Origin of the sequence: Stenotrophomonas sp. I18B00994, from assembly GCF_014145825.1 — a bacterium.
Classification (GTDB): domain Bacteria; phylum Pseudomonadota; class Gammaproteobacteria; order Xanthomonadales; family Xanthomonadaceae; genus Stenotrophomonas; species Stenotrophomonas maltophilia.
On the sequence record NZ_JACIUW010000009.1, the window covers coordinates 1 to 184,688 of the forward strand.

The 184,688-nt window shown below is 66.4% G+C and carries 176 protein-coding genes, 14 tRNA genes, 1 other RNA gene and 2 pseudogenes; 71 read left to right on the plus strand and 122 right to left on the minus strand.

The window, feature by feature from the left end; all coding sequences use genetic code 11:
- Positions 1-122 (plus strand): integrase core domain-containing protein (locus H4O10_RS11575; protein ID WP_182681053.1); only part of this gene is annotated, 122 nt, incomplete at its 5' end.
- Between the two features lie 80 nt (positions 123-202).
- On the opposite strand, the gene H4O10_RS11580 is transcribed toward H4O10_RS11575, so the two are convergent.
- Positions 203-1,345, minus strand: a complete 1,143-nt coding sequence (locus H4O10_RS11580; protein WP_005408369.1) for a PilT/PilU family type 4a pilus ATPase — start codon at positions 1,343-1,345, stop codon at positions 203-205.
- Between the two features lie 100 nt (positions 1,346-1,445).
- Positions 1,446-2,483 (minus strand): type IV pilus twitching motility protein PilT, encoded by a 1,038-nt coding sequence (locus H4O10_RS11585; protein ID WP_004147099.1) that lies wholly within the window; start codon positions 2,481-2,483, stop codon positions 1,446-1,448.
- Positions 2,484-2,570: 87 nt separating this feature from the next.
- Between H4O10_RS11585 and H4O10_RS11590 the strand changes: the two genes are divergently transcribed.
- Both H4O10_RS11590 and proC read left to right on the plus strand, forming a co-directional pair.
- On the plus strand, positions 2,571-3,248 hold the full coding sequence (locus H4O10_RS11590) for a YggS family pyridoxal phosphate-dependent enzyme (RefSeq protein ID WP_049453897.1): 678 nt from the start codon (positions 2,571-2,573) through the stop codon (positions 3,246-3,248).
- Between the two features lie 18 nt (positions 3,249-3,266).
- On the plus strand, positions 3,267-4,088 hold the full coding sequence (gene proC / locus H4O10_RS11595; RefSeq protein WP_049453896.1) for a pyrroline-5-carboxylate reductase: 822 nt from the start codon (positions 3,267-3,269) through the stop codon (positions 4,086-4,088).
- 59 nt (positions 4,089-4,147) lie between these two features.
- Here the strand turns inward: proC and H4O10_RS11600 are convergent, their stop codons facing one another.
- The gene (locus H4O10_RS11600) at positions 4,148-5,023 is read right to left on the minus strand and encodes a LysR family transcriptional regulator (protein ID WP_005412485.1); all 876 of its coding nucleotides are present in this window, start codon (positions 5,021-5,023) and stop codon (positions 4,148-4,150) included.
- A gap of 89 nt (positions 5,024-5,112) precedes the next feature.
- Here H4O10_RS11600 and H4O10_RS11605 point away from each other — a divergent pair.
- Positions 5,113-5,724 (plus strand): annotated as a pseudogene (locus H4O10_RS11605) (short chain dehydrogenase); the annotation flags it as partial.
- A 72-nt stretch (positions 5,725-5,796) separates the two neighbouring features.
- Here H4O10_RS11605 and soxR read toward each other — a convergent pair.
- A complete protein-coding gene (soxR, locus tag H4O10_RS11610; protein WP_033834828.1) occupies positions 5,797-6,231 on the minus strand; it encodes a redox-sensitive transcriptional activator SoxR in 435 nt (144 codons plus the stop codon).
- 29 nt (positions 6,232-6,260) lie between these two features.
- Here soxR and H4O10_RS11615 point away from each other — a divergent pair, with 29 nt between their 5' ends.
- On the plus strand, positions 6,261-7,682 hold the full coding sequence (locus tag H4O10_RS11615; protein WP_049453893.1) for an MFS transporter: 1,422 nt from the start codon (positions 6,261-6,263) through the stop codon (positions 7,680-7,682).
- 81 nt (positions 7,683-7,763) lie between these two features.
- Here H4O10_RS11615 and H4O10_RS11620 read toward each other — a convergent pair whose 3' ends face one another.
- Both H4O10_RS11620 and H4O10_RS11625 read right to left on the minus strand, forming a co-directional pair.
- Positions 7,764-9,785 (minus strand): alpha/beta hydrolase, encoded by a 2,022-nt coding sequence (locus H4O10_RS11620; RefSeq protein WP_005408362.1) that lies wholly within the window; start codon positions 9,783-9,785, stop codon positions 7,764-7,766.
- Positions 9,785-10,774: a DUF4105 domain-containing protein gene (locus tag H4O10_RS11625; protein WP_080353463.1), complete on the minus strand. Its 990-nt coding sequence runs from the start codon at positions 10,772-10,774 to the stop codon at positions 9,785-9,787. Before H4O10_RS11625 ends, H4O10_RS11620 begins: the two co-directional genes overlap by 1 nt.
- Positions 10,775-10,930: 156 nt before the next feature.
- Here H4O10_RS11625 and H4O10_RS11630 point away from each other — a divergent pair, with 156 nt between their 5' ends.
- Complete coding sequence (locus H4O10_RS11630) at positions 10,931-11,335, plus strand: GFA family protein (protein WP_049403287.1); 405 nt, start codon at positions 10,931-10,933, stop codon at positions 11,333-11,335.
- Between the two features lie 279 nt (positions 11,336-11,614).
- On the opposite strand, the gene H4O10_RS11635 is transcribed toward H4O10_RS11630, so the two are convergent.
- Positions 11,615-13,132: an MFS transporter gene (locus H4O10_RS11635; RefSeq protein WP_049403288.1), complete on the minus strand. Its 1,518-nt coding sequence runs from the start codon at positions 13,130-13,132 to the stop codon at positions 11,615-11,617.
- Between the two features lie 107 nt (positions 13,133-13,239).
- On the opposite strand from H4O10_RS11635, the gene H4O10_RS11640 reads away from it, so the two are divergent.
- Positions 13,240-14,175 (plus strand): LysR substrate-binding domain-containing protein, encoded by a 936-nt coding sequence (locus tag H4O10_RS11640; RefSeq protein WP_049403289.1) that lies wholly within the window; start codon positions 13,240-13,242, stop codon positions 14,173-14,175.
- A 39-nt stretch (positions 14,176-14,214) separates the two neighbouring features.
- Here H4O10_RS11640 and H4O10_RS11645 read toward each other — a convergent pair whose 3' ends face one another.
- Positions 14,215-15,078 (minus strand): DMT family transporter, encoded by an 864-nt coding sequence (locus H4O10_RS11645; RefSeq protein WP_049433238.1) that lies wholly within the window; start codon positions 15,076-15,078, stop codon positions 14,215-14,217.
- A 133-nt stretch (positions 15,079-15,211) separates the two neighbouring features.
- Between H4O10_RS11645 and H4O10_RS11650 the strand changes: the two genes are divergently transcribed.
- Positions 15,212-16,591, plus strand: coding sequence for a PLP-dependent aminotransferase family protein (locus H4O10_RS11650; RefSeq protein WP_033834822.1), 1,380 nt, complete (start codon positions 15,212-15,214; stop codon positions 16,589-16,591).
- On the opposite strand, the gene H4O10_RS11655 is transcribed toward H4O10_RS11650, so the two are convergent.
- On the minus strand, positions 16,530-17,474 hold the full coding sequence (locus tag H4O10_RS11655) for a LysR substrate-binding domain-containing protein (RefSeq protein ID WP_049433236.1): 945 nt from the start codon (positions 17,472-17,474) through the stop codon (positions 16,530-16,532). The genes H4O10_RS11650 and H4O10_RS11655 overlap by 62 nt on opposite strands.
- Before the next feature lie 115 nt (positions 17,475-17,589).
- Between H4O10_RS11655 and H4O10_RS11660 the strand changes: the two genes are divergently transcribed.
- Positions 17,590-18,288: a glutathione S-transferase family protein gene (locus H4O10_RS11660; RefSeq protein ID WP_033834820.1), complete on the plus strand. Its 699-nt coding sequence runs from the start codon at positions 17,590-17,592 to the stop codon at positions 18,286-18,288.
- Between the two features lie 87 nt (positions 18,289-18,375).
- Positions 18,376-19,050: a class I SAM-dependent methyltransferase gene (locus H4O10_RS11665; RefSeq protein ID WP_049453891.1), complete on the plus strand. Its 675-nt coding sequence runs from the start codon at positions 18,376-18,378 to the stop codon at positions 19,048-19,050.
- A gap of 3 nt (positions 19,051-19,053) precedes the next feature.
- Here the strand turns inward: H4O10_RS11665 and smqnr are convergent, their stop codons facing one another.
- A complete protein-coding gene (smqnr, locus tag H4O10_RS11670; protein WP_049403295.1) occupies positions 19,054-19,701 on the minus strand; it encodes a SmQnr family pentapeptide repeat protein in 648 nt (215 codons plus the stop codon).
- Between the two features lie 157 nt (positions 19,702-19,858).
- Between smqnr and H4O10_RS11675 the strand changes: the two genes are divergently transcribed.
- Both H4O10_RS11675 and H4O10_RS11680 read left to right on the plus strand, forming a co-directional pair.
- A complete protein-coding gene (locus H4O10_RS11675; RefSeq protein WP_033834817.1) occupies positions 19,859-20,635 on the plus strand; it encodes a DeoR/GlpR family DNA-binding transcription regulator in 777 nt (258 codons plus the stop codon).
- A gap of 11 nt (positions 20,636-20,646) precedes the next feature.
- Positions 20,647-21,780, plus strand: a complete 1,134-nt coding sequence (locus H4O10_RS11680; protein WP_033834816.1) for an MFS transporter — start codon at positions 20,647-20,649, stop codon at positions 21,778-21,780.
- A gap of 9 nt (positions 21,781-21,789) precedes the next feature.
- Here the strand turns inward: H4O10_RS11680 and H4O10_RS11685 are convergent, their stop codons facing one another.
- From H4O10_RS11685 to H4O10_RS11705, 5 genes are all read right to left on the minus strand, one after another.
- Entirely contained in the window at positions 21,790-23,295 is a 1,506-nt protein-coding gene (locus tag H4O10_RS11685; RefSeq protein ID WP_049453889.1) for a PepSY domain-containing protein, read from the minus strand.
- Between the two features lie 11 nt (positions 23,296-23,306).
- On the minus strand, positions 23,307-25,445 hold the full coding sequence (locus tag H4O10_RS11690; RefSeq protein WP_049453887.1) for a TonB-dependent receptor: 2,139 nt from the start codon (positions 25,443-25,445) through the stop codon (positions 23,307-23,309).
- 128 nt (positions 25,446-25,573) lie between these two features.
- Complete coding sequence (locus H4O10_RS11695; protein WP_049453884.1) at positions 25,574-25,960, minus strand: DUF2946 family protein; 387 nt, start codon at positions 25,958-25,960, stop codon at positions 25,574-25,576.
- A 211-nt stretch (positions 25,961-26,171) separates the two neighbouring features.
- Positions 26,172-26,426, minus strand: coding sequence for a hypothetical protein (locus tag H4O10_RS11700; protein ID WP_005408345.1), 255 nt, complete (start codon positions 26,424-26,426; stop codon positions 26,172-26,174).
- An 11-nt stretch (positions 26,427-26,437) separates the two neighbouring features.
- Positions 26,438-26,662, minus strand: coding sequence for a hypothetical protein (locus tag H4O10_RS11705; RefSeq protein ID WP_005408344.1), 225 nt, complete (start codon positions 26,660-26,662; stop codon positions 26,438-26,440).
- Here H4O10_RS11705 and H4O10_RS11710 point away from each other — a divergent pair.
- The 24 genes from H4O10_RS11710 (at position 26,661) to H4O10_RS11825 (ending at position 46,058) form a co-directional block, all read left to right on the plus strand.
- Positions 26,661-27,038 (plus strand): hypothetical protein, encoded by a 378-nt coding sequence (locus H4O10_RS11710; protein WP_141097848.1) that lies wholly within the window; start codon positions 26,661-26,663, stop codon positions 27,036-27,038. The genes H4O10_RS11705 and H4O10_RS11710 overlap by 2 nt on opposite strands.
- A 111-nt stretch (positions 27,039-27,149) precedes the next feature.
- Entirely contained in the window at positions 27,150-29,486 is a 2,337-nt protein-coding gene (locus H4O10_RS11715; RefSeq protein WP_033834811.1) for a VapE domain-containing protein, read from the plus strand.
- A 350-nt stretch (positions 29,487-29,836) separates the two neighbouring features.
- Positions 29,837-30,064 (plus strand): hypothetical protein, encoded by a 228-nt coding sequence (locus H4O10_RS11720; protein ID WP_033835197.1) that lies wholly within the window; start codon positions 29,837-29,839, stop codon positions 30,062-30,064.
- Between the two features lie 41 nt (positions 30,065-30,105).
- Positions 30,106-30,744 (plus strand): hypothetical protein, encoded by a 639-nt coding sequence (locus H4O10_RS11725; protein ID WP_049453880.1) that lies wholly within the window; start codon positions 30,106-30,108, stop codon positions 30,742-30,744.
- 152 nt (positions 30,745-30,896) lie between these two features.
- Complete coding sequence (locus H4O10_RS11730; protein ID WP_033835195.1) at positions 30,897-31,280, plus strand: hypothetical protein; 384 nt, start codon at positions 30,897-30,899, stop codon at positions 31,278-31,280.
- Positions 31,281-31,635: 355 nt separating this feature from the next.
- Positions 31,636-32,064, plus strand: coding sequence for a helix-turn-helix domain-containing protein (locus tag H4O10_RS11735; protein ID WP_223846372.1), 429 nt, complete (start codon positions 31,636-31,638; stop codon positions 32,062-32,064).
- Positions 32,061-32,411, plus strand: a complete 351-nt coding sequence (locus H4O10_RS11740; RefSeq protein WP_005408337.1) for a hypothetical protein — start codon at positions 32,061-32,063, stop codon at positions 32,409-32,411. The genes H4O10_RS11735 and H4O10_RS11740 overlap by 4 nt, the downstream gene beginning before the upstream one ends.
- Positions 32,408-32,893, plus strand: coding sequence for a glycoside hydrolase family 104 protein (locus H4O10_RS11745; protein ID WP_049453879.1), 486 nt, complete (start codon positions 32,408-32,410; stop codon positions 32,891-32,893). The genes H4O10_RS11740 and H4O10_RS11745 overlap by 4 nt, the downstream gene beginning before the upstream one ends.
- Positions 32,890-33,267 carry a hypothetical protein gene (locus H4O10_RS11750; RefSeq protein WP_033835193.1) on the plus strand — a complete coding sequence of 126 codons (378 nt, stop codon included), beginning with the start codon at positions 32,890-32,892 and terminating at the stop codon, positions 33,265-33,267. Before H4O10_RS11745 ends, H4O10_RS11750 begins: the two co-directional genes overlap by 4 nt.
- Positions 33,212-33,502, plus strand: a complete 291-nt coding sequence (locus H4O10_RS11755) for a hypothetical protein (RefSeq protein ID WP_049403302.1) — start codon at positions 33,212-33,214, stop codon at positions 33,500-33,502. The genes H4O10_RS11750 and H4O10_RS11755 overlap by 56 nt, the downstream gene beginning before the upstream one ends.
- A gap of 118 nt (positions 33,503-33,620) precedes the next feature.
- Complete coding sequence (locus H4O10_RS11760; RefSeq protein WP_049403303.1) at positions 33,621-34,175, plus strand: hypothetical protein; 555 nt, start codon at positions 33,621-33,623, stop codon at positions 34,173-34,175.
- The gene (locus tag H4O10_RS11765) at positions 34,172-34,762 is read left to right on the plus strand and encodes a phage baseplate assembly protein V (RefSeq protein ID WP_012479303.1); all 591 of its coding nucleotides are present in this window, start codon (positions 34,172-34,174) and stop codon (positions 34,760-34,762) included. The genes H4O10_RS11760 and H4O10_RS11765 overlap by 4 nt, the downstream gene beginning before the upstream one ends.
- Positions 34,763-34,814: 52 nt before the next feature.
- Positions 34,815-35,153: a GPW/gp25 family protein gene (locus H4O10_RS11770; RefSeq protein WP_005408332.1), complete on the plus strand. Its 339-nt coding sequence runs from the start codon at positions 34,815-34,817 to the stop codon at positions 35,151-35,153.
- Between the two features lie 2 nt (positions 35,154-35,155).
- The gene (locus H4O10_RS11775; protein WP_033835191.1) at positions 35,156-36,052 is read left to right on the plus strand and encodes a baseplate J/gp47 family protein; all 897 of its coding nucleotides are present in this window, start codon (positions 35,156-35,158) and stop codon (positions 36,050-36,052) included.
- A 223-nt stretch (positions 36,053-36,275) separates the two neighbouring features.
- The gene (locus H4O10_RS11780; RefSeq protein WP_229295559.1) at positions 36,276-36,824 is read left to right on the plus strand and encodes a phage tail protein I; all 549 of its coding nucleotides are present in this window, start codon (positions 36,276-36,278) and stop codon (positions 36,822-36,824) included.
- 7 nt (positions 36,825-36,831) lie between these two features.
- Entirely contained in the window at positions 36,832-38,937 is a 2,106-nt protein-coding gene (locus H4O10_RS11785) for a tail fiber domain-containing protein (protein WP_049453877.1), read from the plus strand.
- 1 nt (position 38,938) lies between these two features.
- Positions 38,939-39,598, plus strand: a complete 660-nt coding sequence (locus tag H4O10_RS11790; protein ID WP_049453875.1) for a hypothetical protein — start codon at positions 38,939-38,941, stop codon at positions 39,596-39,598.
- Between the two features lie 106 nt (positions 39,599-39,704).
- Positions 39,705-40,907: a phage tail sheath C-terminal domain-containing protein gene (locus H4O10_RS11795; protein WP_033835187.1), complete on the plus strand. Its 1,203-nt coding sequence runs from the start codon at positions 39,705-39,707 to the stop codon at positions 40,905-40,907.
- A 2-nt stretch (positions 40,908-40,909) separates the two neighbouring features.
- Complete coding sequence (locus H4O10_RS11800) at positions 40,910-41,413, plus strand: phage major tail tube protein (RefSeq protein ID WP_005412457.1); 504 nt, start codon at positions 40,910-40,912, stop codon at positions 41,411-41,413.
- A gap of 80 nt (positions 41,414-41,493) precedes the next feature.
- On the plus strand, positions 41,494-41,784 hold the full coding sequence (locus tag H4O10_RS11805) for a phage tail assembly protein (RefSeq protein WP_005412456.1): 291 nt from the start codon (positions 41,494-41,496) through the stop codon (positions 41,782-41,784).
- A gap of 165 nt (positions 41,785-41,949) precedes the next feature.
- The gene (locus H4O10_RS11810) at positions 41,950-44,325 is read left to right on the plus strand and encodes a phage tail tape measure protein (protein ID WP_242880690.1); all 2,376 of its coding nucleotides are present in this window, start codon (positions 41,950-41,952) and stop codon (positions 44,323-44,325) included.
- 2 nt (positions 44,326-44,327) lie between these two features.
- Complete coding sequence (locus H4O10_RS11815; protein WP_005408323.1) at positions 44,328-44,795, plus strand: phage tail protein; 468 nt, start codon at positions 44,328-44,330, stop codon at positions 44,793-44,795.
- Positions 44,779-44,994, plus strand: a complete 216-nt coding sequence (locus H4O10_RS11820; protein WP_005408322.1) for a tail protein X — start codon at positions 44,779-44,781, stop codon at positions 44,992-44,994. The genes H4O10_RS11815 and H4O10_RS11820 overlap by 17 nt, the downstream gene beginning before the upstream one ends.
- Positions 44,985-46,058: a contractile injection system protein, VgrG/Pvc8 family gene (locus H4O10_RS11825; RefSeq protein ID WP_049453871.1), complete on the plus strand. Its 1,074-nt coding sequence runs from the start codon at positions 44,985-44,987 to the stop codon at positions 46,056-46,058. Before H4O10_RS11820 ends, H4O10_RS11825 begins: the two co-directional genes overlap by 10 nt.
- Positions 46,059-46,088: 30 nt before the next feature.
- Here H4O10_RS11825 and H4O10_RS11830 read toward each other — a convergent pair whose 3' ends face one another.
- The 15 genes from H4O10_RS11830 to H4O10_RS11900 all read right to left on the minus strand — a co-directional run bounded on the left by H4O10_RS11830 (position 46,089) and on the right by H4O10_RS11900 (position 58,258).
- A complete protein-coding gene (locus H4O10_RS11830) occupies positions 46,089-46,469 on the minus strand; it encodes a tautomerase family protein (RefSeq protein ID WP_049403312.1) in 381 nt (126 codons plus the stop codon).
- Between the two features lie 232 nt (positions 46,470-46,701).
- Positions 46,702-46,776: transfer RNA gene (locus H4O10_RS11835), tRNA-Val, on the minus strand.
- A 111-nt stretch (positions 46,777-46,887) separates the two neighbouring features.
- On the minus strand, positions 46,888-47,241 hold the full coding sequence (locus H4O10_RS11840) for a PilZ domain-containing protein (protein ID WP_005412452.1): 354 nt from the start codon (positions 47,239-47,241) through the stop codon (positions 46,888-46,890).
- Positions 47,238-48,194 (minus strand): DNA polymerase III subunit delta', encoded by a 957-nt coding sequence (locus tag H4O10_RS11845; RefSeq protein WP_033835181.1) that lies wholly within the window; start codon positions 48,192-48,194, stop codon positions 47,238-47,240. The genes H4O10_RS11840 and H4O10_RS11845 overlap by 4 nt, the downstream gene beginning before the upstream one ends.
- On the minus strand, positions 48,191-48,856 hold the full coding sequence (gene tmk, locus H4O10_RS11850; protein ID WP_049403322.1) for a dTMP kinase: 666 nt from the start codon (positions 48,854-48,856) through the stop codon (positions 48,191-48,193). The genes H4O10_RS11845 and tmk overlap by 4 nt, the downstream gene beginning before the upstream one ends.
- Positions 48,853-49,914: an endolytic transglycosylase MltG gene (mltG, locus tag H4O10_RS11855; RefSeq protein ID WP_049453869.1), complete on the minus strand. Its 1,062-nt coding sequence runs from the start codon at positions 49,912-49,914 to the stop codon at positions 48,853-48,855. The genes tmk and mltG overlap by 4 nt, the downstream gene beginning before the upstream one ends.
- A gap of 197 nt (positions 49,915-50,111) precedes the next feature.
- Entirely contained in the window at positions 50,112-51,476 is a 1,365-nt protein-coding gene (locus H4O10_RS11860; RefSeq protein WP_049453868.1) for an aminodeoxychorismate synthase component I, read from the minus strand.
- Between the two features lie 215 nt (positions 51,477-51,691).
- Positions 51,692-52,954, minus strand: a complete 1,263-nt coding sequence (gene fabF / locus H4O10_RS11865; protein WP_012479290.1) for a beta-ketoacyl-ACP synthase II — start codon at positions 52,952-52,954, stop codon at positions 51,692-51,694.
- A 143-nt stretch (positions 52,955-53,097) separates the two neighbouring features.
- On the minus strand, positions 53,098-53,337 hold the full coding sequence (gene acpP / locus H4O10_RS11870) for an acyl carrier protein (RefSeq protein ID WP_005408313.1): 240 nt from the start codon (positions 53,335-53,337) through the stop codon (positions 53,098-53,100).
- A gap of 152 nt (positions 53,338-53,489) precedes the next feature.
- Positions 53,490-54,233: a 3-oxoacyl-ACP reductase FabG gene (fabG, locus tag H4O10_RS11875; protein WP_005408312.1), complete on the minus strand. Its 744-nt coding sequence runs from the start codon at positions 54,231-54,233 to the stop codon at positions 53,490-53,492.
- 82 nt (positions 54,234-54,315) lie between these two features.
- On the minus strand, positions 54,316-55,260 hold the full coding sequence (gene fabD / locus H4O10_RS11880) for an ACP S-malonyltransferase (protein ID WP_049403325.1): 945 nt from the start codon (positions 55,258-55,260) through the stop codon (positions 54,316-54,318).
- Between the two features lie 256 nt (positions 55,261-55,516).
- Positions 55,517-56,299 carry a hypothetical protein gene (locus H4O10_RS11885; RefSeq protein ID WP_005408310.1) on the minus strand — a complete coding sequence of 261 codons (783 nt, stop codon included), beginning with the start codon at positions 56,297-56,299 and terminating at the stop codon, positions 55,517-55,519.
- A 78-nt stretch (positions 56,300-56,377) separates the two neighbouring features.
- Positions 56,378-57,355, minus strand: a complete 978-nt coding sequence (locus H4O10_RS11890) for a beta-ketoacyl-ACP synthase III (RefSeq protein WP_005408309.1) — start codon at positions 57,353-57,355, stop codon at positions 56,378-56,380.
- Positions 57,356-57,446: 91 nt separating this feature from the next.
- Positions 57,447-57,641, minus strand: coding sequence for a 50S ribosomal protein L32 (gene rpmF, locus H4O10_RS11895; RefSeq protein WP_005408308.1), 195 nt, complete (start codon positions 57,639-57,641; stop codon positions 57,447-57,449).
- Between the two features lie 107 nt (positions 57,642-57,748).
- Positions 57,749-58,258, minus strand: a complete 510-nt coding sequence (locus tag H4O10_RS11900; protein ID WP_012479287.1) for a YceD family protein — start codon at positions 58,256-58,258, stop codon at positions 57,749-57,751.
- 113 nt (positions 58,259-58,371) lie between these two features.
- Here H4O10_RS11900 and H4O10_RS11905 point away from each other — a divergent pair, with 113 nt between their 5' ends.
- The gene (locus H4O10_RS11905; protein ID WP_049453866.1) at positions 58,372-58,941 is read left to right on the plus strand and encodes a Maf family nucleotide pyrophosphatase; all 570 of its coding nucleotides are present in this window, start codon (positions 58,372-58,374) and stop codon (positions 58,939-58,941) included.
- 247 nt (positions 58,942-59,188) lie between these two features.
- On the opposite strand, the gene H4O10_RS11910 is transcribed toward H4O10_RS11905, so the two are convergent.
- Positions 59,189-61,033, minus strand: a complete 1,845-nt coding sequence (locus H4O10_RS11910; RefSeq protein ID WP_049453864.1) for a glycosyltransferase family 39 protein — start codon at positions 61,031-61,033, stop codon at positions 59,189-59,191.
- 42 nt (positions 61,034-61,075) lie between these two features.
- Between H4O10_RS11910 and H4O10_RS11915 the strand changes: the two genes are divergently transcribed.
- From H4O10_RS11915 to H4O10_RS11930, 4 genes are read left to right on the plus strand one after another with little or no spacing between them, the layout of a single operon-like run.
- A complete protein-coding gene (locus H4O10_RS11915; protein ID WP_005408304.1) occupies positions 61,076-62,029 on the plus strand; it encodes an AAA family ATPase in 954 nt (317 codons plus the stop codon).
- 2 nt (positions 62,030-62,031) lie between these two features.
- Positions 62,032-62,976, plus strand: a complete 945-nt coding sequence (locus tag H4O10_RS11920) for a DUF58 domain-containing protein (RefSeq protein ID WP_033835175.1) — start codon at positions 62,032-62,034, stop codon at positions 62,974-62,976.
- A complete protein-coding gene (locus H4O10_RS11925; RefSeq protein WP_088470429.1) occupies positions 62,969-64,918 on the plus strand; it encodes a DUF3488 and transglutaminase-like domain-containing protein in 1,950 nt (649 codons plus the stop codon). Before H4O10_RS11920 ends, H4O10_RS11925 begins: the two co-directional genes overlap by 8 nt.
- Positions 64,915-65,442: a Slp family lipoprotein gene (locus H4O10_RS11930; protein ID WP_005408301.1), complete on the plus strand. Its 528-nt coding sequence runs from the start codon at positions 64,915-64,917 to the stop codon at positions 65,440-65,442. Before H4O10_RS11925 ends, H4O10_RS11930 begins: the two co-directional genes overlap by 4 nt.
- 77 nt (positions 65,443-65,519) lie before the next feature.
- Here H4O10_RS11930 and H4O10_RS11935 read toward each other — a convergent pair whose 3' ends face one another.
- The 4 genes from H4O10_RS11935 to dnaX form a co-directional block, all read right to left on the minus strand.
- Positions 65,520-65,879, minus strand: coding sequence for a histidine triad nucleotide-binding protein (locus tag H4O10_RS11935; RefSeq protein ID WP_005408300.1), 360 nt, complete (start codon positions 65,877-65,879; stop codon positions 65,520-65,522).
- A 67-nt stretch (positions 65,880-65,946) separates the two neighbouring features.
- Positions 65,947-66,546: a recombination mediator RecR gene (gene recR / locus H4O10_RS11940; protein WP_005408299.1), complete on the minus strand. Its 600-nt coding sequence runs from the start codon at positions 66,544-66,546 to the stop codon at positions 65,947-65,949.
- A 111-nt stretch (positions 66,547-66,657) separates the two neighbouring features.
- A complete protein-coding gene (locus H4O10_RS11945) occupies positions 66,658-66,978 on the minus strand; it encodes a YbaB/EbfC family nucleoid-associated protein (RefSeq protein ID WP_005408298.1) in 321 nt (106 codons plus the stop codon).
- A gap of 6 nt (positions 66,979-66,984) precedes the next feature.
- Positions 66,985-69,018, minus strand: a complete 2,034-nt coding sequence (gene dnaX / locus H4O10_RS11950) for a DNA polymerase III subunit gamma/tau (protein ID WP_033835199.1) — start codon at positions 69,016-69,018, stop codon at positions 66,985-66,987.
- Positions 69,019-69,180: 162 nt separating this feature from the next.
- On the opposite strand from dnaX, the gene H4O10_RS11955 reads away from it, so the two are divergent.
- Positions 69,181-69,273: transfer RNA gene (locus H4O10_RS11955), tRNA-Ser, on the plus strand.
- 324 nt (positions 69,274-69,597) lie between these two features.
- Here H4O10_RS11955 and H4O10_RS11960 read toward each other — a convergent pair.
- The gene (locus tag H4O10_RS11960; RefSeq protein WP_049402789.1) at positions 69,598-69,972 is read right to left on the minus strand and encodes a DUF3592 domain-containing protein; all 375 of its coding nucleotides are present in this window, start codon (positions 69,970-69,972) and stop codon (positions 69,598-69,600) included.
- Between the two features lie 370 nt (positions 69,973-70,342).
- Here H4O10_RS11960 and H4O10_RS11965 point away from each other — a divergent pair, with 370 nt between their 5' ends.
- Positions 70,343-70,786: a GNAT family N-acetyltransferase gene (locus H4O10_RS11965; RefSeq protein WP_033835198.1), complete on the plus strand. Its 444-nt coding sequence runs from the start codon at positions 70,343-70,345 to the stop codon at positions 70,784-70,786.
- A 56-nt stretch (positions 70,787-70,842) separates the two neighbouring features.
- Here the strand turns inward: H4O10_RS11965 and H4O10_RS11970 are convergent, their stop codons facing one another.
- Entirely contained in the window at positions 70,843-81,747 is a 10,905-nt protein-coding gene (locus H4O10_RS11970) for an autotransporter-associated beta strand repeat-containing protein (RefSeq protein ID WP_088470428.1), read from the minus strand.
- A gap of 360 nt (positions 81,748-82,107) precedes the next feature.
- Positions 82,108-82,425, minus strand: coding sequence for a quaternary ammonium compound efflux SMR transporter SugE (sugE, locus tag H4O10_RS11975; RefSeq protein ID WP_005408286.1), 318 nt, complete (start codon positions 82,423-82,425; stop codon positions 82,108-82,110).
- A gap of 300 nt (positions 82,426-82,725) precedes the next feature.
- Here sugE and ffs point away from each other — a divergent pair.
- Positions 82,726-82,822, plus strand: an RNA gene (gene ffs / locus H4O10_RS11980) — signal recognition particle sRNA small type.
- A gap of 90 nt (positions 82,823-82,912) precedes the next feature.
- Here the strand turns inward: ffs and H4O10_RS11985 are convergent.
- The 3 genes and pseudogenes from H4O10_RS11985 to H4O10_RS11995 form a co-directional block, all read right to left on the minus strand.
- Positions 82,913-83,301 (minus strand): annotated as a pseudogene (locus tag H4O10_RS11985) (nuclear transport factor 2 family protein).
- Entirely contained in the window at positions 83,298-84,065 is a 768-nt protein-coding gene (locus H4O10_RS11990) for an MBL fold metallo-hydrolase (protein WP_049454810.1), read from the minus strand. The pseudogene H4O10_RS11985 and the gene H4O10_RS11990 overlap by 4 nt, the downstream one beginning before the upstream one ends.
- Positions 84,065-84,814, minus strand: coding sequence for a 3-deoxy-D-manno-octulosonic acid kinase (locus H4O10_RS11995; protein WP_049432367.1), 750 nt, complete (start codon positions 84,812-84,814; stop codon positions 84,065-84,067). The genes H4O10_RS11990 and H4O10_RS11995 overlap by 1 nt, the downstream gene beginning before the upstream one ends.
- A 20-nt stretch (positions 84,815-84,834) precedes the next feature.
- On the opposite strand from H4O10_RS11995, the gene H4O10_RS12000 reads away from it, so the two are divergent.
- Entirely contained in the window at positions 84,835-85,881 is a 1,047-nt protein-coding gene (locus tag H4O10_RS12000) for a glycosyltransferase family 9 protein (protein ID WP_012479274.1), read from the plus strand.
- Positions 85,882-85,959: 78 nt separating this feature from the next.
- On the opposite strand, the gene H4O10_RS12005 is transcribed toward H4O10_RS12000, so the two are convergent.
- Positions 85,960-86,364 (minus strand): DUF6165 family protein, encoded by a 405-nt coding sequence (locus H4O10_RS12005; RefSeq protein ID WP_049402794.1) that lies wholly within the window; start codon positions 86,362-86,364, stop codon positions 85,960-85,962.
- Between the two features lie 290 nt (positions 86,365-86,654).
- Between H4O10_RS12005 and H4O10_RS12010 the strand changes: the two genes are divergently transcribed.
- Positions 86,655-89,669: an autotransporter domain-containing protein gene (locus tag H4O10_RS12010; RefSeq protein WP_049454808.1), complete on the plus strand. Its 3,015-nt coding sequence runs from the start codon at positions 86,655-86,657 to the stop codon at positions 89,667-89,669.
- Between the two features lie 635 nt (positions 89,670-90,304).
- On the opposite strand, the gene H4O10_RS12015 is transcribed toward H4O10_RS12010, so the two are convergent.
- A tRNA-Ser gene (locus H4O10_RS12015) sits at positions 90,305-90,395 on the minus strand.
- Between the two features lie 165 nt (positions 90,396-90,560).
- Here H4O10_RS12015 and H4O10_RS12020 point away from each other — a divergent pair.
- Positions 90,561-91,265: a PP2C family serine/threonine-protein phosphatase gene (locus H4O10_RS12020; protein ID WP_005408277.1), complete on the plus strand. Its 705-nt coding sequence runs from the start codon at positions 90,561-90,563 to the stop codon at positions 91,263-91,265.
- 115 nt (positions 91,266-91,380) lie between these two features.
- Here H4O10_RS12020 and dnaQ read toward each other — a convergent pair whose 3' ends face one another.
- Genes dnaQ through H4O10_RS12035 form a run of 3 tightly spaced genes read right to left on the minus strand, consistent with a single transcriptional unit; the run spans position 91,381 to position 93,233 of the window.
- Positions 91,381-92,112, minus strand: a complete 732-nt coding sequence (gene dnaQ, locus H4O10_RS12025) for a DNA polymerase III subunit epsilon (RefSeq protein ID WP_049453426.1) — start codon at positions 92,110-92,112, stop codon at positions 91,381-91,383.
- Positions 92,113-92,116: 4 nt separating this feature from the next.
- Positions 92,117-92,569, minus strand: coding sequence for a ribonuclease HI (gene rnhA, locus H4O10_RS12030; RefSeq protein ID WP_005408275.1), 453 nt, complete (start codon positions 92,567-92,569; stop codon positions 92,117-92,119).
- A 13-nt stretch (positions 92,570-92,582) separates the two neighbouring features.
- Positions 92,583-93,233, minus strand: coding sequence for a hypothetical protein (locus H4O10_RS12035; protein WP_049432361.1), 651 nt, complete (start codon positions 93,231-93,233; stop codon positions 92,583-92,585).
- Between the two features lie 11 nt (positions 93,234-93,244).
- On the opposite strand from H4O10_RS12035, the gene gloB reads away from it, so the two are divergent.
- The gene (gene gloB, locus H4O10_RS12040) at positions 93,245-94,009 is read left to right on the plus strand and encodes a hydroxyacylglutathione hydrolase (RefSeq protein WP_049432357.1); all 765 of its coding nucleotides are present in this window, start codon (positions 93,245-93,247) and stop codon (positions 94,007-94,009) included.
- The gene (locus H4O10_RS12045; protein WP_005408272.1) at positions 94,006-95,205 is read left to right on the plus strand and encodes a lytic transglycosylase domain-containing protein; all 1,200 of its coding nucleotides are present in this window, start codon (positions 94,006-94,008) and stop codon (positions 95,203-95,205) included. Before gloB ends, H4O10_RS12045 begins: the two co-directional genes overlap by 4 nt.
- A gap of 214 nt (positions 95,206-95,419) precedes the next feature.
- Here the strand turns inward: H4O10_RS12045 and H4O10_RS12050 are convergent, their stop codons facing one another.
- From H4O10_RS12050 to H4O10_RS12140, 19 genes are all read right to left on the minus strand, one after another.
- On the minus strand, positions 95,420-97,375 hold the full coding sequence (locus tag H4O10_RS12050) for a peptidyl-prolyl cis-trans isomerase (protein WP_005408271.1): 1,956 nt from the start codon (positions 97,373-97,375) through the stop codon (positions 95,420-95,422).
- A 146-nt stretch (positions 97,376-97,521) separates the two neighbouring features.
- Positions 97,522-97,598: transfer RNA gene (locus tag H4O10_RS12055), tRNA-Asp, on the minus strand.
- A 106-nt stretch (positions 97,599-97,704) separates the two neighbouring features.
- Positions 97,705-97,781: transfer RNA gene (locus H4O10_RS12060), tRNA-Asp, on the minus strand.
- Between the two features lie 86 nt (positions 97,782-97,867).
- Positions 97,868-97,944 (minus strand) — tRNA-Asp (locus tag H4O10_RS12065).
- 84 nt (positions 97,945-98,028) lie between these two features.
- Positions 98,029-98,105 (minus strand) — tRNA-Asp (locus H4O10_RS12070).
- 26 nt (positions 98,106-98,131) lie between these two features.
- Positions 98,132-98,206, minus strand: a tRNA-Val gene (locus H4O10_RS12075).
- Positions 98,207-98,217: 11 nt separating this feature from the next.
- Positions 98,218-98,490: an HU family DNA-binding protein gene (locus H4O10_RS12080; protein WP_005408270.1), complete on the minus strand. Its 273-nt coding sequence runs from the start codon at positions 98,488-98,490 to the stop codon at positions 98,218-98,220.
- Positions 98,491-98,707: 217 nt separating this feature from the next.
- On the minus strand, positions 98,708-101,155 hold the full coding sequence (gene lon / locus H4O10_RS12085; RefSeq protein WP_049452184.1) for an endopeptidase La: 2,448 nt from the start codon (positions 101,153-101,155) through the stop codon (positions 98,708-98,710).
- Positions 101,156-101,298: 143 nt separating this feature from the next.
- Positions 101,299-102,588, minus strand: coding sequence for an ATP-dependent Clp protease ATP-binding subunit ClpX (gene clpX, locus H4O10_RS12090; protein ID WP_004154600.1), 1,290 nt, complete (start codon positions 102,586-102,588; stop codon positions 101,299-101,301).
- 126 nt (positions 102,589-102,714) lie between these two features.
- Positions 102,715-103,341 carry an ATP-dependent Clp endopeptidase proteolytic subunit ClpP gene (gene clpP / locus H4O10_RS12095; protein WP_004146318.1) on the minus strand — a complete coding sequence of 209 codons (627 nt, stop codon included), beginning with the start codon at positions 103,339-103,341 and terminating at the stop codon, positions 102,715-102,717.
- A gap of 76 nt (positions 103,342-103,417) precedes the next feature.
- Positions 103,418-104,713 (minus strand): trigger factor, encoded by a 1,296-nt coding sequence (gene tig, locus H4O10_RS12100; protein WP_005408268.1) that lies wholly within the window; start codon positions 104,711-104,713, stop codon positions 103,418-103,420.
- A 190-nt stretch (positions 104,714-104,903) separates the two neighbouring features.
- Positions 104,904-104,988: transfer RNA gene (locus H4O10_RS12105), tRNA-Leu, on the minus strand.
- A 139-nt stretch (positions 104,989-105,127) separates the two neighbouring features.
- Positions 105,128-105,430 carry a hypothetical protein gene (locus H4O10_RS12110; protein ID WP_049452183.1) on the minus strand — a complete coding sequence of 101 codons (303 nt, stop codon included), beginning with the start codon at positions 105,428-105,430 and terminating at the stop codon, positions 105,128-105,130.
- A 219-nt stretch (positions 105,431-105,649) separates the two neighbouring features.
- Positions 105,650-105,725, minus strand: a tRNA-Lys gene (locus H4O10_RS12115).
- Positions 105,726-105,922: 197 nt separating this feature from the next.
- A tRNA-Lys gene (locus tag H4O10_RS12120) sits at positions 105,923-105,998 on the minus strand.
- A 79-nt stretch (positions 105,999-106,077) separates the two neighbouring features.
- Positions 106,078-106,154 (minus strand) — tRNA-His (locus tag H4O10_RS12125).
- 193 nt (positions 106,155-106,347) lie between these two features.
- Positions 106,348-107,085, minus strand: coding sequence for a BPL-N domain-containing protein (locus H4O10_RS12130; RefSeq protein WP_049454705.1), 738 nt, complete (start codon positions 107,083-107,085; stop codon positions 106,348-106,350).
- A 143-nt stretch (positions 107,086-107,228) separates the two neighbouring features.
- A tRNA-Arg gene (locus H4O10_RS12135) sits at positions 107,229-107,305 on the minus strand.
- A gap of 39 nt (positions 107,306-107,344) precedes the next feature.
- A tRNA-Pro gene (locus tag H4O10_RS12140) sits at positions 107,345-107,421 on the minus strand.
- Between the two features lie 180 nt (positions 107,422-107,601).
- Between H4O10_RS12140 and H4O10_RS12145 the strand changes: the two genes are divergently transcribed.
- Positions 107,602-108,360, plus strand: a complete 759-nt coding sequence (locus tag H4O10_RS12145; protein WP_005408265.1) for a Bax inhibitor-1/YccA family protein — start codon at positions 107,602-107,604, stop codon at positions 108,358-108,360.
- 60 nt (positions 108,361-108,420) lie between these two features.
- On the opposite strand, the gene H4O10_RS12150 is transcribed toward H4O10_RS12145, so the two are convergent.
- The 6 genes from H4O10_RS12150 to grxC all read right to left on the minus strand — a co-directional run bounded on the left by H4O10_RS12150 (position 108,421) and on the right by grxC (position 113,150).
- Positions 108,421-109,170 carry a sulfite exporter TauE/SafE family protein gene (locus tag H4O10_RS12150; RefSeq protein ID WP_049454707.1) on the minus strand — a complete coding sequence of 250 codons (750 nt, stop codon included), beginning with the start codon at positions 109,168-109,170 and terminating at the stop codon, positions 108,421-108,423.
- A gap of 25 nt (positions 109,171-109,195) precedes the next feature.
- Positions 109,196-110,104 (minus strand): LysR family transcriptional regulator, encoded by a 909-nt coding sequence (locus tag H4O10_RS12155; protein WP_049454708.1) that lies wholly within the window; start codon positions 110,102-110,104, stop codon positions 109,196-109,198.
- Between the two features lie 53 nt (positions 110,105-110,157).
- The gene (locus tag H4O10_RS12160) at positions 110,158-110,901 is read right to left on the minus strand and encodes a cysteine hydrolase (RefSeq protein ID WP_049403860.1); all 744 of its coding nucleotides are present in this window, start codon (positions 110,899-110,901) and stop codon (positions 110,158-110,160) included.
- Positions 110,902-111,144: 243 nt separating this feature from the next.
- Positions 111,145-112,149: an isocitrate dehydrogenase gene (locus H4O10_RS12165; protein WP_033835461.1), complete on the minus strand. Its 1,005-nt coding sequence runs from the start codon at positions 112,147-112,149 to the stop codon at positions 111,145-111,147.
- A gap of 321 nt (positions 112,150-112,470) precedes the next feature.
- On the minus strand, positions 112,471-112,863 hold the full coding sequence (locus tag H4O10_RS12170; protein ID WP_049454710.1) for a carboxymuconolactone decarboxylase family protein: 393 nt from the start codon (positions 112,861-112,863) through the stop codon (positions 112,471-112,473).
- The gene (gene grxC, locus H4O10_RS12175) at positions 112,860-113,150 is read right to left on the minus strand and encodes a glutaredoxin 3 (RefSeq protein WP_004154541.1); all 291 of its coding nucleotides are present in this window, start codon (positions 113,148-113,150) and stop codon (positions 112,860-112,862) included. The genes H4O10_RS12170 and grxC overlap by 4 nt, the downstream gene beginning before the upstream one ends.
- Positions 113,151-113,238: 88 nt before the next feature.
- Here grxC and H4O10_RS12180 point away from each other — a divergent pair, with 88 nt between their 5' ends.
- From H4O10_RS12180 to ppx, 5 genes are all read left to right on the plus strand, one after another.
- A complete protein-coding gene (locus H4O10_RS12180; RefSeq protein ID WP_176425420.1) occupies positions 113,239-114,945 on the plus strand; it encodes a M48 family metalloprotease in 1,707 nt (568 codons plus the stop codon).
- Between the two features lie 116 nt (positions 114,946-115,061).
- The gene (gene phoB, locus H4O10_RS12185; protein ID WP_005408258.1) at positions 115,062-115,751 is read left to right on the plus strand and encodes a phosphate regulon transcriptional regulator PhoB; all 690 of its coding nucleotides are present in this window, start codon (positions 115,062-115,064) and stop codon (positions 115,749-115,751) included.
- A gap of 106 nt (positions 115,752-115,857) precedes the next feature.
- On the plus strand, positions 115,858-117,189 hold the full coding sequence (gene phoR / locus H4O10_RS12190) for a phosphate regulon sensor histidine kinase PhoR (protein ID WP_049454714.1): 1,332 nt from the start codon (positions 115,858-115,860) through the stop codon (positions 117,187-117,189).
- Between the two features lie 4 nt (positions 117,190-117,193).
- Positions 117,194-119,281: a polyphosphate kinase 1 gene (ppk1, locus tag H4O10_RS12195; RefSeq protein WP_005408256.1), complete on the plus strand. Its 2,088-nt coding sequence runs from the start codon at positions 117,194-117,196 to the stop codon at positions 119,279-119,281.
- 271 nt (positions 119,282-119,552) lie between these two features.
- Positions 119,553-121,079 carry an exopolyphosphatase gene (gene ppx / locus H4O10_RS12200; protein WP_005408255.1) on the plus strand — a complete coding sequence of 509 codons (1,527 nt, stop codon included), beginning with the start codon at positions 119,553-119,555 and terminating at the stop codon, positions 121,077-121,079.
- 77 nt (positions 121,080-121,156) lie between these two features.
- On the opposite strand, the gene H4O10_RS12205 is transcribed toward ppx, so the two are convergent.
- Positions 121,157-121,330: a hypothetical protein gene (locus tag H4O10_RS12205; protein WP_154213985.1), complete on the minus strand. Its 174-nt coding sequence runs from the start codon at positions 121,328-121,330 to the stop codon at positions 121,157-121,159.
- A gap of 143 nt (positions 121,331-121,473) precedes the next feature.
- On the opposite strand from H4O10_RS12205, the gene H4O10_RS12210 reads away from it, so the two are divergent.
- The 4 genes from H4O10_RS12210 to lpxH all read left to right on the plus strand — a co-directional run bounded on the left by H4O10_RS12210 (position 121,474) and on the right by lpxH (position 127,047).
- Complete coding sequence (locus H4O10_RS12210) at positions 121,474-124,398, plus strand: TonB-dependent receptor (RefSeq protein ID WP_049454716.1); 2,925 nt, start codon at positions 121,474-121,476, stop codon at positions 124,396-124,398.
- A gap of 142 nt (positions 124,399-124,540) precedes the next feature.
- The gene (locus H4O10_RS12215) at positions 124,541-125,686 is read left to right on the plus strand and encodes a glycosyltransferase family 1 protein (protein WP_049454718.1); all 1,146 of its coding nucleotides are present in this window, start codon (positions 124,541-124,543) and stop codon (positions 125,684-125,686) included.
- Entirely contained in the window at positions 125,667-126,206 is a 540-nt protein-coding gene (locus H4O10_RS12220) for a phosphatase PAP2 family protein (protein WP_005408251.1), read from the plus strand. The genes H4O10_RS12215 and H4O10_RS12220 overlap by 20 nt, the downstream gene beginning before the upstream one ends.
- A 94-nt stretch (positions 126,207-126,300) precedes the next feature.
- Positions 126,301-127,047, plus strand: coding sequence for a UDP-2,3-diacylglucosamine diphosphatase (lpxH, locus tag H4O10_RS12225; RefSeq protein WP_033835457.1), 747 nt, complete (start codon positions 126,301-126,303; stop codon positions 127,045-127,047).
- Positions 127,048-127,134: 87 nt separating this feature from the next.
- Here lpxH and H4O10_RS12230 read toward each other — a convergent pair whose 3' ends face one another.
- Positions 127,135-128,388, minus strand: a complete 1,254-nt coding sequence (locus tag H4O10_RS12230) for a M12 family metallo-peptidase (RefSeq protein WP_033835456.1) — start codon at positions 128,386-128,388, stop codon at positions 127,135-127,137.
- Between the two features lie 225 nt (positions 128,389-128,613).
- Here H4O10_RS12230 and H4O10_RS12235 point away from each other — a divergent pair, with 225 nt between their 5' ends.
- Complete coding sequence (locus H4O10_RS12235; protein ID WP_049454720.1) at positions 128,614-130,071, plus strand: DUF2235 domain-containing protein; 1,458 nt, start codon at positions 128,614-128,616, stop codon at positions 130,069-130,071.
- A 68-nt stretch (positions 130,072-130,139) separates the two neighbouring features.
- Here H4O10_RS12235 and H4O10_RS12240 read toward each other — a convergent pair whose 3' ends face one another.
- The 7 genes from H4O10_RS12240 to H4O10_RS12270 form a co-directional block, all read right to left on the minus strand.
- A complete protein-coding gene (locus tag H4O10_RS12240) occupies positions 130,140-130,964 on the minus strand; it encodes a ferritin-like domain-containing protein (RefSeq protein WP_033835454.1) in 825 nt (274 codons plus the stop codon).
- Between the two features lie 9 nt (positions 130,965-130,973).
- Positions 130,974-132,440, minus strand: a complete 1,467-nt coding sequence (gene purF, locus H4O10_RS12245) for an amidophosphoribosyltransferase (RefSeq protein ID WP_005408246.1) — start codon at positions 132,438-132,440, stop codon at positions 130,974-130,976.
- Positions 132,441-132,470: 30 nt separating this feature from the next.
- A complete protein-coding gene (locus H4O10_RS12250) occupies positions 132,471-133,250 on the minus strand; it encodes a CvpA family protein (protein ID WP_012479253.1) in 780 nt (259 codons plus the stop codon).
- Between the two features lie 46 nt (positions 133,251-133,296).
- Positions 133,297-134,340: an SPOR domain-containing protein gene (locus tag H4O10_RS12255; protein ID WP_033835453.1), complete on the minus strand. Its 1,044-nt coding sequence runs from the start codon at positions 134,338-134,340 to the stop codon at positions 133,297-133,299.
- Positions 134,341-134,421: 81 nt separating this feature from the next.
- Positions 134,422-135,693 (minus strand): bifunctional tetrahydrofolate synthase/dihydrofolate synthase, encoded by a 1,272-nt coding sequence (folC, locus tag H4O10_RS12260; protein ID WP_049454722.1) that lies wholly within the window; start codon positions 135,691-135,693, stop codon positions 134,422-134,424.
- Positions 135,694-135,733: 40 nt separating this feature from the next.
- Positions 135,734-136,378, minus strand: coding sequence for a histidine phosphatase family protein (locus H4O10_RS12265; RefSeq protein WP_049454724.1), 645 nt, complete (start codon positions 136,376-136,378; stop codon positions 135,734-135,736).
- A gap of 191 nt (positions 136,379-136,569) precedes the next feature.
- Entirely contained in the window at positions 136,570-138,732 is a 2,163-nt protein-coding gene (locus tag H4O10_RS12270) for a S46 family peptidase (protein ID WP_005412359.1), read from the minus strand.
- Positions 138,733-139,131: 399 nt separating this feature from the next.
- On the opposite strand from H4O10_RS12270, the gene tdh reads away from it, so the two are divergent.
- Positions 139,132-140,154 carry an L-threonine 3-dehydrogenase gene (tdh, locus tag H4O10_RS12275; RefSeq protein ID WP_010483949.1) on the plus strand — a complete coding sequence of 341 codons (1,023 nt, stop codon included), beginning with the start codon at positions 139,132-139,134 and terminating at the stop codon, positions 140,152-140,154.
- A gap of 132 nt (positions 140,155-140,286) precedes the next feature.
- Here the strand turns inward: tdh and H4O10_RS12280 are convergent, their stop codons facing one another.
- Positions 140,287-140,982: a TorF family putative porin gene (locus H4O10_RS12280; protein ID WP_005412357.1), complete on the minus strand. Its 696-nt coding sequence runs from the start codon at positions 140,980-140,982 to the stop codon at positions 140,287-140,289.
- A gap of 198 nt (positions 140,983-141,180) precedes the next feature.
- On the opposite strand from H4O10_RS12280, the gene kbl reads away from it, so the two are divergent.
- Entirely contained in the window at positions 141,181-142,389 is a 1,209-nt protein-coding gene (gene kbl / locus H4O10_RS12285) for a glycine C-acetyltransferase (RefSeq protein WP_049403840.1), read from the plus strand.
- A gap of 84 nt (positions 142,390-142,473) precedes the next feature.
- Here the strand turns inward: kbl and H4O10_RS12290 are convergent, their stop codons facing one another.
- The 4 genes from H4O10_RS12290 to H4O10_RS12305 all read right to left on the minus strand — a co-directional run bounded on the left by H4O10_RS12290 (position 142,474) and on the right by H4O10_RS12305 (position 145,551).
- Positions 142,474-142,809 carry a hypothetical protein gene (locus H4O10_RS12290; protein ID WP_049454677.1) on the minus strand — a complete coding sequence of 112 codons (336 nt, stop codon included), beginning with the start codon at positions 142,807-142,809 and terminating at the stop codon, positions 142,474-142,476.
- An 85-nt stretch (positions 142,810-142,894) separates the two neighbouring features.
- Positions 142,895-143,704: a pseudouridine synthase gene (locus H4O10_RS12295; protein ID WP_049454676.1), complete on the minus strand. Its 810-nt coding sequence runs from the start codon at positions 143,702-143,704 to the stop codon at positions 142,895-142,897.
- A 20-nt stretch (positions 143,705-143,724) separates the two neighbouring features.
- On the minus strand, positions 143,725-144,231 hold the full coding sequence (locus tag H4O10_RS12300; RefSeq protein WP_005408235.1) for a hypothetical protein: 507 nt from the start codon (positions 144,229-144,231) through the stop codon (positions 143,725-143,727).
- 219 nt (positions 144,232-144,450) lie between these two features.
- Positions 144,451-145,551: an OmpA family protein gene (locus H4O10_RS12305; protein WP_005408234.1), complete on the minus strand. Its 1,101-nt coding sequence runs from the start codon at positions 145,549-145,551 to the stop codon at positions 144,451-144,453.
- 357 nt (positions 145,552-145,908) lie between these two features.
- Between H4O10_RS12305 and H4O10_RS12310 the strand changes: the two genes are divergently transcribed.
- The 5 genes from H4O10_RS12310 (at position 145,909) to H4O10_RS12330 (ending at position 151,489) form a co-directional block, all read left to right on the plus strand.
- Complete coding sequence (locus H4O10_RS12310; protein WP_049454674.1) at positions 145,909-146,928, plus strand: zinc-binding alcohol dehydrogenase family protein; 1,020 nt, start codon at positions 145,909-145,911, stop codon at positions 146,926-146,928.
- A gap of 208 nt (positions 146,929-147,136) precedes the next feature.
- A complete protein-coding gene (locus tag H4O10_RS12315; RefSeq protein ID WP_005408232.1) occupies positions 147,137-147,766 on the plus strand; it encodes a membrane protein in 630 nt (209 codons plus the stop codon).
- A 239-nt stretch (positions 147,767-148,005) separates the two neighbouring features.
- On the plus strand, positions 148,006-150,036 hold the full coding sequence (locus H4O10_RS12320; protein ID WP_049454673.1) for an NADPH-dependent 2,4-dienoyl-CoA reductase: 2,031 nt from the start codon (positions 148,006-148,008) through the stop codon (positions 150,034-150,036).
- Between the two features lie 298 nt (positions 150,037-150,334).
- A complete protein-coding gene (locus H4O10_RS12325) occupies positions 150,335-150,793 on the plus strand; it encodes a cell wall hydrolase (protein ID WP_004154513.1) in 459 nt (152 codons plus the stop codon).
- A gap of 84 nt (positions 150,794-150,877) precedes the next feature.
- Complete coding sequence (locus H4O10_RS12330; protein ID WP_005408230.1) at positions 150,878-151,489, plus strand: glutathione S-transferase N-terminal domain-containing protein; 612 nt, start codon at positions 150,878-150,880, stop codon at positions 151,487-151,489.
- A 67-nt stretch (positions 151,490-151,556) separates the two neighbouring features.
- Here H4O10_RS12330 and H4O10_RS12335 read toward each other — a convergent pair whose 3' ends face one another.
- From H4O10_RS12335 to H4O10_RS12360, 6 genes are all read right to left on the minus strand, one after another.
- The gene (locus H4O10_RS12335; RefSeq protein ID WP_005408229.1) at positions 151,557-152,612 is read right to left on the minus strand and encodes a suppressor of fused domain protein; all 1,056 of its coding nucleotides are present in this window, start codon (positions 152,610-152,612) and stop codon (positions 151,557-151,559) included.
- 46 nt (positions 152,613-152,658) lie between these two features.
- The gene (locus tag H4O10_RS12340; RefSeq protein WP_033835447.1) at positions 152,659-153,162 is read right to left on the minus strand and encodes a hypothetical protein; all 504 of its coding nucleotides are present in this window, start codon (positions 153,160-153,162) and stop codon (positions 152,659-152,661) included.
- Between the two features lie 216 nt (positions 153,163-153,378).
- A complete protein-coding gene (prpE, locus tag H4O10_RS12345) occupies positions 153,379-155,259 on the minus strand; it encodes a propionate--CoA ligase (protein ID WP_049454671.1) in 1,881 nt (626 codons plus the stop codon).
- 653 nt (positions 155,260-155,912) lie between these two features.
- Positions 155,913-156,527 (minus strand): RluA family pseudouridine synthase, encoded by a 615-nt coding sequence (locus H4O10_RS12350; protein ID WP_033835446.1) that lies wholly within the window; start codon positions 156,525-156,527, stop codon positions 155,913-155,915.
- Positions 156,528-156,649: 122 nt separating this feature from the next.
- Positions 156,650-157,636: a malate dehydrogenase gene (locus tag H4O10_RS12355; protein WP_004153634.1), complete on the minus strand. Its 987-nt coding sequence runs from the start codon at positions 157,634-157,636 to the stop codon at positions 156,650-156,652.
- 118 nt (positions 157,637-157,754) lie between these two features.
- Positions 157,755-158,246, minus strand: a complete 492-nt coding sequence (locus tag H4O10_RS12360) for a peptidylprolyl isomerase (protein WP_005408225.1) — start codon at positions 158,244-158,246, stop codon at positions 157,755-157,757.
- Between the two features lie 273 nt (positions 158,247-158,519).
- On the opposite strand from H4O10_RS12360, the gene typA reads away from it, so the two are divergent.
- Genes typA through H4O10_RS12375 form a run of 3 tightly spaced genes read left to right on the plus strand, consistent with a single transcriptional unit; the run spans position 158,520 to position 162,510 of the window.
- Positions 158,520-160,367, plus strand: a complete 1,848-nt coding sequence (typA, locus tag H4O10_RS12365) for a translational GTPase TypA (protein WP_005412346.1) — start codon at positions 158,520-158,522, stop codon at positions 160,365-160,367.
- Positions 160,368-160,378: 11 nt separating this feature from the next.
- The gene (locus H4O10_RS12370) at positions 160,379-160,846 is read left to right on the plus strand and encodes a DUF2127 domain-containing protein (RefSeq protein WP_049433060.1); all 468 of its coding nucleotides are present in this window, start codon (positions 160,379-160,381) and stop codon (positions 160,844-160,846) included.
- Between the two features lie 41 nt (positions 160,847-160,887).
- Entirely contained in the window at positions 160,888-162,510 is a 1,623-nt protein-coding gene (locus H4O10_RS12375; RefSeq protein WP_049452115.1) for an amidase, read from the plus strand.
- A gap of 91 nt (positions 162,511-162,601) precedes the next feature.
- Here the strand turns inward: H4O10_RS12375 and H4O10_RS12380 are convergent, their stop codons facing one another.
- Both H4O10_RS12380 and H4O10_RS12385 read right to left on the minus strand, forming a co-directional pair.
- A complete protein-coding gene (locus H4O10_RS12380; protein WP_033835444.1) occupies positions 162,602-163,786 on the minus strand; it encodes a mechanosensitive ion channel family protein in 1,185 nt (394 codons plus the stop codon).
- Between the two features lie 851 nt (positions 163,787-164,637).
- Positions 164,638-166,023: a 3-deoxy-7-phosphoheptulonate synthase class II gene (locus H4O10_RS12385; RefSeq protein ID WP_033835443.1), complete on the minus strand. Its 1,386-nt coding sequence runs from the start codon at positions 166,021-166,023 to the stop codon at positions 164,638-164,640.
- A 221-nt stretch (positions 166,024-166,244) separates the two neighbouring features.
- Here H4O10_RS12385 and H4O10_RS12390 point away from each other — a divergent pair, with 221 nt between their 5' ends.
- Positions 166,245-168,371 (plus strand): TonB-dependent receptor, encoded by a 2,127-nt coding sequence (locus tag H4O10_RS12390; RefSeq protein ID WP_049453992.1) that lies wholly within the window; start codon positions 166,245-166,247, stop codon positions 168,369-168,371.
- Between the two features lie 121 nt (positions 168,372-168,492).
- On the opposite strand, the gene H4O10_RS12395 is transcribed toward H4O10_RS12390, so the two are convergent.
- The 29 genes from H4O10_RS12395 to H4O10_RS12535 form a co-directional block, all read right to left on the minus strand.
- A complete protein-coding gene (locus H4O10_RS12395) occupies positions 168,493-168,999 on the minus strand; it encodes a disulfide bond formation protein B (RefSeq protein ID WP_005412342.1) in 507 nt (168 codons plus the stop codon).
- A 241-nt stretch (positions 169,000-169,240) separates the two neighbouring features.
- Positions 169,241-169,624, minus strand: a complete 384-nt coding sequence (gene rplQ / locus H4O10_RS12400) for a 50S ribosomal protein L17 (protein WP_005408217.1) — start codon at positions 169,622-169,624, stop codon at positions 169,241-169,243.
- A 191-nt stretch (positions 169,625-169,815) separates the two neighbouring features.
- Positions 169,816-170,814 (minus strand): DNA-directed RNA polymerase subunit alpha, encoded by a 999-nt coding sequence (rpoA, locus tag H4O10_RS12405; protein ID WP_005408216.1) that lies wholly within the window; start codon positions 170,812-170,814, stop codon positions 169,816-169,818.
- Positions 170,815-170,869: 55 nt separating this feature from the next.
- The gene (gene rpsD / locus H4O10_RS12410) at positions 170,870-171,499 is read right to left on the minus strand and encodes a 30S ribosomal protein S4 (RefSeq protein ID WP_004145446.1); all 630 of its coding nucleotides are present in this window, start codon (positions 171,497-171,499) and stop codon (positions 170,870-170,872) included.
- A gap of 15 nt (positions 171,500-171,514) precedes the next feature.
- A complete protein-coding gene (gene rpsK, locus H4O10_RS12415) occupies positions 171,515-171,904 on the minus strand; it encodes a 30S ribosomal protein S11 (protein ID WP_004145443.1) in 390 nt (129 codons plus the stop codon).
- A gap of 11 nt (positions 171,905-171,915) precedes the next feature.
- Positions 171,916-172,272: a 30S ribosomal protein S13 gene (rpsM, locus tag H4O10_RS12420; RefSeq protein WP_004154500.1), complete on the minus strand. Its 357-nt coding sequence runs from the start codon at positions 172,270-172,272 to the stop codon at positions 171,916-171,918.
- A 347-nt stretch (positions 172,273-172,619) separates the two neighbouring features.
- Positions 172,620-173,987, minus strand: a complete 1,368-nt coding sequence (gene secY / locus H4O10_RS12425; RefSeq protein ID WP_180845713.1) for a preprotein translocase subunit SecY — start codon at positions 173,985-173,987, stop codon at positions 172,620-172,622.
- 7 nt (positions 173,988-173,994) lie between these two features.
- Positions 173,995-174,438, minus strand: a complete 444-nt coding sequence (rplO, locus tag H4O10_RS12430; protein WP_004154498.1) for a 50S ribosomal protein L15 — start codon at positions 174,436-174,438, stop codon at positions 173,995-173,997.
- Between the two features lie 6 nt (positions 174,439-174,444).
- Positions 174,445-174,636: a 50S ribosomal protein L30 gene (gene rpmD / locus H4O10_RS12435; RefSeq protein ID WP_005408214.1), complete on the minus strand. Its 192-nt coding sequence runs from the start codon at positions 174,634-174,636 to the stop codon at positions 174,445-174,447.
- On the minus strand, positions 174,629-175,171 hold the full coding sequence (gene rpsE, locus H4O10_RS12440; RefSeq protein ID WP_004154496.1) for a 30S ribosomal protein S5: 543 nt from the start codon (positions 175,169-175,171) through the stop codon (positions 174,629-174,631). The genes rpmD and rpsE overlap by 8 nt, the downstream gene beginning before the upstream one ends.
- Before the next feature lie 161 nt (positions 175,172-175,332).
- Positions 175,333-175,692 (minus strand): 50S ribosomal protein L18, encoded by a 360-nt coding sequence (gene rplR / locus H4O10_RS12445; protein WP_026346969.1) that lies wholly within the window; start codon positions 175,690-175,692, stop codon positions 175,333-175,335.
- Between the two features lie 80 nt (positions 175,693-175,772).
- Positions 175,773-176,297, minus strand: coding sequence for a 50S ribosomal protein L6 (rplF, locus tag H4O10_RS12450; RefSeq protein WP_019659576.1), 525 nt, complete (start codon positions 176,295-176,297; stop codon positions 175,773-175,775).
- Between the two features lie 18 nt (positions 176,298-176,315).
- Positions 176,316-176,714 (minus strand): 30S ribosomal protein S8, encoded by a 399-nt coding sequence (rpsH, locus tag H4O10_RS12455; protein ID WP_021204581.1) that lies wholly within the window; start codon positions 176,712-176,714, stop codon positions 176,316-176,318.
- A 258-nt stretch (positions 176,715-176,972) separates the two neighbouring features.
- On the minus strand, positions 176,973-177,278 hold the full coding sequence (gene rpsN, locus H4O10_RS12460; RefSeq protein ID WP_019659577.1) for a 30S ribosomal protein S14: 306 nt from the start codon (positions 177,276-177,278) through the stop codon (positions 176,973-176,975).
- Between the two features lie 18 nt (positions 177,279-177,296).
- Positions 177,297-177,839, minus strand: a complete 543-nt coding sequence (gene rplE / locus H4O10_RS12465; RefSeq protein ID WP_005415416.1) for a 50S ribosomal protein L5 — start codon at positions 177,837-177,839, stop codon at positions 177,297-177,299.
- An 11-nt stretch (positions 177,840-177,850) separates the two neighbouring features.
- Positions 177,851-178,168, minus strand: a complete 318-nt coding sequence (rplX, locus tag H4O10_RS12470) for a 50S ribosomal protein L24 (RefSeq protein WP_004154490.1) — start codon at positions 178,166-178,168, stop codon at positions 177,851-177,853.
- A gap of 16 nt (positions 178,169-178,184) precedes the next feature.
- The gene (rplN, locus tag H4O10_RS12475) at positions 178,185-178,553 is read right to left on the minus strand and encodes a 50S ribosomal protein L14 (protein WP_010483978.1); all 369 of its coding nucleotides are present in this window, start codon (positions 178,551-178,553) and stop codon (positions 178,185-178,187) included.
- 12 nt (positions 178,554-178,565) lie between these two features.
- Positions 178,566-178,835, minus strand: coding sequence for a 30S ribosomal protein S17 (gene rpsQ / locus H4O10_RS12480; RefSeq protein WP_004154489.1), 270 nt, complete (start codon positions 178,833-178,835; stop codon positions 178,566-178,568).
- Between the two features lie 11 nt (positions 178,836-178,846).
- Positions 178,847-179,032 carry a 50S ribosomal protein L29 gene (gene rpmC, locus H4O10_RS12485; RefSeq protein WP_004154487.1) on the minus strand — a complete coding sequence of 62 codons (186 nt, stop codon included), beginning with the start codon at positions 179,030-179,032 and terminating at the stop codon, positions 178,847-178,849.
- Positions 179,032-179,445 carry a 50S ribosomal protein L16 gene (gene rplP, locus H4O10_RS12490; protein ID WP_004154486.1) on the minus strand — a complete coding sequence of 138 codons (414 nt, stop codon included), beginning with the start codon at positions 179,443-179,445 and terminating at the stop codon, positions 179,032-179,034. The genes rpmC and rplP overlap by 1 nt, the downstream gene beginning before the upstream one ends.
- 5 nt (positions 179,446-179,450) lie before the next feature.
- Entirely contained in the window at positions 179,451-180,185 is a 735-nt protein-coding gene (rpsC, locus tag H4O10_RS12495) for a 30S ribosomal protein S3 (RefSeq protein WP_005415414.1), read from the minus strand.
- An 18-nt stretch (positions 180,186-180,203) separates the two neighbouring features.
- Positions 180,204-180,539, minus strand: a complete 336-nt coding sequence (rplV, locus tag H4O10_RS12500; RefSeq protein ID WP_004145348.1) for a 50S ribosomal protein L22 — start codon at positions 180,537-180,539, stop codon at positions 180,204-180,206.
- Positions 180,540-180,551: 12 nt separating this feature from the next.
- Entirely contained in the window at positions 180,552-180,821 is a 270-nt protein-coding gene (gene rpsS, locus H4O10_RS12505) for a 30S ribosomal protein S19 (RefSeq protein ID WP_005415413.1), read from the minus strand.
- Between the two features lie 6 nt (positions 180,822-180,827).
- Positions 180,828-181,655: a 50S ribosomal protein L2 gene (gene rplB, locus H4O10_RS12510; protein WP_004145339.1), complete on the minus strand. Its 828-nt coding sequence runs from the start codon at positions 181,653-181,655 to the stop codon at positions 180,828-180,830.
- A 10-nt stretch (positions 181,656-181,665) separates the two neighbouring features.
- Positions 181,666-181,965: a 50S ribosomal protein L23 gene (gene rplW, locus H4O10_RS12515; protein WP_004145338.1), complete on the minus strand. Its 300-nt coding sequence runs from the start codon at positions 181,963-181,965 to the stop codon at positions 181,666-181,668.
- Positions 181,962-182,567, minus strand: a complete 606-nt coding sequence (gene rplD / locus H4O10_RS12520) for a 50S ribosomal protein L4 (RefSeq protein WP_019659578.1) — start codon at positions 182,565-182,567, stop codon at positions 181,962-181,964. Before rplD ends, rplW begins: the two co-directional genes overlap by 4 nt.
- A 12-nt stretch (positions 182,568-182,579) precedes the next feature.
- On the minus strand, positions 182,580-183,230 hold the full coding sequence (rplC, locus tag H4O10_RS12525) for a 50S ribosomal protein L3 (protein WP_004145336.1): 651 nt from the start codon (positions 183,228-183,230) through the stop codon (positions 182,580-182,582).
- An 11-nt stretch (positions 183,231-183,241) separates the two neighbouring features.
- On the minus strand, positions 183,242-183,553 hold the full coding sequence (gene rpsJ, locus H4O10_RS12530; protein ID WP_005408208.1) for a 30S ribosomal protein S10: 312 nt from the start codon (positions 183,551-183,553) through the stop codon (positions 183,242-183,244).
- A 332-nt stretch (positions 183,554-183,885) separates the two neighbouring features.
- On the minus strand, positions 183,886-184,688 hold an 803-nt coding region (locus H4O10_RS12535), incomplete at its 5' end, for an elongation factor Tu (protein ID WP_182681054.1).

A 184,688-nucleotide genomic window follows, 5' to 3' on the forward strand; every position in this document is an offset into this window, starting at 1 on the left:
GTGATGCCGTGCTGCCTGAATGGCTGCATTACTACAACTGGCACCGACCCCACATGGGGATCGGCAGCCAACCGCCTATTTCCAGAATCCCGCTGAACAACGTGGTGGGTTTACACAGTTAGTCGACTGCTCTTTCACCGGCCGGGAAAATCCCGCGCTGCGCGCGAGAGTCGACTGACAGTCGACTCTACAGATCTGCAGGTCACCGGATCTCGGAGATCTCCACGCCATCCAGGCCCTGTGACAGCGTGCGTGCGTCGCCGCCCTGGCTGAGCTTGATGCGCAGGCGCACTTCGTTCTGCGAATCGGCGTAACGCAGCGCGTCCTCGTAGCTGATCTCGCCGGCCTGGTACAGCTCGAACAGGCTCTGGTCGAAGGTCTTCATGCCCAGCTGGACCGAGTCCTTCATCACTTCCTTCAGCTTGTGGATCTCGCCGTCGCGGATGTAGTCCTGCACCAGCGGCGTGCCCAGCAGGATCTCCATCGCCACCTTGCGCGAGCGGCCATCGGGCGACGGCACCAGCTGCTGCGCGACCACGCCCTTGAGATTCAGCGACAGGTCCATCAGCAGCTGGTTGCGGCGGTCTTCCGGGAAGAAGTTGACGATGCGGTCCATCGCCTGGTTGGCGTTGTTGGCATGCAGGGTGCACAGCACCAGGTGGCCGGTTTCGGCGAACGCGATGGCGTGGTCCATGCCTTCGCGGGTACGCACCTCGCCAATCATGATCACGTCCGGCGCCTGGCGCAGGGTGTTCTTCAGCGCGGCTTCCCAGCTGTCGGTATCGATGCCGACTTCGCGCTGGGTGATGATGCAGCCCTCGTGCTTGTGCACGAATTCGATCGGATCTTCGATGGTGATGATGTGGCCGGTCGAGTTCTGGTTGCGGTAACCGATCATCGCCGCCAGCGAGGTCGATTTACCGGTACCGGTGGCACCGACGAACAGGATGATGCCGCGCTTGGTCATCGCCAGCGTCTTGATGATCGGCGGCAGGCTCAGTTCTTCCACCGTCGGAATGCGCGTCTCGATGCGACGCAGCACCATGCCGACCTGGTTGCGCTGGTAGAAGCAGCTGACGCGGAAGCGGCCGACACCGGACAGGCCGATGGCGAAGTTGCATTCGTGGGTCTTCTCGAATTCCTCGCGCTGCGCCGGGGTCATCACGTTGAGGACCAGGTCGCGGCTCTGCTGCGGCGTGAGCGGGGTCTGCGTGATCGGCGAGATCTTGCCGTTGACCTTCATCGCCGGCGGCATGCCCGCAGTGATGAACAGGTCCGAGGCGCGCTGGTGCGCCATCAGCTTGAGGAACGAAGTGAAATCGATGGTGGTCGCGGTGGTGTTCACGGCAGGCTCCCGGAAAGCGGTTTACCAGGTAACGGTCGGTGGAGGAAACAACACGGGAACAGCAGCGCACTGGCGCACGCTGCCCCGTTACTGCCCCGCCTTACTCGAACAGGCGCTTGTCCTTGGCGTACTCACGGGCCTGGTTTCGGGTGATCAGGCTGCGCTTGACCAGGTCCTGCAGGTGCTGGTCCAGGGTCATCATGCCGTATTGCTGGCCAGTCTGGATGGCCGAGTACATCTGCGCCACCTTGTCCTCGCGGATCAGGTTGCGGATGGCCGGGGTGCCGACCATGATTTCCCACGCTGCGGTACGACCGCCGCCAACCTTCTTCAGCAGCGCCTGCGAAATGACCGCGCGCAACGACTCGGACAGCATCGAGCGCACCATCGGCTTTTCGCCGGCCGGGAACACGTCGATGATGCGGTCGATGGTCTTGGCCGCCGAGCTGGTGTGCAGGGTGCCGAACACCAGGTGGCCGGTTTCCGCCGCGGTCAGTGCCAGGCGGATGGTTTCCAGGTCACGAAGTTCGCCCACCAGGATGATGTCCGGGTCCTCACGCAGCGCCGAGCGCAGTGCTTCATTGAAGCCATGCGTGTCGCGGTGCACTTCGCGCTGGTTGATCAGGCACTTCTGCGAGGTATGCACGAATTCGATCGGATCCTCGACGGTGAGGATGTGGCCGTATTCGTTCTTGTTGATGTAGTCGATCATCGCTGCCAGCGTGGTCGACTTGCCCGAGCCGGTCGGACCGGTCACAAGGATCAGGCCCTGCGGCTGCTGGATCACTTCGCGGAACAGCGGCGGGCAGGCCAGGTCCTCGAGGGTGAGCACCTCGGACGGAATGGTACGGAACACCGCACCGGCACCGCGGTTCTGGTTGAACGCGTTCACTCGGAAGCGCGCCAGCGATGGAATCTCGAAGGAGAAGTCCACTTCGAGGAATTCCTCGTAATCGCGGCGCTGCTTGTCGGACATGATGTCGTACACCAGCGCATGGACCTGCTTGTGGTCCAGGGCTGGGATGTTGATCCGGCGAACGTCGCCGTCGACGCGGATCATCGGCGGCAGGCCTGCGGACAGGTGCAGGTCGGACGCTTTGTTCTTAACGGAAAACGCCAGCAGTTCGGCGATATCCATGAGCGGCTACTCCCCAATAACGGCTTCGACTGGAAGGATCTTTCCCCGGGCGGCAGTATAGCCTCCTGATTCAACGGAACGCGTTACGTGGCCACTCCCCTGCCCCAGATCCTGAGCAACCTGCATGCCGCCGCCGAGGCCGCTGGCAGGCCCGACCCACGCCTGCTGGCGGTGTCCAAGACCCAGCCGGCCGAGGCCGTGGCCGCGCTGGCCGCGCAGGGCCAGCACGCCTTCGGCGAGAACTACGTGCAGGAAGCACTGGCCAAGATGCAGGCGCTGCAGCACCTGGCGCTGGAATGGCACCTGATCGGCCACCTGCAGTCGAACAAGGCCGAGGCCGTGGCCACCCACTTCGACTGGGTGCAGAGCGTGGACCGGCCCAAGCTGGTGACCGCGCTGGCACGCCATCGGCCGGTCGCGCGAGGCCCGCTGAACGTGCTGATCCAGGTCAACATCGACGACGAATCGAGCAAGCATGGTTGTGCACCGGAAGAAGTGGATGCACTGGCCGCAGCGATTGCCGCCGAACCCACCCTGCGCCTGCGCGGACTGATGGCGATTCCCGCGCCATGGCCCGAAGTCGAGCGCCGTCGGGATGCATTCGTGCGCATGCGCACACTTTTCCAGTCGCTGGCTGCCCAGCACGCGCAGATCGACACGCTGTCGATGGGCATGAGCAGCGACTACGCCGAAGCCATCGCCGAGGGCGCCACCCTGGTGCGCATCGGCACCGCCCTGTTCGGCGCGCGCCCGCGCCCGGCCTGATTTTTCAAGGAGATTTCAATGGCAGCTGATTCCATCACCTTCATCGGCGGCGGCAACATGGCGCGCAGCCTGATCGCCGGCCTGATCCGCCAGGGCGTGCCGGCCGCGCACATCCATGTCGCCGAACCGGTGGCCGAACTGCGCCAGGCGCTGGCCGCCGACTTCGGCGTGCAGGTGCATGACAACACGAGCGATGCCGCCGCGCAGGGTGGCACCTGGCTGCTGGCGGTGAAGCCGCAGGTGCTGCGCGAAGTCTGCCAGTCTCTGCAGGCGCTGGCACAGGCGAGCCGACCGCTGGTGGTGTCGATTGCCGCCGGCATCACCAGTGCGCAGCTGCAGCGTTGGCTGGGGGGCGACCTGGCAGTGGTGCGCGCGATGCCGAACACCCCTGCCCTGCTCGGCGCAGGTGTGACCGGCCTGTTCGCCACACCGTCGGTGGACACGCAGCAGCACGCGCGGGCCGAGCAGGTGCTGGCCAGTGCCGGGCGCACGGTGTGGATCGACAGCGAGGGGCTGATGGATTCAGTGACTGCCGTTTCCGGCAGCGGCCCGGCCTATGTGTTCCTGCTGGCCGAAGCGATGGAAGCGGCGGGTGTTGCCCAGGGCCTGCCGGCCGACGCCGCGCGCACGCTGGTGGTGCAGACCCTGCTGGGCGCCTCGCGCATGCTGGATGAGGCTGGTGAAAGCCCGGCGGAACTGCGCCGCCGCGTGACCTCGCCCAACGGCACCACCCAGGCCGCGATCGAGAGCTTCCAGGCCGGTGGCTTCGAGGCCCTGGTGGATACGGCACTGCGCGCTGCGCAGGTGCGTGGGCAGGAACTGTCTGCGGCGAATGATTGATCCCGATGTGTGCCGACCAACGGTCGGCACCTACCATCATCCACGCATGGCGTGGATGCTCATTGCCCCAACGTGGTCATGACGAAATCGACGAAGCACTGCAACCGCGGGCGCGGCCTGCGGTCGGGCAGGTAGATCAGGTGCATCGGCCGCGGTTCGGGCAGGTAGTCGCGCAGCAGCGGCTTCAACCGCCCTGCTGCAATCTCCCCGGCCAGCAGTGCGGTCGGCTGCAGCACCAGCCCGGCCCCGGCCACGGCGGCTTCGCGCAGTGCAACACCATCATTGCAGGTCAGGCGCGCTTCCCAGTCCACCTGTTCACCGTTGGCCAGCTGCCAGCCGTGGCCACCGCGCCAGGCCAGATGGCTCAGGCAGTCATGCCCTTCCAGATCGGCGGGCGTACGCGGCGTGCCGCGCCGGCGCAGGTAGGACGGCGCCGCGCACAGGCTCATCGCATACGGTGGCAGCGGCCGCGCCACCACCTCCTGCGACGGCAGCGGCCCGACCCGGATCGCCACGTCGAAGCCGTCCTCGATCAGATCCACACGGCGGTTGCTCAGATCCAGTTCGACGTTCAGCTGCGGCTGCGCGCGCAGCAGGCCGGCCAGTTGTGGCGCCAGCACGCAGCTGCCCCAGGTGGTGGGTGCGCTGACCCGCAGCAGCCCGCGCGGTTGCACCTGCAGTCCAGCCACGTCGGCCTCGGCCTGCTGCACCTGCTCCAGCACCTGCCGGCACCCGGCCAGGTAGGCGCTGCCGGCTTCGGTCAGGCGCTGACGGCGGGTGTTCCGTTGCAGCACCGCGGTGCCCAGGTGCGCCTCCAGCTGCTGGATGTACTTGCCGACCATCACCGCCGAGACCTGCAACTGTTCAGCGGCCCCTGCAAAGCTGCCGCACTCGGCTACCGCGACGAAAGCCTGCATGCAGCGAAGGGTATCCATTGCTAATCCAGAGTTAGGAATCCTCAAAGCATACGCCGCTTACCTAACCCCACTGTGACGGCGCAGACTGCGCTTACTCCCTCACGCAAGGAACGGCCATGAAGATCCTCCTCGTTGGTGCCAGCGGCACCCTCGGCCAGGCAGTCGCCCGCCAGCTCGGACAACAGCATCAGATTCTCGCCGCCGGCCGCAACAGTGGCGAAATGCGCGTGGACCTGACCGACGACGCCAGCGTCGCCGAACTGTTCTCGCGTACCGGCCCGGTTGATGCGGTGATTTCCACCGCCGGCAAGCTGCACTTCGGTCCGCTGCAGGACATGACGCCGGCGCAGTTCAACCTCGGCCTGCAGGACAAGCTGCTGGGCCAGGTGCGGCTGGCCCTGGCGGCGCAGCACCATCTCAACGCCGGCGGCTCGATCACCCTGACCAGCGGCATCGTCAGTGCACAGCCGATCCGCGATGGCGTCAACGCCACCTCGGTGAATGCCGCGCTGGAAGGCTTCGTGCGTGCCGCCGCGTTGGAACTGCTGCCGCGTGGCCTGCGCATCAACGTGGTCAGCCCGAACGTGCTGATCGAATCGATGGCGGCCTACGCACCCTATTTCCCGGGCTTTGAAGCGGTGAGCGCGCAGCGCGCGGCGCTGGCCTTCCAGCGTGCAGTGGAAGGCATCCAGAGCGGCGAGACGATCACGGTCTGGTAAGAAAGAAGGGACGGAGGGGATCAAGTCGTCAATGCACAAACGACATAATCCCCTCCGTCCCCTTTTCGCGGGTCATTCCCAGCGCATCGGGCCGTCGCCGCGTTCGCCAAGCACATCCCCCGGGTTGGCCAGGCGGCAGCGCTGTAGCGACAGGCAGCCGCAGCCGATGCAGCCGGTGAGCTCATCGCGCAGCAGTTGCAGCATGTGGATGCGCTCCTCCAGCTCGGTGCGCCAGCGCGCGGACAGCCTGGCCCAGTCGGCCTTGGTCGGTGCGCGCCCCTCGGGCAGGCTTTCGAAGGCACGGCCGACCGCTTCCAGCGGTATGCCCACGCGCTGCGCAACGCGGATCACGGCCAGCCGGCGCAGCACGTCGCGGCTGTAGCGGCGCTGGTTGCCCGAGGTGCGCAGGCTGCTGATCAGCCCCTTGCGCTCGTAGAAATGCAGCGCGGAAACCGCCACGCCACTGCGCTGGGCGACTTCGCCCACGCTCAGTTCCTGGGACACCATTGCTTGACCTCAACTGCTGTTGAGGTGTCATGCTGCTATCTTCGCCGCCAGTTGACAAGCGCGGTCCGCATCTGACCCGTATGACCCCGACCCTCTCGCCCGCCGCCGCCCACCTGCCGGCCGACACCTCGATCCTGTCCGCACGCTATCGCGCGACCACCCTCGGCATGGTCGCGCTGGTCGCGCTGCACGCCTTCGAGGCATTGGCCGTTGCGGCCGCGATGCCCACCGTGGCCGAGGCGCTGGATGGCCTGCGCCTGTACGCACTGGCCTTCGGCGGTACCCTGGCCACCAGCGTGATCGGCATGACCCTGGCCGGGCGCTGGGCCGATCACCATGGTCCGGCACGGCCACTCTGGTACGGCCTTGGCTGCTTCGTGCTGGGCCTGTTGCTGGCCGGCTTCGCGATGCGCATGGGCATGCTGGTGGCGGGACGCCTGCTGCAGGGCCTGGGTGCGGGTGCGATCTCGGTCTCGCTGTACGTGATGGTCGGCCGCAGCTACCCGGAGCACCTGCGGCCGAAGGTGTTCGCCGCCTTCTCGGCCGGCTGGGTGGTGCCTTCGATGGTTGGCCCGGCGTTGAGCGGCCTGATCGTGCAGCACCTGGGCTGGCGCTGGGTGTTCCTGGCGGTGCCATTGCTGGCGGTTCCGGCAGGCCTGCTGCTGCGCCCCGCGCTGGCACGCATGCAGCCCCGTCCCCCCGGCACCGCCGACGATGGACGCGGCAAGGTGGTGCGCTGGGCCAGCGGCGCCTCGCTGGCCGCGTTGCTGCTGTACTTCGGCGGTCAGCAACCGGCCCTGCCTGCCCTGCTCTGCATCGGTGTGGCGGTGCTGGCGCTGCTGTTCTGCGTACATCGACTGCTTCCGCCCGGAACACTGATCCTGCGCCGTGGCCTGCCCAGCGTGATCGCGCTGCGTGGCATCGCGGCAGCCGCCTTCTTCGCCTGCGAGGCCTACCTGCCACTGCTGCTGCAGCGCGAACGTGGCCTTTCGCCCAGCTGGGCCGGTGCCGTACTCAGTCTCGGTGCGCTGAGCTGGTTCGCCGGCTCGTGGCTGCAGGGCCACCAGCAGCGTGGCTGGCCACGCCAGCAGCTGCTGCGCGCCGGCACGATGATGATGACGGTCGGCATCGCCGCCACGCTGGCCGTGCTGTTCAACGCGGTGCCACTGCCGGTGTCGCTGCTCGGCTGGGCCGTGACCGGCTTCGGCATGGGCATGATCTACGCCAGCCTGTCGGTGTTGACGCTGTCGTTGTCGGCGCCGCGGGAGCAAGGTGCCAACACCTCGGCACTGCAGCTGAGCGAGGCCCTGTCGGTGACCACCGCGCTGGCGGTCTCCGGCGCATTGTTCGCATTGTTCGTGGAAAGCAGCCCGCACACCGGCTACCTGCTGTGCCTGACCATCACCTTCGGCCTTGCGCTGTTGGCCACGGTGATCGCGCGACGGGTGTAGCGCCGCCGGATTCCGGTAGTGCCGGCCGCTGGCCGGCAACCTCCGCGCACGCGGGAATCCCATGACGGCCAGCGGCCGGCATTACCGCGTACCGGCCCCCACATCATCGATGTCCCGATGCAGGATGCGCCGCACTTCCAGCACCGCCTGCGGGGTCTCCTGCACGCTGTGGCCGGAAATGATCACCTTCTCGGACAATGCACCCGGCAGGTGCGCACTCCAGTACGGCACCAGCCCGTCATCGGATTTGTCCACCGGCAGTTCCGGTTTGCGCTGGGCGATGATCGAGTGGTACTTCAGGCCCGCTTCGATCGGCAGCTGTGCGGCGGCCTTCACGAACGGATCGCTGGCCTTGAGGTTGTCGATGCTGTTCGGAATCTTCGGCTTGGCCGTGCCATCGACCTGCTGTTCGGCCTGCGCCAGTGCCAGGAACACATCCTCGAATTTGCCGAGGATGGTCAGCGGCAGGCGTACCAGGCGACCGATCAGGCGCCCGACCTTGTTGCCGGCAATGTCGGTGCCCTGGTGCGGCGCGGCGATGAAGATCGCACGCTCCACGTTCGGCTGCGCCTTGAAATGCAGCAGCGGCCCCAGCTTGTTCTGCACCCGCTTCAGGCGCTCGCCCTTCAGGTCGTAGTTGGCCAGCAGGTCATTCCACAGTACGTCGCCCGAGTCACTGACCAGCAGGCGCGCCAGCACGCCGCCCATGCTGTGGCCGATGTAGACCATGTCCTTCGATGCACGCGTGCTGCCGTTGGGATCGAAGTGCTTCAGCGTGTCGTTGAACGCATTGGCGATCTCGTAGCGGTTCAACGCGATCGGCGCATTGGTCGGGTAGTACACCTGCCACACCTGGAACTGCTGGCGCAGCTCGGGGTCGCCCATGATCTCGTTGGCCAGGTTCACCCAGGCTTCCGGGCTGCTGGCCAGGCCGTGCAGCATGAAGATGATGCGACGATTCGGGTCCCACGGCTGCATCAGGTAGATGTGCGGTTCGCCGATGCCCTCGCTCATGCCGAACAGGGTGCGCAGCGATTGCCGGGCGAAACCGCTCTGCGCCAGCCACAGGCCATAGGCGGCGGTGAAGTTGCCGGCAAGCGGCACCTGCTCGCCATGCAGGGTGATGCGCTCGGTGGCTTCGGGCGAATAAGCGTCCAGCTCGACCCGGCGCGTACGCATCACATCGTCCAGGTTGCTGCCCTCGAAGCGCAGCAGTGCGGTGACGTTGATCGAGGACATCTCGCTGAACTCGGGCACCGAATCGTCATGGCGATGACGGCGGCCACGGCGTGCGTCGTCCTCATCCTCCTGCGGCGCCTCGGCCTTGGGGCCCTCGGGTGCGATCACCGGTGCAACCAGCTTCGGCGGGTCCATCACCATCACCAGCTCGGCACCGAAGCCATCGCGGCGATAGGTACTGCGCAGGCCGACGAAGCTGACCGTGCCGGCCGGCACCAGCTGCGCGGGAATGCTCTTCAGGTTCAGCTGCTGGTAGTTGGAGGCCAGCGACCAGCTGCCGACCGTGAGCGGCTTCGTGTAATCCTCGCCGGCCAGCGCAGCGGCGCGTGCGCGCACGAACAGCACCACTGCCGCCTTCTCGGCCGCGTAGTTGTAGTAGTCGCGCACCTGCGTCTGGCGGTCCTCGAAGGCACGGTCGGACGGTGAGCGGCCGCTGTAGAACAGGTAGGCATAGGCATAGCGCGCCGCTTCCAGCCAGGCATCCAATGCCGCATCGCTCATCGGCGGATCGCCGGCAGCCGTCTTCTTCGGCGTCATCGCCAGCGCGGCCTTCACCCACAGTTCGGACAGCGCCGACAACCGCTGCTCGACATTGAGGTCGTCGGTCATCAGCAGCGTGCTGCGGCAGACCAGGAAGTCCTTTTCGCACTGCGACTCGTCCAGGCCTGCCGCGCTGAGCGTTTCGCGCGCGGCCGGGCTGAGCTTGCCCGTGTTGAGCACGTCGGCACGCTTGTTGACCAGCGAATCGCTGGACTTGACCTGCTTGACGGTAACCATCGCGCAACCGCTGCTACCCAGCAGCAGGAAGGCAGCGAACAACACCGGCAGCAGGCGCTGCCAGCGGCGTGGGAGGAATCGGGTCATTACTGCGGGTCCTGCTCGGTGCCGGGCACGCCCTGGCGGATTACGGTGGAGAAGTGGTCGCCGCTGCCCAGGTCCAGCGCACGCTGGGTGATGCGGCCCTTGTCATGCAGCTCGGCGTACGGCACACCTGGAGCGAGCGCGCCGACCTCCTGCGCGTACTCGGCCAGGTAACCGGACAGCAGCAGGCGGTAATCCAGCGGCAGACGCGGTGCGATGTGCCGGGCCAGGTCGAAGACGATGGTGGTGCAGTTGCTGGTCAGCGTGTTGTAGAAGCCGGGCTTGGCATCCAGTTCGCGGGCCTGCGCGATGTACGCAGCGAACAGTTCCTTCAGCTGTGCGCGGTTCATGCCATGCAGGCGGTAGAGATAGACGTCCTCGCCGCGCGCGTTGGTGCGGGTGCGGATGATGTCGGTCTCCTCCGAAGCTACCAGGGTCATCTCGAACTTGCGGAAGAAGCCACCCAGCGCCGAGAACGATTCACCGCGCTCCTTGCGGATCTCCAGCGAGAACACCACGTGGCGGCCGTCCTCGAAACCAAACGAGATCAGGGTGTGGGCGATGGCCGGGCCCATCCAGTACGACAGCACCAGATCGGCAGAGCGCAACTGGTCCAGGTCGTACTCGCGGCGCACCCAGCGGGCGTCGTAGTCGGTTTCGCTGCGCCAGGTGAAATCACGCACGTTGTCCAGCACGACATGGCGGCCATCGAAAGACACCACGTGCAGGCGCTGGGCCACGTCATCGGCCCACACGCGGTCCTGGCGCGGGGTCAGCAGCAGCCACCACAGGCCGGCCAGCGCCAGCGATGCCCCGAACGCCAGGCCCAGGCGGCACGAGGCACGGCCCCGCGCGACCCGCCACGACGCCCACAGCGCTACCAGCAGCCACAGCCCGGCGACGCCGGTGGCCAGCCAGCCCGGCCCCGGCAACTGATAGGCCAGCAGCCCGGTCACCCACAGCGCCAGCAGCGCCGTGGCACTTCCTGTCATCCATCGTCCTGCGGCTTTCACTGGCATCCTGTCGCGGTCCTGAAGCCGCATAGTTAGCCACAAGCGGGTTCACCGTGGCATCTACGGCCCGTTCAGGCACACCGGCGCACCGTCTGCGGCGGCCCCCGCGGCCAGACGGATCACACAGGAGCAATGATGGGCATCACTTCCGTGGCCGGCGTTCCGGTCCAACCCCAGCACCGCGCAACCTGCCACTGCGGCACCGTCGAGCTGCTGCTGGACCTGCCGGACGGCATCGTCGATCCCCGCCGCTGCGACTGCTCGATGTGCCGGCGCCGGGGTGCCATCGCCGCCAGCGTCCCCCGCCAGGGCCTGCAGGTGCTGCGCGGGAAGAACCACCTGCAGATGTACCAGTTCAACACCCATGTGGCCGAGCACTACTTCTGTGGCGTGTGCGGCATCTACACCCATCACCGGCGCCGCTCCAACCCCGACCAGTACGGCTACAACGTGGCCTGCCTGGAAGGCATCGACCCGTTCGCGTTGGGGGTGATCCCGGTCAGCGACGGGATCAATCACCCGTCAGACCGCAGCGACTAGTGGCGCGTGCGCCGCGGTGGCGTGGCGATCTTCTGCCAGGGCGCCATGCCGCTGCGCCCCGCCCGCGCGGGTCGTTTCAACCAGGGCCGGCGCGGCGGTGCCGGTGGCGCATCCGCGGCCGGGGGAGGAAGCGGTCGACGGCCAGGCCAGAGATGATCGAGCAGCCACATGGCAGGTCTCCGTGGGGGACGGGGACGACCAAGCCTAGGCCCGGGTGGGCATAGGCAGCGTGAGCGGGACACGACAACGGGATGACGGCGAAGGCGGGCGATGAGCCTGCTACGCAGTACGCCCGACCAACGCGTCTTTACGTTTCCGCAGCAACAGGTGCAACAACGCAGCGCATGCGGCGGTCAGCAGCGCCAGTACACGCAGCAGTGTTGCCAGCGCCTCACTACTGGCGTGCTGCAGCTGCATGCGGCTCATCGCCGGTAGCAGTGCCTGCGCCTGTTCCCGCGCCCCCGTGGCCAGATAGGCACCGGCACGCGCCAGCGATGCCGGCGACGCGCCCTGCAGCTGATGGCCGATCTGCAGCGCAAGCAAGGCAGTGACTGTGGCCAATGCGATGCCCTCACCGGCTACACGCACGGTCCCGAAGATGCCGGCGGCCATGCCCGCACGCTGTACCGGCACCACGCTGACCGACAGCCCATCCATCAGCCCCCATGGCAAGGCCGTCCCTGCACCGACCAGCATCAGCCACGGCACCCACTGCGAAGGCGACGGCTGCGATGCATGGCGCGACAACAGGTACAGGCCAGAGGCACAGACCAGCAGTCCCAGCGTGCACAGCCGCGCACTTCCAACGCGCTCCGCCCAGCGCGCAGCCAGCATCGGCAGCACCAGCATCGGCGCGGACAGGGCCAGCATCTGCAGCCCCACAAGGGTCGCGCTCTGTCCGTGCACTCCCAGCAGCTGCAGAGGCAATACCACCAGCAGCACCACGTAGCCGAAGCAGGTTGCGACCGGCAGCAGCTGGACACCGAGGAACGCCGGTTGCGAGAACAACGAGAGGTCCAGCAGGGGTGAGCGGTGCAGTCGTTCGATGCAGATGAACGCTGCGCCCAGCAGCAGCGTCGCCAACAGCGCCAGTTGCACGCGCACGGTATGCAGGCCGAACTCGCCCAGCCACAGCAGGGCCAGGGTCAACGCTGCCAGCATCAGGCTGAAGCCCAGCATGCCGCCGACATCCAGTCGCCCGCGTTCACCGTGGCTTTCGGGCAGCACACGCGCGCCCAGTACGAAGGCGGCGAATGTCAGCACGCCGCCGACGGCGAACACACTGCGCCATCCCAATGCCTGCAGCAGCAGACCCGCAAGCAGCGGCCCCAGCGCCAACCCCGCACCGAATGTGGCGCCCAGCAGGGCGAACACACGGCCACGCATCGGCCCCTGCCAAGCATGCGCGAGCGCAGCCGTGCCGGACGCCAACGCCGCTGCGGCGGCAACGCCCTGCAGCCCGCGCGCCAGATCCAGCCACAGCAGCGTGGGCGCGAGGCAGACGACGATCGTGGCGACGGTGAAGCCTGCAGTGCCCAGCAGGAACAACCGCCGCCGGCCATAGCGGTCGGCCAGGCCACCGGCAGCGAGCAGCAGGCTGCCGAAGGTGAGCATGAAGGCATTGGTCACCCAGGCCAGCACGCTCGGCGACGACGTCACGGAACGGGCCAGCGCGGGCACCGCGACGGCACCGGCCGAGAAGGACAACGGCAACGCCAGTGCGGCCAGGCAGACGGCAAGCAGGGTCCAGCGCTGCTGCGTCTGGACAGGTACAGGGAGCATCGAAACCGGGGCCATGCGGGCCTCCATCCATCAGGGGCATTGATGATGGACAGGCCGCTATCCCTGAAAAACAGGCTCGATGGACGTTGATTGCGTCCCACTGTTCCGTAATCATGCCCCGCATGGACTCCATTTCTGCCCTGCTCGCCTTCGTCCGCACCGCGGAGGCTGGCAGCATCGTCGGCGCTGCGCGTGTACTTGGCCTGTCCGCGTCGGCGGTCGGCAAGCGCATCGCCCGTCTTGAACAGGAGCTCGGCACCCGCCTGTTCCAACGGACCACCCGCCGCGTGCATCTCACCGACGAAGGCGAACTGCTGCTGCAGCGCTGCCGGCGTGCACTGGACGAGCTTTCCGAAGCACAGGCGGACCTGGCGCAGCGACAGCACGCCCCCAGCGGGCTGCTGCGCATCGGCCTGCCCACCATCGGGTACCGCTTCCTGCTGCCGGTGCTGCCCGGCTTCCAGCAACGCTATCCGCAGGTGCAGCTGGAACTGGACTTCAACGACCGCATCGTCGATGTGGTCAGCGAAGGCCTGGACGCGGTGATACGCAGTGGTGAACTGGCCGATTCCAGCCTGACCGCACGGCGACTGGGCGGCTTTCGTTTCATCCTCTGTGCGGCGCCAGCCTATCTGCAGGCGCATGGCACGCCCGGTGATGTGGGCGAGCTGCGCCTGCATACCGCGCTGCGTTTCCGTTACCCCACCACCGGAAAGCTGCATCCGTGGCAGCTGCCGGGCATCGAAGGCGATGCGGGGGCACGCCTTCCCACGGCGATGACCTGCAACAACATGGAGGCCGTGCTGGCCGCTGCGATCGGTTGCATGGGCGTGGCCTGGATGCCTGACTTCCTCGCTGCTGACGCGCTGGCCGATGGCCGCCTGCAACGGGTGCTGCCTGCACTGCCCACGCACCAGGGGCAGTTCTCGCTGCTATGGCCCGGTGGGCGCCATCCCAGTGCACGCCTGCGGGTGTTCATCGACTACGCCGTTGCGCATCTGTTCCAGCGCGCCCCGGAAAAGGGGACGGAGGGGATTAAGTCGTTTCAGGCACAGTAGGACCGATTACGACTTAATCCCCTCCGTCCCCTTTTTCGTTCAGCGACTGAAGCGGCGCGCGCCGGCCACGCAGATCACCGCGACCACGGTCACCAGCACCATGCTGAGGCTGACCGATTCGTGCAGCAGCAGCGCGGCCAGGGCCAGGCCGAAGAACGGTTGCAGCAACTGCAACTGGCCGACGGCGGCGATGCCGCCCTGCGCCAGCCCGCGGTACCAGAACAGGAAGCCGATCAGCATGCTGAACACTGCCACATAGCCCAGCGCCCACCACGCCGAGGCACCAACCGCAGTGAACGAGGCCGGGCGCATCAACGCCGTCAGCGGCAGCATCACCGGCAAGGCCAGCAGCAACGCCCAACTGATCACCTGCCAACCGCCGAGATGACGGGCCAGCCGACCACCTTCGGCATAGCCCAGCCCGCACACCACGATCGCCGCCAGCATCAGCAGATCGGCCTGCAACGATGCCTCGATGCCGTTGCGCACCGCATAGCCGACCACGCAGGCACTGCCCAGCAACGAAAACAGCCAGAACGCCGGGCGCGGCCGATCGCCACCGCGCAGCACGCCGAACACCGCAGTGCTCAACGGCAACAGGCCGAGAAACACGATGGTGTGCGCCGACGATGCGTGGCGCAGCGCGAGTGCGGTCAACAACGGAAAGCCGACTACCACCCCGAGGCTGACCACTGCCAGGCCTGGCAGGTCACTGCGCCGCGGCCACGGCTGGCGCAGCAGAAGGAGCAGGCCGAGGCCGAGCACGGCGGCAATGGTCGCGCGTGCAGCGGTGACGAATCCGGCGTCCAGCTGCAGAACCGCCAGGCGGGTGGCCGGCAGGGAGCCGGCGAAGATCACCACACCGATGAAGCCATTGATCCAACCACTCGCCGACCGTTCCACGCCTGTACTCCTGAAGGTGCCGGACGATGCCCGGCTGGACCTGCATGGAAGCATCCGGCGCGGGAAGACCCCAGCTACAATCCAGTACAGTCGCAAGTAACTGTACTGCCCACACTTCCACTACGGTTCCACCATGCCGCGCCCCCTTACCCGCATCGAATCGGTCATCCAGACCGTCCGCACCCGGATCAGTGCACGGGTCGATGGCCCCGGCTCCCGCCTGCCCTCGGTACGCGCGCAGGCGGCGGCGATGGGAGTTTCAGTCTCCACCGTGGTCGAGGCCTACGAGCGCCTGGCGGCCGAAGGCCTGATCAGTGCGCGCGCAGGCTCGGGCTTCTACGTCAGTGGCCCGGCCGCACCGCTGGCGCTGGCCGAACTGGAGCCACGGCTGGATCGCGCGGTGGATCCGCTGTGGGTATCACGGCAATCGCTGGAAACGCCCGCGGGCGACCTCAAGCCAGGGTGCGGCTGGATGCCCAGTGACTGGCTGTATCACGATGGCGTGCGCCGCGGCCTGCGCCGGCTGGCGCGTGCCGATGCCATGCAACTGGTGGACTACGCCGGCCCGCTCGGGCTGCCCGCGTTGCGCCAGCTGCTGCAAAGGCGCAGCGCCACGCTTGGCATCGATGCACCGGTGGAGCAGATCCTGCTGACCGAATCCGGTACGCACGCGGTCGATCTGCTCTGCCGTTTCCTGCTCAAGTCCGGCGACTGCGTGCTGGTCGACGACCCGAGCTACTTCAATTACCACGCGCTGCTGAAGGCGCACCAGGTGCAGGCCATCGGCGTGCCGTACACGCACAGCGGCCCGGACCTGGAGGCGTTCGCGCAGGCCCTGCAGGCACATTCGCCGCGGCTGTACATCACCAATTCCGGATTGCACAACCCGACCGGCGCGGTGCTTTCCGCGAGCACCGCACACCGCCTGCTGGGCCTGGCCGAACGCAGCGAACTGATCATCATCGAGGATGACATCTTCGCCGACTTCGAACTGCAGCCGGCACCGCGGCTGGCCGCGCTCGATGGACTGTCACGGGTGATCCACGTCGGCAGTTTCTCCAAGACGCTGTCGGCAGCGTCGCGCTGCGGCTACATCGCCGCGCGCCACGACTGGATAGAGGCATTGACCGACCTGAAGCTGGCGACCAGCTTCGGCGGTGGCCATCTGGCCGCGCAGTTGATGCACATCGCGCTGACCGACAGCGGTTACCGCCGCCACATGCAGTCGATACGTTCGCGGCTGGCCGATGCACGCCGGCACACACTGCGGAAACTGCAGACGCTGGGTATCACGCCGTGGCTGCAGCCGGAAGCCGGCCTGTTCCTGTGGTGCCAGCTGCCCGATGGCCGCGACGCCGCCGCACTGGCGCGGCAATGCCTGCGCGAAGGCATCGTGCTGGCGCCGGGCAATGCCTTCAGCCAATCGCAGCGCGCGGCCGACTATGTGCGTTTCAACGTTTCGCAGTGCCAGGACCCGAGGATCTGGCAGGTGCTGGCGCGCGCGCTGCGTTGAGCTGGTAATGCGCGACCAGCGCATCCACCACCACGCGGACGCCCGGCAACTGGCCGCGACGGTGCGGCAGCAACACGCTGGTGGTGACTTCGCCGGCATGCCACGCTGGCAGCACCTGCTGCAGGCGGCCGTCGGCGATGGCCGCAGCACACAGGCTGTGTGGCAGCACGGTGATGCCAAGACCCGCTTCTGCCGCCGCGATCAGCAGCTGCGATTCATTGCCGACCAGCGCCACCTGCGGCTCCACCTGCACGGTGTGGGCGTCGGCGCCGTGCAGCGTCCAGCGCGTTGCATGGCGCGCGGTCAGCAGGCCTGCATGCGCGCGTAGCTGTTCGGGCGTGTCCACTGCCGGCGCGGCTGCCAGATAACCAGGGGACGCCACCAGCACGATGCGTTCGCTACCGAGCATGCGCTGCACCAACCCGGAATCCGGCAGCGGACCGAAGTGGCTGCGCAGGGCGATGTCGATGCCTTCCTGCGCCAGATCGATGAAACGATCACTCACTTCAACTTCGATGCGCAGCCGTGGATAGCGGCGGGCCAGTGCAGGCAAGCACGCGGCGAGCTCGCCCTGCACCACCGGAATCGAAGCGCTGATCCGCACGGTGCCGCTGGGTTCGGCCTGGCGGTCGCGGACGATGGCCTCGGCGGCCTCAACCTCGGACAGCGCCGCGCGTGCACGCTCGAAGAACTCCTGACCGACCTCGGTCAATGCGAAGCGGCGCGAACTGCGCTGCAGCAGCCGCACCTGGAGCTGTTCTTCCAGCAGCGCCACGCGCTTGCTCAGGGTCGAGCGCGGCAGGCCCAGATGGCGCCCGCCTGCAGCGAACCCGCCCTGCTCCACCGCGGTCACGAACAGGGCCAGATCGTTGAGGTTGAGCATGGACAACGTCCACAGATGTGGACTTCAGGATGCCATTCGAACGGCTTCCGGGGCAATGTCCACGCAGGCACGCTTCCCTCACCCGCCGCATCGCGGCTTGAACCGGAAATCTGCCATGACCCCGATCCTCTTCTACGGCGTGCCCTCGGGCTGCTCGTTCGGCTCCATCGTCGCCCTGGAATGGCTGCGCCAGCCGTATCACCTGTGCCGCATCGACATGCCCGGCCAGGTGCAGGGCGAGGACTACCGCCGCCTCAATCCACTGGGCGAAACCCCGACGCTGCGAACCGCGCAGGGCGAGCTGCTCAGCGAAAGCCTGGCCATCCTCAACCACCTGGCCGCGCTGGGTATCGCGCAGGGACTGGGCTTCGCACAGGGCACCTCCGGCTTCGATCGCCTCAACCATCGGCTGGCCTATCTCAACACCAGTTTCTTCGGTGCCTACGCGCCGCTCTGGCACGCACTGGAGCATGCGCAAGGCGATGACGGCGAGGCGCTGCGTGCCTATGGCACCACCAAGGTGCGCCACGCCCACCAGGCGCTGGAGCAGATGATCGGCACGGGCCCGTGGCTGCTGGGCGAACAGCGCAGCTTTGCCGATGCCTACTTCGCCGGCATCGCGCGCTGGAGTGACTATCACCAGGTGGTCGATCGTCGCGAGTTTCCCAGGGTGCAGCAGCTGTTCGAGCGCCTGCAGGACGACGCCGGCGTGCAGTTCGCCCACGCCATCGAAGCGCAGCAGCCGGCAACCAGCAGCGGTGGCTTCCTCGGCGAGGTGCGGCTGGAAGACGTGCTTGAGGCCACAGCGGCCTGAGCCCTGTCCTGCCCGTGTGGCAGCGGCGCGCAATGCCTCTTGCGCGCCGCGCTACAGTGGTATGTCCCCCGCCGCAGGAATCCGCGCATGTCCACGTTCTCCGACCCGCAGGCGGTGGCCCGTTATGCCGAAGCGCCGCTGCGCCAGGTGCCCGGCTTCCTCGCCTTGCAGCAGATGAGCCGCCTGCTGCTGGCCGAACGCGTTCCCGCGCAGGGCCGTGTGCTGGTGCTGGGCGCCGGTGGCGGGCTGGAGCTGAAGGCTTTTGCCGAGGCGCAGCCGGGCTGGCAGCTGCTGGGCGTGGATCCGGCCGCGCCGATGCTGGCTCTGGCCGAGCAGACACTGGGTCCGCTGATGCCGCGCGTGCAACTGCTGGAAGGCTACATCGACGATGCGCCCGATCTGCGCTTCGATGGGGCCAGCTGCCTGCTGACCCTGCACTTCCTCGATGCCGGGCAGCGCCTGCACACGTTGCGCGAGCTGCACCGGCGCCTGCAGCCCGGCGCGCCGCTGGTTGTGGCCCACCACAGCGTGCCGCAGGAACCGGCCGGCAAGCTGCGCTGGTTGCAGCGCTACGCAGCGTTCGCCGAAGCCTCGGGCGTTGCCCACGCCGATGCACAGCGCGCGATCGAGGCCATTGCCGAGCGGCTGCCGCTGCTGGCCCCCGAACAGGAAGTGGCGCTGCTGCAGGAGGCCGGCTTCGACGGCGTGGAGCTGTTCTACGCAGGCTTCAGCTTCAAGGGCTGGGTGGCGTACGCCGGGTGATGCCTACGGCACCACGGTGATGCCGATGCGCTGCATCAACAGCGCCACCTGCTGCACGTCCAGCGTGGCACCACGCAGGTTGGTGCTGCGCAGGTCCAGCTCACCCAGCTCCGAGTTGGTCAGGTCGCAGTCGGTGAAGTTGGCGCTGTTCCAGTCGACGCCCTCGAACTGGCCGCCGGACAGGTCCGAGCCGGCGAAGCTGGCGCCACTCACATTCGCGCCATCCCATCGGTTTTCCCACAGCTCGCACTTTTCCAGCGTTACCCGCGAGAAATTGGCATAGCGCAGGTTCGACTTCTTGATGAACGCGCTGCAGAACCAGCTGCGCGTGGTGATCTGGTTCATGAAGCTGGCGTTGCTGAAATCCGCGCCCTGCGCACGGCACTCGCTGATCTCCAGGCCCAGCGCTTTGATGAAATTGAAATGGCACATGCTGATATCGCAGCTGCGGAAACTGGCTTCCTTCAGCGTGGCGCCATTGAAGCGGCAGCCGGCGCGGCTGTCGGCATCGTAGAAACTGCAGTTGATGAACTCGGTGCCGGTCAGGTCCGCACCGGAGAAATCGCACTCGTGGAACTGCTGGTCGACCACTTTCTGGCCGGTGTACTGGTCCGCGCCGATGCGCAGCTTGCGGTGAACGGTGGGAGACATCAGGGATTCCATGCCAAGTGCCCCGCCATGATGCCGGGCCGCGAGGCCGATCCATAGACCCCGGGGCGGACGGGTTCACCGGCAGTCCAGCCGCCCTGTGCCCTCCCGACCAATGCGTGTTGTTGCACGATTATGCACGAACGTGCAGACTTGCGGCATGAGCGCCGACCCCAGCCCCCTACCCGCCCAGCGCACCCGGCAGATCCTCGAGGAGCTGCGCCAGCAGGGCCGCGTGGTCGCCGCCGAACTGGCGCGCCGTTATGCCGTCTCCGAAGATTCGATCCGCCGCGACCTGCGCGAGCTCGCCGCCCAGGGCCTGTGCCAGCGCGTCTACGGCGGCGCCGTACTGCCGCCGCCCAAGGAACGGCCGCTGCGCGAGCGCCTGACCCGCGACCGCGGCGACAAGGCCGAGCTGGCCGCCCGCGTCTGCGCGCTGCTGCAACCCGGCCAGGTGGTACTGCTCGATGCCGGTTCGACCAATCTGGCGATCGCCCAGCAGCTGCCGGCCGCTCTCGGGCTGACGGTGATCACCAACGCCCCGCAGATCGCCACCGCCGCCAGCATGCTCGAAGGCACTTCAGTGCAGCTGATCGGCGGGCGCCTGGCCAGCGGTGGCGGTGCGGTCGGTGCCGAGGCGTTGGCCCAGGTGCAGCGCCTGCGTGCCGACGTGTACCTGCCCGGCCCCTGCGCGGTGGACGGCGACACCGGCGTGTGGGCAATGGATGCGGAAGAAGCCACGCTGAAGCGCGCGATGGTGGCCTGCAGCAGCCGCGTCATCGTCGCCGCCACCACTGAAAAGCTCGGTGCCCGCGGCAACTGGCAGATCGCCAGCCTGGACGAGATCGACGACCTGGTGCTGACCACCACCGCACCGCCCGCCTTGGCGGCTCGCTTCCACGCCGCCGGTATCGCGGTGCACCCCACGCCTCCCTGACCGTACTGCTCATGTCCCTTGCCAACCGCGCGCGTGCCGAACAGCACGCGACCCGCGCTGCGTTCTTCATTCCCGGCTTCGCCACCGCGTTGTGGGCCACCCTGGTGCCATTCGCCAAAGCGCGCACCGGGATCAATGACGCCACGCTGGGGCTGGTGCTGCTCTGCCTCGGTGCCGGCTCGCTGCTGGCGATGCCCTTGTCCGGCGTGCTGGCCGCACGCCTCGGTTGCCGCCGGGTGATGGTGGCCAGCAGCCTGCTGATCTTCCTGACCGTGCCCGGCCTGGCCCTGGCGGGTTCGGCCTGGACGCTGGGCGTGGTGCTGTTCGTGTTCGGTGCGGCCGTGGGTGCGATGGACTGCACGATGAACGTGCAGGCCGTCATCGTCGAGCGCGAAGCACGGCGGGTGATGATGTCTGGCTTCCATGCCTTCTTCAGCATCGGCGGCTTCCTCGGCGCGGCCACCATGACCGTGCTGCTGTCCGCACAGTTGCCGCCCTTGGCATCGGTGCTGATCGGTGTCGGCACCATGCTGCTGGTGATGCTGTTGTCGGCGACCTACTGGCACAGCGAACGCATGCCGCACGACACACCGATGCTGGCCCTGCCGCATGGCATTGTGCTGTTCATCGGCGTGCTGGCGTTCGTCGCCTTCCTCGGCGAAGGTGCGATGCTCGACTGGAGCGCGGTGTTCCTCAGCGATGTACGTCGCGTCGATGCCAGCCTCGCCGGCGTCGGCTATGTGACCTTCACCCTGACCATGACGGTCGCGCGCCTGTTCGGCGATGCACTGGTGGCACGCGTGGGCCGACAGCGCGCGATCGTGTTCGGTGCGCTGCTCGCCGGTGCCGGCGTGCTGGTGCTGACCCTGGTCACGCCGTGGCAGGCATCATTGGCGGGCTATGTGCTGGTCGGCCTCGGTTGCGCCAACATCGCGCCCGCGCTGTTCTCGCTGGCCGGCCACCAGACCCGCATGCCCGGCGCGCTGGCCATCACCGCCGTTTCCACGCTGGGCTTTGCCGGCATCCTTGCCGGACCGGCGTTGATCGGCTTTGCCGCCAATCATTTCGGTCTGATTGCTGCGTTCATCGGTGTGGCCACGGCCTTGTTGCTGGTGGCCGTGTCCACACGTTGGCTGCGGGTTTAGTCCAAGGCATCAGCGCCGCCTGCGCCGCAGCTTCATCCGCAACCGGCGGTAGCCGATCACCGTGGCCGTTGCACACAACGCAGCGCCAGCCAGGCTCAGCAGCAGCAACACCGCCAGCCGGGCGGTGACCTGACGCAGCATCGCCGGCAGGTCCCAGCTGTGCAGGAAGTGGAACAGCCAGCGACCCACGCGCTCGCGACGCCCCATCGTCAGCAACGGGTCGCCAGTGGCCAGATCGAGGTAGACCCGCGTCGCCTCGGCATCGCCGAAATCAGCCAGCGCCACCGGGAAGCGGCGTACCGCTGCGCCGTTCATGGCTTCCGGTGCACGCGGGTAGAAGTACGCATCCGCTGCGAGCTGGACCCAGTACCCCTGCACGGGCGCATCGGACAACGCCCGCACCTTCTGCTGCAGCCATGCGGCCGGCAGCAACCGCGCAACCTGCAGATGACCATCACTGCCGGACACAATGCGGGTCTCGCCCTGCCCGTCCAGCAACACCGCGAACAGCTCACCATCGATGCGTCGCCACTGGATCTCCACCGGCTTGAAGCGCGCGTCGTCGACGGCCGCCAGCAGCGCCGCCGGTTCACCCAGCGCGCCATCCACCGCTACCGCGCCGCCACGATAGCGTCCGCTGTCGATCGCTTCGCGCGTACTGCTGAAGACGCCCAACGGGTTCATCGACATCAGCCCGCTGAAGATCCAGCTGAACACGAAAGCCGCAGCCACCAGCCCGATCAGATGGTGCCAGCGCATCCATGGTTCGACGTATGGCGTCTTCGCACCCGAACGGTAGTGCCCACGGAAACGCCAGCGCCACACACCCACCACGATGCCGCTGATCGCCGCCACCGTGCACAGCGCGGACAGCACGATCACCACCCACGTCCACACCGGGTCCACCGACTGCATGCGCAGGAAGTACAACCAGTGCAGCCAGGCGCCCACATAGTTCCAGCGCTGCTGCACATGCGGTGCGTCCTGCACCACTTCGCCGGTGTGTGAGGACACATACACATCCCCTGGCTGCGCGCCGCCCACTTCAACCCGGTACAGCGGCCGATGCGCATCCAGCGCACGCGAATGCGTCCAGCGGTCCTCGTCCACGCGTGTCGCGCCGACGAAGGCTTGGCCGCCCGCGAACTGTGCGGCGGATGCTTCGGCTCTCTGTGCCGACACCGGCAGCAGCGCCTGGCCGGTCACGGCAGACCAGGCGCCCACGTTGCTGCCATTGCGCACCACGTACGCAGGCTCGCCACGCAGCGTCGTCAGCGCCACAACCTCCGGCTCGGCCTGCACCACGGCAGGCAGTACCGACAGCCCCTGCAGATCGCGAGCATCCCCCAGCACCGGCAACGCCGCCAGCCGCTCACCGGGTGTCAGCTTCGGGTAACCAATGAACAGCATCACCATGCCGCTGACAAACCACAGCAACATCAGCAGGCATCCGCCGATGCCCAGCCAGCGGTGCACCAGATAGGTCCAGCGCTTGGCGGTGGATCGCAACGTCATCGCCAGCCTCCTCAGAAGCGATGATCGACGGTGAATTCGACGCGCCGGTCCGCACCCAGCAGCCACTGCGTGCTGGTGTAGTACGCGGTGGCGTAGTACGCCTTGTCGAACACGTTGAACAGCCGCGCCGACAGCCGCGTGCGCGGTGCCGCCTGCCAGGTCAGTGCCAGGTCGGTGGTGCTGTAGCCGGGCAGCTCCAAGGTGTTGGCGTTGTCGGCGTAGCGCTTGCCGACGTAACGCACGCCACCCGCCGCACTCCAGTCCGGTGCGAACTGCCAGCTCAGCCACACATTGGCCAGGCGCTCGGCCACGTTCGGTGGCACATTGCCATCACGCGACACCAGCACCGCCGGCGAACCGGTGGTTTCCAAGAAGTCCTCGAACTCGGCCTTCAGCACCGTGGCGTTGGCATCGAGCGACCAGTGCGGCGCGAAGTTCCAGTTCAAGGAGGCTTCAACGCCACGCGAGGTCTGTGCGCCCACCTGCACGCGGCGATCCGGCACCAGCGGATCGCGGCTGAGCAGCCCGGTCTTGCGGATGCGGTACGCCGCCAGCGTCCACTCGCCGCCATCGAAGGCCTGCTTCAGGCCCAACTCGATCTGCCGGCCCTTGGCCAGGTCGAAGGCCCCGTTGGCCGGGCTGATCATCAACAGGCCACTCACCGGGTCCGCCGCCTGCGAGTACTGCGCATACAGGTTCAACGTCGGCTGCAGCGCGAATACCGCGCCTCCGCGCCAGCCGGTGCTGCGGTAGGTCTTCGAGAACGCGTTCTGGCCGCTGATCAGATCGGTACGATCAATGCGCGCGCGGTCGTGGCGCAGCCCACCCAGCACCGACCAGCGCTCGCTCAGCGCCAAGCGGTCTTCCACGAACAGCGCGTACTGCTCGGCACGATTACGGTAGCGCGGCAGGTTCGGCGCGTCGCTGGTGAACTGGCCCGGCACCGGATCGAACGGATCGACCGGGCCCGAGCTGCCGGCATAGGTGTTGTTGGTGTGCTTGAAGTGCGCGCGGTTGGCATCGAGGCCCACGGCGAAGCTGTTGGCCAGGCCCGCAATGTTCCCCTGTACCCTCAGCGTCGAGGTCAACCCGGTCTGGTCCTGGTCGTGGGTGATCTCGGTATTGCCTGAGCGATCGATCAAGCCGGTAGCGCGGTTGTAGACGTAGGCTTCGGCATTGCGCCAATCGCGCTGGCTGTCGATCTGGTAGAGGCGCGTGCGCCATTCGACGCTTGCGTTCGGCGTCCACAGCGCATCGAGCTGGGTCCAGCGGTCGCGGTAGCGGATGTCACTGTCTTCCACGTTGTAGTTGCGGTGGCGCAGCGCCTCCAGCTGGCGGCCATCCACCAGTGGCGTGCCGAAGTAGCGCATCGGTTGCTGATAGCCTTCCGCATGGGTGAGCGACAGCTGCAGATCCGCACGCGGTTGCCACAGCAGTGCGCCGGAGAAGGTGGCATCACTACTGCGCCCGCGATCAACCCAGCCACCGCTGTAGTTGCCACTCACATCCAGCCGGTAGGCCAGCTCGGGGGTCAGCGCGCCACCACTGCCGAAGCCCAGCCGCGCGGTGTCCTCGCTGCCCACGGTCACGCTGATCTCGTTCTCGATGGCACCGCGCGTCGGCTTCTTCGGCACGATGTTGATGACCCCGCCAATGGCACCATCGCCATGGATGACCGAGGCCGGACCGCGCAGCACTTCGATGCGCTCGATGGACCAGGTATCGAATGGAAAGGTGATGCCCACGCCGCCATACTGGCGCAGCCCGTCATACAGGCGCATCACGGAAGCGCCATCGGTGAAGCCACGGCTGGACAGCGCACTCAGGCCGTTGCCCGGGTGCGGCATCGCACTGATCGCACCGGCGCGGCTGATCGCATCATTGAGGTTGGTGTCGCCGCGCTGTTCCAGCTGCCCGCGCGAAATCACCGTCAGGCTGGCCGGTGTCTGCAGCACGCTCAGGCCCAACGCAGAGCCTGCGCTGGAGGTGGAAGACAGCTCGCCGCTGCGGGTATCGACCACGCGCACGGTATCCAGCGTGGTCGGTGGTGCCGCATCGGCGGCAAGTACAGAGGCGGTGTGCAGGAGCAACGCGCACATGGCAGGCAGCGTCGCCCGGCGCAGGCGCGCGGAGTTGGGGTTCGTTTTCATCTGTTCACGGCATGCAAGGCCACCCTGCAATGGCAGGGTGGCAATCAGAAAGGGACAGACACGCGCGTGCGGGCACCGGCCGTGGCCGGCAACCTCATGAAAAACGATCAATGCACCGCGCGTGTGGCTCAGGCAGCCATGAAGGCCGGTGGCCCGCGCGCTCCCAATGTGCCGATGACCCGCTGCGGCAACGCCTGCACTGCACCACGCAGCGCACGGCATATCGATACCATCGGTGCCAACAGCAGCAATGCCGCCACCAGCAGGGTGATCAGCCGCGCGGCGATCAGGCAGTAGTCGCAGTCCACGCCCATCTCATGCTCGGCGTGTGGATCGGCGGGCGGCTTCTTTGCGACCTCGCCCTGCTGCATCGCCATCGCGTGGTGCCCGTGATGGCCCTCCATCGCATGCTGCGCATGCTGGGAATGGTCCATCGCCGCTACCGGCATAGCCGCTGCTACGTGACCATGCGCCAGCCAGCGGCTCACCAGCGGGGCAAGCAGCACCAGCAGCATGGCTAGCCATGCCAGGGCCTGGAACCGGCGGTGGAGGACAGAACGACGCACCCGGCCATTCTACGGGCCTGCGGTCAACCTTGGACCACGTTCAGGGTTGCCCGGCGGCCAGTGCGACGTTATGACGCAGTCTCCAGCGCAGGGGATCGTCCACTGCCCGAGGGGGACGGAAGGCAGCCTGGCCGGCCCCTTCCGCCCCCGCACCGGATGACTAGAACCGCGCCGGCTGCTGCACCGCGCGCTCCAGGAACATGACGCCCGCCTGCAGGCTGTTGCGGGCGTTCTCCAACCAGCGCTCCGGATCGGCTACCGCGAATCGCTCCTGTGCATCCACATCACCCGAGTCGGCCAGATCAGCCAGCTGCAGATGGATGTGGTTCTCCACCAGGCTCACCAGCACGGCGAGCTCGGCCGATAAACCGGCGATGCGTTCGGTGAAGCCAGCGTCGTTGCTGTTCAGAGACATGTCCCCTGTTCCTATGCGTTGCGGTGTTGATGGATGGCTTCGAAACGCTCGGCACAGGCAGGCCCGCAGAACAGTCTTGCCGGATCGTTGTCGAAGTCCTCGCTGCAGTCCGGGTTGTGGCATTCCCCCATGGGAGTGAGAGGGGCAACGTTGCTGGCCCGCGTTGCGTGCTGGGCCAGGGCGCGCTGCAGGTGGCGCGCTTCCATTTCCTGCGCTTCGTCGATGGTGTCCGTCATGCGGGTTGTATTTTATCGAGGGGTGGTCGCACCGATTGAGAACGTCGCAACGACGGTCAACGACGCGGATTCCGCGGCGGATCGGCGTTCGTGGTTGCAGTGGATTTCAAACATGCAGGCTCCTTGTGCACGGGCGCCCGAAGGCGCGGTGGAGAGAAACGAAGGGCCGTCGCTGACGGCGATCGCATCATCCGAAAACCGGTTCTCGCCAACTGCGACGCATCGGCGCGACCACGGCGATCTGCGAACGCCATCGCAGATCCAACGCGTACTGGATGGCCTGAGCGCGCCCGGGGATGCAAGGTACTGGAAGGTGTTGCAAATGAAGCCACGATCCGACACCATGACCGTGCCACCACCTCCCATCACATCCTGATCGCACTGCATCGGTCGGCCGCTGCGTGACCTGCGCACGCCAGAAACTGCACAGCACGTTGGCCGCCATCGGCCGCCGTGGACCGATCCACGTTCCCAGGGGCTCCGTCGAATGCACACACCGCATCCCACGCAGGACATCGTGCCCGCGTTCCTGCAGGCCATGCACGCGCACGGCATCGTGCCGGACGCGCGCGGCCGCGACGCGCTCAATGCCGATGGCACACTGGTTCGCTTCCATGTGGAAGGCGACCGTCGTGGCACGCGCAACGGGTGGGCCGTGTTGTTTGGAGACCATGTGCCGGCCGGCGAGTTCGGCAGCTGGCGGACCGGCACCCGCCATGCCTGGTGCGCGAAATCGCCGACCGCGTTGAGTGCGGCCGAGCAGCGCGCCATCCGGCAACGCCAGGAAGCGGCCCGCAGCGAGCGCGAACGGCATCAGCGCGAGCGCGAGGACGCTGCTGCCAAGGCCGCCAACGTGCTGTGGAACCGTGCCATTCCCGCCGACGTTCAGCACCCCTATCTGGTACGCAAGGGCATCCACGCACATGGCCTGCGCGTGGCGCCGTGGCCGGTGCGCAACAGCGATGGCCTGGTCTTCCGCCATATCGACAATGCCCTGCTGGTGCCGGTGATGAACAGCGCGGGCCGTATCGTCTCGTTGCAGGCGATCTTTCCCCGCGTGGATCCAGCACTAGGCCGCGACAAGGACTTCCTTTCCGGTGGCCGCAAGCAGGGCTGCTTCCATGTCATCGGCAAGCCGGCCCCTGGCCAACCGATCGCCATTGCAGAGGGCTATGCCACCGCCGGATCCATCCACCAGGCCACGGGCTGGTGCGTGGTGGTGGCCTGGGATGCAGGCAACCTTGGCGCGGTCGCCCGGGCCTGGCGCGGCGCCATGCCGGACGCATCGTTCGTGCTGTGCGCCGACAACGATCAATGGACGCGGCAGCCGCTGGACAACCCGGGCGTCACCCTGGCCACGCAGGCTGCCGCGGACATCGATGCCCGCGTGGCCTGGCCCGAATTCGCCGCGCTGCATGGCGACGATGACCGTCCTACCGACTTCAACGACCTGCATCTGCGTGAAGGGCTGGACGCCGTGCGTACCCAGCTGTTGCCTCCCGCACCGCCCGCAGCAGGCGACGACGTGGCGGGGGACGATGCGCCGTCATCGGCCAGCGCGCGCTACCAGGTGCCTGGCAACCTGTCCGCATTCGATGCCTTCACCCCGTTTCCCGATACCAGCGCGCGCGGGCGGCCGTTGCCAACCGCCCGCAACCTGGCCGAGCTGTGCCGTCGTACCGGTGTGACCGTGCGCTACAACGTCATCCGCAAGGATCTGGAGATTCTGGTCCCTGGGCTGCAGACGACCGTGGACAACGCCAAGGAGGTCGCGGCGGGCGAAGTGATGGATTGCATGCACCGCGCCGGCATGGCCACCGCCAGCTTCGAGACCAACCTGTGCCAGGTGGCCGAAGCCAATCCCTACAACCCGGTCGCCAGCTGGATCACCTCACGGCCGTGGGATGGCCAGTCCCGCCTGCAGGCGTTCTTCGATACCGTGCAGGAAGCCAAGCCCACGCACATGGCCGACGGCCGCGTGCTGAAGGAAGTCCTGATGCGACGCTGGCTGATCTCCGGCGTGGCTGCGGCGTTTGAGCCCGATGGCGTGGTCGCGCGCGGCGTGCTGACGTTCGTTTCGAAACAGAACCTGGGCAAGACACGCTGGGCGCGGCAGCTGGCGCCGGTAGAGCTGCAACTGATCGCCGATGGGGTGGTGCTGGATCCGGCCAACAAGGACAGCGTCAAGCAGGTCATCTCCAGATGGATCGTCGAGCTGGGCGAAGTCGATGCCACCTTCCGCCGTACCGATATCGCGGCACTGAAATCATTCATCTCGCGCAGCCATGACGAGATCCGTCGCCCCTACGCGCGCACCGAATCCCGCTATGCGCGGCGCACCATCCTGTTTGCCAGTGTCAACGACGAACGCTTCCTCCGCGATGCCACCGGCAACACCCGCTGGTGGACCGTGCACGCCGTGGCGCTGGGCGAACCGGCGCGGATCGACATGCAGCAGGTCTGGGCTGAGGCCCATGCGTTGTACTGCAGTGGCGAGACCTGGCACTTGAGTGCCGAGGAACTGGATGCGCTCAATGCCACCAACAGCGAACACGAGCCCATCTCGCCGATCGCCGAACTGATCGATCGTCATTTCGACTGGTCGCTCCCTGCCGAGCACTGGAGCGCGCACTACCGCGCCACCGAGATCGTCATCGCGGTGGGCATCGACAGGCCCAACCGTCGCGAGGTGAACGAGGCCGCCGCCTACGTGGTGAAGCGGCATGGTGTGCGCACCCGCGTGGTGGGCAAGGAGCGCGCCAAGGTCTGGCTGATGCCACAGCGCAAACGCAGTCTGGCCGAGCACGCGGCAGGGCCGTTCTAGATGCCGCGCCTCCATGATGGTCGCGACGTTGACAGCAGCAGCGGCGACTGGCGCCTGCACTGCGAAGCACGTCGCCTGCTGCAACTGGACGGCTACCGGCGCGTGGGCACCGACGGGCGCTGGACGGTGGTCAGTCCGCGCCGGCACCGCCAACAGTATCTCGAGGGTGTCCTGGCCGCACGCGGCCCGGTTGAGCGTGAGCGTCTGGCAGCAGCGGCATTGCGGCTGTGGATCGCCAGCCCGCCCGCCCAACCGCATCATGATGCAAGTAGATGCAAGGTGTTGACGAGAGGCGTCTACAGGGGCAAGATGCCGGTATCGGCCCGCCACCTTCCAGGAGCGCTTCCGCCATGTCCCGTCCCCGACTGCATGCCTTCGAAGGTGAGCAGCTGACCGTGCAGCAGATCCACCAGCGGGTACCGGTGCTGTCCGAGCGGACCATCCGCGACCACCTTGCTGCCGGCCGGCGTACCCGCACCGCCATGTTGTGCTTTGACCCGATCGCCGCGGCGGCCCGGGGCGGGCACATCACCCAGCGCATCCTCCGCGCCCGCAGCGTCGTCGGTCGCGATTCCTGATCCTCCGGCACCTGCCGCATTTCTCCAGGAGTAGATTCCGCATGATTCCCGCCTCCCTCGACAGCGGTCATCGCCTGATTGCCGACACACTGGCCGCGTTCCGTGCCGGCCCTGCACTGGGCAGCGTTGCCCTGCGGCCGGCGCCACGCTCTCGTGTGCCGCTCTACATCGGCATCGCCGGCAGCAAGCGCTCGGGCAAGGACACACTCGCCAATGGACTGGCGTCGGCGTTGTCACTGCCATGCGACAGCTTCGCGGCCCCACTGCGGCAATTGGTCGCCTCCCTCCTCGGGCTTTCCCTGCACGAACTGGACAGCCGCAAGGAGGACGCCATCGACTGGCTGGCCGAACTCACCCCGCGCCAACTGATGCAGACCGCCGGTACCGAGTGGGGGCGTGACCGCGTCCATCCCGAGCTGTGGGTACGCTCGCTGTTCGCACGCCTGCCCGAGGGCGGGCTGGTACCCGACGTCCGCTTCGCCAATGAGGCCCGCGCGATCCGCCGTCGTGGTGGTGTCGTGATCCGCGTCAATCGCCCAGGCCATCGCAGCAACGACCCTCATGCCAGCGAGCAGCCGCTACCGCATGAGCTGGTCGACATCGAAGTCGACAATGACAGCACCGCGGCCGATCTGGTCCGCAGATCGCTGGACCAGCTGCGTTCGCGCGGTGTGATCTGATCCGGAATGCCGGGCCGCCATCCGGTCCATCCCCCGAACCCAGCGCAGGCCCCGACCCATCATCGGCGAAAATGATGTAAGGTCATCCCCCATCACCGACGACACCTGTCGTCACCCTGCATCCCCAACCCATTTCGCAAAGAGGAAACGCCATGGAGGTCGAACAGTTCACGTCGACGCGCCTGAAGGCCATCGAGTTGTTCAAGTCCCAGCCCAAGGGCAGCAAGGACATCGTGAGCCTGGATGCGATCTTCATCTCGCTGTGCACGCTGGCCACTGCCCGGGCAGGCGCAGGCAGCGCCCAGCAGACGCGTACCGTGGCCCGCCCGGGCAGCCAGCAGCCGCCCGCGCCATGGTTCGTCGAAACCCTTGCGGCCCTGAAGGGCAAGGGCGAGTCGATCACCGTGGCGCGCTTCCTGATGTTCGCCAACCGCTTCCCGGTCAAGCGCATGGACCAGGTCAACGCCGCACGCTGGCTGCGCGACGCCGGGTACATCCCCCGCAAGACCGGCGGCAACCTGGTGTTCGATCTTTGATCCAGCGCCCCCTGCAGTCCTGAAGCCCCGGCATCGTCCGGGGCTTTTTCGTTTCCGGCCAGTACACGGCGCATGAGGCTGTGTGGCAGGTGGCCGTCCTCACCCTGTACCTGCCCCATCCCCTTGATCTGCCTCTGTTCCTGCCAGGTGAGGACAACGAGTACGGATGTACAGGAAAACACCAGCGGCCAGAGCAAGCGGATTCGGCTCACTGCAAGCAGGCGTGTCGTGCTCCTCCCCCCTCCTCACGCACGACTGAACGTCTTCAGCGCACCGATATAAAAGTAGATGAAAGGTGTTGACTGGTCATGCGGGATGGCAACAGTGGAGATCAATGCCACTGAAGACATCCTCCATGAACGCCCTGCCCGACAGCATCCAGACCCTGGCCGAGGTCATCGGCGAATCCGCAGCCCTCACGCTGGTGCGTGCCTGGCCGCCGACCACCTCCAGCACCACCGGCCGTCACCGCGTCATCGTCTACGTCCCCTCCACCCTGCCCGACCAGCACCGGCTGATCGACATCCTTGGCCACGACGTCGCCCAGCGGCTGGTCGCGCACTTCGGCGGCGAACTGTTGTTCCTGGCATCCTGCTTCGCTGCCGGCGCGCACGAACGCCGCGAGCAGATTGCCCGCGCGGTCGCCAGCGGCATGCCACGCGACCATGTTGCGCGTGAGTTCGGCGTCTCACAGACCACCATCAAGCGCGCCCTGCGCGGTGCGCGCACCGCGTTGCCACCGGCTGTCCACCCGGCCCTGCTCAAGGGATACGCACGCGCATGAACGAGAGCGACCTGCTGGCCGGCGTGCCGGATTGGGCCAAGTACCTGGGCGGGACCTCGGGCGTGCTGATCGCGGTGTCGCTGTGGCTGCGCCAGTGGTTGTCGTCGGCCAAGGTCGACCGCACCGCCGATGAAGCCACCAGCAACACCCTGCGCACCCTGCAGGAACAGCTCGCGGCCGAACGTACACGCGCTGATGGGCTGATGCACGAGCGCGAGGCAATGGCCCAGGAGATCGGGCAGCTGCGCGGTGAAGTCAGCGCCCTGCGTGCACAGATCGCCCAGCAGAGCGTACAGATAGACGCTCTGTTGAACCTGGTGCGCAAGCAGCCGGGGGCCGCCGCATGACCGCCGCTGCAGCCAACGCCCTCGGTGGCACCAACGTTGCTGCGTTCCTGGACATGCTGGCGGTGTCCGAAGGCACCGACATACCCAGCCAGCGCTCGCGTGACCGCGGCTACGACGTCATCGTCGGTGGCCAGCTGTTCACCGACTACCGCGACCATCCCCGCGTGCTGGTGTCGCTGCCGCGCTACGGCATCAAATCCAGCGCCGCAGGCCGCTACCAGTTCCTGCGCAGCACCTGGGATGACCTGCGCGCGCGACTGGTCCTGCCTGACTTCGGCCCGGTTTCGCAGGACCGTGCGGCGGTCGCCCTGTTGAAACAATGCGGTGCCTACGAGCTGATCCGGCTGGGACGCTTCGATGCCGCCGTCACCGCGGCCCGGCGCATCTGGGCATCGCTGCCGGGCGCCGGCTACGGCCAGAAGGAGCACGCACTGGAAACACTGCGCGCGGCGTACCGTGCCGCCGGCGGAGCCCTGCAGTGACGCCCCCGGGACTGAGGTTGGGCATCGGGTTGCTGGTCCTTGCCGGTAGCCACGCGAGCTGCGCCTGGCTGGGATGGACCCTGCGCGACCGCACTGCGGACCTTGCCGTTGCCACCACCCGGGCAGCGCAGCAGGAGGCCCGCACCGATGCAGTCCAGCGCGCGCACCAGCAGGCCCTCGCCAACAGCGCCGCAGGCGCGCAGGCCGAATCACAGCGCCTGGCCCACCAGGCCCGGCACACCGAACAGTTCAACACCCTGCAACGGGACATCGAGACCCATGCCAAGACTCCTGGTCGTGATCGCGGCGACGCTGACGGTGAGTTCGTGCGCATCTGGCGCGAGGCCAACGCCGGCCACGCCCTGCCGCGCTGACCTCAGCATCGCACCTGCCCAGCTGCTTCCCCCACCCCGCCTGCCGGACCTGCACGCAGCCAGCGATGACGCGCTGCTGCGCAATCACGTTGCGGTCGCACAGCAGTACCACGCGCTGGCCGACCAGCTGAGTGCGCTGCTGTGCAGCCTCGGCAGCCAGCGCGGCATCACCATCAATGGCGCCGCGCCGGCAGCACCCGCCGACTGCGGCAGCAGTGCCACTCCCACGCACTGAGCCTTCCGGACAAGGCCACGCCTGCAATGCCGCCTCACTGCGGTGATGGCAACACTGGCTGCAGACCGTGCGCGCCTTGCAGCGCTACGCCCCTCCTTCCTTCCCTGCATGAGCTGACATGGCGAACGATTCCTTCCCTCCCACGCTCGATCCGCTGATTGCCGCGATCGAAGCCGCTATCCGCGCACGCTTTCCGGGGTTTGCAAGCGTCGAGTTCCATCGCGAGGCCAACGCTGAGGGGATGCCCCTGCCGGCCTGCCTGCTGGCGATGACCCGCTGTGACCGCAGCAGGGACAACAATGATGGCAGTGGCCTGCTGCAGGCCACGCTACGCTTCGAAGCGCGCATTGCGCTGCCGGCGACCGATGCAACCACAGCGCTGCAGCTGCGCAACGCGGCCCTCGCCCTGGCGACCTGGCTGCACCAGCTCGGCCGCTTCCCCGGCGTTGCCAGCGGTGCGATCGATGTGATTGCAGCATTGCCGGAAGACCCCGCGGCGGCACAGCCGGGCCTGCGCACCTGGATCGTCGAGTGGTCACTGCCGGTCGCGCTGGGCGACAACCCGTGGGACGACGCCGGTGGCGTGGTGCCGCAGGCGTCCTACAGCTTCGCGCCGGAGATCGGCCGCGCCCATGAGTCCCGCTACCAGCCGTTGCCGGAGCGCGCACGATGAGCGCCGAACACGCGCGGCTGATCGGCAACCTGCTGATGATCGGCGTGGTGCGCGAACTGGACGAGGCGAACGGGCGCGTTCGCGTCGATGCCGACGGCATGCTTACCGACTGGATTCCCTGGCTGGAGCGCCGCGCCGGACCGGGCATGCGCAGCTGGTGCGCTCCCGAACCGGGCGAGCAGGTCGTGCTGGCGTGCCCCTATGGCGACCCTGGCCAGGCACTGGTACTCGGCAGCCTGTACCAGGACCGCTTTCCGCCGCCGGCCGACTCGCGCCTGCGGCAACGCACCGAGTTCGCCGACGGCAGCAGCGTCGAGTACGACCAGGAAACCACCACGCTCAACGTCCATGTCGGCAGCGGCAAGGTCATCGTCACCTGCGCGAATGCACAGGTGATCGCCAGCGAATCGATCGTGCTCGATACACCCTCGATCAAGGCGACCGGCGATCTGGATGTCAGCGGCGCGATCAGCGCCGGCAAGGACATCAGCACACCGGGCGAAGTCAAGGCCGGTGCCATCGGCCTGAAGGCACACACACACACCGCACAGGGCCCAACCGCCCCGACCACGCCGGCCCAGGCCTGAGCGGCCACGCCTGCAATGCCCTGAAAACCCGCACTCCACGACGATAGAGGCCATGCGAGGAATCGACGCCAACACCGGCAAATCACTGGATGGGCTCGCCCATCTCCACCAGTCCGTGCGTGACATTCTCACCACACCCCTTGGCTCCCGCGTACTGCGCCGCGAATACGGTTCACGCGTATTCGAACTGATCGATGCGCCGACCAACCGCTCGCTGCGCATGGACCTGATCGCGGCCACCGTCGACGCGCTGGCGCGATGGGAACCGCGTCTCCACGTCGAGAACGTCGACGTCTCCCTCCCCGCCCCCGGCGTGATGATCCTGGCAGTGACCGGGATCCACCTGCCGGACGGCGAGGCCATCACCATCGAAGGAATCGAGGTTCGCTAACCGTGGCATCCGGCTCGTTCACCAGTGTCAATCTGTCCCAGCTGCCTGCACCGGCGGTCATCGAAGTGCTCGATTTCGAAGCCATGTTCGATGAATCGCTGACCGCACTGCAGGCCCTGGATCCCACCTTCGACGCGCTGCTGCCGTCGGACCCGGCCTTCAAGATCCTGGAGGTCTGCACCTACCTGCGCCTGCTCGATCGCCAGCGTGTCAACGACGCCGCGCGTGGCGTGATGCTGGCCTATGCCGGTGGCAGCGACCTGGACCACCTCGCCGCGATCTTCGGCGTCGCCCGCCAGGTGCTCGACCCGGGCAGGCCGCAGGAAGGCATTCCACCGCGATATGAGAGCGATGAGGACTTCCGCCGCCGCATCCAGCTGGGCCCGGAAGGGTTCAGCGTGGCGGGGCCGGAAGGTGCCTATGTATTCCATGCGCTGAGCGCGGACCCGCGCGTGCTCGACGCCAGTGCGACCAGTCCCGCCCCCGGCGAAGTGGTGGTCTCGGTGCTGTCGCGCGAAGCGGATGGAACCGCCACCCAGGGGCTGCTGGACATCGTCGAGGCGAAGCTGAGCGCCGATGACGTGCGACCGCTGACCGACCACGTGCTGGTGAAGCCGGCCACGATCGTCACCTACTCGGTCGACGCCACGCTGTTCACCTTTGCCGGCCCGGATTCGCAGGTCGTGCTTGCCGAGGCGCGCACCCGCCTGGACCGCTACATCAGCGAGTCACATCGCCTCGGCCGCGATGTCACCCGTTCGGGGTTGTTCGCCGCATTGCATGCCGAGGGCGTGCAGCGCGTGGAGATCGTCCATCCGGCTGCAGATGTGGTGGTGAACCGAACCCAGGCCACCCACTGCGCCGGCGTGACCCTGACCCACGGCGGCACCGATGAATGAGCCGAGCACGCGCCTGATCAACGCGCGCCTGCGCGGCGCGATCGATGGCCGCAACCGCACCTTCCGCCACCCCGGCGGCGCGCTGGCGAGCCTGCAGGCGGTGTACCGCACCGATGCACGGGGGCGGCAGCCGCTGCAGGGCAGCGTCATCGAGGGCAGCAGGGTCACCCTGGCCGCTGCACCGGCGCCCGGCGAGGTCATCGATGGTGACGCCCAGGTGGTGGTGCCCTCGGCGGCAAACCTGCTACCCACCAACGCCACCCATGCCGAGCGCGCGCTTGCCCGCGCCATCGTTGCAAGTCCGTTGCCGGTGGACATCACCGCGCTGTGGGATGCCGACCGCTGTCCGACCGCACTGCTGCCCTGGCTGGCCTGGGCGCTGTCGGTGGACGAATGGAAGGCCTACTGGCCCGAAGCCGTGAAGCGCGCCCGGGTGCGTACGGCCATCGCCATCCAGCGTCGCAAGGGCACCGCCGGCAGCGTGCGCGACGTGGTGGCCGCCTTCGGTGGATCGGTGCTGATCCGCGAGTGGTGGCAGCTGCAGCCCAAGGGCGCGCCGCACACCTTCGAAGCGGTGATGACCATCGCCAACCAGGATGGCCAGTCCGCCACGGCGATGTTCGTCGAGGACGTCATCGGCGAAATCACCCGGACCAAGCCGGTGCGCTCGCACTTCACCTTTACCCAGGGCATGCAGGCCGACGCCGCCGTCGGCGCACTTGCAGCCGCCCACGCCACGGCCTTCCGCCGCCTTCAACTGATCGGAGAGTAACCCCCGCATGCGCCTGAAAATCACCGATGCCGGCTTCGCCAAGCTGGTCAATCCGCCGAACACCGGCACCAACGCCGTCCTGATCACCCAGATCGGCCTGACCTCGACTGCCTTCGTGCCGTCGGCGGGGCTCACTGCACTGCCTGGCGAGATCAAGCGCGTCGCCACCTTCGGCGGCCAGGCCGTGGGCGATGACACCGTGCACGTCACCATCCGCGATGACAGCGCCACCTCCTACACGCTGCGCGGCTTCGGCCTGTACCTGGCTGACGGTACGCTGTTCGCCAGCTACGGCCAAGCCGATCCGATCATGGAGAAGTCGGCCGCATCGATGCTGCTGCTGGCCACCGACACACGCTTCAGCGGGATCGACACGACGCAGATCCAGTTCGGTGATGCCGGCTTCCTCTATCCACCGGCCACCACCGAGGTCGTCGGCGTGGTCGAGCTGGCCACCACCACCGAAGCCGAAGATGCGACCGACACACAGCGCGTGGTGACTCCGCGTGGCATGCGTGCTTACACCGACAAGCGCTTCGGCGCCAGCGCCCCGACCGCGCTGGCGAAGACACTGCTGTCTGCGGCGAACACCGCGGCGGCGCGCACTGCGCTGGAACTGAAGAGCGCCGCACTGAAGGACACCGGGCATGGCAACGGCCTGGACGCCGACACACTGGATGGCAAGCACGCCTCCGAGTTCGCCCTGGCCGGTGACTTCGCCACCGTGGGCCACAAGCATGTGATTGCCGATGTGACCGGGCTGCAGTCGGCACTGGATGGCAAGGCGTCCAGAGGCGGCAACACGTTCACCGACCAGCAGTTCATCAGCGGCACGTATCCGCTGCTGGGCTTCGGTGCCGCCGGCGCCGAACAGTCCTTCATTGGCGGCTGGGGAAATTCCAGCCTGTGGCGCGTATGGAGCGCGGACCGCAGCGCCAGCAGCGAGATAACCATCAAGCATGGTGATGGCCCGCGCTGGAACGGCTCGCCGATGTGGCATGCCGGGAACTTCGCGCCTGAAGTGAAGATGGACAAGACCGGCGGCACCTTCAGTGGCACCGTCACCATTTCCAACAACTCCCTGCGCCTGTCCGGCTGGGGCAGTACCGCGACCGATGGTGTCGTCTACTTCGGCACGGGTGACAGCTATCTCTTCAAGTCCGGATCCACGTTCACTTTCCGCAATCTGGAAGGGGCGTACACCGCTACGCTCAATGCAGGCGGAACTGTCTGGACCAGCGGCAATTTCGATCCAAGCAAGAAGCTCAGTATCACCGGCGGAGACCTGACCGGTCCGCTTCGGATGCGAGGCAATGCCGCAGGTCGTATCGCGCTCTATGACGACAACCTGGATGTCGCCAACCTCGAGATCGGTGCCGGTCTCAACACCGGCACCGACCGCAATGGCTTTCTGGTCAACCGAAATGCGAACGGCTCGCTTGCACTGCTTGGAGGCAACGGAAAAGCCAAGGTAACCGTGGATGGCGGCGTCGGGTACACCGTGCTTGCCTCCCCACCGCTCGGGACCGGATTGTGGAACAGCCAGACCGCCCTGCACTGCGTTATTCCACACGGCGGCAATGCAGACGGCATGAAGGCAACGCTGCTACGGACCGTAAATGGTGCAAATGGATGGTCCTCCGCGCGGTGGCGTCTGTACCGTGAGGTCGACGCTACGACGCAGGGCTACATCGACTTCCACGGTGACAGCACCGACGGCGACCGGGTCTTCACGTTCGCGGGTTATGGGCAGTCCTTCTGGCTTTCGAAGACAGGTGTCGTGGAAGCTCCGGCGGGATTCAACCGTCCTTCGTCGCGCAAGCTGAAGTCGGACCATCCGTTGACACCCCTGAGCTACGGCCTGGCGGAAATCGAAAAAATTGAAACCTATTTCGGCCAGTACAACTCGGATTTCGTGAACGATGAGCGACGCCGACTCTTCATGATTGCAGAGCAGCTCTCCGAAATCGTACCCGAAGCAGTCTTCGAGAATGCCGTCGACTACCGCGGTGAGAAAGTGCCGTCGATCCAGGAGTCGCAGCTGATTCCTGTCTTGGTTCGCGCCATCCAGGAACTGGCTGCGGAGATCAGGTCGCTAAAGGGAGGGAACTGACATGCCTTCAGGCTATGCCTCTGGTGGAGTCGACTTTGACGATCTGTTCGATCCCTACGCCGAGGGTCCGTTTGCTGCGGACTGCGGCTCCATGTTGGCGGGCACCGACCTGAGCCGCCGCTACGCCCACATCCAGTACGGCAGCAAACGTGCCGACGTAGGCCATCGCATCAACGGCATGGACGTATCCAACCTGTGGGCGGCCCGCGGCAGCGCCACCTACAGGCTGCCGTTCCATGGCAAGGGCTACTCGGCAAGCAATGGCGCCAAGACCAACTCCACCGGCTCCGTGTCGGCTACCGTCTCGATTCTGATCTATGCCGACGGCACCTATGCCATCCGCACAGGCGTCGCCGGTGGCGGCAATGGAGGCAGCTCAGTAGCAGCGTCGGGCCAGTGGCTTCCGGCAGGTGCAAGCGTTTCCGAGTACGAAGTGCAGATCACCGGCTCCTCGCCCGCTAAAGCCTCCTTCAGCACGAGTGCTCCCTCGTTTGTGCCGGCGTCGGCGGCACCGTCGGCAGGCGTGTCGATCAGTGTCCCCGCCAGGTCCGCCAGTTACGAATCGGACAGCATCAGCATTTCCGTCGCGCTGCGCCGTGCCGGAGGTATCGCCCAGGTTTCCACCTTCAGCGCAAGCGTCAGCGCCTCCGGCTGGGTCTGATCGGTCAGCGGGCCACCGCTGCAATTATCGCGACCGCCACATTCTCCGAACATTACCCCGTCGCCTGCACAAGCCGGCACACACCCACACCGAGGAAGAACCCCGAATGACCGAATTTCTCCATGGCGTACAGGTCGTCAACATCGATACCGGTGCCCGATCGATTGCCATCGCCTCCAGCAGCGTGATCGGCATCGTCGGCACCGCACCGCTGGCCGACACCGAAGCGTTCCCCGTCAACACGCCCGTACTGGTGACCTCGCCGTCGCAGGCCGCCAAGCTGTCGGCGACCACCGGCACCGATGCCGGCACCCTGCCCGGTGCGCTCGACACGATCTTCGACCAGTCCAGTGCCGTCGTCGTCGTCGTCCGCGTCGAGAAGGGCGCGAATGAAAGCGCCACCCTGGCCAACGTGCTGGGCGGCGTGAACGCCCAGACCGGCGCCTACGAAGGCGTGCATGCGCTGCTGGCCGCCAAGTCCATCGTCGGCGTCAAGCCGCGCATCCTGGTCGCACCAGGCTTCACCCATGTGCACCCGGCCGATCCGGCCAAGCCGGAGGCCGTGCTGGCCAACCCGGTCGTGGCCGAGCTGCTCGGCATCGCCGAGAAGCTGCGCGCGGTGATCATCAAGGATGGCCCGAACAGCAACGACGACGCCGCCAAGTCCACCGCCGCCCTGACCGGCTCCAAGCGCGTCTACGTGGTCGACCCCGCGCTGCTGGTGCAGTCCGGTGATGCCATCGTCACCCGCCATGCCTCCGGTGCCGTGGCCGGTGCCATCGCCCGCAGCGACAACGAGCGCGGCTGGTGGGCGTCGCCGTCGAACCTGGAACTCAACGGCGTGGTCGGTACCGCGCGTGCGATCGACTTCGGCCTGTCCGATGCCACCAGCCGCGCCAACCTGCTGAACCAGGCCAACGTGGCCACGGTCATCCGCGAAGGGGGCTTCCGCCTGTGGGGCAACCGCACCACCAGCATCGATCCGAAGTGGCAGTTCCTGTGCGTGGTACGCACCGCCGACATCATCGCCGACAGTCTGGAGGCCGCCCACCTGTGGGCCGTCGACCGCGGCATCAGCAAGACCTACGTCGATGACGTGCGCGAGGGCGTCAATGCCTTCCTGCGCGGCCTGAAGACCCAGGGCGCGATCCTCGGCGGCAACTGCTGGATCGACCCGGAACTGAACGCAGCGGACAGCGTGGCCCAGGGCCGCTTCTACTGGGACTTCGACTTCACTCCGACCTACCCGGGTGAGCAGCTGACCTTCCGCATGCACATGAACAACAACTACGTCTCGGAGATCTTCTAAGAATGGCGCGCAAGATCCGTAAAAACTTCAACTTCTACGTCGACGGCAAGGGTTATGCCGGCAGCGTGATGTCCTTCACCGCCCCCAAGCTGTCTCTGAAGACCGAGGACTTCCAGGCCGGCGGCATGCTCGCCCCGACCGAGATCGTGCTCGGCCATGAAAAGCTGACCGCCGATGTCGAGTTCGCCTCCGACGACGCGGAGATCATGAGCAAGTTCCACGTCATCGAAAGCAAGGAATACGGCTTCACCGCCCGCGAGGCGCTGGAAGGCGACGACGGCGAAGTGACCCAGGTCGTGCACAACATGCGCGGCAAGGTGAAGCTGCTGGACCGTGGCGAAACCAAGGTCGGCGAGAAGGGCACGATCAAGGTCAGCCTGGCGCTGAGCTACTACAAGCTGACCCATGGTGCCCAGGTCGTGCAGGAGATCGACGTGGTCAACATGATCGCCCGCCAGGGTGGCGTCGACGTCCTGGCCGGCATCCGCGGCGCGCTGGGCATCTGAGCCCACGCCGCACCGAAGAACCCGGGGGCGCCTCGCGCCCCCGCATCCATCGCATCGCATCGCATTCCAGGAACGCATCCATGTCCAGCAAGACCAAGACCCCCACCGACACCGTCATCGAGCGCGATGGCTTCGCCGAGATCACCCTCACCCGTCCGCGCCAGGTCAATGGCATGGAAACCGCCGTGCTGCGCATGCGCGAGCCGACCGTGGAAGACATGGAGCGCTACCAGGACGACAAGGGCAGCGACGCCCAGCGTGAGGTGCGGATGATCGCCAACCTGTGCGAGATCTCGCCGGACGACGTGCGCAAGATGCCGTTGCGCGACTACGCCCGGCTGCAGGCAGGCGTCGCGCTTTTTACCACCTGACCCTGCCACAGATCAGGCAGGGAGTGCTTGCTCTGGCCGGTCATACCGGCTGGGGCCTGCGCGAAATCATGACACTGCGGGTGTCGAAGTTCATCTGGTGGATTCAGGGATTGCCGGTACATGGCCAGTAACGTTCAAACGACAACGATCAGGATCGGCGGTGAGGTGTCCAAGTCGCTGAAGGACGCATTGTCCTTCGCCAATGATGGCGTGAAGCGCCTCGGCGATGAAGCCGGCAAGCTGGAGCTCAAGCTCGCCGCGATGAAGAAGTCGGGCACCGCATACACCCGCATGCGCGCGCAGGCCGATGCGCTGCGCGCCTCTCAGGAAGCGCTGGAGCGTGTCGAAGCCAAGCGCACCGCCAACCTGGAGAAGCGCGAGAAACTCGGCGCCTCGTTCAAGGCAGCGCGCGGCACACTCGGCACCGCCGTCACCGCACTGGCCAAGCCGGTCGAGAACGCCTCCGGCTTCGCCCGCCAGAACCAGCAGATCGGCGTGGCAGCCAACCTCAGCCGCGCGCAGGTGAGTGCGCTAGGCCAAGCGATCCTGCAGCAATCGCGTGCAACCAACCAGGGCGCCGACGATCTGCAGCGGTCGATCAAGCTGATGGTAGCGGCCGGCATGGACGCACAGTCCGCGCAGGCCAGCCTCGGCGCCGTTGGACGGACCACCACCGTCACCGGTGCCAGCATCGATGATGTGGCCCAAGCTGCGGCCGCCCTGCAGCAGTCGTTCGATATCGATCCCTCGCGCATGCAGAACGCGCTGGACGTGCTGGTGGTGAACAGCCAGCAGGGCAGCCTGGGCCTGAAGGACATGGCCCAGGTGCTGCCGGTGCTGGGTTCCTCGTTCGAGGCGATGAAGCTGCAGGGCACATCGGCGGCGGCTACGCTGGGTGCGGCACTGGAAGCCACGCTGGACTCGGCAGGTGGCGCCGACAAGGCCGCCAGCAACATGAAGAGCTTCATGTCCGAGGTGCTCTCGCCGGACATTCAGGAGAAGGCCAAGAAGAGCCTGAACCTGGATCTGCACAAGATCATCGGCGATGCACAGACCAGCGGCGGCAATCCCTTCGACGCTGCGATGCAGGGAATCATCCAGGCGACCGCGGGCGACCAGAAGAAGATCGGCACCCTGTTCAGCGATGCACAGGCGAAGAACTTCGTCCAGCCGATGATCGAGAACTGGGATACCTACATCCGTGTCCGCGACAAGGCCTTGAATGAATCGGCGGGTACCACCGATGCGGCCTATGCCGATGCGATGCAGACCGATCCGCAGAAGATCGAAGGTGCCAAGATCGCCGTGGATAACCTGTCCAAGGCCTTCGGTGCGGCACTGCTGCCTGCGGTGGGCGAAGCCGCGGTCAAGCTGACCGAACTGCTGAACGGGGTCACCTCGTTCGTGCAAGAAAACCCGAAGCTGATCGCCAACACCACGCAGATCGTGGTCGGCATGCTGGGCATGCGCACGGCGGTGCTCGGCGCACGCTACGCCTGGACGTTCCTGCAGGGCCCGATCCTGGGCGTGCAGAAGGCCTTCGAGCTGTTCCGTGGCGGCAGCCTGCTGGCACAGCTGGGGCGCTTCGGGCCGATGGCCATGCGTATCGCCTCGGTGTTCCGCGTCGTCGCCACCGCAGTGGGCGCCATTGGTGGCGGCCCTATCGCGGTAGCTGTGGCCGCGCTCACTGCCGGTGCCCTGCTTGTCCGCAAGTACTGGGAGCCGATCAAGGCCTTCCTGGGCGGTGTATGGGAAGGTCTCAGCAGCGCGGGCACCTCCGCGATGGGAGAGCTGATGAATGCCGTTGCGCCGCTGCGTCCGGCCTGGGAGGCCGTGAGTGCCCTGCTGGGACAGGCCTGGGACTGGCTGTCGCGGATGCTGGCCCCGGCGCAGTACACCGGAAACGAACTCTCCCGCGTGGGCGAGATCGGCAAGCTCGTGGGCGAAGCGCTGATGTTCAACTTCCGCGCCGTCATCCAGGTCGCTGGCTTCGTCGCCGAGGTCTTCAGGATGATCGGTGAGGTCATCGGCACGGTGGCTGGATTCATCGTCGTCACCTTCGGCAGCGCCTGGGACTGGGTTTCAGCGAAGGTCAGCAGCGTGATCGACACGATGATGGCCAAGATCGCCCCCTTCATGGAGGTGGTGGGCACCATCATGGACAAGGTCGGGGGCGTGCTGGGCACCGCCAAGGACAAGATCGCGCTTGGTGTGAACACCGCGGCTGATGCCTACGGCGCGATACGCGCAAACGGCGGCATACAGCTGCCTCCGGTGATGCTGGCGCCCGCCAGCATGCACAGCGCCAGCGTGCAGCCACGCATGCCGAATGCCTTTGGTACGCCGGCCGGGCGTGCCGCACCGGAGATGCCTTCGCCCACCCCGCGCAGCGCCACCACCGTGCAGCAGCAGCAGACCAACCACATCACCATCCACCAGCAGCCAGGCGAATCCAGCGAAGCGGTGGCGCGCCGCACGGCCGACGAGCTGCAGCGTCGCAACGCGGTTGCCGCCCGTGGTGGCCTGGCAGACAGGAACTGAGCATGAAACGCGAATTCGTAACCGGCACTGTGGACAAGCTGCTGTCGCAGTTCAAAGCCAATGACTCCGGCAACGCCCCGGTCCTGCTGATGCTGGGCGGCTTCAAGTTCAGCCTCAATACCGCGGTCTTCCGGGAGATCCAGCAATCCAACGAGTATCGCTGGCAGGCGCAGGACCGCATCGGCCAGATGGCGGCCCTGCAGTACACCGGACCGGGCTCAGCCAGCATGACCCTGCCGGGCGTCATCTACTACCAGTTCCGCGGCGCCGGCAATGAGCTCTCACAGCTGCGCAAACTGGCCGCGCAGGGCACGCCTCATCGACTGCTGACCGGCAAAGGCGGCAACCTGGGCCTGTGGGTCATCGAGAAGATCGATGCCACCGCCAGCGAGTTCACCGCCGACAGCGCGATCCTGAAACAGGAATTCACCCTTTCACTGCGGAAGCACAGCAATGGCACGAACGTATAGCACCCGCGACGGCGACGTCGTAGATCGTATCGCGTACGCGCATTATGGCGAGCAGTCACCGGCCATCCTGCGCGCGGTGTTCGATGCCAACCCGGGCCTGGCCGCACGCGGCCCGGTACTGCCTGCCGGCGTAGCGATCACCCTGCCGGAGGTGCAGCGCCCGGCCAGCGAGCGCAAGGGAGTCGCCCTGTGGGATTGAACATCACACCGGCCTTCCGCGTGGTGGCCAACAGCCAGGACATCACCGACAAGATCATGGCGCGCTTCAAGTCGCTGCGCATCACCGACGAGACCGGCAACACGTCCGACACGCTGGAACTGCAGCTGGCCGACCACGATCCGTCCGATCCGATCCAGCTGCCACCGGTTGGCGCGGAACTGGAGGCCTTCATCGGCTATGACGGCGAAGTGCGGCGCGTAGGCCTGTACATCTGCGACGAGGTGGAGATCTCCGGCTTTCCCGGCAGCATGACGCTGCGCGCCCGGGCGGCACCGTTCGAGACCAGCAAGGGAGGCAAGAGCGACCTGCAGACGCAGAAGACACGCACCTGGAAGAAGGGCACCACGATCGGCGACATGGTGCGACGCATGGCCGGCGAGCATGGGCTGAACGCAGCGGTGAGCGCATCGCTGGCGTCCATCGTGCTGCCGCTGACGGTGCAGTCGCAGGAGTCGGACATGAACCTTCTGCTGCGCCTGGCCAAACAGCACGATGCCATCGCCAAGCCCGGAGCCGGGCGCCTGGTGTTCGTGAAGCGGGGCGAATCCACCAGCGCCAGCGGCGAGCGCATTCCCGATGTCACCCTCACCCCGGCCGATGGCAGCGACTATCGGGTAACCCTTGCCGCACGCGAAGATGCCGGTACCACCATTGCGTACTACCGCGACGTACGCAGTGCCAAGCGCCAGGAAGTGAAGGTCGGCAGCGGTGAACCGATCATGCGCCTGCGCATGGCCTATGCCGACCGGGAGAGCGCAGAGGCGGCGGCGCGCGCCAAGCATCGCGAACAGGCACGGCAGACGCGGACGCTCAGCTACACCCTGCCCGGCCGCGAAACACTGATGGCCGAAGCCACCGTGGTGATGCAGGGGTTCCGCGAGGGCGTGGATGGCCAGTGGCTGGTCAAGCGTGCCGAGCACAGCATCGGCAGCGAGGGCTATCTCACCCGCATCGAATGCGAACAACCCAACAGCGCCGACGCAGTGAAAGCGGCCAGCAATGCCCCGGCCAGCGAAGGCGAACAGGTCGGCAGCGAGGTGTAGATTCACGCCATGCGTGGTGCTTTCCGCGCATCAACTCACGTACTGCGCCACGCCATTACCGAACGACCAGTTCTCCTTTTTTACTTCAACAAGATTGATGAACACATCCTCGCGGCGGATGCCCACCGCCGCGTGCAGTCCATCGGCGATGCCGGCGTACAACGCCTTCTTCTGCTCCAGCGTACGCCCTTCGTTCCAGGTGATCTGGATGCAGATGAAATCGTCGGTGCGGTCCACGCCCAGGTATCCGGGGTCGTAGATGAGCGTGCCTGGCTCGTGTTCTTGGAAGATCTGGAAGCGATCGTTCTCCGGCACGCCGACCGCACGCATGGCCTGGTAGATGGTTTCGCCGACGCGTTGCAGGTAGTCGGCGGGTTTACCTTTGCGAAGATCGATGCGGGCGAGCGGCATGTGGCAGTCCAGGGAATGGGGGCACGGCACTGCCTCGAGAGTACGCTAGCCGTGAACCACGCAACAGCGCATGGATGGAATCCTGTGCCCGCATCGGTGAAGTGCGTCCCCCGAGCGCCTCGCGCGGTTGAGGGAGCCGGTGAGTCGCGCTGCCAACGATACCGGAAAGCCGCGCTGATGGTCAGGCAACAAAAAAGCCCCCATTTCTGGAGGCTTCTTTCGTTCTACAACATGGTGGGCGGTACAGGGATCGAACCTGTGACCCTTGCCGTGTGAAGGCAATGCTCTACCGCTGAGCTAACCGCCCGGTGTGTTGCTGAGCCGCTCATTATAGGGGCTTTTCAGAGGCCGTCAACACTTTTTCACATTCGTGTTCACGGGCGTTTCGAGGCATGCAGCCGCATGGCCCGGCGCCACCTCACATCGTGTGGGTCGGCTTGTCCGAGCCGGTAAGCCCGGCCAGCAGGGTCTCGATCTTGTGGCGCACGCCCTCGCCTTCGGCACCGTCGGCGAGCTGCACGCCGATGCCGGCGGTGCGGTTACCCTGCGCGCCGGCCGGGGTCACCCAGATCACCTTGCCGGCCACCGGCAGGCGCTCGCTGGAATCGGGCAGGGTCAGCAGCAGGAACACCTCGTCGCCCAGGAAGTAGCGCTTGGGCGTGGGCACGAAGATGCCGCCGTTCTTCACGAACGGCATGTACGCGCTGTACAGCGCGGCTTTGTCCTTCACGGCCAGGGACAGGATGCCCTGGCGGGCGTTGCTGGCACTCATCGATTTCCCCTTGCGGCAGGCCGCTCGTTCACCTTGTTCCAGGCCAGCAGCAACTCGACCACCGCAAGGTCTGCACGCACCGTGGTGCGCAGCAGGTCGCGGGTGCGGTTGGCCGCATCGAACCAGGCTGCAAGCTTGTGCAATCGCTCCGGCGTGGTCAAGGCATCGGTGCTGGCCTGAGCCAGCGCCAGGTCGGCGGCAAAGCGCAGGCGCAGCGCCGCGTTGTCGTCACCACACCACTTCTGCGCCAGCTCCACCGCGCCGGTCTTGCCGGCGGCCAGCTGTTCCAGATCTCGACCGACTTCGCGGCGCAGGCTCAGGCCGTCTTCGCGCAGCCAGTTGTCGGCCTGGCCGGCATGGCCGCGGGCGGCCTCCAGCGCTTCGCGCGCCAATGCTTCGCTGTGGCCCTGCTGCTGCAGCCAGGCCAGCGCTTCGTGCTGCGGCGGCAGCTTGAATTCCAGGCGCTGGCAACGGCTGCGGATGGTCTGCGGCAGGCGCGCCGGGTCGCTGCTGATCAGCCACAGGTAGCGGCCGGGCTGCGGCTCTTCCAGCGTCTTCAGCAGCGCGTTGGCGGCCGAGCGGTTGATCGCATCGGCCGGGTCCACGATCACCACCTGCGCCACGCCGTACTGCGGGGTCAGCGCCAGCTTGTCGGTGATCTCGCGCACCTGCTCGATGACGATCTCGGTACGCAGCTTGTCGCCGCTCTTGTTCGGAATGAAGCTGACCAGCTGCAGGTCCGGATGGGTACCGGCGGCGATCAGCTGGCGCGTGCGCGTGGCGTGCGCGGCGTCCCCGCGCGCCAGCACGTGGTCGGCCAACGCCAACGCCACCTCACGCTTGCCCAGCCCGGCCGGCCCGCAGATCAGCAGGCCATGGCCGAGGCGACCCGCATCGAGCGCGGCCACGGTCTGGTCGAACGCGCGCTGCTGCCAGGGCGAAAACGTGCTCATGCGCCCTCCCCGTCCTGCAGCCAGCGCTCGACACTCGCGACCACATCGGCGGCCACGCGCGCCTGCTCCTGGCCCGCATCAATCAACGCAAAGCGCTGCGGATCCTGCTGCGCACGGCTGCGGAACACTTCGCGCACGCGCTGGAAGAAATCATCCTGTTCGCTCTCGATGCGGTCCGGCCACAGGTCACGGCCATTGGCGCGTGCCCGGCCGACGGCCACGTCCACGTCCAGCAGCAGGGTCAGGCCCGGCAGCAGGCCCACTGCGCGGCGCTCCAGATCGGCAATCCACTGCGGATCGAGGCCACGGCCACCGCCCTGGTAGGCATAGCTGGAATCGGTGAAACGATCGCTCAGCACATAGGCACCGCGCTGCAGCGCCGGCTGGATCACCTGGCGCACATGCTGCGCGCGCGCGGCGAACACCAGCAGCAGCTCGGCTTCGGCGCTGAGCGGTTCGGCGGCGATCTCGGCATCGGGTTTCAGCACCAGGCCACGGATGCGCTCGGCCAGCGGCGTACCGCCCGGCTCGCGGGTCAGTACCACCTCATGACCGTGGCTGCGCAGGCAGTCACGGATGGCATTGATGGCGGTGGTCTTGCCCGCGCCCTCGCCGCCTTCCAGGCTGACAAAACGCGGGTGGCGAAGCAGCGCGGGACTCATTGCGCCGGGGTCTCCTGGGTACGTTGCTGGCGCAGCTGCTGCAGGTAGCGGGCGACTGCGGCGTTGTGCTGATCCAGGCTGGGCGAGAACACGTGCGCGCCGCTGCCATCGCCCACCGCGACGAAGTACAGCGCGTCGCCCGCAGCGGGTTGCGCGGCGGCCATCAGCGCGTCGCGGCTGGGCATCGCGATCGGGGTCGGGGTCAGGCCGGCACGGGTATAGGTGTTGTACGGCGTATCGGTAGTCAGGTCGCGGCGGCGGATGTTGCCGTCATACGCGGCACCGAGGCCGTAGATCACGGTCGGGTCGGTCTGCAGGCGCATGCCGATCTTCAGGCGGCGCATGAACACGCCGGCAATCTGCGGGCGTTCGCTGGCCAGCGCGGTTTCCTTCTCGATGATCGAGGCCAGCGTCAGCAGTTCGTAGGGCGTGTTGATCGGCAGGTCCGGCGCACGGCTTTCCCAGGCCTCATCCAGCGCCTTTTCCATTGCGGCATGGGCGCGCTTGAGCACGTCCAGATCGCTGTCGCCACGCTGGTAGACGTAGGTCTCCGGCAGGAAGCGGCCTTCCGGATGCTGGCCACCGAAGCCGAGGCGCTGCATCAGCGCGGCATCATCAAGATTGTCGGTGGTGTGCAGCAGCGGCTCGGCGCGCTTGAGCGCAGCACGCAGCTGGCGGATGTTCCAGCCCTCGACGATCGTGACGCGGTGCTGCAGCACCTTGCCCGCGCGCATGCGCAGCAACAGCTCGCGCGGGGTCAGGTCGGCGCTGAGCGCGTACTCGCCCACTTTCAGTTTGCCGGCGGCGTCGAGCTGGCGCGCCAGCAGCTGCCATTGGGTGTCCTGGCCCTCGTCCACGCCGGCATCGCGCAGCTTGCGCAGCACGCTGTTCATGCCATCGCCGCTGGCGATGACCATGCTCTCGGCAGTCGGGGTGATCGGGGCATCGGCGAAACGCGTCTGCTGGTAGAAGAACCACGCGCCCACGCCGGCCACGACGGCGCCCAGCACCACCACCAGCGTTACCACGAACAGACACCCGCGCTTGGCTCCCGCCATGGACTACCTCTGAACTCGATTCCGTCGTGCAGGATACCGTGCCGGTGGATTGGGGTCATGACCGGGGCCACGCAGCCGTGCCGACCAACGGTCGGCACCCACCGGAACAACGGCACCCGCCGGTACCGGTAGTGCCGGCCGCTGGCCGACAATCGCGTGGATCGTGGATGAATGAGGTTGCCGGCCAGCGGCCGGCACTACCCCTGCTGGCCCAGTGCGCGCAGCAGGCCGCGGGCCTTGGCGCGGGTCTCGTCCAGCTCCTTGTCCGGGTCCGAATCGACCACGATGCCGGCGCCGGTGCGGAAGCTCACCTCGTGGCCATCCACTTCGGCGGTACGGATCAGGATGTTCAGGTCCAGGTCGCCATCGCGGTTCAGCCAGCCGAACGCGCCGGTGTAGGCACCACGCGGCACCTGCTCCAGCTCGCTGATGATCTGCATGCAGCGCACCTTTGGGCAGCCGGTGATGGTGCCACCCGGGAACGTGGCGGCGATCACCTCGCCGGGCGTGACCTCCGGGCGCAGATGGCCGCTGACGTTGCTGACGATGTGGTGCACGTGCGCGTAGCTCTCCACGGTCATCAGCTCATCGACCACCACGGTGCCCGGCAGGCAGATGCGGCCCAGGTCGTTGCGCTCCAGGTCGATCAGCATCACGTGCTCGGCACGCTCCTTGGGGTGGCCGACCAGCTCCTGGATGCGCGCGGCATCGTCGTCGCCTTCGAAGCGTGGCCGCGTACCCGCAATCGGACGGGTCTGCGCATGGCCGGCGTGCACCGACACCAGCCGCTCCGGCGAGGAACTGACCACATGGCGGCCGTGCGCGCTGAACAGGCCGGCAAACGGCGCCGGGTTGGCACGACGCAGCTGTGCGTACAGCGCCTGCGGGCTGACCGGCGCAGCGAACTGCGCGCTCCAGCGCCGCGACAGGTTCACTTGGAACACGTCGCCGGCGCGCAGGTACTCGATCACCCGGCGCACGCCATCGGTGAAACGCTGCGGCGCGTCCTCGCCGACCGCCTGCGGTGACTGCCAGCCCTGCCCGGCTTCGGGCAGCGCGGCCGAGGCCAGTGCCACCAGCGCATCCAGCAACGCCTGCTCGCCGGCTTCGGCGATGACGAAGCTGGCATCGTTGTGGTGGTCATGCAGCACCGCGGCCGGGCAGCGCAGCGCCAGCGCGGTCGGGCGGCCATCCTCGCGTGCGCGCGCCGGCAGCACCGGTTCGATCTGGCTGGCCACTTCGTAATCGAGCATCAACGCCCAGCCGCCGCGGAACGGCAGGCTGTGGCTGCCGTCATGCGGCAGGCGCTCATGCTGCCAGGCGCGATCCAGTGCCTGCAGGAACGTGCCGGGCTGCACCAGGTCGTGCTGGTCGCGCACCTGGCCGTCGGCATCCAGCCGCAGGCCATCGCCCTGCGCGACCAGCAGCAGGCTCCAGCGGCCCTGGGCGGTGCCCGAGGCGGTGGATTCCATCAGCAGCGGGAAGCGCGCCGGGTCGTGCTGCTGCAGGGCCAGCAGATCGATCGGGTGCGGCAGCGGGTGGATCAGCGGTGCGTGGGTCATGGCAGCGAGTTCGGGAATTCAAATGCACGGAAGCCGCCTTGCGGCGGCTCCGTGGTGCACGGCGTTGATCCGATTCTCCGGACGCCGAACGGTAGAGTCGACTGTCAGTCGACTATCGCGCGCAGCGCGGGAATTTGGCTTCCCGCGAAGAGCAGTCGACTAACAGTCGACTCTACCAATGCGACGTCGAGCGTGGCGCGACGTCGCAACACCACTCAGACGCGCTTGAAGATCAGCGTGCCGTTGGTGCCGCCGAAGCCGAAGCCATTGGACATCACCACGTCCACCTTGGCCTGGCGTGCTTCGTTCGGTACGTAGTCCAGGTCGCAGCCTTCGCCCGGCTGTTCCAGGTTGATGGTCGGCGGAATGACGTTGTCCTGCAGTGCCATCACCGAGAAGATCGCTTCCACGCCGCCGGCAGCGCCCAGCAGGTGGCCGGTCATCGACTTGGTGGAGCTGACCATCATCTTGTAGGCGTGGTCGCCGAAGGCGGTCTTCATCGCCATGGTCTCGCCCAGGTCGCCCAGCGGCGTGGAGGTGCCGTGCGCATTGAGGTAACCCACCTGTTCCGGGGTCACGCCGGCGTCCTTCATGGCCATGACCATGCAGCGCGCGGCGCCTTCGCCGTTCTCGCTCGGTGCGGTCATGTGGTACGCGTCGGAGCTGGCGCCGAAGCCGGCCAGTTCGCAGTAGATCTTCGCGCCACGTGCCTTGGCGTGCTCGTACTCTTCCAGGATCAGGATGCCGGCGCCGTCGCCCAGCACGAAGCCGTCACGGTCCTTGTCCCACGGGCGCGAGGCCTGTTCCGGGGCATCGTTGCGGGTGCTCATGGCCTTCATCGCGCAGAAGCCGCCCAGCGCGGTCGGCGACGAGCCACGCTCGGCACCGCCGACCACCATCACGTCAGCATCGCCGTACTGGATCATGCGCATCGCGGTACCGATCGAGTGGTTCGAGGTCGCGCACGCCGAGACCGCCGAGAACGACGGACCCTTCAGGCCGGTGATGATGCTCAGCTGGCCCGGCAGCATGTTGATGATGGTCTTGGGTACGTAGAAGGGCGAGATCTTCTTGCCCTCGTGGAACTCGATGGTCTGCTCTTCGATGCCGAGCAGGCCGCCGATGCCGGCGCCGACGATGGCGCCGATGCGCTCGGCATTGGCGTCGGTGATCTCCAGGCCCGAATCATGCAGGGCCATGAACGAGGCACCGAGGCCGTAATGGATGAACGGGTCCATCTTCTTGGCATCCTTGCCGCTGACCCGGAACTTGCCGAACAGTTCATTGTCGGCGGTGATGTCGAATCCCTTGACCTCACCTGCAATCTTGGTGGTGAACCGATCCACGTAGGCATCAGCAACGTTGGTCAGCGGACCGATGCCCGAACGACCGTGGGTGATGCCTTCCCAGCTGCTGGCCAGATCATTGCCCAACGGCGAGACGATACCCAGGCCGGTTACGACGACGCGACGCTTCATTGCTGTTTCTCCTGACCCGGATGATTTCTACGGGCAACTCGGTTTGCTTCGATGTGATGCTCAAACACACGGGGCCGCAACAGCGGCCCCATGGGGTGCGGTGCGCGGCAAGGAAATACCTGCACGCGCACTGCCGTCTGACATCAGGCCTTGACGTGGGCCTTGACGTAGTCGATGGCGGCCTGCACGGTGCTGATCTTCTCGGCTTCTTCGTCCGGGATCTCGCACTCGAATTCTTCTTCCAGGGCCATCACCAGCTCGACGGTGTCCAGCGAGTCAGCGCCCAGGTCATCGACGAACGATGCGCTGTTGGTGACTTCTTCTTCCTTGACGCCAAGCTGTTCGACGACGATTTTCTTGACGCGTTCTTCGATGGTGCTCATGGGATCTCGCTCCAGATGGAGTTGTGGTTCAAAAGTGGTCGCCATCAAAGGCGATGGCCGTGGGATAGTGTAGTGGAAACCGGCGCGGCCTTGCATCGCAGCAAAAACCTCAGCAGATCAACCACTTGCGGCGCAATCCCTGCGCCCCTTGCTTACGGCATGTACATGCCGCCGTTCACATGGAGGGTTTCGCCGGTGATGTAACCGGCAGCCGGGCTGGCCAGGAAGGCCACCGCATGGGCGATGTCCTCCGGCGAACCCAGGCGTTCGAGGGCAATGTCGTTGATCAGCGCGGTGCGCGCTTCTTCCGGCAACGCCTTGGTCATGTCGGTGTCGATGAAGCCGGGAGCAACCACATTGACGGTGACACCGCGCGAACCGATTTCCTTGGCCAGCGACTTGCTGAAGCCGATGATGCCGGCCTTGGCGGCCGCGTAGTTGGCCTGGCCGGCATTGCCGGTCACGCCCACCACCGATGCGATGTTGATGATGCGGCCCTTGCGTGCCTTCATCATGCCGCGCATCACCGCCTTGCTGGTGCGGAACACGCTGGTCAGGTTGGTGTCGATGATCGACGCCCAGTCCTCGTCCTTCATGCGCATCAGCAGGTTGTCGCGGGTGATGCCGGCATTGTTGACCAGGATCGAGATCGGGCCGAACTCCTTGGCGATGCCGTCCAGCACGCTGTCCAGCGCGGCAGCGTCGGTCACGTTCAGTGCACGGCCGTGGCCGCCGTGGGCGGCCAGGCGCTCACCGATCGCGGCAGCGCCGGATTCGGTGGTGGCGGTGCCGATGACGGTGGCGCCCTGGGCGGCCAGCAGATCGGCGATGGCGGCACCAATGCCACGGCTGGCGCCGGTGACCAGTGCGATTTCACCCTGCAGGGGCTTGCTCATGATGTTTTCCTCAGGCTGGGGCGGCCGCCGTACCCGTACCGCGTGCAGCGGCCACCGGTACGGTCGGCAGGAACAGGGGGAGTCAGGCCGACCATGCCTCGCGGGCGGCTTCGAAGTCGCCCGGGGTGGCCAGTGAACGGCCGTCGATGGCCTTGTCGATGCGCTTGACCAGGCCGGTCAGCACCTTGCCCGGGCCGCACTCGGCGATCCGGGTGATGCCGCGGCCGGCCAGCGCCTGCACGCACCCGGTCCACTGCACCGGCTGGTACAGCTGCTGGACCAGCGCGGTACGGATCGCGTCGATACCGTCATGCACCTGGGCATCCACGTTCTGCACCACCGGCAGCTGCGGCGCCTGCCAGGACAGGCCAGCCATCACTTCGGCGAGGCGGTTGGCGGCTTCGCGCATCAGCGGGGTGTGCGAGGGCACGCTCACGGCCAGCTTGACGGCCTTGCGCACGCCCTTCCCGGCCAGCAGCGCCAGCGCGCGGTCAACCGCATCTGCGTCGCCGCCGATCACGATCTGGCCCGGCGAATTGAAGTTGGCCGGCACCACCACCTGGCTGCCCGCGGCTTCGGCGCAGACGTCCAGCACCAGCTGGTCTTCAGCGCCCAGCACGGCGGCCATGGCGCCGACACCGGCCGGTGCGGCTTCCTGCATCAGCTGGCCGCGCAGGCGCACCAGGTGCGCACCGTCATGCAGGCTCAGCGCGCCAGCGGCGACCAGGGCGGTGTACTCGCCCAGGCTGTGGCCGGCCAGCACCGACGGGCGCGGACCGCCCACGGCGTTCCAGGCGCGCCACACGCCGATGCTCGCGGCCAGCAGGGCCGGCTGGGTGTATTCGGTACGGTTGAGCATTTCCTCCGGGCCACCCTGGGACAGCGCCCACAGGTCGACGCCGGCACCATCGGATGCTTCGGTGAAGGCTTCACGCACCTGCGGGTGCAGTTCGGCCAGCTCGGCCACCATGCCCACAGACTGCGAGCCCTGGCCGGGGAAGACAAAAGCGAGGGTGGATACGGTCACGCGGTCATCCGCTTGTTGCAATCGAAGCGGGCCATGATAAGGGCGAATCCGCTGTGTCGTCTGTACGTGCGCGTATGCAGGCGTATGGAGCGCGGCCGCGGGACAACCCGGCATCCGGTGCGGTGCCCCGCCCAGGTAGAGTCGACTGTCAGTCGACTGCCCTTCGATCAGCCGCTGAAAACCCGCGCTGCGCGCGGAAGTCGACTGACAGTCGACTCTACCGCAGCGCCAACCTGCCAGCAGCGCGAACCTGCCATCAGCAGAACAGCTGCAGCACGTCCAGGTCGCCGTCGGCGAGGAAGTCCACGCACAGGCCCACCAGCATCAGTACGCCCGCCGTGCTGGCGCCATGGGCGATGAAGATCGAATGCGCCAGCGCGCGCGCTGAACGGCCCAGCTTCATGCAGACCCGGGCCAGGCTGCGCAGGCGGCCGCTGACCGCGTGCACGTGTTCACGCACCGGCGCCTGGGCCTCGCCCATCGCCTCGGCCATCATCGCCTGCAGCTGCTCGGGGCGGTCGGCGTAGTACTTGGCCACGCCGTAACCGAACATCAGCCAGTCGCGGGCCTGCGCTTCGGACAGATCCATCACTTCCAGCGGATCTTCCTCGAAGTCGATGAAGCCCACCTTCTGCCCATCCCAGGTGAGGTTGCGCGGCAGCGGCTGGCCGAAATAGGCGCCGCGCGCATGCGCTTCGGCGATGGCCTGCATGGCCGCCATCACCAGCCGGTCGCGGCCGGCCTCATCGGCCTGGCGCAGGCAGGTATTGAACGAGCTGCCGTTGTCACCGATCACCAGCGCGGCGTGGCCGCTGCCCAGCACGTCGGGCACGTTCACGCCCTGCGCCTGCAGTTCTCCCAGGCGACGGGCTTCGGTTTCTCGCGCGGCATCACCACCACGGTGCGGCGGTGGCCGCAGGGCGTCCAGATGGAAACGGCGGGCAACGAAATTGAGCAGGCCCAGGGCCACTGCGCGGCTTCCCTTGCCGTACTGCTTCAGCCAGGCGCGCTGCCCTTCGATGACGATGGGCTCAACCATGACGTGTACTCCTTTAAACGCGTTACGGCCCCAGAGGGGCCGTAACGACAAAACTTCACATTGTCGTAACTTGCACTATCAATAGCGCAGCAGGGCCGAACCCCACGTGAAGCCGCCGCCGAAGGCTTCCAGCAGCAGCAGCTGGCCGCGCTCGACGCGGCCCGAACGCACCGCGGCGTCCAGCGCCAGAGGCACCGAGCCGGACGAGGTGTTGCCGTGCTTGTCGACAGTCACCACCACCTGGTCCATCGACATGTCCAGGCGCTTGGCGGTGGCTTCGATGATGCGCAGGTTGGCCTGGTGCGGAATCAGCCAATCCAGGTCGGACTTGTCCAGGCCATTGGCAGCCAGGGTCTCGTCCACGACCGAGTCCAGCGCCTTGACGGCGTACTTGAACACGTCGTTGCCCTTCATGTTGATGGTGCCGCCACCGTTGGCACCGTCCTTGAAGCCGGTCGAGACGCCCACCGGGTTCCACAGCAGCTCCTTCTTGCTGCCGTCGGCATGCAGGTGGGTACTGAGGATGCCGGTTTCCTCGTCGGCCTTGAGCACGACGGCGCCGGCGCCATCGCCGAACAGCACGCAGGTGGTGCGATCGTTCCAGTCGACCATGCGGGTCAGCGTTTCGGTGCCGATCACCAGCACGTGCCTGCAGTCGCCGGAACGGATGAACTTGTCGGCCACGCCCAGCGCGAACACGAAGCCCGAGCAGGCGGCGTTGACGTCAAAGGCAGGGCACCCCGCAACACCGAGCTTGGCCTGGATCAGGCACGCGGTGGAGGGGAAAATGAGGTCAGGCGTGGTCGTACCGACCACGATCATGTCGAGCTGCGAAGCGTCGATACCGGCCGCTTCAAGTGCGCGCAACGCGGCCTGGTAGCCGAGGTCGCTGGTGGTTTCGCCTTCGGCCGCGATGTGCCGTTCACGAATTCCGGTGCGCGACTGGATCCACTCATCCGAGGTTTCGACCATTTTTTCCAGGTCGGCGTTGGTCAGGACTTTTTCCGGCAAATAGCTACCGGTGCCCGCGATCCTCGAGTAGATCCGCTTGCTCATCATGTTTCCTGTTGCGCGGGCCGCCGATCACCGGCACGCCCGGGAAAGAAGGCAAAGGCCGCTGCCCGGGGGCAGCGGCCTTCCCGGCACATCAATCTTCTTCGACGGCCGAGGTCTTGGTCTGGATGACCTTCTTGCCGCGGTAGAAACCGTCGGCAGTGATGTGGTGACGCAGGTGCACTTCGCCGGTGGTCGGGTCGGTCGACAGCTGCTTGGCGCTCAGGGCGTCATGCGAACGGCGCTGGCCGCGGCGGGACGGGGTAACACGGGATTTCTGCACAGCCATGGGATTGCTCCAAACTCGGTTCGTTTTGCTTCGTCGTATCGTCGCGCAGGACGCCAGCGCCCAGCACACTTTCGCTTTCGCCGCAGCCGCCGACGACAATCCGGCTGCTATTGTTTCTTCAATGCCGCCAATGCCGCGAACGGATTGGCCTTCTTTGTTTCTTCTTCGCTCGGCGCCCAGTCCTTGTCGACTGCTTCACCGTCGGGCGACAGCGGAACCACCGGCACCGCCAGCACCAACTCGTCTTCGACCAGGTCCAGCGGACGCAGCTGGCCGTCTTCCGGCACCAGCAACGCCTCGTACTCCTCCGGCAGGGACGATTCCTCGTCCTCGTCGCGGATCAGGCCAAGCCTCTGGGTCACCTTCACCGGCAACAGGAATCGCTGCATGCTGCGCTGACAGGTCAGCGGCAACGCGGTGTCGATGGTCAGTTCCACATAGGATACCCGCAGGACTTCGTCGCGACCGAATTCAAGCGAGTAGGAACACTCGCCGTCGGTATCTGCGACCAGCCCCTGCAGGCGGGTCAATTCAGCCAGGGAGACCTGGCCGTCGAAGCGCCTTCGCGCTACGACCATCCGCCAAGCATCCAGCGATTCGGGCACGTTCGCGGACATAAGCCGCTGAATACTAAGGATCGGGGGGGCTGCTGTCAAATGCCCGCCATACAGCACTTGCTGCTGGCGCTGCGCACAGGCCAGACTGCCGCACCCTGCCCCGGTATTCTCGCATGTCACTGGTCCTGGCCTCCACCTCCCGCTACCGCCGCGAGTTGCTGCAGCGGCTGGGCCTGCCCTTCGACTGCGCGCGCCCGGAGGTGGATGAAACCCCGTTGAACGGTGAGACGCCGCTGGCCCTTGCAACGCGCCTTGCCACGGCCAAGGCAACCGAAGTCGCCGCCCGCCACCCCGGCGCCTGGGTGATCGGCTCGGACCAGGTGGCGGACCTGAACGGGCGACCGCTGGGCAAACCGGGCACGGCCGAGGCGGCCTGCGCGCAGCTGGCGTCGATGTCCGGGCAGACAGTACGCTTCCATACCGCCACCAGTCTCACGCGAGACGGAGAATCATTCAGTGCCGTGGATCTGACCGAGGTCCGTTTCCGCGCGCTGGGCCAGGAGGAGATCGCACGCTACGTGGCCACCGAACAGCCCCTGGACTGCGCCGGCAGCTTCAAGTGCGAGGGCCTGGGCATCAGCCTGTTCGAAGCGATCGACAACCGTGACCCGACCGCTCTGATCGGCCTGCCGCTGATCGCGTTGTGCGGGTTGCTGCGCCAGGCAGGGTTCGCGGTGCCCTGAAGGCGACACACTGACTGCCGGCACCGATCGCGGAAACAGGCCGGACATGGGCCGGGTAGGACCTGAGCCGGGTAGCGGCGACTGTCAGTCGACTATCGCGCGCAGCGCGGGGTTTTGCCGGCGGCTGGAAGAGCAGTCGACTGACAGTCGACTCTACCAACGTGGAGCCCCCGACCAACGTGGAGCACCCGACCAACCTGGAGCACCCGACCAACCTGGCGCGCGACCACCTGGACCGCGCTCCGCCTCAGCGCCCGCGAACCTCGAACGGCTGCTCCTGCCATTCCTCCACGCTGCCATCGCGACCGTGCAGGCGCAGGCCCAGCCAATGCCGTCCCGGCGCCAGCGTGCTCGTGTCCAATGAAGCATCGAAGCCCACCGCAGGATGCTGCGGATCGGTGCTGTCCGGCCAGGTCTGGCGCACGTCGAATGCGCGGCCATAGCGCGCATCCCCCATCGAGCGGCCATCGACCAGCACCTCAACCCGTGTCAGGCCGACACCATCCTTGAACGCCCATCCCTTGATCGCCAGCGTGCCAGACACCTTTTCGCCGTTGGAAGGCGTATCCAGCCACGCCATTGCCGGAGTCACGCACGCCGCCCCGGGCGCGCGCTGCGCCGGCAGCCGGAACAGCAGGAAACGCTGGAAGCCATGGTCACTGCTGACCACCCGCGGCGCCGGCAGCGGCCCCACCTGTCCGCAGATGGCGTGATAGCGCGCCAGCAGATCGCGGTAACGCTGGTCGCTGGGTGAAAGCACCAGCAGCATCGGCGTCGAGCGCTTGCCCTCATGCAGCAGTTCCCACTGCGCCAGCTGCGCGGTGCGCCCATGCTTGTCGTTGAGCGGATGCGGCAGCACTTCGATATCGCCATTGCCGAGCTGGAAGCCCAGCTCGGCGCCAACCTTGAAGTTCCCCGCCAGCACCCGCGTGCCCGCCGGCATCTGCTGCAACTCTTCGCGCACCGCCATCGCCAACGGCTGCCAGCCCGCGAAATTGCGCGGGTAGTACTTGCTGCCTGCCAGCTGCTCACGCAACGCGGGCGTGGAGGCCATCAGGTAATAGCCGAACGCCAGCACCATGCCTGCGCCCGCCAGCCACCAGCCGGTGCGCCGCAGCCAGCGTGGCCAGCCGTTGAGCACCACCGGCACCGCCACCAGCAGGGCCAGGTAGCCCGGCAGCGGCCAATGGAAACTGATCCGCTCGACGTCGGTGAAGAAGCCCAGCAGGAAGATGCCCAGCGTGGATACGCCCCCGACCAGGCCGAAGTAGCGCCACTGCACGCGCGTGCCGCCGCCCCTGCGGGTACCGGCCAGCGCCACCTTCCACATCGCCATGCACAGGATCGGGGTGACCAGCATGGGCTGGATCACCAGGAACCACAGCCCGTTCCATTCGAACGTCCAGGGATGGCGCTCGACCACCTGGAACTTCAGGCCGGCGTCGTGGTTGTCCGCGTTCCATGCCAGCAACGGCAGCCACGCCAGCACGCCCACCGCCAGCGCGACCCATACGCGCGGATCGGCCAGCATGCGCCGCCCCTGCGGGAGCGCCAGCAACGCGATGAAGCCAACGCCGATGACACCGATGAAACGGTAGTGACTAAGCGCACCGATCGACAGGCCCAGCGCAAGCTTCATCGCCGACGATGCATCAACGTTGTGCAGCAGCCGCGCACCGGCGTGCAGACAGATCACCGCGGCCAGTGCCATGGGCACATCCGGCACCGCCAGCAGGCCCAGCGTCGCCGACAACGGCATCAACAGCGTGAGGCTGCCCGCTTGCCAACCGGCCACATTGCCGAACCAGCGCGTGGCCGTGCGCACCACCAGCAACGGCAGCAGCGCGCCGATGGCCAGGAACGGCAGGCGCAACGCGAGCACATGGTGGCCACCGATCTCCACACCCAGGCGCGCCAACCACGCGGTCAGTCCGGGAAGGTCCGAATACGCAGCGGCCAGATGCTGGCCTTCCTGCCAATAGAACGCCTCGTCAACAAACAGTGGCAGCCGCGCAGCCACTACCAGCTTGGCCGCTGTGACCAGCGTCCATAACCAGAGAAATATTGTCCGCGCGCGCTGTTCGCCCTGCATTGCTCTATGGATAATCGAATGGATTCCAGACCTGAGACGATCATGCCAGCCTCGTCCCCCAATCCCAGCATGCTAACCGATCAACTGCGCCAGGCCCTGCGGGAGGCACAGGATCAGGTAAACGCACTGGTGCTGGGCAAGGTGCCGGAAGTCAGGCTGGCTTTCGTCGCCCTGCTTTCCGGTGGCCATCTGCTGATCGAGGATCTGCCCGGCCTGGGCAAGACCACGCTGGCGCATGCGTTGGCCAGCAGCCTGGGCCTCAGTTTCCAGCGCGTGCAGTTCACCTCCGACCTGCTTCCCGCCGATGTACTGGGCGTTTCGGTATACGAGGCCGGCAGCCGCCAGTTCCAGTTCCATCCGGGGCCGGTGTTCACCCACGTGCTGCTGGCCGATGAGATCAACCGTGCGCCGCCGCGCACGCAGAGCGCGCTGCTGGAGGCCATGGCCGAACAGCAGGTCACCCTGGATGGGCAGACCCATCCCCTGCCCGATCCGTTCTTCGTGATCGCCACGCAGAACCCGGTGGACCTGTCCGGTACCTTCCCGCTGCCGGATTCGCAGCTGGATCGTTTCCTGCTGCGCCTGGCGATGGGCTACCCCAGTGCGCAGGCCGAACGCGAACTGCTGCGTGGTACAGACCGCCGCGACCTGATCGCACGTGCCGTACCGAAGCTGGATGACACCCAGGTACGCGCGCTGCGTGAAGCTGTCAGCCAGGTCCATGCCAGCGATGCACTGGTCGACTACGTGCAGGCCCTGCTGACCCGCAGCCGCCAGCACGCCGGCGTGCGCGTGGGCCTGTCACCGCGTGCCGGCCTTGCGCTGCTGCGCGCGGCCAGGGCGCATGCACTTCTGCTGGGCCGCGGCCACGTGGTGCCCGAGGACGTGCAGACCCTGTTCGTGGCGGTGGCCGGTCATCGCCTCGTGGCCGAGGCCGAGTCCAGCTCGGGGCCGGCACTGGCACGGGCCATCCTGCAGACCGTTGCGGTGGATTGAGGGTGGCCACGCGCTGGGCACGACTGCAACTGCTGGCACGCCCGCGCAGGCCTGAAGCACTGCCGCAGCGCCTGGACCGCCACCGCATCTACGTACTGCCCACCCGCTTCGGCCTGTTCGTCGCCGCGCTGCTGGCGGCAATGCTGCTGGGCGCACTGAACTACAACAACAACCCGGCGTTGCTGCTGGCCCTGCTGCTGGCGGCAGCGGCGATCGCCAGCGCCATCGCCGCGCACCTGCAGCTGTCGGGCGTACAGATCGACGCGATCTCCGCCGAGCCGGTTCCTGCCGGGCAACCACTGCGCCTGCGCGTGGACCTGTCACTGCGTGATCCGCGCGCACGCCACGGCCTGCACCTGCAGCTGGGGGACAGCGAAGCCTGGACCTCGCTGCCTGCACACGGCCGCGGTGAGGTGGAGCTGCACGTTCCCAGCGAACGCCGCGGCTGGCTGGAGCTCCCGCGCATCCGCCTCTCCACCAACCAGCCACTGGGCCTGGTACGGGCATGGTCGTGGGTGTGGCCGGAACAACCGCTGCTGGTCTACCCGCAACCCGAGGCGCTGGCCCCTGCACTGCCGGAAAGCGGCAACGATCCGCTGCACACGCGCGCCCATGCCAGTGGCGAGGAACTGCATCAGCTACGGCCCTATCGTGCGGGCGATGCGCCACGCAGCATTTCGTGGAAGCACTCGGCACGCCGCGACAGCCTGCTGGTGCGCGAGTACGAAAGGCCGGTTGGCATCGAAGTCATCCTCGATTGGCGCACGCTGTCCCCGCTGGGCCATGAAGCACGCATCGCGCGTTTGGCGCGATGGGTCGACATGGCCGAGCGCGAAGGCCGCCGCTACACCCTGCTGCTGCCTGCACACCCGCCGTTCGGGCCAGGCCAGGGCGCCAGCCACCACCACCTGTGCCTGCGTGCACTGGCATTGATGCCGCATGACTGAGACCACGCCCGCGCTCGACCGCAATGCCCGCAACTGGACCCTGGCCAGCGCGGCGTTGGCGCTGTTGCCGTTGCTGCTGCAGTTGCCGCCCCTGCTGGCGGGCGTGATCGCGGCCGCAGCGCTCGTGACTGCGGCCCTGTCGTGGCGGAGGGTGCTGCCCATGCCGGTGCGCCTGCTGCTGGTGCTGGCCATGCTCGGTGCCATCGCCTGGCAGATGGGGATGGTCCGACCTGGGCGCGATACCGGTTGCGCCCTGCTGGCAGCGATGCTGGCGATCAAGTCCAGCGAACTGCGCAGCCGGCGCGATGCCCGCAGCCTGCTCGGGTTCGCGCTGTTTTCCCCGTTTGCGGCGTTCCTGCTCGACCAAGGACCACTGACCACGGTTTTGGCCGCACTGGCGGGGATCAGCGCGCTGCTCGCCCTGCAACGGCTGGCCGGGGATGAAGGCCACGCCGCGCCGCTGCCTTTGCGAGGGCAGCTGCGCGGCGTTGGCCGCCTGCTGGCGATCGGCCTGCCGCTGGCATTGGCCTGCTTCTGGCTGTTCCCGCGCCTGGCCACGCCACTGTGGGGTGTTCCCGAGCGCGCCGTGGGTACGCCGGGGTTGTCCGACAGCATGGAGCCCGGCCAGTGGCTGGACCTGATGGCCGACGACAGCCCGGCGCTGCGCGTGCAGTTCTTCGGCGCGGTACCCGAGCCGATGCAACGCTACTGGCGAGGACCGGTACTGACCGCCTTCGATGGCCGGCGCTGGACACGTGACCGCGCCAGCGAGCGACGGCCGGCGGCCGTGGTCGAGGCCGGCACGCAGGGCTGGGACTACCAGATCGACTACGAACCCACCGACCGGCGCCAGCTGGTGGCACTGGACCTGCCCAGCCGCGCGCCTGCAGGCAGCACGCTGGATGCGGACATGAGCCTGAGCAGCGAGCGGTCACTGGCGTCGCTGAGCCGCTGGCGGTTGCATTCGGCGCCACCACAACGCTTCGACAGCACGCTGTCACCCTATCTGCGACGGGCCGCGCTGCAGTTGCCCAGTGGCTTCAACCCGCGCACCGCCACGTTGGCGCAGCAATGGCGGCAGCAGGCTGGCAGCGATGACGAGGCCCTCGTGCGCCGCGCGCTGCAGTGGATCACCACCGACTTCTCGTACACGCTGGACACCCCTGCGGCAGGGCGCGACCCGATCGACGAGTTCCTGTTCGGCTACAAGGCCGGCTTCTGTGAACACTTCAGCTCGGCCTTCGTGGTGTTGATGCGCAACGCCGGCGTCCCGGCACGGGTGGTGACCGGCTTTGCCGGCGGCACCTACAACCGCCTTGGCGACTACTGGATCGTGCGGCGGATGGACGCCCATGCCTGGGCCGAGGTATGGCTGCCGCAGCGCGGCTGGGTACGGGTTGACCCGACCGCAGCCGTGGCACCGGAACGCATCCTGGACACACTGGACGACCGCCTGCAGGCCGGTACGGACACGCCACTGCAGCAACGCTGGCAGCAGCTGGGGCAGATGGGCGACTGGCTGCGCCGCGGCTGGAACGACCTGGTGCTGTCATTCGATGCACGCCGCCAGCAGCAACTGCTCACGCCGTTCGGGCTGGATGATCTGGGCCCCACGCAACTTGTCGCTGGCTTCGTGGTGGCAACGATGCTGGCCTTGGCGTGGATGGCCTGGCTGCTGGCCCGTGGCGAGCGCGAACGCGACCCGCTGCTGCGCGCCTGGCACCGGCTCGGACGGCGCTACGCCCGCCTCGGCCTGGCCCGTGAACCGCACGAAACCGCACAGGACTGGGCCCAGCGGGTGCACCGGCAGCGCCCTGACCCGGCCCTGCTCGCACTCAGCCAGCGTTTCGCCGACGCGCGCTACGCTGGAACTTGCACCGACCTCGCTTCATTATTGCGGGACCTGCGCAGGCATCGCCCGACTTCCGGAGCCTCCCCATGAACACCAAGTTCCTTCTCACCGCTGTGGCCACGCTGGCCCTGTCGGCCTGCGCCACGGCCCCCAAGCCGCTGCAGGGACAGTTCAGCCTGGTCTCCCCGCGCGACTCGGTCGCTACCCAGCAGGTCGGCACGCCGGTCCGTTGGGGCGGCCGCATCATCGAAACCAAGCCCGGCCAGGGCGAGACCTGCTTCCAGATCATCTCGCGCCCGCTCAATGGCAGTGGCCGCCCGAACACCACCTCGTCCGACGCCAGCGACGGTCGTTTCATCGCCTGCCGTGCCGGCTTCTACGACCCGGCCGTGTTCGAAGCCGGTCGTGACGTGACTTTCATCGGCAAGATCGACGGCTACCAGAACACCCGCATCGGCGAGTACGACTACCGCCTGCCCAAGCTGTCGGCCGATGTGATCTACCTGTGGCCGGAACAGCGCCAGGTCGACGTGGTGCCCTACCCCTATGGCCCGTGGGGCCCGGGCCCGTATGGTCCGTACTGGGGCGGCTATGGTCGCTGGGGCTGGTGGTGATCGTCACCGCACAGGCATGACGGAAAAGGCCGCCCTCGGGCGGCCTTTTTCATCCGCGCATGGCGTGGACAGGGGCTTCAACGCCCAGGCGCACCGAAATGCCCCAGCGGCGCACCGGCCAGCAGGTGCATGTGGATATGGAACACGGTCTGCCCGGCATGCTCGCGGCAGTTCATCACGATACGGTAACCGTCCTGTGCGAAGCCCTCGCGGCGCGCATACTCGGCGGCAGCCAGCGCCAGCTTGCCGATCAGGTGCGCCTGCGACGGCTGCAGGTCATCCAGGGTCGGAATGATCTCGTTCTTCGGAATGAACAGCACGTGCACCGGCGCCTGCGGTGCGATGTCCTTGAAGCCCAGCACCTCGTCATCCTCGTAGACGATGGTGGCCGGGATCTCGCGACGGATGATCTTGCTGAAGAGGGTTTCGTTGCTCATGGTCGGCCTCGGCGGGGATGTCATCCGCATTGTAGGACGGCCGCGCCGGGGGATGCCCGGCCGGCATTCAATCGCGGAATTCGCTGCGCGTTCCGAACGCGTGCGAGAGCGTGCCGCGATCGACGTATTCGAGTTCACCGCCAAGTGGCAGGCCCTGCGCCAAACGGCTCGGCTGCACCTTGCGTGCGCGCGCCAGCTGCGCCAGGTAATGCGCGGTGGCCTCGCCCTCGACAGTGGCGCTGGTGGCGATGATCAGCTCCTGCACCTCGCCTTCGGCCAACCGTCGCTCCAATTGCTCCAGGCCCAGCTCGCGCGGGCCGATGCCATCGAGCGGCGACAGCCGCCCCTGCAGCACGAAGTAGACACCGCGGAAGCCGGTGGCGTTCTCGATGGCCAGGCGGTCGGCCGGCGATTCGACCACGCACAGCTGGCTGCGCTCGCGGCTGCCGTTGGCACAGGTCGGGCACAGCTCGGTTTCGCTGAAATCGCGGCACTGCACGCAGTGGCCGATTCGCTCCACCGCCAATGCCAGTGTCTCGGCCAGACGCTGGCCACCTTCGCGCTCGCGCTCGAGCAGGTGATAGGCCATGCGCTGTGCAGTCTTCTGGCCGACGCCAGGCAGCACCCGCAATGCGTCGATCAATTGTTCAAGCAGGGGTGCGGACACGGCGGCATGCTTTCATGGCGTCGAGCACGCTCGACAGCTGTCTGTAGAGTCGAGCCATGCTCGACCGAGGGTTGGAGCGGGCACCTGCAGCGGCAGGCGCCCCCTGGGAAATCAGAACGGCAGCTTCATGCCCGGCGGCAGCTGCATGCCGGCGGTGGCCGACCCCATCTTCGACTTCGACTCGGCATCGATCTTGTTCGAGGCATCATTGAAGGCGGCGGCGATCAGGTCTTCCAGCATCTCCGGGTCGCTGGTCAGCGACGGGTCGATGCGCACCTTGCGGCATTCCTTGGCACCGGTCAGGGTCACGCTGACCATGCCGCCGCCGGCGCTGCCGGTCACTTCGATCTTGGCGATTTCTTCCTGGGCCTTCTGCAGGTTTTCCTGCATTTTCTGGGCCTGCTGCATCAGTTGGGCGATGTTTCCGCGCATGGTGTCTTACTCGTCAAAAGAACGGATGGAATCGGAAACAACCCGGGCACCGTGCTGTTGGATCAGCACCTGCACTTCCGGGTCGTCCATGAAAACGGCCTCTGCCACCTGCTGCCGCTCACTACGCTGGCGGTCGGCACGCTGGTGCAGAGTCTCGGCCGGAACGTGTTCGGTTTCCACGGTCTCGACCACGATCTTCGGCGCCTGGCCGAGGGCCTTCTCCAGCATCTCGCCCAGGGCGGCCAGCGCGCGCTCCGAGCGCAGGTATTCAAATCCGGGCGAAAGGCCCAGTTTCAAGGTCCCGTGCTGGCAACTGATGAAGGCAGCGTTGGCGGCCAGCTGCCGCGACGGGCCGCTCAGGCCACTGTTGGCGACCAGATCCAGCCAGTCCTCGGCGCTGGCCAGGTCGCTCACCCCTTCCAGCGGCGCATTCTCCTGCACTGGCGCCGGCTCGACCGGCGCGATGGCAATGCCTTCAGTGCGGAACGGGCGCTCGGGCGGTGCAGGCTCGCTGGGAGCCGCGACGGGAGCCGGCGGCTCATGCCAGGGCGCCACCATGGCAGCTTCCGGCCCAGCCATCTCGGCCGCCAGCGCCTCGTCACGTGCCTCGGCTTCGTCGGTTGCCCACGGCGGCAGGTCGTCGCCCACTTCTGTTTCAACGGACGGCGGCGCCGCTGCTTCGGCCTTCACCGGCGGCGGTGACACCGGCTCTTCCACCGGAACCGGCTCGGGCTCCGGCGTCGGGTCCGGTTCGGGTTGCGGGGCCGGCTCAGGTTCGGGTTCAGGTTCGCGCGGCGCGGCCTGCACCGGAGCGGCCACCTGCGCCACCACGGCCGGGCTTGCCGAAGCGGCGGCAGTCGCCGGCGTCGCTTCGTGGGTACCCGCACCGGTGCCACCACCAGCAGCATTGCCACCCGGCGCATTGCCTGCCCCCTCCACCGACTTCGGCACCGGCGGGACCGCCGCGGCCGGGCGGAACGCCAGCATGCGCAGCACGGCCATCTCGAAGCCCGCGCGCGGGCTCGGCGCCATCGGCAGGTCACGACGGCCGTTCAAGGCCATCTGGTACCAGAGCTGCACCACTTCCGGGCGCAGGCGCTCGGCGAATGCGGCGGCGTCCAGGCCTTCGGCAACGGCCGCACCCGGTACCAGCTGCTGCACCTGGATGCGGTGCAGGCCTTCGGCCAGCGCTTCCAGCACGCCACTCCAGTCCGGCGAGAATTCGGCCAGCGCGGCCACCACCTGCAGCAGGCGCGGGCCATCGCCGTCAGCCAGCGCATCGAGCATCGCCGCCACCTGGGTGCGGTCGACCGTGCCCAGCATGGTACGCACCACGTCCTCGCGCAGCGCGCCGCCGGCATAGGCAATCGCCTGGTCCAGCAGCGACAGGCCATCCCGCAGGCTGCCATCAGCGGCCTTGGCCAGCTGCACGATGGCACTGCCGTCGGCCTCGATCTCCTCGGCCGCCAGGATGCGGGTCATCTGGCCCTGGATCTGGTCCTCGTCCAGGCGCTTGAGGTTGAACTGCAGGCAGCGGCTGAGCACGGTGACCGGCAGCTTCTGCGGATCGGTGGTGGCCAGCAGGAACTTCACGTGCTCCGGCGGCTCTTCCAGCGTCTTCAGCAGCGCATTGAACGCCGCCTTGGACAGCATGTGCACTTCGTCGATCAGGTAGACCTTGTACTTGCCACGCGAAGGCATGTACTGCGCGTTCTCGATCACCTCGCGCACGTCGTCCACGCCGGTGTTGGACGCGGCGTCGATTTCCAGCAGGTCGATGTAGCGGCCGGCGTCGATATCCAGGCAGGCTGCACACTGGCCGCAGGGATCGGCACTGGTGCCCTGTTCGCAGTTCAGCGACTTGGCGAAGATGCGCGCGATGGTGGTCTTGCCCACGCCGCGGGTGCCGGTGAACAGGAACGCATGGTGGACCCGGCCGCTGTCCAGTGCGTTGCTGAGCGCACGGACCACGTGTTCCTGGCCCACCAGCTCGGCAAAACGCTTTGGACGCCACTTGCGGGCAAGGACGAGATAGGACATCAGGCCACCGTTTTCCATCGGATGTTCCATTGTGCCATGCCTGTCCAGCCCCCTCGCCTCCGGCACATCTTTCGCGGGTTCCTGGCCGGGGTGCTTGTGAAGTGCCGCGCAGCCCGCTAGAATCTGCGCCCCTGCTGAGGCGTTTGCCGATGGCAGGGATCCGGAGAGGTGTCCGAGTGGTTGAAGGAGCACGCCTGGAAAGTGTGTAAGCGTCTAAACCGCGCTTCGGGGGTTCGAATCCCCCTCTCTCCGCCAGATAAATGAAGAAGCCGCCCACTGGGCGGCTTTTTTATTTGGCTGGCGGATGGGATGAGAAGCCCCGACGGGGTTCGACGGTTCTGCAGGAGCAGAACCGGACAGCCGCAGGCTGGTCCCGGGGCGCAACGCGCATCGGGATCGGGTGCAGGGATGCACCCGACAATCCCCCTCTCTCCGCCAGATAAATGAAGAAGCCGCCCACTGGGCGGCTTTTTTATTTGGCTGGCGGGAAGCGCGCTAGGTACTACCGGACTGAACAGGCCCTGCCGCCTGGGGCAGGTCCAACGGTCCGCCCGCCGACAGCGCGCGATCTGCTGCGAGTCACCTGCGCCGGAGCAGTCCCCGCACGCAGACGCCGACGAACGCCAGCCCCAGCAGCATCCACACGACCGTCATTCCCCACAGCGCACCGAACGTATCCAGGACCGGCTCCACGCGCGGTTGCGCCGGATCGTACAGCACGCGTACCCGCTGTCCAGGCTCATAGCCGAAGATCATGCCGCCCTGCGGGTAAGAGACGCGTTGGCCGGTCGCGGTGGTGAACGCAATCTGCGGATGCGATCCGCCCGCGTTCAGGCGCTCAACCTGGCCATCGACGGCCTGCGCGATCTGCAGGAACTCAAGGCGATGCGTCACTTCGAAGGCGGCCACGGCAAGGATCAACAGCCCCACCGCGCCAAACAGCAGACTGCGCATGACCTGGGCGGTCCGGGAAAGAGAAGGGTCGGGCATCGCTCGGCAGCTCCGTTGCAGGCAGGAAGACGAATGGGGCCGGCGGATCCTGCCGCGCGGTCAGTCCCACGTGTCGAAAGCATAGCCCAGAAGCCGCCGCGCCCCGCTCCATCGCGGCCGCATGCGCCTCGCCACTGACGCACCCGCCTGGTACAGGCGCCTGTGTTCCGCACAGTCATTCGAGTTGGGCGAAATCATCCGTGAGAAGATCGACTCCGCTCCACGCACCTTGGAACACTTCGGCGGCTCCTGCGGCCTCGTCGTGCGATACCCACTTGAGAAGGACAACGTCTGGACGGTTGAAATGCGCCCGGGCAACGCCAAGGCATTTTCCATGAACCTCCGCCTCTACCGCCCCGCCGATGCCAGCGCCTGCCTGTCGATTTTCGACAGCAACGTGCCCACCTACTTCGCGCCCGAAGAGCGCAGCGACTTTGAGCGCTTCCTGCAAGAACAGGCCATGGACTGTGCATTCCAGGTCATCGAGCGAGATGGCAGCATCGTGGCGTGCGGCGGCCTGTCGCGACGCGGCGACGGCAGTGCCGGTTTCTGCTGGGGCATGGTACAGCGCGCGCTGCACCGGCATGGACTGGGCCGGGAACTGGCGCTGGCACGCCTGCGCCAGGCCGAAGCGGATCCCTCGATCAAGCGCATCACGCTCAGTACCAGCCAGCACACCCAGGGCTTCTATGCTGGCCTGGGCTTCCAGGTGACGCGGATCGTTTCCAATGGCCACGGCGCCGGGATCGATGCCGTGGAGATGGAGCGGAGGGTCTAGCCCTCCGCACCGCCCTGGATCCACGCAGGCGTGGATCCAACGTCGCCCGACTCTCCTCAGAAGCCCACGCGCAGGTTGATCTGCCCGCCCACGTCGCGGCGGCCATCGCCGTGCTGGCCCTGCACGAACATCGACAGCTGGCTGTTGCGGCCGAGGCCCACCGCCACGCCCACCTGACTGACCAGCGCATTGCGTGCCATCACCGCGCTGTAGACGTCGAAGGCATTGCCCCCCACCGCGAAGCGGTTGCGGCTGGCCACATCGGTATCACCCGATGCATGCTGCCAGCCCAGGCCAACCGTCAGCTGCGCCGGGAAGCGCTCGCCGCTGCCCACATCCCAACGGCCGCGCACGCCCACGGTGCTGACATTGAGCGTGTCCTTGCCGCCTTCCAGCACCAGCGCAGCCGTGCCGCCCTGCTCCACCGCACGATCACTGTCGACCCAGTGCCTGGTGAACTGCACATACGGCTGCAGTTGGGTCCCGCCATGGGTCCAGGTCCAGCTGCCCTCCACCTGCGCGATGGTCACATCCGAGTCCTGGCGGCTGTACAGGGTCTGGCCCAGCAGCGGCACCTCACGCGTGGTACGCGTGCGGTAGTCACCGCGCGATACGCTGCCACCGACCGCAAAACCGTTGTTCCACTGGCCCTGCGCATACAGGCCGAACGTGTTGCCGCGCAGGCGGGCCCGCGAGCTGCGATCGTACAGGCGCGTATCCAGCCGCTCGTTGCCTGCGGCCGCACCCAGCACCACGTGTTCGCCCAGCTGCCAGTCCACGCCCGCCATCAGTGCATTGCGGTTGGAGCGGATGTCGTCGCCGTTGCCGTCACCGTCCTGGCGGAACACCTTGCCGCTGCCGGCCAGCCAGGCCGAGGCACGCTCGCCACGCACGGTCGGCAGTTCGCTGCCGAGACGCTGGCGGATGCCCTCTTCCAGGTAGTTGTCGTACAGCAGCACCGCACGGCTGGCCGCATGTACCTCGCCGGACAACTGGTCGAACGCCGCACGCGCGGTACCCGCGTCATACATCAGCAGCGTGTTGTACAGGCCCAGTGCCGGACCACTCTGCGGCAGGCTGTCCAGCGCTGCAGCGGTGTTGTACTGGTTGCGCGTCTTCGCCGCCGTGGTGAATGCCGCGGTCTGCGCCACGTCGATCTGCAGGTTGGCCGTGTTCGCGGTATAGACCGGGGTGATGGTCAGGAAGGCCGACGGCGAGGTTGCCGAAGCGAACTGCCCGCTGACGCCACCACCCGCGTTGATCACGGTGTACTGCTGGCCCTGCTGGTAGCTGGTGCTCGGCGAGATGGTATTCACCTTGACGATGCTGCCACCCACGTTGGCGCTGCCGCCCACCTGCACCGTGTCGCTGCCGCTGGCACCCAGATCGACGCCCAGCGTGCTGCCCGGCGACAACGTCAGGTTGCCGCCCACCGTGATCGTGCCGGTGCCATTGCCTGCACCACTGCCGTTGCCCGGGCCATTGCCCGGCGACAGCATGCCGCCGCTGGACACCGTCACGCCGCCACCCGTGCCACCGATGGTCCCGGTACCGGAGAGCGTGGTACCGCTGCCGATGGTCCACTGGCCACCGATGTTGCCGGTGACATTCAGGCCACCGCCGGTGACCTGGCCGGTGCCGCTGAAGCCGCCGCTGTTGCCGCCCAGGTTCAGGCCGCCCGGGCCTGCCTGCACGATGCTGCCACCACCGCTGATGGTGCCGCCCAGCGTGGTGGTGCCGCTGGTGTTGATGACCAGGCCACCGTTGTTGGTGATGTTGCCGGTGATCGAGCCGCTGGCGCCGCCATTGCCGACCTGCACGGTGCCGCCGGCATTGATGGTGGTGCCGCCGGTGTAGGTGTTGTTGCCGGTCAGGGTGACCGTTCCGGTGCCGGCCTGGGTCAGGCCACCACTGCCGCTGATGGTGCCTCCGACGGTGGTGTTGCCGCCCACGTTGAACACCAGGCTGCCGTTGTTGCTGACGTTGCCGGCGATCGCGCCGCTGGCGCCGCCATTGCCGACTTGCAACGTGCCGCCGGTGTTGATGGTGGTGCCACCGGTATAGGTGTTGTTGCCGCCCAGGATCAACGTGCCGCTGCCGGCCTGGGTCAGGCCACCGCTGCCGCTGATGGCGCCACCGACCGTGGTATTGCCGGCCACGTTGAACACCAGGTTGCCGTTGTTGGTGACGTTGCCACCGATCGCGCCGGTCGCACCGCCGTTGCCGACCTGCAGCGTGCCGCCTGCATTGATCGTGGTCGGCCCGGTGTAGGTGTTGTTGCCGGTCACGGTCAGAGTGCCGCTGCCGGCCTGGGTCAGGCCGCCGCTGCCGCTGATGGTGCCGCCCAGCGTGGTGTTGCCGGCCACGTTGGACAGCAGCGTGCCGTTGTTGGTGACATCGCCAATGATCGAGCCGGTCGCGCCGCCATTGCCCAGCTGCAGCGTGCCGCCGGCGTTGATGGTGGTACCCCCGGTGTAGGTGTTGGTGCCGGTCAGCACCAGCGACCCACTGCCCGCCTGGGTCAGGCCACCCGTACCGCTGATGGTGCCGCCCAGCTGCGTGTTGCCGGCCACGCTGGAGATCAACGCGCCATTGTTGGTGATGTCTCCAGCGATGGCGCCGGTTACCCCGCCGTTGCCGACCTGCAGCGTACCGCCGGCATTGATCGTGGTGCCACCGGTATAGGTGTTGTTGCCGACCAGGGTCAGCACGCCGCTGCCGGCCTGGGTCAGGCCACCGCTGCCGCTGATGGCGCCACCGACCGTGGTGTTGCCGCCCACGTTGAATACCAGGCTGCCGTTGTTGGCAACGTTGCCGGTGATCGCACCGGTCGCACCGCCATTGCCCACCTGCAGGGTGCCACCGGCATTGACGGTGGTGCCGCCGGTATAGGTGTTGTTGCCGGTCAGCACCAGCACGCCGCTGCCGGCCTGGGTCAGGCCGCCACTACCGCTGATGGTGCCACCGAGCGTGGTGTTGCCGGCCACGTTGGATACCAGCGCACCGTTGTTGGTGATGTCACCGACGATCGCGCCGGTTGCACCGCCGTTGCCGACCTGCAATGTGCCACCGGCATTGATGGTGGTACCGCCGGTGTAGGTGTTGTTGCCGGTCAGCACCAGCGTACCGCTGCCGGCCTGGGTCAGGCTGCCACTGCCGCTGACCACACCGCCCACGGTTGCCGTGGTGCCGAGGTTGTAGACCAGGCTGCCATTGTTGGTGATGTCGCCCAGCACCGAACCGGTGCTGCCACCGTTGCCGATCTGCAGGGTGCTGCCACCGTTGATGGTGGTACCGCCGGTATAGGTGTTGTCGCCGCTCAGGGTCAGCGTACCGGTACCTCCCTGCACCAGGCCGCCGGTGCCACTGAGGACGCCAGCGAACACGGTGCTGGCGTTGTTGCCGCCGGTAGTCAGCGTTGCGCCTCCCAGCGCCACCGTGCTGCCGGCCACGCCGGCCAGGCCACCGATGCTCTGGTTGCCACCGGCACTGATGTCCAGCGTACCGGTGCCGGCCAGGTTCACCGTGCTGGCACCGGACAGGCTGCCGCCGGCTGCTACCGCCAGCGTGCCGCTGTTGATGGTGGTGGTGCCGGTATAGCTGCTGGCACCGCCCAGGGTGACCGTCGCCGCGCCATCCTTCAGCAAGCCACCGGCACCGCTGATCGGTCCGTTCAAGGTCAGCGCGTTGCTGCCGGCCAGAGTCAGCGTGCCGCTGGCCAGCTGCACGGTGTTGGCCAGCGTCAGCGCACTGGTGCCATCCAGGCTGACGTTGCCGCCTACGGTCAGCGCGCCGATGCCCAGCGAACCGCCGTTGCCCAGCAGCAGGCCACCGGCATTGAGGGTCACGCCGCCCGTGAAGACGTTTACGCCCGTCAAGCCCTGGATGCCAGCACCGTTCTTTACCAGGCCACCGGCTCCTCCGATGGTGCCGGCGAACGTGGTATTGCCCACGCCATTGAGGGTCAGCGTGTTGCCGCCCAGCGCCACTGTCGAACCCGCCACGCCTGCCAGCGAACCGATCGCCTGCGCACCACCTGCGCTGATGTCAAAGGCGGTACCGGCATTGGCCAGGTTCACCGCACCAGTCGCCGCGAGGCTGCCGCCGGCACCGATCGCCAGCGTGCCGGCGTTGATGGTGGTGCCACCGGTGAAGGTGTTGGTGCCGGTCAACGTCTGGGTGCCCGCACCTTCCTTGATCAGGCCACCGGAGCCGGCCACCGAACCACTGAAGGTGCCATTGACAGGGCCTCCGATCGTCAGCGTGTTGGCGCCCAGATTCACTGTACCGCTGCCGATCAGGGTACCGAACTGCTGCGTGCCGCTGCCTGCTGACAGATCGAAGGTCGCCCCCGTGGCCAGGTTGACGGTGCCTGTGGAGGCCAGGCTGGCGCCAGCACCCAGTGCCAGAGTGCCGGCGTTGATGAAAGTACCGCCGGTATAGGTGTTGGCACCATTCAAGGTCAGCGTCGCGGCTCCCTCCTTGGTCAGTGAGCCGGTACCACTGAGGATGCCGTTGAGGGTGAGGTTGTTGCTGCCGAGGACGGTCAACGCGTTGTTGAGGGTGAAGTCGTTGGCGAGGGTGACCGCCGTGTTCGAATCGAGCGTCGCAGCGCCTCCGACCGTCACCGCACCGGTGCCCAACGCAGCATTGTTGCCGACCACCAGGCCACCGGCGTTGAGCGTGACGCCACCGCTGAAGGTGCTGGCACCGTTGAGCGTCTGCACGCCTGCGCCGTTCTTGACCAGGCCGCCGTTGCCACTGATCGCACCGCTGAAGGTGCTGTCCACGGTGCCGCCCAGGGTCAGCGTGCTGCCGCCCAGCGCCACCGTACTGCCGGCGACGCCGGCCAGCGAACCGATGGCCTGGTTGCCCGCCGAAATGTCGAACGTGCCGGCACCGGCCAGGTTCACTGCGCCGGCCGCGGCGAGGCTGCCACCAGCGCCGATCGCCAGCGTGCCGCTGTTGATGGTGGTGCCACCGGTGTAGGTGTTGGCGCCGCTCAGGGTCACCGTGGCCGCACCGTCCTTGATCAGCCCGCCCGTGCCGGAGATCACGCCGCCCAGGGTCAGCGCCTGGCTGCCAAGCAGATCGAGGCTGGCGCCGCCGGCAAGCCCGATGTTGTTGGCCAGGCTGACGCCGGTCGATGCATCCAGCGTCGCGTTGCTTCCGACCGTCAGCGCACCGCTGCCGAGCGCAGCGTTGTTGCCGACCACCAATGCGCCGCCATTGAGCGCGACGCCACCGCTGAACAGGTTGGCGCCGCCCAGCGTGAGGCTGCCGGCGCCGTTCTTGACCAAGCCGCCGGTGCCGGAGATCGCGCCATCGAAGATGCTGTTGCCAACGCCGCCCAGGGTCAGCGTCTGCGCCCCCAGGCTCACCGTCGAGCCCGCCACGCCGTTCAACGCCCCGATGGTCTGGTTGGCGCCAGCGGCGGAGATATCGAAGCCTGTGCCTGCCGCAGTGAGCGTCACCGCACCGGTCGCGGCCAGACTGCCGCCGGGGCCGATCGCCAGGGTACCGGCGTTGATGAACGTGCCGCCGGTGTAGGTGTTGGCACCGGTCAGCGTCTCGATGCCGGCACCGACCTTGGTCAGGCCACCGGTGCCTGCGATCGAGCCGCTGAAGGTGCCATCGGTGGCACCGCCGACCTCGATCGAGTTGGCGCCGAGATTCACCGTACCGTTGCCAACCAGCGTGCCGAACTGCTGCGTGCCGCTGCCGGCCGACAGGTCCAGCGTGGCGCCGGTGGCAAGATTGACGGTACCGCTCGCGGCCAGGCTGGCACCGGCGCCCAGCGCCAGCGTGCCCGCATTGATGGTGGTACCGCCGGTATAGGTGTTGGCGCCATTCAAGGTCAGCGTCGCGCTGCCATTCTTGGTCAGGCTGCCGGCCCCGGAAAGGACGCCGTTGAGTGTGAGTGCCTGGGTCCCGAGCACGGTCAGCCCGGCATTGAGCGCAATGTTGTTGGCCAGCGTTGCCAGGCCGGTGGTATCCAGCGTGGCAGCACCACCGACGGTCAATGCGCCCGTGCCCAGCGCTGCGTCATTGCCGAGCACCAGTCCGCCTGCATTGAGCGTCACGCCACCACCGAAGGTATTGGCGCCGGACAAGGTCTGTACGCCCGCGCCCACCTTGACCAGGCCACCACCGCCGCTGATCACGCCATCGAACGCGGCGTTGCCGGCCGTACCGAAGGTGAGCGAATTGCCGCCCAGCGTCAGCGTGCTTCCCCCCGCTCCGTTGAGTGCACCGATGGTCTGGTTGCTGCCGGCGCCGGAGATATCGAAGCCAGCGCCTGCGCCCAGCGTGACATCACCGACTGCGGCGAGACTGCCACCCGTACCCAACGCGAGCGTGCCGGCGTTGATGGTGGTACCGCCGGTGTAGGTGTTGGCACCGGACAGCGTCAGCGTGGTGCCGCCATTCTTGATCAGGCTGCCATTGCCGCCGACCACGCCGGACAGCGTCAGCGCATTGCTGCCGGGCAGCGTGAGTGCGACGCCCGAGCCCAGCGTGACCGCATTGCCGAGTGTCAGTGCAGTGCCCGCATCCAGCGTGGTGCTGGCATTGACCGCCAGCGCACCGGTACCGAGCGCACCATTCGCGCCGACCACCAGGCCACCACCGTTCAAGGTCAGGCCGCCACCGAAGGTATTGGTGTTGTTGAGGGTCAGCAGGCCCGCACCATTCTTGACCAGGCTGCCGTTGCCGCTCAGCACGCCTCCGAATGCAACGTCACTGGTTCCGCCCAGGGCGAGCTGGGTGCCGGCACCGAAGTTCACCGCGTTGGCCAGATTCAATGCCACCGTGCTGTCCAGCGTGGTGGTGCCGCCAATACCCAGTGCACCGGTACCAAGCGCACCTGCATCGCCCAGCACCAACCCGCCCGCGTTGAGCGCAAGGCCACCACTGAACGTGTTTGCACCGGACAGCGTCTGCACGCCCGTGCCGGTCTTGACCAAGCCACCGGTACCACCGATCACACCGGCAAAGCTGCCATTGCTGGCACCGCCAAAGGTCAGCGACTGCGCGCCCAGCGCCAGCTGGCTGCCCGCCACGCCATTCAACGCGCCGATAGTCTGTGCCGCACCGGCGGCGGAGATGTCCAGTGTCGCGCCCGCAACGGCGAGATTCACCGTACCGGCTGCGGCGAGACTGCCGCCTGCGCCCAGCGCCAGCGTGCCGGCGTTGATGGTGGTGCCGCCGTTGTAGGTATTGGCGCCCGACAACGTCAACCGCGCCGTGCCGTCCTTGATCAGCCCACCGGCACCGAATACCGGACCGGCCAGCGTCAGGTCATTGCTGCCCAGCACGGAAAGGTTGGCACCGGCAGCGAGACCGATGTTGTTGCCCAGCGCCAGCGCCGTTGTGGCCTCCAGCGAAGCGTTGCCGCCCACGTCCAGCTGGCCGGTACCCAGCGCCTGCGCATTGCCCAGCTGCAGCAGACCCGCGTTGAGGCCGACGCCCCCGCTGAACGTATTGGCGCCGTTCAACGCCAGCGTCGCCGTACCGTTCTTGACCAGGCTGCCAGTACCACTGATGAGACCGCCCAGCGACACGTTCTGGCTACCCAGCAGATCCAGCGCCGCGCCGGCGCCGAGGTTGAGGTTGTTGGCGAGGTTCAGCGCTAGCGAACTGTCCAGCGTGGCATTGGCGCCCACCGACAGCGCACCGGTACCCAGTGCGCCGGCATTGCCCAGCAGCACGCCGCCGCCGTTGACGGTGAGCCCACCACCGAAGCTGTTGGCGCCGTTGAGGGTCAAGGTGGTGGCACCATTCTTCACCAGCCTGCCGGCACCGGACACCACGCCACCCAGCGTGATCGCCTGCGAGCCCGGCAGCGACAGCGCGGCACCCGCGCCCAGGGACACATTGTTGAGCAGGTTCAGCGGGACGCCGCCATCGAGCGAGACGCTGCCGCCAATGCCCAGCGTCCCGGTGCCGAGTGCGCCACTGTTGCCCAGCAGCAGACTGCCGGCGTTTGCGCTCAGTCCACCACTGAAGGTGTTGGTGCCGTTCAAGGTCAACGTCGACGCACCGTTCTTGACCAGGCTGCCGGTGCCGGTGATGTTGCCGGCCAGGGTCAGGTTCTGGCTGCCCGGCAGGGTCAATGCCGCGCCAAGGTTGATCGCATTGCCCAGGTTGAGTGCTGCAGTGGTGTCCAGCGAACCGTTGCCACTGACCGTCAGCGCACCGCTTCCCAGCGCGCCGGCGTTGCCCAGCACCAGGCCGCCGGCCGCAAGATTCGACCCACCACTGAAGGTGTTGGCGCCGGTCAGCGTCTGCACGCCACTGCCCTGCTTGACCAGGCCACCGGTGCCGCCGATCACGCCGGCGAAGGTCTGGTTGGTGGCATCACCGAAGGTGAGCGTGCTGCTGCCCAACGTCACCGTGCTGCCGGCGATGCCGGACAGTGCACCGATGGTCTGGTTGCCACCCAGCGAGATGTCCAGGTCAGCGCCCATGCCGGCCAGGCTGACCGCACCGCCGGCAGCCAGGCTGCCGCCGCTGCCCACCGCGACCTTGCCGGCATTGATCGCCAGGCCGCCGGTGAAGGTGTTCGCACCACCCAGCGTCAGCGTGGCAGCGCCGTTCTTGACCAGGCTGCCGGTCCCGCCAATGCCCCCCCCCAGCGTCAGCGCGTTCGAGCCCAGCACATTGAGCGAACCGCCGGCGCCCAGTGTGATGCCATTGCCCACGGTGAGCCCGGTGCTGGCGTCGAGCGATACCGCGCCGCCGACGTTCAATGCGCCGGCTCCCAGTGCACCGCCATTGCCCAGCACCAGACTGCCGGCGTTGAGCGCCAGACCGCCGCCGAACGTATTGACGCCGTTGAGCGTCAGGGTTGCCGCGCCATTCTTGATCAGGCCGCCAGCGCCACCGATCACGCCGTTGAAGGTGAGCGCCTGGTTGCCCAGCAGATTCAGGCTGGCCCCGGCACCGAGGTTGACGGCATTGGTCAACGCCAACCCGGTCGTGCCATCCAGCGTGGCATTGCCGCCGACGGACAGCGTGCCGCTGCCCAACGCTGCCACGTTGCCCAGCAACAAGCCGCCGGCGTTGAGCGCAACACCGCCGCTGAGGTTGTTTACGCCGGACAGGGTCTGCACACCGATGCCCTGCTTGATCAGGCCACCCGTGCCGGCGCCGAACGTGCCGCTGTAACTGGTGTCGCCCAGCCCGCCCAAGGTCAGAGTGTGGCTGCCCAGATTGACCGTGCCGCCGAGGCCGGCCAACGAGCCGATGGTCTGGTTGGCCGCTGCCGTCAGGTCCAGCGTGGTGCCAACGCCCAGCGTCATCGCACCCGTGGGTGACAGGCTGCCGCCCGCGCCGAGCGCCAACGCGCCTCCGGCCAGGTTGAAACTGCCGGTCAGCGCATTGGCACCGTTCAAGGTGAGAGTGCCGGCGCCGTTCTTGGTCAGGTCGCCGGCACCGGAGATCGAACCGTTCAATGACAACGCATTGCTGCCCAGCAGGTTCAGCGAGCCCCCGCCATTGATCACCAGATTGTTGCCCAGGGTGAAGCCCGACGTCGTATCCAGTGAAGCGCTGCCACCCACGGTCAGGTTGCCGCTGCCCAGCGCGCCCGCATTGCCCAGCAGCAGGCCGCCGGCGTTGAGGTTGACGCCGCCGGAGAACAGGTTTGCGCCGCCGAGCGTGACGATGCCGGTGTTGTTGACCGTCAGCCCGCCAGTACCGGACAGCACGCCACCCAGGCTGAACGCATTGGTCCCGCCGAGGGAAAGGTTGCCGCCAAGGTTGAAGGCGTTGGTCAGGTTCAGACCGGCCGTGGAGGCGGCAATGGCACCGCCGTTGGCGGTGAACAGCCCTGTGCCGAAGGAACCGGCATTATTGAAATTGACCAGACCATCGTTGAGCGTTGTCGTGCCCGCACCCGCCCACGCACCCTGCAGGTTCCAGGTACCGCTGTTGACGGTGAGCCTCTGGAAGTTGATGTACTGGTTCCAGCCCAGCGTGGTTACCGCTCCGCCGGTACCGCTGCCCGGGCCGGTGGCGCTGTTCTGCAGCACCAGGCTGTTGTTGGACGCCGAGCCACCGTCGACGATGCCGGCCGCGGCCAGATTCACCGCAAGCGCGCCGACCTGCCCGGCCACGCCGATACCGGCGGTATTGACGCTGGAACCAGACACGGCGGTGAAGGTGTTGCCGGCGACCGAACTGCCCAGGTTCACACTGCCGTTGATGGTTCCCGCGTTGAGGAAGGTATTGCCGGCCCCCGCCGTGGCCGAACCCTGGAACCCTATGCGGCCGGTAATGGTGCCGGTGTTGTTGAGAGTGGTCTGCGCACCACCGTAGCTTACGATCGATGCCGCATCGGCCGTGGTCAACAGGCCTGCACCAAAGATCGACATGTCCACATTACCGGCATTGACGATGTTGCTGACACCGCCGGAAGCGTTCTGCACCACCAGCGCCTGTCCGCCGAAACCGAGGATGGAGCCGATGTTGACCAGGCCTTTGATCGCCCCGCCTGCCTGATTGTTGACGCTGATGGTGTTTCCACCGACGGTATTGTTGCCCAGCACCATGCCCGACGCTGCCAGGCTCAGGCCACCGTTGATGGTGGGATCGACCGTGCCCTGGTTGTTCACGGTTATGCCGTTACCACTCAAATTCACTGCACTTCCGCCAACGATAGGCGGCACGCTGAGCGCGGCGCCGGTCTGGATATTCAGCGTCACGCCGTTGATGCTGTTGGTCAGCGAATTGGTATTGGAGCCGGTGGCGCAGGTCACCGTCGTACCTGCGGTAGTGCAGGCCGCAAACGCCGACCCGCTGGCCAGTGTTGCGGCCAAAGCCACCGCCAGCTGGTGCGCCCGCAATCGCGGCACCCGCCCTGCGCTGACCGCGCTTCCGCCGGGATTCCGGGCGACCTCCGAAGCAACCTGCATTACCCCAAGGGCACGATTGAAAACCAGACGGTAAATGCGGTTCATCGGTAAATCTCCATGAAAAGACCGGATGGCACAGCTGGCAGGTTTTTTTGGAGACAATGCGGCCCACCCCGGTTCCCGATACGGAAACAAGGTTTGAAGGCATTAACTCCTGAAAATCTTCACATCTTCACGCCGTCGCACCCGGTGACAGGTACGACAGCGTGTCCGTCAAGGCGAAAACTCCCCGGTTTCGCCCGACGAATGGCGGCACTGTGCGACCGTCGGTGCCAGCGGCATGTGAATCACGCTCGCCATTTTCATGACGTACGTCAAATAAAATGGGCGGACAAAATGGTTTTGCCGAAAATGCATATATCTACTGGAAGCGGAGATTCCTTTCCCCGCCATAAGTAAATACATTCAGCTGCTCGAGAGTTTCATCAGCACCAGGCCGGAAACGATCAGCACCGCCGCGCCGATCCGCATCGGGCTGACCTGCTCGCCCAGGAACACGATGCCGACCACGAATGCGCCGACCGCGCCGATGCCGGTCCAGATCGTGTAGGCGGTGCCCAGCGGCAGGCTGCGCATGGCCACGGCCAGCAGCCAGAAGCTGGCGATCATGCCAACGATCGTGACCACGGTGGGGGTGAGCTTGGTGAAGCCTTCGGACTGCTTCATGGACACGGCCCAGACGATTTCCAGCAGGCCGGCGAACAACAGATAGATCCAGGCCATGACGGCCCTCCTCTTGGTAGGGCCAGGCCGTCCTGGTCTTTGATTCCCGATGTGGGGGAGGCCGTTCCTCCTGGCCGGCATTCTAGCAACGGCGGGTGGCCCGGGCCGCCATGGGCGGGAACGGGTTACAGCGGATTCAGCGCGTGAAGCTGGCGTCGATGCACCTGCCTGCGCTAGACTACGCGTCTGCCATCGGCCAGCCGATGCGCAGTCCGGCTGTGGTCTCTGGCGCATCGCGCGCTGCTTCCCCTGGTCCGTGAACTGGCTGCCCTCCGGGCGGCCGACGTCTCTATGGTGGCCCCGTCGGCCCCTCGCGACGCTAGGTCGAAAACCCCGCCAGGGCCGGAAGGCAGCAACGGTATCGATCGACGCGGGCGCCGAGGTCAGCCGGCGGGGCCATCGCCTTTTCTGCACTGGGGTCAGATCCCTTTGCATGGCAAAGGGATCTGACCCCGGCTTCACATGCTTCGCCCGGCATGGCCCAGCGCTACCGTGCCTGCGGCGTTCCCTGGTGGAATACCACCCGCCCCCCTGCGCGTGCCGGCGCCACAGCGAGCTGCGCAGTACCCAGCCCTGCGGCTGGCCATCGAGGTGATAGCGGCTGCGATAACGCACCTGCGCCAGGTCCTGCGTCAGCAGCGAGACCGCGTACTGCTCCGATTCGATCTGCACCTGCACCCGCTCCAGCGGAATCTCCGCCAACGCCGCTTCACGGCCGTAACAGCGGCCGGAACTGCCGATCTCGCTGAAATCCTCATCCAGCAGCGCCGCAAGACGCGCACGGACACCCCGCACCTGCGGGGTGTGCAGTGCGCGTTCCAGATGTTCCAGTTCGGCGGCCAGCGCTGCATCCGCAGGCTGGGCCACGTCCGTCACGGCGGGTCCTGCGCCAGCACGTGCGGCGCGGTCGGGCTGGCCAGCGGCACGCACTGCCCCGGCTGTGCGACACGGTGCCCGCGCGCGGCCAGCGCCGCACCATCGGCCACGCTGGCGTAGTGGTACAGCATCATCCGGGCCTGCAGTTCCGCGCTGTACTCACGTTCCAAGTCGTCCACGCCGGTATGCGACGGATTACCGTGCAGGCCGCAGTCGTGGGCGATCAGTTCGTTGTCATTGGCGAAGCGGGCCAGCATCTCCGGAATCGGCCGGGTATCACCACTCCAGGTCAGCGCGCCCTGCAGGCGCAGGCCGTACGCCGTTTCCGGCCAGTGGTGGCGTACCGGGAATACTTCCAGGCGCACGCCCTCGTGCCAGAACGCCTCGCCCACCACGATCAACTGGAACGCATCCCAGAAGTTGGCACCGCCCTCGGCCAGCACGTTCGGGTAGTCACCGATGCGCTTGTGCAGCAGCGGCACCACGGTGGCAGGCACATACAGGCGCACCTTGCCGCGGCGCTGCGTGCTGAAGAAGGTATCGACGAACAGCCGCTCGAAACCGGCCACGTGATCCAGGTGTACATGGGTGACGAACAGTGCCTGCGGCATGTGCCCGTAGTGCGCCTTGAACGCGGTCAGGCCTTCGCCGCCGCAGTCGATCGTCAGCCATGGCCGCCCGTCCCGCTCGATCACCGACATCGGCGACCCCAGCTCGACCGCCGACGCGTTGCCGACGCCGAGGAAACGCAACGACCAGCCCATCAGGTGCCCCGGTTCCAGGCCATGTCATAGGCGCGCCTCAGCCGCGCGTAGTCCTTCTGCACGTCCTCCACGCTGCGCTCGCCGCGCAGCTTGATCAGCGAGCGCAGCAGGCGCTTGAGGTTGCGTTCGCGCCAGGCGGTGGCCGGAATGCGGATCACCCCGCGGTCGAAGTCGATCAGCCAGCCATGGCCGTTGCCATCGAACAGGATGTTGTGCGCGTTGAGGTCGGCATGGTCCAGGCCGGCACGGTGGAAGCGGGCGATCAGCCGCCCGGTCTCTTCCCAGGGCGCGCCCCGTCCGGCGACCAGCGCACGGTCGGCCAGCGAGCGCACGCCCTCGATCCGCTCCATCAGGATTGCCGCCCGGTAGCGCAGGCCTTCGCGCATGTAGTACGCGGCGATCGGCCGGGGCACCGGCAGCTTCTTCTCGCGCAGGGCGCGCATCAGGCGGAATTCGGCAAAGCTCCGGGTCCGGTCCGACCCGCGCCAGAGGTACTGGTCATCGCTGATCTTCGCTGCCAGGCCGCCGCGCAGGTAGTGGCGCAGCACGCTGGCGCCGAACGGCGCATCGATGAACCAGGCGCTGCCGCGGCCGCCCTCGCCGACCGGCCGGGCCTTGCTGCCCCAGTGCTGGGGCGAGAACAGGCCAACCTCGGCTTGCCGCAGCCGCTCGCGGTCGAACAGAATGGCCCCGATGCCGCGACCCTCGCGGCATGGCGTCAGCGCTTCATTGGCGTCGAATGCGACCATTTCATTGAGTCTAACAACACATGGCATCAGCGTCCTCCTCCTTGTGCCTCCTGCGCCTGTCCGCACTCGGCGATGTCACCCACGTGGTGCCCCTGGTGCGCACCCTGCAGGCTGCGCGTCCGGACACGCCGATCCACTGGATCATCGACAAGGTCGGCCACAAACTGCTCGATGGCCTGCCCGGCGTCACCTTCCACGCCTACGACAAGAAGAGCGGCATGGCAGGGGTCAAGGAGCTGCGCAAACAGCTGCCACCGGGGCGTTTTGAAGCGCTGCTGCAGATGCAGGTGGCGTTCCGCGCCAACCTGCTGTCGGCGTTCATTCCCGCCGAGCGACGCATCGGCTACGACCGCAGCCGTTCCAAGGACCTGCACGGGCTCTTCATCAACGAGCGCATTCCCGACCGCCCCGGCGTCCATGTGCTGGATGCCATCGGCAGCTTCTGCGAGCCGCTGGGCCTGCGCCAGACCGAGGTCAGCTGGGACCTGGCCGTGCCCCAGTCCGCATATGACTGGGCCGCCGCGCAATGGCAGGACGATGGGCGCCCGGTGCTGATGATCTCGCCCTGTTCCAGCCACGTGCGCCGCAACTGGTATGCAGACCGCTATGCAGCCGTGGCCAACCACGCCGCGCAGCGTGGTTGGCAGGTGGTGCTGTGCGGTGGCCGCAGCGAACTGGAGCGCAGCATGGCCGATGCCATCCAGGCACAACTGCTCACGCCGGCGCTGGACCTGGTCGGGAAGGACACCTTGAAGCAGCTGCCTGCCCTGCTTGCCCGTGCCAACCTGGTGATGACTCCGGACTCGGGCCCGATGCACATCGCCAACGCGATGGGCGCCAAGGTGCTGGGCCTGCATGCGGCCAGCAACCCGAACCGCAGCGGACCGTACTCGGACCGCCGCTACTGCGTGGACCGCTACGACGACGCCGCACGCAAGTACCTGGCCAAGCAGGCTGCCGATCTGAAATGGGGCACCAAGATCGAGTTCGACGATGTGATGGAACTGATCACTGTCGAAGACGGCATTGCGGCTTTCGAGCGTTACGTGGCCGATCATCTGGGGTGATTGGCCGGCCGAACGTTGGCCTGCGCCCAGCGGTTTCATCCACGCGTGGCGTGGACCTCCCTCTTTTGGCCGCCGGGATTACGCGCGCGGCGCGTAATCCTGGTAGGACTTTTCTTCCACGTACGCCGAGCCCAGCGCCAGGTTGATCGCCTTCTTGATGCGCGCACGCTCGTCGTTGCGCAGGTAGACGCTGCGCGCCAGGTCGACGAAGCCCTGGTCGAACGCCTGCGCCTTTTCCTTCAGGCGGATGTCGTCCTCGATGTCCCACAGCTGCTCGTTGACCGCCTTCAGCTCGGCACGCAGCTTGGCGATGTCCTTCACCGCCGCCGGGTGCGCCATCCAGGTCTGCTCCAGCGCCGACAGCTCCCTGCGCACGTTGGCCAGCTTGCCCTCGTCGCTGATGCGCTCGGACTTGATCTGCAGGATCGAGATCTTGTCCAGCAGCTCGCCGAAGGACACGGGGACAAGGATTTCAGCGCTCATGGGGGAAGGCTCCAGCAGGTGATGCATACATGGTAACCCGCGCGGCGCAAGCGCTGCGCCCCGGCGCCTGCAGGGTCAGCCGAGCGCGATGACTGGGGGAGATCTCCCCGCAGCTGCGTTAGCGGTCTGGAGAGGCGGCCTGTCGCCTCCTCGCCCGGCCAGTCCAACGGCCGAGCGCGCGCGACCCGCCCTGCCCACGCTGCAACGTGTTGAAAACACGCCGCATCAGCGTGTTCATGCAGCGAAAAAGGGGCGGCATCCGCACTTCACTCCTTTCCGTGGAACTCCGCATGCATCGATATCCCGCCCTCCCCACCCGTCGCGCCACCGTCCTCGGCAGTGCCCTTGTTGCAGCACTTCTCGGCATCGCTGCCTCACCGCAGGCCCATGCCAGTGCCTTCCACGTGAATGGAGACACGCTCTACTACACCGGCAACGTGCTGGCGACCGATCCGCAGACGCTGGAGGCCTACATCCTGGCCGCGCAGGCCCGGGGTACGCCGCTCCGCCAGGTGGTGTTCCGCAACTCGCCGGGCGGGGCCGCCTCCGGTGGCGTGGGCATGGGTGCCGTCATCCGCCAGCACGGGCTGGATACCGTACTGGACGGCGGCTGCTACTCGGCCTGCGCCGACGCCTTCGTTGCCGGCGTGAAGCGCAAGGTCACGCAGTTCGGCCTGCTGCCGGCGCACGGCAACTACACGGAGACGGTGCTGGGCATCCATGGCGAATCCGGCCCGAACGGTCCTACCCCCTACCCGGGGCAGGACAAGTACATCAAGTACTACCGGGACATGTTCGGCCCGACCGACTTCGCGGTCATCGAAGCGCGCATCGTCCAGGCGCACTATGAACTGACCCAGCAGTCGGGCTTCCTGCGCTACTTCGACCCGAACGTGGCGGCCGTGGCCACGCGCTTCTGCCCGACCCGCGACCAGAGCGCGGCAGGCAACTGCACCGCGTATCCCGGTGTGACCTTCTACAGTGATCGCGTCGTCACCGAAGCCGGTTACGTCCAGACCGGCGACGTGCTTTCCGTCGACAAGGACGTGAGCGGAGACCTCAATCCGAACCTGGCCGTGCGCGGGCGCTACACCAATGCGCTGGCCAACCTGCGCTACTTCCAGCAGTCGGCCCCGGACATCCGGCTGGACGACGCCTTCGGTGTGATCCGTATCGGCAAGGGCGGGGTCTGGTCGCTGGATACCGCTTCCGCCGCCCAGTATGTGGTCGCCGATGGCGGCACCCTGCGCCTGCAGCAGAATGGCTGGATCCACCACGCCGAAGCCATCGGCGCCCGCAATGGCGGGCGCATCGAACTGCAGCAGGGCGCACTGCGCAGCCTGACCGTGATCGAACGCGGCGGCGTGCTGACCGGGCACGGTTCATTGAATGCCACGATCGACATCAACGAGGGCGGAACGCTCGCGCCGTCCGGCATCGTCATGCGCCCCTACTCGCTGGAAGCACTCGCACCGGGTGGCGACGACGTGTTCACCAGCGAGCGCTTCCGGATCGGCAAGGGTCGCTACATCAACCTCAATGACGGTGCGAACCTGGCCTTCCAGGTCGACAGCCAGCGCACTGCACCGGCACTGACGCTGGAAGAAGCCCGCTACTTCCTGGTCGATGAGGACCGGCAGGCGGGGGACTACAACCTGTTCGGCAACATCAACCGCGCCGTGCTGAGCATTGCCCCCGCCGCCAGGCTGACGCTGGACGTCAAGCAGGCGTTCTTCCCGGCCGGGCAGCAGAACCACCTGGTGGGAACCCAGGTGGATGCCAGCGCCCTGCAGCTGCCCATCGCCCCCTGCAGCGCGTCGAACGGTGAGTACGCTGGCCTGTGGTGCCGCACCGCTACGCCCGATACCCTGACCCGCGCAGCACCGGTGTCGGACTTCATCGAAGGGCGCTTCCAGTACGTCGAGCGCAGTGGCGAGGCCGGCAGCGCGGTGGACCTCACCGCTCCCGGCGCCGTATTCCGCCCTCGCCACAATTCACTGCTCAGCTTCACCGTCAACCAGACCGGCAGCGGCCTGTGGCTGACCGCCAATCCCTCCTTCGACGACACACGCCTGTTCGGCAACGCCGCATCCGGCGACGGTCTGGGCATCGCATTGCAACAGGCCGCTGCGCAGCGCACCTCCTCGATGAGCGGACTGCTGGGTGCCCTGCAGTTCGCTGACCGCGATGACATCGCGCGCCAGGCGGGAGCATTGCGCGGCGACGCGCATGCCAGCCTGCGCCTGGCCGATACCGCACTGGTCGGCAGCATCGGCAACGTCGTGCAGCAGCACCAGGCAGCATCGCGCAGCGGTGGCGATGCGGACGGCCTGGCAGCACAGGCCGCGCAGACCGCCTCGGCGCAATCGGCAACGACCGGCAGTCGCCTGTTCAACCAGCTGGCGATGCACCTGGTCGCACCGGCAGATGCAGGCAGTGATGCGGGCGACGCCGGACACAACCGCAGCTTCTGGGCGCGCGGGTTCGGCAGCCATGGCCGTATCGAGGGTGGTGCGGGCGTCGCCGGCCTGAACCACACCATCGGCGGCATCGCGCTTGGTGCCGATACCCGTCTGGCAGACGACCGCGTGACACTGGGCGTGAGCCTTGCCGCGGCCGACATGTCGACCCGGTCCAGCGAAGGTGCAGGATTCAGCGGCGATGTCCGCGCGCTGGATATCGGCGGCTACGTGGACGCGCTCTATTCACGTGGCTACCTGTCCGCCGCCGTCCGCTACACCGATCTTCGCCACGACACCCGTCGCAGCATCGAGGGGATCGAGGGCCTGCAGGCACCGCTGCGCGCGAAGTACAGCAACGACGCGATCTCTGCGCGCGTGGAGCATGCGTTCTCGTTCACCACCGGCAACGGCGTGGTGATACAGCCGCTGCTGCCGGTGATCGACTACATGCGCACCTCGGCCACGCACTTCAACGAAGGCCAGGACGCAGCCGCACTCATCGGCCGCAGTGGCAGCCTGGAGAGCATCCGCGCAGGCGCCGGCCTGCAGTTGTTCAAGACCTTCGACGGCAACAACGGCGAGCGCATCACCCCGCGGGCCCGCGTGGTCTGGCAGAAGGAGCTGGGCGATACCCAGGCCCGCTACAGCAACGGCTTCACCGCCGCCCCGGACCTGCTGTTCAGTGCCAGCAGCCAGCCCGTCGGTGAGCAGGTCCTGGCCTGGAACCTGGGCGTGACCAGCCGTGCCAGCAAGCGCCTGTCGGTGATGGTTGATTACGTGGGCGAGCGGCGCGACGGCCAGACCCAGAACGGCATCCAGCTGGGGCTGGGCTACAGGTTCTGAGCACACGCCATTCGCACAGGGCATCGGTCCCCGCCCTGTGCGAATGACCTTGCCTTCCACGCCGTGCGTGGATGCACCCAGCGGGCAACGAGCGGCGCAACGTGTGGGGCGACGCGCGAAACGCGCGTCGTGTCCCGCGCCAGATAAAAGAAAAGGGCTGCCTTTCGGCAGCCCTCTTCTATTCCCGCAGAGACAAGGAAATCATCAATGCCGCATCCACGCCCGGAACCATCTGGAGAAGCAAGCCCCTCTGTTGAGGGGCTGCCCCGACAGGGGCGGGGAGAGGCAGGCAAAGGGAGGGGCCCACGCGTTGCCACGCAACGTGTGGGGCGACGCGCGAAACGCGCGTCGTGTCCCGCGCCAGATAAAAGAAAAGGGCTGCCTTTCGGCAGCCCTTTTCTTTTATCTGGCGGAGAGGGGGGGATTGTCGGGTGCATCCATGCACCCGACCCTTCCGCGCTACGCGCTCCAGGGCCAGCCTACGGCTGTCCGGTTCTGCTCCTGCAGAACCGTCGAACCCCGTCGGGAGTTCTCATCCCCCCGCATCAAAGGTGTCGATCACTACAACAACCGCCTGCATCTCCCGAACGTTGGCCAAGAAAAAAGCCGCCCAGTGGGCGGCTTTCTTCTTTATCTGGCGGAGAGGGGGGGATTCGAACCCCCGAGGCGCTATAAACGCCTGCCTGATTTCGAGTCAGGTACATTCAACCACTCTGCCACCTCTCCGGGTGGTCCCCGGCGGACCGGGGACGCGCATCATACGAGGAAGTGAGGCCGACGACAAGTCATTACGGCCAACGAACTGAAAATTTCCTGGGCGCATGCCTTGCCGGATGCCTGCGGCCACCCGATGATGCCTGTCTCCCCCGGCAATACCCCGCCCTGCCTACCATGATCGAATTCGGACACCTCACCCACCCCGGCATGCGCCGCGAGCTCAACGAGGACACCTACTACGGTGACAGCGAGCTGGCCCTGTGGCTGGTGGCCGACGGCATGGGCGGGCATGCCTGCGGCGAAGTGGCCAGTGCACTGGCACGCGAAACCATCGTGCGCGAGATCCGCCGCGGCGCACCGCTGGCACAGGCCATCCGCACTGCCGACGAAGAGATCATCCGCGCCTCGCGCCGGCGCAACGACACGTTGCCGATGGGCACCACCGTAGTCGCCGCGCGTGTGCAGGGCAACCGCTATGAAGTGGCCTGGGTCGGCGACAGCCGCGCCTACCTGTGGCGCGACGGCCAGCTGGCGCAGCTCAGCCAGGACCACAGCGTGGTGCAGGAACTGGTCGCGCAGGGCAACCTGACCGCCGAACAGGCACGCGCGCATCCGCATCGCAACGTGGTCACCCAGGCACTGGGCGTGACCGATCCAGCCCACCTGAACGTGGCCACCACCAGTGGTGAGCTGCGTCCGGGCATGCAGCTGCTGCTGTGCAGCGACGGTCTCACCGAGGAAGTGGATGACCGCGGCATCGCCCGCACCCTGGCATTCGAAGATGCCAGCGCGCAGGAATGCGTGGATACGCTGGTCGCCGCCGCACTCGATGGCGGTGGCCGTGACAACATCAGCGTGATCCTGGTGCGCTGCCATTAACCGGTAGAGCCACGCCATGCGTGGAGGCGGTAGTGCCGGCCGCTGGCCGGCTCACCCGGGGAACCTCGTATCAGGACGATGCCGGCCAGCGGCCGGCACTACCTCATTCCAGGCATTACGCGCTGGCGGGCTCTTCCACCTTCGGGCCATCCCACAGTGCGTGGCCGGCCTTCTTGCGCAGCCGTTCCAGCCGCGCAGCGTGCGCTTCCAGTTCCGACGGCGTAGCCACCACGCGCGGACGCGGCAGCAGCTTGCTGGTATCGAAAGCCTGCAACGCCGCGCCGGCACCGCCGCCGTCGTCATCGCCCAGGCCGAAGCCGATCTCTTCCTGGCCCGAGGTCAGTGCGATATAGACATCGCCAAGGATCTGCGCATCGAGCAGGCCGCCATGCAGCGCACGGTGCGAGTTGTCCACGCCCAGCCGCTTGCACAGCGCATCCAGCGAGTTGCGCTGGCCCGGGAAGCGCTCACGCGCCATCGCCAGGGTATCGATCACCGTACAGCGGTCGGCGATCTTTCCGTACTGCGGCCCCAGCAGCGACAACTCGTTGTCGAGGAAGCCAAGGTCGAACGCCGCGTTGTGGATGATCAGCTCGGCGCCATCGATGAACGACAGGAACTCATCGGCGATCTGCGCGAATTCAGGCTTGTCATCGAGGAACTCCAGGGTCAGGCCGGTGACTTCCTGCGCGCCCTGTTCGAACTCGCAGTCCGGCTTGATGTACTGGTGGTAGTTGTTGCCGGTCGGGCGGCGCTTGAACAGCTCCACGCAGCCGATTTCGACGATGCGGTTGCCCTTCTTCCACTCCAGGCCGGTGGTTTCGGTATCGAGGATGATCTGACGCATGGGCTCAGTTTACCGGGCTGGCGTCGCGGATCTGGATCGCCGCGTTGCGGGCCAGGGTATCCACCCGCTCATTGTCCGGGTCGCCGGAGTGGCCCTTCACCCAACGCCAGTCGATCTGGTGCCGCAGCGTGGCCGCGTGCAGGCGCTCCCACAGCTCGCGGTTCTTCACCGGATCACCGCCAGCGGTCTTCCAGTTCTTGCGGATCCAGCCGGGCATCCACTGGGTCAGGCCCTGCCGCACGTACTGCGAGTCGGTGTAGAGCACGATGTTGCACGGCTCGGTCAGCGTCTCGAGCCCGGAAATGGCCGCCATCAGCTCCATCCGGTTGTTGGTGGTGTGCGCTTCACCGCCACTGAGCTCGCGCTCGTGGCCCTTGTAGCGCAGCAACGCAGCCCAGCCGCCGGGGCCGGGATTGCCGAGGCAGGATCCGTCGGTGTGGATTTCGATGGTTTTCAATACAGCTCCAGAATCAGGTAGCAACGGTGCCGTGCCAGCGCACCGGCAGCGGTTTCGGCCCGGGCAGGGCCAGCGTGCGTTTCTCCGCATGGAACAGGCAGGCCGCGCGCAATGGCGCCCAGCCCCCCGGGCGACGGCCGCCGGCACCGCGCCAGAGCGGGCCGAGGTAGCGCATATCGTCGCACTCCAGGCCATGGCGGCCGAGCAGCAGGCGGATCCGCTGCGGCGTACGCACCACCAGCCCATGCTGCCGCCAGTGCGTGCGGTAGGGGCTGAACGGATTGAGGCTGCTCAGCCACAAATGGCCGCCCGGCATCAGTACGCGCTCGCACTCGTCGAGCAGCAGATCGGCATCGCCGGTGGTGACATGCTGCAGCACGATCGCATTGACGCTCTCGTTGGCCAGGGGCAAGGGCAGCCCGCAGCGGGTATCGCCGTCATAGCCCGGCCCCGACCCCTGCCGGAACAGGCGCAGGCCGCGCCCACCCAGCTGCGCATCCTCCAGCCAGGCCGCACTCGGCGCGATCCACAGCCAGGGCTGCGCGGGCAGTGCCGACAGCTGCGGAAGCAGCAACTGCCGTTCCAGAACGCGCAGCGCCGCCGCCGGCTCACTGTCGAACCACGGGGTCTGGCTCGCTTGACGGGTGCTCTGCAGCGCGGGCATGGTCCAATTCTATGCGACTGACTGCCCTGCCCGCATTTGCGGATAACTACATCTGGACGCTGATCGCCGACGATGGCACTGCCGTGGTCGTCGACCCCGGCGATGCCGCGCCAGTGCTCGCACTGGCCGATCAGGGCCTGCGCGTGGACACGATCCTGCTCACCCACCACCACGACGACCACATCGGTGGCGTGCCCGCACTGCAGGCTCGTTTTCCCGGTGTACGGGTCATCGCGCCGGTCGAAGAGCGCATCCCCACGGCCACCGAGCGGGTCGGCGAAGGTGAACGCGTTCAGGCACTGGGCCGGACGTTCCACGTACTATCCGTGCCCGGGCATACCTGCAGCCACATCGCGTTTCACACTGCTGAACATCTTTTCAGCGGAGATTCGTTGTTCAGCCTGGGCTGTGGACGTCTGTTCGAAGGTACGCCGTCCCAGCTGCTGGCATCGATGCGCAAGCTGGGTACCTTGCCCGCGCAACTGCTGCTTTGTTGCGCCCACGAGTACACCGTGTCAAATGCCGTCTTCGCGCGGCATGTCGACCCCGCCAACGCTGCCCTGTGGCAGCGCCAAGAGGAGGCTTTGGCCATGCGCCGCGATGACCGTTCCACCCTGCCGGTAACCCTGGCCAACGAATTCGACTGCAATCCCTTCCTGCGTGTGCACGCGGCGCCGATCCGTGCGTCGGTCTCGGCACACCTGGGCCGTGACGTCGTTGACGACGTCGACGTGATGGCCGGTCTCCGGCACTGGAAAGACGGCTTCCGCGCATGATGCGCCGAAGTCTGCCGCTGGCCCTGGGCCTTGTCCTGGGGCTGGCCGGAACCGCGGGCGCACAGTCGCTGGGCGCCGGCATCAGCCAGAACCTGACCGCTGCCGCGGCCCTGCCGCTGGATCCGTCCGCGCTGCCCGCCGCTTCGGTGCGCAACGGCCAGGAGATCTTCACCAGCTTCCGCGACGGCCTGGCCGAACCCAGCTGCGACGCCGAGGCCACCAGCCCACGCTGGCAGAAGCAGTTCGCCCACGCCCCCTCGCGCCTGGCCAACCAGGATGACGATGCGCTGGTGCTGTTCGGCTACGTGGTCGAAGAGCTGCGCAAGGCCGACCTGCCCACCGAGTTCGCGCTGATTCCCTTCGTGGAAAGCGGCTACCGGCCCAATGCCCGCAATGGCAGCGGCCCGACCGGCCTGTGGCAGTTCATCGCCACCACCGCGCGCAACCATCGCGTGCCGATGACCAACGGCTATGACGGCCGCCTGTCGGCGGTCGATTCGACCCAGGCCGCAGTGCGCTACCTGAAGACCCTGCACGGCATGTTCGGCGGCGACTGGCGCCTGGCCACCATGGCCTACAACGCCGGCGAGTACCGCGTGCTGCAGTCCATGCGCAAGGCTGGCATGAACGCGCAGAACGCCAAGCCTTCAGCGCTGCCCGGCCTGTCGCCGGTCACCCATGCCTACGTCGAGAAGCTGCATGCCCTGGCCTGCGTGCTGGAAGACGTGGAAGACCAGCCTGGCGTGATGGCCTCGCTGGACCGCACCGTGCCGGTGCTGAAGGACCACACCCTGCCTGCGGGCACCAGCGTGCAGCAGTGGGCCGCACAGCGCGCCCTGGACCCTGCCAGGATCGCCCGCCTCAACCCGGCCCTGGCCTCCGGTGGCCGTCCCTCGGGTACCACCCGCGTGCTGGCGCCGGTCTCGGCCGCAAATGCGACGGTAGCGGAGGCAGCGACCGCGCTGGTCGCCACTACCGCACCGGTGGCGGCCGCTGTCCCCACGCCGCAGGTCACCAGAACCGTCGCCGCGATCGCCGACCGTCCGCGCAGCCGCCGCCACACCGTGCGTGATGGCGAGTCGGCCTGGACCATCGCCCGCCGCTACGGCATGCCGGTGAAGGCCCTGCTGTCGCTGAACGGCCTGAGCGGCAGCAGCGTGCTGAAGCCTGGCGCGGTGCTGCGCGTCGAGGATTGACGCACAGGCCAAGCGCGCCTCCCGTATAGAGCCGAGCCCATGCTCGGCTTTTTCATGCCTGCGCCCAGCGGATGCAGTCGAGCACGGCTCGACTTTACAAAAGGCGGTCGAGCAAGCTCGACCACTACCAGAGGCCAAGCGCGCCACAAACGACGCGAAGACAAAAAAAGGCCCGGCATTGCCGGGCCTTCTTCGATCCTGCCCGCCGCGAGGCTTACAGGTTCGCTTCGGTGGTCTGGATCACGAACTTCTTGCGCATCGCCTCGACATAGGCCTTGGCCGCAGCCATGCCATCGATCTGGCTCAGCTGGTCCTTCAGCTGCTTCTGCTGCTCGGCGGTCACTTCCTTCACGTCGCCCGGGTTCACCTTGTTCACCGCGAACAGCAACGCATGGCCGTTGACATCGACCTTGCCGTAGCTCGGCTTGCCATCGGCCGGCACCGGCGCGCTGAAGATCGCGCGGTTGATTTCCGGGGTCGGTACCGGCTGGCTGCGCGGCAGGCCCGGCATCGGGCTCAGCTGCAGCTTCTCGCTGGCCGCCAGCGACTGCAGGGTGGCGCCCGCCTTCAGCTTGGCCAGCACGGCATCGGCCGCCTTGTCGCTGGCCTGGCGCTGACGGTCGGCACGGATCGCAGCGATCACCTGCTCGCGCGCCTTGTCCAGCGGCATGGCCTGTTCCGGGGTGTGCGCGGCCACGCGGATGACCACACTGTGGTTGGTCGCGCCGCCCAGCGCGATCGGGTCGCTGGCGGTCCCGTCCTGCACCAGCACGTCGGAGAAGGCGGCACGCAGCACGCCCGGGTCAGCGGCGATGCCACTGGCGGTGGCACGGGTGATCGGGCCCAGCGTCTGCAGCGGCAGGTTCACTTCCTTGGCCGCGGCAGCCAGATCGCTCGGGCTCTTGTTGATGGCGTCGACCAGACGGCCGGCCAGTTCGTTGAAGCCGCGCTCGCCGTCGGCCTTCAGCTGCTCGGCAGCCAGCGTGTCACGCACTTCCTCGAAGGACTTGCCCTGGCCGCCACGGACCGCAGCAACCTTGATGATGTGATAGCCGAACTCGGTCTTGACCGGACCAATCACGTCACCGGCCTTGGCAGCGAACAGCGCATCTTCGAACGGCTTGACCATCGCGCCGCGTTCGACCCAACCCAGGTCACCACCCTGGCCCTTCGAACCCGGGTCTTCCGAGTTGGCCTTGGCCAGTGCAGCGAAGTCGGCGCCGGCGGCCTTGGCTTCGGCGGCAATCTTGTTCGCCTTGGCTTCGGCACCGTCGCCGGTGATCAGGATATGCGAGGCCTGGCGCTGCTCCGGCGTGGTGAACTTCGCCTTCTCGTCTTCATAGCGCTTGCGCAGGGTGGCTTCGTCGGCGGCGGTCGGTGCCGGCAGGTTCGCACCATTGATCTCGACGTACTCGAGCGAAACGCTCTCGGCCTGGCGGAAGTCCTTGCCATGGCTGTCGTACCACTGCTTGATCTGCGCGTCGGTCACCGGCGCGGTATCGGCCGGCACTTCCGGCAGCGCGGCCAGCTCGACATCGCGGGTCTCGCCCAGCAGCTTCAGCAGGCGCTCGGTCTCGGACTGGGTAACGAAGCCCGAGTTCTGCAGGCCCGACGGGATCACCGACTGCTGCAGGCTCTCACGCACCAGTTCCTGGAACTGGGTCGGCGTGCGCGGCGGATTGCCACCGGCAAGCGCCAGGCGGTAGTTGTTCTCGTTGAACTTGCCGTTCGAATCGAGGAAGGCCGGGATGGTCGCGATGTACTCGCGCACCGCGCCATCGCCGATCACGACACCGGCCTGCTCGCCAACCAGGCGCACGACCTGTTCGTCGATCAGCTGATCGAGCACGGCCAGCTTGTTTTCAGTGCTTTCAAACGCGCGCGGGTCGAAATTCTCGCCCTGCTGCTGGCGCTCACGCATGCGCTCCTGCTCGAAGCGGGTGCGGAAATCCTGCGCACTGATCTCATGGTGCTGCCACAGCATGCGCACCGGCCACCACGACGGTGCCGAACGCCACCAGGTCGGCGGCGCGGAAACCTTGGCCACGTTCTGTGCGCCAACGCCACCGAGGTAGCTGTTGTCGATCACGAACAGGAACGGAATCATCAGCAGCCCCAGGATCACGGTGACGATCCAGCCTGAGGTCTTGTCGCGGAGTTTCTGCAGCATGGTGAGGAATCACAAGGCCTGATTGGCGAGCCCGGCAGTGTAACCCGCTTCGTCGCAGGGACCAAAAGCAGCGCCGGCGTGGCCTGCGCACCGCTTCCGACGGCACAAAGAAAAAGCCCCCGGCTTGCGCCGAGGGCTTTTAGAGTTGGCGGAGCGGACGGGACTCGAACCCGCGACCTCCGGCGTGACAGGCCAGCATTCTAACCAGCTGAACTACCGCTCCGCGCTGAAACTTTGCAGGCGCCCAGTATATCCGAAGACTCCCTGGAAACCCAGCCCGATGAACACTTTTTTCAAAGTTTTTTCACAGGGACTTAAGAATTCTGCAATGGCGGAGCGGACGGGACTCGAACCCGCGACCTCCGGCGTGACAGGCCAGCATTCTAACCAGCTGAACTACCGCTCCGTTCTTGCAAAAACCTTTCGCCTTCTTCCCGAGCCTTCCGGGGAGAAGACAAGGCCCCCGGCTTCAGGCCGGGGGCCTCGATGTAGTGGCGGAGCGGACGGGACTCGAACCCGCGACCTCCGGCGTGACAGGCCAGCATTCTAACCAGCTGAACTACCGCTCCGCATTGTTGCTTTTTTTGCTTTCCAGCCGGCCTGGACCGGGAAGAAAACAAAGCCTCCAGCTTTTGGCCGGAGGCCTCGTTGAATGGCGGAGCGGACGGGACTCGAACCCGCGACCTCCGGCGTGACAGGCCAGCATTCTAACCAGCTGAACTACCGCTCCACACTCAAACTTTTACCGCGGTGCTGTGGTGGGTGCTGAGGGTTTCGAACCCCCGACCCTCTCCGTGTAAAGGAGACGCTCTACCGCTGAGCTAAGCACCCCAGCGAGCCGCTTAGTTTACAGCATCCTTCAGGGCCTTGCCAGCCTTGAACGACGGATTCTTCGAAGCAGCGATCTTGATGGTGTCGCCGGTCTTCGGGTTGCGGCCGGTGCGTGCAGCACGGTCGCGAACCTGGAAGGTACCGAAGCCAACCAGGGTGACCGCATCGCCGTCCTTCAGCGCCTTGGTGATGGCAGCAACGACGGCATCGACAGCGCGGCTGGACTCGGCCTTGGTCAGGTCGGCAGCTTCAGCAACGGCATCGATCAATTCGGTCTTGTTCATTCTCTACAACTCCTTTGGCGGTGGGTTCCGCTTATTCGACAGGGAAGCAACCGCATGCCTTCTGCATGCGGCCACCATGTGGAAACGGTTCGCCGATTCAGTCATCGCTGACAGCGATCACTCATTCGCGAGTGCTGCTTTTATACCAGTGGCCCTACCCCCACGCAAGCTGGAAAGCCAGCAATGACGCGGGTTTCGGGCCATTGGACAGCGCGCGTCAATGCTTGACGCGCGCGCTTCCACTCGGTTTGGCCTTGCTGCGCACCGTGACACGCTGCGCACTCTTGCGCGCCTTCTTCGGTGCCAACGGACGCTCCAGCGCCAAGTCCAGGACCTCTTCGATGTACTTCACCGGGACGATCTTCAGATCGCGGGTGACGTTGGCCGGAATGTCGGCCAGGTCCTTGCGGTTCTCTTCCGGGATGATGACCGTGCGGATGCCGCCACGCAGTGCCGCCAGCAGCTTTTCCTTCAGGCCACCGATGGCGGTGACGCGACCACGCAGGGTGATCTCGCCGGTCATCGCCACATCGGCACGCACCGGCACCCTGGTCAGCATCGACACCAGCGAGGTGACCATTGCCGCACCGGCGCTCGGGCCGTCCTTCGGGGTGGCGCCATCGGGCACGTGCAGGTGCACGTCGTGCTTCTGCAGGAAGTCGCTGTCGATGCCGAAGCCGACCGCGCGCGAACGCACCACCGACAGCGCCGCTGAAGCCGATTCCTTCATCACGTTGCCGAGCTGGCCGGTCAGGATCAGCTGGCCCTTGCCCGGCACCAGCGTCGATTCGATCTGCAGCAGATCGCCGCCCACCTCGGTCCAGGCCAGGCCGGTGACCAGGCCGATCTCGTTCTCTTCCTCGGCACGGCCGAAGTCGAAGCGACGCACGCCCAGGTACTTGTCCAGGTTCTTGCTGGACACGCTCACCAGCGCCTTCTTCTTCGCGCCCTTCTTCGCCTTCACCGGCTGCGGGCCGGCCAGCGCGATCTCCTTCACCACCTTGCGGCAGATCTTGGCGATCTCGCGTTCCAGGTTGCGCACGCCCGATTCGCGCGTGTAGTAGCGCACGATGTCCTGGATGGCATCGCTGCCGATCTCCAGCTCTTCCGGCTGCAGGCCGTTGGCCTTGACCTGCTTGGGCACCAGGTAGCGGGTGGCGATGTTGAGCTTCTCATCCTCGGTGTAGCCGGGGATGCGGATCACTTCCATGCGGTCCAGCAGCGGGCCGGGAATGTTGAGCGAGTTCGAGGTGGCCACGAACATCACTTCGGACAGGTCCAGGTCCACTTCCAGGTAATGGTCGTTGAATGCGTTGTTCTGCTCCGGGTCGAGCACTTCCAGCAGCGCCGAAGACGGATCGCCACGGAAGTCCATCGACATCTTGTCGATCTCGTCGAGCACGAACAGCGGGTTCTTGCTGCCGACCTTGTTGAGGTTCTGCACGATGCGGCCCGGCATCGAACCGACGTAGGTACGACGGTGGCCACGGATCTCGGCCTCGTCGCGCACGCCGCCCAGCGACATGCGCACGAACTTGCGGTTGGTGGCCTTGGCGATGGACTGGCCCAGCGAGGTCTTGCCCACGCCCGGCGGCCCGACCAGGCACAGGATCGGTCCCTTCATCTGCTTCACGCGCGACTGTACCGCCAGGTATTCAAGGATGCGTTCCTTGACCTTCTCCAGGCCGTAGTGATCGGCGTCGAGCGTGTCCTGCGCAGCCTTCAGGTCCTTGCGCACCTTGCTGCGCTTCTTCCACGGCACGCCCAGCAGCCACTCCAGGTAGTTGCGCACCACCGCGGCTTCGGCCGACATCGGCGACATCTGCTTGAGCTTGTTCAGTTCGTTGCGCGCCTTGGCTTCAACGGCCTTCGGCATGCCGGCTTCGGCGATCTTGCGGGCCAGTTCTTCCAGCTCCCCCGGTGCGTCGTCCAGGTCACCCAGTTCCTTCTGGATGGCCTTCATCTGTTCGTTGAGGTAGTACTCGCGCTGGCTCTTCTCCATCTGCGACTTCACGCGGCCGCGGATGCGCTTCTCCATCTGCTGCACGTCGATCTCGCCGTCGACCAGGCCGACCAGCATTTCCAGGCGGTCGCCCACGGCCAGCGTTTCCAGCAGGCGCTGCTTGTCGGCCAGGCGCACGCTGATGTGCGCGGCGATGGTGTCGGCCAGGCGCGCCGGCTCATCGATGCCCGACAACGTCTGCAACAGCTCCGGCGGCAGCTTGCGGTTGGTCTTGACGTACTGCTCGAACAGCGACATCAGCGAGCGGGCGATGGCCTCGACCTCGCGCGCTTCGCGCTCGTCAGTGGCGTCGATCTCCACCGCCTGGCCGTGCAGCGAGCCGTTGCGCTCGTCGACGTGGGTGACCTGCACGCGCGACAGTCCTTCGACCAGCACCTTGATGGTGCCGTCGGGCAGCTTCAGCAGCTGCAGCACCTGCGCCAGCGTACCGACCTGGTAGAGGTCGGCCGCATGCGGGTCGTCGGTTTCGGCCGACTTCTGCGCCAGCAGCAGGATGCGCTTGTCCGCCTCCATTGCCTGTTCGAGCGCGTGCATGGACTTGTCACGGCCGACGAACAGCGGGATGACCATGTGCGGGAACACCACTACGTCGCGCAGCGGCAGGACCGGCAGGTCGAGGGTTTCACTTGGGGAACGGGCCATGGGGGCTCCAGGGAAGGGGGAAAACCGCCTCCGGGAGGGCATCTTCCGGAGACAAAAAAAGCCGATGGCCCCGTTATGGGGCCATCGGCTTTCAGATGCAAGGCATTCCTTTAAAATCCTTTCCAATCAACAACCTGGAAGGATCACTCGGCGCCTGCGGCCTTCTGTTCAGGGGCCGCCGGGGTCTGGTAGATCAGGTACGGCTCGGACTTGTGCTCGATCACCGATTCGTCCACGACCACCTTGCTGACGTTCTCCTGCGACGGCAGGTCATACATGGTGTCCAGCAGGACGGATTCGACGATGGTGCGCAGGCCACGGGCGCCGGTCTTGCGCTTGAGCGCCTTCCTGGCGATGGCCGACAAAGCGTCCGGACGGAACTCCAGCTCGACGTTCTCCATCTCGAACAGCTTCTTGAACTGCTTGGTGATGGCGTTCTTCGGCTCGGTCAGGATCTTGATCAGGGCCGGCTCGTCCAGCTCCTCCAGGGTCGCGACCACCGGCAGGCGGCCGACGAACTCGGGAATCAGGCCGAACTTGATCAGGTCTTCCGGCTCGACTTCCGCCAGCACCTTGCCCACTTCCTGCTTGCGCTCGCTGCTCTTCACCTTGGCGCCGAAGCCGATGCTGCCGACGTCGGTGGAACGTGCCTGGATCACCTTGTCCAGCCCGGCGAACGCGCCGCCGCAGATGAACAGGATGTTCTTGGTGTCCACCTGCAGGAATTCCTGCTGCGGGTGCTTGCGGCCGCCCTGCGGCGGAACGCTGGCCACGGTGCCTTCGATCAGCTTCAGCAGGGCCTGCTGCACGCCTTCGCCGGACACGTCGCGGGTGATCGACGGGTTCTCGCTCTTGCGCGAGATCTTGTCGATTTCATCGATGTAGACGATGCCCTGCTGCGCCTTTTCGACGTCGTAGTCGCACTTCTGCAGCAGCTTCTGGATGATGTTCTCCACGTCCTCGCCCACGTAACCGGCTTCGGTCAGCGTGGTGGCGTCGGCCATGGTGAACGGCACGTTGAGCAGGCGGGCCAGGGTCTCGGCCAGCAGCGTCTTGCCCGAACCGGTCGGGCCGACCAGCAGGATGTTCGACTTCGCCAGTTCGACGTCGTCGTTCTTCTGCCGGCTCTCGATGCGCTTGTAGTGGTTGTACACGGCCACGGCCAGGGTGCGCTTGGCACGGTTCTGGCCGATCACGTACTGGTCGAGGACCTCGAGGATCTCGCGCGGCTTGGGCAGCGAACTGCGCGCCGACTGCGCCTTTTCCTCAAGTTCCTCACGGATGATGTCGTTGCACAGCTCCACGCATTCATCACAGATGAACACGCTCGGACCCGCAATCAGCTTGCGCACTTCATGCTGGCTCTTGCCGCAGAAAGAGCAGTAGAGGATCTTGCCGGTGTCCGTGGAACGACCTTGGCGGTCTTCGCTCATGCTTCGCTTACCCAGTTACCCCACCCGCTGAACGGGGGTTCGATTCGAGAATAGCACAGGGCCGAGGGGACACCAGTCCCGCCCGACCCTGCAGGAACGAGGCCTCCATGGCCCCGTGAAGGCCGGTCAACCGGCCTGGATCGACTCATCCGGACGACGCTCCAGGACCTGGTCGACCAGACCGTAGGCCTGCGCCTCGAAGGCGCTCTTGAAGTTGTCGCGCTCGGTGTCGCGGGCGATCGTCTCCAGCGACTGGCCGGTGTGCTTGGCCAGCACCTCGTTCAGGCGCGAACGCAGGGTCAGGATCTCACGCGCGTGGATGTCGATGTCGGTGGCCTGGCCCTGGTAGCCGCCCAGCGGCTGGTGGATCATCACGCGCGAGTTCGGCAGCGCATAGCGCTTGCCGGCTTCGCCCGCGGCCAGCAGCAGGGCACCCATCGAGGCAGCCTGGCCGATGCAGGTGGTGCTCACATTCGGCTTGATGTACTGCATGGTGTCGTAGATCGCCATGCCGGCGGTGACCACGCCACCCGGCGAGTTGATGTAGATGTTGATGTCCTTTTCCGGGTTTTCCGATTCCAGGAACAGCAACTGCGCCACCACCACGTTGGCCATGTGATCGTCGATCGGGCCCACGAGGAAGATCAGGCGCTCCTTCAACAGGCGCGAATAGATGTCGTAGGCACGCTCGCCGCGGCTGGTCTGCTCGACCACCATCGGAACCAGGTTCAGGGCTTTGGTTCGGTTGTCCATTACGTGAGGTACCTATCTTGGGGGGCAACAACCCCGCGCCGGCAAAGGCGCGGGGCATCCGGTGATCCGCCCGGGCTTACTGGCGGATCGCGTCCTGGAACGACAGCTTCTCTTCGGTGTGCTGGGCACGCTCGGCGATCCAGTCGATCACCTGCTCTTCCATCACACGGTTCTGCAGGCCAGACATCAGCTGGGGGTCGTTGCGGTACATCTCAATGACCTGCTCCGGCTCTTCGTAGGTCGAAGCGATCAGACGCATCGTTTCGTTCAGGCGCTTGGCTTCCAGGCGCAGGTCGTTGATGCGGGCCACTTCACCGACCAGCAGGCCGACCAGCACGCGCTTGGCGGCCGCTTCCTTGAAGCCTTCGTGGGCATCGGCCGGGATCTCGCCGACGTTCTGGCCGTTGCGGCGGATCTGCTCGACCTGCTGGGCCAGCATGGCACGGGCTTCGTTCTCGACCAGGCGCGGCGGCATTTCCACCGAGGAATAGGCGGCGATCAGCTGCTCGCCCACTTCGCGGCGCAGGCGGTTCATCAGGGCGCCCTTCAGCTCGCGCTCCAGGTTGGCGCGGATGTCGCTGCGGAACTGCTCCACATCGCCACCCTTCACGCCGAAGCTCTTGATGAAGGCTTCGTCGACCGCCGGCACGACCGGCTCGGACACTTCGGCGACCTTGACGGTGACCTGCACGGTCTTGCCGGCCAGCACCGGCACACGCCAGTCCGCCGGGAACTCGACGTCCAGGGTCTTCTCTTCGCCCTTGGCCAGGCCGACCAGGCCCTTTTCAATGGTCTCGAACATCATGCCCTGGCCGAGCACGATCGAACCCTTCTCGGTGCCTTCGGCCGGCAGGCGCTCTTCACCGGCCTGCGACCAGGTTTCCACCGCGACCAGGTCACCGTCCTGCGCGCCACGGCTGACCGGGGCCCAGGTACGACGCTGGTTCTGCAGGTTCTCGATCATCTGGTCGATGTCGGCGTCGGTGATCTCGGCGGTGTGGCGCACGACAGTCAGCTTGCTGACGTCGATGTCGCCGAAGTCCGGCACCACTTCCACGGTGGCCACGAAGGAGAATTCACCCTCGTCGCCCTTGTCGATGCGCGGGCTGCCGACGATGCGCAGATCGTGCTCGCGCACGGCCGCGTCGAAGGTTTCGCGCAGCAGGCCGTCCAGCGCCTCGCCACGGACCTGCGCGCCGAAGCGCTGCTCGATCACCTTGGCCGGCACCTTGCCCGGACGGAAACCCTTGATGCGGGTGGTACGGGCGATTTCGCCCAGGCGGCCGACGATGTGGCTCTGCAGACGGTCTTCCGGCAGCGAGAAGCTCAGGCGGCGTTCCAGGTTGCCGGTGGATTCGATCGAAGCTTGCATGTTGACTCCTGCCACCGGTGGCCCACGCCCCCGGCTCGATGATTGGGATGAAACGGTTGTAAGGACACGACGTCTGGGACGCGCCTGCTTGCCGCAGCCCTTTAGTTTCGCCCAATTCGGCCTGCACTGCCAGCGCGTGCCGGTCAAGAGGGGCAGCGGGGCCCGATCAGGGCGGGGGACAGGCCGGCACTGGTGCGAAAGGGGGGACTCGAACCCCCACGCCTTGCGGCACTGGAACCTAAATCCAGGGCGTCTACCAATTCCGCCACTTTCGCGTGGCCGGCACAGGCGTTCATTGTCGCAGGCGCCGGCTGGAATCGGAAGGCCTGCACAAAACTGAACATGACAGGCGGGCACATCGTCCGCGCCAAAGGCCGTCCCGAAAGTCAGGCGACCGTTCGGGACGGCAGCGACTCAGTGTTTCGCCGCGGCAGGGGGCGCAGATGCGTCAGCGCCCTGCCCAGCCGCCACATCCACCTTGCGGATGTCCACGCCACCATCGTCGGTGCTACGCAACTCCACAGCCTCGCGGGCGGCCCCACCCTCCGCCAGCGATGCCGGCTGCGCGACTCCGGCGATCGGGCGCGCCGGAACGGCCCCGGTGCCCGCATCGCGCTCGACCGTCTTCGCCGGGTCACTGCCAGGTGCGCAGGCCACCAGCGCCAGCAACGCGAAAGGAACCCACGCCATCCGGCACAGTCGGTTGATATCGGTCATCAGCTTCTTCCTTCGTACATGCGCCCTCGGCGCGGAAGATCCATTGGGTGCGATGAAAGAGGCAATGCGGTGAGAAGCAGCGCACAGCATTGAGAACACTGATGACGCACATGCCCCTGGTTTCAGCACCGCTTCAGTAGATCCGCGCCATGCGTGGATGAAGCGCAACCCGGCCACAGGCAAGAAAAAAGCCACTTGGCGAACCAAGTGGCTTTCGTCTGGTGGGCTGTCAAGGATTCGAACCTTGGACCTATTGATTAAGAGTCAACTGCTCTACCAACTGAGCTAACAGCCCGAAATCGGGGCGCGAATTATGACCCGATCCGCTCGGTGGGTGCAAGCACTTTTTTCAACATCGTTGAAACCAGCGCTGCAGTCCCGCTGCCGCTGCAGAACCCCGCCAGGCGGAGCGCTTCAGCGCGTGATCCATCGAAATGACGGGGTCACACTTATAAGAAAAAAGCCACCTGGCGTACCAGGTGGCTTCCGTCTTGGTGGGCCGTCAAGGATTCGAACCTTGGACCTATTGATTAAGAGTCAACTGCTCTACCAACTGAGCTAACGGCCCGTGAAACTCAGACGCACATTGTAGCGTGCATTCTGTTTATTGCAATACCGCTCCGGCTGCGCCGATACGGTTGAAACAGTGGGGTGGCTGAGGGGATTCGAACCCCCGACCACCGGAATCACAATCCGGTACTCTAACCAACTGAGCTACAGCCACCACTGAAACTTCTGCTCCCCTGCCGATGCTGCCAGCAGTGAAACCTGATGCGTTGCGACCGGGTGGGACCAGAAGGCCGTCCCCTGAAGCGAGTCCGGCATTTTCCGGGAGTCGCGAAGGAATTGCAAGCATTTCTTCACATTGATGTGCCGGTCGCCATTCCGGCCCGCGTCGCGCTGCGCACGCGCCCGCCTCAGCGCCGATCCTCATCCAGCAGTGACTTGAACAGATCGGCCGACGGTATCTGCGAAAGCGGGATTTCCGCCATCTTGAACCACTGCGTCGGCGCTTCCGGATGGGGTCCCGACAGCACCACCCTGCCCTTCCCGTGGCGATACGACGCAGCCGCAATGTCGCCACTGGTGTAGCGGGAAATCACCTTGAACCCTTGGTCGCGTGGCGCCTTGGGCAGGTAGGGACCGTCCTGGAAGTACACCGTCTGGCGACGCCCGTCCCAGACGACGGGAATCACGGCATCGTCTTCATCCTGTACCGGGAATCCCGGCCTGCCGGCCTCGGCGTCCAGGTCCTGCGCCAGCAGGCCCAGATGCGATGCGCCGGCCAGGTAGGCCCCCATGCACAGGCCGATGTAGGTTCCGCCTGCATCGACGAAACGACGGATGACTGCCGCCCCCTCTTCGCCCACCGCCGCCATCGCGGCGTCGATGTCCTGCCCGCCCCCCGGCTGCACATAGGCCCGATAGCGCGACGTGGCCAGCGAATCGACATCGACGGCCTCGCCCGGGCCGACGAACACCACGTGATAGTCCGGACGCGAACGATGGATGGCCTGTTCGACGGCCTCCGAACACCCTGGGCAACCGGCCTCGCCGCGGTAGACCGCAATCACTGGGGCGTTGGCGGACGCCTGCACGGCAAGCCCCAGGCCCATCGCCAGCAGCAGACAGCGCGATCGCGCAACGGTGTTCATCAAGGGATGGCTCAGCGCAGTCACCCCGGCATGGGGCAGGCCGACTATGCATCGGCCACGACGGACCAGATTGAATGCGCGCCAACACAGCGCAGGACCAGGCAGAGGCCGGTAACAACAGGACCTGCAGGAGATGGGTGAAATGGCGCGCCCGACAGGAATCGAACCTGTAACCGCCGGCTTAGAAGGCCGGTGCTCTATCCAGTTGAGCTACGGGCGCCCGGACCGGAACGGTGTCCAATCCGACGTGATGTGGGATTGGTCGGGGTAGAGGGATTCGAACCCCCGACATCCTGCTCCCAAAGCAGGCGCGCTACCAGACTGCGCTATACCCCGGTCTTGCAATCCCCTCGGGCCAGGCCCGGGGAGCTGGTCATTGTGGCCAAGCGCATCATGAACTGTCAACGCGGGCGACTCGAACGCGACGCCTGGCACGGCACCACGTGCAGCCATCAGCTATGCTCCCGGTCATCGGCCGGATGGCCGTCCAGCCCCTCATCCGCACGGAGAACACGCATGCGCAGCGGCAACCCGGCTCTTTCCGAGTCGACCTTCCTCGACCTCGCCAGCGGCTCGGTGGTGACCAGCCCCGACCAGGTGATGACTCTCAACGGCACCGCCAACAAGACCGGCATCCTGCTGTTGTTGACCGTGCTGACCGCGGCGTTCGCCTGGAGCCAGGCGGTCGACGAGTACGGCCAGATTTCCGGCAGCGCGAGCCTGTATGCCATCGGTGGCGCGATCGGCGGCCTGGTGCTGGCGTTGATCACCATCTTCAAGAAGGAATGGTCGCCGGTCACCGCGCCGATGTACGCGCTGGTCGAAGGCCTGTTCCTGGGCGCCGTGTCGGCGCTGTTCAACATGAAGTACCCGGGTATCGTGTTCCAGGCCGTACTGCTGACCTTCGGCACCCTGGCCGCCCTCCTGGTCGCATACCGCAGCGGCGTGATCAAGGCCACCGAGAACTTCAAGATGGGCGTGGTCGCCGCCACCGGCGGCATTGCCCTGCTCTACCTGGCATCGTTCGTGCTGGGCTTTTTCAACATCAACGTGCCGGTGATCCATGACTCCAGCTGGCTGGGCATCGCTTTCAGCCTGTTCGTGGTGGTCGTGGCTGCATTGAACCTTGTACTGGACTTCGACTTCATCGAGACCGGCGTGGCCCAGCGCGCGCCGAAGTACATGGAGTGGTATGGCGCATTCGGCCTGATGGTGACCCTGGTCTGGCTGTATGTGGAGTTCCTGCGCCTGCTGTCGAAGATCCAGCAGCGCTGAATCGGAACATGCCATAGACGACAAAGGGCGCCTCTCGTGGCGCCCTTTTTCGTTCCGCCCTCAGCGCGCCAGCAGCGTCGGCAGCGACGAGGCCAGCAACGCAATGCCTGATGCGGTCAGCAGGCCCAGTACGAGCTGCCTGAAGCGCAGCTCGCTGACGCCGATGTAGACGCGCGCGCCCAGCAGGGTCGGCACCAGCATGGCTGGCGCCACGATGGCGAAGTACGGGAGCATCTGCCGGCTCACCAGGCCACTGCCGACATAGGTGGCCATGGTCACCGCCAGCATGGCCAGATTGAAGTTCTGGATGACCGCGCGCTGCTCGTCCTTGCCGAAGCCGCGCAGCGTGCTCCACAACGTCGGCACCGGCCCGGCGAAGCCGCCGATGCCGCTGAGCACGCCACCGGCCATGCCAGCAATCGCATCACCGATACGGCCGCCAACGCGGACCGGAGGCAACGAGCGCACCATCAGCATCACCGGGCACCACAACGCCAGGAAGCCGCCCAACAGCGCCTTGAACCAGTCCATGTCCAGCTGCGGCAACACCATCACGCCCAGCGGAATGCCGGCCAACCCGCCCAGCACGAACGGCAGCAGCAGGCGCAGGTTGAATCCGCGGCGCACGGTGAACACCGCGACCAGCTGGCCGACCAGCGCGCCGAACACCGACAGCGTGGCCGCCAGTCGCGGCTCCAGCCCCCATGCCCAGAACGACGTCGCCACCATGCCAAAGGCGAAGCCGGACAGGCCCTGCACGAATCCGGCGACGATCGCGCCCAGTGCGACCAGCAGATACACCGACTCCATCACCACCTCGATTGCAGCCGCGCGACTACCCTGCCGCGCCCACCTGTGCAGCGTAGTGCGCCGCAAGGTGCTCGACCAGCGCACGCACTTTCGGCGCCAGCGCACGTGCATGCGGATACAGCGCGAAGTAGCGCCGCTGTCCGGCGTGCCAGGCAGGCAGCACACGGATCAAACGACCGGCGCGTAGGTCTTCCTGCACCGTCAGTGCGGTGAACAGGCTGATGCCCATTCCCGCAAGCGCGGCGGCATACAGTGCCGGCGTGGCATCCACGCGCAGGCGCTGGCCAGCCTCGATGTTCATGCTGGCACCACGCGGCCCCTGCAGCTGCCAGGGCGGCATTGACGGTGTGGGACTGAAGCCCAGCAGCGTGTGCTGCGCGAGATCCGATGCCTGACGCGGCAGGCCATGACGCGCCAGGTAGGCTGGCGCGGCCACCAGGATGCGAGGGCAGCTGGCCAGTTCACGTGCGACCAGCTGGCTGTCCGGCAACGCATGCGCGATGCGCAGGGCCAGGTCAAACCCACCACCGACGACATCGACCAGCTGATCATCGGCCGACAGATCCAACGAGACGTGCGGGTAACGCTGCAGGAACGACGGCAACCAATGCGGCAACTCCTGGCTGGCCACGACCTGCGGCACGCTGATGCGTACGCTGCCACTGGGTTGCGCCTGCCCGGCGCGGGCACGGTCGTCCGCCTCCTGCAGGCGGTCCAGCAGCGTTGCCGCCTCGCGGTAGTAGTCGCGCCCGGCCTCGGTCAATGACAGCCTGCGGCTGTTGCGATCGAGCAAGCGAACCTGCAGATGCTCTTCCAGCTGGCGCAGTTGCCGTGACATCGCCGAGTGGGTGGTCCCCAGGCGTTCAGCGGCCGCGGTGAAACTGCCCGCGTCAACGATGGCGCGCAGCGCACGCAGGGCGGCGAAGTGATCCATCGGCGGGCAACTCCATGTGGCGGGGCCCACGGCATGCGGGCCCCGCCAGCTTATCAAGCGCCGTCGCCGGCCTTGCGCACCGGCAACGCCAGGATCGCGTCGGTACTCATGACATCACCGAAGGCGTCTTCGATCTGCGCCAGCGAGGCATCGTGCAGCGCGCGATGATCGATGCGCTGGCCACCAGCCAGGTCCAGGTCACGACTGGCGCTGGCATCGGACGACACGATCACCCGGTAACCACGGGGTGCGGCCGCCGCGTCGCGCGCGGCACCGGCCACACAAGCATGGGTCTGCAGGCCGGTGACGATCAGGGTGTCGATGCCGGCATCCTTCAGCACCGTGTCGAGCACCGCGGCCGAGCTGCCAGCGAACACACTGACGTTGTCCTTCTGCACGACCGTCTCGCCCTTGCGCGGCTGCAGGTCGCGATGGAAGTCGGCATTGACGCTGCCCTGCGCGAACAGCGGTGCACCGGCCGGCAACACGTGCTGCACGTGGATCACGCGGATGCCGTGGGCATCGGCGAACGCGACCACCCGCTTGGCCTGGCGCAGTGCGGCCACGCCATCGGGAATGACCATGCGGCCACCGGCAAAGCCCGGCGCGGCCTTGGCATCGAAGTACTCGTTCTGGAAGTCGATCACCAGCACGGCGGTCCTCGCTGCATCCAGCGAGGTCGCGACCGGCGCGCCCGCCATATAGCGGATGGTGGGATGGGCCGACTCGGCGGCAACAACCGGAATGGTGGCGGCCATGCCGATCAGGCTGGCCAGGCCGAAGGCGGTGAGATTCATGGAGCGACTCCTGTGCAGTGGAAAGTGGGCACAGGATGCAGAGCGGATGGCGCACGAACCAGCCGTGCAACAGCACATGATCTGTGCGAAATACGCACAGACAACCCCTGTAGACCCCCCCATGGGTGGCTGCGGACCAAAGCCCCGCCATCCACGCATGGCGTGGATCTACGAGTCAGCCCACAACGCAACGGGGCGCCCGAAGGCGCCCCGCTGTGGATTCAACCGAGGTCGCCCGGCCGCTTACAGGCGGCTGGCGATGGCCTGGGCAAAGCTCATGGTGGTGCCGGTACCGCCCAGGTCGCCGGTCAGCGAATCCTTGGCTTCCATGGTGGCCACGATGGCCTTGCGCAGGCGCTCGGCGTTTTCCGGCTGGCCGATATGGTCCAGCATCTGCGCGGCTGCCAGCAGCAGCGCGCACGGGTTGGCCTTGCCCTGGCCGGCGATGTCCGGCGCGGTGCCGTGCACGGCTTCGAAGATCGCGGCGTCCTTGCCGATGTTGGCACCCGGGGCCAGGCCCAGGCCACCCACCAGGCCGGCGCACAGGTCGGAGATGATGTCGCCGAACAGGTTGGTGGTGACAATCACGTCGAACTGTTCCGGACGCATCACCAGCTGCATGCAGCAGTTGTCGACGATCATTTCCTGGAACTCGATGTCCGGGTACTGCGCGGCCACTTCACGGGCGACGTTCAGGAACAGGCCCGAGGTCGACTTGATGATGTTGGCCTTGTGCACAGCGGTGACCTTCTTGCGGCCGGTGCTCTTGGCCAGCTCGAAGGCGTAGCGCACGATGCGCTCGGAGCCCTTGCGGGTGATGCGGGTGCCGGAGAAGGCGGTCTCGCCGTCGGCCGACACTTCCTGGCCTTCGGCCAGGTAGGCACCCTCGGTGTTCTCACGAACGGTGATCAGGTCGACGTTGTCGAAACGCGACTTGGTGTTCGGGAAGGTGTGGGCCGGACGCACGTTGGCGTACAGGTCGAAATGGCGGCGCAGGCTGACGTTGATCGAGGTGAAGCCACCACCGACCGGGGTGGTCAGCGGGCTCTTCAGCGCGACCTTGTTGCGCGCGATCGATTCCAGGGTCACCGCCGGCATCAGGTCGCCGTGCTTTTCCAGGGCCACCAGGCCGGCGTCGGCGTCTTCGTACTCCAGCCCAGTCTTGAGCTGGTCGAGCACGAACAGGGTGGCGTCCATGATTTCCGGGCCAATGCCGTCGCCGCGGATGACCGTAATTTTCTGCGTCATTGATCGATGTTCCGAACAGGGGGAAAAACGCCGTCCGGACGTGCCCGGAAACGCCGGCGCAAAGGAAGTTTCACCGGCAATTATGCCTGAGACGGGGCCGAGGTCCCAAATAGACCATGGTCCCAGTGTCCGGCTCAGGCAGAATTGCCCGCGCATTCTTCCTCTACCCCCGCCTGTCGGCGCGCCCCTTCAACAAGAAGGGGCTCCTGGGCTGTTGGATCGCGGGACAGCCCCCCTCGCGGGCCCGGTAGTGCCGGCCGCTGGCCGGCAACCTCGGCCAGGTCGAGTTCAGGCGATGCCGGCCAGCGGCCGGCACTACCCTCAGTGCGCGTGCGCTGCCGGGGCGCTGGCGCCGCCTTCAAGCTGGTCGAGGAAGTCGACCGCGCGGCGCAGGTGCGGGATCACGATGGAACCGCCGACCACCAGGCCGACCGAGAAGGTCTCGAAGAACTCTTCACGGGTCACGCCGGCGTCCTTGCACTGGGCCACGTGGTAGCTGATGCAGTCGTCGCAGCGCAGCACCATCGAGGCCACCAGGCCCAGCAGTTCCTTGGTCTTCACGTCCAGCGCGCCGGCCTGGTAGGTCTGCGTGTCCAGTGCGAAGAAGCGCCGCACCACCTGGTTCGGTTCGCCCAGGATGCGTTCGTTCATGCGCTTGCGGAACTCGGTGAATTCGGCGATGCGGTCCTTGCTGCCGTCGTCGGCCGCGCTCATGCCTGGCCCTGCCCGGCCAGCAGCGGCTCGAGCTTGCCTTCACGGTGCAGGGCCATCATGTCGTCGTAGCCGCCCACGTGGACGTCGCCGACGAAGATCTGCGGCACGCTGGTGCGGCGGGTCAGTGCCATCATCTTCTCGCGCTCGGCCGGGTCCAGGTCGATGCGGACCTCGGTCCACTGCTGGCCCTTGCTCTTCAGGAAGTTCTTGGCGGCCACGCAATACGGGCAGACGGCGGTGGAATAGATGGTGATGGCGGGGGCGCCGCCGGCGGTCTGGGCTGTCACGGGAAACTCCACGATGGATCGACGGTCTACATATGGTACCGGTGCGCTGGAAATTCCACGCCACCGCCGCAACACTGTGGGTTAACGAATGGTTGCCCCCTGCCCTGCCACGCTTGGCGCGCCCTGCCCGAGGACCTTCCGCTTGCGAGCCCTGCTGCTGACTACCGCCGTTACCCTGGCCCTGGCCATGCCGCTGGCCCAGGCCCATGCCCAGGAGAAGCTGCCCGACATCGGCTCCTCGGCCGGCGAGCTGCTGACCCCGGCGCGCCAGGCCGAGTACGGCGCGATGATGCTGCGCGAGCTGCGCAACTATGGCTACCTGCTGGATGACCCGCTGGTCAACGACTGGCTGCAGACCATGGGCACCCGGCTTGGCTCCAACAGCGACCAGCCGCGCCAGCCCTACACGTTCTTCGTGATGAAGGACCGCCAGATCAACGCCTTCGCCACGCTGGGCGGCTATATCGGGGTCAATGCCGGCCTGGTGCTGACCGCCGAGCGCGAGGACGAGGTGGCTGCAGTGCTGTCGCACGAAATCGCCCACGTCACCCAGCAGCACGTGCTGCGCGGGGTCGAACGCGCCCAGCGCGACCAGATACCGATCCTGCTCGGCATGCTGGCGGCGGTGGTGGCCGCGCAGGCCAGCAACAGCACCTCCTCCGGCAACGCGACGATGGCCGCGATCAGCTCCGGCATGGGCCTGATGCAGCAGCGGCAGATCAACTACACCCGCTCCAACGAATCGGAGGCCGACCGCCTCGGCATCCGCACCCTGTCGCGCAGCGGCTACGACGTGGATGCCATGGCCGGCTTCTTCGAGCGCATGTCGGCGGCGATGCGCGGCAACGAGGGCGGCTACAGCGTGCCCGAGTTCCTGCGCACCCATCCGGTCAACATCACCCGCATCAGCGAGGCCAAGGCCCGCGCCGAGCAGATGAAGAAGGACACGGTGCTGCTGACCACCAGCACCCCCAGCGGCGAACGCAAGGAGCGGGTGAATCCAGCCGATCCGGGCCTGGCCGAGCCGCTGCTGCGCGGAAACAACCCGTTGCTTCCCAGCAGCGTGCTGCGCGTTCCGGTCGGCCAGCTGGCCCGTGGCGCCAGTGGCGACTTCGAGTGGGCGCGCGAGCGCCTGCGCGTGCTGAGCGCCGATTCCACCGCCGAGCTGGAGCGCGAATACGCGGACATGGCCAAGCGGCAGAAGGACGGTCTCAACGACGCCCAGCGCTATGGCCAGGCGCTGGCGGTCATGCGCGGCGGCCGCAGCGGTGCCACGCAGGCCCGGCAGACCCTGGCCAGCCTGCTGCAGACCCGCCCGGACAACCTGTGGCTGGCACTGGGCCTGGGCGAGGCCGAATCGCGTGCCGGACTGGGCGCGCAGGCCAACACCCGTTTCGAGCAGCTGCTGCGCGAGCACCCCAACAGCCGGCCCGTGGCCCTGACCTACGCCGAGATCCTGAACGAACAGGGCACCCGCGAGGCGGGCCAGCGCGCGCAGGCCATGCTGCGGCCCCTGCTGTCGCAAAGTGGTAACGATCCGGTCTTCCAGCAGCGATACGCCCGCGCCAGCGAGCTGGCCGGTGACAGCGTGCGCGCCAGCGAGGCCTATGCCGAGGCCGCCTTCCTCAGCGGCCGCCCGGAGCAATCGCTGATGCAGCTGCAGGCCCTCAAGCGCAATCCGGCGCTGGACTACGTGGGTCGGGCGCGGGTGGATGCGCGCATCGAGGCGATCACCCCCACCGTGCTGGAGCTGCGCCGCCAGGGCGTGCAGGACCCGGACCTGGACCGCCGCTGAGTGCTGCGTGACCGGTCGATGGCAATCCCGACCGGTTCCGGCCAGGTAGTCACAAACATGTCATCAAACCGTAGTCTACTGGCACCACTCCAGTAACCGAGCCCTACGGTGTCCTCGTGCAGAAACGCATCCTGATCGTCGATGACGAGCCCGCGATCCGTGAAATGGTCGCCTTCGCCCTGCGCAAGGGCGATTACGAACCGGTCCACGCCGGCGATGCCCGTGAGGCCCAGACCGCCATCGCCGATCGCGTCCCCGACCTGATCCTGCTGGACTGGATGCTGCCCGGCACCAGCGGCCTGGACCTGGCCCGCCGCTGGCGCAAGGAAACGCTGACCCGCGAAGTGCCGATCATCATGCTGACCGCCCGCGGTGAAGAGAACGACCGCGTAGGTGGCCTTGAAGCCGGCGTCGACGACTATGTGGTCAAGCCGTTCTCGGCGCGCGAACTGCTGGCCCGCATCCGGGCGGTCATGCGCCGCGCCCGCGAAGACGACGAGGACGGCAGCGTGGCCGTCGGCCCGATCCGCATCGACGGCGCCGCCCATCGCGTGTTCGCCAACGACCAGCCGGTGCCGATCGGCCCGACCGAGTACCGCCTGCTGCACTTCTTCATGACCCACCCCGAGCGCGTCTACACCCGCGCCCAGCTGCTGGACCATGTGTGGGGCGGCAGCGTGTACGTGGAGGAGCGCACCATCGACGTGCACATCCGCCGCCTGCGCAAGACGCTGGAACCGTTCAACGCCGAGAACATGGTGCAGACCGTGCGCGGCGCCGGCTACCGCTTCTCCACCGCGACCTGAGTCTCGTCGTGCCGACGCCGCGCACCCGCGGGTGCCGGCGCCGGCAACTCTGCTATAACCCTCGGTTCACCCCAGTGAACCGCCGCACTTCAACGACGAGATCGCAATGCCCCGCCACATCCGCTCTGCCTGGTTGAAGACCCTGGCCACCGTTGCCGCGGTACTGCTGTTCTCCGGACTGGTGGGGTGGTTCACGGGTCACCTGTGGCTGTGCATCGCACTGGGCGCGCTGGCCACCCTGGCCTGGCATTACTGGCGGCTGCGCAGCGTGCTGCGCCGGCTGACCGCGCGCCAGCGCTGGGACACCGCCGAGGAAGGCACCGGCGTCTGGAACGAGCTGGACCGCCTGCTGTACCGCAACCAGGTGGAAATGCGCGTTCGCAAGCGCCGCCTGCTCGACATGCTGCGCAGCTACCGCGCCGCGGCCGCCGCGCTGCCCGATGCCGTGGTGGTGCTGGACCGCAACAGCCAGCGCGTGCAGTGGTTCAACGAAGCGGCCACCGCCCTGCTTGGCCTGCATCATCCGGGCGACCTCGGCGAGGCGCTGGTCGAACGCCTGCAGCCGATGCCGCTGGCGCACTGGTTGGCCGGCGGCCGCAACGCCGAGCCGATCCTGGACGTGCCCTCACCGGTCGATCCTGCGATCCGCCTGAACCTGCGACTGATTCCGTATTCTTCGGACTACTGGCTGCTGATCGCCCGCGACGTCAGCAAGCTGCTGCGCCTGGAACAGGTGCGCCGCGACTTCGTCGCCAACGTTTCACACGAACTGCGCACGCCGCTCACCGTGGTCCACGGTTACCTGGACATGATGGACCCGGAGGATTTCCCGGGCACCGGTCCGATGCTGGAAGAAATGCGCAAGCAGAGCCAGCGCATGGCCCAGCTGGTGGAAGACCTGCTGACCCTGTCGCGGCTGGAATCGCAGGAGCACAGCGAGGAAGAGACCGTCGCCATGCAGCCGATGCTGGCCACACTACGCCGCGAGGCCGAAGCGCACAGCCAGGGCCGCCACCAGATCAGCATCGACGATCTGGCCGGCGTCGACCTGCAGGGTTCCACCAAGGAGCTGCATAGCGCCTTCTCCAACCTGGTCACCAATGCGGTGCGCTATACGCCGGCCGGTGGCCGCATCGCCGTGGAGTTCCGCCGCGAAGGCGAGGGCGCGGTGCTGGCAGTGCGCGATTCCGGTTACGGCATCCCGGCTTCCCACCTGCCACGCCTGACCGAACGTTTCTACCGTGTCTCCAGCAGCCGCTCCCGCGAAAGCGGCGGTACCGGCTTGGGCCTGTCCATCGTCAAGCACATCCTCGGCCTGCACCACGCGCGGCTGGAGATTGAAAGCGAGGTCGGCAAGGGCTCGGTGTTTTCCTGCCATTTCGATGCCGACCACGTGCACCCGCGCGAGTCCGCCCCCCTGACTTCCATCGAAGAATGACGCCATGAGCAGCCTCGGATCCCTCCCCCTCCCCGTGAGCCCGGACAACGATCCGTTGCGCGACCCGGCGCTCTACATCAACCGCGAGCTGTCGCAGCTGGATTTCAACTTCCGCGTGCTGGCGCAGGCGATGGATCCGCAGGTGCCGCTGCTGGAGCGCCTGCGCTTCATGTGCATCTCCTGCACCAACCTGGACGAGTTCTTCGAGATCCGCGCCGCCGCCGTCCGCCACGCGCAGGAATTCGGCCTGCCACCGGCACCGGACGGGATGAGCCCGCAGGCGATCCTCAACGCCATCCACGACCGCGCGGCACAACTGGTCGACCAACAGTACCGCTGCTGGAACGAGACGCTGCGCCCGGCGCTGATGGAGGCCGGCATCGGCGTGCTCGGCCGCCACTCCTGGACCGATCGGCAGAGGCGCTGGCTGCGCGCCTATTTCCGCAACGAGATCATGCCGGTGCTGTCGCCGCTGGGCCTGGACCCGGTGCACCCGTTCCCGAAGATCCTCAACAAGTCGCTGAACATCGTGGTGGTGCTGAAGGGTACCGACGCGTTCGGCCGCGCCGGCCATCTGGCCATCGTGCGTGCGCCGCGCTCGCTGCCGCGCATCATCCAGCTGCCGGAGAAGCTCGGCGGGTCGCAGAATTTCGTGTTCCTGTCCTCGGTGCTGTCCACCTTCGTCGATGAGCTGTTCCCGGGCATGGAAGTCCAGGGGGCCTACCAGTTCCGCGTCACCCGCAACTCCGAGCTGGTGGTGGACGAGGAGGAGGTGGAGAACCTGGCGCTGGCACTGCGCGACGAACTGGTCGATCGCGGCTACCGGCCGGCGGTGCGGCTGGAAATCGCGCAGGACATGCCGCGCGAGATCGTGCGCACCCTGCTGCAGAACTTCGGCCTGACCGAGAACGCGGTGTACCGCATCGACGGCCCGGTCAACCTCAACCGCATCATCCAGTTGTACGACCTGATCGCACAGCCGGACCTGAAGTACCCGCCAATGACCCCGCGCACGCTGCGCGACAGCGACGGCATCTTCGAGACCGCGGCGCGCCAGGACCTGCTGCTGCACCACCCGTTCGATGCTTTCACCGCGGTGCTGGACCTGATCCGGCAGGCGGCGATCGACCCCAACGTGCTGGCGATCAAGCAGACCCTGTACCGCACCGGCAAGGATTCGCTGATTGTCGATGCGCTGATCCAGGCTGCGCGCAACGGCAAGGACGTGACCGTGGTCGTTGAACTGCGCGCACGCTTCGACGAAGAGGCAAACCTGGGCCTGGCCGATCGCCTGCAGGAAGCCGGCGTGCAGGTGGTGTACGGCGTGGTCGGCTACAAGACCCACGCCAAGATGCTGCTGATCGTGCGCCGCGAGGGCCGCAAGCTGCGCCGCTATGTACACCTGGGCACAGGCAACTACCACAGCGGCACCGCCCGCGCGTACACCGACATCAGCCTGATCACCGCCGATGCGGACATCGGCAACGACGTGCACCTGCTGTTCCAGCAGCTGTCCGGGCTGGCCTCGAAGATGAAGCTCAAGCGCCTGCTGCAGTCGCCCTTCACCCTGCACACCGGCATCCTCGGCCGCATCGAGCGCGAAACGCGCATCGCCGCCGCCGGCCGCCCCGCGCGGATCATCGCCAAGATGAACGCGTTGAACGAACCGCAGGTGGTGCGCGCGCTGTACGCCGCCTCGCAGGCCGGCGTGCAGATCGACCTGATCATCCGCGGCGCCTGCACCCTGCGCCCGGGTGTGCCGGGCATCTCGGACAACATCCGCGTGCGCTCGATCGTCGGCCGCTTCCTGGAGCACAGCCGCGTCTACTGGTTCGGCAACGACGGCGCACCGGAGATGTACTGCGCCAGCGCCGACTGGCTGGAGCGCAACCTGCTGCGCCGGGTCGAGACCTGCTTCCCGATCCTCGACCCGGAGCTGGCCAAGCGGGTCTACCGCGAGGTGCTGCAGAACTACCTGGACGACAACCTCAACGCCTGGGAACTGGACGCGGACGGCATTTACCACAAGCGTGCCCCGGCCCACGACGAAGCCCCGCATTCTGCGCAGATGGCGTTGATGCAGGGGCTGTAAACCGGTGTGTCGACCAAGGTCGACACCTACCAAGAGCAGTAGGCACCGATTTTGGGCGGGATAGGATCAGTGCCGACCAACGGTCGGCACCCACCATCAGATCGCAGAAATCTGTCAAAGGCGGGGTGGGTCCGCCAACCCACAGATAGCTCGCTTTTGCTGTTGCCGTTGATTCGGCGGGTGCAGGGCGCAGCCCTGCCGCACTCCCCTCTTCCAAAATGTGAAGGCCGCGCGGTGACGAGCACACCGCCCCTTCGGCTAACATTCGCCCATGCCGCATACCACTACGACTCCGCCCGCATTGCAGGATGGCGACCTGCTGGCCGCCATCGACCTTGGCTCCAACAGTTTCCACATGGTCATCGCGCGCTACACGCTCGGCCAGCTGCGGGTGATCGACCGGCTGCGCGAGACCGTGCGCATGGCCGATGGCCTGGATGGCAAAGGTGGGCTCTCTTCCGCCGCACGGCAGCGCGCGCTGGAATGCCTGGCCCGTTTCGGCCAGCGCATCCGCAATGTGCCGCCGCACCGGGTACGCGCGCTGGCCACCAACACCGTACGCCAGCTGCGCTCGCCGCAGTCGTTCCTGGTCCCGGCCGAAACCGCGCTGGGGCATGCCATCGAAGTGGTCAGTGGCCGCGAAGAAGCGCGCCTGATCTACCTCGGCGTGGCCCACGCGCAACCGCCCAAGCCTGGCCAGCGCCGGCTGGTCATCGACATCGGCGGCGGCTCCACCGAATTCATCATCGGCATGGGCATGCAGACCCTGGAGCGTGAAAGCCTGCAGGCCGGCTGCATCGCCAGCACCCGCCGCTTCTTCCCCGGCGGCAAGCTGAGCAAGAAGCGCTGGAAGGACGCGCTGGCCGAGATCGGCCGCGAGTTCCAGCCCTTTGCCAGCAAGTACCGCGCACTGGGCTGGCAGGAAGCGCTCGGATCTTCGGGCACGCACAAGGCAATCAGCGAGATCTGCGCGACGATGAAGCTGAGCAAGGGCGCGATCACCGCCGAGGCCCTGCCCCAGCTGCGCGACGAGCTGCTGAAGGCCAAGAAGATCGACGACATCCAGTTGCCGGGCCTGTCCAGCGACCGCCGCCCGATCATCGCCGGCGGCATCCTGGTGCTGGAGGCCGCCTTCCAGGCCCTGGGCCTGCAGAAGCTGCTGGTCAGCAAGGCAGCGATGCGCGAAGGCATCCTGTACGACATCGTCGGCCGTGCCGGTGAGAACGACCTGCGCGACGAATCGGTGGCCGCGCTCAGCCAGCGCTACGGCATCGACACGGTACAGGCCGACCGCGTGCAGGACACCGCGCTGTCGCTGCTGGAGCAGGTGCAGGAGCGCTGGAAACTCGATGCCGACGACGCACGCATGCTCGGCTGGGCCGCGCGCCTGCACGAGCTGGGCCTGATGATTGCCCACAGCGGCTACCACGTGCATGGCAGCTACGTGCTGGAACACTCGGACATCGCCGGCTTCTCGCGGCAGGAGCAGCAGATGCTGGCCGCACTGGTACGCAGCCATCGCCGCAGCGTGACCAAGACCGCGTTCGACGCCCTGCCCGAGCGCCTGCTGCTGACCGCACGCCGGTTGGCCGCCCTGCTGCGCCTGGCGGTACTGCTCAACCGCGCCCACGAGGACGATCCGCTGCCGGCATTGGAATTGACCGCGGACGACAACCGCCTGTCGCTGATCGTGCCGCAGGCCTTCATCGATGCGCGCCCGCTGCTCCGCGCCGACCTGATCGGCGAGACCGACGGCATCGCCGGGCTGGGCATCCAGTTCCGGCCATTCGTGGCCTGATCCCTACGGCCAGGGCGGCACGTCATGACGCGTCGCCATAGGCCTGTTCCGCGCGTGTTCGACAAACTGTTGAAGCTCTACGACCACGGCCCTTCGGAGCCGTGGTCTTTTCTGTTTCCGCGCAGGTTGTCGCTGCCTGCAATTGCCATGACGCTTTCGGTCCAGAGTCGGGGCGAGGGTGCATCGTCCATCGCTCCGCCGTCGATCAGATCAATTGATTGATTCACTTCCGGTTTGTGCGGAAGCGTCATGCCGCTCCATGGCGATTTCGTCCTTTCCCCATACCTCTCCCTCTCCTCCTTCACTAGGTTCGAACAACCACCGCCTGCGGTGGCGTTGGCGCGGCCCGCTTGGCTGCGCACCGAAGACTTCGAAGACTGAGAGAGAGACACCCATGACCATCCGTATTCCCGCACTGGGGCTGGCGATCCGTCGTGCGCTTGCAATCACGGCGACCACAACCCTGGCCGTTCCAGCGCTCGCGCAGCAGGCACCGGAAGCCACCACGCTGGACCGCATCGAAATCACCGGCTCACGCATCCGCCAGGTCGACCTGGAAACCGCACAGCCGGTGCTGACCGTCAGCCGCGCCGACATCGAGCGACAGGGCTTCAACTCCGTTGCCGACATCCTGCAGAACCTGACCGCGACCGGCAGCCCGGCATTGAGCCGCGCCAGCCCGTTGAGCGCCGGCGAAGCCGCCGGCGGCAGCTACGTGAACATGCGTGGCCTCGGTGCGCAGCGCACCCTGGTGCTGGTCAACGGCAAGCGGCTGGGCATGACCACTTCGGGTTTTCAGGACATCTCCAGCATTCCTGCCGCTGCGGTGGAACGCATGGAAGTGCTCAAGGACGGTGCCTCGGCCATCTACGGGTCCGACGCGATGGCCGGCGTGGTGAACATCATCACCCGGCGCAACGTTCAGGGTGTAACCGCCAACGTCTATCACGGCCAATACAGTGAAGGCGACGGTGCCCGTACCCAGTACGACGTGGTTGCCGGCTGGTCCAATGACCGTGCTTCCATCAGCGTTGCTGCCGAGCATGTCGAAGAAAAGGGCGTCTGGGCCAGGGACCGCGGCTTCAGTGCCTATACCTATACCGACGGCCACGCGGATGACGGCTGGACCACGGTCGGCCAGTGGGGTCGCATCACCGGCTTCAAGGGCCCCGGCTGCAGCAACAGCCGGGGCTGCAGCTACTCGCTCGACCGTGGCCGCCAGCCAGGTGGGCCAGACAGCTTCCACCTCAGCGACAACACACCGTTCACCGGTGATGTCAGCAACAGCAACGAGCAGATGCATCTGCAGACGCCGATCAAGCGCGATTCGATCTTCGTCGATGCGCGCGTGGAGCTGAACGACCAGGTCCGTTTCAACACCCAGCTGGCCTACAACCGGCGCACCACCACGCGCCAGATTGCCGGCTATCCCTTCCAGTCCGGCCCAGCCGGCATCACCCCGATGTCGGCCGACAGCTGGTTCAACCCGTTCGGCAGCCATCACGGCTACGACACGCCCAGCGATGTGCACTGGAACCGTCGTACCTGGGAGATTCCTCGCGTCAGCACCAGCGATCTGACCACCTGGCAGGCCGTCGCGGCACTCGAGGGCAACTTCGAATTCGGCGGTCGCGACTTCGACTGGGAAGCGGGTTACCAGTACAACCGCAGTGAGCTGACCCAACGTGCCACCGGCAACCTGCACAAGCAGCGCGTGGCCGATGCCACCGGTCCTTCGTTCTACAACCCGGCAACCGGCAAGGTCGAATGCGGAACGCCGGATGCGCCGATCGCAGGCTGCAAACCCTGGAACCCGCTGGTTCCGTATGGCCAGGACGATCCCTATGGCCTGACCGGCAACACGGAGCTACAGGACTGGCTGTTCCCGGAAGAACTCACCCGCGGCCGCACCACCACCCGCAACCTGTTCGCCAACCTCAGCGGCAGCCTTGCCAGCCTGCCCGCCGGCGAGCTGGCCTTCGCCGTTGGGGCCGAGAGCCGCCGCGAGGACGGCCGCTTCATCCCTGATGCGCTTGCGCAGACCGGTGCCACCACCAACCTGGCGGCAGGCCCCACCGGTGGCGGCTACCGTGTCGACGAGGCCTACCTGGAACTGAGCGTGCCGGTGCTGCGCGACCTCGCCGGTGCCCGCGAACTGACCCTCAGCGCGGCGACACGGTACTCGGACTACTCCACCTTCGGCGGAACCCTCAACAGCAAGTTCGGCTTCACCTGGAAGCCGATCGATCAGCTGCTGGTCCGCGGCACTTGGGCACAGGGCTTCCGTGCGCCGACCATCGCCAACCTGTACGGCGGCGGCTCGGAGACGTTCACCACCGGCTTCCGCGATCCCTGCGATACGGTCCATGGCGCAGCCGCAAGCAGTGCCGAGGTCCGCGCGCGCTGTGCTGCCGACATCGCCAACGCCGACACCTACCGCCAGCTCGGCCAGGGCAATGAACCCATCACCGGCAGCAGTGGGCAGACGCCCCTGCCCTTCACCAACGGCTCCAATCCCGACCTGCAGCCGGAAACTTCGACCAGCCGCACTCTGGGCCTGGTCTGGAGCCCGACGTTCGCCGAAGGGCTTCACATCGCACTGGACTGGTGGAAGATCCGCATCGACAACACCATCGTCTCCGACCATCCCAACGACATCCTTCGCGACTGCTACGAGCTGGGTATTGCCGAGCGCTGCAGCAGCTTCACCCGCGACCCGGAGCTGGGCATCGTCAACAAACTCAACTTCGGCAACCGCAACAGCGGCTTCCGCCAGGCAGAAGGCTACGACCTGGAGATCGGCCACAAGGTCGAAACCCGCTGGGGCAGGTTGAGCGCCGACTGGAAGTCCACCTATGTGGTCAACGCCGAAGAGAAGACCACCAACGAAGCCGGCGTACCGGCCATCCCCAGCAATGGCATCGCCGGCAATGGCGGCATCGGCTTCCGCGTGCGCTCCAACGCGTCGCTGGGCTGGGAGCATGGCAACCTCGGCCTGACCTGGGGCCTGCGTTACTTCTCCGCCGTCAAGGAACGCTGCCTGGGTGCGGAGGATTATCCGAACGAGTGTTCCCACCCCGACCAGCGCGCGCCGTGGTTCAGCGGTACGCGCGACTACAACCGTCGTGGATCGGTCACCTTCCATGACGTGCAGGCGCGCTACAGACTGCCGTGGGACGCCACCGTTTCAATCGGCGCCAACAACGTGTTCGGCCGCCAGGGCCCGGCCATGTACAGCCAGCCGAGTGCCAACTTCTCCTACTACGGTGGCTTCGACATCGGCCGTTTCATCTACATGAAATACCAGCAGCGCTTCTGATCCACGCACCACGCACGGTGCCCACCACGGCCCTTCGGGGCCGTGGTGGCGTACGCTTCCGGCCGCGTCATCTGCCGGTCGCAAAGCGGTCACATCGGCTACATCGCCAAGCCCGAGCATGCCGGAAACCCGGAGGCCCGCCATGCGCTATGCCATCGTCACCGAGACCTATTCGCCGGAAGTGAACGGCGTTGCCCTCACCGTGCAGGGGCTGGAGCAGGGACTGCGCAATTCCGGCCATGAGATCGACCTGATCCGGCCCCGCCAGGCCAACGAAGCGCTGGACTCCGCACCGGGCACCCTGTTGGTTCCCGGCGCCGCCCTGCCGCGCTACCCCGGCCTGCGCTTCGGCATGCCGGCACCAATCCGGCTCGGTCGCCATTGGCAGCAGCAACGCCCGGATGCCGTCTATGTCGCCACCGAAGGCCCACTGGGTTGGTCGGCGGTGCGCACCGCACGGCGCCTCGGCATCCCGGTGGCCAGTGGCTTCCACACCCGCTTCGACGAGTACCTGCCCGACTACGGCGTGGCCTGGCTACAGGCCGCCGCGATGCGCTGGATGCGCCGCTTCCACAACCAGGCCGATGCAACCTTGGTACCCACCCGCGAACTGCAGCAGTTCCTCGGCGAACAGGGCTTCGAACGCGTGCGCCTGCTGGCGCGCGCGGTCGACAGCCAGCAGTTCGATCCGAACCGTCGTGACCCTGCCCTGCGCGAAGAGTGGGGCGTGGACGGCAACGGCCTGGTGGCGATCTACGTCGGCCGCATCGCCGCGGAGAAGAACCTCGGGCTGGCGGTGAAGGCCTTCCGTCGGTTGCAGCAGATCCGTCCGAAGGCCCGCTTCGTGTGGGTGGGCGATGGCCCGGCCCGCGAAAAGCTGGCGCATGAAAATCCCGACTTCATCTTCTGCGGCGTCCAGCGTGGCGATGCGCTTGCACGTCATTTTGCCAGCGGCGATCTGTTCCTGTTCCCCAGCCGCAGCGAGACCTTCGGCAACGTGACCCTTGAAAGCATGGCCAGCGGCGTGGCAACGGTGGCCTTCGACTACGGCGCTGCGCGCGAGTACCTGCGCAATGGCGAGAATGGCGCCGCAGTGGACAACGACGAGCAGTTCATCGACGCGGCCGTGCAACTGGCCGCGGATGACGCGCAGCGCCACGTGCTGGGCAGCAACGCCGCACGCGCCATGAAGCGCCTGCATCCGCAGCAGGTGGTGGCGGAATTCGACGCCCTGCTGGCCGAGCTGGCCCAGTCGCGGAGGACCGGCCATGCGCACAACGCGGCTTGAACTGCTGGCCGACCGCGAAGCGCGCCTGTGCCGGCGGGCCAACCACTACTGCCGCCGCCGCCGCGTGCGCCGCCTGTTCGCGGTCATCAGCCGGCTCGGTGACGGCGTGTTCTGGTATGTGCTGATGGGCGCCCTGGTGCTGCTTGATGGCTTCGACGGCCTGCGCGCATCGGTGCACATGGCCGCCACCGGCCTGGCCGCGCTGTTGCTGTACAAGGGCCTCAAGCGCTGGACCCGGCGCCCGCGCCCGTATGCCGCCGACCTGCGCATCCGTGCCTGGGTGGCACCGCTGGACGAGTTCAGCTTCCCCTCCGGGCATACCCTGCACGCGGTGTCGTTCACCATCGTGGCGCTGGCCTATTACCCGTGGCTGGCGCCACTGCTGGTGCCGTTCACTGCGGGCGTGGCGCTGTCGCGGGTGGTACTCGGCCTGCACTACCCGTCCGATGTGCTGGCCGCCACCGGCATCGCCATCGGGCTGGCCTCGGCCAGCCTGGCCTGGTTGCCGTTGCCGGTGTAGCCCCCTGGGTCAGATCCGTTTTCCTTCGGAGAGGGATCTGAACCCCACGATGCCGGCGGCGCTACCGTCATCGTTGATGCCCTAGAATGCCCGCATGACCACGTTGTTCATTTCCGACCTGCACCTGGACCCCAGCCGTCCGGAGATCACCGACCTGTTCCTGCGCTTCCTGCGCGAGCAGGCGCCCGGCGCCGATGCGCTGTACATCCTCGGCGACCTGTTCGAAGCCTGGATCGGCGACGACACGCCCTCGCCTGCCGCCGATGCGGTGGCCGATGCACTGAAGGTACTCTCCGACAGCGGCGTGCCGGTGTACTTCATCCGCGGCAACCGCGACTTCCTGCTCGGTGAAGACTATGCGCGCCGTGCCGGCCTGCGCATCCTGCCCGACCCATGCGTGATCGACCTCTACGGTCGCCCGGTGCTGCTGCAGCACGGTGACCTGCTGTGCACCGATGACATTCCCTACCAGCAGTTCCGTGCACAGACGCGTGACCCGGCGTTCCAGGCACAGTTCCTGTCACAGCCGCTGGCAGCGCGTATCGCGTTCGCGCAGAAGGCGCGCGAAGCCAGCCAGGCCCGCCAGTCGGAAATGAAGCAGGGTGATCGCGCGCAGTTCGAGACCGTCACCGACGTGGCGCCGTCCGAAGTCGATGCCACGTTCGCGCGCCATGGCGTGGACACCATGATCCATGGCCACACCCACCGCCCGGCGATCCATTCGCTGCAGGCCGGTGGCCGTGCCTGCACCCGCATCGTGCTGGGTGACTGGTACGAGCAGGGATCGGTGCTGCGCGTGGATGCCGGCGGCTGGTCGCTGGATACGCTCGCGCGCGAATGATGGGTCCGAAGGTGCCAACCAAGGTTGGCATCTACCCGGGCAGGTGCACGTGCCCGGGTAGACGCCGCGCCTGGTCGGCGCCTGGCCTCAGCGGAAGGCCGCGATGGTGGCCTTGGTATTGACCAGCACGCGCTGGTTGTCGGCGGTACTGGCATTGCCCATCGGGATGCCGTTGTAGCTGATGTTCGGGTTCGACCAGTAGTTCAGGCGCGGGCAGCTGCGGGTGCAGTTGTAGGCCATGATCGTGCGCCATCCGGTGCCGGTGGCTGGCTCGTAGCGATAGCCGTGGCCATAGGCGTAGGGCGAGGTGCTCGAGTCGGTGGCGATGTCATGCCGCGCGCTCTGCAGATGGCCGATCTCGTGCGCGAACGAGTAGTAGCCGGTTGCGCAATCCCAGTACACCGCAGCGAACGCCGTCGACGCCGTCGAGCCGATCCCCGACGCCAGGCCGCAGTACGCCGTGTTGTTGATCAGCAGCACGCCCACGTCCGCCGTGTAGGTGTTTCGACTGGTGTGGATGCTGTCCATGTAGCCGTCGCTGGTGCCGCGGAAACGCGCGAGATCAGTATCGAAGCTGCCCGATTCGGTGTAACTGGTGGTCTCGTAGCGGGCCAGTTCCATGGTGATGCCGACGTTGCTGTTGACATAACCCTGGTTGGATTCGGCCACCGCCAGCTGCACCAGCGACTGCATGTTGCCGCCATAAGCCGCTACCGCTGCATTGGTCGCCACCACCAGCACGCGGATGGTGGCCGGGCTACCGGACGAGGCCTGCGCGATGCCGATGCGGTCGTTGTTGCCCATCGGGATCTTCGGCAGCTGGTTGTAGTCAGCCGGATGATCGGCTGGCATCCTCGATTCGTCGACTTCGACCAGCACGTGGCGGTTACCCAGTGGACGCAGGCGATAAAGCTTGCCGTCCTTGCGGATCGAACCGGTGATGGTGTCGCCCGAACGTACCAGGATCAACGAATTGCCCGGATCGTCCTGGCCGCTGGAGGTGGCGGCGGTCAACCGGTCGGACGGCGAACGGAACTGGCCGTACCAGATGCTGCCACCATCGGGCAGCGCCTCGACCTTGCTGCGCACCGCCTGCACCCGTTTGCCGAGCAGCTCGAATTCCAGCTGCGGCTGCGCCGTAGCCGCCGCGTCGACACGCACTTCCTGCACCGTCGCCGTGGACGGGGTGGCCAGCAGCTTGCCGAGTGCAGGCTCGCTGTTGGCCGATGCCCGGCTGATGACCGTCACCGGTTCGAACAACGGTGCCGCATGCGCGGCTGCCGCCACCGACAAACCCAACACCAGGCCACCTGCCGCTTTGCCAATCGATCTGGACAACATTGTGTCGCTCCTTGAATGATGTGAACAGCGTTGATGCAGCACGCCCGGGTTTGCCGGGTTTGGCCATATGGCCTGCGCGGGTTGTGTGAATTCAATAGAAGATGGGAATGAAAATCAGGAACTGTGATCGACCGCATCTGCGTTAAGTAAGGTCAAAAGCGTCACTACACTTCGCCAATACACCGCTTTCGCGCTACCGTGACGCGGCCACGACGGGGAATGCACATGGCACCAGCGAAGGACACGGACGAAGATGTCGGCTTGCTGCGGATCGGCCTGTTCTTCGACGGCACCCGCAACAACGCACACAACCTGGCGCGCGGCCGTCCGCAGGTTCCGCAGCCTCGACCGGCGCAGCTGCGCGCGGACGATGATTCGACCTACCAGAGCCGGCTGACCAGCAGCTACGACAACGGCCTGACCAACATCGCGCGCCTGCAGCAGCTGTATCCGGACAGCCGCCGTGATGCGATGGCCGCTCCCTCGCTGTCGATCTATGTCGAAGGCGTGGGTACCCGCGATGATGCCGACGACGATCTGATCGGGCTGGCCTTCGGCATCGGTGCCAGTGGCGTTCGCGCGAAAGTGCAGCGCGCGCTGCAGGTGCTGCTTCCGGCCGCACTGTCGGGACTATCCGCACGCTGGCAGCGACCGCTGCATGGCGTGCAGCTGGACCTGTTCGGTTATTCACGCGGTGCTGCTGCCGCACGTGACATCGCCAACCAACTGCAGGGCTGGGACGGCGTGCGCTGGCGCCAGCTGCTGCAGGCCGCCGGCCTGTCCTGCACTGCGAACTTCGCCCCGGCCACGCCGGTGCTGCGCTTCATCGGGCTGTTCGACACCGTTGTCGCAGTCAATGGCGGCCGCGCCGATGAGCGGCCGCAGCTGGCCCTGCACGGCGGCATCGCCGGTCGCGTCGTGCAGCTCACTGCACGCGATGAACATCGCCAGCACTATCCGTTGACCAGCGTGGCACCGCCGTTTGCCGAGATCGCCCTACCCGGCGTACACGCCAATATCGGCGGTGGCTACAACCAGCTGGAAGAAGGTCCCAAGCTGCTCAGCCGCCCGCGCCGGCAACAGCTGCGCCGCCCAGGGGTTGCCGACTACCAGCTCCCTCCACTGGCATTGCTGCAGGCCACCACGGCCTACGCCGAAACGCAGGCCGATGCCGAACGCTGGCGCCAGCAGCTGGGCGTGGGTGAGAAGGAGGTCTGGGTGGATGTCTGGCACCAGTGGCAGCAGCAGCGTCGCGCCGGCAGCCGCAGCGTGCTGTTGTCACCGGTGCTGTATGTGACCGCCGCGGTGGTGCTGCGTCGGCGCATCGACTGGCGTTACCAGCTGATCGCACTGCAGGTGATGCAGCAGCAGGCCATCGACGCCGGCGTGCAATGGACCGCCAATGCCGCCGAGGTTCCTGGCTGGGAGCTGCCGTCCGCCCTGCAGCCGATCGCACGGCGCCTGGTGGCCGGACAGCCGCTGACGCAGACACAGGAGGCGCTGCTGCGCCGGCGTTACCTGATGCAATCGGCGCACTGGAACTTCGATGCACTGGGCGACACCGCACTGACCTACGCGGCCGATGCCGGCGTCAGCGAACTGCCCTACCGGCCGGGTCCCGGCCTGTTCTACATCAACCGGCCGACGGTGGATGGCAAGCGCGTGGTGTTGCCGAACGCCTGAAAATAGGGGACGGAGGGGATCAAGTCGTTTGTGCCACAAACGACTTGATCCCCTCCGTCCCCTTTTCTTCAACCGGCCTGTTCGACCAGGTTGGCGAGCTCATCCGCATCGAAACCGGCCAGCAGGCGCGCTTCCATGTTGAACGGTCCGTGCAGGTAGCCGCCGGCGTACTCCACCAGCAGTTCCTTGAAACGTGCACGCGGTTCGGCGCCGGCGCGGTCGCAGTACCAGCGGTACCAGCGCGAACCGGCAGCCACATGTGCCACTTCCTCGCGCAGGATCACTTCCAGCACATCGGCGGTCTCGCCATCACCGACATTGCGCAGTTTCCCGATCATGCCGGGCGTCACGTCCAGGCCGCGCGCTTCCAGCACGCGCGGCACCAGCGCCATGCGTGCCAGGCCATCGTGCGCGGTCTTTTCGCACATTTCCCACAGGCCGTTGTGCGCGGGGAAGTCGGCGTAGTCGTGGCCATGCACCTGCAGGCGCTCCCGCAGCAGCATGAAGTGCCGCGATTCGTCGTCGGCACAGCTGACCCAGTCGGCATGGAAAGCCGGCGGCAGGCCGCGAAAGCGGTACACCGCGTCCCAAGCCAGGTCGATCGCGTTGAGTTCGATATGCGCGATGGCGTGGATGAAGGCAGCCCGTCCTTCCACACCGCCCAGTCCGCGCCGCGGCACTTCGCGCGGATGCACCAGCACCAGCTGCGCCGGCCGGCCCGGCATGCGGATCGGCTCTGGCGGTGGCGCGTCGGCAGCCACCTTCAGGCGGCCGGCACGGAACGCAGCGGCGTAGGCCTGGGTCAGCGCCACCTTGCGCAGCGGGTCGGCTTCGGCCAGGCACTGCTGCGCTGCGCGCAGCAGGTCGCCAGCAACATCGGGCACGTCAACCACGCCTGGTCCTCAGGCGCGGCGCTTGTGCTTGGCGTCGTCCGACCGCAGCTGCTGGATGCGCTCGAAGTAGCCCGGTTCAATGCCGGTCGGGTAGTGGCCGTTGAAGCAGGACGAATCGAAGTTGCGCAGCGCCGGATTGCCCTCGCTCACTGCCGCTTCCATGTCTTCCAGGTCCTGGTAGATCAGCCAGTCGCAGCCCAGGTGGGCTTCGATCTCTTCCACCGTGCGGTTGTGCGCGACCAGTTCCTCGGCCGCCGGCATGTCGATGCCGTAGATGTTCGGGTAGCGCACCGGCGGCGCGGCGCTGGCCAGGTAGACCTTGCGCGCGCCCGCGTCACGGGCCATCTGCACGATCTGCTGGCTGGTGGTGCCACGCACGATCGAATCGTCCACCAGCAGCACCACGCGGTTGCGGAACTCCAGGTGGATCGGGTTGAGCTTGCGACGCACTGACTTCACGCGTTCGCCCTGCCCCGGCATGATGAAGGTACGGCCGATGTAGCGGTTCTTGATGAAGCCTTCGCGGTACTTCACGCCGAGCACGTTGGAGATCTCAAGCGCAGCGTCGCGCGAGGTATCCGGGATCGGGATGATGGTGTCGATGTCGTGGTCCGGGCGCAGGCGCAGGATCTTCTCGCCCAGCTTGATGCCCATGCGCATGCGCGCCTTGTGCACCGACACGTTATCGATCATCGAATCCGGGCGTGCGAAATACACGTATTCGAAGATGCACGGGGTGTGCTCGGCCGGCTCGGCGCAGATTTCCGAGAACAGCTCGCCGCGCGCGGTGATCACCAGCGCTTCGCCCGGCTGCACATCGCGCACGCGCTGGAAGCCCAGCACGTCCAGCGCGGCCGACTCGGACGCCACGATGTACTCGTCGCCCTCGGCATGGCTGCGCTTGCCCAGCACCAGCGGACGGATGCCATGCGGGTCGCGGAAGGCGACCAGGCCCAGGCCCAGCACCACGCTGACCACTGCATAGCCACCCTTGCAGCGGCGGTGCACGCCGGCCACCGCGCGGATGGCCGCTTCCGGGCTGAGCTGGCGCTGCTGTTCCAGTTCGTAGGCGAACACGTTCAGCAGCACTTCGCTGTCCGAATCGGTGTTGACGTTGCGGCGGTCCTGTTCGAACACCTGCTGGCGCAGCGCCTCGGTATTGATCAGGTTGCCGTTGTGGGCCAGCGCGATGCCGTACGGCGAATTGACGTAGAACGGCTGCGCCTCGTCCATGCCTTCCGAACCGGCGGTCGGGTAACGCACGTGGGCGATGCCGACGCTGCCTTCCAGGGTGGACATGGTGCGGGCATCGAACACATCGCGGACCAGGCCGGTGGCCTTCTGCACGCGCAGGCGGCTGCCGTTGGCGGTGGCGATGCCCGCCGCGTCCTGGCCACGGTGCTGGAGGACGGTCAAGCCGTCATACAACTGCCCGGCGACGTTCTGGTTGCCGACGATTCCGACGATGCCACACATGGTGCGAGGTCTCCGCTGGGCTGTGCCCAGTTACAAGGAAGGTGGCCGTACCTGGCCGCGGTGGTCGCCGCGCCTGCGGTCGACATTGGCCGGATCGCCCGGCTCGATACTGTCCGGCAGTGCTGGGGCGTCCGGACGCACTTCGGCCGGATCGTAGGAATCGCCCTGTTCCGCTTTCGCAGGCCGCAGCCATCCGCTGCCTGCCACTACCTGGTTGAGGATGCCATTATCGCCTGCCGCGCCCGGCTTTCCCAACCCGGCGCCTGCGTTCTTGCCCAACTCCATCAATGCAGATGGGGACAGCGCGTCGGTCGGCAAGGCCTTGGGCAGCAGATCGGCCCCGGGAACCTCCCAGTGCGGCAGCTTGCTGTTCATCCAGGCAACGGTGGGGTTCAGCAGTGGCCGCACCGCCGAGCGCTGCCAGGAGGGCTCGGCAGTCAACGGGGTGAAACTGCCCAGCAGCAGCAGGATCGCGGCGATCAGGCCGCCCCGCACGGCGCCCAGCACCCCGCCCAGCAGGCGGTCCAGGCTGGTCAGCATGCTGCGGTGGACCAGAGCCTTGATGACCATGCCGATCACCGCAACCACGATCATCACGCCGATGCCGACCCCCAGGTAGCCACCGACGAAGTGTTCGCCACCGGGGGCCGCCGGGGCGGCCCACCAATGGGCGGCGTCATTGCCGAAGGCGAAGGCCGCCCAGGCGGCCAGCAGCCACGACAGGGTGCCGATGACGATTCCCACGAAGCCGCGCAGCATCCCCAGCAGGGTGGAGGCGGCGATCACGATCAGCAGCACCACGTCGATCATGGCGCCCCGCTCCTTCGGCGGCGCTGGCAACGAGGCTGCGCGTGGGTCATGGGTGCGGTCGGACCATGCCGGCCACGCCGACCTTGGCGGCAACCTGCGCCTTCAGCTGCTCGGCATCGCCACGGTTGGCCACCGGCCCGACGCGGACGCGATGCAGGGTGCCCTTTTCGGTGCGCACCTGCTCGACAAAAGCACTGAAGCCGGCGGCGCGGACCTTGTCGCGCAGGGCGTTGGCATCGTTGGCCTGGCCGAACGCGCCCAGCTGCACGGCAAAGCCGACGCCGCTGGCGGCTGGTGCTGCCGGCGTGGCCGGGGCCGTTGCCGGCTTGCTGGCGGTGGCCTCCGGCTTCGGCTCGGGCTTCGGGGTTTCGGGCTTCGGCGCCGGCTTCGGCGGCTCGGGCTTGGCCGCCGGAGTGGTCGTTGCAGTCGGCGTACTCGGCGGCAGGTTTTCACTGCGCACCGGGTTGCTGCTGGCCGACGGCGCGGTGGCGGCAGATGGGGTACTGGCGCTCGGCGTAGCCGGTGCCGGGGTTGCTGCCACCGGGGCGCTGCTGTCCGCTGCGGCATCCAGGGTGATCACTTCGGCCTTCACATCGGCACGGATCTTCACCGCCTGCAGGCGGGCGGCCTCGGCCTGTGCACGGTCGGCGTACGGCCCCACGCGCACGCGCCATGCCTGGCGGCCGTTGATGGTCGCCGTTTCGGCGAAGCCCGGCAGCTGCGAGCGCTTCAGGTAGGCGATCACCGCATCGGCGTCGGCCTTGCTGCCGTAGGCACCGAAGGTAACCGCATAGTTGCCGGCGGCGACCGTCGGCGAGGTATCCACGGTCGGCGGAGTGGCCGGCGTGGCGGCGTCCTGCAGCGGCTTGGCCTGCCCGGTCTGCAGGCCGGTGGCACCACCGGCCGGGGCGACCAGGGGCAGCTCACGGGTTTCGAACTGGCCATCGGCCGGTGCATCCGGCGCGGCGATCGGCACATTGGCCACGCCGCTGTCCGGTGCGGGTCCCTTGACCAGCATCGGCAGGAAAATCACGGCCAGTGCCACCAGCACGATGGCACCAATCAGACGCTGTTTCAGAGGCGTATCCACGTGAGGCAGGCAACTGTCCGGAGATTGGCATCGATTATACGGGTGCCGGACCGGACGGCGTCGGCGTTGGCTGAACGCGTATCAGGCATCGCCCTGCAGCCATTGCAGGGCGGCGGCAGCGGTATGGAAGGAGCCGAACACCAGCACGCGGTCACCGCGCTCGGCCTGGGCCAGCACCTGCGCCAGTGCCTGTTCGACGCTGTCAGCCAGCAGCGCCGTGGCGGCGGCGGTGCCGGCCAGGCGTGCCTGCAGCTGGACGGCGCTCTGCCCGCGCGGGCCTTCCAGCCCGGCCAGGGTCCACTCGCCCACTACGTCCTCCAGCGCCTGCACCACCCCCGCTGCGTCCTTGTCCTGCAGCGCGGCGTACACCGCCAGGGTGCGCCCGGCAGAGACCTCGGCCTTCAGCGCACGCGCCAGCTGGCCCGCCGCCTGCGGGTTGTGGCCGACGTCGACGCGGATCTGCACGCCATCGCGCTCGAATGCCTGCAGCCGGCCGGAAATGCGCGCCGCTGCGACACCGGCGGCCCACGTCGCACGCGGCACCGGCTTGTCCAGCGCGCGCAGCGCGGCGATGGCGGCACCCGCATTGGCCAGCTGGATCGGGCCGGCCAGCGCTGGGGTCGGCAGTTCCATGCGCAGGCCGACATCGCGCCAGCGCCAACGCTGCGCATCGATCGGCTCGTAGAAATAGTCGCTGCCACCACGGATCGCATTGGCGCCAACCAGGTAGGCACGGCGCAGCACGCTCGACGGCGGATCGGTCTCGCCCAGGATCACCGGCTTCCAGCCGCGGATGATGCCGGCCTTCTCGGTCCCGATCGCCTCGCGATCCTCGCCCAGCCACTCGGCATGGTCGATGTCCACGGTCGTGATCACCGCCACGTCAGCATCGACGATGTTGACCGCATCGAGGCGGCCGCCCAGGCCCACTTCCAGTACCGCCAGGTCCAGCCCGGCGTCGGCGAACAGCTGCAGCGCGGCCAGCGTGCCGTACTCGAAATAGGTCAGCGTGATCTCGCCACGCACGGCTTCGATGGTATTGAACGCGGCGACCAGCGCGGCATCGTCCACGTCCTGGCCGTCGATGCGCACGCGCTCGTTGTAGCGCAGCAGGTGCGGCGAGGTGTAGGCACCGACCTTCCAGCCGGCGGCGCGTGCAATGGCTTCGATGAAAGCCACGGTTGAGCCCTTGCCGTTGGTGCCACCGACCACGATGGTGCGCTTGGCCGGCGCGCCCAGGCCCATCGCTGCGGCCACGGCGCGCACGCGCTCCAGGCCCATGTCGATGCTCGCCGGGTGCTGGCGTTCAATGTAGTCCAGCCAGTCGGCCAGGGTGGTCGGGGTGTTCGTCACGGCAGCGGTTCCAGCAGAAGCAGTTGATGCGGGGGATGGATCAGAGGGCGCGGTGCTTGGCTTCGCCGAAGAACGGCGTGTGGTGGGCGCAGTCGTTCAGGCGCACCACTTCCAGGCTGTCCTGGTCGGCGCCTTCGAGCAGGTTGAGCGTGGTCGGTGCCTGGCGGAAGGTCCACAGGCGGGAAAGCGGCAGGCCCAGCACCTTGCACAGGATCACGCGGTTGACCGCATCGTGCGCAACCACCAGCAGAGTGTCGTGCTCGCCGAGGCCTTCGGTGGCACGCGCCAGCCCACGCCAGCTGCGCTCCAGCACCAGGCGCAGCGATTCGCCGCCGGGCATCAACACCGTATCCGGCTCCTCGCGCCAGGCCTGCAGGCGCGACGGATCCTTCTCGTGGATCTCGCTCGCCAGCAACCCTTCCCATTCACCGTGGGCGATTTCCTGCAGCTCGGGCTCGGTCAGCAGCATGTCGGCGCGGGCGGCGCCAAGCGCCAGCTGCGCGGTGCGCTGCGCGCGCGACAGCGGCGAGGCGACGGCGCGGGTGATGTCCACCGAGGCCAGGCGGGCACCCAGTGCCTGGGCCTGGGCTTCACCGATCGGCGAAAGCGGAATATCGATCTGGCCCTGGTAGCGGCCTTCGGCGTTCCACGGCGTTTCGCCGTGGCGGGCAAGCAGGATGCGCATGCGTGCAAGGGGTCCTGGGGGGAGGAGGTTTCCGCGTTTCGTTCACATCCTGTGAAGTACGCGGAACAGGGATGATACCTGTTCGGCGCACCGGGCCGGGCCGGGCATGAAAAAACCCCGCGACGTGGGTCGCGGGGTTTGGGAAACTCCGGCTATCCGGTCGAGGTTGCCGGCCAGCGGCCGGCACTACCTCACTTCGCCAGGTTCAGTTCCTTCAGCAGCTGCGGCGCCGGCGCCACTTCCTGCATGATCCACTGCATGTAGCGGCTGTCGACGGCGATCATGCGGGTCATCACCGGGTCGAACACCCAGTTGGAGCTGACCGATTCCCAGTTGCCATCGAAGGCCAGGCCGACCAGCTTGCCGTTGGCGTCCAGCACCGGCGAACCCGAGTTGCCACCGGTGATGTCCAGGTTGGACAGGAAGTTCACCGGCACCGAACCAATGCGCTTGTCTTCCAGGCCGCCGTAACGCTTGGCCTTGACCGCATCGAGCAGCGCCTTCGGCGAATCGAACGGATCCTCACCGGTTTCCTTCGCCGCCACGCCTTCCAGGGTGGTGAACGGGGTGTACTTCACGCCGTCCTTGCCATAGCCCATGACGTTGCCGAAGGTGATGCGCAGCGACAGGTTGGCGTCCGGGTAGACGAACTCACCCTGGCTCTTCTTGTAGTCGGCCACGGCCTGCAGGTACAGCGGGCGCGCGGTCAGCGATTCGCCTTCGCGGATCTTCTTCTGCTCTTCCTGCTTCAGCAGCGCCGGCATGACGGCCACGGCGTACTGGATGGCCGGATCGTTGCTGGCCTCAAACGCGGCGCGGTCGGCCTTGAACCATTTCAGGCGTGCATCCAGGCTGCCCAGCTCGGTGCCCGACAGCTTGCCCACCAGCGATTTCACCGCAGCGGCATCGCTGCCGGCCAGCCACTTGTTCAGCACTTCGTTGTCGCGCTGTGCGGCCGGCAGGGCCACGTACTGGTCCAGCCAGTAGGCCTGCAGCTGCTGGTCCATCTTCGCCACGTAGCGGCGGTCCATCTGCTTCAGGCCACCTTCGATGGTGGTCAGGTCGCGTTCCTGGTAACCGGCTTCGCGTTCGGCATCCGGCTTGCTGCGCTCGATCGACAGGCGGTACAGGGTGATCGCCGCGCCAACGGCCGAGGTGTTGTTGAACTGACCGACGAACAGGTCGCGTTCGCGGGTCGACTTGCTGGTATCCAGATGCTTGAGCAGCTGCGCGTGTGCCGCCAGGGCCGGCTTGCCGGCAGCGCCCTGCTTCTTCAGCCACGCCAGCACGGCGGCTTCTTCAGCCTGCTTCTGGCCAGCGGCGTCGATGCGCTTGAAGCCTTCCAGCTGGCCCAGGTAGTTCTTGGCCACGTTGTTCATGCTGGCGGCGGTGGCGGCGTACTTCACCTTGACGTCGGCGTCGGCCTTGCCGGCGTCGGCGATCATCTTCAGCACGGCGTTGTAGTGCTTGGCGATGGTCGGGTAGGTGAAGCTGGCGGTTTCGTTGAATTCACCGGCCAGGGCATAGCGGTTGGTGCGGCCCGGGTAGCCCGCCACCATCACGAAGTCGTCGGCACCCAGCGGCTGGTCGGCGAACTTCAGGAAGTGCTTGGGCTGGTACGGCACGTTGTCGGCGGCGAAGGCGGCCGGCTTGCCGTCCTTGCCGACGTAGGCGCGGTAGAACGAGAAATCGCCGGTGTGGCGCGGCCACATCCAGTTGTCGACGTCGCCGCCGAACTTGCCGACGCTGCCCGGGGGCGCGTAGACCAGGCGCACGTCCTTGATTTCCATGTTGCGGAACAGGCGGTAGGTGTTGCCTCCGGAGAAGCTGTACAGGCGGCAGCGGAAGCCGGCATCGGCTTCACAGGCGGCGACCTGGGCCTTGTCGAAGGCGTCCAGCGCGCGGCTGCGGGCCAGCGGGTCGTTGCCGGCGGCAGCGATGGCGGCCTTGGCCTGGGTGGTGACGTCGGTGATCTGGTCGAGCACGAACACGCGGGCGTTCGGGCCAGCGCTCAGTTCGTCCTTCAGGGTCGGCGCGTTGAAGCCGTCCTTGATCAGGTTCTTCTGCGCGGTCGAATTCAGCTGGATGGCGCCATAAGCGCAGTGGTGGTTGGTGACCACCAGGCCCTGCGGCGAGACGAAGCTGGCGGTGCAGCCGCCGAGGGCGACGACCGCGCCCATCGGGTCGCCGGTCAGGTTGGACAGCTGTTCCGGGGACAGCTTCAGGCCGGCCTTCTGCAGCGGGCCGGCGATTTCCGGCAGCTGCTGCGGCACCCACATGCCTTCAGCGGCATGGGCGACCTGGGCCAGCCCGAGGCTGGCGACGATGGAGAATGCAAGCAGGTTCGAGCGCATGGAGCGGCCCCTGATAGTGGAACCCTCGATTGTAGCCCGCCGCCCCGCCCCGGCCCGAACCCCGGAAGTCATGGGCCTGCTTCTCGCGCTGCCATGCGCACGTCGGCCGCGCACATGGAATGGTCCAGAGGGGGCGTGGTCACCCTGGCCGGGACCGTTGGCGCCATGGATGGCGCCATCGAGCACCATGGATGGGCTTTTGCGTGTCCCGGCCAGGGTGACCACGCCCCCTCCCCCGGAATCAAGGAGGCGCTGCTGTTTGCGGCACGTTCGAAACGCCCGCCGGCGCACGCCTTTCGTTCCGCCAATGCACCCGCAGCGCAACATGGGAAATCCGCGCGGCACCCTATAATCCGCGCTTTCCCCCTGATGAGTTCCACCCCGATGGCGCAGCAAACGATGAAGGCCCTGGTCAAGCGCGAAGCGGCCAAGGGCATCTGGCTGGAAGAAGTTCCGGTGCCGACCCCGGGCCCGAACGAGGTCCTGATCAAGCTGGAGAAGACCGCGATCTGCGGCACCGACCTGCACATCTACCTGTGGGACGAGTGGAGTCAGCGCACCATCAAGCCGGGCCTGACCATCGGCCACGAATTCGTCGGTCGCGTCGCCGCACTCGGCTCGGCCGTGACCGGCTATGAAATCGGCCAGCGCGTCTCGGCCGAAGGCCACATCGTCTGCGGCCACTGCCGCAACTGCCGTGGCGGCCGCCCGCACCTGTGCCCGAACACCGTCGGCATCGGCGTCAACGTCAACGGCGCCTTCGCCGAATACATGGTGATGCCGGCCAGCAACCTGTGGCCGATCCCGGACCAGATCCCGTCGGAGCTGGCTGCGTTCTTCGACCCGTACGGCAATGCCGCGCACTGTGCGCTGGAGTTCAACGTGATCGGCGAGGACGTGCTGATCACCGGTGCCGGCCCGATCGGCATCATCGCCGCCGGCATCTGCAAGCACATCGGTGCGCGCAACGTGGTGGTGACCGACGTCAATGATTTCCGCCTGAAGCTGGCCGCCGACATGGGCGCCACCCGCGTGGTCAACGTGGCCAACCAGTCGCTGAAGGACGTGATGAAGGAACTGCACATGGAGGGCTTCGACGTGGGCCTGGAAATGAGCGGCAACCCGCGTGCGTTCAACGACATGCTCGACTGCATGTACCACGGCGGCAAGATCGCCATGCTCGGCATCATGCCCAAGGGCGCCGGCTGCGACTGGGACAAGATCATCTTCAAGGGCCTGACCGTGCAGGGCATCTACGGCCGCAAGATGTACGAGACCTGGTACAAGATGACCCAGCTGGTGCTGTCCGGCTTCCCGCTCGGCAAGGTGATGACCCACCAGCTGCCGATCGACGACTTCCAGAAGGGCTTCGACCTGATGGAAGAAGGCAAGGCCGGCAAGGTTGTTTTGAGCTGGAATTGACCCTTCGCCGTGCGCGATGGGTGGGTGCCGAGCTTGCTCGGCACACCTTGAAATTGAAAAAGGCGCCCGATGGGCGCCTTTTTCTTTGGTGTTGCCGGCCAGCGGCCGGCACTACCCGTAACGCCTGCGGCGTTACTTGCCGACGGCGACGCTCAGCATCACCCGGCTGTGGGCCAGCTTGCCGGAATTGTCACGGCCGTTGCCGTCGGTGCCGTAGTAGCCCAGGCCGACGTTGAACAGGCCGAACTGGCGCGCGACGCCGACGTTCCAGTCGGTGTAGTCCTTGGCGATGCCGTCCTCGAAGGTGCTGCGACCGACGTTGGCATTCAGGGTGAAGTCCTTCGGCAGGCCCCAGCTGCCGCCCAGGCCGAAGTACCAGCCATCGGTGCTGCTGTTCCAGACATCGTTGGTGTAGGCCACCGTCAGCTTGTAGGTGTCATCCAGCGTGGTGGTGGTGATCAGCTCGTTGTAGTTCTGGTGGCTGGACTTCAGGTAGGTGTAGCGGTTCAGCAGCACGTCGAAGTTGACGCGCTCGGTGACGTCCACGCCGTAGCCGATCAGGTAGTCGACCTCGGTCTTCGGGTCACCCGCACCAAAATCCACGCCCGAGCCCCACACGCCTGCGTACAGGCCAACCGGGCTGGTGTAGGTGAAACCGGCCTGCAGGGTCGGATCCTCGTCGGTCTGCGACACACCACGGAACAGGTAATCGGAAACAGCGGTGACGTTCCAGCTGTACGGCGATTCGTTTTCCTGGGCGCTGGCGGCGAACGGGGCGGCCAGGGTCAGGGCAGCGGCAATGGCGAGGCAGGCACGGGCGTGCTTCATGGGCGTCTCCGAGGGTGGCGGGGGCGGGAAGGGGGAGCGGGCAACCGGCGCCAGACAGGCGCGGTTCACGAATTTTTAACCCGTTTGCTATTGCGATGCAACATGTGCCACCCGTGGCGGTGCCCTGCCCGGCCCGGTCGAAGGCCGTCGTAGCCCGGTAGAATCAACGGTTTCCCCGTTCAGAGCCGTGCCCACGCCATGACCGACGCCTCCTCCGCCCTGACCCGCCACTACGCCGAGGAACTGGACGCCATCCGCGCCCAGGGCCTGTTCAAGTCCGAGCGGATCATCACCAGCCCGCAGTCGGCCGAGATCACCCTCGAGGATGGCCGCAAGGTGCTGAACTTCTGTGCCAACAACTACCTGGGCCTGGCCGACCATCCGGACCTGATCCAGGCCGCCAAGGATGCGCTGGATACCCACGGCTTCGGCATGGCCTCGGTGCGCTTCATCTGCGGTACCCAGGACCTGCACAAGCAGCTGGAGAAGCAGATCGCCGACTTCTTCGGCAAGCAGGACACCATCCTGTACGCGGCCTGTTTCGACGCCAACGGCGGCCTGTTCGAACCGCTGCTCGGTGAGAACGACGCGATCATTTCCGATGCACTGAACCACGCCTCGATCATCGACGGCGTGCGCCTGTGCAAGGCCAAGCGCTTCCGCTACGCCAACTGCGACATGGCCGACCTGGAAGCCCAGCTGCAGGCCGCCGATGCCGCCGGCTGCAAGACCAAGCTGATCACCACCGACGGCGTGTTCTCGATGGACGGCTTCATTGCTCCGCTGGACGAGATCACCGCGCTGGCGAAGAAGTACAACGCGCTGGTGCACATCGACGAATGCCACGCCACCGGCTTCCTCGGTGCCACCGGCCGCGGCTCGGCCGAAGTGAAGGGCGTGCTGGAGAAGATCGACATCATCACCGGCACCCTGGGCAAGGCCATGGGCGGTGCACTGGGCGGCTTCACCTGCGCCAGCGCCGAGGTGATCGAGCTGCTGCGCCAGCGTTCGCGGCCGTACCTGTTCTCCAACTCGCTGCCGCCGCATGTGGTGGCCGCCGGCATCAAGGCGTTCGAGATGCTGGCCGCCGCTGACGACCTGCGCGACACCCTGGTGGAGAACACCCGCTACTTCCGCGAAAAGATGGTCGCCGCCGGTTTCGACGTGAAGCCGGGCGTGCACCCGATCAGCCCGGTGATGCTGTACGACGCACCGCTGGCGCAGAAGTTCGCCGAGCGCCTGCTCGAAGAAGGCATCTACGCGATCGGCTTCTTCTTCCCGGTGGTGCCCAAGGGCCAGGCCCGCATCCGCACCCAGATCAGCGCTGCGCACAGCCGCGAGCAGCTGGACCGCGCGATCGATGCGTTCACCCGCATCGGTGTCGAGCTGGGCGTGATCAAGGGTTGATCCCAGCGGTCAAAGCGTGCCGACCAAGGTCGGCACCTACCAGAGCTTGAGGGCGTGCCGACCGAGGTCGGCACCTTCCCGGCATCACTTCTTTTTCTTCTTGCCCTTCGGCTCGTCCTTGCTGGCCACCACCACCGGCTTGGCGGCAGCGTCCTGGCCGTTGCCCTTGGCAACGCGGATGCCGTTGGCCTTCATCCAGGCATCGAACTCATCGGCGGTCATCTTCTTGTCGCCGTTGCTCATCAGGAAGCGGTAGCTGCCGCGGCCATCCAGCTCCGGGGTCTTCACTTCCACCACCGGGGTTTCGGCCGGCGCTTCTGCCTTGGCCACCTTCTTGTGGCCACCACAGGCGGTCAGCAGCACCATCGGCAGCAGCAGGCCTGCGCAGCGCAGGGTTTGGTTGAGGGTCGGGTGGTACATGGGCAGGCTCCGTTCGGGAAGTTCAGCAACCAGGCGCCCCCTACGCCTGGAACGGTGGCCGGCAACCGCCGGCCGCGGGCGATGATCAGCCCGGTGCAGCGGCCCCCAGCCGCCGCTGGTCATTGACCTCCAGCATCCGCCACTGGCCCTTGCCGAGATCGCCGAGCTGCAGCCCGCCGATCGCAACCCGGACCAGGCGCAGCACCTGCAGGTCGAAGGCCGCCAGCAGGCGGCGGATGTGGCGGTTGCGGCCCTCGTCGAGGACCACCTCCAGCCACGCGGTCTTGTCGCCGCTGCGCAGCACGCGCACGGCCTGGGCCACGAGGAACTCGCCCTCGTCCTCCACGCCGGCCTGCAGGGCCGCCAGCGTGGCGTCATCGGGCAGGCGGTCGACCTGCACGTGATACGTCTTCTGCGGACCCGTTTCCGGATCGGTCAGGCGCGCGGCCCACTGCGGATCGTTGCTGAACAGCAACAGCCCTTCACTGGCCTTGTCCAGGCGCCCGACCGGCGCTATCCACGGCAGCCCTGCACCATCGAAACAGCGGTAGACGGTGTCGCGGCCACGCTCGTCCTGCACGGTGGTCACCACCCCGCGTGGCTTGTTGAGCATCAGGTACAGGCGCTGCGGCGCGCCCATCGGCTGGCCATCGACCTCGATCGGCGGCGCCGGCTGGCCAATCGGGAACTCGGGATCCCGCACGATGCGGCCGGAGACGCGTACGCGGCCCTCGGCAATCCAGCGCGCGGCCTCGCTGCGCGAGCAGACGCCGGCCTTGGACAGCACGCGCGCCAGGCCATGACGGACACCGGCGGCTGTGGCAGCGGGAGTCGCACGCCCACGCGATGCGTGGGAGCGGGCGGCGGGGGCGGCAGGTGGGCGGCGCGTGCGCAAGCCTCTGCTCCCCGCGGCGCTTACTTCTTGTCGACCGGCTTGGTCTCAGCCGGTGCTTCGGCCGGGGCCGGAGTGGCGGCCGGAGCCGGACGCGCCTTGACCACACGCACGCCACGCGCCTTCATCCAGGCGTCGAACTCCTCGGCGGTCATGCGCTTGCCGTTCTGGCTCATGTCGAAGCGCCAAGGCGTGTTGTCGAATTCGGTCTGCGGCTTGTAGGCCGCCGGATCGTTCGGCTTCACCGCCGGTGCGCTCGGAATGGCCTTGGCGATGTTCTGGCAGCCATCGATGCGCAGGCGCTGCAGCACCTGGTCCAGCGACTGCGACGGATCGTAGTTGCTGCTCAGCACGCCGGCCGGCATGCCCAGCTGGTTGCCACGGATGTAGAGCTCGTCGGCCACCGGCGCGATGGTCGTGGCCGGCAACGGCAGCGGCGAGGCGCTGGTGTTGACCGAGCAATCGACCGCAGCGTGAGCGGCGGGAACCAGGGCCAGCGCCAGGACGGCGGCCGATGCAGAGCGCAGCATGAAGGGCATCCAGGAAAGGAAGTGACGCGGCGAGTTTAGCAATGCCGCGACAGCTTTCAAGCGCCACTTTCAATGAATACGGCAACCCATTGGTTTTACGGACAAAAACCCGACGAACGGTTACCCCCGGACCGGCAGGCACCGGATTCCAGGCCGCAGAAACAACAAGACCCGGCCGAAGCCGGGTCCTGCTGTGTCCTACTGGCAGAGCGTCAGAACTTAGTTCTGGACGTTCAGCTCGGTACGACGGTTCTTGGCGCGACCTTCCGGGTTGTCCGAACCATCCGGGTTGGTGTTCGGAGCAATCGGACGGCTCTCGCCGTAGCCGATCGGGCCGACCAGGCGACCGGCGTCAACGCCGTTCTTGGTCAGGTAGTTGTACACGGCGGTAGCACGACGCTCCGACAGCTTCTGGTTGTAAGCGTCGGTACCCTTCGAGTCGGTGTGACCGGCGACTTCAACGCGCAGATCCGGGTAACGCTTCAGGATCTCGGTGGCTTCGCTCAGGATCGCCACGGCGTCCGGACGCAGGTTCGACTTGTCGAAGTCGAAGTTGACGCCCTTCAGGTCGATGGAGACCGGCACCGGGCAACCGTCCGGACCGATGGTCTGACCCGGCTGCGAGTTCGGGCACTTGTCGTCGCAGTTGTTGACGCCGTCACCGTCGTCATCCAGGTCGGCGCAGCTCGGGGCAACCGGAGCCGGAGCCGGAGCAGCCGCGACCGGAGCCGGGCCCAGCGGGATCACGACGCCGACCGAAGCCAGCACGTCGCCGAACCAGCTTTCATCGTTGCCGGCACGCTTCGGGTTCACGCTCTGGTCGTCGAAATCAGCGCGGTAGGCGACTTCGGCACGGACAGCGACGCGCTTCTCGAAGGTGGTCTGCAGACCGACGCCGACCTTGGCGGCAAAGTTGCCGTCCTTGCGGTCAGCCAGGCCACCGCTGATCGGGTTGTACTCTTCTTCCGACTTCTGGTAGCCCAGGCCGGCCAGCAGGTACGGGTTCCAGCCGCGGCCTTCCTTGATGAAGTGGCGACGCAGGTCCAGCGAGACGCCGTACTGCGACCAGTTCATGTCCTTGTTGGCGTCGAAGTTCGGGTTCTGGTAGTTCAGCTCACCGTCCAGCGACCAGTTCGGGCTGATGAACTTGCCCAGGCCCAGGGTGACGAACGGAGCGTCATTGGTCAGGCGGTCGCTGTCCTGGAAGTTGAAGCCGGCCGAACCGGTCAGGTACCAGCGGTCATCGAACTCCTGCGCGGACGCAGCCTGGGCGAAAGCCAGACCACCCAGCAGCGCGGCAGTAAGGATCTTCTTGTTCATTGAGTACAGCTCCTATTTCGGGGGTATGAAACCGGTAGAGGCATGGGCCAGCACTAGTGCGTCGATGTTCGACAGCCGATTCAGCACGCCACCGCCGCGAACATTATGCTCAGGCGGGTGAAGGTCATGTTAACAGTCCCGTAACATGTGAAGTATCGCGCCCGACCCTCCACCGGTCCGACGTTGAAACCCTATACAGGATGATGAAAATCCGCAAGACCCTCACGCTGCAAGGGTTTGACGGGGTTTAAGTGCGGAATACGACATATTGCGCAACAGCTTGCTCCACCCGATTCAGCGTATCTGCTGAAACGTGAGGAACTCTATGATGGAGCCACGTACCCAGCCGGAGCCGAGATGAAAGCCGTCGCCCTGAGTCGTGAATCCGCCCCCGCCCTCTGCGATATCCACCTCCCCCCGCCGCTGCCTCCGGGTGGCCGCGACCTGCTGATCCGGGTCGAGGCCGTCTCGGTGAACCCGGTCGACGGCAAGCAGCGGGCGGCCACCGATCCGGCCACGCTCGAAGCACCCCGCGTACTCGGCTGGGACGCCGCCGGGGTGGTCGAAGCGATCGGCGAGGACGCCAGCCTGTTCGCGTCCGGCGACGAGGTCTACTACGCCGGTGATGTCACCCGGCCGGGCTGCAATGCGCAGTTCCACCTTGTGGACGAACGGCTGGTAGCGCGCAAGCCGACCACGCTCGACTTCGCCGAAGCGGCCGCACTGCCACTGACCACGCTCACCGCATGGGAACTGCTGTTCCAGCGCATGCCATTGCAGCTGGATGATCGCCGCCATGCCGGCCAGCACCTGCTGGTGATCGGCGGAGCAGGCGGTGTTGGATCGATGGCGATCCAGCTGGGCCGGCACGCCGGATTCGAGGTGATCGCCACCGCCTCGCGTGAATCGTCGATCGACTGGTGCCGGCAGATGGGTGCCCAGCATGTGATCGACCACCGGCAGCCGCTGCTGCCCCAGCTGCAGGCATCGGGCATCGACGCAGTACAGGTCGCGCTCAACCTGGCCGACACCGACCATTACTGGGATGCGTTGGGTCAGCTGCTGGCGCCACAGGGCCATGTCGGCCTCATCGTCGAACCGCGCGGCGCGCTGCGCATCGGTGATCCCTACAAGGCCAAGTGCATCGGCATCCACTGGGAGTTCATGTTCGCGCGTTCGCGCTTCGCCACGGCGGACCGCATCGAACAGCACCGCATCCTCAGCCGCGCGGCCAGCATGATCGACGCTGGCCAGCTGCGCGGCACCCTCAGCGAGACGCTGGGCGCGATCAATGCGGCGAATCTGGACATCGCGCATCAGCGCTTGGCCAGCGGGCGCACGGTGGGCAAGCTGGCGCTGGCCGGCTGGAGCGACTGAGCCAGGCTGGAACGCCGGTGCAGTGCCGGGCCATGTTCGGCTGGCGGTGCCAGGCAAAGCAGCCGAGCATGGCCCAGCTCCACAGAACGTCCCATACGCAGGATCGACGACTCCTGTAGCGGCGGATCGGCCGTCATCTGTATCTATGGGAGTGACTGAATCGGGATTACGGTGGAAACAGATCCCTCCCCTCTCCCCGAGCGCCGCCATGCCCACCGCCCTGCCCCTGCGTCTGCTGCAACTGATCATCGGCCTGTTCCTGTACGGCTTCGGCGCCTCGCTGATGATCCGTGCAGCGATCGGCGTGGCCCCCTGGGACGTGTTGTCGCAGGGCATCGCCGCACAGACGCCGCTATCGTTCGGCCTGGCCACCAATGTGATCGGTGCGCTGGTGCTGCTGCTGTGGTGGCCATTGCGACAGAAGCCGGGCGTCGGCACCGTGCTCAACGTGATGTTGATCGGTCCATCCGCGCAGTTCGGGCTGTGGTTGCTTCCCCCGGCAGTCGGCCTTGGCTGGCAGCTGGCGATGTTCTGCGCCGGCATGCTGCTGGTCGCCCTGGCCACCGGCCTGTACATCGGCGCCAAGCTCGGGCCCGGCCCGCGCGACGGCCTGATGACCGGCCTGCATGCCCGCACCGGCTGGCCGATCTGGAAGGTGCGCAGCCTGATCGAGGGCAGCGTGCTGCTGCTGGGCTGGTGGCTCGGCGGCAATGTCGGTGTCGGCACCCTCGCCTTCGCCCTGCTGATCGGCCCCCTGTGCGGGGTAACGCTGGGCTGGTTCGGGATTGGGCGTCCCCCGGTAGTGCCGGCCGCTGGCCGGCAACCGCAATCACCCTGAGCTGATCGGGATGCCGGCCAGCGGCCGGCACTACCGCCCCCGGAGTTCGGGGGCAGCGCCGCAGGCGCGGGGGGTGGAGGCAGGTAAGTGGGGCCCGCGGTTCGCGCAGCGAAATGCGGGAGCGACAGCACGCATGTGCCGAGCGTACCCGGCCAGCGGCCGGCACTACCGCCCGCGCCCCTTGCCCCAGCCGCCGTTTCCCGGCACGCTTCGCGCTTCCGTACGCAAGCGTATCGATCATGTCGCCAGCCAACGAAAGCGCCTATCCCCACCTGTTCGCCCCGCTGGACCTGGGCTTCACCCAGCTGCGCAACCGCGTGCTGATGGGTTCGATGCACACCGGCCTGGAAGATCGCGCCCGCGACTTCCCGCGCCTGGCCGCCTACTTCGCCGAACGCGCCGAAGGTGGCGTCGGCCTGATCGTCACCGGTGGCTTCGCGCCGAACGTGGTCGGCTGGCTGAAGCCCTTTGGCGGAAAGCTGTCCTGGCCCTGGGAAGTACGCCCGCACCGGCAGCTCACCACCGCCGCGCACCAGCACGGCGCGAAGATCTGCCTGCAGCTGCTGCATGCCGGCCGCTATGCCTACCATCCCCTGTCGGTGGCACCGTCGAAGCTGAAGGCGCCGATCAACCCGTTCCCCCCCCGTGCGCTGTCGGCCAGCGGCGTCGAGCGGCATATCGCCGACTACGCACGCAGCGCAAAGCTGGCCCGTGAAGCCGGCTACGATGGCGTCGAAGTGATGGGCTCGGAGGGCTACCTCATCAACGAGTTCATCGCCCCGCGCACCAACAAGCGCTCCGACCGCTGGGGTGGCGACGCCAACCAACGCATGCGTTTTGCAGTGGAGATCGTGCGCCGCATCCGCGAGGCCTGCGGCCCGGACTTCATCATCATCTACCGCCTGTCGCTGGTGGATCTGGTTGACGACGGCAGCAACTGGGAAGAGATCGTGCAGCAGGCCCAGGCCATCGAGGCGGCTGGCGCGACGATCATCAATTCCGGCATCGGCTGGCACGAAGCGCGCATCCCGACCATTGCCACCTCGGTGCCGCGCGCCGCCTTCGCCGGTGTCACCGCCAAGCTCAAGCCGCATGTAACGGTGCCGCTGGTGGCGACCAACCGCATCAACATGCCCGACGTCGCCGAGCGCATCCTCGCCAGCGGCGGCGCCGACATGGTTTCGCTGGCGCGCCCGCTGCTGGCCGACCCGCAATGGCCCAACAAGGCCCGCGCCGGCCGCGCCGAGGCGATCAACACCTGCATCGCCTGCAACCAGGCCTGCCTGGACCACGTGTTCGAGAACAAACTGGCCAGCTGCCTGGTCAATCCGCGTGCCGCACACGAGACCGAGCTGGTCTACCGCCCGGCTGCCACGCCGAAAAAGGTCGCGGTGGTCGGCGCAGGTCCGGCCGGCCTGGCTTGCGCCACGGTGGCCGCCGAGCGCGGCCACCAGGTCACCCTGTTCGATGCCAACGACGAGATCGGTGGCCAGTTCAACGTGGCCAAGCGCATTCCCGGCAAGGAAGAGTTCCACGAGACCCTGCGCTATTTCCGCCACAAGCTGGCTGAAACCGGCGTGCAGCTACGCCTTGGCACGCGAGCAGACGCGGCCAGCCTGGCCGGCTTCGACGAGGTGGTGCTGGCCACCGGCATCACGCCGCGCAAGGTCGACTTCCCCGGCGCCAACCACGCCAAGGTGGTCAGCTACCTGGACGTGCTGCTGGGCCGGGTCGAAGTGGGCGCCAGTGCGGCGATCATCGGCGCCGGCGGCATCGGCTTCGATGTCGGCGAGTTCCTCAGCCACGCTGGTGAGTCCCCCTCGCTGGACCCACAGCGCTGGATGGCCGAATGGGGCGTGGACAGCACGTTCGAGGCCCGCGGCTCGCTGGCCAGGCCGCAGCCCGAGGCATCGCCGCGGCGGCTGTGGCTGCTGCAGCGCAGCCCCGGCAAGCCCGGCGCGCGGCTGGGCAAGACCACCGGCTGGATCCACCGCGCCACGCTGAAGGCCAAGGGCGTGCGCATGCTCGGCGGCGTCGAGTACCTGGGCGTGGACGACGAAGGCCTGCGCATCCGCGTGGAAGGCAGCGAACAGCTGCTGCCGGTCGATCATGTGGTGATCTGCGCCGGGCAGGAACCGAACCGCGCATTGCAGGCCGAGCTGCAGGCCGCCGGCATCAACGCGCAGCTGATCGGCGGTGCCGATGTAGCGGCCGAACTGGACGCCAAGCGGGCCATCGACCAGGGCAGCCGGGTGGCCGCCGCGCTCTGATGAGCGCATGAATGGGGGACGGAATGTGATTTCCGTCACCCCTCCCGAACCTGAATGTCAAGCCGGACGGTTCACGATGCGTTCGGCTACGCCCCCCTACCTTGCGCCATCTTTCCGCTCACCAGCCAGTTTCCGGTGAGCCGGCGCAGCCCCCACGATCGGTACTGGTCGTTTCTTTTGGGGCTGCCCACGGGGCGGCCCCGATGGCCGCCTCCCCATGACGCCAAGTCGTACCCCGCATCCTGTCGCCCCCGCGACTGGAAGCGGAGAGTGCGGCCCATACGGAGCAAGGAGTTATATGAAACTGGCCTGGATTCTCTGGCTGTCGCAGTTGTTGCCGCAGCCGGCCGCTGATTCACTGTGTCTGAGCACCACCGTTTATCTGGAAGCCCGCGACCAGACCCTGCGCGGCCAGCAAGCCGTTGCCGAGGTCGCCCTGCGCCGCCTCGACAGTGGCCTGTGGGGCGACTCGATGTGCCAGGTGGTCACCGCGCGCAAGCAGTTCGCGCCGACCATCGTCTCCCCCGGCACCCAGCTGGGCAATGACGCGGCCTGGAGCGAGGCAATGAACGTGGCCTTCGACGCCGAGCGCAACTGGGCGCTGCCGGCCGGCGAGCGCCGCGAGATCGTGCCCGGTGCCAGCCACTTCGCCGCGTTGTCCATCGCCAGCCCGAACTGGCGCAACGCCTACCAGGTGGCCACCATCGGCGATCACACCTTCTATAAGGTGCAGAACCTCAAGCCGCGGCAGTCGTAACGATCCGTGCTGGCGGCAGCGTTGCCGCCCGCTGGCAGGCTCTGGGATAGTGGGCGTTTCCCGCCCGCATCACCTGGAGTTCCCATGAAGCTGTACAGCAAGCCCGGTGCCTGTTCCACCGCCGACCACATCGCCCTGCAGTGGACCGGCCAGCCGTTCGAGGTCGAACTGCTGAACAAGGACACCCTCAAGGGTCCGGAATTCCTCAAGATCAATCCGGCCGGCGCCGTTCCCGCGCTGGTCGATGGCGACTTCGTGCTGCTGCAGAACGCCGCGATCATGGGCTATATCGCCGACACCTACCCGCAGGCCGGCCTCGGCGGCGATGGCAGCGCGCGCCAGCGTGCCGAAGCTACCCGCTGGCTGGCCTTCGTCAATTCCGACGTGCATCCGGCCTTCTCGCCGCTGTTCGCACCGGGCAAGTTCATCGCCGACGAAAGCCAGTTCGATGCGATCCGCGCCGCCGCACACAAGCGCCTGCGTGGCCTGTTCGAGACCGCTGACAGGCAGCTGGCCGACAAGCCCTGGCTGGCCGGCTTCCGCAGTTTCGCCGACCCGTACTTCTACATCACCCTGCGTTGGGCCGCCGGCACCAAGGTCGACCTGTCGGGCCTGGACAACCTGGCCGCCTACAAGGCACGCATGGACGCCGATGCCGGCGTGCAGGCCGCACTGAAGGCCGAAGGCCTGGCCTGAGCCTGACCCGGGGTCGGATCCGTCTGCACAGCAGGCGGCTCTGACCCCACCGGCGCCATCACCACACTCAGCCGATCTGGCGGATCACTTCACCGTTGGCATCGCGCAGGTAGGTCGGCACCACTTCGATGCGCAGCGCTCCCGCCACCGGGTAGATGCCACGTTCGGCACGCACGCCCGCCAGGGCCTGCAGCCCCGTCTCGTCCAGCGCCCAGCGCGCGCTGTCGGCCGATACCTCGCCGGTTTCACCGCGCGCTGCCGGAATGAACTCCCACTGCCGCTCGCGGCTGGCCAGTTCCAGCGATTTGCCGTGGCGCAGGCGCAATGGCAGCAGCTCGCACACACTGGCCACCTGCCCGGCGCCGAGCACCAAGGTGGTGACCCCCGCCTCCTGCCGCCAATCCAGTGTCTCGATGAACAACATGCCGGTGCTGGAGCCCTCGCGCTCGCTGCCGGCCCGCACCTGTGCGGCGAGTGTCGGATCCTCCAACAGGTTGCCGCGATGCAGGTCGCTGATCCACAGCGGCATCGCCGGTTGCAGCGCCTGCAGCACGCCGCGCGTCGACCAACGCTTGACCGCTTCCATCTCCTCATCGGTCAGCCCGACCAGCTGCAGGAACTGCAGGTGGCCATTGGCGGTGTCGCGCGCAGGCAACTGCGGATCGGCGATGAAGGCCAGGTGGCACAGGCGCGTGCCGGTCTCCAGCGCGATCGGGCCGTTGGCGTTCAGATGGTGACCATCCTCGAACACGTTGCCGCTGCCAAACACGTAGCGCGCCAGGTTCTGCAGCAGGTTCATCGGCCACACCGGCGGGTTGCTGCCGGCGTGCTCACCGGCTTCAGCAGCCAGGCGGAAGGTCAGCTCGAAACCATAGCCGCTGGCGGCGGCATCGCTGCTCTCCTTGGTGTACAGCTCGGAGAAGCCGTAGGTGATGTAGTGCCAATGCGGTACCGGTGCATCCACCCAGTAAACGCTGATGCCATCCAGTGGATCCTGGCCACCCAGCGTGTACGGCAACGCCGTACCGTAGTGACGGGGTTCCTGGCCGGCATACAGCGGCGCCAGCGCCGCATTGATCGCGTCCCAGCCTGGGGTGTCGGTGTCGTCGTGGTCGTCCTGCACGCGGGACTCCTTGTGGGGAAGTGAACCGATCACTTTACGCGGTGGCTCATGCCTGCACGACCTCGCCGCCACCATTGACCACGGCGGCCTGGGTTTCCTGCCACCAGCGCTGCGCCAGCGCCGGGCTGCGCGCCTTGCCCACCGCCGCCAGCAGTTCCGGGCACAGGCGTTCCAGTGCAAGTGCATCGGTGCAGCGTTCAATCTTCAACTGCATGAAGTAGCCCTTCAGGCCCAGGTGGCGCCGCACCGCCTCGCTCATCGCGTCGTACAGCTGCTGGTACAACGCCGGATCCTGTTCGCGGCCGGTGCTGATGCCACGTACCGGTGCCAGCTCGGCATTGCCACCGATCACTTCGATCAGGCCCTGCGCTTCCAGCTGCTCCAGTGCATCGGCCGGCGCGCGCAGGCCTTCGAACAGGCCACGCAGTTCGGTGTCATCGCGATGGCCGTCGACCATCAGCAGGATCGAACGCAGTGCCGCCGGCAGGCGCCGGCCACGGTCTTCGATTTCCTGACGGCCAGCAGCCGTCTTGGCGTGCAGCAATGCCATTGCCTCCCCCTCCCTCGATGCACAATGCCGGCGCGCCCTGACGGGCACGCCCCCCTGTGTGCCATCCCCGGACGGCACGCGCCTTCCCCGGCGCGCGCCGCGTATTGCAGGTCGATGACAGGCCGAGCTTAGCGCAAGTGCCGCGGGTAGTGCCGGCCGCTGGCCGGCAACCTCGGGATTGAGGGGGGGGGCCGGCCAGTAGCCGGCACTACCGGATCAACGGCCCAGCGCGCGGCGGATCTCCTCCAGCGCGCTGGGGTCGTCCAGCGTCGACAGGTCACCCGGGTCGCGCTGTTCGGCCAGCGCCTGCAGCGAGCGCCGCAGCAGCTTGCCGGAGCGGGTCTTGGGCAGTGCATTGACCACGTGTACGTGCGCCGGGCGTGCGACCGCGCCGAGCGAGGTGGTCACCGTCGCCATCATCTCGGCCACCACCGGCGCCGGATCCTCGCCATCCAGGCCCTGCTTGAGGGTGACGAACACCAGCGGCACCTGCCCCTTCAGTTCATCCTTGACCCCGATCACGGCGGCCTCGGCCACCCGCGGATGGCTGGAAATGGCCTCCTCGATCTCGCGCGTGCCCAGACGGTGCCCGGCTACATTGATGACATCATCGGTGCGACCGAGGATGAAGGTGTAGCCATCGTCGTCGCGGATCGCCCAGTCCAGCGAGCTGTACAGCAGTTCCTTGAAGTGGCTGAAGTAGCTCTGCAGGAAGCGGCTGTCATCATTCCACACGGTGCTCATGCAACCCGGCGGCAGCGGTGGCGACACCACCAGCACGCCCTTCTGCCCCGGTGCGACTTCCTCGCCAGTGTTCTCGTCGATCACCTTCATCCGATAGCCGAGATTGGGGAACCCGGGCGAGCCGAAACGCACCGGCTTCATCTCCAGGCCCGGCAGCAGGGTCAGTGCCGGCCAGCCGGTTTCGGTCTGCCAGTAGTTGTCGATGATCGGCTTGCCGAGCGCTTCGCTGATCCAGTGCGCGGTCGGCTCGTCGAGCGGCTCGCCGGCCAGGAACAGGTACTTCAGCGCACGCAGGTCGTGGCGATGGATGAAGTCCGCGTCGTGCTTCTTCAGCACGCGGATGGCGGTGGGCGAGGAGAACATCGTGCGCACGTTGTACTGCTCGCACAGCGCCCACCAGATGCCGGGATCCGGATTGGTCGGCAGGCCTTCGTACAGCAGCGAGGTGCAGCCACCGATCAGCGGGCCGTACACATTGTAGGAGTGGCCCACCGCCCAGCCGACATCGGAGGTGGAGAACATCACCTGGCCCGGCTTGCAGTCGAACACGGTCTCCATCGACTGCGCCATCGCCACTGCATAGCCGCCCACATCGCGCTGCACGCCCTTCGGCTTGCCGGTGGTGCCGGAGGTGTACAGCAGGTAGCTCGGTTCGCTCGCTTCCAGCCACTGCACCGGCACATCCACTTCCCCGATCTGTGCATGCAGCGTGGCGTAGTCCACATCACGGCCCGGCACGCGGGGTTCGGCGGCATCCAGCCCGCGCGACACGATCAGCACATGCGGTGGCGGCGACGCCGCCTCGGCGCAGGCGGCGTCGACCATCGGCTTGTACGGAATCAGCTTGCCACCGCGCATGCCGGCATCGGCGGCGATGAGCAGCTTGGGCTTGGCATCGTCGATGCGCAGCGCCAGGTTGTGCGCGGCGAAGCCACCGAACACCACCGAGTGCACCGCACCGATGCGCGCGCAGGCCAGCATCGCGAACACCGCCTCGGCCATGTTCGGCATGTAGATCACCACGCGGTCACCGTGGCCGACACCGAGGTGCTTGAGTACCGCGGCGAAGTCGTTCACTTCGCGGTACAGCTGGCGATAGGTGATCTCGCGCGTGCTGTTGGTTTCGGTGGAGATGGCGACCAGTGCGAGCTGGTCGGCGCGCTCGGCCAGGTGGCGGTCGATGGCGTTGTAGCAGAGATTGGTTTCGCCGCCGACGAACCAGCGCCGGAACGGCGGGTTGCTGTAGTCGAGCACCTGCTGCGGCGGTTTATGCCAATGGATGCGCTTGGCTTCCTCGCCCCAGAAGGCCTCCGGCTCGTCGATCGAGCGACGGTAGGTTTCCTCGTAGTTCATGACGCAGCCCTCCCAGACAAAGTCATGGGTTCGAGGATAGTCCGGTGCTGCCGCGCGGGCCGCCCTACCTTGGTAGGGGGTGGGGTTTGTTATGCAGGGCTTGCAGCCCTGCACCTGCAGAAGCCGAAGCCAAAGCCAAAGCAACAGCAGAAGCTGGCTTACTGGGGGATGGCGGGGTGGATCCGGTGGCGGGAGACGCCGTAAACCCGTCCATGGGGGCTTGGCCACGGCATCCATGCCGCGGACACTCCCGCCACCGGACCCACCCCGCCTTCGACAGTTTCCTGCCATCTGTCGGAACGGCGGATTGCGCTGGTAGGTGTCGACCTTGGTCGACACGGTAGATCCACGCAATGCGTGGATGACTCATTCGATATCTGAAAGAAAAATCGTGTCGACCAAGGTCGACATCTACCAACAGCCGTGCGGAACAACGGCCGCAGTTACCAACAGCCGCGGGAATCTGTCAGAGGCGGGGCGGTGTGGGTGGGCAGGACCGTTGGCGCCATGGATGGCGCCATCGAGCCCCCATGGATGGGTTTACGGCGTGTCCTGCCCACCCATACCTCCCCGCCAACCCACGGACAGCCCGCTTTTGACGTTGATGTTGACGTTGATTCTGCAGGTGCAGGGCTGCAAGCCCTGCCGACCCCCTAGAACGGAGCCGCGGACTCGAACGCGAGCGCCTCGCCCGTCAGCGGATGCGTGAACCGCAGGCTGCACGCATGCAGATGCACGCGGTGCGCCGGTGCCGCGTCATACAGCACGTCGCCAACAATCGGATGGCCAATAGTGGCCATGTGCAACCGCAGCTGATGGCTGCGGCCAGTGATCGGTTCCAACGCCACGCGCGTGCGCCGCGCTTCAACATCGCGCACCAGCACGCGCCAACGCGTCAACGCCGGCTTGCCGCGTTCGTGATCGACCATCTGCTTCGGCCGGTTCGGCCAGTCAACGATCAACGGCAGGTCCACTTCACCGGAATCACCCTCGAGCAGCCCCTGCACCACCGCTTCATACCGCTTGCCAACCTGGCGCTGCTCGAACTGCATCGACAACGTCGCCTGCATGTCCTTGCCACGCGCATGCAGCAGCAGGCCGGAGGTCACCTGGTCCAGCCGGTGCACGGTCAACGCATCCGGATACAGCGCCTGCAGGCGCGCGACCACGCAGTCCTGGTTCTCGGCGCTGCGGCCGGGTACGGACAACAGGCCAGCCGGCTTCTCGGCCACCAGCAGTGCGTCATCGATGTAGTGCAGGTGGATCATGCGGTTCCAGGAGCTCCAAATGAAAACGGGGAAGCCGAAGCCTCCCCGTTTTCTGCGTACCAACCAACGGTCGGTACCTACCTTGATGGAAGACGTACCGGCCGGAGCCGGTACCGCCTGCATCAGCCCAGCAGGTGGGCGACGCCGGCGCGCTCTTCTTCCAGCTCGGCCAGGGTCTTGTCGATGTACTTCTGGCTGAAGTCGTCGATCGGCAGATCCTTGACCAGGGTGTACTTGCCGTTCTCGGTGGTCACCGCGAAGCCGAAGATCACGCCTTCCGGAATGCCGTAGGAACCGTCGGACGGCACGCCCATGGTGACCCACTTGCCGTTGCTGCCCAGCACCCAGTCACGCACGTGGTCGATCGCTGCATTGGCGGCCGAAGCAGCCGAGGACGAGCCACGGGCTTCGATGATCGCCGCGCCGCGCTTGCCGACGGTCGGGATGAAGGTGTTGGCGTTCCACTCCTGGTCGTTGATCGCATCGGCGATCGACGCACCATCGGCGGTGGCGAAACGGTAGTCCGGGTACATGGTCGGGCTGTGGTTGCCCCACACCACCAGCTTCTCCATGCCACCGACCGGCTTGCCGAGCTTGGTCGACAGCTGGCTCAGCGCGCGGTTGTGGTCCAGGCGCAGCATGGCGGTGAAGTTTTCCGGCTTCAGGTCCGGGGCCGACTTCATCGCGATGTAGGCGTTGGTGTTGGCCGGGTTGCCGACCACCAGCACCTTCACGTCACGGCTGGCGACCTTGTTCAGCGCTGCACCCTGGGCGGTGAAGATCTTGGCGTTCTCCAGCAGCAGGTCCTTGCGCTCCATGCCCGGGCCGCGCGGACGTGCGCCGACCAGCAGGGCGATGTCGGCGTCCTTGAACGCGACTTCGGCGTCATCGGTGCCGACCATGCCGGCCAGCAGCGGGAAGGCACAGTCTTCCAGCTCCATCATCACGCCCTTCAGGGCGGCCTGGGCCTTGTCCACCGGCAGTTCCAGCAGCTGCAGGATGACCGGCTGGTCCTTGCCCAGCATTTCGCCGGAGGCGATGCGGAACAGCAGGGCATAACCGATCTGGCCGGCGGCGCCGGTCACGGCAACACGAACGGGTGCTTTCATGGGGGTTTCCTCTTGCTTGCAAGCGTTTGATGGGACGCCGCGGGCAGAGCCACGCAGGCCAGGCGGGCGGCGGGGAACAGGGAAACGGCCACCCATGGGTGGCCGTTTCGAAGGGGGATCAGGCGGCGAGGTGCTTGTTCCACTCCGCGACGCGGTCGGCCTGGGCGGCCAGCACGGCGTCGACGTCGCCTTCCAGGGTGATCGAATGGATCACGTCGCCCTGCTTGACCGAATCAACGATGGCCTGGCCTTCCAGGACCTTGCCGAAGACGGTGTGGCGGCCGTCCAGCCAGTCGGTCTTGATGTGGGTGATGAAGAACTGGCTGCCGTTGGTGTTCGGGCCGGCGTTGGCCATCGACAGCGAGCCGACCTCGTGCTTCACGCCGTTCTTCTCGTCTTCGAACTTGTAGCCCGGGCCGCCGGTGCCACGACCCTGCGGGCAGCCGCCCTGGATCATGAAGTCGGCGATCACGCGGTGGAAGATCAGGCCGTCATAGAAGCCGTGCTTGACCAGGTTCACGAAGTTGGCCACGGTCAGCGGCGCCTTGTCGGCGAACAGCTCGACCTTGATCGGGCCCTGGGTGGTGTCGAAAGTGGCGATGAGGGACATGAAGATCCTTGATGCAGAGGGGAACGCGTCTAGCCACCTAGTTTACACCTGCCTCGTGGCGGCGGCGGCTTCGACCATCGGTGAAGAACCCGGCTTCAGCCCATGGACGGGAAGCCGCGTCTCCGGGCGCTGGCGGCCCCGGCCGACGCGGCGGACAGCCAGCTGAATGGGCCCCGCGACGGATGTGAAATCCACCTTTTCGCGAATCGTCAAGTTCGACGTATAATGTTGGACTTCTTTTTCCAAATCCGGCGCCGACTGCCCCCCTTTCGTATGTCCATCGAAAATCTTCGCAACATCGCCATCGTCGCCCACGTCGACCATGGCAAGACCACCCTGGTCGACCAGCTGCTGAAGCAGTCCGGCACCCTGTCCGAGCGCACCGTCCTCGCCGAGCGCGTGATGGACAGCAACGACCAGGAAAAGGAACGCGGCATCACCATCCTGGCCAAGAACACCGCCATCACCTGGGAAGACAAGAAGACCGGCATCAAGAACCGGATCAACATCGTCGACACCCCCGGCCACGCCGACTTCGGTGGTGAGGTCGAGCGCGTGCTGTCGATGGTCGATACCGTGCTGATCCTGGTCGACGCGATGGACGGCCCGATGCCGCAGACCCGCTTCGTGACCCAGAAGGCCTTCGCGATGGGCTTCAAGCCGATCGTCGTGGTCAACAAGGTCGACCGTCCGGGCGCCCGTCCGGAATGGGTGATCGACCAGGTCTTCGACCTGTTCGACAAGCTCGGCGCCACCAACGAGCAGCTGGACTTCCCGATCGTCTACGCCTCGGGCCTGAACGGCTATGCCGGCCTGGAAGACACCGTGCGCGACGGCGACATGACCCCGCTGTACGAAGCGATCATGCAGCACGCGCCGAAGCCGGAAGTGGATCCGGAAGGCCCGTTCCAGATGCGCATCAGCCAGCTGGACTACAACAACTTCGTGGGCGTGATCGGCATCGGCCGCATCCAGCGCGGCACCCTGAAGAAGAACATGCAGGTCGCGGTCATCGACCGTGAAGGCAAGAAGCGCAACGGCAAGGTGCTGCAGGTGCTGGGCTTCATGGGCCTGGAGCGCATCGAGCAGGATTCGGCCGAGGCCGGCGACATCGTGGCCATCTCCGGCATCCAGGAGCTGACCATCTCCGACACCATCTGCGCACCGGACTTCCCGGAAGCGCTGCCGGCGCTGACCGTCGACGAGCCGACCATCTCGATGACCTTCCAGGTCAACAACTCGCCGTTCGCCGGCAACAAGGACCTGTCCGGTGGCAAGTTCCTGACCAGCCGCCAGATCAAGGACCGCCTGGACCGTGAAAAGGTCCACAACGTGGCCCTGAAGGTCGAGCAGCTGGAAGACGCCGACAAGTTCCTGGTCTCCGGCCGTGGCGAACTGCACCTGTCGGTGCTGATCGAGAACATGCGCCGCGAAGGCTACGAGCTGGCCGTGTCGCGCCCGGAAGTGATCATCAAGGAAATCGACGGCCAGCTGATGGAGCCGATCGAGCAGCTGGTGGTGGACATCGAAGAAATCCACCAGGGCGGCGTGATGGAAAAGCTGGGCACCCGCAAGGGCCAGCTGAAGAACATGGAATCGGACGGCAAGGGCCGCGTGCGCTTGGAGTACCAGATCCCGGCCCGTGGCCTGATCGGCTTCCAGAACGAGTTCAAGACCCTGACCCAGGGTTCGGGCCTGCTGTTCCACGTGTTCGACCACTACGGTCCGAAGGAACAGGGCGCGATTGCCAAGCGCATCAACGGCGTGATGATCGCCAATGCACCGGGCACCACGCCGGCCTACTCGCTGGGCCCGCTGCAGGAGCGCGGCAAGCTGTTCGCTGCTGAAGGCGACAACGTGTATGAAGGTCAGCTGGTCGGCATCCACTCCAAGGACAACGACCTGACCGTCAACGCGATCAAGACCAAGCCGCTGACCAACATGCGCGCTTCGGGCAAGGACGATGCGATCCAGCTGACCCCGGCGATCAAGTACTCGCTGGAACAGGCCCTGGACTTCATCGAAGACGACGAGCTGGTCGAGATCACCCCGAAGGAGATCCGCCTGCGCAAGAAGTTCCTGACCGAGAGCGATCGCAAGAAGGCTTCGCGCGGCGGCTGAGCCAGCACCCCGTGAACCAGAGCGGCTACAACCCGGATCCACACCGGCATCCGGGTCTGCACGTCATCGCCCTGCTCGAAGCGAGCAAGGCGATGCTGGCACTGTTGGCCGCCACCGGGCTGGAAGTGCTCGGACCGCAGCCGCTGCGGCACGGCATCATGGCCCTGATCCGGCGTTTCAGCCTGGATCCGGACCATGGCACCCTGCCCTCGCTGCTGCACATGATCAGTCCCGACGCGGTCCACCTGGCCGCGGCGGGGATGATCGGCTACGGCCTGCTGCACCTGGTCGAAGCCTGGGGCCTGTGGCGGGCCAAGGCCTGGGCGTCCTGGCTGGGCTGCCTGACCGCCGCCCTGTACCTGCCTTTCGACGTCTTCGCGATCATCCGCCATCCCGGTTGGCCGTCATGGACGATCCTGGCGATCAACCTGATCGTGGTCTACGTCCTCGCCCGCGACCTGCGCAAGCGCCACCGCTGAGCACCGGCTACACTGGGGATTGGAGCCGACCAAGCCGCCCCATGCGCCCGTCCTTGCCGCCTCTGCTGACCTGCCTGCTCGCCGCGCTGCCGGCGCTGCTTTCGGCTGGCTGCAGCCCGGCCACGCCCAGCGCGCATGCGGCCGAACCTGCGAGCCGCAACGTGCCGTTCCCGTACGCCGAAACCGATGTCGCCGACCTGCAGGCGCGGATGACTGCCGGAGATCTGGACAGCACCACCCTGACCCAGGCCTACCTGCAGCGTATCGCCGCCCTGGACCGCACCGGGCCCCGCCTGCGCGCGGTGATCGAGCTCAACCCCGACGCGCTGAAGGAAGCCGCCGCACGCGACCGCGAGCGCCGCGAAGGGCGCCTGCGTGGGCCGCTGCATGGCATCCCCCTGCTGCTGAAGGACAACATCAACGCCGCACCGATGGTCACCAGTGCCGGCTCGCTGGCCCTGCAGGGCTTCCGTCCGGACGATGCCTACCTGGTACGCCGGCTGCGCGAGGCTGGCGCCGTAGTGCTGGGCAAGACCAACCTCAGCGAGTGGGCCAACTTCCGCGGCAATGACTCCATCTCCGGCTGGAGCGCGCGCGGCGGCCAGACCCGCAACCCCTACCGCATCAGCCATTCACCGTGCGGTTCCAGCAGCGGCAGCGCGGTGGCCGTGGCCGCCAACCTGGCCAGCGTGGCGATCGGCACCGAAACCGACGGCAGCATCGTCTGCCCGGCCGCGATCAACGGCGTGGTCGGTCTGAAGCCGACGGTCGGGCTGGTCAGTCGCGATGGCATCGTGCCGATCTCCTTCAGCCAGGACACCGCCGGCCCGATGACCCGCAGCGTCGCCGATGCTGCCGCCGTGCTGACTGCGATCGCCGGCCGCGATGACGCCGATCCCGCCACCGCGACCATGCCCGGCCGTGCGGTCTACGACTACACCGCGCGCCTGGACCCGCAGGGCCTGCGCGGCAAACGCATCGGTCTGCTGCAGACGCCGCTGCTGAAGTACTGCGGCATGCCGCCGCTGATCGATCAGGCAGCGACCGAGCTGCGTCGCGCCGGCGCCGTGGTGGTGCCGGTGGAGCTGCCCAACCAGGGCGCGTGGGCCGAGGCTGAGCGCACGCTGCTGCTCTACGAATTCAAGGCCGGGCTGGAGCGCTACTTCAGCACCCACCGCGCGCCACTGCGCAGCCTGGCCGAACTGATCGCCTTCAACCAGACGCACAGCAAGCAGGAACTGGGCCTGTTCGGCCAGGAGCTGCTGGTGGAGGCCGATGCCACCACCGGCCTGGCAGACCCTGCCTACATCCGCGCGCGCAGTGATGCGCGCCGGTTGGCCGGTCCGGAAGGCATCGATGCAGCCCTCGCCGCCCATCAGCTCGATGCGCTGGTGGCGCCGACCACCGGTGTGGCGTGGCCGATCCGCAGCGAAGGCGACGACTTCCCGGGCGAGAGCTACAGCGCCGCTGCCGTGGCCGGTTACCCCAGCCTGACCGTGCCGATGGGCCAGATCAACGGCCTTCCCGTCGGCCTGCTGTTCATGGGCACCGCCTGGAGCGAGCCGAAGCTGATCGAAATGGCCTACGCCTACGAGCAGCGCACCCGTGCGCGGCGGCCGCCACACTTTGATACCGATGCGCTGATCGACGCCGGCGAGCCCTGAGCTCCGGTGACGCCGCGACATCTTGCTTCCGGTAGTGCCGGCCGCTGGCCGGCAGCTCGATCGCTCCGGCGTTGCCGGCCAGCGGCCGGCACTACCGATCCTGTGGCTCCACCGGCACGATCGCCGCCTCACCATCTTCAGCACCCGGTGAACGCACATCCGCAGTGCGTGCACGTGGACCACGCGGCATATCCAGCTCGTCTTCGTGTTGCAGCCGCGCACGCACCTGCGGCAACGACTGCGGGTGCTCACGTGCGAGGAAATCGAGCATGCGTTCGCGCACCAAGCAGCGAAGATCAAAGGCATCACCGGAACTGCGCGCGCTGACCAGCAGGCGCACCTGGATCGCGCGCTCGTTGGTTTCGGTCACCTGGGTTACGCAGACGCGCCCATCCCATAGCGCCTGGCCATGGCAGATGCGCTCCAGCTCGGCCCGGATCGCCGCGATCGGTGCCCGATAGTCCAGCCACAGAAACGCAGTGCCGAGCAGATCGGCACTGCGCCGCGTCCAGTTCTGGAACGGGTTCTCGATGAACCAGGTCAAGGGCACCACCATCCGCCGCTCATCCCAGATCCGCACCACCACGTAGCTGCTGCCGATCTCCTCGATGCGTCCCCACTCGCCTTCGACGATCACCACGTCGTCCAGGCGGATCGGCTGCGTCAGTGCGATCTGCAGGCCGGCGATGAGGTTGCCGAACACCGGCTTGGCGGCGATGCCCGCCACCAGCCCGATCAGGCCTGCCGACGCCAGCAGCGCCGTGCCGATCTTCTGCACCATCGGGAAGGTCAACAGCACCAGCGACGCACCGAGCACGATGATGCCGCCCATCAACACCCTGCTGAGCACGCGCGTCTGGGTCTGGATGCGGCGTGCCTCCAGGTTGTCGGAGACATCGATGGGATGGCTGCGCAGGATCGCGCGCTCGCCCGCCGCCACCGCGCGTACCAGCAGCCAGACGAAGCAGGCCATCAATGCAATGTGCAGTCCGTGCTGCAGATGGCCCAGCAACGGATCCTGCAGCGGCGTCGCCTGCAAGGCGGGAATCAGCAGCAGCAGCGGCCACGCGGTAGCCAGCGGCAACCCGAGTACTCGACCGATACGCGCACGTCGGCGATCACGCCCTTTCAGCCGGTGATAGATCCACAGGATCAGCCACGCGCCTATGCCGCCCACCACTACGGCCAATCCCAACGGCCATGCGTAGGCCTGTGCGCTCTGCCAGTGCACCGTTGCCACCTCCAGTCGAACAACCAGGTGGACAGCCTCGCGCATGGCGCATGAGCGTCACGTCAGCCGTTCGTAAGCAGGGTGTTGGTCGGGAGGGCTTGCAGCCCTGCACCTGCTGCGTGATGGGGCAACAGCAACAGCCGAAGCAGAAGCGGGTTTCCTGTGGGATGGCGGGGTGGGTCCGGTTGCGGGGGGCGCTGCAAGTCCCCCTCCGGGGCCCGGCCCAGCCGCCGGCGGCTGTGCGTTCGGGCGCTTGCGAAGCAGTGCCTCGCAAGCAAAGCGCCCTCACCCATGTAAGCTCGGTCGCCGCTTGCTCGTGTGCGCAGTCCTGCGCACACGGCAAGACCGGGGTTGGGCGTCCTGCCCAACCCGCCCGAGGCATGCCTCGGGCCCATGCGGCTCACGCCCCCGCAACCGGACCCACCCCGCCTTCGACAGTTTTCTGCGATCTGTCGGAACCTGCTGCTGATGGTGGGTGCCGACCGTTGGTCGGCACGGGGTCGGAGCCCATTTTGAATACTGCTATCTGACAGAAAAATCGTGTCGACCAACGGTCGACACCTACCAACAGCCGCGCATGCCAATCGCCGCAGTTACCAGTAGATCCACGCCATGCGTGGATGATTCATTCGACATCTGACAGATGTGCCGACCAACGGTCGGCACCCACCAATAGCGACCTGAACCTGTCGATGGTGGGGCGGTGTCGGAGTGCGGGGTGTCAGCCGCATGGATGCGGCTGCCAAGCTTACAGGGACGTACTTGCAGCGTCCCCGCACTCCGACACCGCCCCGCCAGCCCATGGAATGCATGCTGTTGCCGCGGCTTCGGCTTCGGCTTTTGCCGTTGACGTTGATTGCAGCAGGTGCAGGGCTGCAAGCCCTGCCGAAAACCCCTTACCGCACCTGCTCCTGCTTGCGCACGATCGCCATCGCGATCTCCAGCGACTGCTCATAATTCAACCGCGGGTCCACCGTTGAGCGATACGCACGCTCCAGGTCACGCTCGGTCAGTTCGCGCGCACCACCGGTGCATTCGGTCACGTCCTCGCCGGTCAGCTCCAGGTGCACGCCACCCAGGCGCGTGCCCGCGGCCGCATGCAGATCAAACGACATCTCCACTTCGCCACGCACGTTGTCGAAGCGACGCGTCTTGAAGCCATTGGCAGTGCTTTCGGTGTTGCCATGCATCGCATCGCACACCCACAGCACGCGGCGGCCATCACGCTTGACGGCATCCAGCAGCGGCGGCAGCTTCTCGGCGATCTGCGCCGCACCCATGCGATGGATGAAGCTCAGTCGACCCGGTTCGTCGTGCGGGTTGAGCACATCGATCAGGCGCAGCAGCTGGTCCGGCGTCACCGACGGGCCGACCTTGATCGCAATCGGATTGCGCACGCCACGCAGGTATTCCACGTGCGCGCCATCGAGCGCAGCCGTGCGCATGCCGATCCACGGGTAATGCGTGCTCAGGTTCAACCAGCCCTGCTGGCGCGGCACCTGGCGCGTCAGCGCCTGCTCGTAGGGCAGCAGCAGCGCTTCATGCGAGGTGTAGAAGTCGATGCGGTTGAGGTTGTGCACGCGGGCCCCGGCCAGGGTCTCCATGAAGTGCACCGCATCGCCGATCGAGGCCACCATCTTCTGGTACTCGGCCGCCAGCGGCGAGTGGCTTACCCACTCCAGGTTCCAGTATTCGGGGTGGTGCAGGTCAGCGAAACCACCGTCGATCAGCGCACGCACGAAGTTCATCGTCATCGCCGAATGCGCGTGGGCCTGCAGCATCCGCTTCGGGTCCGGCAGACGCGCTGCTTCAGTGAAAGCGGGGGCGTTGATCACATCGCCGCGGTAGCTCGGCAGGGTCACGCCGTCGCGGGTCTCGGTATCGGCCGAACGCGGCTTGGCGTACTGGCCGGCAAAGCGGCCAACGCGGATCACCGGCTGGCGCAGGCCGTGCACCAGCACCAGGCTCATCTGCAGCAGGACCTTCAGCCGGTTGGAAATGGTGCCCGATTCGCAGTCGCTGAAGTTCTCGGCGCAGTCGCCGCCCTGCAGCAGGAAGCGCTTGCCTTCCTGGGCCTCGGCCAGCTGCTGCTTCAGCGCCAGGATCTCCCATGAGGTGACCAGCGGTGGCAGCCGCTTAAGCTCGTGCAGGGCCGCCTCCAGGGCTACCGGGTCGGGATAGGTCGGCATCTGCAGCGCGGTCTTGCCCCGCCAGCTCTCCGGCGACCAGGCAGCGGCGGTCGCGGCGGGATCGGGCACGGGCGGAACGGCGGACAGGCTCATTGCAGACTTCCGGAATGGGGGGCGGTCATGGTCGCAGAGCCGGCCGCTGACGCAAAGGGCCGGTCCGGCCTACCGGCTCGCCTGAACGGCAGAGAAAGGCCGACGCCAGCGGCCAGATCCTGCATGGTCAGCCGCCCGGGACAGGCGCATGATTTGTTACGGAGTAACACTTCAATGTCATGGACCGGCCCCTTCCACATCCAGCCGCCACCTCTCCCACCATGAAGCCCTCGCCCCTCGCTACCGGCATCACCTTCGCCCTGGCTCTGGCCAGCCTGCCCGCCTTCGCCTCGGCAGCCGACGCCCCCGCTTCGTCCGTCAAGGATCTGGATGCGGTCACCGTCCACGCCCAGCTCGATCAGGCCCGCAACACGTTGTCGCCGGACATCGGCAGCAGCCAGTACCAGATCACCGCCGAGGACATCCAGAAGCAGCCGCTGGGTGCCTCCGCGCCACTCAGCCAGGTACTGCTGCAGGCCCCTGGCATGGTCCAGGACACCTATGGCGGCGTGCATGTGCGTGGCGACCACGCCAACCTGCAGTACCGCATCAACGGCGTGCTGCTGCCCGAATCGATCTCCGGCTTCGGCCAGACCCTGGACGCGCGCACCATCAAGAGCATCCGCCTGATGGACGGCGCACTGCCGGCGCAGTTCGGCGAGCGCACCGCAGCGGTGGTCGACATCACCACCCGCAACGGTGCCGGGCTGGGCAATGGCGGCAGCGCGGGGCTGACCACCGGCTCGTTCGGCAAGATCAATCCGAACGCCTCCTGGTGGGGCAACCAGGGGCGCTGGAGCTGGTTCCTGACCGGCAACTACGACCAGCATGAGGTCGGCCTGGAGAACCCCACCAACTCACGCAAGCCGCTGCACGACGATACTCACCAGGGAAAGGCGTTCGCCGACCTCACCTACCTGGTCAACGACAACACCCGCCTGAGTGTGTTCGCCGGTTTCGCCAACAACCGCTTCCAGATCCCGGTCAACCCGGGCCAGATGCCACAGTTCGGATATCTGGACACCACCACCTTCGACTCCAGCCAGCTGGATGAGACCCAGCGCGAGACCACCCGCTTCGGCATGCTGGTGCTGCAGGGCACGCTGGGCAGCACCGCGTACCAGCTATCGGCCGGACAGCGCTACAGCGACGTGGCGTTCAACCCGGACGTGGTGGGCGACCTGGTGTTCAGCGGCGTCGCCTCGCAGGTCCAGCGCAGCAACCGCGCCAACACCCTGCAGGCCGACTTCTCAACGCCGTTGGGCAACGACCACACGCTGCGCTATGGCCTGTACGGCAATTACGAGAACGCGCGGGCCAGCAGCAACAGCTGGGTGTTCCCGGTTGATGACGGCGGCCAGCAGTCCGGCACGACACCGCTGTTGATCCCCGACCGCAGCGCGTTCCACGCCAGTACGCTGGCACTGTACGTACAGGACGAGTGGAAGATCGGCGACGACTGGACCGTGAACTACGGCCTGCGCGGCGACCGCTACAAGGCCTTCGGCCGCACCGAAGGCCAGCTCAGCCCGCGCGTGGGCGTGGTCTGGAATGCCAGCGACAGCACCACCGTGCACGCCGGCTATTCGCGCTACTTCACGCCACCGGCCAGCGAGTTGATTGCCAGCAGCGACATCGCGCTGTACGACGGCACCACCAACCAGCAGCCCAGCGGCGGCAACAACACGCCGCTGGCCGAGCGCAGCGACTACTACGACATCGGCGTCTCGCAGCAACTGGGCGAGCACCTGACCCTGGGCCTGGACGCGTATGACCGACGCGTCGCACGCCTGCAGGACGAAGGCCAGTTCGGCGCTGCCTACATCTATTCGACCTTCAACTACCGCCGTGGCCACATCCGCGGCCTGGAGTTCAGCGCCGACTACAGCAACGGTCCGTTCAGCGCCTACTTCAACGCCGCGCTGAACAAGGCCATCGGTACCGACGTCATCACCAGCCAGTACAACCTCGATCCGGAAGCGCTGGCCTATGTGGCCAACCACTGGATCCACCTCGACCACGACCAGAAGCTGACATCATCGGGTGGTCTCAGCTACGCCTTCGCCGGACACAACCGGATCGGTGCCAACTACGTGTTCGGCAGCGGCCTGCGTTCGGACATCGAAGGCGTACCCAACGGCGGCGAGCTGCCGTCGTACCTGCAGGTGAACCTCAGCGCCGGGCACGACTTCAATGCCGGCAGCGGCCATCCGTTGCACGTCCAACTGGCCGTGATCAACGCACTGGATCGCAGCTACCAGCTGCGCGACGGTGGCGGTGTCGGCGTCTTCGCCCCGCAGTGGGGACCGCGCCGAGGTGCTTACCTGAGCCTGCAACAGGACTTCTGAGGTAGCGCCGGCCGCTGGCCGGCATCCTCACGGTGTGCCGGCCAGCGGTCGGCACTACCCTTCGTCAACGATTGGGGTCAGAGCCCTTTGCGATGCCAAGGGACCCGACCCCGTTTCGCTTTCAGCGCTTGACCTTGCCCAGCGACACCACCAGCGCCCACAACGCCAGCAGCACGAACCACACGCCCGACCACATCGGCATGGTCAGGCCCAGGAAAGTCCAGTCGATGTTGCCGCAGTTGCCGGTACCGGTCAGTACCGTGCGGAATACTTCCAGCGGTCCCATGGTCTCGCTCAGGAACGCCAGCGGCGGGCCACAGGTGGAACCCATTTCCGGCGGCAGCATCTGCACGTAGACGTGGCGCGCGGCGATGCCGGCACCCACTGCGGCGGCAATGAACGCCAGCACGCCATAGGTCGCGCGTCCCGGGCGGTTGGAGGGCCCGTGCAGCGCACCGATCAGGAACAGCAGGCCGAGCGCGGCAAAGGCCAGGCGCTGGAAGATGCACAGCGGACACGGCTCCAGGCCCATCTTCAACTGTAGGAAGATCGCGTAGCCAAGCAGGCCCGCGCAGATCAGGAAGCCCAGCAAGAACTGGGCGCGGAAGGGCCAGCGCAGTGGATTCATCGTCAACGCTCAAATGGATCAGGCGCCAAGCGTAACCGAGAGTGCGTGCCATTCGAACCGCCACAGGTGACGCCTGTCGGAACGGTGCGGGTCAGATCCCAGTACGAATGCAAAGGGCTCTGGCCTGCGGTGCTGCCTGCCCGGGGTCAGGGCCCTTTCCTGCGGAAAGGGATCCGAGCCCTGGAAACGCAAAAGCCCGGCAGAGGCCGGGCTTTCGCTGTGTCGCGTTGGAGCGGTCCGATTACTCGGCCACTTCCTCGGCCACGACCGGACGGTCAACCAGCTCAACGTAGGCCATCGGCGCGTTGTCGCCGGCGCGGAAGCCGCACTTCAGCAGGCGCAGGTAGCCGCCCGGACGGTTCGCGTAGCGCGGGCCCAGGATGGTGAACAGGTTGCCCACGGCTTCGTTGTCGCGCAGGCGGGCGAAGGCCAGACGGCGGTTGGCGACGGAGTCGACCTTGGCCAGGGTGATCAGCGGCTCGGCAACGCGGCGCAGTTCCTTGGCCTTCGGCAGGGTGGTCTTGATCAGCTCGTGCTTGAACAGCGAGGCGGCCATGTTCTTGAACATCGCTTCGCGGTGGGCGCTGGTGCGGCTGAACTTACGGCCAGACTTCTGGTGACGCATGGTGATATTCCTTGGTTAATGATGTGGCTGTGTAGATCGTTGTCGCCATCCTGGCGTTGCTGCGCGGACTGCGGATGGTCCTGGCCGCCCGTCCTGGACGACCTGCCGCGCGAACCTGCGGTTCGTCATGGCATGGTGTGTTGCATTGAAGGCCCCACCGCGAACGGTGGAGCCTTCAGGCATTACCGATATCAGCCCAGCATGCCGTGGCTGGCGACACCGGCCGGCGGCCAGTTCTCCAGCTTCATGCCGAGCGACAGGCCGCGCTGAGCCAGCACTTCCTTGATCTCGGTGAGCGACTTCTTGCCCAGGTTCGGGGTCTTCAGCAGCTCCACTTCGGTCTTCTGGATCAGATCGCCGATGTAGTAGATGCTTTCAGCCTTCAGGCAGTTGGCCGAACGCACGGTCAGCTCCAGATCGTCGATCGGGCGCAGCAGCACCGGATCCACGCCGTTGTTTGCCGGCTTGGCCGCACCGCGGTCGCGGTGGGTGAAGTCACCGAACACCGACAGCTGGTCGCTGAGGATGTCGGCGGCGGTGCGCACGGCTTCCTCGGCGTCGATGGTGCCGTTGGTCTCGATATCGATGACCAGCTTGTCCAGGTCGGTACGCTGTTCGACGCGGGCCGCTTCCACGGCATAGGCGACGCGGCGGACCGGCGAGAACGAGGCATCCAGGACCAGACGGCCGATGGCACGGGTTTCTTCGTCCGGACGACGACGCGCGGCAGCCGGCTGGTAGCCGAAACCACGTTCGATCTTCAGACGCATGTTGATTGCCGTGTCCTTGGTCAGGTGGCAGATCACATGGTCGCCGTTCAGGATCTCCACATTGTGGTCGACCTTGATGTCGGCAGCGGTGACAACGCCCGGGCCCTGCTTGGACAGGGACAGGGTGGCGCTGTCGCCGGAGTGCATACGGATGGCCACGTCCTTGAGGTTCAGCAGGACTTCGAGCACGTCCTCCTGCAGACCTTCGACCGTGGTGTACTCATGCAACACGCCGTCGATTTCGACTTCCGTGATGGCGAAGCCCGGGATGGACGACAGCAGCACGCGACGCAGGGCATTACCCAGCGTATGCCCGTAACCCCGCTCCAAAGGTTCGATAACGACCTTTGCACGGGTGTCGGTAAGGCGTTCGATCTGCGGACCGCGAGGACGCAGAACCTGGTTGGCGGTAACCGTCATGTTGCGGGTTCTCCTAGTGAACCCCCGGCCGTCGCCGGGGGCTCTCCAATGTGAATTACTTCGAATACAGCTCGACGATCAGCGCTTCGTTGATGTCCGCAGGCAGATCCGAACGATCCGGAACAGCCTTGAAGATACCGGTGAACTTGCCGGAATCCACTTCAACCCACGACGGGCTCAGGTCATGCTGGGCGGCGACGGTCAGGGCTTCCTGGACGCGCAGCTGCTTGGCAGCCTTTTCAGACAGAGCGATGGCGTCGCCAGCCTTGACCTGGTACGAAGCCAGGTTGACCGACTTGCCATTCACGGTGACGCCGCGGTGCGACACCAGCTGACGGGCAGCCGGACGGGTCACGGCGAAGCCCATGCGGTAGACGACGTTGTCCAGGCGGGTTTCCAGCAGCTGCAGCAGGTTCTCGCCGGTGTTGCCCTTCTTGGTCGAGGCCTTCTTGTAGTAGTTGCGGAACTGACGCTCCAGCAGGCCGTAGATACGCTTGACCTTCTGCTTTTCACGCAGCTGGGTGGCGTAGTCGGACAGCTTGCCCTTGCGGGCAGTGGCGCCGTGCTGGCCGGGCTTCTGCTCCAGCTTGCACTTCGAGTCCAGCGCACGCGCCGGGCTCTTCAGGGACAGGTCGGCGCCTTCGCGGCGGGCGAGCTTACAGGTAGGACCGATATAACGAGCCATTTCTTATCGCTCCCTTTAGACGCGACGCTTCTTCGGCGGACGGCACCCGTTGTGCGGGATAGGCGTCACGTCGATGATGTTGGTGATCTTGTAGCCGACGTTGTTCAACGAACGCACGGCCGACTCACGGCCCGGACCCGGGCCCTTGATGCGAACTTCCAGCGACTTCACGCCGTAGTCCAGCGCAGCACGACCGGCCTTTTCAGCGGCCACCTGGGCAGCGAACGGGGTCGACTTGCGCGAACCGCGGAAGCCAGCGCCACCGGAGGTCGCCCACGACAGAGCGTTGCCCTGGCGGTCGGTGATGGTGACGATGGTGTTGTTGAACGAAGCGTGGACGTGGGCAACGCCGTCGGTGACGACGCGCTTGATCTTCTTCTTGGTCTTAGCAGCGGGCTTAGCCATTTCTCAGTCCCTTACTTCTTGATCGCCTTGCGCGGACCCTTGCGGGTGCGGGCGTTGGTACGGGTGCGCTGGCCACGCAGCGGGAGGCCACGACGGTGACGCAGGCCGCGGTAGCAGCCCAGGTCCATCAGGCGCTTGATCGCGATGCCGATCTCACGGCGCAGATCGCCTTCCACGATGTACTTGCCGACTTCGGCGCGCAGGCGCTCGATTTCCGGCTCCGACAGATCGCGGATCTTGGTGGTCGAAGCAACGCCTGCGACTTCGCAGACCTTCTTCGAACGGGTACGGCCGATGCCGTAAATGCTTTGCAACCCGACCCAGACATGCTTCTGGGCTGGCAGGTTGACGCCTGCAATACGCGCCATGACGCGGTTCTCCAGCTGAGTGATGGCCGACAGCGCGCCTCGGGCACGCCAATCCGGCGGGATGGATCAAAAAAGTGAACTAGCGATACTAACAAGGTTCCGGTTTACATGGAAGCCCGTGAAACCATTGGTTTCATGAACCCGGCCTGGGGAGTGTGCCCAGGCTCCGGCGCCGGATGGGGTTGGACCTGGGGTTCCCCCCGGGGCCGCCCGCGCTACTCCAGCGCGGGACCACCTCATCACACCCCCACCCGGAACCGCTGCGGGGGCCGCCCTTCGTTTGTGTGGCCGGAGTCCGCGAAGCGGAGGGACCATCACGTCAGGAAGACGAAAGTATAACAGGCCAATCAGCCGCGGGCAAAACCGCCGCGGTTGCCGCCCTTCAGGTTGGCCTTCTTCAGCAGGCTCTCGTACTGGTGGGACATCAAGTGCGCCTGCACCTGGGCGATGAAGTCCATCACCACCACCACCACGATCAGCAGCGAAGTACCACCGAAGTAGAACGAGGCGTTCAGCTGCGTGCGCATCAGTTCCGGCAGCAGGCAGACGATCACCAGGTAGGCCGAGCCGGCTGCGGTCAGGCGGGTCAGCACGCCGTCGATGTAATCGGCGGTGGCCTTGCCCGGGCGGATGCCCGGAATCAGCGCGCCCGACTTCTTCAGGTTGTCGGCGGTTTCCTGCGAGTTGAACACCAGCGCGGTATAGAAGAACGCGAAACCGGTGATCAGCGCAGCGAACACGATCATATGCAGCGGCTCGCCCGGGCCGAGGGCATTGGCGACCTTCTGCAGGACCTGGCCGAAGCTGCTCTGATTGGCAGCCTGGCCGGACCACATGGCCAGGGTGGCCGGGAACGCCAGCAGGCTCGAGGCGAAGATCGCCGGGATGACGCCGGCCATGTTGAGCTTCAGCGGCAGGAACGAGGTCTGGTTCATGTACGCGTTGCGACCGCCCTGGCGGCGCGCGTAGTTGACCGTGATCCGGCGCTGGCCACGTTCGACGAACACCACGAAGAAGGTGAAGGCGAGCACGACGATGGCGATCAGCAGCAGCTGGATGAACTGGATGTTGCCGTCGCGGTAGGCGTCGAAGGTGTGGATGATCGCACCCGGCAGGCCTGCGACGATACCGGCGAAGATGATCAGCGACACGCCGTTGCCGATGCCGCGTTCGGTGACCTGCTCACCGACCCACATCAGGAACATGGTGCCGGCGGTCAGCGCGACCACGGCGGTGAGCACGAAGCCCATGCCCGGCGCGTACACGACCGGAGCGCCCGACGGCGAGACCTGGCCCTGCAGGGCCAGCGCGATCGAGCCGCCCTGCACCACTGCCAGCAGCACGGCGCCGGTGCGCGAATACTGGGTGATCTTGCGGCGGCCGGACTCACCTTCCTTCTGCATCGCCTTCAGGGCGGGGAAGATGTGCACGGCCAGCTGCATCACGATCGATGCCGAGATGTACGGCATCACGTTCAGCGCGAAGATGCTGAAACGGTGCAGGGCGCCGCCCGAGAACATGTTGAACATGTCCACGATGCCGCCGCCCTGCTGTTGCATCATGGCAAGCATGGCATCGGGATTGACGCCCGGCACCGGCACGTAGCAGCCGATGCGATAGACGATCAAAGCCCCGACGACGAACAGCAAACGTTGGCGAAGTTCAGTGAACTTGCCCATTCCGCCCGCGAGGTTACCGATGCCAGCTTGCGCCATGATTTTCTTACTCCGTTACGCTGCCGCCGGCAGCTTCGATCGCGGCCTTGGCACCCGCCGTGGCAGCAATACCCTTCAGGGTGAACGCCTTGGTCACTTCGCCCTTGACGACGACCTTGGCCTTCTTGGCAGTGCTCGGGACCAGCTTGGCAGCACGCAGGGCGGCGAAGTCGATCTCACCGGCCGGCAGCTTGTCCAGCGCGTACAGCAGCACTTCAGCGGTGTCCTTGGCGATCGGCGAACGGAAGCCGATCTTCGGCAGACGACGCTGCATGGGGGTCTGGCCGCCTTCGAAGCCAGCCTTGATCTTGCCGCCACCCTTGCGGGCGAACGAACCCTTGTGGCCGCGGCCGGCAGTCTTGCCCAGGCCCGAGCCGATACCGCGACCGACGCGGGTACGCTCGGTGCGGGCGCCCGGTGCCGGGCTCAGTTCATTGAGACGCAGAGTCATGGTCGATTACTCCTCAACCTGGACGAGGTACTGAACCTTGTTGATCAGGCCGCGCACCTGCGGGCTGTCCTTCAGTTCACGCACATCGTTGAGCTTGTTCAGGCCCAGCGCACGCACCGACAGGCGGTGACGCGACTGGGTACCACGCAGGCCACGCACCAGGCGGACCTTGACAGTCTTGTTGGACTCATTAGCCATGGTTGAGTTCCTCCACCTTCTTGCCGCGCTTGGCCGCGATGCGAGCCGGCGACTGTGCAGCAGCCAGGCCCTTCACGGTGGCACGCACCAGGTTGATCGGGTTGCGCGAACCGGTGGCCTTGGCCAGCACGTTCTTCACGCCAACGGCTTCCAGCACGGCGCGCATGGCACCGCCGGCGATCACGCCGGTACCTTCCGAAGCCGGCTGCATGAACACGCGGGCTGCGCCGTGACCATCCTTGATGGTGTGCCACAGGGTGCCGTTGTTCAGGTCAACGCTGACCAGGTTCTTGCGGGCCTGTTCCATCGACTTCTGGATGGCAACCGGCACCTCGCGGGCCTTGCCATAGCCGAAACCGACCTTGCCTTCGCCGTCGCCGACGACGGTCAGGGCGGTGAAGGTGAACTGGCGGCCACCCTTGACGGTCTTGCTGACGCGGTTGACCGCGACCAGCTTTTCGATCATGCCGTCGTCGATCTTCTCTTCGCGGTTACGGTCGCGATCGCGACCCCGCTGCTGACGCTCTTCTGCCATGTTGATTCCTTGGTTGTTTGGGTATGTACGGCTCGAAGCCGCTTATGGTTGTGGCGTGACGCGGCGTTCCGGTGGGCCGCTGCAGAAGAGCGGCGCCGTCCAGCCTCACTCAGGCTGGCGAGCAGGTGGGCAGGAGGCCAATGGCCCCCTGCCTTTGTCCCTTAGAACTGCAGGCCGGCTTCGCGGGCGGCTTCTGCCAGGGCCTTGATGCGGCCGTGGTAGCGGTAGCCCGAACGATCGAAGGCAACCTTCTCGATGCCGGCGGCCTTGGCGCGCTCGGCAACGATGCGGCCAACCTTGGCAGCAGCATCGGCGTTCTTGCCGTTCTTCAGGCCTTCGATGACGTCGGCCTGGGTGGTGTTGGCAGCAGCCAGCACCTTGGAGCCGTCGGCGGTGAAGACCTGGGCGTACAGGTGCTGGCCGGTGCGCAGCACCGACAGGCGGGCGACGCCGAGCTCACGGATGTGGGCACGGGTCGACTTGGCGCGACGCAGGCGGGCGATGTTCTTGTTCATTTTGATTATTCCTTGAAAGCTGAAGGAAGAGCTTTTCCCTGAGAAGTCCGCACAGGGATGTGCGGGCTCTTGCGAGGGACTCGCGCTTATGCCTTCTTGGCTTCCTTACGGATGATGACTTCGTCGGAGTACTTCACGCCCTTGCCCTTGTACGGTTCCGGCTTGCGGAACGCACGGATCTTGGCGGCAACTTCACCGACGACCTGCTTGTCAGCGCCCTGGACCAGGATCTCGGTCTGGGTCGGGGTCGACAGCGTGATGCCTTCCGGCGCCACGAACACGACCGGGTGCGAGAAGCCCAGCGACAGGTTCAGGTCCTTGCCCTGCATGGCAGCGCGGTAACCCACGCCCACCAGCTCCAGCTTGCGCTCGAAGCCTTCGGACACGCCCTTGACCATGTTGGACAGGATCGCACGCACGGTACCGGTCAGTGCGACCAGGTCGGCGCTTTCGGTGCTCAGGGTGGCAACGCCGTTGTCGACGTTGATGGCAATACCGGCCGGCTTGGCCAGCGACAGGGTGCCCTTCGGGCCCTTGGCGGTGACGCTGTCCGACTGGACGTTCAGTTCAACCTTACCCAGGGTAATCGGCTTCTTGGCTACGCGGGACATAGTTCTACTCCTTTCGCCTTAGGCCACGAAGCACAGGACTTCGCCGCCGACGCCCAGCTGGCGCGCCTGCGCATCAGTCATGATGCCCTTGGAGGTGGAAATGATGGAGATACCCAGGCCGTTCATGACCTTCGGCAGCTCGCTCTTGCCGCGGTACTGGCGCAGGCCCGAACGCGAGAAGCGCTTCAGGGTCGCGATGACCGGCTTGCCTTCGAAATACTTCAGCACGATTTCCAGCTCGGACTTGTTGTTTTCCAGCTGGGTCACGCGCAGGTCGGCGATGTAACCCTCGTCCTTCAGGACCTGGGCGATCGCAACCTTGATCTTGGACGACGGGGCTTTCACCGTCTGCTTGCCCACCGCGGCCGCATTCTTGATGCGGACCAGCAGGTCGGCGATGGGATCAGTCATGCTCATATGAGTACCTTTGAGTGCACCGATATCCGCTTTCGCGAAAATCTGTTGTCTCCTGGAAACGGGCCAGGTCCCTTGATGCAGCGGGCCGGAAGCCCACTCCTACGACCCCGTTTGCGCAGGGCAAGACGCGGGAGTATACGCCAAAAGAGCCCGGCTTGCGCCGGGCTCCTCGGTTTTTTTGCGTCGGGAAAGCTGAATGCCTCCCCTGCCCGGTTCAGGAACCCCCGAAGGGGCTCCTGATCGCAGGGCCGGCTGGGGTTACCAGCTGGCCTTGCGCAGACCCGGCACGTCGCCACGCATGGTGGCTTCACGCAGCTTGTTACGGCCCAGGCCGAACTTGCTGTAGACGCCACGCGGACGACCCGACAGCTCGCAACGATTACGCTGGCGGCTCGGCGACGAATCGCGCGGCAGCTTGGCCAGCTTGGTTGCGGCCTCGATCTTCTCTTCGTAGGTCGCGTCCACGGAGGACACGATCTTCTTCAGAGCCGCACGCTTTTCAGCGTACTTCTTGGCCAGCTTTTCCCGCTTGATGTCGCGGTTGACCATGGAGGTCTTTGCCATTTCGGTTTCCTCGACAGATCAGTTACGGAACGGGAACTTGAACGCTGCCAGCAGCGCCTTCGCTTCCGCATCGGTCTTCGCAGTGGTGGTGATGGCGATATCCATGCCGCGGATCGCATCGACGGCGTCGAAGTCGATTTCCGGGAAGATGATCTGTTCCTTCACACCCATGTTGAAGTTGCCGCGGCCGTCGAAGGAACGGCCGGAAACACCACGGAAGTCGCGCACGCGCGGCAGCGAGATGTTGATCAGGCGGTCCAGGAACTCGTACATCTTGTGGCGACGCAGCGTGGTCTTGCAGCCGATCGGCCAACCATCACGGATCTTGAACGACGCGACCGAGATACGCGACTTGGTGACAACCGGCTTCTGGCCGGAAATCTTGGTCATGTCCGCGACGGCGTTTTCCAGGATCTTCTTGTTGGTGGCAGCCTCGCCGACACCCATGTTCAGGGTGACCTTGACGAGCTTCGGTACTTCCATCGGATTGGTGTAGCCGAACTGCTTCATCAGCGCCGGCACCACTTCTTCCTTGTAGATCTTTTCGAGACGGGAAGTCATCTTCACATTCCTCAGGCGTCGAGCGCCTCACCGCTGGAGCGGAACACACGCAGTTTGCGTCCATCCTCCAGCACCTTGAAGCCAACGCGTTCGCCCTTGCCCGAAGCCGGGTTCAGCACGTTCACGTTGGAGATATGGATCGAAGCTTCGCGCTCGACCACGCCGCCGGCAACACCTGCCTGCGGGTTCGGCTTGGTGTGGCGCTTGACGATGTTCACGTTGGCGACGACCACACGGTCGCCGTCGACGCGGACGACTTCGCCCTGCTTGCCCTTGTCCTTGCCAGCGTTGACGACAACCTGGTCGCCCTTCTTGATACGGTTAGCCATGATTATCTCCTGTCGCTCACAGCACTTCGGGAGCGAGCGAGACGATCTTCATGAACTTCTCCGAACGAAGTTCACGGGTCACCGGCCCGAAGATACGGGTACCGATCGGCTCCTGCTTGTTGTTCAGCAGGACGGCCGCGTTGCCGTCGAAGCGGATCAGCGAACCGTCGGCGCGACGCACACCCTTGCGGGTACGCACCACGACGGCGTCATACACTTCACCCTTCTTGACCTTGCCGCGCGGAATCGCATCCTTCACGGTGACCTTGATGATGTCGCCGATGCCGGCGTAACGGCGCTTGGAACCACCCAGCACCTTGAAGCACATCACCTGCTTGGCACCCGAATTGTCCGCGACGTCAAGGTAGCTCTGCATCTGGATCATGATTCAGACTCCTTATTCAGCCGCACGCGTGATGACTTCCACCACGCGCCAGTTCTTGGTCTTGGACATCGGAGCAATCTCGGTCACGCGGACGACATCGCCTTCCTTGCAGGCGTTGTCGGCATCGTGGGCGTGCAGCTTGGTCGAGCGCTTGATGTACTTGCCGTACAGCGCGTGCTTGACCTGACGCTCAACCAGGACGGTAACCGTCTTGTCCATCTTGTTGCTGACGACACGGCCTTCGACCGTGCGCAGCGTCTTCTTTTCAGTATTGTCGCTCATAGCGGCCATCCTTACTTCGTGCTGCCGAGCAGGGTCTTGACGCGAGCAATCTCGCGACGGACCCGGCGAATGTCGTGGGTCTTCGGCAGCTGGCCGGTGACCTGCTGCATACGGACAGAGAACTGTTCCTTACGCAGGTCGATCAGGTGGGCCTTGAGTTCGTCAGCCGACTTTTCACGGAGAGTTTTGATATCCATCAGCGCACCGTACGGGTCACGAAAGTGGTGGTGACCGAGAGCTTGGCGGCGGCCAGGCGGAACGCCTCGCGAGCCACTTCCTCGGAAACACCCTCGATTTCATAGATCATGCGGCCGGGCTGGATCTGGGCCACCCAGTATTCCACGTTACCCTTACCCGAACCCATTCGGACTTCGATGGGCTTCTTGGTGATGGGCTTGTCGGGGAACACGCGGATCCACATCTTGCCGCCGCGCTTGACGTAGCGGCTGATCGAGCGGCGGGCCGCTTCGATCTGGCGCGCGGTCAGCTGACCGTGTGCGGTTGCCTTCAGGCCGTATTCGCCGAAGCTGACAGCGTTGGCGCTCCAGCTCAGGCCATCATTACGGCCCTTGTGTACCTTGCGGTACTTGGTTCGCTTGGGTTGCAACATTGTCGTTACCTCGCTTCACGGGCCGGGCGCTGACGGTCACCACGGTCGCCGCGATCGTGACGATCGTTGCGCGACGGGGTGTCGTCCTGCTTTTCCTGGCCAACCTGGGAGAAATCGAAGACCTCGCCCTTGTAGATCCAGACCTTGATGCCGATGATGCCGTAGGTCGTCTTGGCTTCAGCGAAGCCATAGTCGATGTCGGCACGCAGGGTGTGCAGCGGCACGCGGCCTTCGCGGTACCACTCCGAACGGGCGATTTCTGCACCGTTGAGGCGGCCACCGACGTTGACCTTGATGCCCAGGGCACCCAGGCGCATCGCGTTGCCGACCGAGCGCTTCATTGCACGGCGGAACATGATGCGACGCTCCAGCTGCTGGGCGATCGACTCGGCAACGAGCTGCGCGTCCAGTTCCGGCTTGCGCACTTCGGTGACGTTGATGTGCGCCGGGACGCCCATCATCTCGCTCACTTCCTTGCGCAGCTTCTCGATGTCCTCACCGCGCTTGCCGATCACCACGCCCGGACGGGCGGTGTGGATCGTCACGCGAGCGGTCTTGGCCGGACGCTCGATCAGGATCTTGCTGATGCCGGCCTGGGCCAGCTTCTTGCGCAGCATGTCGCGCACTTTCAGGTCGGCTGCCAGGTAACCGGCGAACTCGGCCTTGTTGGCGTACCACTTGGAGTTCCAGTCCTTGGAAATGCCGAGGCGGATACCAATCGGATGAACTTTATGACCCATGGTCTTTTCCTTATCCGCTTACTTGGCGGCGCCCACAACCACAGTGATGTGGCTGGTGCGCTTGAGGATGCGGGTACCGCGGCCTTTCGCCCGCGCCATGAAACGCTTCAGGGTCGGACCTTCATCAACCATGATGGTCTGAACCTTCAGCTCGTCGACGTCGGCGCCCTGGTTGTTCTCGGCATTGGCAATAGCCGACTCCACCACCTTCTTGATCAGGTGGGCAGCCTTCTTGTCCGAGAACTTCAGCAGGTTGACCGCACGTTCGGCCGGCAGACCGCGCACCTGGTCAGCGACCAGACGAGCCTTCTGCGGGGAGATGCGCGCAGTGCGCAGGATGGCTTTCGCTTCCATTGTCATCTCTCCTTACTTGCCCGACTTCTTGTCACCACCGTGACCCTTGAAGGTCCGGGTGATGGCAAATTCGCCGAGCTTGTGGCCGACCATGTTCTCGTTGACGAGAACCGGGATGTGGTTCTTGCCGTTATGCACGGCAATGGTGATGCCTACCATGTCAGGCAGGATCATCGAACGGCGCGACCAGGTCTTGATCGGCTTCTTGCTGCCCGCAGCGGCCTCCACCTTCTTGACGAGGTGGTGATCGACGAACGGGCCCTTCTTGAGTGAACGTGCCATGGTCGATTAGCCCCTACGATCGCGGACGATGAACTGCTGAGTGCGCTTGTTATGGCGCGTCTTGTAACCCTTGGTCGGGACACCCCACGGGGTGACCGGATGCGGGTTACCCTGGCCGGCCTTGGCCTCACCACCACCGTGCGGGTGGTCAACCGGGTTCATGGCAGCACCACGAACGGTCGGGCGGACGCCGCGCCAACGCTTGGCACCGGCCTTGCCCAGCTTTTCCAGGCTGTGCTCGTCGTTGCCGACTTCACCGATGGTGGCGCAGCACTCGACCGGAACCTTACGCATTTCACCCGAGCGCAGGCGCAGGGTGGCGTAGATGCCTTCGCGAGCCACCAGCTGCACGGCCGCACCAGCGGCGCGAGCGATCTGAGCGCCCTTGCCCGGCTTCAGCTCGATGCAGTGGATGGTGGTGCCGACCGGGATGTTGCGCAGCGGCAGGGTGTTGCCGGCCTTGATCGGGGCATCCGAACCAGCGATCACCTGATCACCGGCCTTCAGGCCCTTCGGGGCGATGATGTAGCGACGCTCACCGTCGACGTAGCACAGCAGGGCGATGTGAGCGGTGCGGTTCGGATCGTATTCGATGCGTTCCACGCGCGCCGGGATGCCCAGCTTGTTGCGCTTGAAGTCGATGATGCGGTAGTGCTGCTTGGCACCACCACCGACGTGACGCACGGTGATGCGGCCATGGTGGTTACGACCACCCGAGCGGCTCTGCGACTCGACCAGGGCAGCGTGCGGAGCACCCTTGTGCAGGTCGGGAGTGACCACGCGCACGGCCGAACGGCGGCCGGGGGAAGTGGGCTTGAATTTCATCAATGGCATGGGATGTACCTCAGGCCTTGGCCGTTACATCGATCGACTGGCCATCGGCCAGGCGAACGTACGCCTTGCGCCAATCGCCGCGGCGGCCAGCACGGTTACGGAAGGACTTGTTCTTGCCCTTGACGTTGACCACGTTGACAGCTTCGACCTTGACGTCGAACAGCTGCTCAACCGCGGCCTTTACATCGGCCTTGGTGGCTTCGTTCGAAACTTCGAAGACATACTGGTTGGAGAGTTCCTGCAGGCGCGCGGTCTTTTCGGAGACACGCGGGGCACGCAGCACGCTGAAGATTTTTTCGTTGCTGTTCATGCCAGCCACTCCTCGACCTTCTTGACCGCGTCAGCGGTGATGACGACCGTGTCGGCACCCACCAGCGAGACCGGATCCAGGCCCTGGACGTCACGCACCTGCACGTACGGCAGATTGCGGGCGGACAGGTACAGGTGCTCGGACGCTTCTTCGGTGACGATCAGCGGGCGCTTGCCCACCTCCAGGCCGGCCAGCTTGGCGACCAGACCCTTCGTGTTGGTCACTTCGACGTCGAAGGACTCCACGATGGTCAGACGGCCCTGACGGTTCAGCTCGGACAGGATCGCGCACATGGCGGCACGGTACTGCTTACGATTGACCTTCTGCTCGAAGCTGCGCGGCTTGGCCGCGAAGGTGACACCGCCGCCGACGAAGATCGGCGCCGTCAGTGCGCCATGACGCGCCCCGCCGCCCTTCTGCTTCTTCGACTTCTTGGTGGTACCAGCCACTTCGGAGCGAGTCTTCTGTGCCTTGGTGCCGGCGCGACCGGCGTTGCGGTAAGCAACGACGACCTGGTGGACCAGATCTTCGCTGAAATCGCGACCGAACACGGCTTCGGAGACCGAGACCTTGTTGTTGCTACCCGTGATAACGAGTTCCATCGTCATCTCTCCTTATGCCTTGCTCGCCGGACGGACGATCACATCGCCACCCGCCGCGCCCGGAACGGCGCCGCGAACGGCAATCAGACCGCGCTCGACGTCGACCTTGACCACTTCCAGGTTCTGGGTGCTCTGCTGCACCGCGCCCATGTGGCCCGACATCTTCTTGCCCGGGAAAACGCGACCCGGGGTCTGGCGCTGACCCAGCGAACCCGGCGCGCGATGCGACAGCGAGTTACCGTGGGTTGCATCGCCCATACGGAAGTTGTGGCGCTTGATGGTGCCCTGGAAGCCCTTACCCTTGGTGACACCCTGGACGTCGACGATCTGGCCGACTTCGAAGATGTCCGCCTTGACTTCGCCGCCAACGGCGAAATCGCCGAGCTGCGCGTCTTCAACGCGGAATTCCCACAGGCCACGACCCGCTTCCACCTTCGCCTTGGCGAAGTGGCCGGCTTCCGGCTTGTTGACCAGGGCAGCGCGACGCGCGCCGACGGTCACCTGCACGGCGCTGTAGCCGTCGGTTTCGACGGTCTTGATCTGCGCGATGCGGTTCGGGGTTGCTTCGATCAGGGTCACCGGGATGGAGCGGCCATCTTCAGTGAACACGCGGCTCATGCCGGCCTTGCGGCCCACGAAGCCCAACGAATACTTCTTCGTCATGGTCGTAGTCCTCAGGTCAACTTGATCTGAACGTCGACGCCGGCAGCCAGTTCGAGCTTCATCAGCGCGTCCACGGTCTTGTCATTCGGGTCAACGATATCGAGCACGCGCTTGTGCGTGCGGGTCTCGTACTGGTCACGCGCGTCCTTGTCGACGTGCGGGGAGACGAGAACGGTGTAGCGCTCGATCTTGGTCGGCAGCGGGATCGGGCCACGCACTTGCGCGCCGGTCCGCTTTGCCGTTTCAACGATCTCGCTGGCCGAACGGTCGATCAGACGATGATCGAACGCTTTCAGCCGGATCCGGATCTTTTGGTCCGCCATGGCGGTAGGTTCCTTCGTTAAAAGAGCGACAGACAAAGCCTCTGGGTTGCTTTGCCCCATGAAATTCCTGAATACGGACGACCCACACTCCTGCAGGCCGACAAGGTCACTCCATAGACCTCAAAAACGTAGGCAGACCAGTTCCCCGGCCTGCCCAGACGTAGAAGCATAATGGCACACAAGGCAGCTGTCAACAGTCGCCTGTTGACGCCGCCTGAATGGCATTGACCCTTCCTGGTCCGGGGAACACAAGGCACGTCCTGTGCCTGCTTTCCCATTTGATACGCCCCGATGCCCTACCCAGGCAACATCGGGGCGCAGATACTACCAGATTACTCGATGATCTTCGAGACCACGCCGGCGCCGACGGTGCGGCCGCCTTCGCGGATGGCGAAGCGCAGGCCTTCGTCCATCGCCACCGGGTTGATCAGGGTGACGACCATCTTGACGTTGTCACCCGGCATCACCATTTCGACGCCTTCCGGCAGTGCAGCTGCGCCGGTGATGTCGGTGGTGCGGAAGTAGAACTGCGGACGGTAGCCGTTGAAGAACGGGGTGTGACGGCCGCCTTCGTCCTTCGACAGGACGTAGACTTCACCTTCGAACTTGGTGTGCGGCTTGATCGTGCCCGGCTTGGCCAGCACCTGGCCGCGCTCGACGTCGTCACGCTTGGTGCCGCGCAGCAGCAGGCCAGCGTTGTCGCCTGCCTGACCCTGGTCCAGCAGCTTGCGGAACATTTCAACGCCGGTCACGGTGGTCTTCTGCACCGGACGGATGCCGACGATTTCGATTTCGTCGCCGACCTTGATCACGCCGCGCTCGATACGGCCGGTCACCACGGTGCCGCGGCCCGAGATCGAGAACACGTCTTCCACCGGCATCAGGAACGGCTTGTCGATCGCACGCTCCGGCTCCGGAATCCAGCTGTCCAGGGCATCGACCAGCTTCAGGATGGCCGGCACGCCGATGTCGCTCTGGTCACCTTCCAGCGCCAGGCGGGCCGAACCAGCGATGATCGGGGTGTCGTCGCCCGGGAAGTCGTACTTGCTCAGCAGCTCGCGCACTTCCATCTCGACCAGCTCGAGCAGCTCGGCGTCGTCCACCATGTCGGCCTTGTTCAGGAACACGACGATGT

What these genes read in the sequence shown, in the direction of transcription:
- H4O10_RS11585 (WP_004147099.1), bottom strand. Translation starts at nt 2,483, where the DNA reads ATGGATATCGCCGAACTGCTGGCGTTTTCCGTTAAGAACAAAGCGTCC.
- proC (WP_049453896.1), top strand. Translation starts at nt 3,267, where the DNA reads ATGGCAGCTGATTCCATCACCTTCATCGGCGGCGGCAACATGGCGCGC.
- H4O10_RS11600 (WP_005412485.1), bottom strand. Translation starts at nt 5,023, where the DNA reads ATGGATACCCTTCGCTGCATGCAGGCTTTCGTCGCGGTAGCCGAGTGC.
- soxR (WP_033834828.1), bottom strand. Translation starts at nt 6,231, where the DNA reads ATGGTGTCCCAGGAACTGAGCGTGGGCGAAGTCGCCCAGCGCAGTGGC.
- H4O10_RS11615 (WP_049453893.1), top strand. Translation starts at nt 6,261, where the DNA reads ATGCTGCTATCTTCGCCGCCAGTTGACAAGCGCGGTCCGCATCTGACC.
- H4O10_RS11620 (WP_005408362.1), bottom strand. Translation starts at nt 9,785, where the DNA reads ATGACCCGATTCCTCCCACGCCGCTGGCAGCGCCTGCTGCCGGTGTTG.
- H4O10_RS11625 (WP_080353463.1), bottom strand. Translation starts at nt 10,774, where the DNA reads ATGACAGGAAGTGCCACGGCGCTGCTGGCGCTGTGGGTGACCGGGCTG.
- H4O10_RS11630 (WP_049403287.1), top strand. Translation starts at nt 10,931, where the DNA reads ATGGGCATCACTTCCGTGGCCGGCGTTCCGGTCCAACCCCAGCACCGC.
- H4O10_RS11635 (WP_049403288.1), bottom strand. Translation starts at nt 13,132, where the DNA reads ATGGCCCCGGTTTCGATGCTCCCTGTACCTGTCCAGACGCAGCAGCGC.
- H4O10_RS11640 (WP_049403289.1), top strand. Translation starts at nt 13,240, where the DNA reads ATGGACTCCATTTCTGCCCTGCTCGCCTTCGTCCGCACCGCGGAGGCT.
- H4O10_RS11650 (WP_033834822.1), top strand. Translation starts at nt 15,212, where the DNA reads ATGCCGCGCCCCCTTACCCGCATCGAATCGGTCATCCAGACCGTCCGC.
- H4O10_RS11655 (WP_049433236.1), bottom strand. Translation starts at nt 17,474, where the DNA reads ATGCTCAACCTCAACGATCTGGCCCTGTTCGTGACCGCGGTGGAGCAG.
- H4O10_RS11660 (WP_033834820.1), top strand. Translation starts at nt 17,590, where the DNA reads ATGACCCCGATCCTCTTCTACGGCGTGCCCTCGGGCTGCTCGTTCGGC.
- H4O10_RS11665 (WP_049453891.1), top strand. Translation starts at nt 18,376, where the DNA reads ATGTCCACGTTCTCCGACCCGCAGGCGGTGGCCCGTTATGCCGAAGCG.
- smqnr (WP_049403295.1), bottom strand. Translation starts at nt 19,701, where the DNA reads ATGTCTCCCACCGTTCACCGCAAGCTGCGCATCGGCGCGGACCAGTAC.
- H4O10_RS11675 (WP_033834817.1), top strand. Translation starts at nt 19,859, where the DNA reads ATGAGCGCCGACCCCAGCCCCCTACCCGCCCAGCGCACCCGGCAGATC.
- H4O10_RS11680 (WP_033834816.1), top strand. Translation starts at nt 20,647, where the DNA reads ATGTCCCTTGCCAACCGCGCGCGTGCCGAACAGCACGCGACCCGCGCT.
- H4O10_RS11685 (WP_049453889.1), bottom strand. Translation starts at nt 23,295, where the DNA reads ATGACGTTGCGATCCACCGCCAAGCGCTGGACCTATCTGGTGCACCGC.
- H4O10_RS11690 (WP_049453887.1), bottom strand. Translation starts at nt 25,445, where the DNA reads ATGAAAACGAACCCCAACTCCGCGCGCCTGCGCCGGGCGACGCTGCCT.
- H4O10_RS11695 (WP_049453884.1), bottom strand. Translation starts at nt 25,960, where the DNA reads ATGCTGCTGGTGCTGCTTGCCCCGCTGGTGAGCCGCTGGCTGGCGCAT.
- H4O10_RS11700 (WP_005408345.1), bottom strand. Translation starts at nt 26,426, where the DNA reads ATGTCTCTGAACAGCAACGACGCTGGCTTCACCGAACGCATCGCCGGT.
- H4O10_RS11710 (WP_141097848.1), top strand. Translation starts at nt 26,661, where the DNA reads ATGCGGGTTGTATTTTATCGAGGGGTGGTCGCACCGATTGAGAACGTC.
- H4O10_RS11705 (WP_005408344.1), bottom strand. Translation starts at nt 26,662, where the DNA reads ATGACGGACACCATCGACGAAGCGCAGGAAATGGAAGCGCGCCACCTG.
- H4O10_RS11715 (WP_033834811.1), top strand. Translation starts at nt 27,150, where the DNA reads ATGCACACACCGCATCCCACGCAGGACATCGTGCCCGCGTTCCTGCAG.
- H4O10_RS11720 (WP_033835197.1), top strand. Translation starts at nt 29,837, where the DNA reads ATGTCCCGTCCCCGACTGCATGCCTTCGAAGGTGAGCAGCTGACCGTG.
- H4O10_RS11725 (WP_049453880.1), top strand. Translation starts at nt 30,106, where the DNA reads ATGATTCCCGCCTCCCTCGACAGCGGTCATCGCCTGATTGCCGACACA.
- H4O10_RS11730 (WP_033835195.1), top strand. Translation starts at nt 30,897, where the DNA reads ATGGAGGTCGAACAGTTCACGTCGACGCGCCTGAAGGCCATCGAGTTG.
- H4O10_RS11735 (WP_223846372.1), top strand. Translation starts at nt 31,636, where the DNA reads ATGAACGCCCTGCCCGACAGCATCCAGACCCTGGCCGAGGTCATCGGC.
- H4O10_RS11740 (WP_005408337.1), top strand. Translation starts at nt 32,061, where the DNA reads ATGAACGAGAGCGACCTGCTGGCCGGCGTGCCGGATTGGGCCAAGTAC.
- H4O10_RS11745 (WP_049453879.1), top strand. Translation starts at nt 32,408, where the DNA reads ATGACCGCCGCTGCAGCCAACGCCCTCGGTGGCACCAACGTTGCTGCG.
- H4O10_RS11760 (WP_049403303.1), top strand. Translation starts at nt 33,621, where the DNA reads ATGGCGAACGATTCCTTCCCTCCCACGCTCGATCCGCTGATTGCCGCG.
- H4O10_RS11765 (WP_012479303.1), top strand. Translation starts at nt 34,172, where the DNA reads ATGAGCGCCGAACACGCGCGGCTGATCGGCAACCTGCTGATGATCGGC.
- H4O10_RS11770 (WP_005408332.1), top strand. Translation starts at nt 34,815, where the DNA reads ATGCGAGGAATCGACGCCAACACCGGCAAATCACTGGATGGGCTCGCC.
- H4O10_RS11785 (WP_049453877.1), top strand. Translation starts at nt 36,832, where the DNA reads ATGCGCCTGAAAATCACCGATGCCGGCTTCGCCAAGCTGGTCAATCCG.
- H4O10_RS11790 (WP_049453875.1), top strand. Translation starts at nt 38,939, where the DNA reads ATGCCTTCAGGCTATGCCTCTGGTGGAGTCGACTTTGACGATCTGTTC.
- H4O10_RS11795 (WP_033835187.1), top strand. Translation starts at nt 39,705, where the DNA reads ATGACCGAATTTCTCCATGGCGTACAGGTCGTCAACATCGATACCGGT.
- H4O10_RS11800 (WP_005412457.1), top strand. Translation starts at nt 40,910, where the DNA reads ATGGCGCGCAAGATCCGTAAAAACTTCAACTTCTACGTCGACGGCAAG.
- H4O10_RS11805 (WP_005412456.1), top strand. Translation starts at nt 41,494, where the DNA reads ATGTCCAGCAAGACCAAGACCCCCACCGACACCGTCATCGAGCGCGAT.
- H4O10_RS11815 (WP_005408323.1), top strand. Translation starts at nt 44,328, where the DNA reads ATGAAACGCGAATTCGTAACCGGCACTGTGGACAAGCTGCTGTCGCAG.
- H4O10_RS11820 (WP_005408322.1), top strand. Translation starts at nt 44,779, where the DNA reads ATGGCACGAACGTATAGCACCCGCGACGGCGACGTCGTAGATCGTATC.
- H4O10_RS11830 (WP_049403312.1), bottom strand. Translation starts at nt 46,469, where the DNA reads ATGCCGCTCGCCCGCATCGATCTTCGCAAAGGTAAACCCGCCGACTAC.
- H4O10_RS11840 (WP_005412452.1), bottom strand. Translation starts at nt 47,241, where the DNA reads ATGAGTGCCAGCAACGCCCGCCAGGGCATCCTGTCCCTGGCCGTGAAG.
- H4O10_RS11845 (WP_033835181.1), bottom strand. Translation starts at nt 48,194, where the DNA reads ATGAGCACGTTTTCGCCCTGGCAGCAGCGCGCGTTCGACCAGACCGTG.
- tmk (WP_049403322.1), bottom strand. Translation starts at nt 48,856, where the DNA reads ATGAGTCCCGCGCTGCTTCGCCACCCGCGTTTTGTCAGCCTGGAAGGC.
- mltG (WP_049453869.1), bottom strand. Translation starts at nt 49,914, where the DNA reads ATGGCGGGAGCCAAGCGCGGGTGTCTGTTCGTGGTAACGCTGGTGGTG.
- H4O10_RS11860 (WP_049453868.1), bottom strand. Translation starts at nt 51,476, where the DNA reads ATGACCCACGCACCGCTGATCCACCCGCTGCCGCACCCGATCGATCTG.
- fabF (WP_012479290.1), bottom strand. Translation starts at nt 52,954, where the DNA reads ATGAAGCGTCGCGTCGTCGTAACCGGCCTGGGTATCGTCTCGCCGTTG.
- acpP (WP_005408313.1), bottom strand. Translation starts at nt 53,337, where the DNA reads ATGAGCACCATCGAAGAACGCGTCAAGAAAATCGTCGTCGAACAGCTT.
- fabG (WP_005408312.1), bottom strand. Translation starts at nt 54,233, where the DNA reads ATGAGCAAGCCCCTGCAGGGTGAAATCGCACTGGTCACCGGCGCCAGC.
- H4O10_RS11885 (WP_005408310.1), bottom strand. Translation starts at nt 56,299, where the DNA reads ATGGTTGAGCCCATCGTCATCGAAGGGCAGCGCGCCTGGCTGAAGCAG.
- H4O10_RS11890 (WP_005408309.1), bottom strand. Translation starts at nt 57,355, where the DNA reads ATGAGCAAGCGGATCTACTCGAGGATCGCGGGCACCGGTAGCTATTTG.
- rpmF (WP_005408308.1), bottom strand. Translation starts at nt 57,641, where the DNA reads ATGGCTGTGCAGAAATCCCGTGTTACCCCGTCCCGCCGCGGCCAGCGC.
- H4O10_RS11900 (WP_012479287.1), bottom strand. Translation starts at nt 58,258, where the DNA reads ATGTCCGCGAACGTGCCCGAATCGCTGGATGCTTGGCGGATGGTCGTA.
- H4O10_RS11905 (WP_049453866.1), top strand. Translation starts at nt 58,372, where the DNA reads ATGTCACTGGTCCTGGCCTCCACCTCCCGCTACCGCCGCGAGTTGCTG.
- H4O10_RS11910 (WP_049453864.1), bottom strand. Translation starts at nt 61,033, where the DNA reads ATGCAGGGCGAACAGCGCGCGCGGACAATATTTCTCTGGTTATGGACG.
- H4O10_RS11915 (WP_005408304.1), top strand. Translation starts at nt 61,076, where the DNA reads ATGCCAGCCTCGTCCCCCAATCCCAGCATGCTAACCGATCAACTGCGC.
- H4O10_RS11925 (WP_088470429.1), top strand. Translation starts at nt 62,969, where the DNA reads ATGACTGAGACCACGCCCGCGCTCGACCGCAATGCCCGCAACTGGACC.
- H4O10_RS11930 (WP_005408301.1), top strand. Translation starts at nt 64,915, where the DNA reads ATGAACACCAAGTTCCTTCTCACCGCTGTGGCCACGCTGGCCCTGTCG.
- H4O10_RS11935 (WP_005408300.1), bottom strand. Translation starts at nt 65,879, where the DNA reads ATGAGCAACGAAACCCTCTTCAGCAAGATCATCCGTCGCGAGATCCCG.
- H4O10_RS11945 (WP_005408298.1), bottom strand. Translation starts at nt 66,978, where the DNA reads ATGCGCGGAAACATCGCCCAACTGATGCAGCAGGCCCAGAAAATGCAG.
- dnaX (WP_033835199.1), bottom strand. Translation starts at nt 69,018, where the DNA reads ATGTCCTATCTCGTCCTTGCCCGCAAGTGGCGTCCAAAGCGTTTTGCC.
- H4O10_RS11960 (WP_049402789.1), bottom strand. Translation starts at nt 69,972, where the DNA reads ATGCGCAGTCTGCTGTTTGGCGCGGTGGGGCTGTTGATCCTTGCCGTG.
- H4O10_RS11965 (WP_033835198.1), top strand. Translation starts at nt 70,343, where the DNA reads ATGAACCTCCGCCTCTACCGCCCCGCCGATGCCAGCGCCTGCCTGTCG.
- H4O10_RS11970 (WP_088470428.1), bottom strand. Translation starts at nt 81,747, where the DNA reads ATGAACCGCATTTACCGTCTGGTTTTCAATCGTGCCCTTGGGGTAATG.
- sugE (WP_005408286.1), bottom strand. Translation starts at nt 82,425, where the DNA reads ATGGCCTGGATCTATCTGTTGTTCGCCGGCCTGCTGGAAATCGTCTGG.
- H4O10_RS11990 (WP_049454810.1), bottom strand. Translation starts at nt 84,065, where the DNA reads ATGGGCTGGTCGTTGCGTTTCCTCGGCGTCGGCAACGCGTCGGCGGTC.
- H4O10_RS11995 (WP_049432367.1), bottom strand. Translation starts at nt 84,814, where the DNA reads ATGGTCGCATTCGACGCCAATGAAGCGCTGACGCCATGCCGCGAGGGT.
- H4O10_RS12000 (WP_012479274.1), top strand. Translation starts at nt 84,835, where the DNA reads ATGGCATCAGCGTCCTCCTCCTTGTGCCTCCTGCGCCTGTCCGCACTC.
- H4O10_RS12005 (WP_049402794.1), bottom strand. Translation starts at nt 86,364, where the DNA reads ATGAGCGCTGAAATCCTTGTCCCCGTGTCCTTCGGCGAGCTGCTGGAC.
- H4O10_RS12010 (WP_049454808.1), top strand. Translation starts at nt 86,655, where the DNA reads ATGCATCGATATCCCGCCCTCCCCACCCGTCGCGCCACCGTCCTCGGC.
- H4O10_RS12020 (WP_005408277.1), top strand. Translation starts at nt 90,561, where the DNA reads ATGATCGAATTCGGACACCTCACCCACCCCGGCATGCGCCGCGAGCTC.
- dnaQ (WP_049453426.1), bottom strand. Translation starts at nt 92,112, where the DNA reads ATGCGTCAGATCATCCTCGATACCGAAACCACCGGCCTGGAGTGGAAG.
- H4O10_RS12035 (WP_049432361.1), bottom strand. Translation starts at nt 93,233, where the DNA reads ATGCCCGCGCTGCAGAGCACCCGTCAAGCGAGCCAGACCCCGTGGTTC.
- gloB (WP_049432357.1), top strand. Translation starts at nt 93,245, where the DNA reads ATGCGACTGACTGCCCTGCCCGCATTTGCGGATAACTACATCTGGACG.
- H4O10_RS12045 (WP_005408272.1), top strand. Translation starts at nt 94,006, where the DNA reads ATGATGCGCCGAAGTCTGCCGCTGGCCCTGGGCCTTGTCCTGGGGCTG.
- H4O10_RS12050 (WP_005408271.1), bottom strand. Translation starts at nt 97,375, where the DNA reads ATGCTGCAGAAACTCCGCGACAAGACCTCAGGCTGGATCGTCACCGTG.
- H4O10_RS12080 (WP_005408270.1), bottom strand. Translation starts at nt 98,490, where the DNA reads ATGAACAAGACCGAATTGATCGATGCCGTTGCTGAAGCTGCCGACCTG.
- lon (WP_049452184.1), bottom strand. Translation starts at nt 101,155, where the DNA reads ATGGCCCGTTCCCCAAGTGAAACCCTCGACCTGCCGGTCCTGCCGCTG.
- clpX (WP_004154600.1), bottom strand. Translation starts at nt 102,588, where the DNA reads ATGAGCGAAGACCGCCAAGGTCGTTCCACGGACACCGGCAAGATCCTC.
- clpP (WP_004146318.1), bottom strand. Translation starts at nt 103,341, where the DNA reads ATGGACAACCGAACCAAAGCCCTGAACCTGGTTCCGATGGTGGTCGAG.
- tig (WP_005408268.1), bottom strand. Translation starts at nt 104,713, where the DNA reads ATGCAAGCTTCGATCGAATCCACCGGCAACCTGGAACGCCGCCTGAGC.
- H4O10_RS12110 (WP_049452183.1), bottom strand. Translation starts at nt 105,430, where the DNA reads ATGACCGATATCAACCGACTGTGCCGGATGGCGTGGGTTCCTTTCGCG.
- H4O10_RS12130 (WP_049454705.1), bottom strand. Translation starts at nt 107,085, where the DNA reads ATGAACACCGTTGCGCGATCGCGCTGTCTGCTGCTGGCGATGGGCCTG.
- H4O10_RS12145 (WP_005408265.1), top strand. Translation starts at nt 107,602, where the DNA reads ATGCGCAGCGGCAACCCGGCTCTTTCCGAGTCGACCTTCCTCGACCTC.
- H4O10_RS12150 (WP_049454707.1), bottom strand. Translation starts at nt 109,170, where the DNA reads ATGGAGTCGGTGTATCTGCTGGTCGCACTGGGCGCGATCGTCGCCGGA.
- H4O10_RS12155 (WP_049454708.1), bottom strand. Translation starts at nt 110,104, where the DNA reads ATGGATCACTTCGCCGCCCTGCGTGCGCTGCGCGCCATCGTTGACGCG.
- H4O10_RS12160 (WP_049403860.1), bottom strand. Translation starts at nt 110,901, where the DNA reads ATGAATCTCACCGCCTTCGGCCTGGCCAGCCTGATCGGCATGGCCGCC.
- H4O10_RS12165 (WP_033835461.1), bottom strand. Translation starts at nt 112,149, where the DNA reads ATGACGCAGAAAATTACGGTCATCCGCGGCGACGGCATTGGCCCGGAA.
- H4O10_RS12170 (WP_049454710.1), bottom strand. Translation starts at nt 112,863, where the DNA reads ATGAGCGCGGCCGACGACGGCAGCAAGGACCGCATCGCCGAATTCACC.
- H4O10_RS12180 (WP_176425420.1), top strand. Translation starts at nt 113,239, where the DNA reads ATGGTTGCCCCCTGCCCTGCCACGCTTGGCGCGCCCTGCCCGAGGACC.
- phoR (WP_049454714.1), top strand. Translation starts at nt 115,858, where the DNA reads ATGCCCCGCCACATCCGCTCTGCCTGGTTGAAGACCCTGGCCACCGTT.
- ppk1 (WP_005408256.1), top strand. Translation starts at nt 117,194, where the DNA reads ATGAGCAGCCTCGGATCCCTCCCCCTCCCCGTGAGCCCGGACAACGAT.
- ppx (WP_005408255.1), top strand. Translation starts at nt 119,553, where the DNA reads ATGCCGCATACCACTACGACTCCGCCCGCATTGCAGGATGGCGACCTG.
- H4O10_RS12205 (WP_154213985.1), bottom strand. Translation starts at nt 121,330, where the DNA reads ATGACGCTTCCGCACAAACCGGAAGTGAATCAATCAATTGATCTGATC.
- H4O10_RS12210 (WP_049454716.1), top strand. Translation starts at nt 121,474, where the DNA reads ATGACCATCCGTATTCCCGCACTGGGGCTGGCGATCCGTCGTGCGCTT.
- H4O10_RS12215 (WP_049454718.1), top strand. Translation starts at nt 124,541, where the DNA reads ATGCGCTATGCCATCGTCACCGAGACCTATTCGCCGGAAGTGAACGGC.
- H4O10_RS12220 (WP_005408251.1), top strand. Translation starts at nt 125,667, where the DNA reads ATGCGCACAACGCGGCTTGAACTGCTGGCCGACCGCGAAGCGCGCCTG.
- lpxH (WP_033835457.1), top strand. Translation starts at nt 126,301, where the DNA reads ATGACCACGTTGTTCATTTCCGACCTGCACCTGGACCCCAGCCGTCCG.
- H4O10_RS12230 (WP_033835456.1), bottom strand. Translation starts at nt 128,388, where the DNA reads ATGTTGTCCAGATCGATTGGCAAAGCGGCAGGTGGCCTGGTGTTGGGT.
- H4O10_RS12235 (WP_049454720.1), top strand. Translation starts at nt 128,614, where the DNA reads ATGGCACCAGCGAAGGACACGGACGAAGATGTCGGCTTGCTGCGGATC.
- purF (WP_005408246.1), bottom strand. Translation starts at nt 132,440, where the DNA reads ATGTGTGGCATCGTCGGAATCGTCGGCAACCAGAACGTCGCCGGGCAG.
- H4O10_RS12250 (WP_012479253.1), bottom strand. Translation starts at nt 133,250, where the DNA reads ATGATCGACGTGGTGCTGCTGATCGTGATCGCCGCCTCCACCCTGCTG.
- H4O10_RS12265 (WP_049454724.1), bottom strand. Translation starts at nt 136,378, where the DNA reads ATGCGCATCCTGCTTGCCCGCCACGGCGAAACGCCGTGGAACGCCGAA.
- H4O10_RS12270 (WP_005412359.1), bottom strand. Translation starts at nt 138,732, where the DNA reads ATGCGCTCGAACCTGCTTGCATTCTCCATCGTCGCCAGCCTCGGGCTG.
- tdh (WP_010483949.1), top strand. Translation starts at nt 139,132, where the DNA reads ATGAAGGCCCTGGTCAAGCGCGAAGCGGCCAAGGGCATCTGGCTGGAA.
- H4O10_RS12280 (WP_005412357.1), bottom strand. Translation starts at nt 140,982, where the DNA reads ATGAAGCACGCCCGTGCCTGCCTCGCCATTGCCGCTGCCCTGACCCTG.
- kbl (WP_049403840.1), top strand. Translation starts at nt 141,181, where the DNA reads ATGACCGACGCCTCCTCCGCCCTGACCCGCCACTACGCCGAGGAACTG.
- H4O10_RS12290 (WP_049454677.1), bottom strand. Translation starts at nt 142,809, where the DNA reads ATGTACCACCCGACCCTCAACCAAACCCTGCGCTGCGCAGGCCTGCTG.
- H4O10_RS12300 (WP_005408235.1), bottom strand. Translation starts at nt 144,231, where the DNA reads ATGCTGCGCTCTGCATCGGCCGCCGTCCTGGCGCTGGCCCTGGTTCCC.
- H4O10_RS12305 (WP_005408234.1), bottom strand. Translation starts at nt 145,551, where the DNA reads ATGAACAAGAAGATCCTTACTGCCGCGCTGCTGGGTGGTCTGGCTTTC.
- H4O10_RS12310 (WP_049454674.1), top strand. Translation starts at nt 145,909, where the DNA reads ATGAAAGCCGTCGCCCTGAGTCGTGAATCCGCCCCCGCCCTCTGCGAT.
- H4O10_RS12315 (WP_005408232.1), top strand. Translation starts at nt 147,137, where the DNA reads ATGCCCACCGCCCTGCCCCTGCGTCTGCTGCAACTGATCATCGGCCTG.
- H4O10_RS12320 (WP_049454673.1), top strand. Translation starts at nt 148,006, where the DNA reads ATGTCGCCAGCCAACGAAAGCGCCTATCCCCACCTGTTCGCCCCGCTG.
- H4O10_RS12325 (WP_004154513.1), top strand. Translation starts at nt 150,335, where the DNA reads ATGAAACTGGCCTGGATTCTCTGGCTGTCGCAGTTGTTGCCGCAGCCG.
- H4O10_RS12330 (WP_005408230.1), top strand. Translation starts at nt 150,878, where the DNA reads ATGAAGCTGTACAGCAAGCCCGGTGCCTGTTCCACCGCCGACCACATC.
- H4O10_RS12340 (WP_033835447.1), bottom strand. Translation starts at nt 153,162, where the DNA reads ATGGCATTGCTGCACGCCAAGACGGCTGCTGGCCGTCAGGAAATCGAA.
- prpE (WP_049454671.1), bottom strand. Translation starts at nt 155,259, where the DNA reads ATGAACTACGAGGAAACCTACCGTCGCTCGATCGACGAGCCGGAGGCC.
- H4O10_RS12350 (WP_033835446.1), bottom strand. Translation starts at nt 156,527, where the DNA reads ATGATCCACCTGCACTACATCGATGACGCACTGCTGGTGGCCGAGAAG.
- H4O10_RS12355 (WP_004153634.1), bottom strand. Translation starts at nt 157,636, where the DNA reads ATGAAAGCACCCGTTCGTGTTGCCGTGACCGGCGCCGCCGGCCAGATC.
- H4O10_RS12360 (WP_005408225.1), bottom strand. Translation starts at nt 158,246, where the DNA reads ATGTCCCTCATCGCCACTTTCGACACCACCCAGGGCCCGATCAAGGTC.
- typA (WP_005412346.1), top strand. Translation starts at nt 158,520, where the DNA reads ATGTCCATCGAAAATCTTCGCAACATCGCCATCGTCGCCCACGTCGAC.
- H4O10_RS12375 (WP_049452115.1), top strand. Translation starts at nt 160,888, where the DNA reads ATGCGCCCGTCCTTGCCGCCTCTGCTGACCTGCCTGCTCGCCGCGCTG.
- H4O10_RS12380 (WP_033835444.1), bottom strand. Translation starts at nt 163,786, where the DNA reads ATGCGCGAGGCTGTCCACCTGGTTGTTCGACTGGAGGTGGCAACGGTG.
- H4O10_RS12385 (WP_033835443.1), bottom strand. Translation starts at nt 166,023, where the DNA reads ATGAGCCTGTCCGCCGTTCCGCCCGTGCCCGATCCCGCCGCGACCGCC.
- H4O10_RS12390 (WP_049453992.1), top strand. Translation starts at nt 166,245, where the DNA reads ATGAAGCCCTCGCCCCTCGCTACCGGCATCACCTTCGCCCTGGCTCTG.
- H4O10_RS12395 (WP_005412342.1), bottom strand. Translation starts at nt 168,999, where the DNA reads ATGAATCCACTGCGCTGGCCCTTCCGCGCCCAGTTCTTGCTGGGCTTC.
- rplQ (WP_005408217.1), bottom strand. Translation starts at nt 169,624, where the DNA reads ATGCGTCACCAGAAGTCTGGCCGTAAGTTCAGCCGCACCAGCGCCCAC.
- rpoA (WP_005408216.1), bottom strand. Translation starts at nt 170,814, where the DNA reads ATGACGGTTACCGCCAACCAGGTTCTGCGTCCTCGCGGTCCGCAGATC.
- rpsD (WP_004145446.1), bottom strand. Translation starts at nt 171,499, where the DNA reads ATGGCTCGTTATATCGGTCCTACCTGTAAGCTCGCCCGCCGCGAAGGC.
- rpsK (WP_004145443.1), bottom strand. Translation starts at nt 171,904, where the DNA reads ATGGCTAAGCCCGCTGCTAAGACCAAGAAGAAGATCAAGCGCGTCGTC.
- rpsM (WP_004154500.1), bottom strand. Translation starts at nt 172,272, where the DNA reads ATGGCGCGTATTGCAGGCGTCAACCTGCCAGCCCAGAAGCATGTCTGG.
- secY (WP_180845713.1), bottom strand. Translation starts at nt 173,987, where the DNA reads ATGGCGCAAGCTGGCATCGGTAACCTCGCGGGCGGAATGGGCAAGTTC.
- rplO (WP_004154498.1), bottom strand. Translation starts at nt 174,438, where the DNA reads ATGACTCTGCGTCTCAATGAACTGAGCCCGGCACCGGGCGCCCGCACC.
- rpmD (WP_005408214.1), bottom strand. Translation starts at nt 174,636, where the DNA reads ATGGCTAATGAGTCCAACAAGACTGTCAAGGTCCGCCTGGTGCGTGGC.
- rpsE (WP_004154496.1), bottom strand. Translation starts at nt 175,171, where the DNA reads ATGGCAGAAGAGCGTCAGCAGCGGGGTCGCGATCGCGACCGTAACCGC.
- rplF (WP_019659576.1), bottom strand. Translation starts at nt 176,297, where the DNA reads ATGTCCCGCGTAGCCAAGAAGCCGATTACCCTGGGTAAGGTTGAACTG.
- rpsH (WP_021204581.1), bottom strand. Translation starts at nt 176,714, where the DNA reads ATGAGCATGACTGATCCCATCGCCGACCTGCTGGTCCGCATCAAGAAT.
- rpsN (WP_019659577.1), bottom strand. Translation starts at nt 177,278, where the DNA reads ATGGCAAAGACCTCCATGGTCAACCGCGACATCAAGCGGGAAAAGCTG.
- rplE (WP_005415416.1), bottom strand. Translation starts at nt 177,839, where the DNA reads ATGACTTCCCGTCTCGAAAAGATCTACAAGGAAGAAGTGGTGCCGGCG.
- rplX (WP_004154490.1), bottom strand. Translation starts at nt 178,168, where the DNA reads ATGGCTAACCGTATCAAGAAGGGCGACCAGGTTGTCGTCAACGCTGGC.
- rplN (WP_010483978.1), bottom strand. Translation starts at nt 178,553, where the DNA reads ATGATCCAGATGCAGAGCTACCTTGACGTCGCGGACAATTCGGGTGCC.
- rpsQ (WP_004154489.1), bottom strand. Translation starts at nt 178,835, where the DNA reads ATGAGCGACAATACTGAAAAGAAGACGCTGCGCACGGTCGAAGGCCGT.
- rpmC (WP_004154487.1), bottom strand. Translation starts at nt 179,032, where the DNA reads ATGGATATCAAAACTCTCCGTGAAAAGTCGGCTGACGAACTCAAGGCC.
- rplP (WP_004154486.1), bottom strand. Translation starts at nt 179,445, where the DNA reads ATGTTGCAACCCAAGCGAACCAAGTACCGCAAGGTACACAAGGGCCGT.
- rpsC (WP_005415414.1), bottom strand. Translation starts at nt 180,185, where the DNA reads ATGGGTCATAAAGTTCATCCGATTGGTATCCGCCTCGGCATTTCCAAG.
- rplV (WP_004145348.1), bottom strand. Translation starts at nt 180,539, where the DNA reads ATGGAAGCGAAAGCCATCCTGCGCACTGCGCGCATCTCCCCGCAGAAG.
- rpsS (WP_005415413.1), bottom strand. Translation starts at nt 180,821, where the DNA reads ATGGCACGTTCACTCAAGAAGGGCCCGTTCGTCGATCACCACCTCGTC.
- rplB (WP_004145339.1), bottom strand. Translation starts at nt 181,655, where the DNA reads ATGCCATTGATGAAATTCAAGCCCACTTCCCCCGGCCGCCGTTCGGCC.
- rplW (WP_004145338.1), bottom strand. Translation starts at nt 181,965, where the DNA reads ATGAACAGCAACGAAAAAATCTTCAGCGTGCTGCGTGCCCCGCGTGTC.
- rplD (WP_019659578.1), bottom strand. Translation starts at nt 182,567, where the DNA reads ATGGAACTCGTTATCACGGGTAGCAACAACAAGGTCTCGGTCTCCGAA.
- rplC (WP_004145336.1), bottom strand. Translation starts at nt 183,230, where the DNA reads ATGACGAAGAAGTATTCGTTGGGCTTCGTGGGCCGCAAGGCCGGCATG.
- rpsJ (WP_005408208.1), bottom strand. Translation starts at nt 183,553, where the DNA reads ATGGCGGACCAAAAGATCCGGATCCGGCTGAAAGCGTTCGATCATCGT.